The organism is Microbulbifer maximicatervae (SeqCode) (genome assembly GCF_052467305.1).
Genome location: NZ_CP174306.1, coordinates 4,631,432 through 4,862,117, shown reverse-complemented (window position 1 = coordinate 4,862,117; position 230,686 = coordinate 4,631,432). Strand labels below are relative to the sequence as shown.

General features: G+C 50.2%; 206 protein-coding genes and 1 pseudogene (1 of these 207 only partly in view). 111 read left to right on the top strand and 96 right to left on the bottom strand.

The features are described from left to right. Positions 1-503 precede the first annotated feature (503 nt). The 5 genes from ACJJI4_RS21250 to ACJJI4_RS21230 form a co-directional block, all read right to left on the bottom strand. Positions 504-1,241 (bottom strand): YopT-type cysteine protease domain-containing protein, encoded by a 738-nt coding sequence (locus ACJJI4_RS21250; protein WP_444926380.1) that lies wholly within the window; start codon positions 1,239-1,241, stop codon positions 504-506. Positions 1,242-1,883: 642 nt separating this feature from the next. Continuing rightward, a complete protein-coding gene (locus ACJJI4_RS21245; protein WP_444895534.1) occupies positions 1,884-2,891 on the bottom strand; it encodes a fumarylacetoacetate hydrolase family protein in 1,008 nt (335 codons plus the stop codon). Next, positions 2,888-3,448, bottom strand: coding sequence for a VOC family protein (locus tag ACJJI4_RS21240; RefSeq protein WP_252084079.1), 561 nt, complete (start codon positions 3,446-3,448; stop codon positions 2,888-2,890). Before ACJJI4_RS21240 ends, ACJJI4_RS21245 begins: the two co-directional genes overlap by 4 nt. Before the next feature lie 14 nt (positions 3,449-3,462). Then, the gene (hppD, locus tag ACJJI4_RS21235) at positions 3,463-4,542 is read right to left on the bottom strand and encodes a 4-hydroxyphenylpyruvate dioxygenase (protein WP_413663972.1); all 1,080 of its coding nucleotides are present in this window, start codon (positions 4,540-4,542) and stop codon (positions 3,463-3,465) included. 274 nt (positions 4,543-4,816) lie between these two features. Further along, positions 4,817-5,068: a hypothetical protein gene (locus ACJJI4_RS21230; protein WP_413663971.1), complete on the bottom strand. Its 252-nt coding sequence runs from the start codon at positions 5,066-5,068 to the stop codon at positions 4,817-4,819. A gap of 348 nt (positions 5,069-5,416) precedes the next feature. On the opposite strand from ACJJI4_RS21230, the gene ACJJI4_RS21225 reads away from it, so the two are divergent. Together ACJJI4_RS21225 and ACJJI4_RS21220 are read left to right on the top strand one after the other, a co-directional pair. Next, the gene (locus ACJJI4_RS21225) at positions 5,417-6,397 is read left to right on the top strand and encodes a calcium/sodium antiporter (protein WP_444926379.1); all 981 of its coding nucleotides are present in this window, start codon (positions 5,417-5,419) and stop codon (positions 6,395-6,397) included. Positions 6,398-6,535: 138 nt separating this feature from the next. After that, on the top strand, positions 6,536-7,522 hold the full coding sequence (locus tag ACJJI4_RS21220; protein WP_444926378.1) for a glycerophosphodiester phosphodiesterase family protein: 987 nt from the start codon (positions 6,536-6,538) through the stop codon (positions 7,520-7,522). A gap of 6 nt (positions 7,523-7,528) precedes the next feature. On the opposite strand, the gene ACJJI4_RS21215 is transcribed toward ACJJI4_RS21220, so the two are convergent. The 7 genes from ACJJI4_RS21215 to ACJJI4_RS21185 all read right to left on the bottom strand — a co-directional run bounded on the left by ACJJI4_RS21215 (position 7,529) and on the right by ACJJI4_RS21185 (position 13,440). Next, positions 7,529-7,849, bottom strand: coding sequence for a chaperone modulator CbpM (locus tag ACJJI4_RS21215; protein WP_413665909.1), 321 nt, complete (start codon positions 7,847-7,849; stop codon positions 7,529-7,531). A gap of 5 nt (positions 7,850-7,854) precedes the next feature. After that, positions 7,855-8,808, bottom strand: coding sequence for a DnaJ C-terminal domain-containing protein (locus ACJJI4_RS21210; RefSeq protein WP_444926377.1), 954 nt, complete (start codon positions 8,806-8,808; stop codon positions 7,855-7,857). 142 nt (positions 8,809-8,950) lie between these two features. Next, the gene (locus ACJJI4_RS21205) at positions 8,951-9,319 is read right to left on the bottom strand and encodes a hypothetical protein (RefSeq protein ID WP_444895538.1); all 369 of its coding nucleotides are present in this window, start codon (positions 9,317-9,319) and stop codon (positions 8,951-8,953) included. Between the two features lie 411 nt (positions 9,320-9,730). Continuing rightward, entirely contained in the window at positions 9,731-10,294 is a 564-nt protein-coding gene (locus ACJJI4_RS21200; RefSeq protein WP_444926376.1) for a TFIIB-type zinc ribbon-containing protein, read from the bottom strand. Positions 10,295-10,414: 120 nt separating this feature from the next. Continuing rightward, positions 10,415-12,124, bottom strand: a complete 1,710-nt coding sequence (locus tag ACJJI4_RS21195) for a flotillin family protein (protein ID WP_444926375.1) — start codon at positions 12,122-12,124, stop codon at positions 10,415-10,417. Beyond that, a complete protein-coding gene (locus tag ACJJI4_RS21190) occupies positions 12,125-12,778 on the bottom strand; it encodes a YqiJ family protein (protein WP_444926374.1) in 654 nt (217 codons plus the stop codon). Continuing rightward, positions 12,778-13,440, bottom strand: a complete 663-nt coding sequence (locus ACJJI4_RS21185; protein ID WP_444926373.1) for a PspA/IM30 family protein — start codon at positions 13,438-13,440, stop codon at positions 12,778-12,780. Before ACJJI4_RS21185 ends, ACJJI4_RS21190 begins: the two co-directional genes overlap by 1 nt. A gap of 559 nt (positions 13,441-13,999) precedes the next feature. Here ACJJI4_RS21185 and ACJJI4_RS21180 point away from each other — a divergent pair. The 11 genes from ACJJI4_RS21180 to ACJJI4_RS21130 all read left to right on the top strand — a co-directional run bounded on the left by ACJJI4_RS21180 (position 14,000) and on the right by ACJJI4_RS21130 (position 28,408). After that, positions 14,000-14,137, top strand: a complete 138-nt coding sequence (locus ACJJI4_RS21180; protein WP_282930454.1) for a hypothetical protein — start codon at positions 14,000-14,002, stop codon at positions 14,135-14,137. A 37-nt stretch (positions 14,138-14,174) separates the two neighbouring features. Next, entirely contained in the window at positions 14,175-15,587 is a 1,413-nt protein-coding gene (locus ACJJI4_RS21175; RefSeq protein ID WP_444926372.1) for a nicotinate phosphoribosyltransferase, read from the top strand. A 198-nt stretch (positions 15,588-15,785) separates the two neighbouring features. Continuing rightward, positions 15,786-17,417, top strand: a complete 1,632-nt coding sequence (locus ACJJI4_RS21170; protein ID WP_444926371.1) for a TldD/PmbA family protein — start codon at positions 15,786-15,788, stop codon at positions 17,415-17,417. 35 nt (positions 17,418-17,452) lie between these two features. After that, complete coding sequence (locus tag ACJJI4_RS21165; RefSeq protein ID WP_444926370.1) at positions 17,453-18,784, top strand: TldD/PmbA family protein; 1,332 nt, start codon at positions 17,453-17,455, stop codon at positions 18,782-18,784. A gap of 27 nt (positions 18,785-18,811) precedes the next feature. After that, positions 18,812-20,443: a TldD/PmbA family protein gene (locus ACJJI4_RS21160; RefSeq protein WP_444891653.1), complete on the top strand. Its 1,632-nt coding sequence runs from the start codon at positions 18,812-18,814 to the stop codon at positions 20,441-20,443. Positions 20,444-20,657: 214 nt separating this feature from the next. After that, entirely contained in the window at positions 20,658-21,383 is a 726-nt protein-coding gene (locus tag ACJJI4_RS21155) for a DUF4159 domain-containing protein (protein WP_444915070.1), read from the top strand. 2 nt (positions 21,384-21,385) lie between these two features. Then, complete coding sequence (locus ACJJI4_RS21150; RefSeq protein ID WP_444891654.1) at positions 21,386-22,384, top strand: AAA family ATPase; 999 nt, start codon at positions 21,386-21,388, stop codon at positions 22,382-22,384. A gap of 5 nt (positions 22,385-22,389) precedes the next feature. After that, a complete protein-coding gene (locus ACJJI4_RS21145; protein WP_444926369.1) occupies positions 22,390-23,292 on the top strand; it encodes a DUF58 domain-containing protein in 903 nt (300 codons plus the stop codon). Position 23,293: 1 nt separating this feature from the next. Further along, positions 23,294-24,499, top strand: coding sequence for a BatA domain-containing protein (locus ACJJI4_RS21140; protein WP_444926368.1), 1,206 nt, complete (start codon positions 23,294-23,296; stop codon positions 24,497-24,499). Further along, positions 24,492-26,720 (top strand): hypothetical protein, encoded by a 2,229-nt coding sequence (locus tag ACJJI4_RS21135; protein WP_444926367.1) that lies wholly within the window; start codon positions 24,492-24,494, stop codon positions 26,718-26,720. The genes ACJJI4_RS21140 and ACJJI4_RS21135 overlap by 8 nt, the downstream gene beginning before the upstream one ends. After that, positions 26,717-28,408: a hypothetical protein gene (locus tag ACJJI4_RS21130; protein ID WP_444926366.1), complete on the top strand. Its 1,692-nt coding sequence runs from the start codon at positions 26,717-26,719 to the stop codon at positions 28,406-28,408. The genes ACJJI4_RS21135 and ACJJI4_RS21130 overlap by 4 nt, the downstream gene beginning before the upstream one ends. Here ACJJI4_RS21130 and ACJJI4_RS21125 read toward each other — a convergent pair. Together ACJJI4_RS21125 and ACJJI4_RS21120 are read right to left on the bottom strand one after the other, a co-directional pair. Continuing rightward, on the bottom strand, positions 28,397-28,960 hold the full coding sequence (locus tag ACJJI4_RS21125; RefSeq protein WP_444926365.1) for a lipocalin family protein: 564 nt from the start codon (positions 28,958-28,960) through the stop codon (positions 28,397-28,399). The genes ACJJI4_RS21130 and ACJJI4_RS21125 overlap by 12 nt on opposite strands. Positions 28,961-29,100: 140 nt before the next feature. Next, positions 29,101-29,877, bottom strand: a complete 777-nt coding sequence (locus ACJJI4_RS21120; RefSeq protein ID WP_282930466.1) for a ferredoxin--NADP reductase — start codon at positions 29,875-29,877, stop codon at positions 29,101-29,103. A gap of 124 nt (positions 29,878-30,001) precedes the next feature. On the opposite strand from ACJJI4_RS21120, the gene ACJJI4_RS21115 reads away from it, so the two are divergent. Beyond that, positions 30,002-30,880 carry a LysR family transcriptional regulator gene (locus ACJJI4_RS21115; RefSeq protein WP_444926364.1) on the top strand — a complete coding sequence of 293 codons (879 nt, stop codon included), beginning with the start codon at positions 30,002-30,004 and terminating at the stop codon, positions 30,878-30,880. 54 nt (positions 30,881-30,934) lie between these two features. On the opposite strand, the gene ACJJI4_RS21110 is transcribed toward ACJJI4_RS21115, so the two are convergent. The 9 genes from ACJJI4_RS21110 to ACJJI4_RS21070 form a co-directional block, all read right to left on the bottom strand. Continuing rightward, on the bottom strand, positions 30,935-32,560 hold the full coding sequence (locus ACJJI4_RS21110; RefSeq protein WP_444926363.1) for a M28 family metallopeptidase: 1,626 nt from the start codon (positions 32,558-32,560) through the stop codon (positions 30,935-30,937). Between the two features lie 176 nt (positions 32,561-32,736). Continuing rightward, positions 32,737-33,480 carry a hypothetical protein gene (locus ACJJI4_RS21105; protein WP_444906748.1) on the bottom strand — a complete coding sequence of 248 codons (744 nt, stop codon included), beginning with the start codon at positions 33,478-33,480 and terminating at the stop codon, positions 32,737-32,739. Between the two features lie 14 nt (positions 33,481-33,494). Then, positions 33,495-33,905 carry an ACT domain-containing protein gene (locus ACJJI4_RS21100; protein ID WP_444911866.1) on the bottom strand — a complete coding sequence of 137 codons (411 nt, stop codon included), beginning with the start codon at positions 33,903-33,905 and terminating at the stop codon, positions 33,495-33,497. Positions 33,906-34,264: 359 nt separating this feature from the next. Further along, entirely contained in the window at positions 34,265-34,939 is a 675-nt protein-coding gene (locus ACJJI4_RS21095) for a hypothetical protein (protein WP_282930497.1), read from the bottom strand. A gap of 45 nt (positions 34,940-34,984) precedes the next feature. Continuing rightward, a complete protein-coding gene (locus ACJJI4_RS21090; protein ID WP_282930498.1) occupies positions 34,985-35,464 on the bottom strand; it encodes a hypothetical protein in 480 nt (159 codons plus the stop codon). Positions 35,465-35,729: 265 nt separating this feature from the next. After that, positions 35,730-36,194, bottom strand: a complete 465-nt coding sequence (locus ACJJI4_RS21085) for an ecotin family protein (protein ID WP_444926362.1) — start codon at positions 36,192-36,194, stop codon at positions 35,730-35,732. Positions 36,195-36,238: 44 nt separating this feature from the next. Further along, entirely contained in the window at positions 36,239-37,435 is a 1,197-nt protein-coding gene (locus ACJJI4_RS21080) for a biotin/lipoyl attachment domain-containing protein (RefSeq protein WP_444926361.1), read from the bottom strand. 123 nt (positions 37,436-37,558) lie between these two features. After that, positions 37,559-38,245: a thiol:disulfide interchange protein DsbA/DsbL gene (locus ACJJI4_RS21075; RefSeq protein ID WP_413663932.1), complete on the bottom strand. Its 687-nt coding sequence runs from the start codon at positions 38,243-38,245 to the stop codon at positions 37,559-37,561. A gap of 229 nt (positions 38,246-38,474) precedes the next feature. After that, entirely contained in the window at positions 38,475-39,149 is a 675-nt protein-coding gene (locus tag ACJJI4_RS21070) for a c-type cytochrome (protein ID WP_444926360.1), read from the bottom strand. Between the two features lie 124 nt (positions 39,150-39,273). Here ACJJI4_RS21070 and yihA point away from each other — a divergent pair, with 124 nt between their 5' ends. Then, positions 39,274-39,933 (top strand): ribosome biogenesis GTP-binding protein YihA/YsxC, encoded by a 660-nt coding sequence (yihA, locus tag ACJJI4_RS21065; RefSeq protein WP_444926359.1) that lies wholly within the window; start codon positions 39,274-39,276, stop codon positions 39,931-39,933. Positions 39,934-40,008: 75 nt separating this feature from the next. On the opposite strand, the gene ACJJI4_RS21060 is transcribed toward yihA, so the two are convergent. The 4 genes from ACJJI4_RS21060 to polA form a co-directional block, all read right to left on the bottom strand. Next, positions 40,009-40,221, bottom strand: a complete 213-nt coding sequence (locus ACJJI4_RS21060) for a hypothetical protein (protein WP_444895557.1) — start codon at positions 40,219-40,221, stop codon at positions 40,009-40,011. Between the two features lie 13 nt (positions 40,222-40,234). Continuing rightward, entirely contained in the window at positions 40,235-40,693 is a 459-nt protein-coding gene (locus tag ACJJI4_RS21055; RefSeq protein WP_413663928.1) for a hypothetical protein, read from the bottom strand. Positions 40,694-41,427: 734 nt separating this feature from the next. Beyond that, a complete protein-coding gene (locus tag ACJJI4_RS21050; RefSeq protein WP_413663927.1) occupies positions 41,428-42,396 on the bottom strand; it encodes a ribose-phosphate diphosphokinase in 969 nt (322 codons plus the stop codon). A gap of 410 nt (positions 42,397-42,806) precedes the next feature. Beyond that, positions 42,807-45,545, bottom strand: a complete 2,739-nt coding sequence (polA, locus tag ACJJI4_RS21045) for a DNA polymerase I (protein WP_444926358.1) — start codon at positions 45,543-45,545, stop codon at positions 42,807-42,809. 334 nt (positions 45,546-45,879) lie between these two features. On the opposite strand from polA, the gene ACJJI4_RS21040 reads away from it, so the two are divergent. Further along, the gene (locus ACJJI4_RS21040) at positions 45,880-46,173 is read left to right on the top strand and encodes a hypothetical protein (protein WP_444918683.1); all 294 of its coding nucleotides are present in this window, start codon (positions 45,880-45,882) and stop codon (positions 46,171-46,173) included. A gap of 55 nt (positions 46,174-46,228) precedes the next feature. Here ACJJI4_RS21040 and ACJJI4_RS21035 read toward each other — a convergent pair whose 3' ends face one another. Next, positions 46,229-47,131: a metal ABC transporter substrate-binding protein gene (locus tag ACJJI4_RS21035; RefSeq protein ID WP_444926357.1), complete on the bottom strand. Its 903-nt coding sequence runs from the start codon at positions 47,129-47,131 to the stop codon at positions 46,229-46,231. Between the two features lie 121 nt (positions 47,132-47,252). On the opposite strand from ACJJI4_RS21035, the gene znuC reads away from it, so the two are divergent. From znuC to ACJJI4_RS21020, 3 genes are all read left to right on the top strand, one after another. After that, complete coding sequence (gene znuC / locus ACJJI4_RS21030) at positions 47,253-48,044, top strand: zinc ABC transporter ATP-binding protein ZnuC (protein ID WP_444928255.1); 792 nt, start codon at positions 47,253-47,255, stop codon at positions 48,042-48,044. Continuing rightward, positions 48,045-48,845 (top strand): iron chelate uptake ABC transporter family permease subunit, encoded by an 801-nt coding sequence (locus ACJJI4_RS21025; protein WP_413663923.1) that lies wholly within the window; start codon positions 48,045-48,047, stop codon positions 48,843-48,845. Positions 48,846-49,075: 230 nt separating this feature from the next. Beyond that, the gene (locus tag ACJJI4_RS21020; protein WP_444926356.1) at positions 49,076-51,715 is read left to right on the top strand and encodes a TonB-dependent receptor; all 2,640 of its coding nucleotides are present in this window, start codon (positions 49,076-49,078) and stop codon (positions 51,713-51,715) included. 86 nt (positions 51,716-51,801) lie between these two features. Here ACJJI4_RS21020 and ACJJI4_RS21015 read toward each other — a convergent pair whose 3' ends face one another. From ACJJI4_RS21015 to ACJJI4_RS20975, 9 genes are all read right to left on the bottom strand, one after another. Further along, a complete protein-coding gene (locus tag ACJJI4_RS21015; RefSeq protein ID WP_444926355.1) occupies positions 51,802-51,972 on the bottom strand; it encodes a hypothetical protein in 171 nt (56 codons plus the stop codon). Positions 51,973-52,166: 194 nt separating this feature from the next. Then, complete coding sequence (locus tag ACJJI4_RS21010) at positions 52,167-52,403, bottom strand: hypothetical protein (protein WP_444926354.1); 237 nt, start codon at positions 52,401-52,403, stop codon at positions 52,167-52,169. Positions 52,404-52,488: 85 nt separating this feature from the next. Further along, positions 52,489-53,685, bottom strand: coding sequence for a dipeptidase (locus ACJJI4_RS21005; RefSeq protein ID WP_444926353.1), 1,197 nt, complete (start codon positions 53,683-53,685; stop codon positions 52,489-52,491). Between the two features lie 197 nt (positions 53,686-53,882). Next, positions 53,883-54,674 carry a CPBP family intramembrane glutamic endopeptidase gene (locus tag ACJJI4_RS21000; protein WP_444926352.1) on the bottom strand — a complete coding sequence of 264 codons (792 nt, stop codon included), beginning with the start codon at positions 54,672-54,674 and terminating at the stop codon, positions 53,883-53,885. A 56-nt stretch (positions 54,675-54,730) separates the two neighbouring features. Continuing rightward, complete coding sequence (locus ACJJI4_RS20995; protein WP_413663917.1) at positions 54,731-55,399, bottom strand: SCO family protein; 669 nt, start codon at positions 55,397-55,399, stop codon at positions 54,731-54,733. Positions 55,400-55,406: 7 nt separating this feature from the next. Then, positions 55,407-56,300, bottom strand: coding sequence for a heme o synthase (gene cyoE, locus ACJJI4_RS20990; protein WP_444926351.1), 894 nt, complete (start codon positions 56,298-56,300; stop codon positions 55,407-55,409). A 37-nt stretch (positions 56,301-56,337) separates the two neighbouring features. Beyond that, on the bottom strand, positions 56,338-57,429 hold the full coding sequence (locus ACJJI4_RS20985; RefSeq protein WP_444926350.1) for a COX15/CtaA family protein: 1,092 nt from the start codon (positions 57,427-57,429) through the stop codon (positions 56,338-56,340). Positions 57,430-57,454: 25 nt separating this feature from the next. After that, entirely contained in the window at positions 57,455-58,093 is a 639-nt protein-coding gene (locus tag ACJJI4_RS20980; protein ID WP_444926349.1) for a redox-active disulfide-containing membrane protein, read from the bottom strand. 1 nt (position 58,094) lies between these two features. Next, a complete protein-coding gene (locus tag ACJJI4_RS20975; RefSeq protein WP_444926348.1) occupies positions 58,095-58,856 on the bottom strand; it encodes an SURF1 family protein in 762 nt (253 codons plus the stop codon). A 32-nt stretch (positions 58,857-58,888) separates the two neighbouring features. On the opposite strand from ACJJI4_RS20975, the gene ACJJI4_RS20970 reads away from it, so the two are divergent. Continuing rightward, a complete protein-coding gene (locus ACJJI4_RS20970) occupies positions 58,889-59,113 on the top strand; it encodes a DUF2909 domain-containing protein (RefSeq protein ID WP_413663912.1) in 225 nt (74 codons plus the stop codon). Positions 59,114-59,158: 45 nt separating this feature from the next. Here ACJJI4_RS20970 and ACJJI4_RS20965 read toward each other — a convergent pair whose 3' ends face one another. The 4 genes from ACJJI4_RS20965 to coxB are packed head-to-tail and all read right to left on the bottom strand — an operon-like array spanning position 59,159 to position 63,347. Next, on the bottom strand, positions 59,159-60,049 hold the full coding sequence (locus ACJJI4_RS20965; protein ID WP_282930522.1) for a cytochrome c oxidase subunit 3: 891 nt from the start codon (positions 60,047-60,049) through the stop codon (positions 59,159-59,161). A 5-nt stretch (positions 60,050-60,054) separates the two neighbouring features. After that, a complete protein-coding gene (locus ACJJI4_RS20960) occupies positions 60,055-60,627 on the bottom strand; it encodes a cytochrome c oxidase assembly protein (RefSeq protein ID WP_282930523.1) in 573 nt (190 codons plus the stop codon). Between the two features lie 3 nt (positions 60,628-60,630). Then, on the bottom strand, positions 60,631-62,181 hold the full coding sequence (gene ctaD / locus ACJJI4_RS20955; RefSeq protein ID WP_282930524.1) for a cytochrome c oxidase subunit I: 1,551 nt from the start codon (positions 62,179-62,181) through the stop codon (positions 60,631-60,633). 20 nt (positions 62,182-62,201) lie between these two features. Further along, a complete protein-coding gene (gene coxB, locus ACJJI4_RS20950; RefSeq protein WP_282930525.1) occupies positions 62,202-63,347 on the bottom strand; it encodes a cytochrome c oxidase subunit II in 1,146 nt (381 codons plus the stop codon). 953 nt (positions 63,348-64,300) lie between these two features. Between coxB and ACJJI4_RS20945 the strand changes: the two genes are divergently transcribed. Continuing rightward, on the top strand, positions 64,301-65,587 hold the full coding sequence (locus tag ACJJI4_RS20945; protein ID WP_444926347.1) for an MATE family efflux transporter: 1,287 nt from the start codon (positions 64,301-64,303) through the stop codon (positions 65,585-65,587). A 204-nt stretch (positions 65,588-65,791) separates the two neighbouring features. Here ACJJI4_RS20945 and ACJJI4_RS20940 read toward each other — a convergent pair whose 3' ends face one another. From ACJJI4_RS20940 to ACJJI4_RS20930, 3 genes are read right to left on the bottom strand one after another with little or no spacing between them, the layout of a single operon-like run. Beyond that, positions 65,792-66,622: a hypothetical protein gene (locus ACJJI4_RS20940; RefSeq protein ID WP_444926346.1), complete on the bottom strand. Its 831-nt coding sequence runs from the start codon at positions 66,620-66,622 to the stop codon at positions 65,792-65,794. Further along, entirely contained in the window at positions 66,619-66,897 is a 279-nt protein-coding gene (locus tag ACJJI4_RS20935; RefSeq protein WP_444926345.1) for a YheV family putative zinc ribbon protein, read from the bottom strand. Before ACJJI4_RS20935 ends, ACJJI4_RS20940 begins: the two co-directional genes overlap by 4 nt. A gap of 35 nt (positions 66,898-66,932) precedes the next feature. Next, a complete protein-coding gene (locus ACJJI4_RS20930; RefSeq protein WP_444926344.1) occupies positions 66,933-68,981 on the bottom strand; it encodes a M3 family metallopeptidase in 2,049 nt (682 codons plus the stop codon). Positions 68,982-69,046: 65 nt separating this feature from the next. Here ACJJI4_RS20930 and ACJJI4_RS20925 point away from each other — a divergent pair, with 65 nt between their 5' ends. The 3 genes from ACJJI4_RS20925 to ACJJI4_RS20915 all read left to right on the top strand — a co-directional run bounded on the left by ACJJI4_RS20925 (position 69,047) and on the right by ACJJI4_RS20915 (position 71,139). Then, entirely contained in the window at positions 69,047-69,601 is a 555-nt protein-coding gene (locus tag ACJJI4_RS20925; protein ID WP_444892455.1) for a gamma carbonic anhydrase family protein, read from the top strand. A gap of 19 nt (positions 69,602-69,620) precedes the next feature. Beyond that, positions 69,621-70,535 (top strand): LysR family transcriptional regulator, encoded by a 915-nt coding sequence (locus ACJJI4_RS20920; protein WP_444926343.1) that lies wholly within the window; start codon positions 69,621-69,623, stop codon positions 70,533-70,535. Positions 70,536-70,620: 85 nt separating this feature from the next. Further along, the gene (locus tag ACJJI4_RS20915) at positions 70,621-71,139 is read left to right on the top strand and encodes a carboxymuconolactone decarboxylase family protein (RefSeq protein WP_413663903.1); all 519 of its coding nucleotides are present in this window, start codon (positions 70,621-70,623) and stop codon (positions 71,137-71,139) included. A 32-nt stretch (positions 71,140-71,171) separates the two neighbouring features. On the opposite strand, the gene ACJJI4_RS20910 is transcribed toward ACJJI4_RS20915, so the two are convergent. The 10 genes from ACJJI4_RS20910 to ACJJI4_RS20865 all read right to left on the bottom strand — a co-directional run bounded on the left by ACJJI4_RS20910 (position 71,172) and on the right by ACJJI4_RS20865 (position 79,907). Next, the gene (locus tag ACJJI4_RS20910) at positions 71,172-71,573 is read right to left on the bottom strand and encodes a hypothetical protein (RefSeq protein WP_282930533.1); all 402 of its coding nucleotides are present in this window, start codon (positions 71,571-71,573) and stop codon (positions 71,172-71,174) included. Between the two features lie 15 nt (positions 71,574-71,588). Then, positions 71,589-72,422: a shikimate dehydrogenase gene (gene aroE / locus ACJJI4_RS20905; RefSeq protein WP_444926342.1), complete on the bottom strand. Its 834-nt coding sequence runs from the start codon at positions 72,420-72,422 to the stop codon at positions 71,589-71,591. Next, positions 72,419-72,868 carry a DUF6841 family protein gene (locus ACJJI4_RS20900; protein ID WP_413663901.1) on the bottom strand — a complete coding sequence of 150 codons (450 nt, stop codon included), beginning with the start codon at positions 72,866-72,868 and terminating at the stop codon, positions 72,419-72,421. The genes aroE and ACJJI4_RS20900 overlap by 4 nt, the downstream gene beginning before the upstream one ends. 30 nt (positions 72,869-72,898) lie before the next feature. Further along, positions 72,899-73,804 carry an oxygen-dependent coproporphyrinogen oxidase gene (gene hemF / locus ACJJI4_RS20895; RefSeq protein ID WP_444926341.1) on the bottom strand — a complete coding sequence of 302 codons (906 nt, stop codon included), beginning with the start codon at positions 73,802-73,804 and terminating at the stop codon, positions 72,899-72,901. 27 nt (positions 73,805-73,831) lie between these two features. Beyond that, entirely contained in the window at positions 73,832-74,398 is a 567-nt protein-coding gene (tsaC, locus tag ACJJI4_RS20890; RefSeq protein ID WP_444926340.1) for an L-threonylcarbamoyladenylate synthase type 1 TsaC, read from the bottom strand. Positions 74,399-74,411: 13 nt separating this feature from the next. Next, positions 74,412-74,534 carry a hypothetical protein gene (locus ACJJI4_RS20885; protein ID WP_444895577.1) on the bottom strand — a complete coding sequence of 41 codons (123 nt, stop codon included), beginning with the start codon at positions 74,532-74,534 and terminating at the stop codon, positions 74,412-74,414. A 170-nt stretch (positions 74,535-74,704) separates the two neighbouring features. Continuing rightward, positions 74,705-75,913, bottom strand: coding sequence for a hypothetical protein (locus ACJJI4_RS20880; protein ID WP_444926339.1), 1,209 nt, complete (start codon positions 75,911-75,913; stop codon positions 74,705-74,707). A gap of 95 nt (positions 75,914-76,008) precedes the next feature. Beyond that, positions 76,009-77,451: a catalase gene (locus ACJJI4_RS20875; RefSeq protein ID WP_444926338.1), complete on the bottom strand. Its 1,443-nt coding sequence runs from the start codon at positions 77,449-77,451 to the stop codon at positions 76,009-76,011. A gap of 128 nt (positions 77,452-77,579) precedes the next feature. Next, complete coding sequence (dprA, locus tag ACJJI4_RS20870) at positions 77,580-78,746, bottom strand: DNA-processing protein DprA (protein ID WP_444926337.1); 1,167 nt, start codon at positions 78,744-78,746, stop codon at positions 77,580-77,582. A gap of 78 nt (positions 78,747-78,824) precedes the next feature. Beyond that, on the bottom strand, positions 78,825-79,907 hold the full coding sequence (locus ACJJI4_RS20865; RefSeq protein WP_444926336.1) for a LysM peptidoglycan-binding domain-containing protein: 1,083 nt from the start codon (positions 79,905-79,907) through the stop codon (positions 78,825-78,827). A gap of 183 nt (positions 79,908-80,090) precedes the next feature. On the opposite strand from ACJJI4_RS20865, the gene def reads away from it, so the two are divergent. The 11 genes from def to ACJJI4_RS20810 all read left to right on the top strand — a co-directional run bounded on the left by def (position 80,091) and on the right by ACJJI4_RS20810 (position 92,473). Further along, on the top strand, positions 80,091-80,597 hold the full coding sequence (def, locus tag ACJJI4_RS20860) for a peptide deformylase (protein WP_444895582.1): 507 nt from the start codon (positions 80,091-80,093) through the stop codon (positions 80,595-80,597). A 75-nt stretch (positions 80,598-80,672) separates the two neighbouring features. Further along, positions 80,673-81,620, top strand: coding sequence for a methionyl-tRNA formyltransferase (gene fmt, locus ACJJI4_RS20855; RefSeq protein WP_444926335.1), 948 nt, complete (start codon positions 80,673-80,675; stop codon positions 81,618-81,620). 2 nt (positions 81,621-81,622) lie between these two features. Continuing rightward, the gene (rsmB, locus tag ACJJI4_RS20850; RefSeq protein ID WP_444915103.1) at positions 81,623-82,930 is read left to right on the top strand and encodes a 16S rRNA (cytosine(967)-C(5))-methyltransferase RsmB; all 1,308 of its coding nucleotides are present in this window, start codon (positions 81,623-81,625) and stop codon (positions 82,928-82,930) included. A 30-nt stretch (positions 82,931-82,960) separates the two neighbouring features. Further along, a complete protein-coding gene (gene trkA / locus ACJJI4_RS20845; RefSeq protein WP_282930545.1) occupies positions 82,961-84,346 on the top strand; it encodes a Trk system potassium transporter TrkA in 1,386 nt (461 codons plus the stop codon). An 86-nt stretch (positions 84,347-84,432) separates the two neighbouring features. Beyond that, the gene (locus ACJJI4_RS20840) at positions 84,433-85,884 is read left to right on the top strand and encodes a TrkH family potassium uptake protein (protein ID WP_282930546.1); all 1,452 of its coding nucleotides are present in this window, start codon (positions 84,433-84,435) and stop codon (positions 85,882-85,884) included. A 123-nt stretch (positions 85,885-86,007) separates the two neighbouring features. After that, complete coding sequence (locus ACJJI4_RS20835; RefSeq protein ID WP_444926334.1) at positions 86,008-86,160, top strand: hypothetical protein; 153 nt, start codon at positions 86,008-86,010, stop codon at positions 86,158-86,160. A 1,490-nt stretch (positions 86,161-87,650) separates the two neighbouring features. After that, a complete protein-coding gene (locus tag ACJJI4_RS20830) occupies positions 87,651-87,899 on the top strand; it encodes a transposase (protein ID WP_444928254.1) in 249 nt (82 codons plus the stop codon). Between the two features lie 392 nt (positions 87,900-88,291). Next, the gene (locus ACJJI4_RS20825) at positions 88,292-89,323 is read left to right on the top strand and encodes an efflux RND transporter periplasmic adaptor subunit (RefSeq protein ID WP_108731210.1); all 1,032 of its coding nucleotides are present in this window, start codon (positions 88,292-88,294) and stop codon (positions 89,321-89,323) included. A gap of 46 nt (positions 89,324-89,369) precedes the next feature. After that, positions 89,370-90,065: an ABC transporter ATP-binding protein gene (locus ACJJI4_RS20820; protein WP_444926333.1), complete on the top strand. Its 696-nt coding sequence runs from the start codon at positions 89,370-89,372 to the stop codon at positions 90,063-90,065. Beyond that, the gene (locus tag ACJJI4_RS20815; protein WP_444926332.1) at positions 90,062-91,222 is read left to right on the top strand and encodes an ABC transporter permease; all 1,161 of its coding nucleotides are present in this window, start codon (positions 90,062-90,064) and stop codon (positions 91,220-91,222) included. Before ACJJI4_RS20820 ends, ACJJI4_RS20815 begins: the two co-directional genes overlap by 4 nt. A 63-nt stretch (positions 91,223-91,285) precedes the next feature. Beyond that, positions 91,286-92,473 carry an ABC transporter permease gene (locus ACJJI4_RS20810; protein WP_444926331.1) on the top strand — a complete coding sequence of 396 codons (1,188 nt, stop codon included), beginning with the start codon at positions 91,286-91,288 and terminating at the stop codon, positions 92,471-92,473. A gap of 33 nt (positions 92,474-92,506) precedes the next feature. Here ACJJI4_RS20810 and ACJJI4_RS20805 read toward each other — a convergent pair whose 3' ends face one another. Continuing rightward, entirely contained in the window at positions 92,507-93,388 is an 882-nt protein-coding gene (locus ACJJI4_RS20805; RefSeq protein WP_444926330.1) for a lysophospholipid acyltransferase family protein, read from the bottom strand. Between the two features lie 164 nt (positions 93,389-93,552). On the opposite strand from ACJJI4_RS20805, the gene glyQ reads away from it, so the two are divergent. The 4 genes from glyQ (at position 93,553) to ACJJI4_RS20785 (ending at position 100,483) form a co-directional block, all read left to right on the top strand. Next, positions 93,553-94,509 (top strand): glycine--tRNA ligase subunit alpha, encoded by a 957-nt coding sequence (glyQ, locus tag ACJJI4_RS20800; protein ID WP_282930551.1) that lies wholly within the window; start codon positions 93,553-93,555, stop codon positions 94,507-94,509. Beyond that, positions 94,509-96,590 (top strand): glycine--tRNA ligase subunit beta, encoded by a 2,082-nt coding sequence (gene glyS, locus ACJJI4_RS20795; RefSeq protein WP_444926329.1) that lies wholly within the window; start codon positions 94,509-94,511, stop codon positions 96,588-96,590. Before glyQ ends, glyS begins: the two co-directional genes overlap by 1 nt. 56 nt (positions 96,591-96,646) lie before the next feature. Continuing rightward, positions 96,647-97,198, top strand: coding sequence for a D-glycero-beta-D-manno-heptose 1,7-bisphosphate 7-phosphatase (gmhB, locus tag ACJJI4_RS20790; protein WP_444926328.1), 552 nt, complete (start codon positions 96,647-96,649; stop codon positions 97,196-97,198). A 303-nt stretch (positions 97,199-97,501) separates the two neighbouring features. Then, a complete protein-coding gene (locus tag ACJJI4_RS20785; protein ID WP_444926327.1) occupies positions 97,502-100,483 on the top strand; it encodes a S8 family serine peptidase in 2,982 nt (993 codons plus the stop codon). 144 nt (positions 100,484-100,627) lie between these two features. Here ACJJI4_RS20785 and ACJJI4_RS20780 read toward each other — a convergent pair whose 3' ends face one another. From ACJJI4_RS20780 to ACJJI4_RS20770, 3 genes and pseudogenes are all read right to left on the bottom strand, one after another. Beyond that, positions 100,628-101,824: a serine hydrolase domain-containing protein gene (locus ACJJI4_RS20780; RefSeq protein ID WP_444926326.1), complete on the bottom strand. Its 1,197-nt coding sequence runs from the start codon at positions 101,822-101,824 to the stop codon at positions 100,628-100,630. Positions 101,825-101,962: 138 nt separating this feature from the next. Beyond that, positions 101,963-103,138, bottom strand: a pseudogene (locus ACJJI4_RS20775) (serine hydrolase domain-containing protein). A 483-nt stretch (positions 103,139-103,621) separates the two neighbouring features. Next, the gene (locus ACJJI4_RS20770; protein ID WP_444926325.1) at positions 103,622-104,617 is read right to left on the bottom strand and encodes a GlxA family transcriptional regulator; all 996 of its coding nucleotides are present in this window, start codon (positions 104,615-104,617) and stop codon (positions 103,622-103,624) included. Between the two features lie 272 nt (positions 104,618-104,889). Between ACJJI4_RS20770 and ACJJI4_RS20765 the strand changes: the two genes are divergently transcribed. Next, positions 104,890-106,077 carry a class I SAM-dependent rRNA methyltransferase gene (locus ACJJI4_RS20765; RefSeq protein WP_444895595.1) on the top strand — a complete coding sequence of 396 codons (1,188 nt, stop codon included), beginning with the start codon at positions 104,890-104,892 and terminating at the stop codon, positions 106,075-106,077. 71 nt (positions 106,078-106,148) lie between these two features. Here ACJJI4_RS20765 and ACJJI4_RS20760 read toward each other — a convergent pair whose 3' ends face one another. Then, on the bottom strand, positions 106,149-108,329 hold the full coding sequence (locus ACJJI4_RS20760; RefSeq protein WP_444926324.1) for a TonB-dependent receptor family protein: 2,181 nt from the start codon (positions 108,327-108,329) through the stop codon (positions 106,149-106,151). Positions 108,330-108,560: 231 nt separating this feature from the next. Between ACJJI4_RS20760 and ACJJI4_RS20755 the strand changes: the two genes are divergently transcribed. Together ACJJI4_RS20755 and ACJJI4_RS20750 are read left to right on the top strand one after the other, a co-directional pair. Then, positions 108,561-109,007: a GNAT family N-acetyltransferase gene (locus ACJJI4_RS20755; RefSeq protein WP_444926323.1), complete on the top strand. Its 447-nt coding sequence runs from the start codon at positions 108,561-108,563 to the stop codon at positions 109,005-109,007. Between the two features lie 139 nt (positions 109,008-109,146). Further along, positions 109,147-109,827, top strand: a complete 681-nt coding sequence (locus tag ACJJI4_RS20750; protein ID WP_444911839.1) for a phosphoadenosine phosphosulfate reductase domain-containing protein — start codon at positions 109,147-109,149, stop codon at positions 109,825-109,827. Positions 109,828-110,049: 222 nt separating this feature from the next. Here the strand turns inward: ACJJI4_RS20750 and ACJJI4_RS20745 are convergent, their stop codons facing one another. Then, positions 110,050-110,556 (bottom strand): SRPBCC family protein, encoded by a 507-nt coding sequence (locus tag ACJJI4_RS20745; RefSeq protein ID WP_282930559.1) that lies wholly within the window; start codon positions 110,554-110,556, stop codon positions 110,050-110,052. A gap of 96 nt (positions 110,557-110,652) precedes the next feature. On the opposite strand from ACJJI4_RS20745, the gene ACJJI4_RS20740 reads away from it, so the two are divergent. Then, the gene (locus tag ACJJI4_RS20740; protein ID WP_444926322.1) at positions 110,653-111,546 is read left to right on the top strand and encodes a LysR family transcriptional regulator; all 894 of its coding nucleotides are present in this window, start codon (positions 110,653-110,655) and stop codon (positions 111,544-111,546) included. 251 nt (positions 111,547-111,797) lie between these two features. Here ACJJI4_RS20740 and ACJJI4_RS20735 read toward each other — a convergent pair whose 3' ends face one another. From ACJJI4_RS20735 to dnaA, 5 genes are all read right to left on the bottom strand, one after another. Then, positions 111,798-113,579, bottom strand: a complete 1,782-nt coding sequence (locus ACJJI4_RS20735) for a hypothetical protein (RefSeq protein ID WP_444926321.1) — start codon at positions 113,577-113,579, stop codon at positions 111,798-111,800. A 316-nt stretch (positions 113,580-113,895) separates the two neighbouring features. Then, entirely contained in the window at positions 113,896-116,316 is a 2,421-nt protein-coding gene (gene gyrB / locus ACJJI4_RS20730; RefSeq protein ID WP_444926320.1) for a DNA topoisomerase (ATP-hydrolyzing) subunit B, read from the bottom strand. 18 nt (positions 116,317-116,334) lie between these two features. Continuing rightward, complete coding sequence (gene recF, locus ACJJI4_RS20725) at positions 116,335-117,441, bottom strand: DNA replication/repair protein RecF (RefSeq protein WP_444926319.1); 1,107 nt, start codon at positions 117,439-117,441, stop codon at positions 116,335-116,337. A 117-nt stretch (positions 117,442-117,558) separates the two neighbouring features. Further along, positions 117,559-118,665, bottom strand: coding sequence for a DNA polymerase III subunit beta (gene dnaN, locus ACJJI4_RS20720; protein WP_108731194.1), 1,107 nt, complete (start codon positions 118,663-118,665; stop codon positions 117,559-117,561). A 33-nt stretch (positions 118,666-118,698) separates the two neighbouring features. Further along, a complete protein-coding gene (gene dnaA / locus ACJJI4_RS20715; RefSeq protein ID WP_444895605.1) occupies positions 118,699-120,330 on the bottom strand; it encodes a chromosomal replication initiator protein DnaA in 1,632 nt (543 codons plus the stop codon). A gap of 511 nt (positions 120,331-120,841) precedes the next feature. Between dnaA and rpmH the strand changes: the two genes are divergently transcribed. The 20 genes from rpmH (at position 120,842) to ACJJI4_RS20615 (ending at position 140,828) form a co-directional block, all read left to right on the top strand. Further along, positions 120,842-120,976, top strand: a complete 135-nt coding sequence (rpmH, locus tag ACJJI4_RS20710; protein WP_020413885.1) for a 50S ribosomal protein L34 — start codon at positions 120,842-120,844, stop codon at positions 120,974-120,976. 29 nt (positions 120,977-121,005) lie between these two features. Further along, the gene (gene rnpA / locus ACJJI4_RS20705) at positions 121,006-121,392 is read left to right on the top strand and encodes a ribonuclease P protein component (RefSeq protein WP_413663877.1); all 387 of its coding nucleotides are present in this window, start codon (positions 121,006-121,008) and stop codon (positions 121,390-121,392) included. After that, complete coding sequence (gene yidD, locus ACJJI4_RS20700) at positions 121,389-121,622, top strand: membrane protein insertion efficiency factor YidD (RefSeq protein ID WP_108735100.1); 234 nt, start codon at positions 121,389-121,391, stop codon at positions 121,620-121,622. Before rnpA ends, yidD begins: the two co-directional genes overlap by 4 nt. Before the next feature lie 8 nt (positions 121,623-121,630). Further along, positions 121,631-123,301 carry a membrane protein insertase YidC gene (gene yidC / locus ACJJI4_RS20695; RefSeq protein ID WP_444895606.1) on the top strand — a complete coding sequence of 557 codons (1,671 nt, stop codon included), beginning with the start codon at positions 121,631-121,633 and terminating at the stop codon, positions 123,299-123,301. A gap of 79 nt (positions 123,302-123,380) precedes the next feature. Continuing rightward, positions 123,381-124,757, top strand: coding sequence for a tRNA uridine-5-carboxymethylaminomethyl(34) synthesis GTPase MnmE (mnmE, locus tag ACJJI4_RS20690; protein WP_444895607.1), 1,377 nt, complete (start codon positions 123,381-123,383; stop codon positions 124,755-124,757). 866 nt (positions 124,758-125,623) lie between these two features. Beyond that, positions 125,624-127,513 carry a tRNA uridine-5-carboxymethylaminomethyl(34) synthesis enzyme MnmG gene (gene mnmG, locus ACJJI4_RS20685; RefSeq protein ID WP_444926318.1) on the top strand — a complete coding sequence of 630 codons (1,890 nt, stop codon included), beginning with the start codon at positions 125,624-125,626 and terminating at the stop codon, positions 127,511-127,513. An 85-nt stretch (positions 127,514-127,598) separates the two neighbouring features. Then, a complete protein-coding gene (gene rsmG, locus ACJJI4_RS20680; protein ID WP_252083956.1) occupies positions 127,599-128,228 on the top strand; it encodes a 16S rRNA (guanine(527)-N(7))-methyltransferase RsmG in 630 nt (209 codons plus the stop codon). A 126-nt stretch (positions 128,229-128,354) separates the two neighbouring features. After that, the gene (locus ACJJI4_RS20675) at positions 128,355-129,164 is read left to right on the top strand and encodes a ParA family protein (RefSeq protein WP_444926317.1); all 810 of its coding nucleotides are present in this window, start codon (positions 128,355-128,357) and stop codon (positions 129,162-129,164) included. Between the two features lie 12 nt (positions 129,165-129,176). After that, entirely contained in the window at positions 129,177-130,079 is a 903-nt protein-coding gene (locus tag ACJJI4_RS20670; protein WP_282930568.1) for a ParB/RepB/Spo0J family partition protein, read from the top strand. 202 nt (positions 130,080-130,281) lie between these two features. Continuing rightward, a complete protein-coding gene (locus ACJJI4_RS20665; protein ID WP_282930569.1) occupies positions 130,282-130,644 on the top strand; it encodes an ATP synthase subunit I in 363 nt (120 codons plus the stop codon). A 49-nt stretch (positions 130,645-130,693) separates the two neighbouring features. Further along, positions 130,694-131,620 carry a F0F1 ATP synthase subunit A gene (gene atpB, locus ACJJI4_RS20660; RefSeq protein ID WP_444892422.1) on the top strand — a complete coding sequence of 309 codons (927 nt, stop codon included), beginning with the start codon at positions 130,694-130,696 and terminating at the stop codon, positions 131,618-131,620. Between the two features lie 59 nt (positions 131,621-131,679). Next, the gene (gene atpE / locus ACJJI4_RS20655; protein WP_020413895.1) at positions 131,680-131,925 is read left to right on the top strand and encodes a F0F1 ATP synthase subunit C; all 246 of its coding nucleotides are present in this window, start codon (positions 131,680-131,682) and stop codon (positions 131,923-131,925) included. 52 nt (positions 131,926-131,977) lie between these two features. Continuing rightward, positions 131,978-132,448 carry a F0F1 ATP synthase subunit B gene (locus tag ACJJI4_RS20650; protein WP_282930571.1) on the top strand — a complete coding sequence of 157 codons (471 nt, stop codon included), beginning with the start codon at positions 131,978-131,980 and terminating at the stop codon, positions 132,446-132,448. Between the two features lie 12 nt (positions 132,449-132,460). Next, positions 132,461-132,997 carry a F0F1 ATP synthase subunit delta gene (locus tag ACJJI4_RS20645; RefSeq protein WP_108735091.1) on the top strand — a complete coding sequence of 179 codons (537 nt, stop codon included), beginning with the start codon at positions 132,461-132,463 and terminating at the stop codon, positions 132,995-132,997. 48 nt (positions 132,998-133,045) lie between these two features. After that, positions 133,046-134,590: a F0F1 ATP synthase subunit alpha gene (atpA, locus tag ACJJI4_RS20640; protein WP_108735090.1), complete on the top strand. Its 1,545-nt coding sequence runs from the start codon at positions 133,046-133,048 to the stop codon at positions 134,588-134,590. Between the two features lie 77 nt (positions 134,591-134,667). Continuing rightward, on the top strand, positions 134,668-135,528 hold the full coding sequence (gene atpG / locus ACJJI4_RS20635) for a F0F1 ATP synthase subunit gamma (RefSeq protein WP_444895613.1): 861 nt from the start codon (positions 134,668-134,670) through the stop codon (positions 135,526-135,528). 53 nt (positions 135,529-135,581) lie between these two features. Beyond that, positions 135,582-136,985, top strand: coding sequence for a F0F1 ATP synthase subunit beta (gene atpD / locus ACJJI4_RS20630; RefSeq protein ID WP_282930574.1), 1,404 nt, complete (start codon positions 135,582-135,584; stop codon positions 136,983-136,985). Between the two features lie 18 nt (positions 136,986-137,003). Next, entirely contained in the window at positions 137,004-137,423 is a 420-nt protein-coding gene (locus ACJJI4_RS20625; RefSeq protein WP_108735087.1) for a F0F1 ATP synthase subunit epsilon, read from the top strand. Positions 137,424-137,531: 108 nt separating this feature from the next. Beyond that, a complete protein-coding gene (locus tag ACJJI4_RS20620; protein ID WP_444926316.1) occupies positions 137,532-139,673 on the top strand; it encodes a hypothetical protein in 2,142 nt (713 codons plus the stop codon). 168 nt (positions 139,674-139,841) lie between these two features. Next, positions 139,842-140,828, top strand: coding sequence for a hypothetical protein (locus tag ACJJI4_RS20615; RefSeq protein WP_444926315.1), 987 nt, complete (start codon positions 139,842-139,844; stop codon positions 140,826-140,828). A gap of 1 nt (position 140,829) precedes the next feature. Here the strand turns inward: ACJJI4_RS20615 and guaD are convergent, their stop codons facing one another. Beyond that, positions 140,830-142,227, bottom strand: coding sequence for a guanine deaminase (gene guaD / locus ACJJI4_RS20610; RefSeq protein ID WP_444926314.1), 1,398 nt, complete (start codon positions 142,225-142,227; stop codon positions 140,830-140,832). Between the two features lie 236 nt (positions 142,228-142,463). Between guaD and ACJJI4_RS20605 the strand changes: the two genes are divergently transcribed. Next, complete coding sequence (locus ACJJI4_RS20605) at positions 142,464-142,892, top strand: VOC family protein (RefSeq protein WP_444926313.1); 429 nt, start codon at positions 142,464-142,466, stop codon at positions 142,890-142,892. Positions 142,893-143,007: 115 nt separating this feature from the next. Continuing rightward, positions 143,008-143,646: a glutathione S-transferase family protein gene (locus ACJJI4_RS20600; RefSeq protein ID WP_444926312.1), complete on the top strand. Its 639-nt coding sequence runs from the start codon at positions 143,008-143,010 to the stop codon at positions 143,644-143,646. A 78-nt stretch (positions 143,647-143,724) separates the two neighbouring features. Here ACJJI4_RS20600 and ACJJI4_RS20595 read toward each other — a convergent pair whose 3' ends face one another. Then, positions 143,725-144,723 carry a hypothetical protein gene (locus ACJJI4_RS20595; RefSeq protein WP_444926311.1) on the bottom strand — a complete coding sequence of 333 codons (999 nt, stop codon included), beginning with the start codon at positions 144,721-144,723 and terminating at the stop codon, positions 143,725-143,727. Positions 144,724-144,747: 24 nt separating this feature from the next. Then, a complete protein-coding gene (locus ACJJI4_RS20590) occupies positions 144,748-146,094 on the bottom strand; it encodes a methyltransferase (RefSeq protein ID WP_413663866.1) in 1,347 nt (448 codons plus the stop codon). 409 nt (positions 146,095-146,503) lie between these two features. On the opposite strand from ACJJI4_RS20590, the gene ACJJI4_RS20585 reads away from it, so the two are divergent. Genes ACJJI4_RS20585 through ACJJI4_RS20565 form a run of 5 tightly spaced genes read left to right on the top strand, consistent with a single transcriptional unit; the run spans position 146,504 to position 155,198 of the window. After that, positions 146,504-147,733, top strand: a complete 1,230-nt coding sequence (locus ACJJI4_RS20585; protein ID WP_444926310.1) for an NAD-dependent epimerase/dehydratase family protein — start codon at positions 146,504-146,506, stop codon at positions 147,731-147,733. A 15-nt stretch (positions 147,734-147,748) separates the two neighbouring features. Then, positions 147,749-148,726 (top strand): NAD-dependent epimerase/dehydratase family protein, encoded by a 978-nt coding sequence (locus tag ACJJI4_RS20580; protein ID WP_444926309.1) that lies wholly within the window; start codon positions 147,749-147,751, stop codon positions 148,724-148,726. Then, entirely contained in the window at positions 148,716-151,847 is a 3,132-nt protein-coding gene (locus ACJJI4_RS20575) for a glycosyltransferase family 4 protein (RefSeq protein WP_444926308.1), read from the top strand. Before ACJJI4_RS20580 ends, ACJJI4_RS20575 begins: the two co-directional genes overlap by 11 nt. A gap of 13 nt (positions 151,848-151,860) precedes the next feature. Continuing rightward, the gene (locus tag ACJJI4_RS20570; RefSeq protein WP_444926307.1) at positions 151,861-153,963 is read left to right on the top strand and encodes a glycosyltransferase; all 2,103 of its coding nucleotides are present in this window, start codon (positions 151,861-151,863) and stop codon (positions 153,961-153,963) included. Beyond that, positions 153,960-155,198 carry a glycosyltransferase family 2 protein gene (locus ACJJI4_RS20565; RefSeq protein WP_444926306.1) on the top strand — a complete coding sequence of 413 codons (1,239 nt, stop codon included), beginning with the start codon at positions 153,960-153,962 and terminating at the stop codon, positions 155,196-155,198. The genes ACJJI4_RS20570 and ACJJI4_RS20565 overlap by 4 nt, the downstream gene beginning before the upstream one ends. A 70-nt stretch (positions 155,199-155,268) precedes the next feature. Here ACJJI4_RS20565 and ACJJI4_RS20560 read toward each other — a convergent pair whose 3' ends face one another. Next, positions 155,269-158,622 carry an amidohydrolase family protein gene (locus ACJJI4_RS20560; RefSeq protein WP_444926305.1) on the bottom strand — a complete coding sequence of 1,118 codons (3,354 nt, stop codon included), beginning with the start codon at positions 158,620-158,622 and terminating at the stop codon, positions 155,269-155,271. A gap of 226 nt (positions 158,623-158,848) precedes the next feature. On the opposite strand from ACJJI4_RS20560, the gene glmU reads away from it, so the two are divergent. The 11 genes from glmU (at position 158,849) to ACJJI4_RS20505 (ending at position 172,085) form a co-directional block, all read left to right on the top strand. Then, a complete protein-coding gene (gene glmU, locus ACJJI4_RS20555; RefSeq protein WP_444926304.1) occupies positions 158,849-160,210 on the top strand; it encodes a bifunctional UDP-N-acetylglucosamine diphosphorylase/glucosamine-1-phosphate N-acetyltransferase GlmU in 1,362 nt (453 codons plus the stop codon). Between the two features lie 125 nt (positions 160,211-160,335). Further along, positions 160,336-161,427, top strand: coding sequence for a pyruvate dehydrogenase (acetyl-transferring) E1 component subunit alpha (gene pdhA / locus ACJJI4_RS20550; protein WP_444926303.1), 1,092 nt, complete (start codon positions 160,336-160,338; stop codon positions 161,425-161,427). After that, entirely contained in the window at positions 161,427-162,422 is a 996-nt protein-coding gene (locus ACJJI4_RS20545) for an alpha-ketoacid dehydrogenase subunit beta (protein WP_444926302.1), read from the top strand. Before pdhA ends, ACJJI4_RS20545 begins: the two co-directional genes overlap by 1 nt. Then, positions 162,419-163,636, top strand: a complete 1,218-nt coding sequence (locus ACJJI4_RS20540) for a dihydrolipoamide acetyltransferase family protein (protein WP_444926301.1) — start codon at positions 162,419-162,421, stop codon at positions 163,634-163,636. The genes ACJJI4_RS20545 and ACJJI4_RS20540 overlap by 4 nt, the downstream gene beginning before the upstream one ends. Positions 163,637-163,756: 120 nt before the next feature. After that, entirely contained in the window at positions 163,757-164,581 is an 825-nt protein-coding gene (locus ACJJI4_RS20535; protein WP_444928253.1) for a DeoR/GlpR family DNA-binding transcription regulator, read from the top strand. Positions 164,582-164,583: 2 nt separating this feature from the next. Further along, a complete protein-coding gene (glmS, locus tag ACJJI4_RS20530) occupies positions 164,584-166,413 on the top strand; it encodes a glutamine--fructose-6-phosphate transaminase (isomerizing) (protein ID WP_444926300.1) in 1,830 nt (609 codons plus the stop codon). A gap of 24 nt (positions 166,414-166,437) precedes the next feature. Beyond that, positions 166,438-167,316 carry an alpha/beta fold hydrolase gene (locus tag ACJJI4_RS20525; protein WP_444926299.1) on the top strand — a complete coding sequence of 293 codons (879 nt, stop codon included), beginning with the start codon at positions 166,438-166,440 and terminating at the stop codon, positions 167,314-167,316. Between the two features lie 156 nt (positions 167,317-167,472). Beyond that, positions 167,473-168,489 (top strand): zinc-binding alcohol dehydrogenase family protein, encoded by a 1,017-nt coding sequence (locus ACJJI4_RS20520; protein ID WP_444926298.1) that lies wholly within the window; start codon positions 167,473-167,475, stop codon positions 168,487-168,489. A 361-nt stretch (positions 168,490-168,850) separates the two neighbouring features. Then, positions 168,851-169,615 carry a class II aldolase/adducin family protein gene (locus ACJJI4_RS20515; RefSeq protein WP_444928252.1) on the top strand — a complete coding sequence of 255 codons (765 nt, stop codon included), beginning with the start codon at positions 168,851-168,853 and terminating at the stop codon, positions 169,613-169,615. A gap of 455 nt (positions 169,616-170,070) precedes the next feature. Then, positions 170,071-171,690: a Na+/H+ antiporter gene (locus ACJJI4_RS20510; RefSeq protein WP_282930595.1), complete on the top strand. Its 1,620-nt coding sequence runs from the start codon at positions 170,071-170,073 to the stop codon at positions 171,688-171,690. 44 nt (positions 171,691-171,734) lie between these two features. After that, on the top strand, positions 171,735-172,085 hold the full coding sequence (locus ACJJI4_RS20505; RefSeq protein WP_444895636.1) for an AraC family ligand binding domain-containing protein: 351 nt from the start codon (positions 171,735-171,737) through the stop codon (positions 172,083-172,085). A gap of 14 nt (positions 172,086-172,099) precedes the next feature. On the opposite strand, the gene ACJJI4_RS20500 is transcribed toward ACJJI4_RS20505, so the two are convergent. Together ACJJI4_RS20500 and ACJJI4_RS20495 are read right to left on the bottom strand one after the other, a co-directional pair. Beyond that, on the bottom strand, positions 172,100-173,956 hold the full coding sequence (locus ACJJI4_RS20500) for a monovalent cation:proton antiporter-2 (CPA2) family protein (protein ID WP_444926297.1): 1,857 nt from the start codon (positions 173,954-173,956) through the stop codon (positions 172,100-172,102). Positions 173,957-173,969: 13 nt separating this feature from the next. Next, positions 173,970-175,271 (bottom strand): cation:proton antiporter, encoded by a 1,302-nt coding sequence (locus ACJJI4_RS20495; protein WP_282930598.1) that lies wholly within the window; start codon positions 175,269-175,271, stop codon positions 173,970-173,972. Between the two features lie 519 nt (positions 175,272-175,790). Here ACJJI4_RS20495 and ACJJI4_RS20490 point away from each other — a divergent pair. Together ACJJI4_RS20490 and gstA are read left to right on the top strand one after the other, a co-directional pair. Further along, a complete protein-coding gene (locus tag ACJJI4_RS20490; RefSeq protein WP_444926296.1) occupies positions 175,791-176,186 on the top strand; it encodes a DoxX family protein in 396 nt (131 codons plus the stop codon). A gap of 114 nt (positions 176,187-176,300) precedes the next feature. Continuing rightward, positions 176,301-176,906: a glutathione transferase GstA gene (gstA, locus tag ACJJI4_RS20485; RefSeq protein ID WP_444926295.1), complete on the top strand. Its 606-nt coding sequence runs from the start codon at positions 176,301-176,303 to the stop codon at positions 176,904-176,906. A 10-nt stretch (positions 176,907-176,916) separates the two neighbouring features. Here gstA and ACJJI4_RS20480 read toward each other — a convergent pair whose 3' ends face one another. Further along, positions 176,917-178,176: a multidrug effflux MFS transporter gene (locus tag ACJJI4_RS20480; RefSeq protein ID WP_282930601.1), complete on the bottom strand. Its 1,260-nt coding sequence runs from the start codon at positions 178,174-178,176 to the stop codon at positions 176,917-176,919. Between the two features lie 117 nt (positions 178,177-178,293). Continuing rightward, the gene (gene hexR, locus ACJJI4_RS20475) at positions 178,294-179,148 is read right to left on the bottom strand and encodes a transcriptional regulator HexR (RefSeq protein ID WP_282930602.1); all 855 of its coding nucleotides are present in this window, start codon (positions 179,146-179,148) and stop codon (positions 178,294-178,296) included. Positions 179,149-179,292: 144 nt separating this feature from the next. On the opposite strand from hexR, the gene uvrD reads away from it, so the two are divergent. The 4 genes from uvrD (at position 179,293) to ACJJI4_RS20455 (ending at position 184,714) form a co-directional block, all read left to right on the top strand. Then, positions 179,293-181,497: a DNA helicase II gene (gene uvrD / locus ACJJI4_RS20470; protein ID WP_444926294.1), complete on the top strand. Its 2,205-nt coding sequence runs from the start codon at positions 179,293-179,295 to the stop codon at positions 181,495-181,497. Between the two features lie 232 nt (positions 181,498-181,729). Beyond that, positions 181,730-182,869, top strand: coding sequence for a TRAP transporter substrate-binding protein (locus ACJJI4_RS20465; protein WP_444926293.1), 1,140 nt, complete (start codon positions 181,730-181,732; stop codon positions 182,867-182,869). A gap of 118 nt (positions 182,870-182,987) precedes the next feature. Beyond that, a complete protein-coding gene (locus ACJJI4_RS20460; RefSeq protein ID WP_444926292.1) occupies positions 182,988-183,749 on the top strand; it encodes a hypothetical protein in 762 nt (253 codons plus the stop codon). A 50-nt stretch (positions 183,750-183,799) separates the two neighbouring features. Continuing rightward, a complete protein-coding gene (locus tag ACJJI4_RS20455; RefSeq protein WP_444926291.1) occupies positions 183,800-184,714 on the top strand; it encodes a hypothetical protein in 915 nt (304 codons plus the stop codon). A gap of 103 nt (positions 184,715-184,817) precedes the next feature. Here the strand turns inward: ACJJI4_RS20455 and ACJJI4_RS20450 are convergent, their stop codons facing one another. The 3 genes from ACJJI4_RS20450 to ACJJI4_RS20440 all read right to left on the bottom strand — a co-directional run bounded on the left by ACJJI4_RS20450 (position 184,818) and on the right by ACJJI4_RS20440 (position 187,325). Then, entirely contained in the window at positions 184,818-185,207 is a 390-nt protein-coding gene (locus ACJJI4_RS20450; RefSeq protein ID WP_444928251.1) for an acyl-CoA thioesterase, read from the bottom strand. A gap of 187 nt (positions 185,208-185,394) precedes the next feature. Further along, a complete protein-coding gene (locus tag ACJJI4_RS20445; protein ID WP_444926290.1) occupies positions 185,395-186,756 on the bottom strand; it encodes a TRAP transporter large permease in 1,362 nt (453 codons plus the stop codon). Next, positions 186,753-187,325: a TRAP transporter small permease subunit gene (locus tag ACJJI4_RS20440; protein WP_444926289.1), complete on the bottom strand. Its 573-nt coding sequence runs from the start codon at positions 187,323-187,325 to the stop codon at positions 186,753-186,755. Before ACJJI4_RS20440 ends, ACJJI4_RS20445 begins: the two co-directional genes overlap by 4 nt. 183 nt (positions 187,326-187,508) lie before the next feature. On the opposite strand from ACJJI4_RS20440, the gene ACJJI4_RS20435 reads away from it, so the two are divergent. The 7 genes from ACJJI4_RS20435 to ACJJI4_RS20405 all read left to right on the top strand — a co-directional run bounded on the left by ACJJI4_RS20435 (position 187,509) and on the right by ACJJI4_RS20405 (position 194,547). After that, complete coding sequence (locus ACJJI4_RS20435) at positions 187,509-188,561, top strand: PstS family phosphate ABC transporter substrate-binding protein (RefSeq protein ID WP_282930607.1); 1,053 nt, start codon at positions 187,509-187,511, stop codon at positions 188,559-188,561. 161 nt (positions 188,562-188,722) lie between these two features. Beyond that, positions 188,723-190,102, top strand: coding sequence for a phosphate ABC transporter permease subunit PstC (gene pstC / locus ACJJI4_RS20430; protein ID WP_444926288.1), 1,380 nt, complete (start codon positions 188,723-188,725; stop codon positions 190,100-190,102). Then, positions 190,095-191,381 carry a phosphate ABC transporter permease PstA gene (pstA, locus tag ACJJI4_RS20425; RefSeq protein WP_282930609.1) on the top strand — a complete coding sequence of 429 codons (1,287 nt, stop codon included), beginning with the start codon at positions 190,095-190,097 and terminating at the stop codon, positions 191,379-191,381. The genes pstC and pstA overlap by 8 nt, the downstream gene beginning before the upstream one ends. A gap of 102 nt (positions 191,382-191,483) precedes the next feature. Then, a complete protein-coding gene (gene pstB, locus ACJJI4_RS20420; protein WP_282934617.1) occupies positions 191,484-192,293 on the top strand; it encodes a phosphate ABC transporter ATP-binding protein PstB in 810 nt (269 codons plus the stop codon). Between the two features lie 23 nt (positions 192,294-192,316). After that, entirely contained in the window at positions 192,317-193,018 is a 702-nt protein-coding gene (phoU, locus tag ACJJI4_RS20415) for a phosphate signaling complex protein PhoU (RefSeq protein WP_282930610.1), read from the top strand. Positions 193,019-193,102: 84 nt separating this feature from the next. After that, positions 193,103-193,417, top strand: a complete 315-nt coding sequence (locus tag ACJJI4_RS20410; RefSeq protein WP_444895645.1) for an antibiotic biosynthesis monooxygenase family protein — start codon at positions 193,103-193,105, stop codon at positions 193,415-193,417. Between the two features lie 278 nt (positions 193,418-193,695). Next, positions 193,696-194,547 carry a putative porin gene (locus ACJJI4_RS20405; RefSeq protein ID WP_444926287.1) on the top strand — a complete coding sequence of 284 codons (852 nt, stop codon included), beginning with the start codon at positions 193,696-193,698 and terminating at the stop codon, positions 194,545-194,547. A gap of 92 nt (positions 194,548-194,639) precedes the next feature. On the opposite strand, the gene ACJJI4_RS20400 is transcribed toward ACJJI4_RS20405, so the two are convergent. Continuing rightward, positions 194,640-195,926 (bottom strand): M48 family metalloprotease, encoded by a 1,287-nt coding sequence (locus ACJJI4_RS20400; protein ID WP_444926286.1) that lies wholly within the window; start codon positions 195,924-195,926, stop codon positions 194,640-194,642. 72 nt (positions 195,927-195,998) lie between these two features. Between ACJJI4_RS20400 and ACJJI4_RS20395 the strand changes: the two genes are divergently transcribed. The 4 genes from ACJJI4_RS20395 (at position 195,999) to ACJJI4_RS20380 (ending at position 198,304) form a co-directional block, all read left to right on the top strand. Further along, positions 195,999-196,478: a DUF4265 domain-containing protein gene (locus tag ACJJI4_RS20395; protein WP_282930616.1), complete on the top strand. Its 480-nt coding sequence runs from the start codon at positions 195,999-196,001 to the stop codon at positions 196,476-196,478. 79 nt (positions 196,479-196,557) lie between these two features. After that, on the top strand, positions 196,558-197,334 hold the full coding sequence (gene yaaA, locus ACJJI4_RS20390) for a peroxide stress protein YaaA (protein WP_444926285.1): 777 nt from the start codon (positions 196,558-196,560) through the stop codon (positions 197,332-197,334). Next, positions 197,331-197,942 carry a DUF938 domain-containing protein gene (locus ACJJI4_RS20385; protein ID WP_444926284.1) on the top strand — a complete coding sequence of 204 codons (612 nt, stop codon included), beginning with the start codon at positions 197,331-197,333 and terminating at the stop codon, positions 197,940-197,942. Before yaaA ends, ACJJI4_RS20385 begins: the two co-directional genes overlap by 4 nt. Before the next feature lie 2 nt (positions 197,943-197,944). Then, positions 197,945-198,304 (top strand): hypothetical protein, encoded by a 360-nt coding sequence (locus ACJJI4_RS20380; RefSeq protein ID WP_282930619.1) that lies wholly within the window; start codon positions 197,945-197,947, stop codon positions 198,302-198,304. A 12-nt stretch (positions 198,305-198,316) separates the two neighbouring features. Here the strand turns inward: ACJJI4_RS20380 and phoR are convergent, their stop codons facing one another. From phoR to ACJJI4_RS20360, 4 genes are all read right to left on the bottom strand, one after another. Further along, positions 198,317-199,696 (bottom strand): phosphate regulon sensor histidine kinase PhoR, encoded by a 1,380-nt coding sequence (phoR, locus tag ACJJI4_RS20375; RefSeq protein WP_444926283.1) that lies wholly within the window; start codon positions 199,694-199,696, stop codon positions 198,317-198,319. An 84-nt stretch (positions 199,697-199,780) separates the two neighbouring features. Then, the gene (gene phoB, locus ACJJI4_RS20370; RefSeq protein ID WP_108735044.1) at positions 199,781-200,485 is read right to left on the bottom strand and encodes a phosphate regulon transcriptional regulator PhoB; all 705 of its coding nucleotides are present in this window, start codon (positions 200,483-200,485) and stop codon (positions 199,781-199,783) included. Positions 200,486-200,595: 110 nt separating this feature from the next. Next, a complete protein-coding gene (ubiA, locus tag ACJJI4_RS20365) occupies positions 200,596-201,477 on the bottom strand; it encodes a 4-hydroxybenzoate octaprenyltransferase (RefSeq protein ID WP_444911815.1) in 882 nt (293 codons plus the stop codon). Then, positions 201,474-202,151 (bottom strand): chorismate--pyruvate lyase family protein, encoded by a 678-nt coding sequence (locus tag ACJJI4_RS20360; protein WP_444926282.1) that lies wholly within the window; start codon positions 202,149-202,151, stop codon positions 201,474-201,476. The genes ubiA and ACJJI4_RS20360 overlap by 4 nt, the downstream gene beginning before the upstream one ends. Positions 202,152-202,225: 74 nt before the next feature. On the opposite strand from ACJJI4_RS20360, the gene ACJJI4_RS20355 reads away from it, so the two are divergent. Beyond that, on the top strand, positions 202,226-203,542 hold the full coding sequence (locus ACJJI4_RS20355) for a dicarboxylate/amino acid:cation symporter (protein WP_444928250.1): 1,317 nt from the start codon (positions 202,226-202,228) through the stop codon (positions 203,540-203,542). A gap of 10 nt (positions 203,543-203,552) precedes the next feature. Here the strand turns inward: ACJJI4_RS20355 and recG are convergent, their stop codons facing one another. Together recG and ACJJI4_RS20345 are read right to left on the bottom strand one after the other, a co-directional pair. Then, a complete protein-coding gene (recG, locus tag ACJJI4_RS20350; RefSeq protein WP_444926281.1) occupies positions 203,553-205,658 on the bottom strand; it encodes an ATP-dependent DNA helicase RecG in 2,106 nt (701 codons plus the stop codon). Next, positions 205,637-206,560 (bottom strand): hydrogen peroxide-inducible genes activator, encoded by a 924-nt coding sequence (locus ACJJI4_RS20345; protein WP_282930624.1) that lies wholly within the window; start codon positions 206,558-206,560, stop codon positions 205,637-205,639. Before ACJJI4_RS20345 ends, recG begins: the two co-directional genes overlap by 22 nt. Before the next feature lie 189 nt (positions 206,561-206,749). Here ACJJI4_RS20345 and ACJJI4_RS20340 point away from each other — a divergent pair, with 189 nt between their 5' ends. Both ACJJI4_RS20340 and ACJJI4_RS20335 read left to right on the top strand, forming a co-directional pair. Then, the gene (locus ACJJI4_RS20340; protein WP_108735039.1) at positions 206,750-207,010 is read left to right on the top strand and encodes a GlsB/YeaQ/YmgE family stress response membrane protein; all 261 of its coding nucleotides are present in this window, start codon (positions 206,750-206,752) and stop codon (positions 207,008-207,010) included. A 141-nt stretch (positions 207,011-207,151) separates the two neighbouring features. Beyond that, positions 207,152-208,036: a sugar nucleotide-binding protein gene (locus ACJJI4_RS20335; protein WP_444926280.1), complete on the top strand. Its 885-nt coding sequence runs from the start codon at positions 207,152-207,154 to the stop codon at positions 208,034-208,036. Between the two features lie 47 nt (positions 208,037-208,083). Here ACJJI4_RS20335 and ACJJI4_RS20330 read toward each other — a convergent pair whose 3' ends face one another. From ACJJI4_RS20330 to ACJJI4_RS20295, 8 genes are all read right to left on the bottom strand, one after another. Next, a complete protein-coding gene (locus tag ACJJI4_RS20330; RefSeq protein WP_413663831.1) occupies positions 208,084-208,467 on the bottom strand; it encodes a Rid family detoxifying hydrolase in 384 nt (127 codons plus the stop codon). Between the two features lie 155 nt (positions 208,468-208,622). After that, on the bottom strand, positions 208,623-210,740 hold the full coding sequence (gene spoT / locus ACJJI4_RS20325; RefSeq protein ID WP_282930627.1) for a bifunctional GTP diphosphokinase/guanosine-3',5'-bis pyrophosphate 3'-pyrophosphohydrolase: 2,118 nt from the start codon (positions 210,738-210,740) through the stop codon (positions 208,623-208,625). Positions 210,741-210,791: 51 nt separating this feature from the next. Further along, the gene (rpoZ, locus tag ACJJI4_RS20320; RefSeq protein WP_413663830.1) at positions 210,792-211,055 is read right to left on the bottom strand and encodes a DNA-directed RNA polymerase subunit omega; all 264 of its coding nucleotides are present in this window, start codon (positions 211,053-211,055) and stop codon (positions 210,792-210,794) included. 98 nt (positions 211,056-211,153) lie between these two features. Next, positions 211,154-211,774, bottom strand: a complete 621-nt coding sequence (gene gmk, locus ACJJI4_RS20315; protein ID WP_413663829.1) for a guanylate kinase — start codon at positions 211,772-211,774, stop codon at positions 211,154-211,156. Positions 211,775-211,997: 223 nt separating this feature from the next. Then, the gene (locus ACJJI4_RS20310; protein ID WP_444918600.1) at positions 211,998-213,242 is read right to left on the bottom strand and encodes a sterol desaturase family protein; all 1,245 of its coding nucleotides are present in this window, start codon (positions 213,240-213,242) and stop codon (positions 211,998-212,000) included. 334 nt (positions 213,243-213,576) lie between these two features. Continuing rightward, on the bottom strand, positions 213,577-215,325 hold the full coding sequence (locus ACJJI4_RS20305; protein WP_444926279.1) for a S8 family peptidase: 1,749 nt from the start codon (positions 215,323-215,325) through the stop codon (positions 213,577-213,579). A gap of 529 nt (positions 215,326-215,854) precedes the next feature. Continuing rightward, positions 215,855-216,409: a rhomboid family intramembrane serine protease gene (locus ACJJI4_RS20300; RefSeq protein WP_444926278.1), complete on the bottom strand. Its 555-nt coding sequence runs from the start codon at positions 216,407-216,409 to the stop codon at positions 215,855-215,857. Between the two features lie 88 nt (positions 216,410-216,497). After that, positions 216,498-217,385 carry a YicC/YloC family endoribonuclease gene (locus ACJJI4_RS20295; protein WP_444926277.1) on the bottom strand — a complete coding sequence of 296 codons (888 nt, stop codon included), beginning with the start codon at positions 217,383-217,385 and terminating at the stop codon, positions 216,498-216,500. 109 nt (positions 217,386-217,494) lie between these two features. Between ACJJI4_RS20295 and rph the strand changes: the two genes are divergently transcribed. Beyond that, positions 217,495-218,214, top strand: a complete 720-nt coding sequence (gene rph, locus ACJJI4_RS20290; protein WP_444926276.1) for a ribonuclease PH — start codon at positions 217,495-217,497, stop codon at positions 218,212-218,214. Between the two features lie 66 nt (positions 218,215-218,280). On the opposite strand, the gene ACJJI4_RS20285 is transcribed toward rph, so the two are convergent. Beyond that, positions 218,281-219,048, bottom strand: coding sequence for an exodeoxyribonuclease III (locus ACJJI4_RS20285; RefSeq protein WP_413663823.1), 768 nt, complete (start codon positions 219,046-219,048; stop codon positions 218,281-218,283). A gap of 114 nt (positions 219,049-219,162) precedes the next feature. Between ACJJI4_RS20285 and pyrE the strand changes: the two genes are divergently transcribed. After that, on the top strand, positions 219,163-219,816 hold the full coding sequence (gene pyrE, locus ACJJI4_RS20280; protein WP_444895660.1) for an orotate phosphoribosyltransferase: 654 nt from the start codon (positions 219,163-219,165) through the stop codon (positions 219,814-219,816). A gap of 47 nt (positions 219,817-219,863) precedes the next feature. Next, positions 219,864-220,460, top strand: a complete 597-nt coding sequence (locus ACJJI4_RS20275; RefSeq protein WP_444895661.1) for a hypothetical protein — start codon at positions 219,864-219,866, stop codon at positions 220,458-220,460. Between the two features lie 64 nt (positions 220,461-220,524). Here ACJJI4_RS20275 and slmA read toward each other — a convergent pair whose 3' ends face one another. From slmA to coaBC, 4 genes are all read right to left on the bottom strand, one after another. Next, a complete protein-coding gene (slmA, locus tag ACJJI4_RS20270; RefSeq protein ID WP_108735025.1) occupies positions 220,525-221,133 on the bottom strand; it encodes a nucleoid occlusion factor SlmA in 609 nt (202 codons plus the stop codon). Positions 221,134-221,244: 111 nt separating this feature from the next. After that, a complete protein-coding gene (gene argB / locus ACJJI4_RS20265) occupies positions 221,245-222,162 on the bottom strand; it encodes an acetylglutamate kinase (protein ID WP_413663820.1) in 918 nt (305 codons plus the stop codon). 146 nt (positions 222,163-222,308) lie between these two features. Next, on the bottom strand, positions 222,309-224,684 hold the full coding sequence (locus tag ACJJI4_RS20260) for a phosphomannomutase/phosphoglucomutase (protein ID WP_444926275.1): 2,376 nt from the start codon (positions 224,682-224,684) through the stop codon (positions 222,309-222,311). A gap of 65 nt (positions 224,685-224,749) precedes the next feature. Then, positions 224,750-225,955, bottom strand: a complete 1,206-nt coding sequence (gene coaBC, locus ACJJI4_RS20255; RefSeq protein WP_413665903.1) for a bifunctional phosphopantothenoylcysteine decarboxylase/phosphopantothenate--cysteine ligase CoaBC — start codon at positions 225,953-225,955, stop codon at positions 224,750-224,752. A gap of 148 nt (positions 225,956-226,103) precedes the next feature. Between coaBC and radC the strand changes: the two genes are divergently transcribed. The 7 genes from radC to ACJJI4_RS20220 form a co-directional block, all read left to right on the top strand. Continuing rightward, complete coding sequence (gene radC / locus ACJJI4_RS20250; protein WP_413663818.1) at positions 226,104-226,778, top strand: RadC family protein; 675 nt, start codon at positions 226,104-226,106, stop codon at positions 226,776-226,778. A gap of 215 nt (positions 226,779-226,993) precedes the next feature. Continuing rightward, entirely contained in the window at positions 226,994-227,230 is a 237-nt protein-coding gene (gene rpmB, locus ACJJI4_RS20245; protein ID WP_020413982.1) for a 50S ribosomal protein L28, read from the top strand. 36 nt (positions 227,231-227,266) lie between these two features. Beyond that, positions 227,267-227,422 (top strand): 50S ribosomal protein L33, encoded by a 156-nt coding sequence (gene rpmG / locus ACJJI4_RS20240; RefSeq protein ID WP_020413983.1) that lies wholly within the window; start codon positions 227,267-227,269, stop codon positions 227,420-227,422. Positions 227,423-227,519: 97 nt separating this feature from the next. After that, complete coding sequence (gene mutM, locus ACJJI4_RS20235; protein ID WP_444911810.1) at positions 227,520-228,335, top strand: bifunctional DNA-formamidopyrimidine glycosylase/DNA-(apurinic or apyrimidinic site) lyase; 816 nt, start codon at positions 227,520-227,522, stop codon at positions 228,333-228,335. A 71-nt stretch (positions 228,336-228,406) separates the two neighbouring features. Then, positions 228,407-228,559: a DUF5993 family protein gene (locus tag ACJJI4_RS20230; protein ID WP_282934619.1), complete on the top strand. Its 153-nt coding sequence runs from the start codon at positions 228,407-228,409 to the stop codon at positions 228,557-228,559. 11 nt (positions 228,560-228,570) lie between these two features. After that, a complete protein-coding gene (locus tag ACJJI4_RS20225; protein ID WP_444926274.1) occupies positions 228,571-229,128 on the top strand; it encodes a disulfide bond formation protein B in 558 nt (185 codons plus the stop codon). Positions 229,129-229,212: 84 nt separating this feature from the next. After that, positions 229,213-230,686 carry the 5' portion of an amidohydrolase gene (locus tag ACJJI4_RS20220; RefSeq protein WP_444926273.1) on the top strand. The gene runs 119 nt beyond the window's last position, so only the first 1,474 of its 1,593 coding nucleotides appear in the window; the start codon lies at positions 229,213-229,215; the stop codon falls past the right edge of the window.

Below are 230,686 nucleotides of genomic sequence, written 5' to 3'. Positions count from 1 at the left end.
GATAGGTGTCCATTTTTTTTTAAAATCGACTCTGGCACTCTTTTCTCAGGCCAAAGATAGCAGTTCGAAATAGATTGAGGCGCAAGTATTTATTTGACTCTGGCACTATTTTTTATGGGTAAGAATATCACAGCTATTTACGATTAATTTCATGTTAGAACAGACCCAACTACGCTTGCCAGTCAGATTACACGGGTCCTTTAATTCGACTCTGGTACTATTTTTGGTGCAAAAAAATTGACCTATGACATGGAAACTATCTAAATGGAAATATTTTTTTGCAGTTGGCGACAATTGGTTTTATCTTTCCAGAGATAGAGCTTATTACCTCCAGATAATTACGACTTGAAAATGAGTCAATGATAAGAAGTGAAATAGGTAGAAGTAGTGACAACTAAAAAAGGCAGCCGGGTGAACCCGGCTGCCGAGCGCCCATGGGGGAAGGGCTAAGAGGAAAAAATTGGTAGTGGATTGCTAACCCCTATAAAACAGCTACTGCCAATTTATGTGCGGCGAGCGTAAGAGCGAACTTCATAGCCACCGCTTAGCCCTACTGAATACATAGAGTTATGCCAAAATGATTGGGTAAACCAATTAAAGAATGAATTTCTGGATTCGAACCAGAATTCACCAAAGTTGGGGTCAAAAAAAGTAATGTCCTGCGCAACCCAGGCAGCCATTGCATGACCTGCAAAAGTGCCATCAAGGCCTATCTTCTTATAGCATCCAGCACCACCCGTCTGATCTAAAATAATCTCCCTTGCCAAAGCATTGGGAGAGAAAACGCCACTCTGGCCTTGCGCTCTACGGGAATGATGAATACCCCGAACAGTATTTCCTCCCCGGCCATTAGGGAAAGCACCACCAAATACATTTTGACTGGTGGGGAAAATATTCTGTGTGCTGAGCCAGGCTTCTGTAGTTGCGTCTTGGTTATTCTGTGTGCCCGCCTGTTGCAGGGTCATTACGTGAAATAAGTGCTGTTCATCCAGTGCACCCGCCGGCATTAACCAATCCCACAAGCTCCCTCCATCAGAGTGATACTTGATCCAAAAAGCGGAAAGCGCTTCACAAACACCACCGGAAGTATCTTCGTGAATAGTGATTTGTGCTTTTACCGGATCCTTACACTGGCTGAAGTTGTATGTCAGTTGACCCCGATGATTGGCTACAGATTGTTGTACGGGGTTTACGCGTGTTCCAGTTACAGCGAGAACGGTTTTATCGACCCAAATAGGCATATTCGATCCCTCATTTTATGAGATAAAAACGCTGCACAAATCCTTTTTTAAAAACTGAAAATTTGTAGCGCCTGTGAATTGGGCGGGCATTGAACCAGAAAAGTTCCAGGGCCAACAGAGTATAAAAGCGCTTTTTAAATCGACTCTGGCACTATTTTTTTATCTAGCGTTAATCTTGCCTGAATCCTACTTTGTTGAAATCTATTAGCCGAAAATAATCTGACAACAAACAATATTTAGCCGTTTCCAACTGCGAAGACAAAATAGAGATAAGAAGATATTTTTACTTATAAATATTTATCATTCTTAATCTCAAATAGGACACATAGCAATTTATAGAAAGTACACTTTTACAAAACTCATCAGTTTAAAAAAGTGGCTTGTAACAACAAACTGCTAAAGTAGGTGTGCAAGTAAAAAGCTATGCAATAAATTGCACAAAAAACTAAGTAACAACGCCTGTGCCGGTCTCTTTGCCAGCACACTTTTAGCCACTCAATACAGCACTACTAAGTTGGTTGTAAAAAATTTAGGCAGGAATGATTCAACAGCAAAGTGGTAGGTAGGATGCCTCGACCAAATTCTGTCCCTAGGTCGTTAACTCCAGGGGATAAAATCCGGTCGAGGTTTGGCTAAGCGGTGTTAAACCTGCTCTACAGTCTGCTCAATACGTCCAAAGATAGATTGCCCTTGATCATCGAGCATTTCGATGGAAATGGTATTTCCAAAGTCCATAAATGGCGTGCTTGCAGAGCCATTCTGGATGGTCTCAATCATGCGAATCTCAGCAATACAGCTGTAACCAACACCGCCTTCTGCTACAGGCTTACCGGGGCCGCCATCCAACTTATTGGACACCGTTCCAGAGCCAATAATGGTGCCTGCGCAAAGTGGACGAGTTCTGGCCGCGTGGGCGACCAGTTGCCCGAAGTGGAAGGTCATATCCACACCGGCATTGGGCTCGCCAAACTTCTCACCATTCAGATGGGAAACCAGTGGCAGATGCAATTTACCCTCGCTCCAGTTTTCACCCAGCTGTTCAGGGGTTACGCAAACAGGGGAGAAAGCACTAGAGGGTTTGGACTGGTAAAAACCAAATCCTTTGGCCAGTTCCGCAGGTATCAATCCGCGCAGGGATACATCATTGACCAACATGACCAACTTGATATGGGACAGTGCATCCTCAGCGGACACCCCCATAGGAACATCGTCGGTGATCACGGCAATTTCTGCCTCGAAGTCGATGCCAAAGCCATTGCTTTGCGGCATCTTTACCGGCTCGCGTGGATCCAGGAAGGTATCGGAACCACCTTGATACATGAGCGGATCGCTGTAGAAGCTCTCCGGCACCTCGGCACCGCGGGCTTTGCGCACCAGCTCAACATGATTCACGTAAGCACTACCGTCGGCCCAGTGATATGCGCGCGGTAAAGGCGAAGCACACAGAGTTTGGTCAAAGGCTTCCCCTTGAATCTCGCCATTTTGCAGGCGTTCGTGTAGCTTCTCCAACTCGCTGCTGACTGATGCCCAATTGTCCAACGCACTCTGCATGGTGGGGGCAATATCGCCAGCTGGCACCATACGGGTAAGATCGTCGCTAACAACAACCAATTGGCCATCGCGGCCGGATTTAAGGCTGGCTAACTTCACTGTGCCTCCCCTTCAGTTTTTTCCACAAATTCTTCTTCCCCATGCATCCAGGCGGCGTGCCTTGGGGCTTTTTTAGTACGTGACCACTCTTCCAACATATCCTCAGCAACCCGCTTCAGCTCTTTGTGCATACCGGGCTTGGCGGTATTGGCGGCCAGCTCGATACGATGGCCGTTGGGGTCGAAGAAGTAGATCGACTGGAAGATAGTGTGATTGGTAGGGCCGAGTACGTCGACCCCGGCCGCTTCCAGTCGCGCTTTGGTCTCAAGCATTTCTTCCATGGACTCCACTTCGAAAGCGATATGCTGTACCCATTTGGGTGTGTTCTCATCGCGCCCCATCTCCGGGGAGTTGGGGATTTCGAAGAAGGCAAGCACATTCCCCATACCCGCATCCATAAAGACGTGCATGTAAGGGTCCGGCTCACCGGTTGAGGGTACCTCGTTTTCGGCAATGGCCAGCTGGAAGTCCATGCCGAGAAGATCGCGGTAGAATTCCACTGTCTCCTTGGCGTCCCTACAGCGATACGCCACGTGGTGAATGCGCTTAATGCCCATTGAAGCCTCCGCTATTATTCCTTTTCTTTAATGACGCCACGCTTGAGCTGGTCGCGCTCAATGGATTCGAACAGGGCCTTAAAGTTACCCTCACCAAACCCTTCATCTTCCTTGCGCTGGATAAACTCAAAGAATACCGGGCCGAGCATATTAGCGGAGAAAATCTGTAGCAGCAGGCGTGGTTGGCCGCCCTCAGTGGTGCCATCCAGCAGGATGCCACGGCTCTGGAATTCTTCAGTAGGTTCACCGTGCCCAGGCAGGCGCTCTTCCAGCATTTCGTAGTAGGTGTCCGGCGGCGGGGTCATAAACTCCATGCCGCGCTCTTTCAAGCGATCCCAACAGGCAATTAAGTCATCACAAGCAAAGGCGATATGCTGGATACCTTCGCCGTTGTACTTCATCAGGAACTCTTCGATCTGGCCGCCGCCACCAGCTGCTTCTTCGTTCAGCGGAATACGGATCTTGCCATCCGGTGCAGTCATCGCCTTGGACAGCAGGCCGGTGTATTCGCCTTTGATATCGAAGTAACGAATCTCGCGGAAGTTGAACAGGTCTTCGTAATACTTGGCCCAGTAATCCATACGGCCGCGATACACGTTGTGGGTAAGGTGATCCAGAGTGTGGAAACCACAACCTTCAGGGCGACGCTCTACGCCTTCTTCCCAGATAAAGTCGATATCGTAGATGGACTCACCATCTTCGTAGCGATCAATCATGTATAGGGTCGCACCGCCAATACCTTTGATTGCCGGCAGGTGCAGTTCCATCGGGCCGGTATTCACATGAACAGGCTGTGCACCTTTACGCAGGGCCTCTTCGTAGGCGAACTTGGCATCTTTTACGCGGAAGGCAAGGCCACAAGCGGAGGGACCGTGCTCCTGGGCGTAGTAATAAGCGTGGCTGTCGGGCTCGTAGTTAGTGATGAAGTTGATATCACCCTGGCGCCACAACTCCACTGCTTTGGAGCGGTGACGGGCGATTTTCTCAAAGCCCATGGCGGTAAAAACGGTTTCAAGGATGCCTTTTTCCGGCGCTGTAAACTCTACGAATTCGAAGCCGTTAAGTCCCATCGGGTTTTCAAATAAGTCGGCCATGCGGTCCTCCATTTCTTATCATCGCAGCACTTCAAAGCGGGGCTGCGGATTGTGGATTTAAAGCGCAAATGAAGTTAGTTGCAGATGTAACTAATGTCAAGAAACTCTGGATCAGCTAACAAATGAGTACTAGAAGAGTATTTTTAGTCACCAGCCTCCAAAGCTAGCGCCTGGGAGAATAACCAGCTGGCAACGGGTCCTTGGACAGGATCGGGAGAGTAATCGGGAGCCGGGTGCGACACAGTGGCTGCGTCACACCCGTGCACAGCCGACTTTATTTACGCGTGCATTTTCCGGTATCGGTACGACACATATGATCCTTGTGAAACTTGCCGGTCATCTGGTCGCACTGGGATTTGCTCACATCTCCGGCACAGGCATTTTCGGCATGCTGGCAGCAACCGGTTTCAGCGGTGCCCATTCCTTTATTGCCGTCCATCCCTTCATCTTTCTTGCGCTGTTCGCAGGCAGACAGGGTCAAAACCATCGCCGCGGCCAGTATCCCAATTGAAGCTTTGAGTCTCATAAAGGCCTCCTAAATACCCGGCTTAGCGGCCGGTGACATGGATATCGCGGAATCTGCCGCGCATTGCTTTGTGCGACCCGCGTAGATTTACCCGACATCTCCACCAGCTCAGGGATTGTGCGATTAGGCGCGCCATCCCATTATCACCCTGCAGATTTACCGGGCCATGCATTGACTGTAGCCCACACTGGCAGCGAAACCATCTGACTGACGGGACATTTACGTTAATTTGCCCCTGACAGCCCATCCAAATAACTGAATACCTTTTTGTATTTGCCAGAGCCGGTACAATCGGCCCCCGTTTGTCGGGTAAAAACCCCGCCTGAATGTATTTATTGAGGACCCCCTATGCTTCTCGCCGCTGCTGCCATCATTGCTGGCTTTATTGTGCTGGTCTGGAGTGCCGATCGTTTTGTGGATGGAGCTGCCGCCACTGCTAAACATTGCGGCATGCCCACACTGTTAATAGGCATGGTGATTGTCGGCTTCGGTACTTCCGCTCCGGAGATGGTGGTCTCAGCCATTGCCGCCTTGAATGGCAACCCCGGCCTCGCCCTGGGTAATGCCTACGGTTCCAATATTGCCAATACCGGTTTGATTCTCGGTTTCAGTGCCCTGCTGATCCCACTATCGGTACACTCAAAGATTGTGCGTAAAGAACTGCCACTGCTGCTGGCAATCACCCTTCTCAGTGGTGCCTTCCTGTGGAATGACCGCTTGGAGCGCTGGGAGGGTATTGTTCTGTTATTCGGTTTCTTCGCCCTGATCGGCTGGAGTATCTTTTCTGCCATGCGCAATAAAGGTGACCAGCTTGAGGGAGAAGTAGAAACTGAGCTGGAAGACAACCCTATGCCACTCGGAACTGCCATATTTTGGTTGGTAGCAGGACTGGTGCTATTGATTGTCAGTTCCCGAATTCTCGTATGGGGAGCAGTAACCATTGCCGAATCTTTGGGGGTCAGTGACCTGGTGATAGGCCTGACTATTGTTGCCCTGGGAACCTCACTGCCGGAACTGGCCGCAACTTTAGTGGCCGCACGAAAAGGTGAGCACGATATCGCCATCGGTAACGTTGTCGGCTCCAATATGTTCAATCTACTGGCGGTGGTTGGCATTGCCGGCACCATTGCTCCCATGAACAACGTACCCCACGAGGTGCTGTCCCGGGACTGGCCGATGGTTCTGGGCCTCACAATTGCCCTGTTTATTTTTGCCTACGGCTTCAAAGGCCAGGGCCGAATCAATCGCTGGGAAGGCTCCGCGCTGCTAATGGCTTACCTCATATATACCGGCTACCTGGTAGGAACCATTACCAAAGCTGCACTCTGATAATATTCGGGGTGGTGCCGCACCACCCCATAGTTACTGCCTGAATTCACCATAATTCGCCACCTCTGCGCCCATTTCTCTTCCCAAAAACTGACTAATATCTGCAACACCTACCAAGGAAAAGTGCAGAGCAGCTTGATGAAGAGAAGCACCATTGGCAAAACCGTAGCGCTAACAGCCCTATTTGGACTCGGTGCAATTTACCTACTCAATGCCTCTTGGCTGGCGACAGCCCAGCAAGGGGAACCGATCCTGATTGCCCATCGCGGCGTCTACCAAACTTACAACCGGGATAATTTGACCCGTGACGAATGCACTGCAGTCCGTATCTATACCCCGGAACACCGCTATCTGGAAAACACTATTCCCTCTATGGAAGCTGCCTTTTCTCATGGCGCGGACATTGTCGAAATCGATATCCATCCCACCACTGATGGCGACTTCGCGGTATTTCACGACTGGACCATAGACTACCGCACGGATGGAACAGGTGTCACCCGGGAACAGTCCATAAAGGACTTAAAGAAGCTGGATATTGGTTACGGCTATACCTTTGATGGCGGCAAGACATTTCCCTTTCGTGGCCAGGGGGTGGGTTTACTTCCCACTTTAAAAGAGGTCTTGCTGCACTTTCCCGGCAAGCAGTTTCTGATCAATATTAAGAGTAATGATCCAACAGAAGCAGAACGATTGGATAACTATCTTCGGCAACACCAATTGCCTATTAATTCCCGGCTCATGGTCTACGGTGGCGATCGCCCAATTAAAAGGATACGGCAGTTGCGGCCAAATGCATTGGCCTTCAGCAAGACAAGCGCCAAACACTGTGCTTTGCAATATGCACTGTTCGGTTGGAGTGGCTACTTTCCCGAGTCTTGCCGGAACAGTATTGTTGTTGCACCCAATACCTGGCGATGGGCTTTGTGGGGTTGGCCCAATCGCTACTCTGAACGAGTGGCCAAAGCCAATAGCTTGGTGATGGCAGTGGACCATAAAAATGGCAAGCGGGGCTTGCCCGGTATTTACACACCGGAAGAGCTCAGTTTTCTACCCGAAGGATATAGCGGAGCTATTTGGATTGAGAAGATCGAGCTGATTGGTCCATATCTACAAGCAAGACAATAGATAACCTTAGCGTTTTCGACCTTTCTCCAGCCGTGCCAGATGCGCCTGAAGACGCTCTATTTCTTCCAGCAGCTCTATCGCTAATGCAGCGCCGGCAAGATTTACCCCCAGATCTCGCTCCAGGCTGTAAACCCGGCGCACCCGGCGCACACAAATTCCGCTAAAGCGCCACTGCACTTCCCTGCTACGCGGCTCAATAATTCCCTCCTCAACCAAGGCAATAATGCGCTCCGCCGGCACACCACAAGCCCGACACAGTTCACTCAAAGTTAACTCACTCTCTTCATCCAGGAGAACACCGCTAAGCTGCTCAACCTTTTTAGGCATCACAATTATCCTCCCATGGACTGACGCGGATTGAAGTTGAATGCGCCGCCAAACTGACGGTATGCCTCGCGTTCAATATCAGTAGTGGCTGGCGGCGTAACAGTTTGCATCACTATATACATATCCCCCGGCTGCTTTGCCGGGATACCGCGGCCCTTGAGGCGCAGTTTTTTACCATTGGTGCTGTTTGCTGGAATGGTCACTTTAATGGGACCATCGGGAGTGGGTACCTGAACTTTGGCTCCAAGCGTTATCTCCCAGGGAGCCAAAGGCAAATCCAGGTAAACCGTTTTACCTTCTGTATGGAAAAGGGGATGGGGGTTGAAAGCAATTTCCAGGTAGAGATCACCAGGCTTACCTTCTCCAATGCCAGGCTCACCCTGTCCAGCTAAGCGAATCTGTTGCCCTTCAGTGATCCCCTTGGGAATTTTTATATTAAGAGTGCGCTCACGCAGTTGCGGTCGCCCATCTGCACCCAATACCGAGTGCTTTAAGGTTACTTGGCGTGTACCGCCACGATAACTATCTTCGAGGTCTACTGTGATGCGGGCATAGGTATTTTCACCCTGGGCACTATAAGAGCGGCGCTGCCCCCGCCCATAAGCCTGACGAAACCCGCCGCGGCCAAACAAGCTTTCAAAGAAGTCACTAAAAGCTTCAGGATCAGCTTCGGTATATCCACCACCGTGAAACTCAAAACCCTGGTCCCAATTGGGGGGCGGTCGGAAATCCTGGCCAGACTGAAAACCACTGCCGAGCTGATCGTAAGCAGCTCGCTTCTCTGGATCCTTCAATACTTCATAGGCCTCATTTACTTCCTTAAAGTGTTCTTCGGCGCCCTCCTCTTTACTGACATCCGGATGATATTTACGTGCTAATTTCCGATAGGCACGCTTAATCTGTGCCTGATCCGCACTCCGATCCAGGCCGAGTATTTTGTAATAGTCCTTGTATTCCATGGCTTTAATAAAAGCCGATGGTGACGGGATTCGCCATATATTTATGATATAAAATCGGCAAGAAGGTTAGTTGAGATCCTCCCCCTTCAACTAAGATTTAATAATACGGCGCCGATTAGATAAACGACGCCAAGTTACAGTATTAATAACCGGTCTCGTAAAACATTGATCCATCTAGATACTCGATAGACCCATCGGTATAGTGAATATAGACCTCGGCAGGATTTGAGGCGTAAGCTCGCACTGTCACAGAACAGTACAAACCAGAGCTACAACCTTTAATCCAATTCACATAATCTATAGATTTTGTAATATTTACTATTTCCCAGCTTCCTGAAGTTGAGGTTCCAAAACTAAAATCCAAACCACCACAACGATTTGTTCCGTTGCCAATTACTTGCCCCCCTGCTTTGACGTTAAGGTTGCATTTAAGATCAGCAGAAAATGCAGGCAATGCAATGGCGGAGCCAACCAGCAAAGACAGTACTATTAATATTTTTTTGACATTCATTTGTAGAACCTTAAGATTATTTATTATTAATTGACAAACCAAAAACAACAAACCTCGTTAATGATGCTATCACCGCCAATAAACACTTCCCATAACAACAAAAATACAAATTAGATAAATAATATGAACTGGCTATCAATATAATTAAACTAATATCCAATAGCATGAAATTTCAAAGGAGACACTTGTTCCGGATACTTGAAATCAATGAACAGCCAAAAAAAATGAGATCCAAAGCCACTTTATAACTAACATTATTCGAATAATGCAAGAATGAAGAGGATAGATATATAGATAAGTTAAAGGGATTTAACTACAACTACTCAACTTCTACTTATAAAAAATATATTAATGTATTTAACAGAGAACCAAATTTTCTTTGGTTCCCCAAAAAACAACCTCTATCGGAGACTATCGTTCAGCCGAATAAGGATCTTCCGCATTTAAATAGGCCAAAACATCTGCTTTCTGTTCGGTTGAATTCAGCCACTTGCGAACTTCTTTAGCTTTATCATATAAGTCATCGCCAAATTTACTCCGATACATTTCAGAAAAAGTATCTTGGGCCTTGTTCTCCCTGATCTTTTTCTGCCATTCATGAGTAACTAAAAAGTTAAGTGAGCCAGCAAGCCCTTCAGCTTTTAGTAAATCCCATTCGCCTTTATCTAACCAGACTCCACCGACAACAGTACTGTAATCAATACGATGTTCACTACTAGCTATAATTTTTATCTTTTGCATTATGGAGCCAGACACCGGGCACAAGATAGCTCGCTTAGTATCTTCGGAAACTACATCATTCAGATTACTAATATCTTCTGAAAATTTGTATTCAGGATTTTGTCTTTTCCAGCTTAAGTAATCTTCAATGAGAATCCAGTTACCCTCACAGGAAGAACAAGTATATCCACGAAATAACTCTTCGATAAATCCTGGTTTAAGAACGCCATCTTTACAGCTGGTACAGCGCTTCATATTTTGCACCTTAATAAAAAATAACCCGGATCTACCTATTTAGATCCGGGCTATAAGAATCATTTATTTCCAAAATAATAGTGAGTTTTGTACTATATAATTTAAAAAATGTACGTTGCTCTAACTATCAATCTCAGTGGTCTTATTCAGGTCACCAACTCCAGCTTCTTTTAAGAGTGAGTCTACCAGTGGAGCCATAGCCCGATGTTTTAGAGCACTACCAACCAGAGCTTCAGGCAAGCTTTGTCCTTTGGATTCAGCATCACCATCTAAAATTCCGCTGCTTACTCTACCATCAATACCATTTAAGCCCTCAACAGAGATAATTTTCATTCCCTCAATACTTTCCATCGGCTTAACGCTTTCACGGATAATATTGGGCAGATTTTCGTGCAGACTGAGGACCTTCTTAAGTGCAATCTGGGCCTCATTAAGGCTATTAAAAGCCTCATTCATTAGGCGCTGCCCCTCAGCGTCCACCGCATATTTTTCACGATCAGCTTCAACTTTAATACGAATAGCCTCAGCTTCAGCAGCAGCCTGTAAGCGCAATGCTTCGGCCTTATCCTCTGCAGCTGCTTTTTCCGCATCGGCCATTACTTTAATACCCGTGGCCTGACGTTCCGCTACTTTTTGAGCTTCAATAATTTCAATGCGCTTATCACGCTCGGCAACTTCAACATCCTGAGCTGTGCGAACTTGCTCTTCGGCTTTTACTGCTTCAGCTCGAGCTACGTTAGCCTGTTGGTCCGCAAGAGATTGCTCTTTAGACTTTTCTGCAACAGCAATTGCACGTTCCTGCTTGGCAATTTCCACTGATTTCTCTTTGGAAATACGCTGCTCATCGAGAATACGCTCACCTTCAATCTCTTGCTCTTTCAAGCGACGCTCTTTCTCGATTTCCAGTAACTTAGTTGCCTGTTCCGCAGCAATTTGAGATTGGCTCACTTCGCGCTGGGCTTCAATTTCAGCCTTGCGTGCTGCGCGCTCCTGCTCAGCTAGTTCACGGGCAATATCCGCCTTCTGGGCAGCTTCGCGATTTTCCAGCTCGCGCTGTTGCTCCAGACGTGCGTAACGTTTTTCTTTTTCAATTTCTAATTTCTGGCGTTCAGCTTCGAGGTTTTTCTTCTCGATCTGCACCATGGTTTCCTGTTCTACATCATTGACCTCTTTACGGCGCACCTCAATAGAGCGGGTCATGCTGGCGAGGCCCTCGGCATCAAACACATTATCCTGATTGAAGAATTCTTTATGGGTTTGATCCAAACCGGTCAAAGATACAGCCTCGAGTTCCAATCCATTTTTTAATAGATCTTCGGAAACTACCTGCTGAACTTTTTGTACAAACTGGCTGCGCTGCTCATGTAGCTCCGCCATTTCCATTTCTGCAGCTACCGAGCGCAATGCATCAACAAATTTACCCTCGATCATTTCCTTTAACGCTTCGGGGTCTAAAGTACGCAGCCCCAAAGTCTGTGCAGCATTAGCTATCGCATCTACATCCGGCTTTACTCGCAGATAAAATTCAGCAAGTACATCAACACGCATGCGGTCCTTGGTAATCAGCGCTTGATGCTCTTTACGGGAAACCGCCAGACGCAAAGTGTTCATGTTTACCGGAATGATTTCATGCAAAACCGGAAATACAGGTGCGCCACCATTCATAATAACCTTTTGCCCGCCCATACCGGTCCGTACAAATGAGCGCTCTTTCGAGGCTCTGGTATACAGGCGTGCAAATATAGCCCCGCTAACAATCAAGGCCACTAATATGGTACCGCCAATAAATAATAAAAACGAAAAATTTCCTATCACTGCTAGTATCTCCATTTAGTTATTCTCTATAAGATGTATGCTGCTGGGGCGTGTTACTCGAAAATGTGCTCCCAGCTCTTCAACCAGTAACACCTTCTCCCCCTGATTAAATGTTTCACTTTCATCCGGTTCCACCATCACATAATGTGTAGTTCCGTATTCATCACTAAAACGTGCTTCTGCTGGTGAACCGATTTCTGCTTTACCGATCGTAATAATCGCTACGCGGCCAATAAAGGAATTTCTCTTAACTGCCTCGGATTCATCACCCACAGCAAAGCGCCGCATAATGTTGCCAACAAAACGTACTTGAGGTAAGGCAAGAAAAAAGACTGCCACAGCAAGTAAACCACCCGGCAATAAATATCCAACAAGAGACTCTATGAGCATTTGGGCTACTAGGCCGGTCACTCCAAAGCTAACCAGAAAAGTTACTAACAGTATAAGTGCAGGAACTTCACCGAAACGCAACCACCCAAGCAGCTTAGTCATCCCCCCAGACAACCCTGTATCTGGCACGTCAACATCAAAATCTGGTAATAAATTATCCAGTAAATCTGAAATACCAACACCAATCATTGTCATGACGCCTTCAAGAAGCGCTATCATAAACATTAAAATCAGCGCACCGGTAAAGATCAGGTTTTGGTCTTGCAATAAAAATATCATCAGCCCCCCGATTTAATCTTGGCTAAACGTTCTTTCACACGATTATTTCGCGCGAACTCCTCAAGCTCTGCTAATTTGCTGGTATCTATCCCAGAGTCAAATGTCGATATAGCTGTATTACCTACTGCTCGATTAAATGCATCGGTAGCTTGTTCTACCTGGGCTTTTGGCTTTCTATCCCTGCTATATTCATCGGCAGTAACTCTATTGCTTACCTTTTTATTGGCTGCAATAAATTCTTGTAATTGCTCACGCATTTCACGTTTCTTACCTTGCAGGGCAAGAATATAGGAACCTAGTTCCTTTATTTCTATCTCATTTTCATTGATCGCTTTTTCTAAAATTGGAAGTTGCGCCTCAATATCCATTTGTTTGGCAATGGCGACTTCAGCCAAATCATCACGACCTTCATTTATAGCAATATCAATTTGTTCAGCTAAACGCTTATGACGAGCATTTTCATCGCTTAACGCTCTACTGTTTAGATACTTGGATGCCTCAGCTTTCCCTAACTGATCTCGCACATCTGCAATTGCATCATCCACCTCCCGAATTGCCTGCTCCATCACTGACTCTGGTGCAGTGGCTTCAACCGAGTCCACGACAGCATTGGCGGACACAGAGATTAAACGTGATATGCGCTTTATAAACCCTTCACTCATAACTTATCTCCCGCTCCCAAATAGAAGAATCCACCTTATTAGTAGCTACAAATTTCAAGTGATGTCGAAACAGCATCCAATCTCTCACCATGAATACTGTTTATGCTTTCCTGCTGTGACGGTAAGACAATTTTTCCGCAAAGTATTAGGAGTCTGCAGCAGAGTTTTTATAAGTAGCTCAATAGGATTGGAATCAATACTAAATTATATCAATGCCGTACTCTCTACGAGCAATTCCAATATCATTCAAATTAGTAAACTGCGATGACTTTTCCCAAACAACAAGTCATTAATGGAAGGAACGCTTCTACACAGGAAAGTTATGACCGGGCAGATTTTTTTGCTCTGCCGAACCTCTCTCTACAGCAACCAATTTGCGCATTTTTTACTTTGTGTGACAGCGCTACTGTGATCGATCGACACCATGGTAGGCATAGTCATCCGCCGGTAAACACGCCGAAATTTACTGGAGTCCATTGAGCATGACGTTCCTTTGCCTCACATGCATATAAATGTACACATACCAATAGAGTAGGTCAATCAATAGGAGATAAAATGAGTGGATGACAAGTTTTTAAACGTGGGTCGCTTGCTTTTATGCTTTGCTAAAGTAGCAGCTATTAGCGCTGTAAAACTGAACATTGTGGTTGGCATACAATTCAAAAATCAATTACACGCTATAACAGCAGGCAAATAGTGACATAAAATCAACGCCAACTTATGGTTTTGAAAATATGAACGCTCCCAGTTCTAATTCATCCTTTCAGTGCTTGGAAAATCCTATTCTCAATGTCGATAGCTATAAAACTAGTCATTATCTGCAGTACCCCCCAGGAACATCACATATTAGTAGTTATGTAGAGTGTCGTGGTGGAGAATTTACGTCGACGGTATTCTTTGGCTTGCAGGCGTTTATCAAGCGGTACCTGTGTACCCCCATCAGTTCTCATCACATTGATGAAGCTGAAAATATTTTACCCCCCCATGGACTACCATTTAACAGTGATGGATGGAATCATATTTTAAATGACCATAATGGTTTAATGCCTCTTGAAATTACAGCGATTGAAGAAGGACAAGTAATTCCAGTAACCAATGTTTTAGCTCAGATTATCAATACCTGCCCTTCATGCTTTTGGCTCACCACTTATATTGAAACTGCACTTTTACGGAGCATCTGGTATCCATCAACCGTAGCTACCCAGAGCCGAGAAATAAAGAAAATTATCTCACAGTATTTATTTGAAACAGCGGAAAATCTGGATACGCTGGAATTTCGTTTACATGATTTCGGGGCTCGGGGAGCCAGCAGCCTCGAAACAGCGATGCTGGGAGGTATGGCTCACTTAGTTAATTTTAAGGGGACTGATACGATATCTGGAATATTAGCCGCAAAAAGATTTTACAACGCCGCTGTACCTGGAGCTTCCATTCCCGCCGCTGAACACAGCACAATTATCGCTTGGGGACAACAGCATGAGGAAGATGCTTACCGTAATATACTTGAGCAATTTTCTGGGGAAGGAAAAACTGTGGCTGTTGTCAGCGATAGCTACGATTTATGGAATGCTATAGAGAATATCTGGGGAAAAAAATTAAAGGATAGAGTTACTCATAGTGGCGGCACATTAGTAATAAGGCCTGACTCCGGCAACCCAGAAGAAGTCGTGATAGAAGCAATAGAAAGGTTGATGCGGATATTTGGCTCGCAGAAGAATAAAAAAGGGTATCGATTACTCCCCCCCTTTATTCGCGTTATACAAGGAGACGGTATCACTCGCTTTGTAATCCCGAAAATTCTCCAAGCAATGAAAGAAAACAATCAAAGCACTGAAAATCTGACCTTTGGTATGGGCGGAGGATTACTACAAAAAGTTGACCGCGATATGATGGGATTTGCAATGAAAGCCAGCGCTATCTGTATCAATGGCAGTTGGTACGATATTTTTAAGAATCCGAGAACCGGACCCGAGAAAAGGTCCAAGGGTGGCCGCCTTGCCTTGATTCGCGGCGATGATGGTGCACTTCGAACTATTGCGCAGAGCGACCTAAAATCGGAGGCTAACCTGCTGAGGCCCGTTTACCGCAACGGTATCCTGCTTAAGGATATTACTTTCGACAAAGTTCGAAGAAATGCTGCCCTTTGAATCCCTTTCCACTCTCACAACGTCTTACCCCTACGAAACTTCACTTTACCGATCGAGTACTTTACAACTTTAGGTTGGTCCTGTTAGTTGTGCGTATCCAAAGTCTGACCTCCGTGCACACAAGGCCTCCAGCGTCAGTCGTAATAACAATAAGTACCCGCAGAGAGTGCTCGCGCTCTCGTGGGGTAAAGGTAGCCAATGGAAAGAAGAAAATTCCTCAAGATCGCCGGCGTCGGCTCCAGTGGTATTTTGTTGCCTCTACAGGGCATTCAGGTCAGCGCCGAGCAGCTGCTCAATGAGGGCATGCACAGCTCCCATAAAAGACACCTGGCGGATGTAGTCCTGAATACAGCGCGCAAGGCCGGGGCCAGTTATACCGATGTACGTATCGGCCGCTATCTAAACCAGTATGTTATGACCCGCGAAACCAACGTGGAGAATATCGTCAACACAGAATCCCTTGGCGCTGGTATTCGTGTGATCGCCAATGGTACCTGGGGCTTCGCCGCCACCAACGACCTTACAGCGGATGGCGTCGCCCTTGCCACACGCCAAGCAGTTGCTGTAGCTAAGGCCAATGCGAAATACCAGACCGAACCCGTACTCCTGGCACCAGTAAAAGGCGTGGGGGAGGTCTCCTGGCAGACACCGATCAAACAGAATGCCCTGCAGGTTCCCATTAGTGAAAAAGTCGATTTCCTAATGGATGTTAATAACGCTGCACTCAAGGCTGGGGCCAGCTATATCCGATCTTCCCTGTATTTGGTCAATGAACAAAAGTACTTTGCCTCCAGTGATGGCTCTTATATCGATCAGGATGTCCACCGTTTATGGGCGCCCATGCAGGTGACCGCAGTCGATAAGAAAAGCGGTGCTTTTAAGACTCGCAATGGCCTCGGTGCTCCCGTGGGTAGAGGTTATGAATATCTGGCTGGCCACGAAAAAGATAAAATTCACGGTCAAACCACGCTCTACAAAGCCACTTACGATATGGCCGAGGATGCGGAACTTGCCGCAGAGCAGGCCCGGGCAAAACTAACTGTAAAATCTATCGACCCCGGTAAGTATGACCTGATACTCGAACCCTCGCATCTGAGCCTCACTATTCATGAATCCGTTGGCCACCCGTTGGAGTTGGATCGTGTGCTCGGCTATGAGGCTAACTTGGCAGGTACATCCTTCGCCACCTTAGATAAATGGCGCAGTGGCAACTTCCAGTACGGCAGTGACAAGGTCACCCTGTTCGCCGACAAGGTACAATCGGGTTCCCTCGGTGCCGTGGCCTATGACGACGAAGGGGTAAAATCCAAGCGTTGGGATCTGGTAAAAGATGGCATCCTGGTGAACTACCAGGCTACCCGCGATCAGGTGCATATGATCGACCAAAAGGAATCTCACGGTTGCAGCTATAGCGATAGCTGGTCCAGTGTGCAATTCCAGCGGATGCCCAATGTCTCCCTGGCAGCGGGTGAAGAAAAGTACTCAGCCAAAGACATGATCCGCGATGTGGAAAAAGGCATTTACATTGTCGGACGCGGCTCTTACTCCATCGACCAGCAGCGCTACAACTTCCAGTTCGGCGGGCAGCTATTCTATGAGATCAAAAACGGCGAGATCATCGGCCAGGTAGAGGACGTTGCCTACCAGTCCAACACCCAGGAGTTCTGGAATTCCTGCTCGGCGATTTGCGACAGCAGCGATTACCGCTTGGGCGGCACCTTCTTCGATGGCAAAGGCCAACCTATGCAGCTCAACGCGGTATCCCACGGCTGTTCCACTACCCGTTTTGACCAAATTAATGTAATCAATACCAAGCGCAAGATTTCCTGAGCGGCGCACAAGAATAAGTAATTGGAGAAAAGGCAATGGCCATTCTGAGTAGAAGTGAAGCGAAGCGTATTCTCGAAAAGGTTTTAAAATACAGCCGCGCCGATGAAGCCAGTGCGCAGCTGGCCGGCAGCGAAACCGGCAATATTCGCTACGCGCGCAACAGCGTTTCCACCAGTGGTATCGTCAACGATATCGAACTGGCCGTAGAGGCCCGTTTCGGCAAGAAATCCGGTGTGGCCACTATCAATGAATTCAGCGATGCCTCCCTGGAAAAAGTGATGCGTCGCGCCGAAGAGTTGGCCAAGCTATCTCCGGAAAACCCGGAAGCCATGCCGATGCTGGGACCGCAGAAATATGTCAGCGTAGACGGCTTCGCCAAGTCCACTGCAGATATCACTCCAGACCAGCGCGCCAAGGCTGCGGCAGATTCCATTATTGCAGCCAAGGAAAAGAAAGTGGTTGCCGCAGGTTACCTGGAAGACCAGCGCTCTTTTGCGGCAGTCGCCACCAGTAAAGGCTTGCTCGGCTACCACGCTTCTACCTCTGCCAATTTCACTGTAACTATGCGCACCGAGAATGGCCTGGGTTCTGGTTGGGCCGAAAGTGACGTTACCGATTTCGGTGCAATGAATACCGGCAGCACCTCCTCTGTAGCCATCGACAAAGCGGTCCTGTCCCAGGAAGCCCGTGCCGTGGAACCGGGCAAGTACACCGTGATCCTGGAGCCCAATGCGGTGTCCGGCCTGGTGGGTTACATGATGAGCGGCTTCGATGCGCGCAGTGCCGACGAAGGTCGCAGCTTTATGAGCAAAAAGGGCGGCGGCAACCGTACCGGCGAGAAGATGTTCGACAAGCGCGTAAATTTCTACTCCGACCCCACCAGTCTCGATGTGCCGGCTCAACCCTGGACCGACGGTGATTTTATGCAGCTGGGGCGCACCGAATGGGTGAAAGACGGGGTAGTGAAAAACCTGGCGCGCAGCCGCTACTGGGCGGAGCAAAGCAAAGGCGAAGTGGTCCCTGAGCCCAACAACCTGATAATGATCGGCGGCGATAAATCCACCGAAGAACTGATCAAAAATACCCGTCGAGGTATTTTAGTAAGTCGCACCTGGTATATCCGTTTGGTCGATCCACAGTCCATGCTCCTAACCGGCCTCACACGCGACGGCACCTTCTATATCGAAAACGGCAAGATCAAATACCCGGTGAAGAACTTCCGCTTCAACGAGAGTCCGGTAATCATGCTCAACAATATCGAAGATATGGGCGTACCCCAGCGAGTGAGTATGTGGGGCATGTCCGCCATGATTCCCGCGTTGAAAGTGCGCGACTTCACCTTCAGCAGCCTTTCCGACGCCGTATAACAGCCAGCACCCATCGAGGATAACGAAATGGAAAGAAGAAAATTTCTCCAGCTCAGCGGTGCCGGCCTGGGTGTTTCCATGTTGCCGCTGTCCGGCAATCTGGTCGCCGAGAGCAAACTGACGCAAAGCGGTATTGATCTCTCTGTAAAAAAAGAATTTGCCGATGTCGCCCTGAATACCGCCACTAAACTCGGCGCCACTTATGCCGATGTGCGTATTGGTCGCTACCTGAACCAATACGTGATCACCCGCGAGATGAAAGTGCAGGACGTGGTGAACACCGAATCTATCGGCATGGGGATTCGGGTTATTGCCAACGGCACCTGGGGCTTTGCTGCCACCAATGACCTGACAGCCGATGGCGTTGCTCGCGCCACCCGCCAGGCAGTAGCTACCGCCAAGGCCAACTCCAAGTACCAGCAGGAGCCCGTACAGTTGGCTCCGGTAAAAGGCCACGGCGAGGTGAGCTGGCAGACACCCATCCAGAAAAACGCTATGCAGATCCCCCTGGCCGACAAGGTGGACCTGTTAATGGACGTGAACAAGTCCGCTATGGATGCCGGCGCCAGCTATATCAACTCCATGTTGTACCTGGTGAATGAACAAAAGTATTTTGCCTCTACCGACGGCTCCTATATCGACCAGGACGTTCACCGTTTGTGGGCGCCCTTCTCGGTCACCGCAGTGGACAAGAAAACTGGCGGTTTCCGTACCCGCCAGGGCCTCAGCCAGCCGGTAGGACGCGGCTTTGAATACCTGGATGGCCGCGCCGAAGACAAGATCCAAGCACAGACAGTGCTCTACCGCGACTCCTACGATATGGCCGAAGACGCACGCCTGGCGGCGCAACAAGCCAAGGAAAAGCTTACGGCTAAATCGGTCAAACCGGGCAAGTACGACCTGGTGCTGGACCCAAGCCACCTCTGGCTCACCATCCACGAATCCGTCGGCCACCCACTGGAGCTGGACCGCGTGCTCGGCTACGAGGCCAATTTTGCCGGTACCTCTTTCGCCACTATCGATAAATGGCGCAGCGGCAAATTCCAATACGGCAGCGACAAGGTCAACCTGTTTGCCGATAAGGTACAGCCCGGCTCTCTCGGCGCCGTCGGCTACGACGATGAAGGCGTGAAGACCCGCAACTGGGATCTGGTAAAAGACGGTGTGCTGGTGAACTATCAGGCCACCCGCGACCAGGTACATATGCTGGGGCAAAAGGAATCCCACGGCTGCTGCTACGCCGACAGCTGGTCCAGCGTGCAATTCCAGCGCATGTCCAACGTTTCGCTGTTGCCTGGCAAGGAGGAGCTGAGCGTCGACGATATGATCAAGGATGTGGAGAAAGGCATTTATATTGTGGGTGCCGGTTCCTTCTCCATCGATCAGCAGCGCTACAACTTCCAGTTTGGTGGACAACTGTTCTACGAGATTGAAGACGGCAAGATTACCGGCATGGTGGAGGATGTCGCCTACCAGTCCAACACCCAGGAATTCTGGAATGCCTGTTCGCAGGTCTGCGGCAAAGATGATTATCGTCTGGGTGGTTCCTTCTTTGACGGTAAGGGACAGCCGATGCAAACCAGTGCCGTGTCCCACGGTAGTTCCACAGCACGCTTCGACGGTATCAATGTGATCAATACCAAGCGCAAGCTGGGCTAACCACTGATCCACACGGGAGCTGGCCAGCAAACCAGTCAGCTCCCAGTATTGAAAATAAATGGGTAGAAGGAAAGAAGGTGCTCCGTTCGAGACCGTATGAGGCATGGATGCCGATTACGAGCGTACAGGGATGTATTTACAGCGTGTCTCGAACGGAGCACTTTCTTTCCTTTGCTCTCAACAATAAAAACCAACGCAGTAACAGAGTTATCCCGTGTCCCTCACCCGCAAGGCTTTTCTTCAGCGCCTGATCCTGGGTAGCTGCGCCGCAGCGCTGCCTCTGGGCACACGCGCACAAAATACAGCACCGGGTAGTGCACAGGAGCACTACGATTTTTATTTCACCCGCTTGATGTACGAATCCGGTGACTGGGATGTGGATCAGCGCATGCCCTCCAACCTGCTCAATTCACTGGTGGAATACACCAATCTCAGGGTTGATCCCAAAGAGCACATAGTGCCGCTGGCCGATAAGAAAATGCTGCTGGCGCCTTTCTGCTACCTGGCCGGACACAAGCTGGTGCAGTTCACCACGGAAGAGGCAAAGAATTTTCGCGATTACGTCAATCGCGGTGGCTTTGTATTTGTCGACGACTGCAACCACGATATCGACGGTCTCTTTGCCAAATCCTTCGAAGCACAAATGGCCGAGCTGTTTGGCGAAGACTGCCTGCAAAAGCTCCCAGACGATCACGACCTCTACCGCTGTTTCTTTCAATTCGATGAACTGCCGGTAACCAGCTTTGAATTAAATGGCTGGGGTGATGATCTGGTACATGACTACCTGAAAGCCATTATTGTTAACGGCCGTATCGCCGTGCTCTACAGCAACAAAGATTTCGGCTGCGAATGGGACTACGACTACCGCAACAAACGCTGGCTCGCCATCGATAACACAAAATTTGCGGTGAACATTGTTATTTACGCACTGACGAGCTGATTATGCTGACCACCCTGGAAAATAGTATCGAAGAACAACTGCACAGCCTCGACAATCTTCAACAGGAAATTGCGCGGGTGATTGTCGGCCAAAAACCCGTAGTGGAACAGATGCTGATCTGTCTGTTGGCCGGCGGCCACGCCCTACTCGAAGGGGTGCCGGGGCTGGGTAAAACCCTGCTGGTAAAAACCCTCGCCGATGCCAGTGCGCTGGATTTTAAGCGGGTACAGTTCACCCCGGATTTAATGCCCGGAGATATTCTCGGCAGTGAGATTCTCGAAGAGGATCACAGCACAGGCAAGCGCTTTTTTAAATTCCAGCAGGGCCCGGTTTTCACCAATATCCTGCTCGCCGATGAAATTAACCGCACACCGCCGAAAACCCAGGCAGCCCTATTGGAGTCCATGCAGGAAGGCTCAGTAACCGTGGGCGGTAAAACACTGAAATTGCCCGATCCCTATTTCGTACTGGCCACACAAAATCCCATCGAACAGGCTGGCACCTATCCCCTGCCAGAAGCTCAACTGGACCGCTTCCTGTTAAATATTCATATCGACTATCCCGATGAGCGGGATGAAGTTGAAATCCTGCGCTCCACCACCGGTGCCAGCAGGGTCAAACCCAGCCCCAGCCTGGATGCGGAGCAATTGCGCGAAATGCAGAAACTGGTGCGGGAAATTCATGTAAGCGACGATTTGTACCGCTACGTGGCGGCACTAGTGCGCGCTACCCGTATGGAAACCAGCGGCAGCGATACCCTGCAACAGTGGATCAAGTGGGGCGCCGGCCCTCGCGCGGGGCAGGCTCTGATTCTCGCCGCCAAGGCACGGGCCCTTTTGCAACGACGCCTCGCCGTCACCCGCGAGGATATCCGCAGCTTGTTACTGCCAGTGCTGCGCCACCGGGTGTTGCTCAGCTTCCAGGCCCAGGCCGATGGCGTGCAGATGCCACAACTGATTGATGAATTACTGACGGCGGTGCCGGAACCGGGCCGGGACTGATCAGCGTGGAATACCTGTCCCCCAAAACCCTGGCCAGTTGTCGCGATCTGGTGTGGCTGTCGCGGCATGTCGCCGAGGGCGTAATGCTCGGTGTGCAACACAGCCAGCGCCGTGGAACCGGCCTGGAATTTCATCAATACCGAGGCTATCAAGCGGGTGATTCCATCCGCCATATCGACTGGAAACTGTTTGCCCGCAGTGATCGCTACTATGTGCGCGAGACCGAGCAGGAGAGCCGTATGCACGTGTGCTTTGTGCTCGATAGCAGCGCCTCCCTGAGCCAGGCAAGCTTTGTCGAGCCCAGCCTGAATAAACTGCATTACGCCAAGTGCTGGATTGCCAGCCTATGCTGGCTGCTCAACGCCCAGGGAGACAGCTATTCCCTATTGGCGTTTAACAGCCGTCGGACGGTTTATGTGCCCGAAGGCCAGGGCGAGAGCCACCAGCGTCAAATCGCTCTTCAGCTACAACAACTCGACGCCAGCGACCACTGGCCAGATCACACTCAACTGGCGCCACTGTGGCAATACTTTGAGCGGCCCTGTCAGGTAGTGTTACTGAGTGATTTTTTTGAACAGGGTAATGAGATCGGCGATTTTGCCGCACGCCTGCATGCCGCCGGCCGCCCCTGCCTGCCACTGCAATTGTTAATTGAGGCAGAACAGACTTTTCCTTTTGGCGGAGAGCTAAAGCTGCTCAATCCAGAAGTAAGCGCCAGTACTCCCGCTACTTTAGAAGTGGATGCCGAGCGGCAACGCCAGTCTTACCTGGATGCTTTTGCTCAAGCGCAGAGCGAGTTAAAAGCACGCTTTGCCACACAGGAGTGTTCACTGCAGACCGACCTTATCGAGCAGCCTGTGGAAAAGTCACTGCGGCAATTTATTCAACTGCACGGCAGGTTGTGCTGAGATGTTGTGGATAAATAACTTATTTCAATCCCCACAGTGGCTATGGCTATTCACAGCCCTGATTATTCCTATCGCCATTCATTTGCTGCGCCGAAGTAATCCACAGCAGATCTCCTTTGCTGCGCTGCAATGGGTACAAAGATATTCACAGAGTCGCGCGCGCCGCCCTATTGTGGATAACAAGTGGTTGCTGCTATTGCGCCTGCTAATCGTCGTACTGCTGGCAGGTTTATTGGCACAGCCGCTGATTAAACGGGAAATTTATCCCCAAGAGGGCGTGATACTGGTAGACCCCAGAATTGGGGCGGGCGAAGCGAATACATTTATCCACAATTCACTGCCACAGCTTGTCGGGGAAGGTTATAAAGTACTGTGGTTATCCCCAGAAACACCTTCCGTAACCTCACCCCCACCACAAAATGTGGACCTGTGGAAAACTCTATCAGTACTATCACGCCGGGCGGATTTGCGCAGGGCTCATATCCTGTTGATAAACAACGGGGTTCCAGCATCCCACCAGGCACTAAGAGTCAGTCCCCATTGGCAGTGGCACGGCCTCGACAAAACATCCATAGCTCCGAGCCCGGTATTACCGAGTATCGCTTTAATGGGCAAACCACCCAGCTGGTGGGCGCCAGTGCTGGAAGACTGGCAAAGCAATATGCCGGGACTATCGGTGCATATTCAGGAACAAGAAGAGACACCCAATGCCGAGCAGGCAGATTGGTTGATCTACACGGGCCCCGCTCCCCTGCCACAAGCCGTGCTGGAATTTGTTTCAGATGGCAGCCTGTTAATCACCGACAACAGCATCCCCCCTGCCGATAATCTCAACTTCGTTGCTGTGGATAACAGCCAGTCAGCTCAGGCGGCCTCAGTGGGACGGGGAAGTTGGCTGCGCTACGAAAGTGACTGGTATAGCGAGGCCTTTTATCGCCGCTCGGATTTACCTGAACGCTTATGGCAGCAGTGGTCTGGGCAAGACTGGGCTCTGCAACACCAAAATCGTGGCCACTGGTCTGCCAATAAAGCAGTGGCAGGCCTTCCTGTAGAAGACAGCGAGGTGGAAAACCGTCGTACTGAACAACTGCAACCCTGGTTAATTATCGCCCTACTGTTACTTCTGGCCTTTGAACGCCTAATTGCCCTATCTCGCCCCCCAGCCATCATGGCAACCGATAGTAACGGGGAGGCCGACCATGCATAAGCACCAGTCCACCCTTAACGCTGTGCGCAGGCGCTGGCAACTGACAGCCCTGCGGCCCTATCTCTGGCTTGCCACTGGCCTCAGCCTTCTGGCTAGCTTGGGCATTTTTGTATTCGGCTGGCCACAGTGGCTATTGCTCGCCTGGCTCGGAATTATTGTTGTAGCAATTCTATTGGATCGCAGCTGGCGCCCAAGCCCTGAAAACCTATGTCGACAGTTGGATGGACAATATCCACAGCTGCAAGACAGCAGCCAGTTGCTTAGCCAACAGAAAACCAACCTAAGTCCATTGCAGCAATTACAGCGCACGCGTATCGAAACAGCGCTGCAACAACTGCTGGAAAGTGGCGACCGGTCGTCTTTCGGTCCAAAAAAACTCCGCAGTACCCTGACAAATGCATTCGGTGCCTGCCTGGGACTATTGTTATTTGTACTGGGCGATTCTCACTTCACCGTGGATAAAACTGAGACCACGCAACAAAATACAGCTATTCCCGTTGCCGATAAGCTCGCCATAACACGCGCGGCAACCCATATTCAGCCGCCCGCCTACACTGGGCTCACAGCCAACAACCAATCCCTACAAATCGATGTGCCGGAACAGTCTGCGGTCCAGTGGCAACTCGAATTAAATCAGCCGGTGCAAGGGCTGGAAATGTTGGCCGAAACTGAGCGCTTCGCCTTTTCTCCGCTAGGTAATCTACCCAGTAAAAAATGGCAATTACAACGCACTATCGCTAAGGCAGACTTTTACCAGCTTTCAGTGCAATTCGCGGAGAGCCAAATACTTTTGTCGGAAATCCATAATATTCGGGTGCATAAAGACAGTGCCCCGGAGTTTACCTTTGAGGCACCCAGCCTGCGCGTCGATACCATTCAAGGGAGCATCCAAGGTATTCCCGTGAAAGTAATAATTAGTGATGATTACCAGGTGAGTTCTGCAGATTTATTGGTCACCCTCGCCAGCGGCACCGGGGAAAATTTACGCTTTCGCGAAGAGCGTATTCCACTCACCAGTTTGCAATCCACTGCTTTATCAACAAGCCCCTCGGAAGATAAGAAAGCAGCTCGCTACGATTTCATCCTGCCCATCCACCAGTTTTCCATGGAAGCGGGAGATGAACTCTACTGGTATCTGGAAGCCAGGGATAACCGCGAGCCCAGCGCCAACGTTGCCAAGAGCCAACACTTTATCTTGCGCTGGCCGCAAGAAGAGATTTTCGGGCTGAGCGACAGCGAGGGTATGGCGATTAAAATATTGCCGGAGTACTTCCGCAGCCAACGCCAGCTGATTATTGATACCGAGGCCCTGCTATCCGAGCGAGAACAGCTGCATCCGGAGGCATTTCGCAAACGCTCCGAGGGTTTAGCCTATGAACAGAATTTGCTGCGCATGCGCTACGGCCGCTTTCTCGGCGAAGAGGATTCGGAAGCGGAGCATTCTGGCGCAGAGACCGAGGAGCACGATGATGAAGAGGAGTCCGAACACGGCCATAGCCACGATCATACAGAACAAGGTGAGCACCAGGCACATGGCGAAGAAAATGCGACTCCCTTCGTACAGCGGGATTCCCACTTCCAACAGGCAGCACGCATAGTCGCTTCCGCCGGGCATCAGCATGACAGCTCTGAACATGCCACCCTGTTCGACCCCCAGACCAAGGAGCTACTGCGCAACGCGCTGAATGCCATGTGGAGTTCCTGGCGCGACCTGTCGGTTATAGAGCCCCAGGCCTCCCTGCCCCATCAGCACCGGGCTCTGCGCTTTATCAAGGAAGTACAGCAGGCTTCGCGTATTTACTTACAGAGAATCGGGTTCGAGGCGCCCCCCATAGACGAAAGCCGCCGGCTTAGCGGTGAACGGGAAGACGTAGCGCCAGAAACTGTCGACAGTGCATTTGAACAAAAACAAAGAGCACAGGTACTCGCCCTAATGGCCCAGGTAGATGCTGGCGCCGAACTCGATACCGATCTGCTGGTGCAGATAAATGAGCTAGCCACAGAGCAATCACTGGATCTCGGCCTGGAGCTATCCAAACAGCTGCGTTTATACCAGCAGCGCCACCAGCAACCGAATTACATTGATTGCACAAACTCCCTGAATCAGCTGCTCTATCAGCTACTGCCAGCACCGGAATCTGCGCCCTCACTGCCTTTGCAAACTGAGGCCGACGGCCATTTCAGCCGTTGGCTACATCAGCAAGGGGAGAAGTCATTGTGATTGATTTCTTGATACCCGGCCTGTGCCTGTTGGCCTGCTTAGCATCACTCGTACTATTGCACCGCCGAGGTGCCAAGCCGTTCGACTATGGCCTGCAACTGGCGATTTGGTTGAGTGCCTGGATGCTCTGGCAGCCGCCGGCAATCATTCCCACCGAGCGCAATATCTCTATCGACAGCAAACAGCTGGCGAGCTCACATCCAATAAATCTCAATGGTGTGGAATATATCTCTCTCAATGGGGAGCCACTCGGCCGCGACAAACTTCGGGACCTGGCACCAGTGCGCCTGGAGCTATCGAATATCCAGGAATCTGATAGCGGCTGGGAATTCGACTGGCAGCGGCGAATTACCTTGGGTGATTCTTTAAAATTAAAGGTTCACAACAACCAGCCACTGACTGAAAACCTACAAATTAGTCTGCTCAATCCCTACGGCCATATTGAAGACAGTCTTGAGCTGAAAGTGGGAGAAGCAATTCAGGCACGACTCACTGCTACTCCAAAACTCGCGGGCCCCCAGCTATACCGGGTACGGACGGAAAGCGAAGCCGGCGAAACCCATACAGATCCTTTGCCCATCCTGGTGCGAGAACCGCTCCAACCCAAATTATTACTGTGGCTGGCACGTCCCTCTTTTGAGACGGCAGCCCTCTCTCGCTGGCTGCGCCAATCCGGTGTAACAGCACAAGTGATGACCCAGTTGGCACCTGAAATCATAAGAAAAGAAACTCTCAACGGCCTTCCACTTACCGGGTCTGCAGATTTATTCACGAATGAAAGTCCCTTCGATTTAGTGATACTCGACAGCAGTTTGTGGCCACAATTTTCTGCTCTGCAAAAGCGTCAGCTCAACGAGCTGGCCACTACAAAGTCACTGTTGTGGTTAGTCACTAGCGATAACTCTGAAGAGTTTCTCCAGTACGCTGCTGCCCAATCCATGCCTCTACAAAAGGAAGAAGCCACCCACTTACATTCCGGCTTTGGCTACCAAAAAGCGGACAATCCAGAGATTCCCCCACTGCGTAATCTTGGCTTCAAAGTCACACAGCCCGGCTCCTACGACTTTTTACTGGGCAATGGAGAGTCCCCACATTTCTGGGGGCGTTCGACTGAGACACAACACCTGGGGTTTATCCTATTTAGTGACAGCCATCGCTGGCTAACCAGTGGCTTTACTACTGAATTCGCCAGCCTGTGGAAGTCCATTATTGATTACCAACTCAAGCATTTGGGTAGTCAGCAGCCAGTAATCCTCTCCAATGAGTTACCGCGTACACAAGAACGCATCACCCTATGCAGCCCACTTTTTTCTGATCAGAGTCCATTCTTATCAGAGTTTCAAGATAGCTCCCGCTCTACCAGAGGAATCGCCGCAAGCAGAAGTTCCCAGGGTCAGTGCTACAGCTTCTGGCCCCAAAATTCAGGTTGGCACCAGCTTTGGACTGAATTGGAAGGGGAGTCGGTACTAGACTTCTATATCTTTGCCAAAGAGGACTGGCCTCTATGGCAGCAGTCCCTGAATGCCAGGGAAACCCAACTAATGGCTGCCGCACGTTTGGGGCCAGAAGCAAATAATCAGGCAAACAGGGTTTTGTTGGGGCGCCAATGGCCGGCCCTTATATTGCTGTTACTAGTGTGTATAAGCTGGTGGCGGGAACGCAGGCTTTTGAACAGATCACGACCCTGAGGGCTGCACCGAGGGCTTATTTCCGGGCTTAGCCTCTTGCTTGGGAAATATCATCTGGTCGACGGGATACCCCAAAGCTTTGGCCTTCTGCAAAAACTGCTCTAATACATCCTTGGGCATGGTTGGGGTGCGGGACAATATCCACAGATAGGATTTATCGTAGCCGGATACCATCGCATATTGGTAGTCATCCGATAAAGCAATCACGATATAGGATGAGTAGAAGGGGCCAAGAAAAGAGACTTTCAAATGGCCCACATTTTTCGGGCCGACAAACTCGGCCCTCCCCTCCGCCATTTGCCAGGCATCACGCGCTTTTGAATAGCCGGTATTGATCACCGCGACAGAACCATCATGGTTGAGACTGTAGTCGGCGGTTACCTGGGTCAGGCCGCGCTCGAATGAGTGATCCAATCGAGCAATCTCATACCAGTGACCTAAATATCGCTGTAGCTGGAAGTTTTGGACAGGCTCAACCCCCTCCGGCACCCGTGTACAGGCACCCAGCCAGAAAAAGGAAAGCAGTAATACACCCAGTGAAAACAGCTTCATCTAGCCACTCCCAGCAAGCTCCCCCTCAAGTCAGAATAGAAGGCAGGGGTTTCACAAGATCAGGATAGTTTCGGGAATCTGTATTTCACCCATAAAAAAACCACCGCGAGGGTGGTTTTTTTATCGCTGGACTGACCAACTTATTTTTCAACGAAAGCGCGCTCAATCACATACTCGTGAGGTACACCTGCGCGGGTCTCCTTGAATCCCCAGTCATCGAGGATATTGGTGAGATCCTTCAGCATTGCCGGGCTGCCGCACAGCATAAAGCGATCTTCCTCAACACTCGGCTTGGGCACACCCAGATCGGTGAAAAGCTTTCCGGACAGCATGAGATCAGTCAGGCGGCCAGTATTCCGATAGGGCTCACGGGTCACGGTTGGGTAGTAAAGCAGTTGCTCGCGTACCATCTCGCCAAAGTACTCGTGTTCCGGCAATTCGTTCTCGATCTGCTCCTGGTAAGCCAGCTCAGAAACATAGCGAACACCGTGAGTAAGGATTACCTGGTCAAAACGCTCGTAGACCGTGGGATCTTTGATGATGCTCATGAAAGGTGCCAAGCCAGTACCCGTGGACAGCAACCACAGGCGTTTGCCCGGCAGCAGGTGGTCCGCCACCAGAGTACCGGTGGGTTTTTGGCTCACGTAGATCTCATCGCCCGGCACAATCTTCTGCAGGCGGGAGGTCAGGGGGCCGTCGGGAACCTTGATACTGAAGAATTCCAACTCGTCTTCGTAGTTGGCACTGGCAATAGAGTAGGCGCGCAGCAGCGGACGGCCATTGTCCTGCTGCAAACCGATCATCGTGAAATGTCCGTTCTCAAAGCGAAAACCCGAATCCCGGGTGGTCTTGAAGCTAAACAGTGTGTCGTTCCAGTGATGGACTTCCAACACCTTCTCTATATTCAATTTGGACATAAACTTAAAACCGGTTATTCCACGAGTCTCTTGATAGTTGAATTTTAGCCCTAGAAGATCTATTGGCAAAGTGGGATATTTCGATATTCCTTATCTATTTTAACGATCAACTGGAGATATCCCCTTGCGCTACACGCTCCGCCAGTTAGAGGTGTTCCTTGCCTGTGCCCATCACGAGAATGTCAGTCGTGCTGCGGAGAGCCTGAGTATGTCCCAGTCCGCAGCCTCCACAGCGCTGAAAGAGTTTGAACAGCAGTTTGAGTTGCGCCTGTTCGAGCGCACCGGTAAGCGATTGCGTCTCAATGAACTGGGACGGCAATTGTGGCCAAGGGCGGAAGAACTCCTGGAGCGAGCCCAGGAACTTGAGCAGACACTGGCCACTCACCGGGAACTGGGAAGCCTGAAGATCGGCGCCACCCTAACTATTGGCAACTACCTCGCAGCCAGTGTGATGGCTCGTTATATGGAAGAGCAACCCGGCACTCAGGTACAACTTGAAGTTGCCAATACCGCAGCGATTGCCGAGAGGGTACTCAATTTTGAATTGGATCTGGGATTAATCGAGGGAGAGATCAACCACCCGGATCTGGAAATCATCCCCTGGCGCCATGATGAGCTGGTTGTTTTCTGTGCGCCAAATCATCCTTTAGCGAAGCGCAAACGACTGACAGACAAGGATCTTCTCCGAGCGACCTGGCTCACTCGTGAGTCCGGCTCTGGCACCCGACAAACGTTCGAAAGAGCCATGGCAGGGCTATTGCCACAACTACATATCCTATTGGAATTGCAGCATACAGAAGCGATCAAGCGAGCCGTGGAAGCGGGGCTGGGAATCAGCTGTCTTTCCCGGGTTTCATTGGCTGATGCGTTAAAGAGAGCCTCACTAGTGGAGCTGTCTGTACCCCACCGTGACTTACATAGAGAGTTTTACTTTGTGTTACACCGGCAAAAATACCGTAGTGCGGGCATTAAGCGTTGGCTAGAACTTTGCCAACAAATATAAAAAGCCATCTCGGAGACGGCTTTTCCAGCAATAGAGCTACCTCGCGGTCTTCAACTATTTCCTTGAAAATAGACTTCCAAAGAAATCACCGTCGTACCAATATGGTTGACTGTCGGCATCGGCAACTTGCCGGGCAATCAGGTAATTTACCTTGGTAAATTGCTCAGCCGCCTCATAATTAATCTGCTCGTCCGCAGCATCCCCTGGCTTGTGGTAGCGCTCGCGGAAGAAAGCCATCTGTGCAGCAGTACCATCCACACTGGGGTCTTTTGCCTCCCTTCCGGTAATCAAGTAGATTGAGGGCACTCCGCGACGGACAAAATTGTAGTGGTCACTGCGCACGAAGATAACTTCCTCCGGCATAGGATCGGGACTGAGTTTAAGCCCGGAACGGTTTGCAGCCTCCTCCGCAACTCGCCCCAAAGATGAATGTTCAGCACCGAAAGCAATAATATCGCGGAATGGATAGAGCAGCATGGGCATATCAAGGTTGATATTGGCTACGATCGATTCCAGTGGCACCGTGGGGTACTCGGCAAAATAATCCGATCCCAGCAAACCTTTTTCCTCTGCGGTAACAGCAACGAACAGCAGTGATCTTCGAGGATTTTGCCCAGATTCAACAAAAAGACGTGCGGTTTCCAACATCACCGCGATACCGGCAGCGTTATCCTGGGCTCCGTAGTAAATCTCGCCGTCCTCTTTCTTTCCAACATGATCCAGGTGTGCGGAAAAAACAACATATTCATCTTTCAGGAGTGGATCACTTCCCGGTAAAACGGCCACTACATTCGGGCTGGTTACGCGCTTGTGGTTAGAGCTGCTGCTCATTTTTGCACGGTAACTAAGGGGGAAGCCTTCTGGAGTTTTTCCTTGCTCGATATCGGCAAAAATACTTTCAAGACTGCGCTCAGCGCCATCAAACAGCTTGCCGCCTGCAGTGATGCTCAACATAACTCCCGGGTGCATCCCCGGGATTGCACTACCGGGCATACCAGTCTTTTTCACCCAGTCAAAAGTGTCGTCAAAACGGTGCTTCGCATAGTAGTCAAATGGGCGGCGTTTCTCCCGCTCAGGCGTATACAGGCGAACAAAACCCACAGCGCCATGTATTGCGGCAACCTGGCGTTTGGTGCGAGGAGAGGAGTGGTGAGCCCCCACTTCACTGGGCAAGCTCTGCGGCCGGCCTGCTAACACAACGACAATCTTTCCCTGTACATCCAGGCCGTGATAGTCATTAATGCCAAAATCCGGAGCCTCAATACCGTAACCGACAAATACCAACTCGGCATTGATCTGCGAGCGCTCACTCAGTGCGGAGGGCGATGCTAGAAAGTCCTCGCCAAATTGCATGGCGATTTCATCGTTCTGGCCCTCTAAGACAAATTCAGGATCACTCCCATCCCAACTGGCACTGCGAAAAGGCACTTCCTGGAAGTAACCTTGCTCCCCTGCTGGAATCAGCCCCATCTTTTTAAATTGGCCAGCCACATACTGTGCCGCTTGGCGATAACCCTCGCTACCGGTATCGCGACCCTCTAGTTCCGCTGATGCGAGGAAATTGATATCTCTACGGATGTAATCACTATCTGCAATGGGGCCAGTGCTGTTAATGCTGGAGGTGGTACAAGCCACCAATAGTGCCATAGCCAGGGCACCCAATAGACTTTTAACTCTCATGGGGAGTGCTACTTCTCAGGAATACAAAGCGTGATTGTTGATACGGACAGGTCATTTGAAATCGCACCACTACAGGTGCTTGTGGACCGTCGAGCAATTGCCCATCTTACCACGATTTAGGGCAATCTAAGCTGAGGCCCAGTGAGCTGCGCCCTGACTGTACTCGCTAAACTCATCTATGCAGCCTTCCCCAAACCGGGGAACGCTTGTCCAACCGCATAAGCTACTTTCTCGTAGGCATTATCCGCACAAAAATCTCCATGAGCCGCAAGAAAGTGCAAAAATGGCTGCCTTAGGATTTGTTCGAAGTCGTACTTCAACCACAGCCTGGGATTTTTATCACTTGGTGTCACCCTTGCTCTCCAGGAGGGAGCAATCTGCATACCTCGGCGGATACCAGAAAACCTCAGCAGGTTTTTACCAAACCAGGTACATCCATTCCATGACTGCCAGTACTGCAGGGCATCACAACTGACCAGTAGTCCGCCACTAAACGGGAGCCACAATACGGCTTCTGGAAACTGACTTTGGGAAAAGACAATAAAGCGCCCCCCCGGTATTGGACAAACATCCTCCTGTCGCAACACCTTATCTGCTTTTGGCGGATAAAAATCTGAGCCGCGCTGTGTCCAAAAGGTAAGATCAAAGTGGTCTCTGTAGTAGAGATCATCACGTCCATGGTGATAGCCGAGCCGTATCGCGTGACTCACACGCCCAAGATCTTTTAACTTTTCCTCCTGCTGTGGACGCAATCTGATGGGATTAATCAAGGTAAGGTGATCCTGCCAGCGAGCGATTCCCATATTGCGATTGATAGTGACCCCCGGCGCTAGTTTGATAGTTCCGGGAACATAAAAAAAATTAGGCAACAGTTGGCGAATCTCGCCGTGGGGCTCTGTGGGGGGATAGTTGATACGCACTGGCAGGCTACATATCAGCTATATTGAACTCGATTTCGAATACCGCGCAGAATTTTTACTGCAAATTCCGCGCGCTCATCAGGGACAAAAATGTGGTCACGGTGTAGTGTGGATACCACGCTGGTATCTATTCCAGCCTCCATTAATTCCTGGGCGACCACAGGAATAACCCGCACCGCATCAAGACCAGCCAGGATCTGCAAAGTGATTTGGCGAAAGGGGGCGCTTGCGGCAATATCTAATTGCCGAGCCGAACGTTGAGGCAGTATCACACTCATTCCCTCACCTTCTCGGAAGAAACACAAACTCTCTGACAAAATATCTGTAAACCGACTATCTGAAACCTGACAAAACACATAGATTTCATCGTGCAGCTTGGGATACAAAGTTCTCAATGCTCTCACTACGGATAGATCAGCTTTCATGCTTTCTTTGCCGTCTGGAAGTTTTCTCCAACCTGATTAATACGACCGGTTTCTACACGGTCGCACTGCTTTTGGATCAATCTTTCTGATTAATACCTGTTTTCAGGTGAAAATAGTCCAACTCTAAAACTACTTTTTGTGGGCTCTCTATTACCCGGCAGAGTATTTTAATTTGGAAAAAATAAGATCACGCATTTTTTTAGAATTATTTTCCTAACAGAGCTGGCAGTTTAATAACTAAATCTTTTTATGAGTTTTCCTGAAGCTTAGAAAAGTCGGATTTTAGCTGGTGGAAAGTTAAAAATATATTAATGGGATTACTTCTTATTGAGAGAAGTTGACCCAATGACTGTGAGAAGTTACGGATTTCTCAGCTCTTCACCATCAAATTCCGGTTCATTGGGTGCCGGAGTTGTATCCACTTCCGACGAATCCTGTTCAACCTCCCAGCTCTTCAGCACCGCATCAATATCCTTTTCCAGTCGCACACGGGGAAATTTGGGGCAGGGTGAATCTCTATCTGGATCATGCCATGCGGATAGGGGGGCTACAAAAACTACGTAGGATTTATGCAGGCGATTTCGCCCAATACTCACTTCTGTCCATGTTGTTTGCCAGGCAAACTTTCCCCTTACCGCATAGTCGCTTTCGTAGGATTTTAAAGTGAGAAAATAGGGGTAAATCTTCCCTCGCTTGCAAATAATTCTGCGTCCGGTCTTTATATTGGCCATTTGAGTAAATGGATCAAAATACCAATTAATATCGTATCCAAATACGAATTGCATCTCTCCATTTTGCCTTAAAAAAGCGTAGGATCTCCCAGTGCCATCGGGCTTGAGACTCCAGACATGCCGCGCTTCACCATCGCGGGAAATCAGCCAGGCCCCAACCCATTGACTGGCATCGTAGCGTGATTTTGCATGCCAGCCTTCATTGAGTGTTTTTCGTTTCTCTTCACTGGCATTTGCACTTACGACAAAAATTAGCAGTGGCAGGAAGAGATAGAATTTTATCCATTCCCACCCACTACTCATCTTTTCCACGCACGGATTAAATAGCGTTCGCACGGAATTAAGCTGCTAGCGACTGACAATATCCGGGCAACTTGCACCGGCCTTGGGGGTTCGCCAATCAGCCAACCGACGCTGAAAGCTCAGAAGTCCACCGCCCGCCTGCAGCCAATGACGGCCATCAATCACTGCAAATAGGAGGGTGGCACGGCTCCAATCTCGAAATGCGACAGATACAACCCCGCCCTTACAGCGCACCGAGGTTCCCGTTTTAACTCGCACCCGGTCACCATCCAATTGCCAGTTAATGGCAAAACCATGGGTCAATAGGCCTTTGGCATTAAATCCATAGGCATATCCGGAGCCATCGGCATGCAGTTGCCACACTAATTGATCATCGCCTTCACTCACAACCAGCCAATTTCCCGCCCACTTTTGCTGGGCGGACTCCGCCGAGGCCCACATTGGTATCGCTAGGAAAATTGCTGTGACAAATGGAACAACCGGCTTGATAAAATGCCGCTTTGGTAAAAGACGCAAAAACTTCATGCGCTGCCCTACGGTATCGGCCCCAGTGCATTACAGGGGGCGGGTTATTCAAAAGACGACTGGGGAAGTCGCCAATTTTCCTTTCCGATTACGGGGCTAAAGCCTCACTTATCGGCGTGAAAAAACGCTCAGGCGCTATTTTTCACATCCCTCGAAAAGTAAGGCTAGACGCAATTTACAACGGTGGCAGGTTAAACGTTAAAAATATTCAAATTTACGACAAATTCACAAAAAGAATGGCAAGTCATTTTTACCGGTAGTCCAACTATCTGGATTTTGCTTCGGAAAAATTCTTGTCTGCTCTCCACACCCGATACTTTAACTGCACGCCCTGTGGCAGATATATAACCATTGGCAACTTACTACTATAAGGCAGCATCAAGCCATCACCGCGCACGGTGATAAATCGCCGGGATTCACTGCCTTGGGCACAGACCTTTTGCGTATCTGTGGTCGGGGTCAGGTCGGACAGGACATAGAAGGGGTAACCCCAGCCAGGGAGTATGTCCTTGCGCAATGGGGCGCTAAAGCTTTGCAAGTTGCATTCCGCGACTTGGCTTTTTCCCGGTATCAACTCAACCCTAAAGCGACTTTCATCGACAACCTTGGGCAGCTTGATAACGTGACGTAACTTGCCATCAACCTCCTCTGGAAATGCATCCAGAGGCTCAGAACTGTGGCAATCCAGGGCCAGTAACATCATGAAGGCAGTGGCAACTAATTTTGACATGGTATGGCCTCACTACTGCGCCGGGAAATGGCGGACAAAACTTTTTAAAGTCTAGTTCGCTTTTGTCTTCGCAGTCCCCACCAGAGCAGCGCCCCCAAACCGATTGCCAAAGCAAACAGAGCGGCAGTCCATAGGTATCGCCCCTCCCCCATCGCTGGTGGCTCCAACTTGGAGTGGGCCAGATTGAGATCCGCCCGCAGATTTTGAAACGCGGCAATAACTTCTGTGGAACTGGCACCACCAATCAAGTCATCCCGCAATTGCTGCCATTGGACCTGAAGCTGCTCCACCAGTACCTTGTCACGAATCAGCAGCTCCTGTCGTAACGGCCTATACCCATCACGATAAGCCAGCATTAACTTACCGTATGCCGCTGTTATATCTCCTCCTCGATAGTCCGTCTCCGCCAGCTGCAGCAAGCCAATTGCGCTGATAAGAGGGGGGATCAGAGTGCGTACAAGGTGGGGGGTTCCGCGCCACCACATCAATGCTTGTTGCAGAGTTGGCTCAAGTTCCGCCGGTTTAGTGGTCGCCATTCCCGGCAGTCCCAGTAAGCCGGGGTAACGGGTCGCCAAGTCGGAAGAGGGTGGCAACTGATTTGCCACTGGAAAAGCAGCGACAGTCACCGCTAATGCCCAGCGCTGTAGGCCGGTCAAGTCTCCATCAATGTCGACTGTGTGAATAGAGTCAGTTTCTGGGTCCAGAGTGTTATAAAGATCATAGAGACTGAACCCCGCCATTCTCTCGAGATCATTGAGGGCTGGGCCTTCATTACTACCCTCACCGTCGACACCGTGGCAGATGGCACACCGCTGCTGATAAACAGGCATCATAAAACCCGGCGAGGGCAAAGAGTAACTGGGTGACCGCTGCAGCTGATACAAAGCAGCAAGGCGGTCGGCGATTGCATTGGCTCGACGGCGCACCTCTGCGCCGGAATCCTTATTCTCAATCGCCTTACGCAAGTCCGAGAGGCTTTTCTGCAAACCCTGCCGACCAGGCCGATCGGGGAGTTGAGTGACCAGACGCAGTACTTCTTCTACCTGTTGCTTCTGTAGTTCATACAGAGGAGTGTCCAATCGCTGCCCGTTCTCTACGGCGTCGCCGTAGTCTACCGCTATATAGGAGAGAAGATTGCTAGCCTGAGCGGCCACAGTATTGCTGCTTGAAGTGTCCTGGGCTGAAACAGGTGCGATTAAGCCAGCTAGGAGGGTAAACAGTAAAATCCATTTGAATCCCATTAGTGGCTTCCGGATCGGGCAAGTTTGATCGATGTTAGGAGCCTCTCGACAGATTGCGGGGCACCTTTCTTAGGGTAGAAATAAAAAACCCCGCTCGAGGCGGGGTTTCTCCAATCGGAAAGCTTAGCCGCGATCCGCTCGCTCTTTGGCAATTAGGTAATCCGCCACTTGCAGCATCAGCTCCTGGCCATTGCTCTTACCTTTATATCCGGGGAAAGAGGAACTGATGCGGTATTTACCCGCAACAACAACTTCCGGGGTACCAGTCATTTTGTAAGCGCGCTGATTGGCCATTCCTTGCTTAACTTTGCTATTGATAGCGAAGGAATTCATCAGCTTCGCAGCTTTGGCACCATCTTCACCATGCTTGTTAAACAGAGCCTCGATAGCCTTTAAGTCAGGCACCCAGTTGCGACCTTCGCGGACAGCCAGCATCTGGCGCTGAGTGTAGATGGTGTTAAAGATAGGCGTGTGCATCTTTTCCAGAACACCCATGGAATCTGCTACGTAGTAAAGACGAGCGTGTACATCCATAACCGGCTGCCAAATTGCTGGCAATTTCAGCAGCGCAACATCGCTGGGCATCTTTTCTTTCCAGCGCTCCAGAGTTGGCTCAAAAGTGAAGCAGTGGGCACAGCCGTACCAGAACATCTCAGTCACTTCGATCTTGTCGTTGCTCTTTTGTGGTACAGCCTGCGGCAATACTTCATAGTGCTGGCCCGCTTTGAACTCGCCACTTTCCTGGGCGCAGGCAACGAGGCTGAACATTACAGCAAAAACCATCGTGATCGGGGCGAGAAATGCTCTCATAAGTCTTCTCCAACTTTTATTTAGTGGTGCGAACGCCATCTAGCGGCGGGCTGTCGAGCCACTGAGGACACAATAGACAACGCAGATTATTTAAGTTCCCGGACCCTCGTGCAAGGAAACACTGCAAAAACTGCCTAGTACGTCTATGGAAAGCGGCTTTATGCTCAGGCGACAGGCACAAAAAAGGCCGGTTGCAGACCGGCCTCAGTGTACTCAAATCCTGTGACTATTAGTCAGTCAGGCCTGCGATATAGTTGGCCAGCGCCTTGATCTCTGCATCGGAGAGTTGCTTGGCCACGGTGCGCATAGTGCGAACTTCACCGTCATTGTTGCGGGTACCCGCACGGAATGCTTTCAGCTGGGCTTCGATGTACTCTGGATACTGACCGCCCAGACGAGGGTAACCGGCCGGTGCATTGCCCAGTCCAGCAGGTGAGTGGCATCCCATACATGCGGGAACACCAGTCTCCATATTGCCACCACGGTAGATTTTACGTCCAAGAATCAGGCCGTCGACGTTCTCACCGTTGTTTAGCATCACGGAAATAGCCTCAGATCCGGTCAGCTGCATTGGCTGCGAGGCAAAGTAAGCGGCGATATCCTGCAGGTCCTGATCGTTGAAGTTGTCCAACTGACCGATCATTTGCGGCACATCGCGGGCCTTTTTACCGTCAGGTGTACCTTTAATATCTTTAAGCTGCTTATACAGATATTTTTCGCCGAGTCCGGCAATCTTTGGAAAAGCTGGAGCAATACTGTTACCGTCTGCACCGTGGCAGGCTGCACATTGAGCGGCTTTTGCCTTGCCCGCAGCAGCGTCGCCCGCAGCCAGCGCCAAGGGCACGGCGCCCAAGCCGAAAACTAAACCGAGTGCCAGAGCAGTGTTCTTGATAATGCTGTTCATACGTCGTCCCGTTGCGCGCTGAGAGATGGCGTTTCGCACCGCCCCCGATAGTCCTGCGACGCGAAAACGGCGGCATTATATACTTGCGCGCCAAGCGAGTGTACCGAATAAACAGACTTATACGATGTCAAATTCAGAATTTAAAGCCCAACCACCAAAACTGAACTACCGTTCCATACAATTTCTCACCAGTGCCCCCACCCTGACTGAGTGTCCGGAGGACTTTGGTGCCGAGGTGGCCTTTGCCGGTCGCTCCAATGCGGGGAAGTCCAGTGCCATCAATGCGCTCACGGAAAACAACAAGTTGGCGCGTACCTCTAAAACACCGGGACGCACCCAGTTGATCAACTTCTTTCGCCTCTCCGACCAGCAGCGCCTGGTGGATCTGCCTGGCTATGGCTTTGCCAAGGTCGCCCGCAGTATGAAAGATGAGTGGCAGCGCCATCTGGCCACCTACCTTGAGAAGCGAGAGTGCCTGCGTGGACTCGTGTTACTAATGGACATTCGCCAACCCCTCAAGGAATTCGATCTACATATGCTCACCTGGGCAGTAGAGGCCGAGCTCCCAGTGCACATCCTGCTAACCAAGGCCGACAAGTTGAAGAACGGTCCAGCCAACAACACTCGCTTTGCAGTGGAGAAGACCCTCAAGGAGCAGGGACTCAATCACGGGGTCACTCTGCAGATCTTCTCATCGACCAAAAAAACAGGCCTGGACAAACTCGAGCGCAAGCTCAATGAGTGGCTGGAAATCCCAGAGGAAGCCGCACCCTCCGACGATTGAACGAGCTGGGAGCCCGGGGGCAGCGCCCCCCGAGCAACACAAGCACTTCAATTTTTCTCACACCGGAGAAAATTCCTAAAAGTGAACTCCGGGCACACCAGTTGCCGCTGCTTTGCGCTTCTGTTCGGGGATCAGGGAGCGAAGCAGTACCCGGTGCAGCCGTCGGCGTGCCCCCGGAGTTAAACAATGCAATTCCTCTGCATGTAAGTACCTCTGCGCGAGAAGAGCGGCAAGGGTTTCTTCGTGTATGGCAATCGTCAACAGACGGGAATTGCCATCGGCATTCATCGTTTCATTCCCCTCAGTGCACTCTGTTTCCGCCATTGATACAGGCGGATATTCTGGCTGTGGAGAACTCGCGTACCTGCTGCTGTGTCTCTCCGGGGTAGAGTGAGCTGATGCAATCCGCCGCAACCCTTTGCTTATGGCTATCGCCCAACTCGCGGGCGAGTACTGAGCTGGCGCCGGCAAGTATGTAGTTTCGAAGTTTTTCATCACCCAGCTCCCGGTAGGCAGCCATTAACCAGATAGCGCTTTCACTAAAACGCGTTGCCGAAATGGCATAAGTTGGCCACTGCTTTTCCAGAAGAAAGCTGGCCAGATCGAAGGCGCATCCCAAATAAGGTATTGCTTCGGCGTAATTGCACTCTTCAAGCAAAAGCTTGCCGCGCTCAATCCAATCGAGCCATGCCTTTTCTGCACGATCCGTGTCAGCGGTCAACCATTGGCGATGGTTGGCACACAAGTAACGTAAATTCACCGATAACCCCCCATATTTGATTTAACTTAAAGATAATGCGAACCATTATCATTTGCAAGCGCATTCACAAGCAACTTTTCTTTTCTTCTGTGATGGAGTCATTTAATGAAATAAAAAAAGCCGGCAGATGGGGGCTGCCGGCTAGGGGACAGTGCCCTTGGGGTGGGGCACTTGTCAGACGCACCCAGGGGGACGGGTACGCCTGAGGGTTCTTTTCATCCCAAAATTTCTTTTCATGCTTTGATGGTAGGCTGAACTTTCATGCTTCCCAAGCGCATGTTTGAGCCTTTGGGTTAGACCTATGCCATGCCCCAAAATCGATTATGCCGGAAGTGGATAACAGGCAATGTAGTCGTGGGACCCAGGGGTAACTGTGAAAAACCTCTGCGGGAGTTTTGGGGAGAGCCAATCTAAGGGCCTGCTCGCCGCATACGAAAACTTAAAGTAGCTGAGCGGCTCACAAAACGATTTAAGCGCTTAATTCAAAAAGGAAAGGACAGATACCCCGATGAATGAAATTACAGAAATTCACGAAAGACATAAAAAAACCCCGGAGTTGGGGACCATCCGGGGTAGAAAAAGCTAAACGCTTTGGGGTTAGGGAGCAACAATGAACTGATTACTTGGATAGGCTCTTAAGCCCGATGGTTCCCGCTCCTTTGGTAAATAAGTGTAAACAAAATACGTGTTTTGGCGCCTCATACGTTCTTCTAAGTAAAAGCAGTCGATTTTTATCAAATTGTTAACTCAGCCACAGGCCCATTGCTGTGCAGGCGGCGAATACAATCTGCAATCAACGGCGCACAATCTATCCACTCACAGTTTCCTCGCAGCTGCGACTGAGGAAGAGAATTAGTCACCACAATTGATTCCACCGGCAAGCGCGCCATTGCTGTATGGGCATCGCGACTAAATTGTCCGTGGACACAAAACACCAAAATCCGCCTCGCTCCCGCTTTTATCACCGCGTCCACTGCCCGTGTAACTGTGTGGCCAGTAGCAAGTAAGTCATCGACGATAATGACCGTGGCATCCTTAACTTCCCCGATCAAAGTTCCCCCACTCAGCAGAGCACCGCTGCGATACTTCTCCACAAATGCGCTAGCCACCGGCACCCCCAACTGATCCCCAAGGGCCAAACGGAATTTTTCTGCACGCTTTATCCCTCCTTCATCTGGAGACAAAACAACCAGGGGACCCGGGTCTCCGGACAGACGCATTCGCGCCACTTCAATCAACAGGGGGTTGGAAACCAGGTGAACGGTGCGGCAGCGGAATGCGTTCTCAAAGGCCGCCAGGGAGTGAACATCCATAGTCACGACTACATCCACTCCGGCGGCTTCCAGAAAACTGGCCAGATAGCGACTCGGCAGGGGGTCGCGCAACTTGGTTCGCCGCTCTTTTCGTGCATAGCAAAGGTAGGGGATGACCGCAGTCACTCTCGCGGCACCGGCATCGCGAAGCGCCCCAATGAAAAACAGGCAGCGCATAAGTTTCTGGTCAACACAGCTGCTGGTATCGGTGTAAAGGGATTGGACCAGAAAAACATCCGCCCCTTCCACATCATCCAGTGGCCGAACTTTGTGTTCGCCATCATCGAATTGACGCTCTTCATGGCGAGATACCGGTTCACCGAGACTCGCGGCGACACGTCCTGCGAAGTCTGCTCCCACATCGAGACTGAATAACTTAATGCGGCTCATAAGCTCAGTACCCTGCCTGGCGCCTCACACTCGCTAAGCGCCTTGCCCACGTTTTAATAGAAGTATGGACAGTGGAATTTAGGATCTGGAGTACTGCGGGTGTTGCAGTTGTTGCGGCTTGCGTAGATAGGGAGGATCAGAGCTGAAAGACAGGCAAAAAAATGCCCCGGACTTGGGGGAGTACCGGGGCAAACATCTGACTTCCTTGGGGGATGATGACGCATTCCAACGATCTTGCCTTTTTAGAGGGGCTGTCGCCGGAACAGTTCCACGGAATTTCAAAAAGATTGTAAAAACGCCTAACAAAACACAAAAATTGGCATTTTATTCATCCGTACCAACAAGAGCGCGCCAAATCATTCCGAGCAGCGCGCCCTACCCTCAATTCTTAGATGGTTTCTTCAGTCAAATTAGTGCGCCTGATCCCAATCTCGGCCCTGCCCCAGATCCACAATCAGGGGAACGTGCAGTTCTGCCGCGCCTTGCATCAATTCAACAATGCCATCGGCCACAATTTCGACCTCACCCTTGGGTACTTCAAGAACCAATTCATCGTGTACTTGCATAATCATCCGGGTCGCCAGCTTCTTCTCCCTGAGCCAGTTATCCACAGCGATCATGGCCCGCTTGATAATATCGGCGGCAGTGCCCTGCATTGGCGCATTAATTGCGGTCCGCTCTGCTGCTTGGCGCTGCATACCATTGCGTGAGTTAATTTCCGGCAGATAGAGACGGCGTCCAAACAGGGTTTCCACATAGCCCTTTTCTGCGGCCTGTGCACGGGTATCCTCCATATAGCGCAATACACCCGGGTAGCGCTCAAAGTAACGGTCGATATAAGTTTGGGCGTCAGCCCGGGGGATATCCAACTGCTTGGCCAGGCCAAAAGCCGACATGCCGTAAATCAAACCAAAGTTGATCGCTTTGGCCCGCCGGCGCTGCTCATCAGTCACCTCATCCTGAGCTACTTCAAAGACTTCTGCCGCCGTCGCGCGGTGAATATCTGCGCCTTGAGCAAATGCATCCACCAACCCTTTGTCCCCAGACAGGTGAGCCATAATACGCAGCTCAATTTGGGAGTAGTCCGCAGCGATGATCTCACTGCCACCATTGATTCTTGGGTCAACGGTGAAGGCCCGACGAATACGGCGCCCCTCCTCTGTACGAATAGGAATATTCTGCAAGTTAGGGTCACTGGAGGACAGGCGCCCGGTAGCCGCTACTGCCTGGTGATAAGAGGTATGTACACGACCGCTACCCGGGTCGATCATCTTTGGCAGTTTATCGGTGTAGGTATTCTTCAGTTTGGCCAGGCCGCGATACTGCATTATCAGTGCGGGCAGCTCGTGGTTGTGGGCCAATTCCTGCAATACAGCCTCAGCGGTAGAGGGCGCACCTTTGGGGGTCTTCTTGATCACTGGAATCTGCAGCTTTTCAAACAGGATCGCCCCCAGCTGCTTGGTGGAGCCCAGATTGAACTCTTCGCCGGCTACTTCGTAAGCCTGCTGTTCCAGCTCTCGCATTCGCTGCTCAAGTTCAGCGCCCTGCTCCGCCAACATCTTGGCATCGATATAAGCACCGTTACGCTCCATACGGGCCAGAACTGGTAGCAGTGGCATTTCAATCTCATCAAGTACCTTTACCAGAGTTGGCTCTCGCTCCAGACGCGCACTCAACTCATTGTGGAGACGCAGGGTGATATCTGCATCTTCAGCCGCATAGGGGCCCGCTTTGTCCAGCTCGATCTGGTTAAACGTCAACTGTTTGACGCCTTTACCGGCAATATCCTCGAAGTGAACCGTATTCTCCCCCAGATACTTGAGTGCGAGACTGTCCATATCGTGGCGACTGCCAGTGCTGTCCAGAACATAGGACTCCAACATGGTATCCCGTGCAATGCCGCGCAATTCAATATCGTAGTTGGCCAGGATATGACTGTCGTACTTCAGGTTCTGTCCCACCTTCTTGTGCTGTGGATCTTCCAGCAGGGGTTTGAGTTTGGCCAGTACTTCGTCAAACGGCAGTTGCTCTGGTGCACCCATATAGTCGTGGGCCAGGGGAACATAGGCTGCACGATAGGGCTCCACCGCGAAGGACACCCCCACTAATTTTGCCTGCATATAATTGAGGCTGGTGGTTTCCGTGTCGAAGGCAAAGATGTCTGAACTCTTCAATTGTTCCAGCCAAGCATCGAACTCCGCAATTTCTGTGACGATGACGTAATCGCGCTCAACGGCTTCCGCCATGGCTTCTTCAGCCTCTTCACTGGTTAGCTCTTCTAACCAGCCGCGAAATTCATTCTGCGTGAATAGCTCAACCAGTGCCTCTGTATTGGGCTCTGAATTGTGCAGTTCCTGGGGGTGATAAGGCATCTCCACGTCGGTTTTGATAGTGGCGAGCTTATAGGAGAGTTCTGCCGCCTCGCGGTGCTCAGCCATCTTTTTGCCGAGGGTTTTTGAGCCACGGAATCCCAGTGGTGCAATGGAATCCAGGTCGGAGTAAATGGTCTCCAAGCCTCCCAGATTCTGTAACAGTGCCAGAGCGGTTTTCTCGCCCACGCCAGGAACTCCGGGGATATTGTCGGATTTATCTCCCATCAGGGCGAGAAAATCGATAATCAGTTCTGGACCTACGCCAAATTTCTTAGTCACGCCCTCACTGTCCATTTCGGTATTGGACATGGTGTTAACCAAGGTAACGCCCGGACGCACCAGCTGTGCCATGTCTTTGTCGCCGGTGGAGATTATGACTTGCTGCCCCTGGCTCTGGGCCTCCAGCGCCAGGGTGCCGATCACATCATCAGCTTCAACACCGTCGACCACCAAGCGCGGCAATCCCATAGCGTCGATGATGTCGTGAATGGGCTGAATCTGCTCACGCAAGTCATCTGGCATAGGAGGGCGGTGGGATTTGTATTCGGCAAACATCTCATCGCGAAAAGTCTTGCCCTTGGCATCAAAAACAACCACTACAGGACTGCCTGGATGCTCCTTGAGGTGGCGGCGCAGCATACTAATCACACCGCGCACCGCACCAGTAGGCTTACCCTGGCTGGTGGTCAATGGCGGCAGCGCATGAAAAGCGCGATAAAGGTAGGAGGAACCATCCACCAAAATCAACGGGGCGGCTGAGGTGTTTTGTTTACTCATAGACGATGAATTCTTGCTTGCTTAGTTTGGCGTTCAGGACGCGCGGCAGGCCGATAGGATAACGCCCTTCGCTCTGTTTTTCCGCTTACTGATTCTTTCCCGCCAGACACCGTAGGCAACCTCTGCACAAAAGCCCACTCGACTTACCCCGCCGATTAAAACTATCGGCGCATCGATCTCACCAAATCCCCAGGCTTGGCTAGTCTTGCCGGTAGCGACCTTATGCGTTCGCTACTCCCCGGAAATCAAATTGTCGCAGGCTGCCCCCAGGCAGTCAGGGATCTTTTATTTCCAAAAAACTGTGCCACCCGATGTTGAAGGAAGGATTCGAAAGATGAGAGGAGTGATGCGTGCCACCCTGTTGTTTGCCGCAAGTATCTTTGCCATTTCGGCAAGTGCCGGCTCGGATTGCAGTGGAGAGCATACCGCTGAAGCCGAGGCGACTGATGAAACACACTCACAGCAGTCTGAGGTAGAAGGCCATGAATTAATACTCAGGCAAGCTATCCGTGAAAGAGAGAATGATTTGCTGGAGAGACAAAAACAGCAGCTGGAGAAACTGCAAAAACAAGCGGAAAGAGATGCTGCCCGGGTAGAGAAACTACAGCAAATAACCAATCGTTCCTAGAAGCCACCCTACCAGATCCCGCCCCCTCCCTGGGTAGGCGGGATACTTGGTGCCCTCAAGGAGCCTCTGATTTATCCTTGTTGCGGTCGGGAACCTGACTCAAGCAAGTGCGGGCTTGAGACAAGAGGGACTCTATCAATTCCCTATAATCAGCATTTTCACTCAACTGATCTCCCAGCAGATCCAAAGCGGCGTAACGCAGCCCCAAGTTTTCTGCCAACTGTTGATCTCGTTCATTAGCCGGCATGTCTCCAAATAGACAGCCGTCACCAATCTGTGACAAATCCAGCATTGCCTTGGCACCATAGCCCCCGCCACTGCCATCGCCCAGAGCGTGGGTTTTCACTCCTGCGGAACCAAAAAAGTGACCATAGGCATCGTGCGTAACAACGATGGGAACTTCGCGATATCCGTACAAGGCCCGATCGAGTACTTTCTGCAAGTTGGCCATCGAACTGGAAAACTGCCGTGCACGCCCTATAAACAGCTCCGCCTGCTGCGGCTGTAATTGCGCCAGGCGTTCTGCGATCTGCGCCGCCACTATTGCCGCATTGCGGGGACGCAACCAGAGGTGGGGGTCGGTAGCACTGGCTCCCTCATATTCAAGGGTCTCTATATCCAGCAGCTGCATTTGCCGGCCCGCTGGTAACAGCGCTGCCTGTTTTGCCAATACCCCCTCCATTTGCGGCCCCAGCCACACCAATAGTAGGGCGCGCTCAAGTGCAGCCCGGTCGGAAACCGAAGGGGCATAATGGTGAGGATCTGCTCCCTCAACCAGCACCCGAACAGGAATATCCTCACCGGTTATTTCCCGGGCGATCAGGGCTAAAGGGCGCACGCTGACAACCAGCTCTCCACCACTGTCGGATTCCGGTTTGCTACAAGCCGGGAGAAAGAGCCCGAATAGAAGCACCGTGGAGATTGTAAAAAGACGTTTGAAGGGATACATCAGAGACATTAGGCGGCGAAAAATTGCGATATAATCACAACCAGCGCCAAGCTGCCAGCCTGGTTGTCCATATCCGGTAAAGAAGGTATGGAAGCAAACATCTTAAAGACTTCCCTGCGGAGATTGAATTCTGAATCCACCCCAGCCGCTTATCACAGCTGACAATATCGCCCTTCAGGTGGGCGGCAGGCAGTTACTTAAAGATATTACAGTCGAATTGTCCCAGGGGGAGATTGTCACCTTAATTGGCCCAAATGGAGCCGGTAAAACCACTCTCCTTCGCCTTCTGCTTGGGCTCAGCCAGCCGAGCCAGGGCCGCGTGTGGCGACAAACTGGGTTGCGTATTGGCTATATGCCCCAGCGGCTTCATATCGATAGCTCAATGCCCATGTCAGTTGAACGCTTCTTGCAACTTGGCCATCCGGCCATGAAGCCCGAGCAAGCGCAGTCGGCATTGGACAGGGTGGGCGCAGGGCAGCTTAGGGGCGCCTCTCTGGCAAATCTATCCGGTGGAGAAATGCAGCGGGTCTTACTCGCTCGTGCCGCATCGCGTAAACCTCAGCTGCTTGTCCTTGATGAACCCACGCAGGGAGTCGATATCGGTGGTCAAAGTGAGTTGTACCAGTTAATTGCCACTCTGCGCGACGAGCTCGGCTGCGGTGTGTTACTGGTTTCCCACGACCTTCATTTAGTTATGGCTGCAACCGACCGGGTCCTTTGTTTGAACCAGCATATCTGCTGTCACGGACACCCGGAGCAAGTAAGCCGCCACCCTGCCTATCTGGAATTATTTGGGGACAAGGTCGCCCCCTATACCCACCAACATAACCACCAACATAAATTAAGTGGAGATATTGCGCCCGCAAGCAGCTGCAATCATCAACACTCTCATACAAATACAAAAAACAAAGAGCAAAAATAAGTGGTCGATTTCGGCGAATTACTGCACAGCCAATTTCTCTGGTACGCCCTCGCCGCCGGCCTTATGGTCGCTGTTGTCAGCGGCCCTTTGGGCTGCTTCGCCGTGTGGCGACGCATGGCCTATTTCGGCGACACCCTGGCTCACTCAGCCCTTCTTGGAGTGACGCTGGGTTTTGTACTTCAAATTATGCCAACGGTGGCTGTCGGTATTACTTGCTGTGTACTGGCACTGCTGCTGATGTATTTACAGCAGCGCCAAAAGCTCGCTGTAGATACCCTGCTGGGCATATTGTCCCACTCCATGCTGGCACTGGGTATTGTCACCGTCAGTTTCTTTAAGATTAAGGTGGATCTATTATCTCTGTTGCTGGGAGATTTACTCGCGGTCAGTGGCCAGGATCTGGTACTAATGGCCATTGCCGCCGCCACGATCCTGGGACTGCTTTATTTCCTGTGGGAACAGTTACTGGCTTTCACCCTGCACGAGGAATTGGCTTCAGTGGAAGGTGTCCCTATCGAGCGATTGCGGATCGCTCTGATGTTGATGCTGGCAATACTGATTGCGATCGCAATGAAAGTTGTCGGGGTTCTGTTAATTACCGCCCTGCTGATTATTCCCGCAGCTACCGCGCGAAAACTGTCGCACACTCCGGAGCGTATGGCGGTGCTGGCCTCATTGCTGGGATGCTTAGCGGTAGTACTCGGTCTTCTTGCCTCTATCCTGTGGAATACACCGGCGGGCCCCTCCATTGTTCTGGCCGCAGCACTGTTCTTTCTCACTTCACAACTGCGAGCCAGCTAAAAGTGGACCGCAGGTTAATTTCATCCTAATTTATTGTTCGATACCTACATTTGTCGCAAAATGTCGCTTAAATACACCTATTAATGGGATTTCTGTCACCGTTTATCGCAATAAGCTGATGGTTAGCCTCTAGCCAATTGTGTCAGTTTTCTGTCGTTGCTAGTGTTGCCCGACGACCAGCCGTATTAGGCCAGTCACGGATAATGACAAGAAAATGGATGCACAACGATATGGAAAAATTCACTCTCCGTCGCAAGGTATTAACTACAGCCATAGTGACCGCAATCGCAGCCACTAGCCCACAAACACTCTTCGCCGCCGAGGATCAGGCGATGGAAGAAGTAGCTGTTGTCGGCTCTCGTATTAGTCGCAACGCTGAATTTGAAACAGCAACCCCGATCCAAGTAATGGATCGCGATGCTATCGAGAAGTCTGGCTACACCAACTTGCAGCAGCTTTTTGAGAAAAACCCCGCCGCTGGCAACGGCACCTTCTCAACCCGAGGTAACAACCAGGACTCTACCGCTAATGGGGCTGCCGCTGTCAGCCTGCGCGGTATGGGTGCCGATGCCACCTTAGTACTGGTGAATGGTCGTCGTGTTGCAATTAGTGCTTTTGCCGAAGGCATAACCACTAACTTCGTCGATATTAATAGTGTTCCGCTAGCCGCGATTGAGCGGGTAGAAGTCCTGAAGGACGGAGCCTCCGCAATTTACGGTTCCGATGCCGTTGCCGGTGTAGTCAATTTGGTGTTACGTAAAAACTTTGAAGGTGCTGAGGTATCCGTAGATTACGGTGGTGCCGACGGTTATGATGAGCAATCCGTTTCTGCGGTCTGGGGTATCAATGGGGATGACTCAAATTTAACGGTTATCTTTGACCACCACAAGAATAGCCGCCTATCCAGCACCGAGCGCAGTGGTTTGGATACCGCTAATCAATCCAGTCGTGGGGGTATGAATTTTCGTTCAGCTCGCGGTTTTCCCGGAAGTTTCATCCTGCCAACGGCTACAGAGACAGTAGAGGACCCCAGTTGTCCAGAAGATCGTATAGCCTCCAATCCTGATGGCCGTGTGTGTGTGTATGATTACGGCCCCTGGACTTTGATTACCCCGGAGGCTGAGCGCACAGGACTAATAGTGCTCGGTCATAAACAACTAAGCGACAACATAGAGTTTTTTAGCGAAATCGCCGTTCAGCACAATACATCTGTAGCACAGGGCGCACCGACGCCTCTAGATGGCGCCGCTGGACTCTATGTTTTGGCAGACCACCCCAACAACCCTTTTGGCGAAGATGTTGATATCGCCTACTATCGCACGGTAGACGCGGGAGCCCGTCAATGGGATATTGAAACCGATAACCTTCGCGGTGTATTCGGATTACGCGGCTCTATTGCCGAGTGGGATTGGGAAGCATCGGTACAGCGCTCACGCAGTGAATCCGAACAAACTGGGAGCAAATCTCAGGGATGGGTACGAGCCGACCTACTACAAGAACAAATTAACGCTGGCAACTACAATCCCTTTGGTGGGGTTCAAAACCCTGACTCGGTGATTGATGCGATTACCACCAGCCTAGTTCGAAAAGGTAAATCAGAATTTACCGGCTACGACTTTTCCATTAATGGCGATTTATTTGCAACCAGCAATGGTGCCGTTGCTATGGCTGCTGGACTCGAATACCGCGAAGAAAAAGTTTCAGATATACCCGATGATCAATTCCAACGCGGACTGATTTTTGGCACCGAATCTGTCTATGCCAAAGCTAGCCGAGACATCTCCTCGGCTTATGTCGAAGTTGCAATTCCTCTGCCCGCTAGGTTCGACCTGGCTTTGGCTGCTCGTTATGACGATTATAGCGATTTTGGTAGTACCACTAATCCAATGGCAAGTTTGCTTTGGACTGCCACCGACCAATTATCGCTGCGTGCCTCTTGGGGCACCGGTTTTCGTGCGCCATCTCTTGCTCAGATAGGTCTTGGTGACTCGCAAGAATCAGTATTCTTTGCTGATACCTATGGCTGTGAAGCCAATGGAATAAATATCGAAGATTGCGGCGAACTTGATTACACAATTATCTACTCGGCGAACCCAGACTTAGAAGCAGAAGAGTCTGAATCCTTTAATATCGGTGCCGTTTACGAACCAATTGAGAACCTCAGTATTTCCCTCGACTACTGGAATATTACTCAGGAAGGAAAGATTGACGAAGTTCCATTTGGTTATGTCTATAACCTTCACTGTAATGATCAAGACAGCACGATCTGTGTTCGCGATACACCACTTGAAGGCCAAGCTTTAGGCTCATTACAATCCCTTCGTAACGGTTATACCAATATAGGCGAACAAGATGTCTCCGGTGTAGACCTAACTATTGTTTACACCGGATTCGAGCTGGCAGGTGGCGAGATTGGCTTGCGTTTGGATTATTCCTACCTAGCAGAGTTTGAGCGTGTTGAACTGGACACAACCGGCGAAGCATTCATAACCCGTGACCAGGCTGGCGAGTACGAGTATCCGCAACATCGCTGGAACGCCACTGCTGATTGGACCTTTGATAACTTTGGGTTCAGCGCCGGACTCAGCTATATTGGTGAATTTGAGGATACCCCGGACATCGATTTCAACGGTACTCTCGACTATGAAAGCCATAGCACTCGTACTGTCGACTCCTTCCTGACCATGAATATGCAGGCCCGTTATACCGGCTTCGAGAATATGGTGTTGAGCCTCGGAGCGGATAATGTCTTCGATGAGGAGCCACCCTTCGCTATTGGTGATGGTAATACTGATCTTTATGGATATGTGGAATCACAACACGATCCCCGTGGTCGCTTTATCTACGGCAAGATGACTTATAGCTTCTAAGTTTTTTGTAAACCATAAAAATTACAAAGGGGAAGTATCAGGCTTCCCCTTTGTATTTCCTAACTAAGAGTAGTTAAGGACGACAATCATTTTTCTACGCCATTCTTCCGCACTCTTATTGCTGCCGACTCCAGAGAAATACGCTGTTTAGTCAATTCTTTTCCTGCTTTTCGAAACTCACGAATGCCCAGTAGAATTCCTATTAACTCAAAAAGCGAGACTGCCACCCCAATGAATAAAAGATAAATTTCTGGCACAACTATCTCCTGCGAGCTAGCAAAGCCGTCACTTTGAAATAGATACCCAGTGTCAGAATAGAGGGAACCCAAAGTGCGGTAAAAATGCCTTGCTCCTTATAACCGCTAAACCACAAACTTGCAGATAATATCAAAGAGATTAATACTGCCAGTAAGATAAAGAAATCTGATACTTTGAGCACACACCATATCCTCTAATCTTCATCAAATTCCCAGAATCCAATTGCCGCCATCAGCAAACCAAAAACTGTAATACCAGCTGGAATCCGCATCCACAATACGCCAAAAATATCTAACATTGAGGGAATAAATGAAAGAAAGCCTAAAATTCCCCACAGAAAGAATACACCGGCAATCGACAATCCAGTCCAACCCACTATCAATCGTACTTTCTTAGATCGAAAATAACCGGCCAAAAGTATTTTCTGCATTAATAATACAAAACAAACGGGCTTTGCCCGTTTGAACATTATTGACAGAATAGTGCAGCCTCAGCTGGTTAGAGGAGTGTGAGTCTCATCCTTTATTGCGCTTGGCGTAATCTTCATTAGCTTGCCAAACTCTAACTAAATTTCCGCCTAGAATTTTTTTAATATCCTGCTTGCTATACCCACGCTTTAGCAGGCCTTCAACCAAATTAGGATATTGAGAGACGTCTTTTAAGCCGACGGGCAAGCTATCTCCGACACCGTCAAAATCCGATCCAATGCCTATATGATCCACTCCCACTAAATCACGAATATGGTCGAAATGATCAAGAACATCTTCCAAATCTGCAAAAATGAACTTCTCAGTTGAAAGCTTATCGGAGTACTCCTCAACTTCCTTACTATCTTTGGGTAAACCCTTTTCTTTAGCAAATTTCTCAACCTGATCAGTTATTTCACGATATGAATTCAGTGATTCACCACTAATAAAAGTAGAGCCAAAATTCACCATGATAATGCCGCCATTGTGAGCCAACGCCTTTATCATTTCATCATTCATATTTCGTTCAAATCCCGGCGTAAAATGCCTTGCCGAAGAGTGTGAAGCGATAACAGGAACAGCGGATAAATCAACAACTTGCCAAAAAGCTGCATCTGATACGTGGGAAATATCGATCATTACTCCCGTCCGATTCATCTCTCGTACCAAGCGCTTTCCGAATGCACTCAAGCCTTCCCAGGGCCTGTTTTTATCATACGAGGAATCAGAGATATGATTGCTCTTTGAGTGGGCTAAGGTAATGTACCTCACCCCTCTATCAGAGAAATACTTTAAATTGGCAAGATCTCCCTCAATAGGAGCTCCGTTCTCTATACCCAAAGGTAAGGAAATTAAGCCGGCATCGACTTGCTTTTGTAGATCATTTATTGACTTAGGTATTGCAAACTTATCCGGGTGCTGTTTGACCATTGCCTCAACTTTATCAATCAAAGTATCTGCATACGATTTGGCAATACCCTCGTCCTCCTTTTCTGCAGGGACATAAATAGACATAAAGGGGGCATTTAGTCCACCTGCTTTAGCTCGAGGGTAATCAAAGTCTCCCTTATCCGTGCTAAGTCCAACATCTTCTTCAGCTTGTTCGAGACGATAGGGAACATCTACATGTCCATCAACAATCAAATACTCTTGAACCAGCTCTTGAGCTAGATCTTTACCTTCACCTGCAAATACAGGGTTGCAAGTTAGTGCACATAATGTCCCAACTAAAAAATAATTTTTCAAATGACAATCTCCCTATTTGTATGAATATATCTAGAAAATTTACCGTAGATGGTGCTCATCTAGAATCACATTTCTTAAATACATTAGTTTGATTTATTAATCTACAAAGATTAAATCGTTGTCTTTATTATAACTGCAGATTGGCTGAATCTTAGGGATAACAATAAAACAATGATCCAAAGCAGATGATATATGGCCTAGCCGGGTAACGGGTAAGGCAACAAGAGCATATGCAAAAGATTTACCCCCCAATGCGTCATTACGCATATCCAAAAATTCTGCCGCAATGTCCAAATCAATGCATAACAGATTGAGGCGACTATCAATAATAGAACTGCGGAGATATCTGTTGACCACCCTCCATGTAGAAGCACAAACACCGTAGCTACAACTGGTACGGATAACCAGCGCCAGCGTCCTAATAGTTCTTCGGTACCCCGCTGTAATATCCACCGGAAGAACCCCTCTTCAGAAATGCAAACAATTACTAAGTTTATCATTACCGCAACGGCGATAGTGCCAGTAAATTTTATCGAAGGCGTATATAGGAGTAGACCCAATGCAACAGGAGTAAATATAGCCAATAAAAGATAGGGTAAGTCCGTAAAACGGAAGGTCTGCTTCATGCGCAACATAAAAGCCAATAAGGCAATAGCAATAACTGCTTTACCGCTGTTTATGCTGGCATAGATAAGATTACCACTTGCATCTGTATAGGGTGGCAATACCTGGATATGTTCACTACCGGGAAGCAAATTTAACCCCGATACCAGCATTAGAACTGCTACAGAAAGAAAAGACAACGCTCTCGGCCAACTGCTAGTAGACTCTATTGTTCGCAGGAAAATCCAGATTAAAGGGGCTATAAGCCCACTCCAGCCAAAAGGAATTATACAAAGTGATAGCAAGATAGGTGCAGCCCAAGGACTCAGCATACCAGATGGTGTCTGATCTCCTCTTCTCCTTAAAGCAGCAACTTCATTTTGCATCGATTGGCCCAGAATTAATATCTAATTTGATAACAATAGCTCATGCGATTCCTTCACTATCCATTAAAGGTCGCTCGTATTGAACGATAGGTCAACTTCATTTTCGCAGGATCTAGAGGTGCCTTAAAAAAGGCGTGATAATGTCCTCTAGGATTAATTAATACAACTTGAGATCCATGATCGATAGTATAACCGCCCTCAGCAAGAGAAACTTTATTAAAAGGTACATTTAGCTGAGTGGCAAATTTCTTCAGCTTAAAAAAATCACCGGTAATACCACGAAATTCAGAATTAAAATAACGGACATATTGGCCCAACTGTTCCGGCTTGTCCCTACTTGGGTCAACCGAGACGAGTACTACGTCTGTAGATGCTCTGGTACTTTCGTCTAAAGTTTTATAAAAATTATTAAGTGTAGATAGAGTTGTTGGACAGATATCTGGACAGTGGGTAAACCCAAAAAATACCAGAGTCCACTTACCTTGAAAGTCTTTAGTATAGAAATCTCTACTGTCATCAGACAATAATTGTATATCTTCTATGATTCTTGGTCTCTGCAGTTTTACAGTGCCATTAATTCTAAGTTCCTCATCAGTAATAATACGAGGCTGTCCGAGCTTATGTATGAATCCTGCAAGCACAGCAAGAATCAATACTAAAAGAACAATAACGGTAATTCTAATTCCACGTTTCTGTTTATCGATGGCAGAATATTGATTTTCCACTTTTCCCTCACACTTCAATTAAATAATGATCTAATAGCATGATAAAAAATAGTGCCATTAAATAAATTATCGAATATTTGAAAGTCTCCATACCAGCATTGGGGTTTTTTCCAATGAGCATTACAAAGCTCCAATAAACAAAACCAAACCCAAGTACGACAGCACCCAGTAAATATAACCACCCAAACATCGCGGTAGCAAAGGGCAATAGGCTAACGGCCAGTAAAATAAAGGTATACAAAACTATATTTAGGTTTGTATAGGGTATTCCATGCGTAACCGGCAACATAGGAATATCAGCTTTTGCATACTCTTCTTTTCTATGTACGGCAAGGGCCCAAAAATGTGGAGGAGTCCAAGCAAAAATAATCAATACTAACAACAATGCATGCCCATGCACTTCCCCAGTAACCGCAGTCCATCCCAGTAAGGGCGGAGCGGCTCCTGCAAGCCCACCTATAACAATGTTTTGTGGTGTGGCGCGTTTCAGAAACATGGTGTAAATCACCGCATATCCGAGAAGAGATATTAAGGTTAGCCAAGCGGTAAGGGCATTTACAAAAACCAATAGGATAAACATTCCTGTCACGCCCAAGCTAAGAGCAAAAGCAATAGCTTTAGTTGGCTCAACCCGTCCTTTCGCAATCGGGCGATTGCTAGTACGAGTCATTTTTGTATCAATATGACGATCAACTAAATGATTTACTGCCGCAGCACTACCCGCACAAAATGCAATTCCCAAATTACCAAATACTAAAATATCTAGCGGCACCATTCCTGGAACAGCTAAAAACATTCCAATAACAGAAGTTAACAGCATAAGCATAACTACTCGAGGCTTAGTAAGCTCATAGTAGTCCCGCCATTGAATTTGATGTATTCTCGTGGAATTTATGGCCATATTCGCACCTATTTTTATATTTATATACGCTTAGTATCTAATTAAGATTGGACACGGTAGTTAAACCTTCTCCCCGCTCTATTACTTCCACATCGACTACCTCTTGTTTATTTATAATGACGGCATTCATTGTGTATATTCGGTAACAAAAAGTTAGCAAACTAAGAAGTAGAAGAGCTGCACCAGCATTGTGTGCCACAGCAATCCCTAATGGTAGAGACATAACAACATTTGCTATTCCCAAGCTGACTTGAAGAAGTAGTACCCCGGTAAGCCATAATGACCAACCTCTCAATCCATATCTCCAAGCTAAAACTGAAAGAATAAGTACAATTGCTGTTGTAATCAGTGCTCCAATACGATGGGCAAGATGTATGGCCGTACGTGCATCATTCTCTAATGCACCACCTAAATAATTTGGGCCAATTTGTTGAAAAATATTAAAGCCTTCTACAAAGTTTGCCTGTGGCCACCATTGGTTATGACAAGTTGGAAAATCTGGACAGGCTAAAGCTGCGTAATTAGAGCTGGTCCAACCGCCGAGTCCAATCTGTAGAATTACTATTGCAACTGCAGTCAGAGCAAGTAGCCGTAATCGCCTTATTCCCGGTAAATACCTCCCATGTAATTGTCTATGTTTATCAGCCAACCTTTCACAGAGAATCCACAACATAGATAATATTGCCATTCCACCTAATAGATGAGCAGTAACTACCTGCGGCCAAAGCTTCAAGGTTACCGTCCACATCCCAAAAGCAGCTTGCAGTATAATAATAATTAAAAGAATATGTGTTTGCTTAAAGGTTGGAGCTTGCCGATCTCTCCAAGCAAGATAAGTGAGCAATCCAACGAATAAAAGTAAAGTTCCCGCAAAGTATCGATGGACCATTTCCGGCCAAGTTTTACTGACATCTACCGGAGAGTCCGGAAAAATCATATTGGCCGTTTTAATTTCTTTTATATCGTTCGGCCAGGTGAGATGACCATAACAACCGGGCCAGTCTGGACATCCCAAACCAGCATCCACCAGTCTAGTAAATGCACCTAGAACAACAACTACGACAGCGAGAATACAGGCCGCCCAGGTAATGATATGTCGCCAATTCTTAGGGGTTTCTTGTTTAGACACTACTGAAAATCTCCGAATACTAATCTTATTGCTCGTAGGAGTACTTCAATAATCTTTTTATATCTTTAAGTAATTGGTTTCCGCTATGCTGCCGATCATAGGCCATCATTGCATAACCCTCCTGATCAACCAGCAACGCCTTGGTTGAAGTCACACCGTCATGATCAGTTTTCTGTACCAACTGCTTAAAGTTTTCATCATCCAAATTCACTATTTTTAGTTTCGGATGCTCAATTTGTATTTGTTCTTGTCGTTTTTCATCCAAACTATCACCAACCACCAGTAGCCTCTCAACCCTATGAGCTTTTTCCCCCAGCCGAATATGAACCTGCCTACTTATATACAAGAGATCTTCACAATCTTTACCACAATCACTGTCACTTAATATTAGATAGCGCCATTTTGATTCTCCCTCTTGTGCCAGGGATTGCTGTTGTCCTTGAAAGGTGATTTTTATTTCAGTGATATCAAATGGGGGCTGCAATAATTCACCTTGATTAATCGTCTCTTTAGGCATGCCTAAGCCCGTATAGTAAACGACATAGGCAGCTGTAATTGGGAGTACGACGGATGCTAGCACTGAGAGTCCTTGAATGATTTTATTTGCTGGCTTCCTTTTGCTCAGATTTCTTTCAGGTGAAACTGGCTGACTATTTGGTTTCATTTTAAAACTCCTTTTTCAAACTTCTACTCAATCTACGACGTAATCTAAAAATAATATTTGTGGCTGAATAAGCCCATAAAAGCCAGACAGCTATTGCCATCGTGAACCACTGGAAAGCATACGCTTGATGTTTTTCAGGGCCACTATTGAAAAAATTCCAATCAGTAATTAAAGCTGCACCTGAATCCGCAAACAAACGGATCGACCATCTATTGTTAACTAAGCCTATAGTCTCAATGAAATTTGAATTTATTTGTTGAATTCTATTATTAAAAACCGGGTCTAGACTAACACTCGAGGAGGATTCAGTATCGATGGGGTATAAGTAGCCCTGAAGTGATTTCACATCAAGTGAAGCTGTTATTTCAGGTAAGCTATCTCGGTCGCCAGTAGAGGGAATCCAACCTCTATTGACAAGCCAATCAGTACTTTCTGTTGAAAATACTTGTAGTACTTCATAGCCAACACGACCGTTTCTTGTTCTGTTATCCAGAAAATATATTTCCTTCTGAAAAACTCCCGCTAAAGTTACAGACGCATACTCTTGATAAGAACTTAGATTTGAGATTTCCTGCGGTTGCAGAGAGAGCCTACTCTCCACCTTTTGCATAAGTTCGACTTTCTGCTTTGCTCTATCAAGCTGCCACAATCCTAAAAAGATAAAAAGGATGAATGCACCCAGAGAAAATATCGTGATGGGCCAATTGCGAATCAGTGGTAAACTGATATCTTTCGCAGAAGCTGATGGAATATCTACTATCATGCGCAACTACATAAATAATGGAAAATAATAAAATGTGGCTAAAGATTGTTATTGTTGTCCTATTCCTTTCCGTACTTGCCAGTCTTTCAAGTGCACTTTTTTTTCTACTTAGAGATATGGGAACACCTCAATCCAAGCGCACACTCTACGCATTAGGTATTAGAATACTCCTAGCGTCACTCTTACTTCTTGCCATTTGGTACGGCTTTGAAAGTGGCATTTTGGCAAAAACGGCACCTTGGGCTGATAAATATTAAGAAAACAAAGGCTTTCTATTAATACGATAGAAAGCCTTGCCCACATTAAGCACCTAGAACATATACAAATATAAACAGCCCGACCCAAACTACATCGACAAAATGCCAATACCAACTTGCTGCTTCAAAGCCAAAGTGATCATCAGGTCTAAAATGATTGGCTATCACAGACCTTAACAACATGATCAACAACATAATTGTACCGAGTGTGACATGGGCACCATGAAATCCGGTCAGCATAAAGAATGTTGTACCATAGATTCCTGACTCAAGTGTTAACCCCAAGTGTTGATAGGCTTCGTAGTATTCTTTACCTTGTAGGAAAATAAACGCCCCACCCAATGCCACAGTGATTGCCAGTAATATATTGAAATTTTTCCTTTGATTCTTTTTCAGGAAAACATGTGCGAAGTGTACAGTTACACTGGAGGTGAGAAGTATGATGGTGTTCCATAGTGGCAAGTGCCATGGGTCTATCACATCTTTAGGCCCCATAAATTTTGCCGTTTCTCCGTTTGCTGCGGCGTCAGGAGTCACATATAGGGGCCAGCTACTTTCGAATCCCTCCCAAAGCATATTGGAAATTCCACGATCACCTTCACCACCTAACCAGGGAACTGTAAAATTGCGTATGTAATAAAGTGCTCCAAAGAATGCAGCAAAAAACATCACCTCAGAAAATATAAACCAGCCCATCCCCCAAACATATGATCTCTTTAACTGTTCACTGTTGAGCCCTGCCATATTCTCCTTGATTACGGCAGCAAACCAAAACCACAAAACTGCGGCCATCGCTAACGCACCGGTGAAGAAAATATAAGAGCTTCCTCCATTAATCCAATTTGCTGCGCCGAACGCTATTAGGAATAGACCTATCGTCGCAAAAATTGGCAGCCTGGATTGTTCGGGCACGTAATAACTGCTTTCACTAGCCATAATTTTTATCCCTCTCGCTCGGGGTCGATATCATTCTTATCGGTTTTATTGGCAAACCTTTCCGTTACATCAAACAACGTATAGGAAAGCGTTACAGTATTAACACTTGCGGGAAGATCTGGATCCACAATAAAACGTAGTGGTAATTCTGCAGTCTCTCCCGCTTTTAATTCTTGCTGGTTGAAGCAAAAACACTCTGTTTTATGAAAGTACTCAGCAGCTTTGAAAGGAACCATACTGGGAATTGCCTGACCAACCATATCCCTAGATGTCTTATTTTCTGCAATAAAAACAGTATCTTTAATTTCTCCAGGGTGTACTTTCAAAGACATCACACTCGGGCGAAATTCCCATGGCATATTTTCATTATTGTTTGCCACAAATTGCACTGTGACCAGCCTATTTTTATCAACCGCAGCTGGCACAGCTTCATAACGACCACCGGTTTTACCATTGAGTCCTGTGATTTCACAGAAGACATCGTAAATAGGCGGCATAATGAAAATTGCAAATACCAGCATGCTGGTCGCCACGGCCAGCAGCTTGATAGTTACCTTTGCATTTGCTCCAACTTTCATAGGTTAGCGTACAACCGGTGGCGTACTAAACGTGTGATATGGGGCCGGGGAAGCAACCGTCCATTCCAGTCCCTCAGGATCATCCCAAACCTGATCGGATGCTTTTTTCCCGCCCATTACAGTTCGTACCACATTAAACAAAAATACTATTTGTGCAGCGCCAAACAGGAAGGCACCGATACTGGATATTTGATTGAAATCTGCAAATTGCAGTGCGTAATCAGGTATCCGACGTGGCATGCCGGCCAGGCCAACAAAGTGCATTGGGAAGAAAGTTACATTGAGACCAATAAATGCCAGCCAGAAATGTACCTTGCCCATAACTTCGCTATACATATGGCCAGTCCATTTGGGCAACCAATAGTAAACACCAGCAGTAATTGAGAAGATTGCTCCAGGAACCAGTACATAGTGGAAATGGGCAACCACAAAGTACGTATCGTGATATTGGAAGTCTGCAGGTGCAATCGCTAGCATCAGGCCGGAGAATCCACCGATCGCGAAAAGAATGATGAATGCTATTGCAAAAAGCATCGGGGTTTCAAACGTCATGGATCCCCGGAACATGGTAGAAACCCAGTTAAAGATTTTCACTCCTGTAGGTACAGCGATCAACATTGTGGCGTACATAAAGAACAGCTCACCAGCAATCGGCATTCCCACAGTAAACATATGGTGCGCCCATACGATAAAGCTCAGGAATGCAATTGCTGCGGTGGCATATACCATGGAGCTGTATCCAAAAAGAGGCTTACGAGCGAAGGTGGGGATAATTGCAGAGATAATGCCAAAGGCCGGCAAAATCATGATGTAAACTTCCGGGTGTCCGAAGAACCAGAACACATGCTGGAATAAAACCGGATCACCGCCACCGGCTGCACTGAAGAAACTTGTGCCAAAATGAATGTCCATCAACATCATGGTCACTACTCCGGCTAACACTGGCATTACAGCAATCAAAAGGTAAGCAGTGATCAGCCAGGTCCATACAAACAACGGCATTTTCATCAAGGTCATACCAGGAGCACGCATATTCAAAATGGTAGCGATAATGTTGATCGCACCCATGATGGACGAGGCACCCATAATATGAATTGCAAAAATGAAGAAGGTTACGCTGGGTGGCGCATATTCCGTTGAAAGTGGCGCATAAAATGTCCAACCGAAATTAGGCGCTCCCCCTTCCATAAATAAGGTCGATGCCAACATTGCGAAAGCAAAGGGCAAAATCCAAAAACTCCAGTTATTCATTCTTGGCAGTGCCATATCTGGCGCACCAATCATCATTGGTATCATCCAGTTAGCCAAGCCCACAAAAGCCGGCATAACTGCACCAAATACCATGATCAGACCATGCATAGTGGTCATTTGATTGAAAAATTCCGGCTGTACAATTTGCAAACCGGGCTCGAATAATTCAGCGCGTATAACCAATGCCATACATCCGCCGAGTAGGAACATCGCAAAACTAAACCACAAATACATAGAGCCTATATCTTTGTGGTTGGTCGTATAGAGCCAACGCTTTATACCGGGCTGAGGACCATGTGCCATTCTTAAATTCCTCCGGGCGCTTACTGCTTATTCTTAAAGTTGAGGATATCTACGGGTTGGACGGTATCACCCATCTCATTGCCGAAAGCGTTTCGCTGGTAAGTAATTACCGCAGCCAGATCCACTTCTGATAGCTGCTCACCAAAAGCCTGCATTGCGGGGTTTACCGTAGAACCATCAATAACGATATCTAAGTGGCCATTGAGGGGACCGGTAGCAATTTTTGATCCAGCAATTGCCGGGAATACTCCGGGTACTCCCTGCCCGTTCGGCTGGTGGCAGGCGGCACATGTGCGTGTATAGACTTTTTCACCCTGAGCAAAAAGCTCTTCGAAGGTAAATGTCTTCGCTGTAAGTTCACGCATTTTCATGGCTTCTGCTGCACGAGAACTCAACCAGGCATCGTATTCCGCCTGTGGCACAGCTTTCACAACAATAGGCATAAATCCATGGTCTTTTCCGCACAATTCAGCACACTGTCCGCGATATATTCCCGGCTCCTCAATACGCGTCCAGGCATCATTGATAAAACCGGGGATAGCATCTTTTTTAACGGCTAGATCTGGGACCCACCACGCATGTATCACATCATTGGCAGTAATCAGGAAGCGGATTTTTTTCTTGATAGGAACAACCAGGGGCTCATCGACTTCTAGGAGGTAGTTAGCACCCTTAGGCTGGAGGTTATCAATTTGAGCTTTGGGAGTGGACAAGCTGGAAAAGAATGAAACATCAGTGCCCCGATATTCATATTTCCACTTCCATTGATAACCGGTGATTACGATATTGAGATCTTCTTCCTCAGTATCGTAAATATCATAGAGCGTTTTGGTGGCCGGAATCGCCATCAGAATCAGGATGACGGTGGGAATAATAGTCCACACCAACTCCACAACCGTGCTCTCATGAAATTGGGCCGCTTGGTATCCCTTACTTTTGCGGTGCCGCCACATGCTGTAGAACATGATGCTGAACACCAATGCCCCTATAGCCACACAAATCCAAAAGATCAGCATGTGTAGCTCGTAGGTGGTCTGGGCGACTTCTGTCACCCCCTGGGGCATATTAACCCCCCAGCGCTCAACGTCCTGCTCATTCGCTAACACCGCTTGTGCAGACAGCGAAGTAGCCAGCAAGGCGAACAGCCGATCAAAGCCTTTCAACATCGCCTACAGATCTCCGTGGTTGCGGGTCTCCCAGGGAAACCCGTAATTTTTATTTTGGCCACTGGCCTTCACGGATAAGCGAATTTTACCTGTATCAACTGCCTAACAGGATTAATTCCACACAAAATTTGTGGACATACTGTAGTAACACAAGACTACATACACTGGGCGAGGAGACCACCTCGCGTTACTGCCGTCAGTGCAACTTGTTATTCTTAGTAAAAGATTTTTTACTCCAGATGCCGTCGTCCGGAAAGGTACAACCAACAACCAGTTTCTTTATTTGTCGCAACTACTGCAGGTACAAAAGGAACACATCGACACGAAAAAGTCAATCGGGATCATTTTTGAATAACATTGCTGCTTTATGAAAAAATTCGGTGATTAACAAATAAATTTAACCTCTTTGATAGGATACTTTTCCACAAGTAGAAAAAATATCGCTCCAAATAGAGACATGGCAATTTATTTGGTGAAAGATGACAACTAATCAAGCATTAATAATACTGCCAAGAGAAGTATAAACCCTCTGGTTCAAGTGTCCCTGATTGCTTTTACACAGATTGACAACGATTTTTAATCCCTAATACTAAATTCTGACTGCTTCACACAACCAAGGCAGATTAGTTTCAATAAGCTTGAGGATTATCAGGCAGATCAATACAGAATCCTGTACTATCTACACTCAATCGAAATGATTTTTCCGCCAAACATTTCGTTTCGATTTTGTAAGCGTTACGAAATGAATTGCAAATAGCAGTATTGGGAGTCCGATTTAGGAAAAGGGTCTTATCAGCTCTGTACTGTTACCATTGGTAGAATCCGCCTGCACAGCTTTTCTTTTTCCGATTTCGGCTAGAAACCAATCTATCCGTTAGTTGTTATGACTTATGCCTTCTTCTACAAAACTTGAATCCCAACCCATGTCTCGCGTCTGGAATCTGGCTTGGCCAATGATACTGAGTAATATTTCAGTGCCCTTACTCGGGATAGTAGATACCGCAATTCTTGGTCACCTCCCATCTGCAGAGTACCTATCCGGTGTAGCTATCGGGGCTAGCGTAATGTCGATGCTTTTATGGGCATTTGGGTTTCTGCGCATGGGTACTACCGGACTGGTGGCTCGGAGTACAGATCTTGGGATTCAATGGTTAGTACGTGCACTAGTATTAGCCATGGGGCTGGGAATCACTCTGTTTATTGTTGCCTCTCCTTTAATCTACTATATCGTTGAGTGGATGAATGCCAGTCAGGAAGCACAACCCCACGCACTGGCCTACCTACAAATACGTCTGTTATCTGCCCCCCTGGCTCTGGCAAACTTTGCCATTCTGGGTTTTTTTATTGGTCGACAAGATAGCCGTGCGCCTCTATATATACTTTTCGCTGCCAATCTACTGAACATAGCCCTCGATTTCCTATTTATTCTTGGCCTGGGCCTAGGGGCAAAAGGTGCAGCAGCGGCAACGGTACTCGCTGATATTTTTGCATTTCTACTGGGTCTATATCTTCTTACCAGGGTTCATGTTGATATCTGGGCCTATATACGCAAAGAAATTGGGCAGAAGAAACTTCTCCCCTGGATCGATTCATCCCCATGGATTAATCTTTTAAAGATAAATACAGACTTATTTATAAGAACCTGTTTGCTCTTGCTAACACTCACTTTTTTTACTGCACAAGGGGCAGCCCAAGGTGATAATGTACTTGCTGCAAATGCTATTCTTATGCAGTTATTAATGATGACTTCCTATGCCCTGGATGGTTTTGCTCATGCTACCGAGGCCTTGGTTGGGGAATCCATGGCAAAGAGATCAACGGCTCTATTCAGAAATACCGTTCGCAGTGCAGGTTTATGGGCCCTGGGAAGCGCTGTCCTGATTACGCTGGTACTAGTTTCAGGGAAACCCTTGATTCTATCCTTATTTACAGATATCAAACCAGTAATCCACCAAGCAGAACAGGTATATTGGTGGCTCTGTGCACTACCTTTATTAGCGGTTTGGAGCTATCAGCTCGATGGTGTTTTTATCGGTGCTGGGAAAAGTCGCGATATGCGTAATACTATGTTTATTGCCTCAGTACTGGTTTTCTTTCCCGCCTGGTGGTTTACAAGGGATTGGGGGAATACGGGCATATGGTTCAGCTTGTTTTTATGGATTGGAGCACGATCTTTAGGGCTCATAGTATATTTTCAATACTACACTGCAACCAACTCCTGGCTACGTAAATTACAGTAAAGCGCAGCAGGGTATTTAGAGTTATTTTTTAATGTAAAAAAATATGACATATTTTGCGATTGGGAAATTAACTACCTAAGTCAAGGCTACTGCCTATAAAAATAGTAAATCTCTTACGATGCTATAAACACATTTAAAAATATAATCTCAGGATGGTAAATACTGAGCGGGCTCAGCAACAAATAATAAAGCCCGCTCACATTTTTAATAGCTTGAAGACTGCACCTGTTTTTGCACTAGAATTTGCTTAAAATTTCCATAAAACGCTCGCTCTCCCTGGATGACAGCGTTATATAAGTCTTCAACCTTCTGCTTTAATTCTTGGCTATAAAAATATAGGCTGCCGTTTCGGACACTATAGGACTTTGGATTCTCGGCCATAGTTCTATAAAAAAGGGACACTCTTTCCAGATAGGTATCTGCCTGCTTTTTGGAAAAGTTACCTTGTTGGTAATTATCTAAAACCTGAGAACTGATTCTTTGAAGAGTTAATTCGCGCTCTTCATCTGAAAAACGAAAGGCTTTTAATTGCGTGTTGATATCACGCTTTAGGTCTTTCATATAGCGAGCAGCAGCTTCTGCTGATTCATACAGTGCGTGAATGGTCTTTTCCCGCTTCCGCAGAGCACCGCGATCTTTCAAAGTATATATATTGGAGATCTCCTTTTCGGAGAAATCGCCCAGAGGGCGAAAAATAGTGACATGTTGCAAATTACTATTCCTTGTGAGCTTGTCACAAATCTTTATTGCATGTCTCCACTTTTCAAAAGACTCCCCTTTAAGGATTTGACCGGGTAGGGCTTTTACCGCAGCTCCCAGTCTATTTTCCTCTTCAATGTAATAATCTGGATGGGTCTTCCAGTCATTAGCTTGTAAACGGAATAACGTAAGTATCCCCTGATTCACACAGCTCGTTAGTAAATAGGCAACTTGCTCTCTCTGCTGCTCTGTATTTTTTCGATGGCGATCAAGACCATAGAGACCTATGATCGCAACCGCAATAAAAACCACCAGTATAAAAAATATTTTTTTCACTTTTTACGGCTACTTGTGGGTTGGATAAGCTTCACCGGTTCCTCGTGAATATCTTTCTCTGCATCTTGGTTAACACGAGTAGACAGTTCTGTTGGCGCTGACTGCAATCGAATTTCATCCTTAAACCCACAGGCAACACATTCCCTATAATTTTTCCCATCCTTGTGATAGTTAATAATTTTATCCATTTCGCTACAGCGGGGGCACACAGCCCCTGCAATAAAGCGTTTTTTAACGATCTTACCAGACTCAGCCGAATCTTCTTTCTTCATCATGACTACTACTCAATATTTCATGACTGACTTATCCGTTACACAGGACTGACATTCAGCTCTTGCTGCTCGATACCAGAGTGACGCAATAGGGCATCAATTTGCGGCTCTCGTCCACGGAATTGAACAAACAGCTCCAACGCATCACGGCTACCACCCTGTTCCAAAATACTGTGCAGAAATTTATTTCCCGTCTCTCTATTAAAGATACCATCTTCCTCAAATAGAGAAAAAGCATCTGCCGAAAGCACTTCTGCCCATTTATAGCTGTAATATCCTGCGGCATAACCACCAGCAAAAATATGGCTAAAAGCATTTTGGAAGCGGTTTTCTGCGGCGATAGGCACAACAGCAACCTCTGCTCGTACCTGATCCAGTAAAACCTGAACTTTATCGGCGGTCAATGCCTCTTCGCTGGCATGGAGGCGAAAATCAAAAAGTGCAAACTCCAACTGGCGTACTGTAAACATGGCAGACTGGAAATTTTTCGCTGCCAGCATTTTATTCAGTAAAGCTTCGGGAAGAGCCTCTCCAGTTTCGAAGTGTGCAGAAATTATGGAAATAGCCTGGGGTTGCCAACACCAATTTTCCAGAAATTGGCTGGGCATTTCCACCGCATCCCAAGCAACACCATTAATACCAGAAACTGCTGCCACATCAATCTGTGTCAGCATATGGTGGAGGCCATGGCCGAATTCATGGAATAAAGTGGTTACTTCCGTGTGGGTTAAAAGTGAGGGGATATCACCTGCAGCCGGACTGAAATTACATACTAGATAAGCTATAGGCAACTGGAGTCCGTTGAGCGTGTGGCGACGACTACTTACTGTATCCATCCAGGCCCCGCCACGTTTTTTCTCACGCGCGAACGCATCCAAATAGAAACCAGCTATCTTTTCGCCATCTCTCAGCAGCCAAAAGAACTGCACGTCGGCATGCCAAGTAGCAACGCTGGTATCTTCTTCAACTGTGATTCCGAATAATTTGTCCACCACAGTAAAGAGGCCGTCAACGACTTTGGCGTAAGGGAAATAGGGCCTCAATTCCTCTTGGCTGATGGCGTATCGCTGCTGTTTGAGCTTTTCTGCGGCCCAGGCCACATCCCATGGTTGCAACTCTTCAATACTGAGTTGGTCTGCAGCAAACGCTTTCAGCTCAGCCATTTCTCGTTGGGCAGCTGGCCTGGCTCGTTCTGCCAGATCCTGTAGAAATTCCAAAACCCGCTCTGTATTTGGAGCCATTTTGCTGGCCAATGACAACTCCGCATAGCTGTTCATTCCCAGTAAACTGGCCTGTTCAGCGCGCAATGCGAGAATTGCCTCCATCACTTCGGAGTTATCGTATTCACCTGCCTGGGGACCAACTTCGGATGCTCGACAAACAAAAGCCAAATGGACATCCCGACGCAGAGATCTATTTTCAGCGTGGGTCATAACAGCGAGAAAGCTGGGCCCCTCTAAGGTAATCAACCACCCATCGAGGCCTTTTGCCTCAGCTGCATTCCGTGCAGCGGCAAGAGCAGTTTGAGGAAGCCCCTGAAGCTGAGCTTCATCATTCGTATGCCAGGTCCAGGCATTAGTTGCATCGAGGACATTGTTGGCAAATTGGCTGGATAACTCCGCCAAACGCTGACTGTTAGCGGCAAACTTTTCACGGGCCTCTCCTTCAAGGCCTACACCACCAAGTTCAAAGTCTCTGACTCCCAGCTCCAAAGACTTCTTGCGTGCCTGTGGCCAGTTTGCAAATTCGGGCGACTGCATTAATTGGAGGTACAGGTCGTAAAGTTCGCGATTTTGCCCCTGCTTTGTCCAGTAAGCCGTCACTTTGGCTAAAGCGGCCTCATAGGGCGCCCGCCAGGGGCCACTTAGAACGCTATTCAGGTGACTGACTGGGGAGAAGGCTCGATTTAGCTGGTCTTCCGCCTGTTCCAGAGGCACCAGCGTATTATCCCAGCTGGGGGTCTCCAATCCCTGTTGAAGGGTTTGCTCACACGTTTTAATCAGTTCGGCGATGGCGGGTTCCACCTGCTCGGGCTCGAGATTATCAAAAGGCGGCAGCAGCGGGATATTCAACAGTGGATTGGACATATAAGACTCTGTGCTCGAATTAGGATAAAGCTATGATAGAGGATTCATTGTACAGGAGCTTATTTATGTCCCCACTGCGCAGCCACGATGATTCCCACGGCGAGAAGTTTCCAGAACTTGGCGACAGCGTATATATCGATCCGCAATCCGCAGTCATTGGTGACGTTACCTTGGGGGATGATTGCTCCGTATGGCCCATGGCCGTTGTGCGCGGTGATATGCATAAGATCCGCATCGGCGCGCGAACCAGTGTACAGGATGGGGCTGTTCTCCATATCACCCATGCGGGACCATTCAACGCCGACGGTTGGCCGCTGACTATTGGCGAAGATGTCACTATCGGTCATAAAGCCTGCCTGCACGGTTGTACCATCGGCAACCGGATCTTAATTGGTATCGGATCTATTGTTCTCGACGGAGCCATTATTGAGGACGATGTCGTACTGGCAGCCGGAGCACTGGTTCCGCCCGGTAAAACCCTGGAGAGTGGTTATCTCTACGTAGGCGCCCCCTGCAAAAAGGCGCGCCCCCTGTCTGACAAGGAAAAGGCTTTCTTTAAGTATTCCGCTGAAAACTACGTGAAACTGAAAGATCAGTATCTCCTTAAGCAGCAACCATAGTGACAGCCGGCTCCCCGCTATGCTTAACCTAAATATGGACCAGCTGCATATTTTTGTGCGCTCCTGTGAAGTCGGATCTTTTTCGGCGGTTGCTCGCGAAGTGGGCCGGGCTCAGTCTTCTGTAAGCAGCTTGATTCAAAATCTTGAGCTCGACCTGGGGCTGATTCTATTTAACCGCGAAGGGAAATATCCACAACCCACCGCCGCCGCTTTGGCATTACTGCCATTAGCACGTCAATCGTTGGGGCAGTTGCAGCGCTTCCAACAGGCGGCAAATTCCTTCCAGCGGGGAGAAGAGCCCCAGCTCAATATATTATTTGAAGAGCTGGTAATGCCGGATCGACTCAACGATATGCTGGTAACTTTCAGCGAGCGCTTCCCGCATACTGAGCTTCAGCTCGGCAGTGTTACTGGGGAGGAAGCGGTCCAGCAGGTGACACAGGGTGAAGCCGATTTTGCCTTTGTCACCTCAAGGGATTCCTATCCCAGCTCGCTGGATACCAGTAACCTGGGACAACAGCGGGTACTTAGCCTGGCCTGTCCGGAACATCCCCTGGCCCAGAAAAAACAATCCTCATTGAATGAAGCGGCCCAGCACCGACAGATCACCACAGCACCAGAATCCCAAAGGTACCGTTGGCAGCTCTCTGCACAGACCTGGCGAAGTGATTCTCTGCTACAGGCCCTAGATCTGGCATGTAAGGGGGTTGGGTGGGTCAATGCGCCCTACGAACTGGCCCGCCCCTTTTTAAAAAGCGGCAGGTTGGTTGAGCTCAACTTAACCGGTTCTCTCAATACCTGGAGCCTCGGTGTGGATCTGCTCTGGTCCAAGCAGACGCCACAAGGCTTAGCTGCGCAATGGTTTGCCCGAGAGGCCCGGCGACTCTACGGTAACTTTTACAGCCCACCTATCGAAATATCCGATAGAAACTAATTTTTACCTATCAGGTTTTTACATAAGACTTGGCGTTGTAGGCCGATGGTCTGTGACTCAATCCGACTTGATTAGGAGCCAAACTATGTCCAAACAGCAATATCTCCAGGAAATGGAGGCCTTCTCCCAAAAATACCGCTATGACATGGACTACTTGCGCGAGTTTCTTCAGGGCTCTCCTGAAGGCTTTGAAAAATTTAGAAATTTTCAGCCCCTATCCATGCACAGGGAGTTTTTACCTATTGATGTTTTTTGGGTGAGTAAGATAGCGGCAATGCAAGTAGCTGATTGCGGCATGTGCCTGCAACTGAATGTGCGTATGGCCTTAGAGGCTGGTGTTGAACCCCACTTGGTGAAAGCTTGTATCCAAGGCGGCAGCGGCCTGCCTGAGAACTTGCAGGACATTTTTGATTTTGCAACAGCCGTGGCCAGCTACAAAACGATCGATCCTGTTCTCAATGAACGGATAGGTGCACAACTGGATAACCGACAGAGAATCGAGCTGGGGGTCAGCGTCGCTACCGCGTCAGTCTTCCCCACAATCAAGCGGGCTATGGGATATACCCAAAGCTGCAGCCTGGTTGAGATCGAATTTAAACAGTGATGTGGTAGGCCTTGGCAACCAAGGCCTCCTCACTATTTACCCTGTAGCCGCAGCAGTGCCGATGCACCTATGCCGCCAATGGCACAAGCTAGAACTATAACCAGGGGCGTCATTTGTCCCAGTACCAGAGCACCGTAGTCATAACCTCTCTGCGGCAGAAGATACAACAGCATCAACCCTGCCGGCACCAGGGATAAGAGGAAGCCCCGTATTAACCAGGCGTTGCGCAAAGGCAACAAAAACAGCAACCCGAAAACTCCACCCCAAACTACGCGCTGGTACAGGTAGGCATTGCTCAGGGATGGCGCCAAATCTACCCCTAGAAACTGGGTGAAACCATACCGCCCCATCGCCCATAGCCCCACGGCATAGCAAAGCCCACCGAAACACCCCACAGCAAAACAAATCGACAGGTTTCGCACAATATCACGCACAACGCTTTCTCTCTTTTAATTATCGGTTGTCTGGTTGAGGTCCCGGCGCAGCTTAGCCATGACTGGCGCTGTTTCTGGACGAATATTCCGCCACAGCAAAAATGATTCAGCGGCCTGCTCTACCAACATCCCAAGGCCATCAGCACTCTCTGCGCCCTGTCCACGCGCCCATTGTAAAAAAGGCGTTGGCTCGGCGGCGTACATCATGTCGTAAGCTTTACCATGACTGGCGACACAGCCTTCAGGAAGCGGCGGCAGCACACCGCCAAGGCTTGCGGAACTCGCATTGATAATCAGGTCGTAGCAGCCTCTCAATTCCTCCAGGCCGCCACCACTTAATTCGCCCAACTGGGAAAATTCTGCCGCAAGCTGTACCGCTTTTTCTGCGGTGCGGTTGGCAATATGTAAATGTGCAGGTTTTTCCGCAAGGATTGGCAGCAATGCTCCCCGGGCGGCTCCGCCGGATCCCAGCAAGAGAACTTTCCGATCCTTGATTTTCCAGCCCAAGTTGGTACAAATATCAAATACCAGGCCGGTCCCGTCGGTGTTGTCGCCGAGAATCTTTCCACCTTCGGCCAGTGCCAAGGTATTCACCGCTCCCACTGACGCAGCCCGCTCGGTCAAGTTATCCGCCATCTCAAATGCTTGCAGCTTGAAGGGCACCGTTACATTGAGGCCACAACCACCCTCAGCAAAAAAAGTTCGCGCGTAATCAACAAAGCCATCCAGAGGGGCAAGCAGTTTCCTGTAATCGATATCCTCGCCTGTTTGCGCGACAAAGGCTCGGTGTATTTCCGGTGAGAGGGAGTGCTCTATAGGGTTACCCACCACCGCATAGCGGTCACTCATGATTCCGCCCTTTTGCGCTCTCTCGCTGCCTCACGAATCTTGGCACTTTCATCGACAATTATTAAACCGTCAATTTTGAGGCCGTCGGCAGCTTCGGTGACTAAATAGCGGGTTTGTGAGCTGTACAGCTCTACCGCCTTTTCTTCCCCCTGTGGGTGTAACAAAGTCCAGCGCAAGCTCGCAAGGGTGCTGTAATTATTCAGCTCTATCACCTCGGTAACAGTGCCGAGAATCTGACAGACACCAAGGCGTCGATAAGCATTGAGGAGCTTAACCACCTGCTGGATAAACTCATCCCGTTCTACAGTTAGCTTTACGCCATCTTCCCGGTAGTAGTGCAGTGGGAAACGATAAAAGTCAGCAATCTGCTCAACATCTCCCGTTTCAAAATGCCGCCTGTAATCGAGAAACAGGGAGTTGATTCCTTCCAATCGCGATGGGTGCACAACAAACCTCCATTGTGACAAATTGCTTGGCTATACCCAGTCTCTGTGTGGCAGAAAATCAGTGTATAGCTTCTCTTCCTCAGATCCCGGCTCTGGTTGCCAGTCATACTTCCAGCTCACCAGTGACGGCAAGGACATCAGAATGGATTCTGTACGCCCACCACTTTGCAATCCGAACAGAGTGCCACGATCAAAGACCAGGTTGAATTCCACATAGCGCCCACGGCGGTAGAGTTGGAATTCACGCTCGCGCTCACCGTAAGCAGCCTCTTTGCGCTTCTGCACAATGGGTAGATAAGCCTCCAAATAACTATCGCCAACTGCGCGCATAAGCGCAAAAGCATTGTCGTAGCCACCTTCGTTAAAATCATCGAAAAAGAGTCCGCCGACTCCCCGAGCTTCATCCCGATGCTTCAAGTAGAAATATTTGTCACACCACTGCTTAAAGCGAGGGTATACCTCGCTGCCAAAAGGCTCACAGGCCTGCTTGGCCGTTTGGTGCCAATGTACGACATCCTCGTGATAGCCGTAATACGGGGTCAAATCATAGCCGCCACCAAACCACCAGATGGGCTCAGCTCCTGGCTTTTTCGCCACAAATAGACGCACGTTTGCATGGCTAGTGGGCACGTAGGGGTTGCGCGGGTGAATGACCAGGGAGACGCCCATTGCTTCAAAAGAACAACCGGCCAGTTCGGGGCGATTAGCTGTGGCCGAAGGCGGGAGTCCATCCCCATAAACATGGGAAAAGTTCACTCCACCTTTTTCGATCAGATTCCCTTCTTCCAGCACTCGAGTTCGACCACCGCCACCACCGGGCCTGTCCCAGTTGTCCTCGCGAAATGACTGACCGTCTTCTTCGCTCAGGGCATTGCAAATACGGTCTTGTAGGCCGAGTAGATAGGCCTTTACTTCCTTGGTATCGATATCACTCATAGGCGAAAACTACGTCTCTGTTTGAGGTTAGGCACCCGCCCTCAGCACACGGCCGCTTTGCAGGTCGCGAATTTCACTGGGGGCGCTGCGGCCGCCGGTCGAGCCGCCGCCGACAAAGTCGAGGTCGCGGCCGAAATAGCGCAGTACCTGGTACTTATTACGGGCGGGCTGAGACCCGGCCGGGTTTGCTGAAGTGGATACGATAGCACCGCCAAAGGCGCGTGTTAACGCAGCAGTAAACGGGTGATCGGTGCAGCGCAGGGCCACAGATTTATGTACTCCACAGACCCAGGCAGGAATTAAGCCCCGATGGGGTACGAGCCATGTCACCGGTCCCGGCCAGCTGCAATCCAGCTGCTCCTGTTGTTGATCACTAAGGTTTCTAAGGAGCGGATCAAAATGTCTTCTATCACCGGAGACCAGGATCAAACCCTTTTCAAGCGGACGATGCTTGAGTTGTAGCAGGCGCCTGACAGCCTGCAGGTTATTGGGGTCGCAAGCCAGGCCCCATACAGATTCAGTGGGATGGGCAATAACACCACCCGCTGCCAGGGCGCGGGCAGCCTGTTTTACGGAAAGCGGTGAGTACTTCATTTTAACGCTAGTCTTACTTCCCTTTACGCAGTTGCAAATCTTGTTGATAGGGAATGTCGAATGTCTCCAGGACAACTTCCACTACAGGCAGATGAGAGTCCGAATCCATTGAAGTCGCAACACAAGGCTCACTCAATTCAACTCTCTTTACTATCGAAGTGGAAGGACGCTGGCAATCTAGCGGATTGCATTGTTTGACACAAGATATTGCTTTATGCTCTAGCCAAGTTGCTCAAAAAACATCCAGCCGCTTTTTTCCAAGCTTAAGTACTTCATGGTTCTGGCTGGCATATTGGCGCTTAACCTTCAATTCAGCCACCACCAGCTTCCCAGCACTATCAGTCGCCGACGCTCCCAAAATCTAGTCCTCCCCAGCTCGGGGATACCTAACGATTTTAGCTTCCTCCTATACTGGTCTTGATCTCGACTATTCTCAGATAGCGCCAAAGCCTTCTTAAAACTACGCTGATAACCCTTAGCTCCGGACTTTAGACGCGCCATTCCCAGTAGAAAATGAAAACGATGATCTTCCTTCTTTATCGAAATTGCATCTTCAGCCTTATTGGCCGCCAATTCATACAGCTCATCTTCGTAAGCTGTAAGTGCTTGACCGTACCAATAGTAGGGGTCCTCCTGTCTATAATCATGTAGTTTTGCTGACAGAACATTTGCCATTTGAAGGTCACCCTGAGCCCGGAGAACTTTCTCCAGATTGCTCAACGAAACCAAGTTTGCTCCATCAAGCTTCAACGCTATAGCGTAAGAACTAATTGCTTGTTTGACCAAACTCGCTGAACGATATATGGCCCCCAAATTATTCCAAAGATCTGCTTCCTCTGGCGCCAGTAAAATTGACTTTCGAATATATAGAAAGGCGTTTTCAAAATCTCGATCTACAAGAAACTCCATAGCCAGGTTACTATAGAACTTTGCAAAAGCTTCCTTATCTTTCAACTCTTTTTGATGATATTCTGGATTGTAATCCGTAAAGTTAAAATCCAATATGCGTTGTCTACTACCAGTATCAGCTACAACATTAATGTGCTGGTAAATAAAGGTCTGTTGGCCCTCCAAATATCTCACTTCTGGAACAAAAACCTCATTGAATTTAGCATCCACTCCAAGTCCACGAATCATTGCAACTAAAAAGGCACTAAAGGCCATGCAATTTCCTCTCTGCTGATCAAAAACTTGTGCAGCATTGAGCGTGGCATCTGCATCGTAGAGAATTGAAAAATATTGGCTCTGCAATTTATTTATCAGAGCATCCAACCTATCACTTTTTTTTCTGGTACTTATCGATTTTAAAAACAACCTCATATCATTATTCAATGCCAGGATGTCAATATCAGGCAAATCAGAGTTACTTATAGGGGAATTCCAAAAATATGTACCACTAAGCAACTGTTCTTCTGAAAATTCTTGAGAAATAGATATATCTGTTTTTTTTATTTGTGTAGAGCAGCCTCCCAAAACTAGAAAAATAAGGGATAAAGCTACTATGGTCTTTTTCATAAGCATGCCTTTAATACAGTATTAAATACAAATCCAGCAGGATATATTTTTAACATAAAAGGCAAGCAAATGAATTACGTATAAAAACACCAGATTCAGTTGCTGACCATCGCTAACTTGACGCCCGCGGCATAGTCCGGATGCACCTTGGAAAAGTGTGCCAATTGTCGCTGAATTATTTCATCCGGTACACCCGCCATCGCTTCTGCAATATTGTTATATAAGCGCTGTTTTTGTTCATCATCGAACAAATCAAAGAGCGCTCGAACCTGACTGTAATCGTCATTGTCTTTGCGGTGGTCATATCTATCTGCCGCACCGGATATTGGTAACGGGGGCTCTTTCGCTTTTGGGTCCTCCTCTGGCCCAGAAAAACTATTCGGTTCATAAAAAGCATCCGGATTACCACTGCGGATACCCGTGGTATTCATTTCACCATCCCGATAGTAATTATGGACCGGACAACGCGGGGCATTCACTGGGAGACTCTCATAGTGAGTTCCCAAGCGGTGACGGTGTGCATCGGCATAGGAGAAAATACGCGCCTGCAGCATCTTATCTGGTGAGAAACTGATACCCGGTACGATATTGGATGGAGAGAAAGCTGCCTGCTCGATTTCTGCAAAATAGTCTTGCGGGTTGCGATTCAACTCCATGGTTCCCACCTCGATAGGAGGGTAATCACCGTGGGGCCAAACCTTGGTGAGGTCAAAGGGGTTGTAGCTTGTTTTGCCAAGGTCTGCCTCGGGCATGACCTGAATTTGGAATGTCCACTTCGGACATTCCCCATTTTCTATCGCGCTGTACATCGCCTCCTGGTAACTCTCCCGGGAGCGTCCAATCACAGCTTCAGCTTCCGTATTGGTGAAATACCTATGTCCCTGTTGAGTCTTAAAATGAAATTTGACCCAGAAGCGCTCCCCATTGTGATTCCACAGGGAGAAGGTATGGGAGCCATAACCATTCATATGCAACGGAGATATGGGCAAACCGCGATCGGAGAACAGTATGGTCACCTGGTGGAGGCTTTCAGGGCTCAACGACCAGAAATCCCACATGGCTGTGGGGGAGCGCAAGTGAGTTCGTGGATGCCGTTTTTGTGTGTGGATAAAGTCTGGAAATTTGTAGGGGTCTCGTACAAAAAAGACTGGCGTATTGTTGCCGACCAAATCCCAATTGCCCTCCTCCGTATAAAACTTCAGTGCAAAACCACGCACATCCCGCTCCGCATCAGCTGCACCCAACTCACCGGCCACAGTTGAAAAACGGGCCAACAGTGAGGTCTCTGCCCCCGGCTGCAAAACCCGGGCACAGGTGTAGTTAGAAATATCATCGGTTACCCTCAAAACCCCATAGGCGCCCCAACCTTTGGCATGTACCGCCCGCTCGGGTATGCGCTCACGATTTTGATGCGCCAGTTTTTCGATAAGTTGATAATCTTGAATCAAAAGGGGGCCATCTGGCCCCGCTGAAAGGCTATTTTGATTATCGGGAACCGGAGCGCCGGCATCAGTGGTGAGTTTGGGTTTATCCGCCATAATTAGACTCCACTCTTGGAATCCACTGAGTATTAGCGCTGTCCCAGAACTGCGCGAATTGATCGGCGGCTACACCATCAAACAAGGGGACTCTTACTAATTCTTTCCGTAATTTCCGAGCAAGACCTTTAGAGACTCACTGGCTCCGCAGGGGTTTTAGCCAGTTTTTTCCCTTCCGTATAACGGCTGCGCTTCATTGTTAGCTGGTAAGACCCTGTGAGTTGCTCCACCAAGCCCTCTAACTCCAACTCCATCAATGCAGCCATCAATTCACCCGCCTCAACCCCGGTATCACGAGACAATAGCTCGATACTCCGAGGCCCTCCGACAAGCGCTCTGATGATATGTTGCTGAAGCTCGGGCAGTGGTTTAGCAGGGGGGAGATCACTGGATGTGGGCTCTGCAAGTAAACCGCCCAGCTGGCGAGCCACATCTGCGCTGGTTTCAACCAGTGTCGCACCTTCTTTAATCAGGTGGTGGCAACCCCTGGCCATTGGGTTGTGAATGGAACCTGGAATCGCAAAAACCTCACGATTCTGCTCCAGCGCCAAACGCGCCGTAATCAGAGACCCTGAGCGCATCGCTGCCTCTACCAGTAACACCCCCATTGAAAGGCCACTGATAATCCGGTTCCGCCGAGGGAAGTTCTTTGCCTCAGCACTGCTGCCTATAGGCAATTCGCTGACCAGAGCACCGCCTGCAGCGAGAATGTCCTCCGCCAGGGGGCGATTGTGTTTTGGATAAATGCGGTCAACGCCACTACCCAAAACAGCGATGGTAGTGCCCGCAACCTGTAGCGCCCCCCGATGAGCGGCGGCATCCACGCCCAGAGCCAGCCCTGAAGTGATAGCAAATCCGGAACCTGCCAATTCCGCGGCGAAGGCCCGGGCATTATCCAGACCCGCCACTGTGGCCCGACGGGCACCCACCATCGCTACCTGCGGTAGATTCAAAGCGCTTTTTTCACCACGAATATAGAGCACAGGCGGGGGGCGTGAAGCCTCCGATAACAGGGCGGGATAATCGGGATCGCTGTGACAAATCAGCTGCACGCCCAGGTCTGCACAGCGGGCCCGCTCGCGCTTAACCCAATCGACGAGTTCACTGGCGGCAGATCGACTGGAAAACCCCCGCCACTGGGTTTGGGCCCGCGGTGATAATTTTTGCAGAAGAGGTTGAGGAAACTGGTGGAGAGCCTCTTCGGCAGTGGCAAAGTGCTCCAGTAATTGCCAGTAGCGAGCCGGGCCAATTCCCTCGAGACGCAGCAACGCCATAGTAGCGGTCAATGCATCCATGCGACTTACCATTTTCTGTTTTGAAAGTTGTGCGGCAGGGCAAACAGCAACACCTGCCGCGAGATTTTCTGGGATCGCTTAGGGGTTGCGCACCATATCCATCACTGCCAGCGGGCGACGGGCATCCAACACCAGAGCGAGACTCATTTTTTCAAAGGTGCGGAATACCATCAACTCACCGGCACGGGTATCGGGAAGCTTCACCACGTCGCCCGCAATACGGTCGCGCACTGTTGAACCCGCTTTGTATATCGCCAGGACGTTGCCGGCTTGCAAGCCATCCCGATTACCAGAATTAAGTATAACAACATCAAACTTGGCAATCTGGCTCACCCCTTCATCGACCCCTACAATCAAGCCATCAACAGTGGCCGTCGGTGCACTTGGGTGGAACAGCGCATCAATTGAGCGCTCTTCTACAGGCATCAACCGGTCTTCAAGGCGAATTTCACGGGAAGTGTTACGCACACCCATTGTCGCTATAGAAAAATTCGAGCTGTTATCCGGATCGCTATCTGGGTCCAGCTGTAATAAATCTAGAGTGCCTATGCCAAGTGCTTGGCGTCCAAGGACTTCACCAGATACAGGGTCAGAATAAATAGGACCAGGGCGATAAAGCCCATACGAAGGTAGTGGCGCAGCAAAATCACCGCGAGCGTAGAGAATATCTCCGGCCCCCATCAATATATGATTTTCTGACCCAGAAACCACATAGGGAGTCCCTTCAAAAGCGCCTGGCTCCACAATACGGGTACGGGACAAGAAAGCATTGATCGCATCCAGCGGAATAGCCGGAATTGCATCCTTAACTGCCTGGCGGCGGATCGAGGGCGATAGGCGGTTGCCATCAACCCCTGGCGACAGTTGATACGCCCGGGGTCCGCGCTGCAGTTGTAATTGTGGCTGGCCATCGATGTAAACAAGGCGCAGGCTATCTCCTGGATAAATCAGGTGGGGGTTTTCCACCTGTGGGTTCACTTGCCAAATCTCCGGCCAGTACCAGGGTTGCACCAGAAACTGACTGGAAATATCCCAGAGCGTATCGCCCTTTTGCACCACATAAGCGTCGGGGTGACTGGGGTTCAGGCGAACCTGATCCTGTGCTTCGACACCAAGGGCAACCGCTAACAACGAGATCGCGGCCAGGATAATTTTTTTCATGGAAGCATTCCTATGCTCTTTATCGCTATAATTCTCAGCGCCGGGCCACTCCCGTGAAGGGAGCGAGACCGGACCCGGGCGCATAGCGCCAGCAAAAACAGGGGTCCACTCGGTAAATTTTGAGCGCGATCATAATGTTATCAGCGCACGTTCAACGAATACTAGAAGTTTGTCACAGGTGTTATGGCTAAACTCGAGATACTGGAATTTCCCGATCCGCGCCTGCGTGAGATCGCTAAACCCGTCGCTGAAGTGACCGACGCCCACCGCCAATTGCTCGACGACATGTTTGAAACCATGTACGCCGCGCCCGGTATCGGCCTCGCCGCTATCCAAGTCAATGCGCAGGAGCGCATTGTGGTAGTGGATATATCCGAAGACGGCAATGAACCTTACGGGTTTATCAATCCCGAAATCGAAGTGCTGGACCCGGAGATCCATCAGTACGACGAGGGCTGCTTGTCAGTGCCCGGTTTCTACGAAACGGTGGAGCGCCCGCGCAAAGTGCGTGTAAAGGCCCTGGACCGCAATGGCGAACCTTTTGCCCTGGAGGCCGAGGGATTGCTGGCGGTCTGTATCCAACATGAAGTCGATCATTTGGATGGTAAGCTCTTCGTGGATTATATCTCCCCGCTGAAGCGCAACCGCATCCGCTCTAAGCTGGAAAAGTCCCAGCGCCGCCGCGCCTGATCTGCGCCAGCCGCAGGAGCCTGGAGCTGCCGCCTTACGGCAGCTCTCCCACCCCCATTACCTGAGAGCAAGTCAGTGAATATTATTTTTGCCGGCACACCGGACTTTGCCGCCGTGCACCTGCAAGCGCTGCTCGACAGCGAGCACAATGTCATTGCCGTTTACACCCAACCGGACAGGCCGGCTGGGCGCGGTAAGAAATTGCTCGCCAGCCCGGTGAAACAGCTGGCACTCTCCCACAATATCCCGGTGTACCAACCCCTGAGCCTGCGCGACGAGACGGCCCAGGCGGAGCTCACTGCCCTTGGAGCGGATATTATGGTGGTGGTGGCCTACGGCCTGATACTGCCGCAGGTGGTGCTGGATACCCCGCGTCTGGGCTGTATCAATGTGCACGCCTCTTTGTTGCCGCGCTGGCGCGGTGCCGCACCGATCCAACGCGCGGTGGAAGCGGGTGACAATGAAAGTGGTGTCGCCATTATGCAAATGGAGGCGGGCCTGGATACCGGCCCAGTTTTGGTGGAAAGCCGCTGCGCGATTACTGAGTCCGATACCGGTGGCAGTTTGCACGACAAGCTGGCGGAACTCGGCGGCCCATCCCTCCTCCAGGCCTTGGCTCTACTGGAAAGTGGCAGTGCCAAACCTCAGGTACAAGACGATACCCAGGCTAACTACGCCAACAAAATTACCAAGGAAGAGGCGCAGATCGACTGGCAGCGCCCCGCTGCTGAACTACATCGATTGATACGCGCTTTTAACCCCTTCCCGGTGTGCTGGAGCACTTATCGGGACAAGAAAGGCGAGCAGCGCCTGCGTATCTATAGCGCCGCCATCGAACAGGGCTGTCACAGTGATCAGCCCGGTACCATTCTCTCCAGTGACGACGAAGGTATTTTAGTGGCCTGCGGCCGCGAGGCCCTGCGCCTCCAATTAATACAGCTACCGGGTAAAAAAGCGCTTCCCGCAGCAGAAATTTTGAAAGGCTACCGGGAGCAGTTCGCCCCGGGTACCAAACTGGGATAATTATGAGCAGAGATGTACGCGCCGAGGCCGCCCGAGTTATCGCCTCACTGCTGGAAGAACGTGGCTCGTTGGCAAGACTTCTGCCTGCCGCCGAGGACAAAGTCGAGGAGCGCGATCGCCCCCTGTTGCGGGAGCTCTGTTACGGCAGTGCCCGCACGGCACCGCGCCTGCAATTGATCGCCGCCAAGTTACTGCGTAAAAAAGTCTCGGATATTGAGGTCAATGCACTGATCCTGCTGGGCATCTACCAGCTCGAGTACACTCGCATCCCCGATCACGCCGCCATATCTGCAACCGTCAATGCCGCGCGCAGCCTCGGTCTGGACAGAGCGACCGGGCTGATCAACGGGGTGCTGCGCAACGCCCTGCGCAACAGTGAGCAGCTTCAGCGCAAGCTGTCCGGCAATCCACAGTTCAGCTCTATGCACCCGGCCTGGTTACAGCAGCAGATTAAAGCCGCCTGGCCTGAGAAGGCGTCAGACATCTTCCGCGCCAACAATGCCAACCCACCCATGACCTTGCGGGTAAATACTGCCAAGATCTCGCGCGAGGACTATTTACAACAGCTCGATGAAACCGGCCTCTCCGCCGAGCCCTGTACTATTTCCCCGGTCGGTATCACCCTGGTTGAGCCGGTTTCAGTCACAGTGCTACCGGGCTTTGCCGAGGGCTTGGTCAGTGTTCAGGATGAGTCCGCACAATTAGCGGCGCTGCTGTTACAGCCGCAGGAAAATGCCCGGGTGTTGGACGCGTGTGCGGCACCTGGAGGCAAGAGTTGCCACTTATTGGAGCAGGAATCCAGCATTCAGTTGAGCGCGTTGGATATTGAGGAGGACCGCCTGGTGCGGGTCGAGGAAAACCTCGAGCGCAACGGGCAGAGTGCCGAGCTTATCTGTGCCGATGCCACGTCTCCGAATGAGTGGTGGGACGGGCAGCAATACGACCAGATACTACTGGACGCACCCTGTTCGGCAACCGGGGTAATTCGCCGTAACCCGGATATCAAACTATTGCGCCGGGAAGCAGACATTGCCGAGTTAGTGGCTTTGCAGGGCAAGATCCTGCGCGCTCTGTGGCCCCTGGTTAAACCGGGTGGGCAGTTGCTTTACGCCACCTGTTCCAGCCTACCGACGGAAAACAGCGAAGTCGTCGCAGCGTTCATTGCGGAGACAGAGGATGCGAGCGACAATACCCCTGAACTGCTAAACGATAAGCCCTGGGGCGAGAAACAAGTTGCCGGTATGCAGCTTCTACCCCAAACCGGCGGCGGTGACGGTTTCTACTACGCTCTGCTGAGCAAAGCTGAATAACGACGTCGCTAGTCGCGAGTCTCATCCGATATGAAAATTGTCATTCTCGGCGCCGGCCAGGTGGGCGGCTCTCTTGCGGAGGCCCTGGCCTCCGAGCGCAATGATATTGTCCTGGTGGACAGCGACGAGAAAACCCTGCGCGAACTGCGCGACCGCATCGATATCGGCGTGGTACTGGGCCACGCCTCTCACCCGGATATTCTGATGGAAGCCGGGATTGAAGATGCGGATATCCTGGTTGCAGTCACCAATAACGATGAGACCAATATGGCGGCCTGCCAGATTGCGCACTCTCTGTTTCGCGTACCCACCAAAATCGCCCGGGTACGAGCCTCCTCCTATCTGCAATACCCGGAATTATTCGATACCCAGGCCATCCCTATCGATGTACTGATCAGCCCGGAGCAACTGGTTTCAGAGTATATCTCCCGCCTGATGGAACATCCCGGTGCCTTGCAGGTGTTGGATTTTGCCGGCGGTCGCGTACAGCTGGTAACGGTTTTAGCCGTTCAGGGCGGGCCTCTTGTTGGGCACCAACTGCGCTATTTGCGCGAGCATATGCCCAAGGTAGATACCCGGGTTGCAGCGATTTATCGCCGCAACCGGCCAATTATTCCCCAGGGTGATACGGTGATTGAAGCCGGCGATGAAGTGTTCTTTATTGCCGCGCGAGCAGATATTCGCGCGGTAATGAGCGAACTGCGTCGATTGGAACACGGTTATAAACGAGTGGTGATCGCCGGCGGCGGCAATATTGGTTTGCGCTTGGCCACCCGGCTGGAGAATCGCTATTCGGTAAAAATTATTGAGCAGAGCCACGAGCGCTGTGTATTTTTATCCGAGGAACTGTCTCACACCATTATCCTGCACGGGAGCGCCTCCGATCAGGAGTTGCTGCTGGAAGAGAGCATCGAAGATACCGATGTTTTTCTTGCCCTGACCAATGACGACGAGGCTAATATCATGTCGTCACTATTGGCCAAGCGTCTGGGCGCACGCAAAGTGATGACGCTGATCAATAACCGCGCTTATGTGGACCTGGTACAGGGCGGTGAAATCGATATTGCCATCTCACCGCAGCAAAATACGATCGGCAGCCTGCTCACCCATGTGCGCCGAGGAGATATGGTCAACGTCCACTCCCTGCGTCGAGGTGCAGCTGAAGCCATTGAGGTTATCGCCCACGGTGACGAGCGCACATCCAAGGTGGTGGGGCGCAAGATCGAAGATATCGACTTACCCGAGGGCGCCTCGATTGGCGCCATAGTACGGGAAACGGAAAATGGCAGCGAAGTTTTGATGGCACACGATGATGTCATTGTGCAAAGCGATGACCACGTGATTGTCTTCCTTATCGACCGCCGCCAGACCCGCCATGTAGAACAGCTGTTCCAAGTTGGTTTTGGCTTTTTCTGAGCAAATAATATTTTCGTTTTCCGGCGATAACGGTCTCCGCCGTCCAGATAACATTGCAACAAATAACGATAGGCTGATAGGCGCCAATGCGAATTGCGGTAATTGCGCGAGTTTTTGGAATTCTCTTGACGGTGTTCAGCCTGACTCTGCTGCCGCCGATTGGCGTATCCCTGTGGTATGAAGATGGTACTCACAGCGCATTTGTCGCAGCCTTTGTCATCACTCTGATCACCGGCCTGTTTATGTGGCTGCCAGTGCACGATTTGCGCGAAGACCTGCGCACCCGGGACGGATTCGTGGTGACATCTTTGTTCTGGCTGGTACTGGGCAGCTTCGGTGCCCTGCCCTTTATTATCAGCCCTCAGCCCGACTTGAGTATCACCGACTCTATTTTTGAATCCATCTCAGGGCTAACAACCACCGGCGCCACGGTGATTACCGGGTTGGACTCACTGCCTCCGGCCATTCTCTACTACCGCCAGCAGTTGCAGTGGTTTGGCGGTATCGGTGTAATTGTTATCGCCCTGGCCATCCTGCCGATGCTGGGTATCGGTGGTATGCAGCTGTATAAGGCAGAAATTCCCGGCCCGGTAAAAGATACCAAATTGACTCCGCGTATTGCCGAGACAGCACGGGCACTAATTGTTATTTATGTGATTCTTACAATCCTCTGCGGCATCGGCTACTGGTGGGCCGGCATGACGGTATTCGACGCCGTTGGCCATGCGTTTTCCACCGTGGCCAATGGAGGCTTCTCCACCCACGATGCCAGTATGGGTTTCTACGCCCACAACCGCGCGATCATGATTATTTGTATCGTGTTTATGTTTACTGCTGCCATTAACTTCGGTCTGCATTTCTTCGCATTTCGCAACAGGACCCTCAGCCACTATTGGCGCGACTCAGAATTCCGCTTCTACGTTATGTTGATTCTCGGTGCCGGCCTGTTGATCAGCTGTTACCTGTGGATATTGAATATCTTCTCCCCCGGCAACAGCCTGCTACACGGTTTCTTCCAGGTGGTCTCGATCAGCACCACTGCCGGCTTCGCCTCGGAAAATTTCTCAGCCTGGCCAGTATTCTTACCCTACGTTCTCTTGCTGTTGGGTATTCTCGGTGCCTGCGCCGGCTCCACCTCGGGGGGCATTAAGGCAGTGCGCGGTATGCTGATTATGAAGTCCGGTATGCGCGAGCTGAATCGCTTGGTACATCCCAATGCGGTTATCCCTATCAAGATCAACCGCAAAATTGTCCCCGATCGAGTTACCGACGCTGTGTGGGGCTTCTTTGCGGTCTATGTTTCATCCTTTTTTATCCTCGCCATTATCGTCATCGCCACCGGTGAGGACTTTGTCACCTCCGTTACTACAGTAGCCTCCTGTCTGAGTAATATCGGACCCGCCCTCGGCGAAGCCGCTGCCCACTATGGTGCGGTTAACGAAGTCGCCAAATGGTTTCTTATCCTGGCGATGCTGATGGGACGCCTGGAAATATTTACCCTGCTAGTACTACTTACCCCGGCTTTTTGGCGTCATTAATAACACCAGCACTTTCAAGAGCTACTTTTTTAAAGTGGATCGAAAGACTTCAGGAAGAAGTGGAGAACTTAGGGAGCCTCTGAATAGCGCCGTGATACCTCTGCATGCCCCGAGGGGCGGGCCTTGAAGGCCACAGCTGCTGCGTTGCAGCTCTTGCAAAGGGCTACGGCCATTCGCGGCGAGCTGCGCCTAACATCTGCAGCCTTCAAGACCCGCAGAGGCATTACGGAGTTATCCAGAGGCTCCTTAACTATGTTGGTCACCTTTACCGTATAGAGCGAAAACCTGAGGACTACATCACAGATGAATGCTATCAACTTCGACAGGCAGATAGATTAGAAATTTAAAAATTTTTGTGCAGTTGTCGCCATGAAGCTCTGCCGAACAGCAGCCTTAGCACTGTATTGTCCTATCTTTATAAGAACAAGTAGAAACTGTACATCTATATCGAAGATGATCGCTATCGATCTAAAAACTTGCAGCCAAAAATTCCATATGCCCATTTATGCTCGGCAGAAAACTAACTCATTGATCCAATTCCAAAAGGCGCCTCGACCAAGGCCACCCTAAACAGGCTCAGCGGAATAATGAAAGCCTTACAACTACTACCACCGTAAATTATTTAGTGATCTCGCAAAGGTCAAGCCTCTCAAAGAGAGCGAGGCACCACTCCCTTGGAACATAGCGCTCGAAAACTAAAAGGGGCTATTACAAGCTCCTTGAAACGGCTAGGCCAGTTTTATTAATCACTTAGTCATCGTCATCCTCTGGAGGGAGACCCACTCCGGGTGGATCACACAGTACGTCACTATCATTAATAATAATATCGATCGCACAGTCGCCCCATCCTGCGGATGCAGAACTGGAAAATATTGACAGAAGGAAAACAGCAACGCTTATTTTTAATAAATTCATACTTAAACCCTTTTACTTTATTTCAATTAATTTGACTTTATGCTTAAATATTATCCTACAACTACTTAAGAATAATTATATATAAATAAAATTGTTGCCCTCCATAGATTTATTATTAGTACCAAAGTGCATCAACACTTTGGATAATTTTGGCCCCTGCAGCTTACAACTCCATAAGTCGAGCATTGGCAACTCTGGGGAGACTTAGCCCTAAGAGCTCAAAGTTTTTGAGTTTTAAAACCGTCCGAAATATTGACCTTTAGGAGGCCTCTGGAGATCTATAGGCCTCAGACCTCACACCTTGGCTCGACAGTATGAGCAGGATCATACAAGTAGGGGCAAAAAAGCCCTGTCTCCGGGTCAAATATAGTTCCTAAAGAGAATGGTTCCAACACAGTTGCGTATGCAGAACTAGCGAAGATTGGCACTATAAAAATGGTAGCGGTTATTTTGATCAGGTTCATATTTATAATTATTTTAATTTTTAATTCTTTTGATAAGTTAATGTTATGCTCTTCTGAAAATAAATTTATGTCAACAGAAAATATCTTTTTATTAAAATAATTACAGGTACCAAAGTACATAATCACTACAAAGAATATAGCCATATTTGTAAAACAAAGACCCACTTTCTTTCCATAAATTTATTTCTCATAGTACTCAATCACCCCAGCCTGCACTTCCCCAAACCGCTTTATGCTTATATAAATCAAAAATTTTTATTTAACTGTTTACATATGATCGGCGGCTATATTTTCTGCTATGTAACCTAGTCGATATAAACTTCCACCAACTCGTAATAAGCCCCTAAAGAACTATGTAGATTATTTCATACATTCCAGTGACGAAAACTGCTGGATAACCGTAAGCGCCCCCTGTGGCAGAATAGATGTCGGGATTGGCGTCCCAACCAGTTCCGGATACTGATTTCAGGATTGGCCTATACGCTTCTGGACTATGTACGGCGCTGTGGGCTCAAGGGTACAGATGCTGCGCATTGGCAGGTACGGAGGTTACGGGAGAAGTTATTGAAAATAGCCTCTGTTGTTACCCGCAACACACGCCGAATTAAATTGCTTGCCAGCAGTACTACACCCTAGGCGACACAGGAATTATTTTAGTTGGCGTCCCGTCGTTTGTACCTAGCTTTGAAATAAGTGAGGTGGCGCTGTCCTCGGCACAGGCAAAGTATGGAGGTAAGGGGAGTTGTATCTGCCGTTTAGGTTAATGAGCTAAAACAGGCTCAATCCAGCCAATTTAATGCGCTCAATTGGATGGACAGGATTTTTCGTATAACCATGATGCTTCGTGAGAAATACAGGCTAGGTGGGGCTTGTTGAACGCTTACGGATAACCTTAGTATTAAACTCACAGAAAACATAGTACTTTAGTGTTATTTTGAGTGCCGACTTCCCTTTTTAATGCGTGGCAATATTTTTTAATTTCTGCCACAGTTGCTGTTTACAGGAAGTAACTAATAAAAACAGGCTGTATGAGCAGAGATACTAGTGCGCTGCTCGGTCAACTCAAAATTGATCGGGAAACAGCGCCCGAACCCAGTTCCCCATCGCGCAAAGTTATATTGGCGGCATCTGTCGGCCTAGTTACTGGCATAGTTATAGGCCTTGCCGGCGCTTCTCTATTTGCAGAAGACAGTACACCAGTGCTCCCCCAAAGTAGCGAACCTCAAGCCAAGACTCTCAGCTTGATTCCCAGGGAGGAAAAATTTCACGAGACCATTCTCAATGCTTCCGGCTATATCACACCGAGGCGCATGGCTACGGTCTCTGCTGAAGTAATGGGCCTGATCAGTAGTGTGGACGTCGAAGAGGGAATGCAGGTCGAGGAGGGGCAGGTTCTGGCCCGCTTGGATGATGCCAAAGCGCGGGTCGCGCTGGATTTTGCCCAGGCACAAATTCAAGTGCTTCAAGCCAAGGAAGCGAGTATTCACGCGAAGTTAAAAGAGGCTGAGCGCCAATATCGGCGTTTTGCCGGACTTCGAGACAAAAATTATTCCAGCAAAGCGCAGCTCACCCAAAGTGAATCCTCGGTAGAGGGGTTACGGGCAGACTTAAAAAGTGCCCGTGCCAATATTCAAGTCGCCATTCTTGAAGCTGAGAGGCAGCGAGAACGCCTGGCAGATCATATTATCCGCGCGCCTTTTGCCGGCGTAGTCACGACAAAAAATGCACAACCTGGCGAGATAGTTGCCCCCAGCTCTGCCGGCGGAGGTTTTACCCGCACTGGAATCTGTACCATCGTGGATATGAATTCACTCGAAATCGAAGTGGATGTGAACGAGGCCTTTATCGGCCGAGTCGCCAAGGGACAGAAAGTTAACGCCAACCTGGATGCCTACCCGAACTGGGACATTCCAGCTACCGTTATCGCCATCATTCCAACGGCCGATCGAGCCAAGGCGACTGTTCGAGTGCGAATCGCTATCGACGACAAAGATGCCCGAATCCTGCCGGATATGGGCGTTAAGGTGGGCTTCCTCGCAGGCGAGGCCGCAGCTCCCTAGCAAACACCAATAAAAACACAACAGTATTTATAAGAGGGAATTTGAGATGTCAGAGGAAGTGTTGTTTCAGCTGAAGGATGTCAGCAAAAGTTTTACCAAGGGCAATGAGACCATTTCCATTTTTGAATCCCTGAACATGGAAATTGATCGCGGTGATTTCGTTGCCATTATGGGGCCTTCGGGCTCCGGTAAAACAACGCTGTTAAATATGTTGGGCGGCGTCGATCAACCCAGCGGTGGAGAGATATGGTTTGACAGCGAGCGCATTGACTCCCTCAATGAAGGCGCCCTAACCCGCTGGCGAGCGAGAAATATTGGTTTCATTTTCCAATTTTACAATTTAATGCCGATGCTCAATGCCCAGCGCAATGTAGAGCTGCCGCTACTGCTGACAAATCTCTCCAAATCACAACGCCGCCACAATGTGGAAACCGCACTGGCCCTGGTGGGATTAAGTGATCGGGCAAAACATATGCCCAGTGAAATGTCCGGCGGGCAACAACAGCGTGTTGCCATCGCTCGCGCGATCGTTTCCGATCCAAAACTGATTCTGTGTGATGAGCCCACTGGTGACCTGGATCGGGCCACAGCAGATGAAATACTGGAAATGCTGCAATTGTTAAACCGCGATCACGGCAAAACCATCGTGATGGTTACCCATGATCCCGCGGCTGCAAGATACGCCAAGCGCACCCTGCATCTGGATAAAGGACAATTTGTGCAGAGGGAAATAGTGGCATGAGTGATTTTTATTTGGTTTTTAAAAATATGACAAGGAAGCCCTTGCGGCTATTCCTTACTTGCTTTGCTATTTTTATCGCCTTCTTGATTTTCGGTGCGGTTACCAGCCTCAAGTCCGCATTAAATTCCAGCGTGGAATTATCCGCCGATAATCGTCTGGTGGTATTCAATAGAATTAACTTTACCCAGTCACTACCCATTGCCTATGTGCAAAAGGTTGCAGCCGTCGAGGGAGTGAAACATGTAACTCATCTCAACTGGTTTGGCGGTTATTTTCAGGAACCCAGCCGGCAGGTCGTTTCAATGGCTGTAGATCCAGAATCCTATTTAAAAGTCTATGAAGAAATTGTTATTCCCGAGGAACAAAAGCAGGCTTGGTTTAACAATCGGCAAGGGGCCTTGATTGGGGAAAAACTCGCGCAGATTTACGGCTGGAAAGTGGGCGATAGGATTCCTTTATCCTCCAATATTTTTTCACACAAAAATGGTGGCTACACCTGGGAATTTGTGGTTTCCGGGATTTTTAAAGGGGATACGGAACAGTACGATACACGCCAATTATTGTTTCATTATAAATATTTTATGGAGACACAGACTTTCGGTGGCGACTGGATTGGCTGGATGGCACTAACAACCGATGATCCCGCTATCAATGAAAGCGTCGCAAAAACTATCGATGACAATTTTGCCAACTCGCAGAATGAAACCGATACCAGTACCGAGAAAGCCTTTAATAAAGCCTTTATTGAACAAATCGGAAATATTGGCTTAATTATTTTTTCTGTGGTGTTTACTGCCTTTTTCACCATATTGGTAGTGGTTGGCAACACTATGGCACTGGCTATTCGCGAGCGCACCGGGGAGATCGCCGTATTAAAAACCTTGGGTTTTTCCAGCACTCGTATTTTCCGAATGGTGCTGTCGGAGTCCCTGTTAATTGCCTTTGTCGGCGGCCTTTCCGGCCTGGCCGCAGCCTGGCTGCTGGTCGAAGGGGTAAAAACCTTCCTTGCCCGCTTTCTGCCCAACTTGATTTTGGATGGGGATATCGCCCTACAAGCCATTCTATTTATGTTGCTGTTGGGTCTGATTACCGGGCTGATGCCAGCCTTTCAGGCTCTGCGACTTAACATAGTAACTGCATTTAACCGACAACAATAAATTGGTGCCCCACTGAAACCACGCAATGGTTTTCACTGGGGAAGCCTTAAAGGAGAAGAAATTATGGGTTCTCTTATTGCACAAATTGTTTCGGTAACCCTGATGAATCTGGGCAGCCTGCGTCGGCGCCTGTGGATGTCACTGGCCATGGTATTTGCCTCGGCAGTTGTCGTCGCAATCCTGCTGGCGTTTCTCGCTATGGCCAAGGGATTTGAGGCAACCATGAGTGGGGCCGGCTCCAGCCAGATCGCTATCCTGATGCGAGAGGGGTCTGCCAGTGAAATCAACTCTGTAATCCTGCAGGACCAGGTCAACCTGATTGCGGAATCGGCCGGTGTTGCCAGGGATACGAACGGCCCGCTGGTATCACCGGAGCTCTACGTTATTGTCGATGGCCTGAAGAAATCCACCGGCACCGAAGCCAATATCCCCTTGCGCGGTCTCAATGAAACCGGCATGGCCATGCGCAATAACATGCGTATGGTGGAGGGGCGTATGTTTGCTCCCGGCACTAACGAAATGATTGTTGGTGAAGGGGTATTGCGTGAATTTAATAGTTTCGAAATCGGTAAAGAAGTGCGCTTTGGCAAAAACCTGTGGACAGTTGTTGGGGTCTTTTCCACAGGGGGTAATATATTTGAGAGCGAGCTGTGGGCAGATATCAAAATTATCCAAAGTCACTACAACCGGGGTAACAGCTACCAGTCAATCCGTTTGCAATTGGAGAATAACGGCGATCTCAAGCCCATTCAGGAAACCATCAAACGCGAGCCCCGCCTGAACCTGGAAGCGCAAACCGAACAGGAGTACTTCGCCAGCCAGGGTAAACAACTGCAATATATCGCTACTTTTGGCTGGATTATCAGCTCTGTGATGGCGCTAGGCGCACTGGCCGGGGCGCTCAACACCATGTATACCTCGGTAGCGGACCGGGCTCGTGAAATCGCTACTTTGCGCGCGTTGGGATTCAGTAACTTCTCCGCATTCTGCGGCACTATTGCTGAGGCTATGGTTTTAGCCGTTGCCGGTGGGCTTTTGGGTTCCCTGGCTGCTTACCTGTTCTTCGACGGTCTCAACACCTCAACTCTGGGAGGCAGTTTTACCCAGGTGGTGTTTAGTTTTGAGATGTCCCCAGACCTGTTTGTGCAGGGCGCCGTATTGGCGCTGGTGATCGGTTTTATCAGCGGCTTCTTCCCAGCCTGGCGCGCGGCACGCATGCCGGTTGTGGTCGCTTTCCGGCACGCGACTTAAATAATTTTATGTGGGGGCTTCTATGAAGAGCCCCTACTTTTTCTTGCGGTAAATTTTACTCTTGCCTTCCGGCTGTTTCCTGAAGCGCTTGTATTCCCACTGATACTGCTCTGGTGCCTGGGCAATACAGGCCTCCACTCCCCGATTCATCGCCGCCAGGGAAACTTTCTGCTCATCGCTATAAATGGCCTTTTCCGCAGGAACAAATACCAGCTCAAAACCACCTTCAACGCGCTTGCCGAAACCAAACACCACATGGCAGTTGGTGCGCTGAATCAAGTTGTGGGCGAGGGTCATCGTCAACGCGGGACGGCCAAAGAAAGGGGCAAAATCCCCCCCCATATCCGGCTCCTGGTCCGGTAACACCATGGTCACATGGCCCGCTTTCAGATATTTGAGCAGGGAGCGAACACCGTGAATATTGGTCGGTACCATGGTCGCATTGGTTTTCTCCCGGCCACCTCGAATCACAGGATCCAAAGCCTCAATTTTGGGAGGCTGGTACAACGCCATAGACGGCCCCATAGCAGCCAGGTACATGCCAAAAATTTCCCAGTTGCCCGTATGCGGCATCAATACCAAGGTACCGCGACCATCTTCTTTTCCTTGAAACAACAACTTCTCGTTGCGGACGTTCACAATAGTCTTCTTGTTCGTGTCCCAGGAGTGATGCCAAATATTGGCCATCTCAAAACCGTTGATTGCAGTATTCACCACACTTGCACGCGCAAGCTTCTCACGCTGTCTCGGATCCATGGCTGGGTAGCACTGAGCCAGGTTAATCCTGCTCAGGCGTAGCCCTTCCGACCGGGTCCACACGGCAACCCTGCCAACGAATCGCCCCAAACGCCGCGACCAAGATAGTGGGAGTTTACCGATTAATTGCAGTGCCCCGACAGCAAGGCGCCCTTTCATATCCACTAAGTTACTTCCTATACAAAGAGCCGCATCTTAACGGCAATATTGCCAAAGTATGGCCAATGAGCTTTTTCATGCGGCTATAGCGCTTTAAGCACAGCAGCCGCTGCCGCTATAATTGCGTCCCTTTGCCCACAGCAGATACTGATCCGGAGATAGCGGTGTCCAAGCAATACGATCTCAGTACCTTTCAGGGACTCATTTTTGCCCTGCAGGATTATTGGGCGCGCCAAGGGTGCGTCATTCTACAGCCTCTGGATATGGAAGTGGGCGCCGGCACCTTTCATCCAGCGACCTTCCTCCGTGCCATAGGCCCGGAAAACTGGAATGCGGCCTATGTACAGCCCTGCCGCCGCCCTACCGATGGCCGCTACGGCGAGAACCCCAACCGCCTTCAGCACTACTACCAATACCAGGTAGTAATGAAACCATCCCCGGACAATATCCAGGAATTGTACCTCGATAGCCTTCGCGCCATGGGCGTAGATCCCGCTGTCCACGATATTCGCTTTGTTGAGGACAACTGGGAATCCCCAACCCTGGGCGCCTGGGGCCTCGGCTGGGAAGTTTGGCTGAATGGTATGGAAGTTACCCAGTTCACCTACTTCCAGCAGGTTGGCGGCCTCGAGTGCTACCCAGTTACCGGCGAGATCACCTACGGTCTTGAACGTATCGCCATGTATCTGCAAGGTGTCGAGTCTATCTACGATTTAGTGTGGACCCGCAACCCGGATGGCAGCCCCGTCACCTACGGCGACGTTTTCCATCAGAACGAAGTGGAAATGTCCCACTACAACTTTGAACACGCCGATGTGGAGTTCCTGTTCGCGACCTTCGATCACTGCGAGCGCGAGAGCACACGCCTGATTGAGCTGGGCCTGCCGCTCCCCGCTTACGAGCAAGTTATGAAGGCCTCCCACGCCTTCAACCTTCTGGATGCGCGCCACGCCATCTCAGTGACTGAGCGCCAGCGCTATATCCTGCGCGTACGAACCCTGGCCCGCGCCGTGGCACAGGCTTACTACGATGCGCGCCGCGCCTTAGGCTTCCCCATGGCAGATGAAGCACTGCGGGCAGATATTTTGGCGGAAGACATCGAGCAAGAGGAGAAGCAGTAATGGCTCAGGATTTTCTGGTAGAGCTGGGCACCGAAGAGCTGCCGCCCAAGGCGTTACACAAATTAATGAGCGCTTTCGCCGATGGTATTACCCAGGGCCTCAAAGGCGCCGAGTTGTCTTTTGGCGAAGTTAAAGCCTACGCAGCCCCCCGTCGCCTGGCGGTAGCGGTATTCGGTTTGGCAGATAAGCAGCAAGACAAACAAATTGAAAAGCTGGGCCCGGCTGTCAAAGCCGCTTTCGATAATGAGGGTAAGCCCAGTAAAGCCGCTGAGGGGTTCGCCCGCAGCAACGGCGTAACTGTTGAAGAGCTGGGACGCAAAGAGACCGACAAAGGCGAGCGCTTGGCCTTTATCAACGAGCAAAAAGGCGCTGAAACCGAATCCCTGTTAGCGGGCATTGTCGAGAAGGCATTGGCGCAACTTCCAATTCCCAAGCGTATGCGCTGGGGTGCGCGCCGCGAGGAGTTCGTGCGCCCGGTGCACTGGCTCGTCATGCTGTTTGGCAACAAGGTAGTCAACGGTGAAGTACTCGGCTTAAAAGCCGGTAACACCAGCCGTGGTCATCGCTTCCACTGCAATCGCGAGCTGGAGATCCACTCCGCCCACGACTATGCACAGGTTTTGCGCGAACCCGGCTACGTAATGGCTGACTTTGCCGAGCGCCGCGAAGCCATTCGCGCCCAGGTGATTGCCGAAGCCAACAACGTCAATGGTGAAGCGGTCATCGATGATGATCTGCTCGACGAAGTGACTGCATTGGTGGAGTGGCCTGTTGCCCTCACCGGCCGCTTCGAAGAGCGCTTCCTGGAAGTACCCGCTGAAGCCCTGATCTCCTCCATGAAGGAGCACCAGAAATATTTCCATGTAGTAGATGAAGATGGCCAGTTGCTGCCTTTCTTTATCACCGTGTCCAATATCGAGAGCCAGGATGCCGCCCAGGTTATCCACGGCAATGAGCGCGTAATCCGTCCGCGCCTGGCGGATGCCGCCTTCTTCTTTGAGACAGACAAGAAGACCAGCCTGGAATCACGACGCGAGAAACTGCGCCAAATCGTATTCCAGCAGCACCTGGGTAGCGTCTACGACAAGACTGAACGGGTAGCTGCCTTGGCCCGCACCATCGCTGAGAAAACCGGAAGCAACGGCGACTGGGCCGAGCGCGCCGGCCGCCTGTGCAAGTCAGACCTGGTTACCGAGATGGTGTTCGAGTTTGCCGATATGCAGGGCATCGCCGGCTACTACTACGCCGAAAATGACGGCGAGCCGTTGGATGTGGCCAAGGCCATGTACGAGCAGTATATGCCCAAGTTTGCCGGTGACGAGCTGCCCGCCAGCGACACCGGCACTGTAATTGCCCTGGCAGATCGCCTGGATACTTTGGTAGGCATCTTCGGCATAGGCCAACCCCCCAGCGGCTCTCGCGACCCCTTCGCCCTGCGCCGCGCCAGTCTGGGTATCATCCGCATCCTCGTAGAAAAGCGTCTCGACCTGGACCTGCGCGAGTTGCTGGAATTGGCCCGCGACAACTACCCGCGCACCGCCCTGGGTGAATATGACAAGGTGGTGGAACAGACTCTGCAATATGTACTGGAGCGCTTCCGCGCCCGCTACGAAGACCAGGGTATCGCCACCGAAGTATTTATGTCCGTTGCCGCACGCAAACTGTCCCGCCCGCTGGATATCGACAACCGCGTGCACGCGGTCAACGCGTTTAGCCAGCTACCGGAGTCCGGTGCTTTGGCCGCCGCCAACAAACGCGTTTCCAATATCCTCGCGAAGTTAGACAGTGCTGTACCCAGCAGTGTCGATGAGGCTTTGTTGCAGGAGGAGGCGGAAAAGGCTCTGTTCGCCGCAGTACAGGTTGCCCGCACAGAAGTCGAGCCTCTGTATAGCGATGCGCTCTTCGCCGAGGGTCTCGCAGGCCTTGCAGGCCTGCGTGAAACCGTAGACAGCTTCTTCGACCACGTGATGGTAATGAGTGACGACGAGCAACTGCGCAACAACCGCCTGGCCCTATTGGCCCAGCTGCGCGCACTGTTCCTCGAAGTTGCCGATATTTCCCTGCTGGTTCCTGCCAAGTAATGACTTGCAGAGGCGGGGCATTAAGCCCCCGCCTCGCAAATCAGGGAGATACGAATATGGCAATTATCATTCTCGGCCGCGACGGGGTGATCAACGAAAACCCCGATAAATTCGTCAAATCCGCCGACGAATGGCAGCCCCTGCCCGGCAGTATTGAAGCGCTGGCAGCGCTCAGTCAGGCTGGCCATCAACTAGTGATAGCCACCAATCAGAGCGGCCTGGCGCTGGGCCAATTTGACCTGGATGACCTGGAAGAAATGCACGCTAAAATGCGTGCTCAGGTGGAAGATGCCGGTGGCGAAATCGCCGCTATTTTCTACTGTCCCCACGGCCCTGAAGATAATTGCCGCTGCCGCAAACCCCTGGCGGGTCTGCTGGATGCCATCGAGGCTGAATTTGATACCAGCCTGCACGACTGTTATTTGGTCGGAGACAAGCTGGCAGATCTTTATCTGGCGTTGGAGAAGGGGTGTAAACCCGTTCTGGTAAAAACCGGTGCAGGTGATCAGACGTTACAGCACCTAATCGAGCAGCCCGACCCCCGCCTGGCTAATACTTCAGTATTTGTTGATCTTTCACATTTTTCTCAGTTTTTAATATCCCCCTAAACCGCTCCCTCTCTCTTTTCGCTAGATGATTCGAGCGTCCAATATCTAACCTGGCGCACTATTTTTGCGATCAGTTGTTCACCCAGGCGCCAACTTATTGAGCTGTATGGCGCATTCCTTTAAAAGCAACTAGCGGGAGGGCGAGCCCATTGTTGTACCAGCGATTCGTGCCAAGCCAGGGATGGGTGTGGCTTGAATGACGCTCTGAACATTCCTGTCGGGGAAAAGGAGTAATGCCCCCAGCGACGAGCTCTTTTAAGCCTTTTGTTGCCGCCTGCACAAAACAATAAAAGGGATACTCCAATGAAAAGACAATTTCTTACTGCCCTGACAGCCGGTATGTTGTTATCCAACAGCCTATTTGCTGAGTTAGCCACAAGTAAGTTTGCCCCCAGCCAGGAAAAACCAAAAAAAGTTTATATTGTTCAATTAGACAGTGAGCCTCTGTCTTCCTACAGCGGTACCATCCCCGGTTTGTCGGCCACCAAGCCATCCAACCGTGGCAAACTCGATCCCCAAAGCAGCAGCTACCGACACTATTCCAATTTCCTTCGGTCGCGGCGGGAACAAGTTCTATCCACCGTTCCCAGCGCACGCACTGTTCATGAATACGACACCGCTTTTAATGGCTTCGCGGCGGTAATGAGCGAAAAAGAAGCGGCTGCTCTGCGCGGTCGCGCCGACGTTAAAGGTGTTTGGGAGGATGAATTACTAAAGCCCCATACCGACTCCACCGCGGATTTCCTCGGCATCACAGATATGCCCAGCCCATGGCTCTGGGGGATTACTGGTGAGGATATAGTGGTGGGCATTATCGACTCGGGAATCCATCCAGAGCACCAGAGTGTCGCCGATATCGCCACCCCGTTACAGGGCAACCTGGGACCCAATGTCCCCTACGGCTCTATTCCCAATTCCTTTACAGGCAACGGCTGTGAATTCGGCAACAGCGACCACAACCCCGGCGACGCCGCATTTACCTGTAATAACAAGCTGATTAAAGCCAAGTCTTTTTCCGATGCCTTCCTGACCAACAACGAATTGGCAGATTACGAATTCCTGTCAGCCAGGGATGCAGACGGGCACGGTACCCACACCGCGACCACTGCCGCCGGTAACTATGGCGTTATTACCTCGGATGGAAAAACCCTTACCGGAATGGCGCCACGAGCCCGCATCGCGGTATATAAAGTCTGCTGGGATGCTCCAGATCCCGACGATAGTGGTTGCTCGTCCGCCGACTCCATGGCGGCCATTGATGAAGCCGTGGCCGATGGTGTGGATGTTATTAATTTCTCGATAGGTGGCGCCAGCACCACCTTTAGTGGTGCCGATGACCTCGCATTTTTATTTGCCGCCGATGCCGGCGTTTTTGTCTCCACATCTGCCGGTAACAACGGACCCGGACCCGAGACCACGGGCACTCCTTCGGGAGTACCTTGGATAACCGCAGTCGGCGCCTCAGAGGATGACCAGAGTTTCGGTTTAGCCCTACAAGTATCCTCACCAGTGTCGGTTTCCGGCACTTACGAAGGACGTGAGGGTAACGGCACAGTAAGTCTGGAAGAGGTTGGAGCAGTCTCTGCTGAGGTTGTTCTCAGCGAGCCGTTAGAAGCTTGTAGCGAAGTCACTAACAGCGAGTCTTTGGAAGGCAGTATTGCTCTGGTAAGACGTGGGGGTTGCTCCTTTACCGATAAATATAATAATGCTGCCGATGCCGGAGCCTTGGCTATCGTTGTTTACAACGATGGTACTGCAGACGATCGCATTAACCCGATTACCATGACAGCCCCTGATACCCGCATCCCCGGAATGATGATCTCGTACTACGAGGGCGAAACTCTCGCAGCCAGCAGCGAAGTTTCTGGAGTTATAGATCCGTCTCAATTAATCCCCAGGGAAGACCGCGTCGCAAACTTTTCATCTCGCGGTGAGAATGGTGGAGCTCCGGATATTATCAAGCCGGATATCAGTGCCCCGGGGGTTGGTATTATCGCGGGAATTTCTCCGGTTTTAAGCGGGGGAGAACTGTTTGGGGGCCGGAGTGGCACTTCTATGGCGAGCCCGCATGTGGCCGGTGTGATGGCCCTGTTAAAGCAGGCCAATCCGCACTGGAGCCCGGCAATGGCGAAGTCCGCACTAATGACGACTGCGCGCAACGACCTGCGCAAGTCCTACGGACTAGCGGATGCGACACCATTTGATATGGGCGCCGGTGCCATAGTGCCCCATGACGCTTTTAAACCGGGACTGGTTTACGATGCGGACTTCAACGATTACCTCGCCTTTCTTTGCGGCGCTGAGTTCCAGCCCGAGATGGTCGATAGCACAACCTGTAATGCGTTGACGTCCCTGGGTTATTCCATCGACTCCAGTGACCTGAACCTCGCTTCTATGGGGGTCGCTGACTTAATCGGCAGCCAGACCATTAAGCGCCGAGTCACCAGTGTCGCCCCCGGCCAGCGTTGGTATTGGGCATCCATCAACGCGCCACTCGGTATCGATGTAGATATCAACCCGAAAGTGCTACGCCTCAGGGAGGGAGAGAGTGCTGAGTTTGAGGTGACCTTCACCGCCACAGAGTCCGCCGAAATGAATACTTGGGTCTTTGGTGACCTCACTTGGCAATCCGTAGGCTCCCAGATCAGTGTGCGCAGTCCAATTGCTATTCGACCCGTTCCTCTAGCTGCACCACAGCAATTAACTGGCAGCGGCACCGATGGCAACCTCGATCTCAATGTGGGGTTCGGCTACAACGGTGATTTCCGGGTGAATGTCACTGGCCTGGCGGAGGGTGAGGCCACTACAACCACTGTCGAAGATGGCGATGTTCAAGTAATTTTCTTTGATATCCCTGAGGGAACGGAGCTTGCGCATATCGCTATGTATGATGCTGATGTGGGCGACGGTAGCGGAAGTGACGACCTGGACCTGGAAGTTTATGGCCCAGCGCCAAACTATCCCGAAGTCGGTACCAGCGGCAGCGCCACTTCCGCAGAGTCAGTTTCCCTGGCTAACCCCTCTCCCGGCCAATATGCAGCCGTTGTTGTCGATTATGCGACATCCGCCGGCCCGACCAATTTCAGCTTATTCAACTTTAATCTGAACGGGGACAATGGAAATACCGTAGTGGATGCGCCGGCTCAAGCACAGATTGGCAGAACCGGGGTAGTTTCGTTGGAATGGATGAATATTACTCCCAACACCCGCCATCTTGGTATTTTGACTCATGGTGACGGAGAAAAAGATTTTTCCGAAACCCAGGTCATGATTAATACTCAATAGGTTACATACTCATTCATTGAGTTAGCGGACCTACCTTTTTGCACCCCGGCCAAATTGGCAAATTTGGCCGGGTTCAGTTTTATCTCATAAACCTCTATTTACATTCCCCAAAATCTGACTTTGCTGCTCTAAAATTAAAAGTGCCTAGCTATTTTCATTATTGAGAGTTTTATACCCTTCCCATTGAAATGGAACATTGTATTCCGCAATTGTCAGAGCAATCAGTTGTGCAAATATATTTTCAGCATTATCACTATTACTGATTAGTAACAGTCCCATTCCCGTATCAGGGTAAATAATTGAATAATGCTGAAATCCATCACCATGGCCCTCTTTAAATGCGGCCCAACCATATTCAGTATTAAATAGCCCCCATCCCAATCCGTAGCTCAACTGAATAGAATCATAAGCACTTGTAATTTCTCTGGCTCCGGGACCAAATTGTGTTTTGGTTCGAATTCGAATCTGTGGAGAGAACATCTCCGTCAAAGATTGATCACTTAGACCTTGTCTTGATAAAACATGCTTCAGAAAATTAGTATAATCCCTTGTAGAAGTCTCCAATGTACTAGGTGCTCTTGGCATATTATCTTTATCTCTGGGGTAGGCACTGCCGTCACTGCGATGCCCTAGTGCGTAATTGCTCTCAAAACTCGTCTGCCATTGATAACTTGAATCTTTCATTCCATAGGGATTGAATACATATTTTTTGGCTAACACTTCCAGAGTTTGCCCGGTAATTTTTTCTATTACAGCTTGAAGCAGTACCATGCCCTCACCAGAGTAACTGTAGTTTTTACCAGGTTCAGAATGCAATCTTAACTTATCATTCACTTCTAACCATCGCCAGTTCGGTAGACCAGTAGTGTGCGAAAGGCTCATACGAGCAGTTATATCCCTATAGCGAGGATCATAACGGAGATCACTAAAATCTTGGTGCCAATATTTCCCAGGGCTTCTCCATAAGGGTTCGTCAAGATAGCTTTGTAAAGTTTTATCTAGATCTAAAATATTTTCATCTACTAGTTTCATTACTAATACAGAAAATACAGCTTTACTCAGGGAGGCACCATAAACTTCTGTATCTATGCCAAGGGGTATCTTTCTTTTTAAATCAGAGTAACCAAAAGCCTTTGAGAATACAGGTTTTTCCTTGTTAAAAATGGTTATGGTCAAACCAGAAACATTATATTTATTAATGAGATAAGAAACTTCATTACATAAGTCTTTACCGGTAAGAGTTGTCCCATCCACTCTATAGATCTGATTATTTCTACATTCATCTTGGGCTACAGCAGGAAAGGCAAGAAAAACAACCATGAAAATAATCCAGTTTTTCATATTTTTCCAAAAATGTTATTTTAACTTAGTGAATCAGAGCTATGACGAACTGAGATACACTAATGGATGCAAAACTATTATTTTCCTGTTGGAATTTTTTACCATCTAACCAAAGTCAACCGAAATTTATTCGATTATTTATATGCAATTGAGTTTATTCTGCTGATGAATAAAAGCGCGCGCTATGTCTATGGATACTCGACCAAAGTCCCAAAAAGTTTTTGTCTTCCGATTGATATTCACAGCAACAGAAAGCTGATACTCCGGTAATATCATTAACCAACTCTGACTGCCACGACTCACTCCGCCGTGATTGGCCACTCTCGCCAATCCTACCTCAGGGATTTCTACTTGAGTCACTCGCCAACCCAAAGCATAGTTTTGTTCATTCACTTCACCGCTGACCACTTTTTGTGGCGTCCAAAAAATCTCACGGACTTCAGGGGATAAATATTCAGCTTTCAGGAACTGAGCACCCAGTCTCACCAAGTCACTGGGTGTGGAAATAAAGCCTCCCCCCGGCAGGCGATGGCTTAAATCCACTGGACGCCATTCCCGCAGGCGAAGGGCACTGCCAGACAAGCCATTACTTTTGTAGAAGCGAGCAATATTACGTTCTATATCACCATTCAGTGGCGATACTTCTGTGCTGTTCATTCCGCTAAGCGTAAATACCTCATCATGCATCACTTCCAGATAAGGTTTGTCCTCAGCACCAGCCAAAACGGTACCCGGTTCGAAAAGTAATTCACTAGCATCAAAAATTCTCAGAGCCCGATACATATCCTCTTAGTGAATATCCAGTGCCAGAGTTTGATACAAACCAAGCCAATCAGAGTTCTCTTTATAATGTGGCAAGCCAGACATATGGGAAGCCAATTGGCGCGGGGTCATTGATGCCCATTCGGGGTTTGGTAAGGGTTCCAGATAATTTGAGATAGGTTTATCCAGATCAATAGCCCCCCTCTGTACCAAACGCGCCAATGCAGTTCCTGTTAAAGCCTTAGAGGTGCTACCAATACGAAAGCGTGTCTCTGTAGAAACAGGTACTTGCTCCTCTAAATCAGCCCAGCCGGCAGCCCCAGCCCAAACTACTGCACCACAAGCAGATACTGCCGCAGAAATTGCCGGAGCACCGATTTTCTCACGATGATTTTCAATTGCTTTAAGCGATTGCCCTGCGGCAAGCTGCAATCCAATATCGGAAAGTTCTTGCGTGGACGGCGCTTTTGTAGGTAGAGCCTGCCACCCCAATGGACTTAACGGCACTGCATTTAGTGACCAGGCATAGAATTGATAAACTGGCCACAACATATAAGTAAAACCACACAGAAGTGTGGCCACGCTCATCAATATGAGCTTACGTCTCATACCCCCTCCGAATTAAGCTTTAGGTCTGTTGCCCGATTTAGAAGCAAGCTTGACACAATTAAAAGTGTCGCAGGGGACACATTTACGACCAATTCCGACACGATTTTAGGTCGGCCCTAGGTCTCAAATTTTATTCTATTCCCATGTTTCCTAAGCGGTGAACAATATCGAAATTTATTTTTAGATTTTTCCATAAAGAAGTATTTCATTGGCAAACTAATAAACTCTAGCGCCATTAGGGTATTCATAGGTTTACCTCCAACTCAGTAAATTTTCTCTAAAGTTGAAAACTGACCTTCAATAAACAATTATTAAAAATTCCGTTTGGGAGAGATTTAAAGAATCATTTACTTTTTAACTAGGCTAAATATAAATCTCCCAAATTAAATATTTACAATTGTCTGCAAGTAATTAATAACTATATTTTTAGTGAAAACGCTTTCGATATTCACTCGGCAAAATACCCTTGTGCTTTTTAAAGGCTCTTCTCAATTGCTCTTGGGATTGAAACCCACAGAGTTTTGCCACTTTATCCTGTGACTGATTTTGTTCGGAAAATAATTGGCAAGCTCGTTCCACTCTTATTTGCTCTAGAAAACGAGCAGGCGTTACACCAAGCTCTCGCACAAAGCTTCGGGCAAAATTCCGTGGGCTCATAGCCGCTTCCTGAGCCAGCCTCTCCACTGTTATAGGTTTCTTAATATTCTGGTACATCCATTCAATCAAAGTTGCAAAACGATCGCTGTTTATCTGATTTTCCAGTCGCACACTAAATTGCTGCTGTCCCCCATCTCTCTTTAAGTAGAGAACAAGAATTCGAGCCAGGTTGAGTGCCAAGCCCCTCCCATGGTCCTCCTCAATCATCGATAGAGCCAAATCAATTCCAGCAGTAATTCCGGCCGACGTATAAACATTACCGTCGCGGACAAAGATGGCATCCGGATCCACTTCTACCTGGGAGAATCCCTGCAACTCAGGAACATCCGCCCAATGCGTCGTAGCACGCCGCCCATTGAGAATGCCTGCGTTGGCGAGCATCAAGGCCCCACTACAGATTGAACCAATACGAGCAACCTTTTTCTGCTGCTCAGCCAGCCACTCCAGAACAGAACTATTGGCACAAGCTCGCTGACAGGAGTCCGGTGGCATGCCGCTCACTAACAGGGTATGAATCCCCTCAGCTTCATGAAACGGGAGGTCTATAAAAACCTTAACCCCTGTCGAAGTCGTAACCGGACCAGACTCAAGTCCCACCAACTGAATATCATAGAAATCCTGGTTGGAACGCCCTTGTTTGCGCAACTGATCATTTGCCAAGGCAAAAACCTCTAGGGGACCTGTGATATCCAGGCTAGTTGCACCCGGGCAGACCACCATGGCGACTTTCCTAGCTCCATTTTGTGTTTGTTGGTGCTTATTCATCTCGGCAGTTTTCCACAACGGCTGGGGATAAGAATGATTTACAGGCGCCAGATTCTGCCAGTTATAACCAGCTTAGACACCCTGTTACCCCAAATTGATAGTCATTTTCTCCGGTACTGACGTATAAACTTTGACGGATATGAGTAACCCTCGGGTGACTATTGGTTCTTAAAGCTCCGAACGAGCCATACATCAGCTTGAGGCTTGACCTTCACTTAGCTGTCCGCACAATTGGCCCCTAATTTGTACACATCAACGGAGATCCCCTTTTGGTGGAGTTAATACTGAATCGAGGCGCAGAGCGCCGACTCAAGCGTGGCCACCTATGGATTTACAGCAATGAGGTGGACACTAAGCGCTCTCCATTAAAGGGAATTGATGCGGGTAGTCAGTGCCAAGTTCACGATAGCCAGGGCAAGCTGCTCGGCACAGCCTTTGTAAATCCGAGCCAACTTATTTGTGGACGAATAGTCAGCCGTAATTCTGACTTTTCCACAGATACTGTTTGTGAGCGCATACAAACTGCATTTGAACAGCGCCAACGGTACTTTTCCCACCCCAGCTACCGGATGGTATACGGGGACTCTGACTGGCTTCCGGGCTTGGTAGTGGATAGGTTTGGGGATTATTTAGTAGTCCAGGTCAGCAATTGGGGAATGGAGCGCTACCAACAAACGATTGTGGATAAGTTGGTGGAGATGGTTAACCCCAAAGGCATCCTGCTGCGCAATGATCATCAGGGTCGCGCAGTTGAAGATATGCCGCTGGTACACACCGTAGCCTTTGGAGATGTACCCGAGATGGTCCCGTTCGAGGAGAACGGCGTTCCACTTCTGGCCCCGGTACACCAGGGGCAGAAAACCGGTTGGTTTTACGATCACCGGGAAAACCGCAGGCTGTTGAATCGCTGGGTCAACGGCAAAAAAGTATTAGATCTGTTTTCCTACGCGGGCGGTTGGGGTATTCAGGCACTGGCCAATGGTGCGGCAGAGGTAGTGTGCGTAGACGCCTCTCAGCAGGCCTTGGACTGGTGTTTGCTCAATGCGGATCACAATGGATTCGCCGACAAGCTCAAAACCATCCAGGGTAAAGCACTGGATGTCCTCAAAGGGTTGGTCGCAGAGGGGGAGAGGTTTGATGCGATTGTGCTCGACCCACCCGCTTTTATTAAGCGGAGGAAAGATCATAAAGCCGGCTTGGCGGCCTATCGCCATATCAATGAACTCGCAATGCGTTTGTTGGCGAAGGATGGGCTGTTAGTAAGCGCTTCCTGCTCTATGCATCTGCAATCTGATGAGCTTCTCGACTGTATCCGTGGCGCCGCTCACCGCTTGGGGCGCCCAGCCTCAATTCTGGCCAGTGGTGGTCAAGGGGCTGATCACCCTGTGCATCCAGCAATTCCGGAAACCAACTACCTAAAAGCTCATTTTGTACATCTCGGGGGAAACACCAATAAGTAGGTGCTCATGAACCCCACAAGGCCCCGGTAATGACCAGGGCCTTGTTCTCAGATCGATGAGCCTACTTCAGGTCAAAAGACATACTTCATGCCTAAAGTGGCAGTGCGGGGTCTGTTTGCACGGGCGCCATCTGGACTGCGACTAATAATAACCTGCTCATCCAACAGATTATCCACTTTCAGGTAACCGGTCAGGTCAGCCATGAAATCATAATGCGCAGCAGCATCTACAACCCAAAGTGACTCGGTATAATCAAATTGGTCGGTATCTCCCCGGTTGCATTGGGTATTAACACACATCTCGTCCTGATAGGCTGCAGTCAGGTTCAAACGCCAAGCAGCGCCGCTATCCAGACCCGCAGATATCGCAAAGACATTTTCTGGGAGGTATTCGAGGTTGTCGCCGGCAAGCAGGTCATTACCATCACTATCTTCACTGATTTCTGCATCAGTAAAGGTATAGGTTGCCCGCACCGGTAGTATCCAACCGTTTGTGAGCACCCACTCACTTCCAAACGTAGCTTCCAGCCCTTTGATTTCTGCTTCACCCAACTGGTAGGTACCACTCTCGGCACCATTGGGACATTTCACCGCCACCGAGCAGTTTTGCACAGCATTTTCATAGTCACTGTAGAAGGCGATCAATTCAGCATTCAGGCTTCCGTTATCGAAGCGAGCACCCCATTCATAGTTTGTGGATAACTCCGGCCCCTGGCCATCGGCTGCACCTGCGCCGGGAGGGGCGAAGCCACGGTGCACACCTGCCAGCAGGCTCCACTGTTCGCTTGCCTGGTAAACAAGTCCCAAGCCTGGCAGCCATTCATCCACCTGATTGGAGCGATAGCTGCCCTTCTCTGTACGCTCAGCGTCGTTATAACGCTGCTGCTCGGTCTCTATATCCTCGTAGCGAAGAACAGCAGTGAGAGTCAGCTTATCGTTCAGCTGGATATCGTCGTAGATAAAGAACGAAGTTGCATCCGCGTCTTCAACACGGTTATTGCTGCTTTCTTCAGCGGTATCGGGAATATCTGTGCTCAGATACACCAATTTGCCATCAACCTGCTCATAGTTTTCCACAGGCTGGAATCTATCCACTTCGTCTTGATGCTGGCGCACTCCAAAGGACAGCTCATGACTAACAGAAGCAGTATTAAAGCGCCAATCGGCACTTATCTGCAGGCCCTTAGCCTCGTACTCACGATTGTTATGCTTAACACCGAAGGTGTAATCTTCAGTGCCATCCAAAACCGCTTGAGGGTCTAAAACTCCATCAACACTGCCGCCGGTATTAACAGCATCTATCAAGTCACCCTCGCTGACCTTAAACCAGTCGCGTTTAAACTTGTTGTAGTAAGCCTGGGTATGCAGGGTAAAACTGTCACTCAGTTCGATACTGTGGTTCAGCTGGATAGTGCTGTGGCGATTCTGCATTTCATCCAGGGCGCTGATACCGTATCGACGGTTCGGATCTTTCTTAAAGTCGGCATCCGTTAGGCCCAGATAACTCATGCCAGACTCCTCTTCGGAGTACTGAAGCTTGATATCCAACTGCTGGCGATAAGTTGCGTCTCTATCAGAACTGATACGACCCTTTAGTAGATAGTCTTCTTTAGCAGTATCTGCGCTGCCGGCACTATCGATTTCTCTGAATCCATCTGCATACTGCTGCTGTGTTTCCAACAACCAGCCAGTATTTTCTGTACTGGCGCCATAATGAGCATGCAAACGGGTCTCACCGAACTCTCCGGCCTCTAGTTGCACCATACCTTCACTGGCAGTGGGAATAGGTGTGCTCAACATATTGACTGCACCACCCACGGTGAATGGGCCATATTGCAGAGATCCGGGGCCTTTCAACACCTCAATTGCATTCATGCGGCCCGCACTGGGGAAATAATAAGCTTCTGGTGCAGAGTAAGGAGCCGGAGCCACTAACACTCCATCTTCCATCAAGGAAATTTTGGCGGAGCGTCCCCCTTGGGCACCGCGAATCCCGATATTCGGACGCAATCCGTAGCCATCTTCTTCAAGAATGTAGACCCCAGGAACTGAGCGCATCATGCGATTGATATCTACAAACTCGAACTCGGCTAACTCATCAGCATCAACCAAGTGTGCAGAGCCAGGCAACTTGGAAATAGATGAGGAGTCGCCGATTACTGTTACGCTCTCCAGCTGTTGTTCGGCTAAGGTCGGCGCAGTAATAAGAGTGGCTATCGTAAAGGCCAGGGGTGTAAATGGAATGTGCTTCATGAACCCTCCAAGGATTATTAGTAACCTTGAGTCATTGTTTTTATAAATACGAATGATTGTATTTTAACATTCCCATTACACTTTATTTACACTCTTCTTTTTGCTGTTTAGCGTCACGAACTTCGCTGGTGTGCCTGCAACTTTAAGGTTTTGCTTATAAGCAGATGTTTTCTAGGATCTACTCTTCGATCTGACTAGCATTGGGCTCACGTATCCGCTTCGGGTGTGCCCATGATTAGAAAGGCAAAACTCAAAGAGCTGGACAGGCTGGAGCAACTTTGGCTACATGCATCAGCGAACTCCCACCCCTCCATACCCCGCCAGTTTTGGGTGGACCGTATAGCTCAATTTCGTAGAGACTGCCGTAATGCCACTCAATGCCTGGTTTATACCGATCGCAACAATGCTGTCGCGGAAGCCTTTATCACGCTGCTTGGTGACGGTACCGTCACCCACCTCTGTGTCAGTCCTTTATTTAGCGGTTGTGGAATCGGCACTAACCTCATTTCTTCAATTCGTGACCGGCGTTACCCACTAAGAGCTGAAGTACTTCGTGAGAATCTTCGCACTCGATACTTTCTACAAAAGCATGGTTTTGTGGAGGTGGAGCGCAGCTATAACGTGGAGTATGGCCAGCATTCAATCTCCATGCAGTGCCCCAGGGCATCTGCAAGATAAAATTTGCCGCACTATGCCCATTGAATAGTCTTTCCCTTATAACTGAAGCTTATTGAATCACTTCTTTTTATTGTTTCTACGCGACTCTTGAACCGGGTAGCATGCCTCCCATCATAATTTTCCTGAGCGCTGAATTTTTATGGGACGCAACGCTTCCAGCCAAACTTTACAGCCTATTCCAGAACGCACCTTTCATCACGATGCGGACCTGGAGTCCATGAACCTGCGTTTCGCTGGCGCCAAGCCAAGCGAAATTATGCAGTTCACAATGGAACACGCTCAGAACCCGGTGGTTTTTACTAATTTCCGCCCATTGGCGATAGCTTTTCTCCACTTGGTTACCCGCGCCAAACCGGATATCCCGGTAATTTGGGTGGATCATGGATATAACACCCCGGAAACCTATCGCCATATCGAAAACGTGGTCAAATCTCTCGATTTGAACCTGCGCACCTATTCACCGAAGATGTCCGCGGCCCACTACAACGCTGTGTACGGGGGAATCCCGCAACTGGATACCCCTGAGCATGACTTCTTCTCCAGGACCGTTAAATTGGAGCCGTTTAACCGCGCTATGCAGGAATTGCAGCCGGATGTATGGCTAAACGGTATCCGCCACGACCAGAACTCGCACCGCAAAAACCTGGATATTTTCACCCAGGGCAACCACGGAACTATTCGGGTGGCACCGATGTTCCACCTGAAGGAAATCGATGTGGAAGAGTATGTTTACGAGAATGATCTTCCCGATAACGATATTTATTTTGATCCAACTAAAGGTGAGGAGCACCGGGAGTGCGGATTGCTGTTGGAAAAATAGAATGGACTACTCGGCGAGGACTAGCGTACTTCGCCTATCTCTTTAACAAGGCCTTCTATCCCAGCCGTTTATAAAGTAAATACTTTTTGCGTATTTACCGAATAAAAAAATCTATTACAAAAGGCGAGCCTCGACTCGCTGTATTTTTTTCAAAAAGGAAACTCTTCTATTTACTTCCGCGTAAATCCAGAAGAGTCCTTAAATTACTTATCATGCGATAGGCTAGGCAACTGCCCCTTTTGCAAGATGACCTCCTTTTTCCATATAAATTTTCAGGTCCTTCAGCATTTGCTCAAATTGAGAGCCGGTCATCTTCTTCACCACAGGACTCAACACGCCTCCTAGAGCATTTAACTCCATATTTGCAGTGAAATTCACTGTTGTGCCTCCACCAACAGAGGGGCTTAATTTAAATTGAGATAAACTCTTTTTAACGGGGAATCCCGGTGGCGTATTTTTGGTTTCAACCGAGACATCCAGTTCATAGTTTTTCTCATCAAACCTTGTAATAGTTTCATCTGCGACAAGACCCGACGGTCCCTTATTTGTCAGGACACAAACCCGGCCTTCTACACTCGCATTTTCAACAGGTTTTCCCTCCTTAGCGAAGGAGTGAGGGATTAACGTCATCCACTCGTAAGCTGTATCAAAATCAACGGCGAGGACTTTCCAGACCTCATCAATTGGGCGGTTAATTGCGATTTCTCGGTTTACTTGGGCTTCTTTCATCTCTGATCTCCTGGGTTTCTCTACGGAGTGCTATTGACGGGAGACAGATTAACTGGACACTATATGCAACGGAATACAGCAAAATAGGACAGTGTGTTGCATAAAGAGTCCATCGATTGGGGAGATATCCAGTTCTTTATCGCGGTAGCCAGGAGTAAGAGCGCTCGCAGCGTTGCTGACGACTTTAAAGTCAGCCATTCCACAGTTTCTCGCCGTATTGATGCCCTGGAGGAAAAACTCCAGGCCAAGCTGTTTTATCGCAGCTCCAAAGGCTATCAGCTGACGGAGGATGGCAAGGCGATGCTCGACTACGCCCAATCGGCAGAGCAGTATCTAAATGCCGCGCAGAAGCATTTACAGGGGGGGAGTAACCAGCTGTCCGGGGAAGTTCGCATCACTATGCCGGATGTAGTCGCATCGCACTTAATTATCCCCTACCTAAATGACTTCTCACGTACGTATCCAGAGATCAACGTACAGCTACTGGTTACTAGCCACGTTCTCAATTTGGAAAGTCACCAAGCCGACATAGCACTTCGTATTCTCCCCAAAGGCGACGTCGATGTTTCGGATCGACTTGTTGCTCGCAAGCTCGCCGACCTACCCAGTTGCTGTTACGGTTCTCCGAGGTATATCGAGAAATCTGTACCTGACGATGGCCACTGGCTCGGCTGGAGTGGCGATGACGCCACATTGAATTGGGCCAAAGACACGCCCTATCCACAGATGCCTTATCAGCACCAGATTAATCACGGTTTGATACAGCTAGAGGCAGTTAAGAGTGGACTGGGGCTGGCCAGGCTGCCCTGCTTTCTTGCAGATGGTGCTGAAGGAGTCGTTCGGGTCCCTGGGGCAGCTCCATCCAGCCTGCATGAACTGTGGCTAGTCTCCAACCCAGAGCACCGCAATGTTATGCGTTTTAAGGTTTTTAGGGAGTTTATCGTGAAGTTGTTTAGCCGCCTGAATGATAAGTTAATAGGCAAGGCTTAACTGCATCGACTGATATTTTTCTAAAAGTGATGGGATGTATTGTGGCTTTAGTGATAACTCAATACTGATTTACACGCTTTTTGGCCATAATTTTTGCCGACCAATACCCAATTTTCTGGGAGCTGATTGTCAGAGTGGATACTTGGTAATGGGGTAATCGGCTCATCCACTCTCATCACCAAGCTTAATATTGTCGCAAAGCAAGCTCTATTACAGCCTACTTTGCGCCTTACCTAACGCCCACTGGATAATTACATCCTCGTAGTTGAATTCACCAATACTTCACCTTCCGCGTAGAGTTCACAGCGATCCCTTATCTGGTACTGCTTTCGCTGTTCCTCACAAGCCTGAAGAGCGCTTTGACTCGCCTCAGCTTGGGTGCTTCCACCATCTTCGTTAAAACCGGCCACAAATGCGCCACGATAGTCCACAGCCATTGCCAGGGCCTTGTTTCCTGAGTACTTCCTGTAAGTTGACATTAGTTGGCCCAAACCACTGATCTCAGGCTCGAACTCCAATCCCTCTTCCTCCTCCAACTCATCCAGCATCGACTGCAACTGCGCTCGCGAGTCTTCTTCTGCAATTTGCATAAATAGCGGTTGGGAGACTTTTGTGAAGAAACCTCTATCTCGATCTAGGTATAGCTCCAGCGCATACCACCAAGCAATTCCTGTTTCTCTCGGTGCGCGTAGATACGCCTGCTCCAACATTTCCGTATACTTCTGGCGGGGATACCCCAAAACTTGCATTGTGATCGCCAGTTCATGCCAGTACGCAGGTACTTGCCCATTGGCATTAATTAATTGAATATATTTATCCCGAATACGTTTCATCTTTCTAGGTTCGGGGAACCCCACCTCCGCCAAGGCTGCCGATAAATCATTTTTTGCCCGGGCTTCAAGATACCAAATTTCTCCGTGGTACTTCGCCGGAATAGAGTTCAATATTTCCTCAGCGCGGGAATAATTGCCTTCACCGGTCAGAGCAATGGCCAGTGCTGAATTTAGCAATGAGCTAGAGGCCTGTTTTTTATTTGCATAGGCAATGTAGTTCTCTAGTGCTTCGGAGCCCTGCTCTGAAATTGCCATAAAGTGGGCCAGTTCTGCAACTGCGGTACGACGGTCCATCAACTTAACGGAGGGGGACTTAGTTACACCATTATCAGAAAAATTTTCCTCGTAAAAACCGAAGTTACTTTTCGGCAGATTAATATACTGCTCATTGAGCTCTTCAAAGGTCATCCCCAGGGCTTCAGGTAGGCTCGTAATTGGGTCACTACCAGCATTGTAAGCCTCTAAATACTCATCTAAGGCTTTCTTTCTCTCCGTATCGAAAATCATCCAGTGAGCTAACATCCAACCATTAGCGTAAAGTGCCCTAGTATCTCTCATGGTCAGTGAGCCAGGAGCAGCCGAAAGAAGCTTATCTAGTGGCAACTCTCTCTCTCGATTCAGACTGATCGCTCGATCAAATGGCATTTTTCCAAAACTGTGCACTTTATTTTCATCAAAATCTACAGTGGAAAATACCTCGGCAATACCTTCACTATACCAGTAGGGGTAGAGGTGCTGGCTTCCGCTGTAGGTTAAAAAATGCGTATATTCATGAAACAATGTCTGGCGGGCCGGATTGTCAGGAAGGGCTCGATTTCCGCTTAGATTTATTAATGCAAAACTCCCATAAGCAGTATTATGGAATTGTCCAATGACTGTTCTCGACGACTCACTACCGCTGACTCCTTTAAAGCTGAGCCGATCATCCAGGGCATATATGGTCAACTTCTGTTGATCCGCTGAATACTTGATATATCGTTTTGCGAAAATCCGAAATTTTTCTAGGTCTATTGCCAGCTTTACAACTTGCTTGGGGTTGTCATTGGTAACGATTCGAAAATGCTCGGTTTCGATTTCATACCATTCGGAATTCACTAATTTCTGTGTGCTTGTGCAACCGTATAAAGCTAGAGCAATCAAACCACTAGTAACTATAAAACGACAAGCATCGCCGAGAATAGAGGTGATGAGGTTCCCCATAAGTCTTATGGTCCATTTAATTTTATTTGTTCGTAGAAATAAATAAGTAGGAAGGATACCTATAATTTTCACTTTTTAAAAATGCAGAAAAAATATTGCTTGGCCAGAATTTACTAAAAGTTAAATTGTTTACTTTAAACGTTTGTCAGTAATTTCAGGCTTTAATGGAAGGGAATGTACCTGATCGGCGTGACGCTTTTGATAAGAGGAGAAAAAAAGAATCGAATTTATCGCAAGTTATTTTTAAGCGAAAAAATAATATCCACAGTAATTCTCCTTTTGGGGAATTACTGTGGGATTTTCGGAAAAATGGCAATTAGACGTCGAGGTTTTCTACTGCCAAGGCGTTGGTCTCGATAAAGTCACGGCGTGGCTCTACCTGATCGCCCATCAGAGTTGTAAAGATTTGGTCCGCGGCAATGGCATCTTCAACGGTTACCTGCAGCATACGGCGGCTCTCTGGGTCCATGGTGGTTTCCCAAAGCTGCTCCGGGTTCATTTCTCCCAGTCCTTTATAGCGCTGGATACCGTAGCCTCTGCGGCTCTCACCCATCAGCCAATCCATCACTTCAGGGAAGCTGCCAACAGGGTGCTGCTTCTCGCCGCGCTGGATAAAGGCACCCTCTTCCAATAGCCCCACCATCTTCTCACCCAGAGAGCAGATAGACGCATACTCAGCGGAATCGAAGAACTCGTGGTTAATCAAGTAGTCACTGCCTACACCGTGGGCCACGATATGGATATGGGGCAGGAATAGGCCGCGCTCGGTATTCTCCTGAACCGTCACTTCGTGACGACGGGTTCCGCCACTCTCTTCGTCACCAAGTTTCTCCTGGAGCTTCTCACTCCAAGCAGCAACTTTGTCTTGAGACTGCAGGTCTTCCTGAGACAAGCTGGGCAGGTAGATCATGCTGCGCAGCACTTCCTCAGGGTACAGACGCGACAGGCGGTCGATAGTCGCCAGTACGCTGCGGTACTCGCCTACCAGGCTCTCCAGGGAGGCGCCAGAAAGCCCAGGGGCATCCGGGTTCACAAACAGCGTGGCGCCTTCCAGGGCTGCGTTGGTGAGGAACTGGGTCAGTGCGCCCTCATCCTTCAGGTACTGTTCCTGCTTGCCCTTGGAGATCTTATACAGCGGCGGCTGAGCGATGTAGATGTGGCCCCGCTCGATCAGCTCCGGCATCTGGCGGAAGAAGAAGGTGAGCAGCAGAGTGCGGATATGGGCTCCATCCACGTCAGCATCGGTCATGATGATAATGCTGTGGTAACGCAGCTTATCCGGGTTGAACTCGCTCTTGCCGATGCCACAGCCCAGTGCGGTAATCAGGGTACCCACTTCGGCACTGGAGAGCATCTTATCGAAGCGCGCTTTTTCCACATTGAGGATCTTACCCTTCAGCGGTAGGATCGCCTGGGTGCGGCGATCGCGGCCCTGCTTGGCTGAACCACCGGCGGAGTCACCCTCCACCAGGTAAATTTCAGATAGTGCCGGGTCTTTTTGCTGGCAGTCCGCCAGTTTCCCGGGCAGGCCGGCAATATCCAACGCTCCCTTGCGGCGAGTCATTTCGCGGGCCTTGCGGGCCGCCTCACGGGCTTTGGCCGCGTCGATCATCTTGGTGACGACAGATTTGGCTTCCTGTGGGTTCTCCATCAGGTAGTCTGTGAAGTGGTGGCCCATCTCCTGCTCTACAGCGGGTTTCACTTCGGATGAAACCAGCTTGTCCTTGGTCTGGGAGGAGAATTTCGGGTCCGGAACCTTCACAGAGATAATCGCGGTGAGACCTTCCCTGGCATCATCGCCAGTGGTGTTCACCTTGTCTTTCTTGCCCAGGCCTTCCCGCTCGATATAGCTGTTCAGGCCACGGGTCAGGGCTGCACGAAAGCCCGCCAGGTGGGTACCGCCGTCGCGCTGGGGAATATTGTTGGTGTAGCAGAAGATGCTTTCCTGGAAGCTATCGTTCCACTGTAATGCCACCTCTACTGCAATGCCGTCTTCGCGCTGGCTCTGGAAGTGTAGAACCTTGTTAATCGGGGTTTTGTTCTGGTTGAGGAATTCCACAAAGGCACTCAAACCACCTTCGTATTCATAGACCTCTTCCTTACCACTGCGCTCGTCCTTCAGGACGATACGCACACCGGAGTTCAGGAAGGACAGCTCGCGCAGGCGCTTGGCCAGCACATCGAAATGGAATTCGATATTGCTGAAGGTGTCCTCTGAGGGTTTGAAGTGCACCGTGGTGCCGGTGGTATCGCTGTCACCCACAACTTCCAGGGGTGCCTGGGGCACACCGTGGTGGTAGGTCTGCTCGTGGATCTTGCCACCGCGACGGATAGTCAGCTTCAGCTCCTTGGACAGAGCGTTTACCACCGATACCCCTACCCCGTGCAGACCGCCGGAGACCTTGTAGGTGTTGTCATCAAATTTACCGCCCGCGTGAAGGACGGTCATAATCACTTCTGCTGCAGAAACCCCCTCTTCCGGGTGAATCTCTGTCGGGATACCACGGCCATTGTCCGATACGGAAATGGACTCATCCGGGTGGATGGTTACACGGATCTCATCACAGTGGCCGGCCAGCGCTTCATCGATGGAGTTGTCGACCACCTCAAATACCATGTGGTGCAGACCGGTGCCATCGTCGGTATCACCAATATACATTCCGGGGCGCTTGCGCACCGCATCCAGGCCTTTTAATACCTTGATACTGCTTGAGTCATAGCTTTGCTGCTCTGACATTTATTCGCTCCATTAAACTTATTGTGCGGCCGAAGCTTCGGCACTGATCTTCCCATGTTCCACGTGGAACACTTTCGGGCAATTCCAAGGGGCATCTAGTTGCCGCCAGGGGCGGCTTGTAGTGCCCTCCTCAATTCCGGTTACAAGCACCTGGCTGGCACAACGCCCAACCCAATGCGCAAAAATCTGTTGGTTACTGTCATCCAGCTCCGCCGGCAGGTCATCTACCAGGAATACTGGCATATCTCCCTGCCTACAGACTACCTCCGCCATTGCCGTGCGCATTGCACACACCAACATCTTCTGTTGGCCGCGAGATAGAATATTGTGGGCCGACTCACCGGCTACGCTAAAACGAATATCCGCCCTATGGGGACCAATACGCGTATGCCCTTGTGAAACATCTGATTCCCGTGATTCAGATAGAGCGCTACGCAGGTCAACTTCTTTACGCCAACCGCGACGGTAACTCATATCGACACGGCTCAATAGGCTCTGTGGTAACTCACCAAGCAGTTGTGAAACGGCAGACTGCAATTGAGAAAACTGAGCTAATCGCAGATCGTTTACACGCTCGCCACTAATGGCCAACTGCTCTTCCCATACGCCGATGCTGGTCTCATCGATTTTACCACGACGCAGGAGAGCATTTCGCTGCCGCAGTGCGATTTGATAATTTTTCCACTCCTGGGCAAATAAATGTTCCACGTGGAACACTGTCCAATCCAGCAACCGACGCCGAACGCCGGGGCCACCATCAAGTGCGGAAAAACTTTCACTGTTTATCAATTGAAGTGGCAGGCAACTAGCAAGCTGTGAGCTGGACTCCGCTGGAGCCTGGTTAACCCTGATTCGGCCGGAGCCATCTGCAAGGCGCTCTACCCCCAAGTTAAAACCTGTATCAAGCTGGGCAAAAACCGTAAGCCCATCAGTATCATGCTGAATAACCGACTTATGCTGGCGAGAGCGAAAGGAGCGCCCGGTTGCCAGCATATGTACCGCCTCTAGCAGTGAAGTCTTGCCACTGCCATTCGCACCACAAAACACGTTAACGCCAGGACCCAGCTTGAGATCGGCAGAGCAGATATTGCGAAAATTAGATAAGAGAAGACGGGTCAGCGCCACAGACACCTCCCCCAGAGTGAAGAGCGCGATGCACAGGCATCGCTTTGTTTATCGGCTACCCCACCGAGCGGGGAGGTAGCCTCAATCCATTCAGAAAAGAGCAATGGGTGGGCTGCCTTACAGGCGCATAGGCATAATCACGTACAGTGCATCACCTTCTTCAGGTTGCTGCAGCAGTGCGCTGCTATTGGCGTCAGCCAAACTGATACGGATCTGGTCACTGTGAATAGCACCAGTGACGTCCAGCAGATAGGAAACGTTAAAGCCAATCTCCATTGGCTCACCTACGTAATCCACCATCATCTGCTCTTCCGCCTCTTCCTGCTCCGGGTTGTTGGCAACAATTTGCAGCAGCCCCTCAGAAACCTGAAGGCGCACCCCACGGTATTTCTCGTTGGAGAGAATCGCCGCTCGGGAGAAGGCCTGGCGCAACCCCTGGCGATCCGCATAGACCACATTGCCCGCGCCTCGCGGCAACACGCGCTCGTAGTCAGGGAATTTGCCGTCTACCAATTTAGAAGTGAAAGTAAACTGACCACTAACCACACGAATATGGTTGTTACCCAGCACTACCTGTGCCTGTGCATCGCTGTCTTCAAGCAAACGACCCAGCTCAAGTACGCCTTTGCGCGGCACAATAGCCTGGATAGGCGTGGCGACATCCAGGCCGGGGGCATCGCGATCGCAAAGCGCCAAGCGGTGGCCATCAGTAGCAACCGCGCGCAGCTGCTGCGGGCGACACTCTAGCAGTAAACCATTCAGGTAATAGCGCACATCCTGCTGAGCCATAGCAAAACTGGTGGCTTCTATCAGGCGGCGGATCTCGCGCTGGGAGATATCGAAACGGGTCTGTGCACTGGCCTCTTCCTGGTTCGGGAAGTCCGCTGCGGGCAGAGTCGACAGCTGAAAACGGCTGCGGCCACTGCGCAGTATCAGGCGCTCGCCATCGCGCTCAAACTTTAGTTCAGCACCATCGGGCAGAGAGCGACAGATATCCAGCAGCTTGCGTGCGGGAACAGTCACCTCGCCCTCCATTTCTACACCGTCTACACCGAGACGGCCGACAATTTCCACTTCCAGGTCAGTACCGGTCAGGGAGAGTTCCTGGCCCTGTAACTGCATCAACACATTGGCCAGGACTGGCAGTGTTTGGCGTTTCTCAACAACACCGGCCACCAGTTGTAACGGCTTCAGAAGGGCGTCCCGGCTCACATTGAATTTCATCGGTAGTTTCGCCTTGTTTTGTCAGTTATTCGATTAAGTGGTCAGCGACCGTGTCAGCAATTTAACGTCCTCGCGAATATCCGCGTCGGACTCCTGCAGCTCACGTATTTTGCGGCAGGCATGCAGTACTGTTGTGTGGTCGCGACCACCGAAGGCATCGCCGATCTCCGGCAAGCTGTGATTGGTCAGCTCCTTGGCCAGGGACATAGCGACTTGGCGGGGGCGGGCCACCGAGCGACTGCGCCGCTTGGAGAGCAAATCCGCCACCTTAATTTTGTAGTATTCAGCGACAACCCGCTGGATATTATCCACACTGACCAGTCGATCCTGTAGGGCCAACAGGTCTTTTAGTGCTTCGCGCACAAGGACATCGTCAATAGCGCGACCGGTAAACTGCGAATTGGCAATTACGCGGCGCAGTGCACCCTCGAGCTCCCGCACATTGGAGCGAATACGCTGCGCAATAAAGAAAGCGGAGTCGTGAGGTAAATCCACACCCACCTGCTCGGCCTTCTTCATCAAAATAGCGACTCGAGTCTCGAGCTCTGGAGGCTCTACAGCCACCGTTAATCCCCAGCCAAAGCGGGATTTCAAGCGCTCTTCCAAGCCGTCGATCTCTTTCGGATAGCGGTCACAGGTTAGGATAATCTGTTGACCACCTTCCAGCAGGGCATTAAAGGTATGGAAAAACTCCTCCTGAGAGCGCTCCTTACCGGCAAAGAACTGGATATCATCAATCAGAAGAGCGTCAACAGACCGGTAGTAGCGCTTAAAGTCGCTGATTGCATTCAGCTGTAGCGCTTTCACCATATCTGCAACAAAGCGCTCGGAGTGCAAATACACTACCTTAGCATTGGGGTTGCGCTCCAACAGCGCGTTGCCAACCGCGTGCATCAAGTGAGTTTTCCCCAGACCCACGCCCCCATATATAAAGAGGGGATTGTAGGCGCCGCCAGGATTGTCAGAAATCTGTTGTGCCGCAGCGAGGCCCAGCTGGTTGGACTTACCTTCAACAAAGGATTTGAAAGTAAAGTTGCGATTGAGTGAGCTGCCGTGCTTGATAGCCCCCTCCACCTCGACCTGCCTGGCCGGCTGCTCCGGTATGGAGCGAGCCATACCATTCATAGCCGGTGGTCGCAGATCTGTCAGGGCCAGTTCGCCTGTCGTCATCTGTTCGGCAGTCACCTCCTCAGCCATAGCGGGATGAGGCACCGGCCTGCTGGCACCAAACCCAGATCCCAGCGGTGAAGTCACCGGAGGTGGCGCAGTGGCAACAGGCGGCACAGATACCGGTGGCGGTGCCACTGCCGGCTGCACCGGAGGTGGTGGCGGAGCTGGTGCCGATGGCACGGGTGTCGGTACCGGTGTCGGAGGGGCATTATTTGTTACATGGCCGCGCTGGAAGCGAGCCGGCCGGCGAGCGGTAATCTCGAGCGCCACTTGCAGAGGGCGTCCTGGTGCAAACTGTTGCACCAACTCGCGAATGCGGTTCAGGAATTTATTGCCAACCCAGTCCAGCACAAAGCGGTTCGGTGCGATCAGGCGCAACTCGCCCTCCGCACTAACGGGATTGACGCGCAACGGTCTGATCCAGGTATTGAACTGCTGAGACGGCAGCTCGTCCTGTAAACAGCTCGCGCACTGCTTCCATACGGATTCAGTCAAGAAACCCCCCAAAAAACCCCAAAATGGTAAGACCAAGGAGAGACGGCAAGGCCGGATTAGGAATCACCCGGGGCCATCAAATAAGATCGGCGCAGTATACCTTTCCACCTTTAGGTTATCCACAAGAAAGACTGCATCTGTTGAAAAAACTGCGCAAAAAGATCCACACAATCAAGGATTTGCACAACAATTAGACAATTGAGGTGGGAACCCTCTGAAAGTTATCCACAGTAAGCTGTGGGTATCTTGGGGTCAATCAGTGGGCATTCAGAGATACCCCTGATGACTCAACGACTTGTTTAGTTGGCGTAAAAAATTACAGTGAACTCGCACACCAACAAAAAGAATTTCCCTGATTAGCGCGTTGCTTTCACTGCTGGGTTTCTATACAATCCGCGGCCTTCGCAGCGCGTAGCTCCGTCTGCACCGGCTTTGTGCCGGACCGGAGTCCAGGCCGCGGCCGGGAAAGGTCCCGAGAAATTTTGAACACAAAGTCTCAGGTAGCAAGACTATGAAACGCACATTTCAACCAAGCAACTTGAAGCGCAAGCGCACTCACGGTTTCCGCGCTCGCATGGCAACCAAAAACGGCCGTAAGATTCTGGCCCGCCGTCGCGCTAAAGGCCGCAAAGTACTGTCTGCATAAGATCTCTTCCCTTTTAGAGATATCTCTTTATGCAGCAGGTGCGCAGCAGCTTCGGATTTGCCAAGACGCTGCGCCTGCTCAATGCGGCGCAGTATCGCTTGGTATTCAATGAAAACCAGGTGCGCGCCGCACACCCTCATCTGTTGATCCTCGCCCGTCCCAACTCCTTGGAACACCCGCGTCTCGGCCTCGTTATTGCTAAAAAGCATGTACGCAACGCCTCCGACCGCAATCAAATCAAGCGTATAACCCGGGAAACCTTCCGCCTGCAGCAATATGATTTGCCGCCGCTGGATGCCGTGGTGCTCGCGCGCCCTGGGGTCGCAGATCTGGATAAGGCCGAGTTGGCGAAACTACTGAATAAACTCTGGCGTAAACTGGCCAAGCGGGCTCGACAGCCGCAACCCCGACCATGAAGTGGATACTGATCAAGCTGATTCATGTATACCGCTACCTGGCCAGCCCCTGGGTAGGCAACCAATGTCGCTTCTACCCCACCTGCTCCCGGTACTCTGAAGAGGCCATTGAAACTCATGGAGCGATAAAAGGGGGTTATTTAACTCTGCGCCGCCTTATAAAATGCCACCCCTGGCACCCTGGTGGATTGGACCCGGTTCCCCCTACCAGACACAAGAACACGCTCTAGGTAATAAGATGGATTGGCAACGCTATACGCTGCTCGGCGGAATTCTCGCGGTTCTCCTGGCACTTATCTTCCAGTGGAACGCATTTCAAGAGCAACACACTCCTGAACTCGACCGCGAAACTGTCGTGCAAACAGGCGGCGACACTGTAAGCCAAATACCCGCCGAAACACCCCCGAGCACCGGCGACAGTGATGTTCCCCAACTTCGCTCCCAGGTGCCCGCATCCGATGAAGGCAGCAGTATCGAGAGCAAGCTGATCAGTGTCACCACCGACGTTTTTGATCTGCTCATCAATCCTCGTGGCGGCGATATTGTCAAAGTGGCGCTGCGCAAACAACAAGAGAAGTTGGATACCCCGGACCAACCCTTGATCCTGTTAAACCAGACCCGCAACCATACCTATATTGCCCAAAGTGGCCTTATCGGTAAAAACGGGACCGACAGCGCCGCTGGCCGCCCGGTTTTCAAGGTGGCAAAAACCGAATATGCGATGGTTGAGGGCGACGATACCCTGATAGTAGACCTGACTCTGCAACAGGAAGGCGCTAATATCACCAAGCGCTTCACCTTCAAGCGTGGAGACTACCTGATCCAAGTGGCCTACCTGGTGGATAACACCAGTGACAAGCCCTGGTCCGCGGCCATGTTTGGTCAGATTAAGCGCGATGCCAGTGAACCCGCAACCGACACCGGTTTCGGCATGTCGCCTTTCCTCGGCGCCGCCATCCGCACCAACGAAAAGAACTACTTCAAGCAGGACTTCGAGGAGATTGCTGAAAGCCCCACCCGCGAAACCATCGAAGGTGGTTGGGTAGCTATGGTTCAGCACTACTTTATCAGTGCCTGGATTCCCCCCCAGGACGAGCGCAATACCTTTGAATTGAAGGAGCTATCCAACGGCCTCTTCCGCATGGGCTTTACCGCACCTCAAGTGCAAATCCCCGCTGCCACCCAAGGCGAGCTGAGCGCTTCTTTCTACGCTGGCCCGAAAGATGTTTACCGTTTGGAAGAAATCTCCCCCGGCCTCGACCTGACCGTCGACTACGGCTGGCTCTGGTGGATCGCAAAACCGCTGTTCGGTGTCCTGCACTTTATCCAGGAGCATATTGTCAGCAACTGGGGCTGGGCGATCATCCTGCTCACCGTATTTATCAAGACGCTGCTTCTGCCTCTGTCCGCCGCTGGCACCAAGTCCATGGCGCGTATGCGCAAGTTTGCGCCGCAGATGAAAAAGCTGCAGGAACAGTACAAGGATAACCGGCAAAAGCTGGCGGAAGAGACCATGAAGCTCTACCGCCGCGAGAAGATCAATCCGATGGGTGGCTGCCTGCCGATCCTGTTGCAGATGCCGGTATTTATCGCGCTCTACTGGATGCTCACCGAAACCGTTGAGCTGCGCCACGCGCCCTGGATTTTCTGGATTCACGATCTGTCGGCGAAGGACCCCTACTTTATCCTGCCGGTATTGATGGGCCTGTCAATGTGGTTTATGCAAAAGCTGAACCCGGCGCCGACTGATCCAACCCAAGCCCGCATCATGCAGCTGATGCCGGTAATGATGACTGTATTCTTCCTGTGGTTCCCAGCGGGTCTGGTTCTGTACTGGATCGCCAACAACCTGATTACCATTGCGCAAACCTGGTATATCAATAAACAGGTGGATGCCGGTAAGTACTAACCAGTACCGATCTGCAGCAACACAATAAACAAGGGCCGCTAATGCGGCCCTTTTCCGTTCTGTCGAGTAAACTCAGCCGATGACACAAGAAAGCCTCAATCGCGACACTATTGCCGCTGTTGCCACCGCGCCCGGGCGCGGCGGCATCGGCGTTATCCGACTGTCGGGCGCAAGAGCCCTGCAAATTGCCCAACAAATCTGCGGGGAAAAATCCCTCCAGCCCCGCTCTGCCCACTACCGGAACTTTACCCACAAAGAGCAGTTAATCGATCAGGGATTGGCACTCTTTTTCCCCGGTCCCAACTCCTTTACCGGGGAGGATGTGGTGGAACTCCAGGGACACGGCGGCCCAGTGATTCTCGATCAGTTACTTCAAGCAACTATCGAGTTGGGCGCTCGACAAGCCCGACCCGGAGAATTTTCCGAGAGGGCTTTCCTCAACGACAAAATGGATTTAACTCAGGCCGAAGCGATCGCCGATTTAATCGACGCCGGCAGTGCCCAGGCAGCGCGTAATGCCATGCGTTCACTGCAGGGCGCGTTTTCCGAGAAAATCGAAGACCTAGTGGAAAACCTTACCCACTTGCGTATCTACGTGGAGGCCGCCATTGATTTCCCCGAAGAGGAAATCGACTTCCTCGCCGATGGCAAAGTGGCAGCTGATATAGAAACCCTACTGGCACAAATGGTGGGTGTGGAAACCCAGGCGCGTCAGGGCGCGATAATGCGCGAGGGAATGCGAGTTGCTATCGCAGGACGCCCCAATGCAGGGAAATCCAGCCTGCTCAACACACTGGCCGGACACGACGCCGCTATTGTCACCGATATCGCCGGTACCACTCGGGATATCCTGCGCGAACATATTCATATCGACGGTATGCCCCTCCAGTTTGCCGATACTGCGGGATTAAGGGATGCCCCGGATAGAGTCGAGCAAATTGGTATCGAACGCGCCTGGGAGGAAATCCACGGCGCAGATAGGGTACTTCTAGTCATGGATGCAGAGCAGCTCCACTCCCTGGATCCCACACAAGTTTGGCCAGAATTTACCAGTCAGCTGAGAGATCTCGATAAACTAACATTAGTACTGAATAAGATTGACCTCACCGACTACAGCGCTGGACTTCAGGCACATACTGAAGGCGTGCCAGTGATTGCCATCAGTGCAAAAACAGGTGCCGGGCTCGATGCGTTAAAAGAGCATTTAAAACAGAGTATTGGTTTCAGCGGCGCTGGAGAGGGAACATTCAGTGCCAGGCGCCGACACCTGGACGCACTGGGCCGGGCACAAGCTTTTATACATCAGGGCCAGCGGCAACTTCACACTAGCGGTGCAGGCGAACTGCTCGCCGAAGACTTACGCCAAGCCCAGCAGGCTCTGGGAGAAATTACAGGCACCGTCAGTGCCGATGAATTACTCGGCAAGATCTTCGGCAGTTTTTGTATCGGTAAGTAAACGCTCCATCCCAACTTCCAAGTTATCCCAAGGGGGAGGCTACTTTATCCTCCCTCGCTTCTCTCCTTCCAGCTTCCCAACATATTTCTCACTTCTTTTACACAGGCTTAACCCCGACTTTCAGGGCGGGTAAATTAAATCCCCAATTTTTCCCGATCTTATTAAATAGATTCGCGAAAAAATCTGGCAAAAAACTCTGCAAAATAAGATATGGCGCTGATCGAGTTATACATGTCCACGGGGATTTCCCGTGGATATCTTTTCACTTGCTTCAATCACCTATAAATCACATAGATACAGCAACAAAACTCACAGACTTATACAATATTCACTCTTACGCACAATTAACCCCCAAGTCTTATCACCCTCTACGCACAAGCTAAAACCTGAAATTGCCAGGTGTGAGTAAAAAAGGGGATAAACACCTGCGTAAGCAACGAATGCTATGATGATAACTTTCCCGCCAGCACGAGGCGCGCAAAGTTGTCCCGGCTTTCCACAATCATCTACCGGGGTTGCCCCCCCTTCAGCCAAGGGGTTATTGCCCATGTTTTCATTAATGTATCCTATTGATTTATAAGGTTTTTTTTTGCTTATACATGATTTGCCGGGCACTAATAAAAACAACTAAATCAAAAACCTCTCTCTAAGAAATACATTTATTCATTTATATAAACTTAAGAGAGTCCAAAAAAATGATTTCCTTAGAGAAAGAGCTCGATATGCAGGGAACTGGATAGTCTCCGTTTTTACAGCTTTACAAGGGTCTACCAACTAGAGTGCAGGAATATGCTTGTAGCCAATTGCTGACTCATACCTACTGCCTATAAAATGTGCGCCCCCAGTTGTAACCAGTAGCAGCCACTATGGAATTCCCTAAGACCTATGATGTGATCGTGATCGGCGGAGGCCACGCAGGTACCGAAGCCTCACTGGCAGCGGCACGTATGGGAGCTTCCACTCTGCTGCTGACCCACAATATCGAGACCCTTGGACAAATGTCCTGCAACCCGGCGATCGGCGGTATCGGCAAGAGTCATCTCGTGAAGGAAGTCGATGCCCTCGGTGGCGCTATGGCAACGGCAACAGACCTGGGCGGAATTCAGTTCCGGGTCCTCAATGCCCGCAAAGGCCCCGCAGTAAGGGCAACTCGTGCCCAGGCCGATAGAGCCCTGTATCGCGCCGCTATCCGTTCAATCCTGGAAGCACAGGAAAACCTGGAGATCTTCCAACAAGCGGCGGATGACCTGATTGTCGAAGGTGAACGGGTTGTGGGCGTTGTCACCAATGCGGGGGTGCGCTTTCGCGCCAAGACAGTGGTACTGACCGCAGGGACTTTCCTCGGTGGGCGTATACATATCGGCTTGGATAACCACGCCGGCGGCCGCGCTGGAGACCCGCCCTCGATTGCCCTTGCAGATCGTCTGCGCGAACTGCCTTTCCGCGTCGATCGCCTCAAAACTGGCACCCCTCCCCGTATTGATGCCCGCTCGGTAGATTTCAGCGAGCTGGAGGAACAGTGGGGAGATAGCCCCACACCGGTGATGTCCTATTTGGGCAGCCGCGATCAGCACCCGCGCCAAGTCTGCTGCTGGATTACCCACACCAATGCCCGCACCCATGAAATTATCCAGGGGGGGCTCGATCGCTCGCCCATGTATTCCGGCGTGATTGAAGGGATTGGCCCGCGCTACTGTCCCTCCATCGAAGACAAGGTGCACCGCTTTGCGGACAAAGATAGCCACCAGGTGTTTATCGAGCCTGAAGGGTTGACCACCAACGAGCTGTACCCCAATGGTATTTCCACCAGCCTGCCCTTCGATGTACAGATTGAGCTGGTGCACTCCATCAAAGGCTTTGAAAAGGCGCATATCACCCGCCCTGGCTATGCAATTGAGTACGATTTCTTCGACCCGCGCGACCTTTTGCCGTCCCTGCAAACCAAATTTATCCAGGGGCTCTACTTTGCCGGCCAGATCAATGGCACCACCGGCTACGAGGAAGCGGCTGCCCAGGGACTCCTGGCTGGCGCCAATGCCGCCCTACAGGCCCAGGAGCGCGAAGCCTGGGCCCCGCGTCGGGATGAAGCCTACCTGGGCGTGCTTGTGGATGATTTGATCACCAGCGGCACTAAAGAGCCCTACCGCATGTTTACCAGCCGCGCGGAATATCGCTTGCTGCTCCGTGAGGACAATGCTGACCTGCGCCTGACCGAAAAAGGTCGCGAATTGGGCCTGGTCGACGATACCCGCTGGGCAGCGTTCAGTGAAAAGCGCGAGGCGATCGCCCGGGAGACCCAGCGACTACAAGATACCTGGGTGCACCCAAAGACGCCCCAGGCCGCCTCTGTAGAAACCAAACTGCCGCAGCCATTGGCGCGGGAATACAGCCTGATGGACCTGCTGCGCCGTCCGGAACTGGGCTATCAGGATGTGGCAGGCCTCAAAGGGGAAGCGGTAACCGACGAGCAGGTTGCCGAACAGGTGGAAATTTCGGCCAAGTACGCCGGTTATATCGATCGCCAGCGCGAGGAAATTGAGCGTTTGCAGGCCTACGAAGATACCCCGATCCCGGCGGACTTCGACTACAGCGATATTTCTGGTCTGTCCAATGAGGTTAAGCAAAAGCTGGGAGAGACCCGCCCAGATACCCTGGCGCGGGCCTCGCGAATACCGGGCGTGACGCCCGCATCCATATCCCTGCTGTTGATCCAGTTGAAAAAGCGCGGGCTGCTAAAGCGCAAAAAAGCGGTATAAATCGGTTTTCCACAGGGTATCCCGCGAGGCCCTGCGGGGTTTGAATTTCGCGGGACTACTGGGGGATAGACCCATTTCTCACTCAATGGAACAGTTTCGTCCGCGCCTGTTAGAGGCGGCGGCACAGATGTCGGTGGTACTCAGTGACCGGCAGCAGGATCAGCTACTGGAATACCTGGCGCTTTTTGCCCGCTGGAACAGTGCCTACAACCTGTCCGCCATACGCGACCCGGAGCAGATGCTGGAGCGCCATATTATCGACAGCCTCAGTGTGGTAAATCTCTGTGGCGAAGGCTCTTTGATCGATGTGGGTAGCGGTGGCGGCCTGCCAGGGATTCCTCTGGCAATTGTGCATCCGGAGCGCGCCATTACCCTGCTCGACAGCAACGGCAAGAAGACCCGCTTCCTGTTCCAAGTCGCCAGCACCCTGCCCCTGCCCAATATCACGGTAGTCAATGAGCGGGTAGAAGCCTTTGTGCCAGAACAGCCTTTTGCCGGTGTGGTGTCCCGCGCCTTTGCCTCCATCGAAGATATGGTCAATGGCAGTGAGCACATGTTGGCACCTAGGGGTCGTTTTTATGCCATGAAGGGCAAGCTGCCTGAGGATGAGTTGAGCGCTCTGCCAAAAGGCATTAAGGTCGAGCAGGTGCACCGGTTGTCGGTGCCCGGCTGCGACGGTGAGCGACATATGATTCAGCTCTGTCGCACAGAATAAGATGATAGTTTGGCGGGTTTGTCGCCCGCCCAATCCTGCTCCCCTATCGTGGGGCACAACAGCCGCCGCCCGAAGCCGAGCCGGCGTCGGGGCAAACGCACCCGGAAACAACAAAGGACAAGAATCTTGAGCAAGATATTTGCTGTGGCCAACCAGAAAGGCGGGGTTGGCAAGACCACTACCTGCGTCAACCTGGCCGCATCTTTGGTTGCCAACAAGCGGCGCGTATTGCTGATCGACCTGGACCCCCAGGGTAATGCCACCATGGGCAGTGGTGTGGATAAAAGTGACCTGGAAGTTTCCGGTTACGATGTGCTGGCCGCTGAATTACCCGTTGAGCAGGCCATTGTATCCACAGAGAGCGGTTTTGATTTGATCCCGGGCAACGGTGACCTGTCTGCGGCAGAGGTGGAGTTGCTGAATCTGGAGGGGCGCGAATCCCGCCTGTGCCGCGCCCTGGCTGCGGTGAGTAATCGTTACGACTACGTGATTATCGACTGTCCGCCATCGTTGAATATGCTGACGGTAAACGCCCTCTGTGCAGCTCACGGCGTATTGATTCCCATGCAGTGTGAATACTATGCCCTGGAGGGGTTGTCAGCACTGGTGGACACCATCACCCAGATCCAGCAGGCCGCCAATCCGGACCTGAAAATCGAGGGTATCTTGCGCACCATGTACGATCCGCGCAACAGCCTCACCAGCGAAGTGTCGGCGCAGTTGCAGGAGTTTTTCGGCGATCGTCTGTATCGAACCTGTATTCCGCGCAATGTCCGTTTGGCAGAGGCTCCCAGCTTCGGCAAGCCGGCGCTGGATTACGACCGCCATTCGAAAGGGGCTATTGCCTACTTGGCACTGGCTTGCGAAATCAATCGCCGCCATCCCGCCAATCAATCTTCCAATAAGAAAAGCCGCCCTGTGGCGGAAGCCGTATAAGGGGTAATTACTATGGCCGCCAAACGCAAAGGACTGGGCCGGGGTTTATCCCACCTGATCAGCAATAAAAACAGCACCGCGATCGCCGAGGCTACCGGTGAAGCTGAAACCGAAACCGCCGTGGTCGACGGTGAGCTGAAGGAGTTGCCGATAGAGTTTTTGCAGCGCGGCCGCTACCAGCCACGCCGGGATTTTCCACAGGAATCCTTGCAGGAGCTGGCGGACTCGATACGCGCCCAGGGCATTATGCAGCCGATCGTCGTGCGCGGTATCGGTGAGCAGAGCTATGAAATCATCGCTGGTGAACGGCGCTGGCGCGCGGCCCAATTGGCGGGACTGGAGAAAGTGCCGGCACTGGTGCGCAGCGTTTCCGATGAAGCTGCCATCGCTATGGCGCTGATTGAAAATATCCAGCGTGAAGACCTGAATCCGGTAGAGGAAGCTGTAGCCCTCAAGCGTTTACAGGATGAGTTCAAGCTGACCCAGCAGGAAGTGGCCGATGCGGTGGGCAAATCCCGTACCGCAGTAACCAACCTTTTGCGACTGTTGAGTCTCAGTGAAGAGGTACGGACTTTCCTGGAGCGTGGCGATCTGGAGTTGGGGCACGCCAAAGCCCTGCTGGGTCTATCCGGTGCCACCCAGCGCTCTGCTGCGCGCCAAGTGGTCGAGCGCAGCCTTACCGTGCGCCAGACAGAGGCGCTGGTGCGCCGTTTACAACAGCCGGCTGCCCCCGCACCGGAAAAACCGAAGCCCGACCCCAATATCCGTCGCCTAACTGAGCGCCTGGCAGAAAAAGTCGGAGTGCCCGTATCTATCGATCACAACGATAAAGGCAATGGCCGCCTGGTACTCAAATACACCACTCTGGAAGAGCTGGATGGAATCCTGGCCCACCTGGGTTACGCCGAGGACTGAGGCCACAGGGAAATGCGCGTCCTAGTGGCGCGCGCAATAACTGTTGGCAAATACTCACTGCGGCGAGTAATTCCGTGCAAAACCTCCTGAAAATCAAATAAGTTGACGACATTTGCCGGTTGAATCGGCGATGCTGTTGCCGCATAATTCGCACGCCCAAATTTTGGGCGGACAGCGCAAAAAAAGTCGGCTTATCCCGTCTATGACAAAACCCCCGGTATTACGAATAGCCGCGGTACAGCTTCTGCTGATATCGGTGGCCAGTGCGGCACTGCACTTGAGCGGTAAACCGGTGACTGCGCTTTCCGTATTTATCGGCGGTGCCCTGTGTGCACTGCCCGGAGCATATTTTGGCAGGCGCGCCTTTCGCGATAGCGGTGCGCGCGCGGCCCATCGCGTGGTAGGCAATTTCTACCGCGCGGAAACCGGCAAATTTATATTGACCATGGCAGGTTTTGCAGCGGTGTTTGCCACCGTCAAACCACTGAATGCCGCGGCGCTTTTTATCAGCTACGTCCTCTGTGTAATCGTGCAGTGGATTTTGGTAGCGCGCATGGTCCGCTAGCCGGTGGATAAGAAAAAAGAATTCTTACTTTTACGATTGTTGAGGAACTATGGCAGGCGAAGCTCAAACCGCGACGGGGTATATCCAACACCACCTGCAAAACATGACTTACGGCAAGCTGCCGGCCGGGTATACCCGCGCCGATGGCTCTGTGCTGAATGAGTCTACTTGGACTATGGCGCATTCCTCCCAGGAAGCTGCGGATATGGGCTTTTGGGCCCTGCACGTAGATACCCTGGGCTGGTCTATCGGCCTCGGTCTGATTTTTTGCTTCCTGTTTGCCCGCGCAGCCAAGAAGGCTAGTGTGGACAAGCCCACAGGCTTCCAGAGCTTTGTGGAGCTGGTTACCGACTTTATCGACAAGCTGGTTAAGGAAACCTTCCCCCACCGCAACACTATGGTTGCCCCGATGGCTCTGACCATCTTTGTGTGGGTGTTCCTGATGAACCTGATGGACCTGGTACCGGTAGACTGGCTGCCGATGGCTGCCGCCAAGATCTCCGGCAACGATCACCTCTTCTTTAAAGTGGTCCCGACTACCGACCCGAACGCCACCCTGGGTATGGCCCTGGCGGTGTTTGCGCTGATGATTTTCTTCAGTATTCGCGAAAAAGGTGCCATCGGCTTCCTTAAAGAGCTGACTCTGCACCCTTTCCATACCGGCAAGTTGTTCTTTGACATCCTGCTGATCCCGGTGAACTTCCTGCTGGAAGCAGTATCCCTGATCGCCAAACCGATCTCCCTGGGCCTGCGTCTGTTCGGAAACCTCTACGCCGGTGAAATGATCTTTATCCTGATCGCGATTGTGTTTGGCGTTGGTGTTCTCGGCTTTATTGGTGCGGGCCTCCTGCACATGGGCTGGGCGATTTTCCACGTACTGGTAATCGTGCTGCAGGCGTTCGTATTTATGGTATTGAGCACCGTGTACATGGCGATGGCACACCATCGCGACGATGAGCACGAGCACGATCAATAAGTTTTTAACCCTTTTTTCGACCTTTACAACAACTCTTTAACTTTGATTTGGAGAACACAATGGAAGCATTAGGTCTGGTTTACATCGCAAGTGCACTGCTGATCGGTCTGGGCGCCCTGGGCACCGCAATCGGTTTCGGTACTCTGGGTGGCAAGCTGCTGGAAGGTTCCGCTCGTCAGCCTGAACAGGCTCCGGCTCTGCAGGGCAAGATGTTCCTGATGGCTGGTCTGCTTGACGCGGTTCCGATGATCGGTGTTGGTATCGCTATGTACCTGATCTTCGCCGTAGCTCCTGGTCTGGTTTAATTACGCCGTTCCAATTGCCCTTAACCCTATTTAAAGAGCAAGAGGTGTCGGAGTGAATATCAACCTGACTCTAATCGGCCAGTCGATTACTTTCCTGTTTTTCGTCTGGTTTTGCTGGAAGTTTGTTTGGCCGCCGCTTTTGGGCGTGATGAAAGAGCGTGAGCAGAAGATCGCAGATGGTCTCGCTGACGCCGAACACGCACAGAAAGATTTGGAACTGGCCAAGCGCAAAGCTGCCGAGCAGTTGAAGGAAGCCAAAGATCAGGCTAACGAGATCATTGATGGTGCCAACAAGCGCGCCAACCAGATTCTCGATGAAGCCAAGCAAGCGGCTCAGTCTGAAGGCGATCGCCTGAAAACTGCGGCCAAAGCTGAGATCGACCAGGAAGTGAATCGCGCTAAAGAGCAACTGCGCAGCCGTGTGGCAGACCTGTCTGTCCTGGGTGCGGAGAAGATTCTCGCGGTCAATATCGACGCTAAGGCGCACGACGACCTGATCGATAAACTGGCAGCCGAGCTGTAAGCGAGGAACCCAATGGCGGAACTCAGCACACTGGCCCGGCCCTACGCTAAAGCTGCATTCTCTTATGCGCAGGAAGCCTCCCACTTAGGTGGTTGGAGCACTGCGCTGAGCACTGCGGCAGCGGTCAGCCAGAACGAAAAAGTGCGTGAGCTGCTGGATAATCCCCAGCTCACCAGTGAAGAGCGCGCAGATAAATTCCTGTCGATCTGTTCAGACGAACTCGGCGAGCACGGAAGGAACTTCATCCGGTTGCTGGCGGAAAACAACCGCCTGCAGCTGCTGCCGGAAATTTCCGAACTGTTCGAAGAGCTGAAAGCGCAAGCGGAAGCCACCCTCGAGGTGGAAGTTGTTTCCGCGCACGCCTTGAGCGATGCACAGGCGCAAGCACTGGGCCAAAAGCTCAGCGCGAAGTTTGAACGCGAAATACATCTGCACAGCTCGGTGGACGAGAGCCTGCTGGGCGGCGCGATCATCCGCGCCGGTGATACAGTCATCGACGGTACCGTACGCGGCCGTCTGGCCAAGCTCGCCGAGGCGATGAACTCCTAAATTACTCTCCCCGTTGGTGTTAGCCGGCGGGGACTTGAGGAACAGAGCATGCAGCAACTGAATCCCTCTGAGATCAGTGAAATCATCAAGAGCCGCATCGAAAATCTCGATGTGAGCACTGAAGCCCAAAATGAGGGCACCATTGTTTCCGTATCCGACGGCATCATCCGCATCCACGGCCTGGCCGATGTGATGTACGGTGAGATGATCGAGTTCGAAGGCGGCGTTTACGGTATGGCGCTGAACCTGGAGCGCGACTCCGTTGGTGCTGTAATCCTGGGCGACTACAAGGCGCTGGCTGAAGGCCAGAAGTGCCGTTGTACCGGCCGTATCCTGGAAACCCCCGTTGGCCCGGAACTGCTTGGACGCGTTGTAGACGCGTTGGGTAACCCGATCGACGGCAAAGGCCCGCTGAACAACAAGCTGACCGACGCGGTAGAAAAAGTAGCGCCTGGCGTTATTGCCCGTCAGTCCGTTGACCAGCCTGTACAAACCGGTTTGAAAGCGGTTGATACCATGATCCCGATTGGCCGTGGCCAGCGTGAGCTGATCATCGGTGACCGTCAGATCGGTAAGACTGCTGTGGCGATCGACGCCATCATCAACCAGAAAGGCACCGGCGTTAAGTGTGTCTACGTTGCCGTGGGCCAGAAGCAGTCCTCTATTGCCAACGTAGTGCGCAAGCTCGAAGAGCACGGCGCTATGGATCACACCATCGTAGTAGCCGCTGGCGCCGCCGATCCGGCAGCGATGCAGTTCCTGGCTCCCTACGTCGGCTGTACCATGGGTGAGTACTTCCGCGACCGCGGTGAAGACGCCCTGATCGTATACGATGACCTGACCAAGCAGGCTTGGGCCTACCGTCAGATCTCCCTGTTGCTGAAGCGTCCGCCTGGACGTGAAGCCTACCCCGGTGACGTTTTCTACTTGCACTCCCGTCTGCTGGAGCGTGCCGCGCGTGTAAACGCCGACTACGTAGAGAAGTTCACCAACGGTGAAGTGAAAGGCAAGACCGGCTCTCTGACCGCCCTGCCGATCATCGAAACCCAGGCCGGTGACGTATCTGCGTTCGTACCGACCAACGTGATTTCCATTACCGACGGCCAGATCTTCCTCGAGACCGATCTGTTCAACTCCGGTATCCGCCCAGCGATCAACCCGGGTATCTCTGTATCCCGTGTAGGTGGTGCAGCGCAGACCAAGGTGATCAAGAAGCTGTCCGGTGGTATCCGTACCGCTCTGGCTCAGTACCGCGAACTGGCGGCATTCTCCCAGTTTGCCTCTGACCTGGACGAAGCTACCAAAGCCCAGCTGGATCACGGTGAGCGCGTAACCGAGCTGATGAAGCAGAAACAGTACTCTCCGCTGTCTATCGCGGACATGGCTGTTTCCGTTTACGCGGCCGACAAGGGTTACCTGAAAGAAGTAGAAGTTGCCAAGGTTCTCGATTTCGAAGCCGCCCTGCTCGCTTACATGAACAGCGAACACGCAGAGCTGATGGAGAAAGTGAACAGCACTGGTAACTACAACGACGAAATCGACGCAGCTTTCAAAGCCGCTATCGAGAAGTTCGTCGCTACTAGCAGCTGGTAAGAACTCCCTGGAGAGCGCGAGAGAGCGGCGTGTCCGCTCTTTCGGAATCTAACTTCCAGCGAACAAGGTAAATCACTATGGCAGGCGGAAAAGAAGTACGCACAAAAATTGCCAGCATCAAGAGTACGCAGAAAATTACTGCCGCAATGGAAATGGTTGCAGCCAGTAAGATGCGCAGGGCTCAGGATCGCATGGCACTGGGGCGTCCCTACGCCCAGCGCATACGCGCAGTGATCGGCCACGTCGCCAACGCTTCGGCCGAGTACCAGCATATTTACCTGCAAGAGCGCGAGGCCAAGCGGGTCGGTTTTATCCTGGTATCCACTGACCGCGGACTCTGTGGTGGCTTGAACGTCAATATGTTCAAAGCCGCTATTCGCGAGATGCAGGCGTGGTCCGAGCAGGGTGTCGACGTCGAAGTCTGCGCGGTAGGTAACAAGGCGGCCAGTTTCTTTAATGCCATCGGCAGCAAGGTTGTCGCAGCGGTACGCGATCTGGGCGATGCGCCCCAGGCCAACCAGCTGATTGGCTCAGTTAAGGTAATGCTGGACCGTTACGCAGAAGGCGATATCGATCGCCTGTTCCTGGTATCCAATGAGTTTATCAACACCATGTCCCAGAAGCCGCAGGTTGAGCAATTGCTGCCGCTGCCGAAGGACGAAGATGAAAAACTCATGCACGAGTGGGACTACCTCTACGAGCCGGATCCGGTTGAATTGCTGGATGGATTGCTGGCTCGCTACATCGAGTCCCAGGTATACCAGGCAGTAGTTGAAAACAAAGCCTGTGAACAGGCAGCGCGTATGATCGCGATGAAGAGCGCCACCGATAACGCCGGTGAGCTGATCGATCAGTTGCAGCTTGTCTACAACAAGGCGCGCCAGGCGGCCATTACCCAGGAACTGTCCGAAATTGTCGGCGGTGCGGCGGCGGTTTAATCCGCTGCCAGTAATGGTCAGCCTAGAAAGAATTTAAAGCTGAGGATCCGGAAATGAGTAACGGGCAAATTGTGCAAGTGATCGGAGCGGTCATCGACGTGGAATTCCCACGCGATTCTGTTCCGAATGTATACGACGCACTGGTGGTTGAGGACAAGAACCTCACCATGGAAGTGCAGCAGCAGTTGGGTGACGGCGTGGTACGCGCTATTGCCATGGGTTCATCCGAAGGTGTCAGCCGCGGTCTGTCCGTGCGCAATACCGGCGCTCCGGTTTCTGTACCGGTTGGCCTGGAAACCCTCGGTCGCATCATGGACGTGCTGGGCAACCCGATTGACGAGTGTGGCCCTATCGGTGAGAAAGAGCGCTCCTCTATCCACCGCGCTGCACCGACCTACGAAGAGCAGTCCAGCTCTACCGAACTGCTGGAAACCGGCATCAAGGTAATCGACCTGGTTTGCCCGTTCGCCAAGGGTGGTAAGGTTGGTCTGTTCGGTGGTGCCGGTGTAGGTAAAACCGTAAACATGATGGAACTGATCAACAACATCGCTACCGAGCACTCCGGTCTGTCCGTGTTCGCAGGTGTTGGTGAGCGTACCCGTGAAGGTAACGACTTCTACTACGAGATGGCTGAATCCGGCGTTGTTGACCTGGAAAACAAAGCCAACTCCAAAGTGGCGATGGTTTACGGCCAGATGAATGAGCCGCCCGGCAACCGTCTGCGCGTAGCCCTGACCGGCCTGACCATGGCGGAGAAATTCCGTGATGAAGGCAAAGACGTACTGTTGTTCGTCGACAACATCTACCGCTACACCCTGGCCGGTACCGAAGTATCCGCACTGCTAGGCCGTATGCCTTCTGCGGTAGGTTACCAGCCGACCCTGGCGGAAGAGATGGGCGTTCTGCAGGAGCGTATTACCTCCACCAAGACTGGCTCTATCACCTCTATCCAGGCGGTATACGTACCGGCAGATGACTTGACTGACCCATCTCCGGCGACCACCTTCGCGCACTTGGACTCCACCGTAGTACTGAGCCGTGATATCGCCGCTAAAGGTATCTACCCGGCTGTTGACCCGCTGGACTCCACCTCTCGTCAGCTGGACCCACAGGTAATCGGTCAGGAGCACTACGAAGTGGCTCGCGGCGTACAGTCTGTACTGCAGCGCTACAAAGAGCTGAAGGACATCATCGCGATCCTGGGTATGGACGAGCTGTCTGAAGAAGACAAGCAGACCGTAGCCCGCGCGCGTAAGATCGAACGCTTCCTGTCCCAGCCGTTCCACGTTGCGGAAATCTTCACCGGTGCACCAGGTAAATACGTTTCCCTGAAAGAAACCATCCGTGGCTTCCAGGGCATCCTGAACGGTGAATATGACCACATGCCGGAACAGGCCTTCTACATGGTGGGAACCATCGACGAAGCTGTGGAAAAAGCCAACAAAGCCAAGGGCTAATCGAGAGAGGCATATACTATGGCCATGACAGTACATTGTGACATTGTCAGCGCCGAGCAGTCTCTCTTCTCCGGGCTGGTAGAGATGGTGATTGTGAGTGGTATCGAAGGTGAGCTGGGTCTCTCCTACGGTCACGCTCAGTTGCTCACCGCTCTGAAAGCCGGTCCGGTGCGCATCATCAAGCCCGGTGGTGAAGAGGAAGTACTGTTCGTCAGCGGTGGCTACGCCGAGGTACAACCTAATATGGTGACTATCCTCGCCGATGTAGCCGAACGTGAGATCGATGAAGACGCCGCGCAGAAGGCCCGTGAAGAAGCGGAACACGCCCTGCACAAGGCGCCGTCCGAAGTCGACTACGCGCGCATCTCAGCCCAGCTGGCCGAAGCCGAAGCGCGTCTGCGTACCCTGCAGGCAATCCGCAAGGCGGCCGGTAAGTAAACAGTTCTTACCTTCTCGTAAGGCCTGTTTCCAGGCGACAAAAAGCAGCTTCGGCTGCTTTTTTTTTATCTATTTTTTCGAGTGACTCCTCTACGATAAAGAGCATTTATGTTGAAAACCTCTATTAGAAACTACTTATTAATAACCTTCCTGATGTACTTAATGGTTGGATGCGGAGGGGGTTCTTCTTCAGGCGGCAATGACTCTTCGATACCGAAAGAGGAAACCGATAGTGAATACCCAAGCGCAAGTATTATCTTTCCCGCTAGCGACGGGCTATGGAGTGATAAAGAGCAGCTGGTTGTGCGTGGTAGCGCAAATGATAATGTTGGTGTTGCCAGGGTATCTGTAAATGGAATTGACGCAACATCGGATGATGATTTTGCAACCTGGCAGGCAGAAATAACGCTTGAGGAAGGCACTACGACTAGCATTAACATTGAGGTAACAGATATTAATGGGAATACCTCCCCAGATGCTGCCTCAGTGAGTGTTAATAGCTATGACGGATTTAATAGCTACAGATTTTGCGGTCCGTTGGCATTTGATAGCGATAGAAATCTAGCGTACGCCTTTAACCCTACTAGGGTATTAAATCTGGAAAGCATGCAGGAAGATTATATTTCCTCAGAGTTCTCCGATGTGGTCGGAGCCGAATTTGACCACACTACGGGTAATTTCTTAATAATCCAAAATGACCAGCTAATTTCTATCGATCGTGAATTTAATAGCTTAAATATCATTTCCGAGTCAGGGGATGATTCACTGTCATTTGGGAGAAGACCACAAATTTCTATTGATATCAGTTCTGGTGATATCTATGTGCAAAATTATTTTCCGAGCTATTTAATAAAAGTAGACCCTATCACCGGGGACCGTGAAAAAATATCCTCATTTAATTATGAAGACGGAAATTCAGTAGGCTATTTCAATCAAGGTTTCGAAATTGTCGACGGACGATTTTTTGTTGTAAGTGAGGATGGATTACTAGAGTTAAATCCTGCTACTTGGCAGGCAACCGAATTATCAGGAGTGAGTGTAGGCTCGGGAGAGTCTCTACAAAACTTGACTGGCTTAACGATTGATTTGGAAGTCAACTTAGCCTATGCCACTGATACCCACAGCAGATTGATTGAGATCGACCTAATTAGTGGTGATCGAAAGCTAGTGTCGTCAGAATTAGACATCGGCGATGAGAACCTCAATTTTGATGAAGCGAAAAATAGTATCATTGATAAGGGTGATTCAATTCTAATTAGCGCATGCTCAACAGGGCATATTCTATTGGTAAATAAGGAAAATGGAAGCCGAACACTAGTATCAAAAAGAATAAGAGGAAAAGGTCCCCTACTCTCGACAAATTCTGACCTAACATATGATGAGTACAATCAAAGACTTATTCTACTCAATCATAACTATGCAGAATCCCGGTACTCTAAATATGAATATGATGATATTCACCAAGTAATAGCGATAGATCCACAAACCGGTGATCGGGAGACTATATCTGGTCCAAATAATGGAGAAGGGCTAGCCGAGGGTCACTTTCAAGATTTGGCAGTAGATAGTAGAAACGGAAATATCTACGTACAAGAAATAAATTCTCAAAGTATAATTAAAGTAGATCCAGAAACAGGGGAAAGATTGGTTATATCTGGTCCTGGTGTCGGTATTGGAGAGAATTTTAACGGCCTTACAGGACTATCTATAGATACTACTCGAGATAGAATACTTGCTATTTCTAGTAGCTCACTGATATCGATAGACTTACAGTCTGGAGATCGAACTGAAATCAATTCTTTCCCCGATATGGAGTTCTGGTATCCAAACCATATCTCAATAAATGCAGAATCCACAGAAATATACATTTCAGATATTCATGGGAAAGTTGTCGAGTTTAATCTGGAAAGTGAAATAACAAAAATCATATCAAGTAATGAAATTGGTGCTGGAGAAAGTGTCCATGAATTAGGGGATTTGGCGTATAGCAGTGAAGGTAATCTAGTATATGTAGAAGATTACAATCACACAGACAGCGATGATGAACCAGTTAACATGGAACTTTTGGCTATAGATAGGGAAACTGGAAATAGAATCCTGCTTTTAAGTGCCATACAACAAGAGTGGGAGGATATGCTGCTTACTCCAGCAGTAGATCAAGCTAAAAATGTTCTATATATCTCTATGCCAAATCGAGGCGTTGCTGTTTTTGATGTTGAATCAAAACAGTATTTGATTGTATCACAGTAATATCTCAATTAGGTATCGGCTGTAAAAACCGATACCTAATTGTATGAATTAGAAAACTCACTACCATTCATCTAATTCAAACTGTTGAATAAATCAATAATTGATAATACCGATTGCTACTATAATAAATAGAGATTACTTAATTCTTTATTTAAGATGTTTTTTACGATGAAATATTTAGTGGTTGGCGTATTTATCTTATTTTTTGTTACTATAATTTTCTTGCCAGAAAATTCTAACGCCATTGGCGTTAGAAAATCCAGTAATGAAGCCACTTCAGCTAACGATTTAAAACATCCGAAATATCTTTTCTTACATGGAAATATTGTAACTCCCTCATTAATAAATAATGACATTAGCGTCCCAGAACATTTAACAGAATTTGGCTTCTATCACTCTGGTTGGACTATAGATGAAATTCCTGAGGTGGCACAATTCGCCACATTTGTTGACGTCTATTACAACGAAACAGATATTATGAAAGCTGCAAGGGGGCATGGATTAAAGGTATGGGTACAATTAGCTCCGATTTTTTTTGATGGCTACCCAACCTACAGGAAGCGAGCGGACTATTTGGTGCGATGGGAAATAGCGAAGAAAAGGCTGGAGCCATTTAGTGACATTATTATGGCCTTCGATCCATTGGATGAACCTTTCCATCGTTCAAAATTAAGTAATCAAACACTTAAGTTATATCTTGAAGAAATTGCTCAACTGATTAAAGAGAGCTTTCCAAAAGCAAAAAGAGCGATTACCTTTATGAATAAAACTGTTCGAGAATCGAGCTTTAAAAAAATAATTCCTAAAAAATATAATCTATTTGCTGTAAATTATTATGTAGGAAATAATTTCCAAAGCCAACTGGTGGAAAAACTAATGATAAAAACATCACATTTAGATGTTAACTATTATCTAATACCTAGGGCATTTAAAACCTCGAATAGAGGTTTCGGCAGTATTTCCGAAGCACAATTAATAAATCAAGCAAAACAAGCTTATGATTTTGCGATAGCAAACCCCAAGGTTATTGCCATTTATCCCTTTGTTTGGGAGAGTATTTTTGGCAAAGACGACTACTACCTTGGGGTTGACAATCTAGAGCGAGTACAAGAAGAGTATCGAAAAATAGGTCACGCGATATCAAATACCAGATAAACTATTTTTTATCACCCATTATATATGTGCTGTATATAGCTCTATCATCACCAAGAACCTGCAGGGCAAATAGTTTTTCTTCAAGTGTCTTTACAGACTTCATTCTAAACTTCATTAAATCAGTTGATTCTAAATCAATGACAATAAAATCTGCCTCCTTTCCTTTTTCAAAGTTCCCAACTTTGTCATCGATATCCAGTGCTTGTGCTGATCCTAAGGTTGCAAGGTAGAAAGCTTTAAGTGGAGAGAGTGTCGTTATACCATTGTTATTTCCAATCGACTTCTGTAGCTGAACTACCTTATAGGCCTCATCCATAGTCTCTAACATCGAGAAACTGGTGCCGGCTCCCACATCAGTTCCCAGGCCGACGCTAACATTGATTTCTTCAGCTCTATTAAGCGGGAATAATCCGCTCCCCAGAAAAAGATTAGACGTTGGGCAAAAAGCAATAGCGCTGCCGACTGAAGCCATACTTTCCATCTCTTGGTCATCCAGGTAAATACCATGAGCAAACACTGAGTGGTCGCGATTTAATCCATATATGTTATAAACATCAAGATAACTATTTGCTTCTGGAAACAATGATTTTACCCAATTAATTTCATCCTTATTTTCGGAAACATGGGTATGCATATACACATCGGGATATTCATCTAGTAACTTAGCTGCCTGCTTAAGCTGTTCTGGAGTACTTGTCGGGGCAAATCTTGGAGTAATGGCATAGCTCAATCGATCCTTATTATGCCAACGTTCGATCAGCTTCTTGCTATCGGAATAGGCAATTTTGGGCGTATCTTGCAGGTATTCTGGCGCATTGCGATCCATCAGCACCTTACCTGCAATTAGTCGCATGTTCTCCCGTTGAGCAACTTCAAAGAGAGCATCTACAGACTCTGGATGAACGGTACCAAAGACAAGTGCTGATGTTGTGCCATTCTTTAGTAACTGACTAATAAAGAACTCTGCAACTTCCTTCGCGTGTTCTTTGTCGGAAAATTTACTTTCAGTTGGAAAGGTGTATTCTTTAAGCCACTCTAATAATTGCTCGCCATGAGCCGCAATCATCCCCGTCTGTGGATAGTGAATATGAGAATCAATAAAACCGGGAAGTATTAACTTGCCGCGATAATCTACAATCTCTGCTTCTTTTTGTTTTTCCGAAATTTGTTGTTCAGAAATTATCCCTGCAATTATTCCATCTTTGACAATTAATCCGCCATCCTCAATATATTCATAAGCTTTATTGGTCTTCGCCGGGTCGGCTGTAAAATGAAGTATGTCACCTTGAAATATAGTTGTCTCTGCATAAACAAAGTTGCTAGAAGCTGAGAGTAATAAAAATAATTTAACTATGTTGGACTTTATACTGCTGCTTAGGGATAAAGTTTCGACCACCATTTCACTCCGTTAAAACAATAAGCAAACCTATATATTTAGCATTTGAAAGATAATGTGACAAATTTATTTCGGTACTCTCTAGAAGAACTGGAATACAAAACAACAAATTAACTTATATATTGAGTAATAACCTGCTTGAAAATACAAAAATTTGATTTGTATATTTTGTATTTGGAAAAAACTTAAGTAATTACATCTAAACTTGTACTTAAATCCAGATTGAAGGCTCTCAATCCATGTTTAAACACCCAGATCACGTAACAATAGTTGTTACGAAATTAGAGGAAAGTGTCAGTTTTTTTGAATTGCTGGGCTTTGAGCTTCTACTCAAAAATTTTCTAACTGGCGAGAAAGCGTCACGGTATCTCCAGGTGGATAATGTAGAAGCAGATCACTTTACGATGGTACTAAAGCAGTCATCTCCGAAATTTGAGATACAGCTACTTCACTACCGAAATCCAGTGGTTAAAACTAATCCATCACTAATTGACTTGGCAAGGCCCGGTTATAACCATCTGTGTTTAAAGGTAGATAATTTGAATGAAGCTTTAGAGTATTTATCGAAGCAAGGAATTAGTACAAGAAGCGGAATATTGGAGTATCAAGATAAAAAATTAGCTTTTCTCTTGGGGCCAGAGAATATAACTGTTGAATTAGCCGAGTGAATTATCCAAGTAAATAGATAGTACTTTTACTTAATAACTTGACATGTAAATCTCTCGAAGAAATGATACTTGCCTAGCTAAAATTTATGTCTCCACATAATTTCGAGATATTGACATGGCAAATGAAATCATCTTTTATACGAATCCTCAGTCGAGAGGCTGTATTGTTCGATGGATGTTAGAGGAGATATCAGTACCCTATCAAACCAAAGTACTTGAATATGGCGAAGACATGAAATCGCAAGAGTATCTTGCTTTGAATCCCATGGGGAAAGTTCCAACACTAGTGCACGACAACAAAATAATAACTGAAGCAGCAGCAATATGTGTCTACTTGGCAGATGTATTTTCCGATTCAGGTTTGTCTCCGATAAATAACGAAGAGCGTGCCAATTATTACCGATGGATGTTTTACTCAGCTGGACCATTGGAGTCCGCCATCGTGAATAAATATATCTTTGATGAAGATGTGGCTAAAGATAAACAACAAATGTTGGGTTACGGTAATTATAAACTTGCACTAGATACGCTATCTAGTGCTATAAAATCAAACCCGTATATTGTTGGAGAACGTTTTACAGCAGCAGATGTATATATTGGTGCACAGCTGGGGTGGGGGTTACAGTTTGGAACTATAGATAGACGTGAAGAGTATCAAGAGTATGTAAATCGTTTATCTCAACGTAAAGCATTTCAACGAGCTCAAGAACTTGATGCAGCTTTGGAAAAAGACATGAATATAAGTCCAGCTTAAATATAAATACATTTTGTTTGAAATAAAAGGTCAGAAACTATATTTCTGACCTTTTTGGTTTATCCCAAATACTAGTTTTTAACAAAAAATTCCGCTTTTTATTTGTCGGACAGCTCTGTTGAATCGAAAACGATCATTTCTGTCTATAGAAGTATTTTCATCCATCATATGCTCATAATCACTTTCAACTACTTTGAGATAATCTAGTGCTTCATCTTTATCCCCCTTCATTGCAATAAGATATGAGCGAGACAAGCACATTCTTAATTTGTGAGCATCTGTTAGATGTTCTTTAGGATGATTATCGTGGAGCTTCAAGCATTCCTCTAGGCTAGCTTCGGTGAATGGGTCGTATTCAGCTACTTCCTTAGGAATTGGTTTTTTACACTTATAGATTGAACTTGAGAATACTTGCCCATACCAGTCGAAATAATCTTCAAGATATCCCATGGTTACTTTAATCCATGGTAAACGATCAAAGAAAAAATCTTGATTAATGAAAAATGATTCGCCCTCAATAAGCTTTGGCATAAACTCTGCTGAAACATGTCTATTTAGGTCCTGAGTTTTACATACATCAATAAAACAAATTTCAATTGGATTATCAGACCAGGAAAACTCATTAAAATCACCGATATTTAGTTCAATCAATGATTGAAATGGAGAAATACTATTTTCTAGTATTGGAACAAAAGATTCACCAAACTTATAGGTTAGTGAGTCACACTCCCAAACACGATCCGAACCATTTGCAGGTTTAGGTAGAAAACCCAATTCATAACTACTAATAGGTTTACTATCCAATATATTTGAGTTTCTGTTGTTTGAAAAATCTGAGTTACTCATCAACCCATGTGCGAGAGAAACCACAGATGCTCCCATAAAGCTTCCGGCATCAACAATATACCCTTTTTGCTGGAAGTTTTTTGACGCCAATGAATAGAGTAATTTACGTTCCGCAATCGAAACCATCCCTGGTGTCTCAAATACGCTCTGGGGGACTTCAGTTTTAGAGAATGAAATTTCTGGGTGTACATAACAACCCCTTGCAATTTCCGCATCATCAATTTCGTACATTATTTTGCTCCGGAAAAAAATTGATTACTTAGCGTAAGCTACACAAAAAACAACATTTGTCTTCATTTCATCCAGTGTAATATCAGGAATTTCTTCTCTTACCCTGGTCTCTATTTCCGGAGTTAAACGCTCTAAAACATTACTATGTGAAGGCTGTAGTTCCCAGGTTTCGATATTAAAATACTTACGTGTTAATGCGCGTAATTCATCGATTCGAATGCGATTTAGATGTGTGTGTAAATAGTGGTCATGTGGCAAATGGCGAACAATATTAATATGGTTCCAATCACAAAACTTAAGATGATCTGGATTCCCTTCATCCAAAACTGATGGATTATGAGGAGGCATATGGTGCCCACTCCAGCCATAAAAGTTGTGATGCAGAAATATAATTTTTCCTCCTTTGGTTAACAACCCCGCAATATCCTCGAATACACCCTCAATTTCCAATAGGTGCTCAGTGACATTGTGTAGGCAAACCGTATCAAAGGTCTTTATACCGACGAGATCGCGGGTAGAGCACTGGCGTAGATCAATATCCGGGATCAAATCCATGATGTCCTGGCCGGACATTGGAGCGTTAACCCACTTTCTTATCCTTTTATTGCGAACCCTCCTGGAGTCTAAAGACATTGCTGGGTCTACACCGGTATAACTGTTTGCTCCAGCACAGAGGTAGCCCATGGCATAGCCACCAAAACCACAACCGACATCTAAAACATTGCACCCTTGTACATATTTATGTAATTTTCTTGGCCATGAGCAGTAGCCGAGTTCAACGGCACTAGTGATGAGATCCGAATCAAAATTCTTCAGTGCGTGGCGTATATTAGTGCAGTTGTGGAAAAATGCGATTTTAGCCTGCAATTCATGATTGTCCCAATCTTCTAAAGGTTCTATTTTCTTCAGTTGTTTTGCTGCCTTTGAGCGGGAAAGTTTTGAAAATGCAGGGTGAGAACGGGAAGTGTCTAAAATTTCAATCGCTTCCCTGGCGTTATTTTCGATACGTATCAATTTGACTTGGTCAAAAACTTTCAGCGCTCGTTTATGTTCTGGGTTGCACTTGATTGCTATTTTTATATCTTTTTCAGCTTGATCTATGTCTCCTTTAGCTATATTTAGCATAGCGGAGATTATTCTCATGCCTACATGGTGTGGATGTCTTGAAATGAAGGTCAGCGCATACTTATCACAATTTAGAATCGAACCATTTTTTGATTCGGCATAACACAGAAAATAAGTAGCCGGATGAAAAGGGTTGAGATCGGCAATTGGACGCAATAACTCTCTCGCCAGGTCTATTTCTCCAGCTAATGCAGCTTGCTTCCCTTGTTCAAAGTTATCCAGCTGATTGATTTCTAAAGTAGACATTTAATTTTCCAAGTAATGGTAACCAGGTTTTTTGGCGTGGATATTGACTTGCATGCTGCAAATAGGTGCAGTTGCGCTCGATTTAAATCAAATATAATAAGATTGCTTATTATTGAGTACATGCTCGCAGCTAGCACTGATTTTCTTAAGCTATGAAAATATTCATAAATGTGAAAGTTGGAGCTGTCAAATAATAAATTTATTTTCTCTGAGAAAACTATTCAAGGTGCAATCTATAAAAGTTGGCGCGGATGCTAACTCGTATAATCGGTAAAGCCGGAAAGCCTGTGTTATAAATTGGATTTTGTAAGATTCACGTTATCCAATTAAGCAGCAGACGATAACATCTCAATCCTGAATAAATTGATCTGCCAACGGCCTGGTTGGCAAAACTTGTGGAGGTGGCTCTTTGAAACTGATAATAGTCGGTGGCGATGGCTTTTGTGGATGGCCAACCTCATTACATCTGAGTAATTTAGGTCATGAGGTTATTATTATTGACAATTTTTCTAGAAGAAAAATTGATAGTGAGCTCAATGTAGAATCATTAACACCGATTCGAGAACTGAAAGAGCGTATTGATACCTGGTTTGAATTAACGGGAAAGGTTATTCGCTTTGTCGAGTTGGATGTTTCCCAGAAATTTAACGATCTTGTAAATCTCCTAGAGGAGGAAAAGCCAGATAGTATAGTTCATTTTGGTGAGCAGCGCGCTGCGCCCTATTCGATGAAAAGCAGTGCTACTAAAAATTATACGATCGCTAATAATATTTGTGGTACTCATAATATTCTCAATGCGATTGTAGAGACGCAGCTTGATATTCACTTGGTTCACCTCGGTACAATGGGAGTGTATGGTTACGGCCATGAGGAGCCCATACCAATACCTGAAGGTTACTTGGATGTAAAAATAGAGACAGTTGATAATCGTCAAATTTCAGACTCTATCGTTTATCCGCCTAATCCCGGCTCCATTTACCATATGACTAAGACGATGGATTCGCAGATGTTTCAGTATTATGCGAAAAATGACAGGCTTCGTATTACTGACCTTCACCAGGGGATTGTTTGGGGAACGCAGACTGAACTCTCTAGTTTGGATGAGCGTCTGATAAATCGTTTTGATTATGACGGGGACTACGGCACAGTCCTAAATAGATTTCTAATGCAAGCGACTGTCGGTTTCCCACTGACTGTTCATGGCACAGGTGGTCAAACTCGCGCATTTATCCATATCTCTGATACTTGCAAATGTATTGAGCAGGCACTTTTACATCCACCGGAGCTCGGTGAACGACCACTGATTCTCAATCAGATGGCGGAAACGCAAACACTTTCCGATCTTGCACAATTAGTTCAATCACTGACAGACTGTGAAATAAGTTATCTGCCAAACCCGAGGAAGGAGGCAGAGAGAAATGATCTCAATGTAAAAAATGATTTACTTCGTTCATTTGGATGGCAGCCGATTCTTATTAAAGATAGTCTTCTGCAAGAAATTACAGATATAACAATGCAATATCAAGATCGGGCTGATCATACAAAAATACCTTGCGTTTCTTATTGGACAAAAGGTAATAAACTTGCCGATATTTCCTATCGGGAAAAAACTAGTGAAGTTACTGAAACCATTTCCTAGTGGGTAGCTTTAGCTATGTCTACGCGAATCCTTATTACTGGTGGATGTGGATTTATAGGTTCAAATTTAGTCAAATATCTCAGTACTTTGAGTTTATATGACGAAATTTTAGTTTTAGATAATGAGGTCACTGGCACTACCGCAGCATTAGCCGGAATACCTCACCAATTTATTAGAGGAGATGTTAGAAACCAACGGGATGTAGATGAAGCTGTAAAGCATGCTGATGCTGTTATACACTTAGCTGCAGATACACGTGTTATTAATTCAATAAATAATCCAGTCTATAACTTTGAAGTAAATGTACAAGGGACAGTCAATCTTCTGGAAGCAATGCGAAGGTATGAGGTTAAACATCTCATTAATGCTTCTACAGGTGGGGCGATCATTGGAGAAGCTGATCCACCAGTACACGAATTAATGCCAGTGAATCCCGCATCGGCTTATGGTGCGTCTAAGGCTGCAGCAGAGGCCTACTGTTCTGCATATTCTCAAAGTTATGGATTATCAATAACTTCTTTACGATTCTCTAATGTTTATGGTCCGCTTTCCTTTCACAAAGGAAGTGTGATAACAGCCTTTATTAAAAATATTCTGAAAGGACAGGTCTGTGATGTCTACGGAGATGGCTATCAGACTAGAGACTTTATTTTTGTAGGCGATCTCTGCCAGGGAATAATTAGGGCTCTGGAAAAGAGAGAAAATGGGGTATTTCAGCTGGGTAGCGGCCAGCCGACGTCAATTAACGAAGTAATTAGTTTACTAAGGGATGTCTCGGGCTGCCATGAAGATCTTGAAATAGCTAACCACCCTTTCAGGGCAGGTGAAGTGCGCCATAACTATACGGATATTACTAAAGCAAAACAGTACTTGGGCTTTAGGCCGGAGGTATCATTAAGGGACGGTATTCAAATTACATGGGATTACTTTGTCAATAAGGAGGATGTTCTGAAGCCTAGCCTCTCGCAGAGGGCCCTACAGAATGCAGATTGACAAATTTTCAGTAGAATCATTCCCTGATTTAAATGCTTATGCAGGTTTTGAGTCGGACCAGAAGCTCAGAGTTTGTATAGCCACAGAAGAAATCCTAGGTCCGGTGAGAAATGGAGGGATTGCTTCAACCTACTATCACCTAGCGAAAGGACTGGCAGCACATGGGCATGAAGTACATGTGCTCTACTTAAAAGGTGAAACAGTTGAGAATGAAACACCTGAGTATTGGGTTGAGGAATATTCCAATTTTGGTGTTTCACTGCACTATTTGGTGCACACGGATGAAACAATAATTGGCCCCTCACAGAGTTGGCAGCGACGATATAGTGCGGCATACCGCTGGTTAATTGAACAGAGACGTTTTGATGTTATCCACACTTCCGAATGGCGAGGTGGATTAATTTATGCGTTGATGGTTAAGAAGTTGGGTTTGGCGTTTAAAGATACATTATTTATTGTAAAGACATCGTCCCCGCACCTCTGGAATCGTCATTATCAAATGCAGCCATTGGTAAAAAGGGAGCTGTTACCAGCGAGTTTTGCTGAGCAGAAATGTGTTGAATTTGCCGATATGGTAATTGGTGGTAGCGCACACCTACTTTGCTTTATGCGCTATGTTGGCTATAAGCTGCCAACATCAACTTATGTTCAGCCAAATATTCTCGATTTTTCCGAAGTTCCCGTTGATGATAAACGCATTAATCGACAGCCTGGTGATGTAGTTCGCACTAACGAATTGACCTTCTTTGGTCGTTTGGAAATGCGGAAGGGATTGGAGCTCTTTTGTACCGCTCTGGATTTACTTGAGCGGGCGGGGAATTGTCCTACCAGAGTTAATTTCCTAGGTAAATATGGTGAAGCCTTACCTAATCAAAACAATGAGAAGGTTGCGGACTATATTGAGCGAAAAGCGTCTACCTGGAGTTTTGAAGTCAATTGCATCACAGATTATAACCAGCCGGAAGCTCTCTCGTTTTTATGTTCCAGGGATATGATAGCGGTAATGCCCTCCCTGATTGAAAACTCCACCATGGCAGTATATGAAACACTAGAGAATAATATTCCTTTTATTGCAACGCGAGTAGGGGGAACTCCAGAGCTTATCGCAAAAGAAGACCATGAAAGTTGTCTCATCGCACCCTACGCTTTTGAGCTTGCGAAAAGGCTAGAAGAGGTACTGAAGAATGGGCATAGGATTGCGCATTCCAGTTTTGATAACAATTATAACCTTCAAGTTTGGTATGGTTTTCATGCCTACTTAGCAGATCTTTTTAAGCAGTATAGTGGCGCTGAAGCGATCACCAAGATTACAGGCTCTCCCACCTTAACAGCTTCTAATGAGATGGAGCTACCGACCCTAGAAGTGGTTGTTCTATTGCGGGATACTGAGAGTGTTATGGAGTTTTCTGAGGCACTTTTAGTTGATAGACCCGACTCCATCAAATTTTTATTAATTGATCCCTATCTTGAAAATATTGCTGAGAGAGCTTCTAACTTTCTATTGGAAGCCGGTCTCAATTGTAGTTTGGTGGATTTCATTGGATTTCCAGCAGGGATTGCACTGGCAAAAAGTCTTTCTGAAAGTACTCTAGATGCTTGTATTCTATGTGATGGTACATCCTCTCGGTTAGGTGGAAAATTTTGTGGTGAGTTACGCAAAACTCTTCAAATAAATCATGAATTCATAATCACTAGCTTTTTATCTCTACCTGAAAACAAGGTGGTAATGCCGATAGGTGTAGATATCGTGTCTGAGATCAGCTTTGGAAATGCTATAGGCACAAATATTATTTGTATTCCAAAACTGGTATCAAGCAAGGTGGGGTCAATACTCCCTTATGATATTCGCTACGGTTTGGTACAAGAATATATTTTAAGGGCGAACAAAGAATTTGGGTTTGAATTGATGGTTATTCCTGAGTGCCATCTTCGGAGCGATTACTATTTAGAAGAACTGGAAGAATCTCGAAATAACGCTAACTCAGTCTATCTTCGCTCAATGTCGTTGATTGAAAATGATAATATTGCCTATCGTAAACTAGCCCTTCTTCCTTCAGCTCAGCCTATTGGAGCTAAATTAAGACCAGCACTTTATCGGGATAAGAATCGTTTGGATGAGGAACCTGTGTGGCTTTTACATGCCGACCGGCCTCGTAAAATGAAAAACCGTAATCCGAGGGTGGTTGTAGGTTTGGACGAGAGAAATTCCCATTTACTCTGTGTAGCCAAAGGTCCGGGAAATAGGCAATTAATCGTTAATGGCGAGCCCCAGTCAATTTCTTTGGAGCTACAAGATAATGAACTTACTTTACATAGATTCCCAATTCCAGATAAATGGGAAGAAGGTGAAAAATTTAATATTAAGTTTCTGTTAGAAGATCAAGAAATGACTTATACCCGTTTTATAAGGGTTATAAAACTTTCTAAAAATGTATTTGCAGCTATCTCTGGGAGTCCAATACTTAATGAGGTAGCTGTTGAGGAGATATTTAACCAAAAATATACCTGGAGTTTCTTCTCTAAACCGGAAAATAACACACCTGAAAACATTCAAGGGATAGATACTGAAGATACCACTTTATATGGGCAAGATCACGCAGAGGTAGGAGAGTTTGTAGACAAGGATTATACAGTAGAAGGTAAGGATGAGCCTGAACATGATATTGCAAAAATTATCCATGAGCAGGGAAAAATCAATGAAACTGAATTTAAACCCAAGTTTAGTTTTCAGGCTGTGATTCAAAAATCAGGTACTACCTTGCAACGTATATTTAAGGGATATACTGGCTCACCTATTAAGGGGTCAATTCCACCACGAGAGCTTTTTGCACTCGATCCACGGGTTCTTGAGGGGTGGGCATGGGATAGAAGCAATATAGCTAAAAATTTAGTGATTGTCTTAGAGGTGAACGGAAACATTGTAGCTGAAGCCACTGCGAATCGTTATGTGGAACGTTTCGGTACTCGAAACCCGAAACTAGCTTGGTATGGATTCCGGTTCTCATTAACCCCTGAAATAAAGCAGGAAAACTCAGAGATTACCGTACGTGTTAAGGAAAATGGACTAGTCTTGCGAAATGGCCGATTGCGTTATCTTAAACAAATGTTAGTCGCGATCTAAGGTGGCTTGAATAATGAAAGAGCTTCACGAGGATATACGCCTTGAAGCTGTTCAGAAATCTAAACGTATTTGCATCCTAACGGCGGATATATTTGGTCCAATAAAAAATGGTGGTATTGGAACGGCTTACTTTCATTTGGCTGTTTTTCTGCAGAGATCTGGTCACAAAGTCACCATCTGTTTCGTTAATGGTTTAGCAAAAAATCCTGTGAAAATGAAAATTACAAAGAATTTTTTTGCAAAACTCAATGTTGAATTTCATGGTGTTGCACCGCAGGCACTAGCTAAAACGACAATGGCTCGCACTATGGCAATGCCCTATGCAGCCTATGAGTGGCTCAAGAGAAATGATCGCTTTGATATTGTCCATGTTTCAGAATGGCGTGGAATGGGTTATATAGCATTACTTGCCAAGAGTCTTGGTATTGCATTCCAAGATATACATTTTGCTGTTAAAGGTTCTTCCCCAACACTCTGGTCTGCCGAAGGTAATCAACAATTCCTTAAAGAGGAGCGGCAATTGGGGTGGGTATTTATGGAGCGAAGAAGTGCTGAGATGGCAGATACTCTGATCTGTGGGAGTCAGCATTTAGTCTGCTGGATGAAAAATAATAAATACCGCCTGCCTGAGCGCAGTTACTATTGGCCAAATGTATTTTTGGACGATCTATTACCTGATAATGAAGCCATAAAAAATAGTAACTTAGAGACAAAAGAATGGGTGTTTTTCGGGCGTCTTGAGCCTCGTAAGGGAATTATTCTTTTTGTGAATGCATTAAACACTCTTGCTAAAAGAGGAGTTAGATTACCATCGATTACTTTTTTGGGAGGGTACTCTTATCGATTTGATGCTCGAAAATTCATAGAGGAAAACCAGAAGCATTGGAGTACAGATGTCTCCTTTATAAGTGATTGTAATGCTATACAGGCTGTAGAGTATTTGAGTGGAGAAGGACGTTTGGCTGTGATCCCAGCTTTGTTAGAGAATTCTCCGATTTCTGTCTACGAATGCCTTGCAACTAAAGTACCATTTATTGCTGCTGATACTGGTGGTACTCGAGAGTTACTTGATGACGAAAATGGGAAAAAAATCCTCTTCAAGCCAAATCATATTGCTTTAGCGAGAAAGTTAGAATTACATGCAAAGAAACTGCCTGCGCCGGGTATAAAACACCAGAGGCTTAAGAAGTCGTTAGATGTATGGAATAAATGGCATGGCCAAGAGCATTCAATTATTAAAAACGCCCGATCTTCCAATAGACATGATCCCTTGGTTTCTATATGCGTAACTCATTTTGAGCGTCCAGACTTTCTCTATCAAGCGTTAAAAAGCATTGAAGATCAGACTTATAAGAGCATAGAAGTTATTGTGGTTGATGATGGTAGCCATTCACAAGAAGCGCTACACGCGCTGGAAATTTTAGAAAGTCACTATCAGAAGAATGGCTGGCAGTTTGTATACCAGGAAAACCGATATGTAGGGGCTGCTAGAAATACTGCAGCACAAAATGCAAGCGGAGATTATCTACTTTTTTTTGACGATGACAATGTCATGATGCCGGAAATGGTAGATAAGTTGGTTAGCGCGGCAACTTTTGCAGATATTGATTGCCTGACTTGTAGCTCTATCCGATTCAGCGGCAGGGGCGCACCTAATACTCCAGAAGGTAAGCTCGGAACTCAAATTCGTTTTATGGGGCCAGCTAGAGCTTGGGCAACGAAAGTAAATATAGTCGGTGATGCGACGTGTCTGATAAAAGCTACTAAGTTTAGAGATCACGGAGGTTATACAGAGAGATATAGAACAGGTAAGGATGATATTGAATTCTATAGCAAGCTAATTTTAGCAAAGGAAAATGTATCCTATTATCCTGATCCTTTATATTACTATCGCACCGGTGACAACTCTATGAAATCCAGAAATCACCTTCAAGAAGAAGGAGATTTCAGGCAAATAAGTCCTTACCTTGAAGGGCTCGACTCGGAAGAGAAAAGCCTCCTACTACTAAGAAAACAGCAAAAAGAAGCCAAAAAAAATAAAGGGGGAAAATATAAGCCAGGGTTTTTAAAGCGAACGATTCGAAGGCTGCGTAAATTCGCTAGGGTGAAAGTTTGAAAGTAGTTAAGTACATTGAAAGTGCTAGTGAAACACGCTTCCCTCTTATTTGTATCTTCCGAGATGAATTGGATATTCTCCCAGCTTTTCTTGACCATTACCGGTCTTTAGGTGTGACATGTTTCCATTTGGTGGATACGGGAAGTAGCGATAACTCGGTAAGCTATCTACTGAAGCAGAATGATGTCCAGCTATACGAAGTTGATTGTGGCTACCCCCAGGCAAACGCAGGCGTAGATTGGGTTAACCGAATTGCCCGGAATTATTGCCAGGGAAAATGGACTCTTGTGGTTGATGCTGATGAGTTTCTCTGGTTACCTGAAATTTCAGGTAAAACTTCCCTGAAAGTTATGACTCAGCTTATGCAGGGTGAATTAGCTTTTGCTCTATATACTCCACTAATAGATTTCTTTAGCGACAACCTTCAAGGGAATACATATGATATAAGAAATCTTTCCGAGTTAATGGAATCAACGCCTAACTATGTATCTTATAAAAGCTTTAAGAAAAAAAGCATACTAGCTTTTCCTTTTTTTGAAATTCGCTCCAAAGCCAGAGCGCAAATATCTGGTATTTCTGATTACTTTGTTAAATCCTATAAAATTCCGCTGGTTTATTGGCGGACGGGTTTTCAATATTTACGTTCAACCCACTCATGTACGCCGGTTCCTCTCAGTAAAAATTGCGCTCATCTTCTCCATTTCAAATTTCGGTCAGGCTTTCAGCAAAGGCTTAGTCGGGAATTGCAGAACCCTGACCGGATGAATGCTGATGTATATCGCATTTCCAAGGCCATCATTAAAAATCAGATAACTATCCCTCAATACACATCGGATCTGCGCAAGATAGATGGATTCGGGGAAAGCGATTGGCTAACAAAGATCGATTTTGATACTGATTGGCAGAATGAAAATAAGTCTAAAAGCCACTATTTCGAACTGCTCACACAGCAAAAGATAGCCTCGGAGAGCTTTCTCGCCGATAACTTAAACCGTATAACCAAGTCTTTTAGTTGGCGACTGAGCCGGCCTTTACGCAGATTTCTGTTTCATCGGGGCATATTGCGACACGATCACTATCCAGAAAGGCTCGACCAGGATCATCCATTAGTGGATCAGACGATTGCCATCTATGAGTCATTTTGGTGGCTGGTTACGGGAATCTTTAGACTGCCTGTCGCAATCTATCGCGCCATTCTCTGGCATAAACTGGGAGGACGTCGCCGGACCAGGTAGGGCTTTATACAAAAAAGGCCGGGGAGGTTTGTCCCCGGCCTTTTGTTTGCATCTCAGTTTGTGCCTGAGGTTAGTGTACCCAGTGGTGGCGTTCCATCTTCTCCTGTACCGCTTCTGCCGTAGGAGCGGGCATAGCACTGATAGGCAGGCGTTCGTGGAAGAATGCCAAGCGTTCGCCAGCCCCTACTTCGTTCATGGTTTCCGCCTCAAACACACGGCCATTAATTACCGTGTAGGTAATGTTCTCTGATAGGCGCAGGTTATCCAAGGGGTTGCCGTCAACCACGATCAGGTCAGCCAGCTTACCAGCTTCAATGCTGCCGATATCACCGTCCATACCCAGGTAGCGGGCACCATCGATAGTACCGGCACGGAAGGCTTCCCAAGGAGTAAAACCGCCCTGCTCCATCATCCACATCTCCCAGTGGGCTCCAAGCCCTTCGCGTTGGCCGTGGGCGCCGATATGTACGGTGACACCTTCGTCGCGCAGCTGCTTGGCCTGACGGGCCACATTAAAGTGGTTGTAGTGGGCATCCGGCGCAGTGGGGCGACGGATAGAGCGGGGGTTAACGATAAAATCGGGGGTAAAGCGGGTCAGGCGCTCGTTCTTCCATACCTCCGTGCGGTCATACCAGTACTCCTCACCCCAGAGACCGCCGTAGGCCACGACGAAGGTCGGTGTATAACCCACTTGGGTTTGGCTCCACAGCTGCTCCACATCGCCGTAGACATTGGCGATCGGTAGTGAGTGCTCGATACCGGTGTGCCCGTCCACAATCATGTTCATATTGTGCTGGTACTTACCGCCGCCCTCGGGCACTACCATAATGCCGGCTTCGCGGGCTGCCTGCAGCACTTGCTGGCGCTGGTCGCGGCGGGGTTGGTTGTAGCTCTTCACCGAGATGGCGCCCATTTCCTTGAGGCGGTTCACGTGGAACTGAGCGTCCTCCAGGGAGTTGATCTTGGCTTTGTAGCCTGGACCTTTGGCGCCATAGAGGATGGTGCCGGTGGAGAAAATACGCGGCCCAGTAATCAGGCCGGCCTTTTGCATTTCAGCGGCAGAGAAGATCTCGCTGCTGTCATTGGAGGGGTCGTGAATAGTAGTCACTCCAAATGCCAGGCTGGAGAACAGGTTCCAGTTCTGCTGCGGGATAATTTCTTCGCGACCCTGAGCACCGTGGGCATGAGCGTCAATAAGCCCCGGTAAAACGGTTTTGCCGGTGATATCGATACGCTTCGCTTCGGTGGGAATCTCCACTTCCGCTGCGGGTCCCACGGCGACAATGCGGTTGCCCCGGAACAGAACCACACCATTGTCGATAATTTCACGGGTGTTTTCCGCATCACGCATAGTGACAACCTTGCCGCCGGTGAGGGCAACGAGGCCTGCGCGATTGTCGAAGGACTGTTCAAAGCTCAGGTCGATGCCTTCAGAAACTGGCTCTGGCAGTTCCTCCGGAGCGCCGGCGATAAATTCGAAGGCGTCCTTCAGTTCACGCTCGAACAGTTTGGGGCCGTGTGCCCAGCCCAAAGTGTCGCTATCGGCAGACCAATGCAGGTTTTCACCGGCTCGCTTGGATACCTGGGTGACTTTGACTGCTTTGCTATCGGGGCCGATAACCTCGGATTTGCCAGTATGCATAAAGGGCGCGACAAAGGCTTTGAAGTCCTGGGTGAAGGCAACCCACTTGCCGTCTGGAGACAGGCGGAAGGAAGTAATCTCAGCGCCGTGCAGGTGCTCGCGCTCATCCTTGCCTTCCAGGTTGGTGCTCTTCAGCACGCGCTTGCCGCCGTCAGCGTTTTGGTACTCGGAGAAGTAGATACGATCTTCGCTGGCGCCGAAATGAGGCTCATAGCCAGACTTCACGACCCGGCGCTGCCAGTCGCCGTCGGCGTCTGCCAGGTAAATGCCCGGTTCCAGGGAGTACTCGGGGCTGAGCAGATAGCCGCCGGTAAAGCGACGGTAGGCCACTGCGTCACCACTTGGAGAAAAGCTTGGTTCAACGTACAGGCCCGGCTGCTTGGTGATGTTTTTACCGCGACCGTTGCGAGCGGAAACTACCCTCACATGGCCCAGGTTTTGGTCGTCCCAAGAGACATAGGTGATCTCGCGACCATCGCGGGACCAGCTGGGATAGAACTCAAAGTGGTCGTCCTGGCGGGTCAGACGACGACGCTCACCACTGGCGACATCCTGAATATAAATCTTGCCCAATGCCTGGAAAGCGACCTGCTTGCCGTTGGGGGATTTCTGCGCCCAGCGAATCATCTTCACATCGAAGGTTTCCGGCGCTACGTCTACCGGGAAGCGCACCGCATCCGCTACCTGTTTCTCAACTTTCACATGGGCCGCAATCGGTGCGACGCTGTCGCCGTTGATGGAGATGCGCAGGAATTTACCGCCAGTCCAAACGACCAATGATTCACCATCGGGCATCCAGTCGTATTGAACGTAGTTGCCATGGGGGCCAAAGATTTCCTGCAGGTCGCGTTCGAGGCCGGAGTAAACCGGTGTTTCCAGTCCTGTATCCAAATCTTTCAGGAACAGGGAGGTCTGGTTGTCCTGGCGGCGAATGAAGGCCAGTTTACTGCCATCCGGGGATGGTACAGGTGCCACTGCGCCACCGGGACCGGAGACAAAGGTCTCCTCTTCACCATCCTGGAGGTCATAGCGGTTGATGGCAAAAATTTCCTGGGTGGAGTTTTTGTTGTACTTCCACACGGTGCCGGGGGTGGTATCGATGGAGTAATAGACATAGCGTCCATCTGGAGAGAAAGCTGGATCGGCAATATTTTTCTGGGCGATATCGCCACCGATGCGCTCTTTCAGTTGGCGACCTTCACCCCCACCGTAGTGGTACATCCAGATTTCACCGGCGGGGATACTGCGGCCAGACATAAAGCCTTTACGCGCTACCAGGTACTGGCCATCGGGGCTCCAGTTGGGCGAGTGCAGCAAGTTTTCCTTTTCTGTCGTGAGCTGGCGAAGGTTGTCGCCATTGCGATCCATCAACCAGATGTTGTCGGCGCCGTCACGGTCGCTGATAAACACGATGGTCTTGCCATCCGGGCTGAAGCGCGGCTGCATATTCCAGGCGATTTCATTGGTCAGGGCTACCGCCTCGCCGCCTGCTACCGGCACTGTGTAGATATCGCCGAGCATATCGAACAGGATGGTTTTGCCATCTGGGCTGATATCCAGGTTGCTCCAGGTGGTCTCGCGGGTGTCTAACTGGATCGGTTTGAATTCGTAGGGTGGCTTGTTGATATCCCAGGATTGGGCTTCCGCCTTTTCTACTTCCTTTTCTTTGGTAGCTTCGAGAGCGCTTTCGGCTTCTGCCACAGCACCCATCGGCAGGGTCAGTGCCAGGACAGCCAGAGCCAACAAATGGTGGCGCGGCTTGTTCTGCTTGGTGGTGTTCATTGAAATATCCCTCCGCCCGATTCTGTGTTTGGCGGCTATATTTGTTTTGTTGGGTTGAGTAACCGGTTGATTTCACAGGGGGTAAATTACCGGGATCAAAGCGGCGCAGCAATCTTAATGCGTTGAATACCAGGGCCCCGGGGCGAACTGTTGTTCGCTTGAGTAAACCGGGTCTAGTGGCCACAATGCACTCAAATTTTGTAGACGATTGGAATATCGACCCGTTATGACTATCGATGTTGTGATTTTGGCCGCCGGAAAAGGCACCCGCATGCACTCTGACCTGCCTAAAGTGCTGCATCCTATTGGCGGTATTCCCATGCTTGAGCGGGTAATTGATACCGCCATGTTGTTGGGAGAGGTGCAGATTACCGTGGTAATCGGGCATGGCGCAGACCTGATACGTGACCGCTTTGCTGATCGCGGTGTCAGGTTTGTGGAGCAGGAACAGCAATTGGGTACCGGGCATGCCGTGGCCCAGGCGGTGCCCCATTTCCGCGAGGGAGCTACCGTTTTGGTGCTCTATGGCGATGTGCCTCTGGTCAGGGCCGGCAGTTTGCAATCACTGCTATCGGCAGCGGATCACGGACCTGCCCTGCTGTCAGTTGAAATGGCAAATCCCGCCGGCTACGGGCGCATCGTGAGGGATAACAGCGGCTGTGTGCAGTCGATCGTTGAGGAAAAGGATGCCGATGCGGATACCCTGGCTATCCGTGAGGTTAATACCGGTATTTTGGCGACTCCTGGAGCACTGTTGGCTCGCTGGTTGCCGGAGTTGTCCTGTGACAATGCTCAAGGTGAGTACTACCTGACCGATATTATCGGTCGTTCGGTCAGTGAGGGTATTCCTGTAACGGGCGTAATTGCCAGTGATCCACTGGAAGTGGCGGGAGTAAATAGCCGTGCGCAGCAGGCACAGATGGAGCGCGCTTTGCAGCATAACCATACGACCAGTCTTATGAATGCGGGGGTGACTTTATTGGACCCCATGCGTATAGATGTTCGCGGCAGCCTGGAGTGCGATACCGATGTCTCTATTGATATCAATTGCATTTTCGAAGGGACAGTTTCACTGGGTAAGGGGGTACAAATTGGACCTAATTGCCTGCTAAAAAACTGTCGTCTGGCAGATGGCACCAAGGTAGAGGCCAATTCCATTATCGAAGGCGCTGAGATTGGTGAGGCTTGCACTATTGGTCCCTTTGCACGTTTGCGTCCGGGCACAGAGCTGGCCACTGGTGCCAAGGTGGGTAACTTTGTCGAAACCAAAAAAGCCAAAATTGGTGAGGGCAGTAAGGTTAATCATCTCTCTTATGTCGGTGATGCCCTGGTGGGCGAAGCGGTCAATATCGGTGCTGGCACCATTACCTGTAATTACGACGGTGTGAACAAGTCCCTGACCGAGATCGGCGATAAAGCTTTCATTGGCTCTAACACGGCTCTGGTAGCCCCAGTAACTGTGGGCGCCGGAGCCACAGTGGGTGCTGGCTCCACCATTACCCAGGCTGTGGGGAGCGAAGAGTTGGCGGTAGCGCGCAGCAAGCAGCGCAATATTACCGGCTGGCAGCGTCCGACCAAGAAAAGCTAAATAACCCTTACCGTAATTGGGTTGCCCCTCGGAAACTATAATTCCGGCGGGCCTTCCCTCCCCACGCCTGTTGATAGCCACCCTATCCATTAAACTTGCGCTTCGGGAACAAAAGGAATGGCCCGATGCACAAGCCGAGATTACAGCTGCTTGCCAGTTTTGATATTGCTTCGCTGCAATATTTGGATGAACAGGGACAGACGACCCAAGCCCTACCGGAATTTGCCACCCCGGATACCCTGATTGCTTACTACCGCCAGATGACGTTGGCTCGTATGGTGGATGATCGCGCGGTAAAAATGCAGCGTACCGGTCAACTTGGTACCTATCCCTCCAGCCTCGGCCAGGAAGCTATTGGTGTTGGTCTCGCAGCCGCCATGGCCAAAGAGGATATCTATTGCCCCAATTACCGGGAGACAGGCGCTCTTTTGGAGCGGGGCGTCACTATCGAGGAGATCTATGCAATCTGGGGGGGCGATGAGCGGGGGCAGAACTTTCGCCATAGCCGCGAAGATTTGCCCTTGAGTGTGCCTATAGCCACCCAGATGTTGCACGGTGCCGGTGTAGCCTTTGCCCTGAAATATAAACATGAGCATTTCGGTGAACCCATGCGCGTCGCTGTTTCGACCGGCGGCGATGGATCTACTTCGCGGGGAGACTTTTACGAGGCGATAAACCTGGCTGGGGATTGGCACCTGCCTTTGGTGATCGTTATCAACAACAATCAATGGGCTATTTCCCTACCGCGAGATGAGCAAACTGCCTGTAAGACCTTGGCACAGAAGGCTATTGCCGCCGGAATACCCGGCTTGCAGGTAGACGGCAACGATGTGATTGCCGTTCGTGAGGCGGTGGGTGATGCCGTGGAGCGGGCGCGCAGTGGCGCTGGCCCAGCTCTGATCGAAGCGATCAGCTATCGCCTGTGTGACCATACCACTGCCGATGATGCCAGTCGCTACCAACCCAAAAAAGATGTCAGTGAAGCCTGGTCCCGGGAGCCTTTGCGGCGCCTGCGATCCTACCTGGAGAGCTGCGGTGCCTGGGATGATGCGCAGGAAGAAGAGATGCAACGGGAGCTGACACAGAAGCTGGAGAGAGCGGTCCATATCTACCGGGAAACCCCCAGAGATGTCGCCACAGCAATATTCGACCACCTCTATGCAAAGTTGCCGGAGCCTTTTCTGGAGCAGTATCAACAGTTGCAGGGAGATAGCTAATGGCTGAGATAACTTTGGTCGAGGCTGTCACCCAGGCTCTGGCTTACGAGATGCAAGCAGACCCGATGGTGGTTCTATTTGGTGAAGATGTTGGTCTGAACGGTGGCGTATTTCGCTCTACCGAGGGGTTGCAGGCCAGGTTTGGCCGGGACCGGGTGATGGATACCCCCTTAGCCGAGACCATGATTGCCGGAATGGCTGTCGGTATGGCGGTGCAGGGCCTGCGACCGGTGGCTGAATTCCAGTTTATGGGTTTTATCTATCCCGGTCTCGATCAGATCCTCAGCCACGCCTCGCGCTATCGCAATCGCACTCGCGGCCGTCTCTCCTGTCCGATTGTCTACCGGGCCCCCTATGGAGGTGGAATCCATGCACCGGAGCATCACTCCGAGAGCACCGAGGCCCTGTTCGCCCATATTCCAGGTCTGCGCCTTGTGGTGCCCTCCTCTCCTGCACGGGCTTACGGTTTACTATTGGCGGCAATTAGAGACCCGGACCCGGTAATTTTCCTGGAACCCAAACGTATTTACCGAGCCGTTCGCCAGGAAGTGCCCGACACTGGCGAGGCTCTGCCACTGGATCGCGCCTTTGTGTTGCGGGAAGGCCGCGATATTACGCTTATCGCCTGGGGCGCTTCCCTCAAAGAGACCCTGCAAGCCGCAGAGCAGCTCGCAGAGGAAGGGGTAGAGGCTGAGGTTATCGACCCAGCCACCCTAAAACCCCTGGATATTCACACGGTAATAGACTCCCTGGAGAAAACCGGACGCTGTGTCGTTGTGCACGAGGCGGCCAGGTTTTGTGGCCTGGGTGCCGAGGTGATCGCACAGATAAATGAGTATGCCTTCGATCTTTTAAAGGCACCGGTACAGAGGGTGACCGGTTTCGATACGGTGATGCCCTACTATCAACTGGAGGATGAGTATCTACCCGGAGTGCCGCGTATTTTGTCGGCCGTACAGGAAGTGCTGGACTACGTCAACGGAGGGCCACAATGAAGACTTTTACCCTTCCGGATCTCGGTGAAGGTCTGCCCGATGCGGTAGTGCGGGAGTGGCATGTCAAAGAGGGAGATACCATAGCCGCCCATGAAACTCTGGTGACAGTGGAAACCGCTAAGGCCTTGGTGGAAGTGCCGGCTCCTTGGGGCGGCACTATTGAGAAGCTATTTGCGGCAGTGGATGAGACTGTGAATGTTGGCGATCCCCTGGTGGGATTTATGGCCGAGGGAGAAGTCGCAGATGAAAGCCCACCCACTAAAGCTGAAGAATCGGAACAAGAGACTAGCCCTCGGGCCGACAGCGGCACGGTGGTGGGAAAAATAGAGCAAGGGCAAGCTGTGTTGGGGGCTGAGCGTGGGCCGGAGGTGGGCTTGAAGCGACTGGCCACCCCGAGAGTACGGGCCCTGGCCAGGCGTTTGGGGGTAGATTTACAGTCAATATCACCAACGGGTGCACTGGTAACGGAAGCTCAGGTGCTTACTGAGGCGGGGCCGGGAACAAAGGCCAAAACTGTGGCGAAGGGACAGCATCCATCACCTGCCCGCGCTTCTGACGTACAAACTACAGCCGTTGCACTCCAATTCGATTCTGAGTCCGAAGTCATGACGCCTGCACGTCGCGCAATGGGTTTGTCCATGAGCCGAGCGCGGGATGAGGTAAAGCAGATAACGCTGTGTGACGATGCGGATATTTCCAACTGGTGGGGTAGTGCTCCGGCGCTGCTGAGATTGATTCGTGCAGTACAGGAAGCTTGTGAGGCGGAACCTACCCTCAATGCCCTGTATCAGGATGAGAAGCTGGCACCGCAGGGCAGTATCAATATTGGCTTGGCAGTGGATTCTCCACGAGGGCTCTATGTGCCGGTACTCAGGGATGTCGCCCAGCGTACCGATGAAGATCTGCTCCAGCAGGTGGCGGACTTTAAACACCAGGCCCGCGAGACCGGGATCGCCCAGCGAGACCTTCAGGGGGCAAGCATTCTTCTCTCCAACTTCGGCTCCATAGCCGGTCGTTATGCCAGTCCAGTAGTCATGCCGCCCACTGTTGCCATTGTCGGCGCTGGGCGGGTGTGCCAGGGAGTTGTGGTGGTAAACCGCTGGCCGGCACTTCGCCCCCTACTCCCTCTCTCTATCAGTGCCGATCACCGGGCCGTTACCGGTGGAGAGTTAGCACGCTTTCTTAAGGCAATGTTAGAAACCCTGTCTCTATAGCAATTCTGGGTGACTCCTATTCTGGTATCTAACCTGTTGAATAAAGGTTCTTGATAAAAGTTGTGGAAACTTTAGTTTCGTTTCGCTATCTTTAAGTTTCGAAACGAAACTTATATGCCTATGTCCAAACGCAACACCCAGCAGCGCCGCCACGGCATTCTCCACTTGCTAAATGAAGTAGGAGAGACCAGTGTCGAGCAATTGGCGCGGCAGTTCGGAACTTCGGAAGTTACGATTCGAAAGGATCTGACAGCAATGGAAAATCACGGCTTGTTGCTGCGCCGTCACGGTGGTGCTATCCCAGTGCCGAGGGAGTTGGTCAATGAAGAAGGACCCTCTGAGAGCAAGCGGGCTATTGGCCGAGCTGCTGCTGAGCTGATACCGGATCACCACCGGATTGTGATTGATTATGGTCGCACCACGGCGGCAATGATTTCAGAGCTTGAAAGCAAGCGCGGCCTGGTGGTGATGACCAACTCGCTGCATGTGGCTAATGCGCTGCGCGAGCTTGAAAACGAACCGACACTGTTGATGACCGGAGGCACCTGGGACCCACACTTTGAGGCCTTTCAGGGGCAGGTTGCAGAACAGGTGCTGAGAGGATACGACTTCGATCGCGCTTTTATTGGTGCCGATGGAATCGATTTACAGCGCGGTACCTGTACTTTTAATGAACAAATTGGCCTCTCCCGCGTAATGGCTGAAGTTGCGCGGGAAGTGGTTGTACTGGCGGAGTCCAGTAAAGTGGGGAAGCGGATTCCCAATCTGGAATTGTCCTGGGAGCAGGTCGATACCCTGGTAACTGATGATGGTCTGGATGATGCTGCGGGGCAAAGATTGGAGCAGCTGGGTATCCAGCTCATTTGTGCCGCTGAAGATAGGAGCAGAGGCGCTCAGCCTGAAATTTTAATGGGCGGCGAGACTCCCGGGTTAATGAGGAAATAATTATGTGCGGGATCGTAGGTGCGCTGGCTCAGCGCAATGTGACGGAAATTCTCCTAGAGGGACTGCGCCGTTTGGAGTATCGCGGTTATGACTCAGCCGGAGTTTGCTTAGGCGATGGCAATGGCCAGCTTCAATTGCGTAAAAGTCTGGGTAAGGTCGCAGACTTGGAAGCCAAATTAAGCGAGGAAAGCGCCGAGGGTCATATTGGTATTGCCCACACCCGTTGGGCGACTCATGGGGCTCCCTCCGATGAAAATGCACATCCGCATTTGTCCGGCCATATAGCACTGGTTCACAACGGCATCATCGAAAATCATCAGGAATTACGCTCAGAGCTTCAAGATAAGGGCTATGAGTTTGAGTCCGAAACTGATACTGAAGTTGTGGTGCATCTTATTCACTCTTTAAGTTCCGAAGGCCGCAGCCTGGTCGACTCTGTGACTGAGGCCACGCATATATTGGAAGGTGCTTACGCTCTGGCAGTTGTTAGTCATGAAGAGCCCGACGTATTGGCTTGTGCCCGCTCTGGTAGTCCCCTGGTCCTGGGGGTGGGCATTGAAGAGAACTTTATTGCTTCTGACCCTATGGCCCTGCGGCAGGTGACCGATCGTTTTATTTTCCTCGAAGAGGGAGATGTGGCGGAAGTGCGCCGCAGTGGCATTGCAGTGCGGGATAAGTTGGGAGAGGAAGTCAGCCGTGCGGTACATAAACTGACAGGGGGCCACGAAGCCACTGATAAAGGGCGCTATCGCCACTATATGCAAAAAGAAATATTCGAGCAGCCTAAAGTTGTCGCGGCCACTTTGGCGGGCCGTATCGGTGAGCGCTCGGTATTGGCCCAGGCCCTCGGTGCCCGCGCCCAAGAGATTTTGCCAAATGTAGAGCAGGTACAGATAGTGGCCTGTGGTACCAGTTACCATGCGGGCATGGTAGCCCGCTATTGGCTCGAGGACTGGGCCGGTATTCCCTGTTCGGTGGAGGTGGCCAGTGAACTGCGCTACCGCAAGAAAGTTGTGCGCCCGGGAACCCTGTTTGTGAGTATTTCCCAATCCGGGGAAACGGCCGATACCCTCGCCGCCCTGCGTCAGGGCAAGGACCTGGGCTACCTGGCCTCTATGACCATCTGCAATGTGCCCAATAGCTCATTAGTGCGAGAGTCTGAGCTATCGCTAATGACCGAGGCGGGCCCTGAGATTGGTGTGGCCTCGACCAAAGCCTTTACGACCCAATTGGTAGCATTACAACTGTTCTGTATCGCCCTCGCCAAGGTTAATGGCCTATCGGCAGAGCGTGAAGCTGAACTGGTCAGCGCCCTGCACCAGTTACCTGAGCTGATGGAGAGTTTTACTGGTCTGGATAAGGTGGTTAAAAATACCAGTGAGGCCTTTGCAGAGAAGCATCACGCGCTTTTCTTGGGGCGCGGTGTCGAATTCCCCATTGCCCTTGAAGGCGCTCTAAAGCTGAAGGAAATTTCCTATATCCACGCGGAGGCCTATCCCGCCGGCGAATTGAAACACGGTCCCCTGGCACTGGTGGACGGCGATATGCCCGTGGTTGTTGTTGCCCCCAATGATGAGCTGCTGGAAAAACTCAAATCCAATTTGCAGGAAGTGCGTGCGCGGGGTGGGCAACTGTTTGTTTTCGCCAGCCCCAAGGCCGGATTTACCAGTGAAGAAGGTGTTACCGTGGTGGAAGTTCCAGATTCCCCAGAGAGTCTGGCGCCGATTCTCTACACCGTGCCGCTGCAGCTATTGAGTTACCATGTGGCGCTGCTGAAAGGTACTGATGTGGACCAACCCAGAAACCTAGCTAAATCAGTCACGGTTGAATAACCGTTTACCTGCCGCAAAAGGTTTATGCACAAGCGAGTAAAGCTGTGTGAATTTACTACCTCTGATAGCGTCACCCTGCGCTATCTGGAGGCCGGCAACGGCCCCATATTATTGATGCTACACGGCTGGTCCCAGGGGGCGGTGTTGTATAAACATCAGCTCGCTGGGCTCAGCGATCAGTTTCGTGTGATCGCGCTGGATATGCGTGGTCATGGTCAGTCTGACAAGCCCAATCATGGATATCGAATTTCCCGCCTCGCCAAGGATTTGCAAGAGCTGATCTCAAGTCTGCAACAGAAACCCCTTCATTTACTCGGCCACTCCGCCGGCTGCTCGGTGATATGGAGCTACCTGGAAATGTTTGGTGGGGATAGGGTCAGTTCACTAGTGCTAATCGATGAACCCCCCTGTCTACTGGCTGATCCCGCCTGGAGTGAAGCGGAGCGATTGGCCGCTGGAGGCATACTGACCCCGGAGAGCCTCTTCCAGTTTGTGGATAACTTGGTTGGAAAAAAAGGTGTTGAGGCCACCCGCCAAATTCTTATGTCTATGGTCACGCCTTTAATGGGGAAAACCCAACGGGATGAGCTGGTTGCGGTTAATCTGCAGTGTCCCCGTCGCTGGGCTGCAAAGCTTTTTGTGGATAACGTAACAAAGGACTGGCGGGATTTTATCCCCAGGATTGATAAGCCGACGCTAGTGGCTTTCGGTCGTGCCAGTCCACACCCAATAGAGTGCCAGCAGTGGATTCACCAGCAAGTTGAGGGTTCCAGGCTTGAGATCTTTGATGTGGCGGAAGGAGGAAGCCATTTCCTATTTCTGGAAGCAGCGCAAAGATTTAATGCCTTGGTGAGTAAATTTCTTCTCAAGTTTTCCACAGATAGTCATTTCCCCGTGCCCTAGTTCAGCTTTGTGGATAACTGTGGGTAGAGTTATCCATAGTTACTGGAATTTAAAAAAATAATTGAAACAACTTCTGCGAGAAGGCAGTTTTTCCTGTGTATATTCCTTTTTAAGATACCTTCACACCCGTTACCCCATTGGAAAAGGATAAAACTGATGATGAAGGCCGTCGGTTATCAACAGTCTCTGCCAAGCAGTGATAAAGAAGCGCTACAGGATATAACCCTCCCCATACCGCAAGTCTCCGGCCGGGATCTGCTGGTAGAAGTACAGGCCGTTTCAGTTAACCCGGTAGATACTAAAGTGAGGCAGCGGGCCAGCCCGGATACCGGTCAGTGGAAGGTACTTGGCTGGGATGCTGTGGGCATAGTGAAAGCGGTAGGCCCGGAAGCGGGACTCTTTAAGGTTGGCGATCGGGTTTGGCATGCGGGCGATATCTCCCGTTCCGGCAGCAATGCCCAGTACCAGCTGGTGGATGAGAGAATCGTTGGTACTGCCCCCAAGACGGTTGGCTGTGCCGAGGCGGCGGCGCTGCCTCTCACTGCGATTACCGCTTGGGAAATGCTTTTCGACCGCCTGCAAGTTGCGGTGGGTAAAGGGGCAAACAACAAGACACTGCTGATCATTGGTGCCGCTGGTGGCGTGGGTTCGATTATGGTCCAGTTGGCCCGTCGTCTGACCAATTTGACTGTGATAGGTACTGCCTCCCGCCCCGAAACCAAAAGCTGGCTTGAGGAGCTTGGAAGCCACCATGTGATCAATCATCGTCAGTCTCTTAGCGAACAGTTGAGCGGCGAAGGCATCGATGGCGTCGACTATGTCGTTAGCCTCACTAATACCGAAGAGCACTTGGCGGAAATTATCAAAAGTATCAGACCTCAAGGGAAGTTTGGTTTGATTGACGAGCCCGCCTCCTTGGATGTTATGGCACTGAAGCAGAAGAGTGTGTCTCTTCACTGGGAGTTTATGTTTACTCGCGCGCTGTTTTCTACCGAGGATATGGTTGCCCAGCATGTTTTGTTGAATGAACTTGCGGAATTAATTGACCAGGGATTAATTAAAACCACTATGGGGCAGAATTTTGGGAAAATAAATGCAAATAATCTTTTAAAAGCGCATCAGCTTATCGAATCCCAGGCTGCAAAAGGAAAGATAGTCCTGGAAGGTTTTTGATAGAGTAAACTCTCTCCTACTCAGAGTCATATCTATGACATCTGGGTGGGAATTTACTTTGAGTAAGCAGTCCTAATTATTCGATAAAAGAAACTAAGTGCAAGATACTTATTTTTCATTATTTGGCAGTAAATTTTTGCTTATATTTCTACCGGGCGAAAATAAACTGATATAAAAGACATCAAAGTCACTTTTATATTTTTCCGCATTAAGCAGTCACCATTTTATTAAGTTATTAATCCTCGCATAGAAAATAAAAGTCATGCTATAACCATGCCTCGGCATTTTCCAAAGATGAGAGGGCCGCTAGGTGGCTACGACAGAAAAAAATAAAACAAAAACCGGTATTGATGCTGCTGTTATGAATGGCGACATCAATATATTGCTTGGCGAGCCAACCCAGCCGCCAGAACAAGTTCGTGAAGAGCGTAAGAGGAAGCTGACGGCGGCTTTTCGCCTGTTTGGAAAATTTGGTTTTGATGAAGGCGTAGCCGGTCATATCACTGTCCGTGACCCGGAATATGACGATCATTTTTGGGTCAACCCCATGGGGGTTTCCTTTAAACAGATGACGATGTCACAACTATTGCTGGTCAATCATCAAGGAGAGGTGGTTGAGGGGGATGGTTACCTTAATGGCGCAGCCTTTACTATTCATTCTCACATCCATAAAACCCGCCCAGATGTGGTAGCCGCAGCGCACGCTCATTCCCTTTATGGGAAAAGTTGGTCTACTCTCGGGCGCCTTCTGGATCCCATTACCCAGGATGCTTGTGCCTTTTATCGGGATCACGGTTTGCTGGATACTTTTTCCGGCGTGGTATTGGAAATGGGAGAAGGCGCAGCCCTTGCTAAAGCCTTGGGTAACCACAAAGCACTGATATTGCAGAATCACGGCTTGCTGACGGTGGGTAAATCCGTCGATGAAGCTGCCTGGTGGTATATCACTATGGAAAAAAGCTGCCAGGCTCAGTTACTGGCGGAAGCAGCTGGGCAGCCTATTTTGATCGATCCAGAGGTGGCAATACGAACCAGGGCGGTTGTGGGAACTGAACTGGCGGGATTATTTAGCTTTCAGCCTCTCTACAATGTAATTGCAAAAGAACAGCCGGACATGTTTGAGTAAAGAAACCCCAAAAACGCTGCCAAATTTGCAGAGTAATTTTTTGGAGCGCCGCAAAGCGCCGGCACTTTTTCTCAGAATTTATTCCCTGTTTTCTATTCTCGCATAAACTTCCTGGTATTGAGTGAACAGCACTAGGGAGCCTCTGAATAACTCCATGATACCTCTGGCATGCAGAGCGGTTCACAATCAAGGCGCGGCTTCGCAGGAATGTCTAGACCTTTCAAGAAGTCGCAACGCGGAGTGTGAATCGCTCTGCAAGCCCCGAAGGGCGGGCCTTGAAGGCCACATCTGCTGCGTTGCAGCTCTTGCAAAGGGCTACGGCCATTCGCGGCGAGCTGCGCCTAACATCTGCAGCCTTCAAGACCCGCAGAGGCATTACGGAGTTATTCAGAGGCTCCCTAGTTACTCGATAGAGATCTATTTCAATAAGGCGTCACAGGGAACTGTAGCGAGTAATGCACTATCTGGTTATTGCGCTGGTGCTGTTGTTAGTTGTGGCCATTACCCTGGTTATTGCGCGCCTGTTGCCTTTACCTATTCCACTGCCTCTATTGCAAATTGCTGCGGGAGCAATACTGGGTAGCTTTTTGGGAATAGAAATACCCCTCGAGCCAGAAATTTTTTTCCTGCTGTTTGTTCCGCCCTTATTGTTTATTGCCGGTTGGCGAATTCCGAAAGGCGCCCTGTTTCGTGATATCGGTGCCATTGTTACCTTGGCTATTGGATTGGTGCTTTTTACCGTTGTGGGTATGGGATATTTTATTTCCTGGCTGGTGCCGGTCATGCCAATGGCGGTGGCTTTTGCAGTAGCGGCAATTTTGGCACCGACCGATCCCGTGGCGGTATCGGTGGTACACGGTGGAACTTCTATGCCACCACGGCTGGAGCATATCCTCGCCGGAGAGTCCCTGTTTAATGATGCCTCGGGATTGGATATTTTCCGTTTTGCAGTGATTGCTGCCCTCACCGGGACCTTTTCATTTCCCCACGCACTGGCTGGTTTTTTCTGGGTCGCTATCGGCGGTGTGGTTATTGGTGCTGGAGCGGCATTTGCCTGTGGATATATTTTGCGTCTGCTGGTCAGAATTGGCGGTGAGGACACTACTGTACAAGTTCTAGTGAGCTTATTAGTGCCCTTTGCGGCATATATCGCTGCCCATACTTTACAGGTATCGGGTATTTTGGCAGCTGCCAGTGCTGGAATTGCGACTCACTATACCACCTTACACGGCGCGGAAATGTCGACTACACGGATGGACCGCCGTGCAGTATGGAAAACAGTACAAGCCGTTCTTGACGGTATTATTTTTGTTTTGTTGGGAGAGCAATTGGTTCGAATTACCGGAGCGGATTTCTCCGGCGCGCGCCACACTGGTGACTTAACAATTATTTTTTATGTCCTGGCAATATTTGTTGTACTACTTCTCCTGAGATTTGTGTGGGTATGGGTCTCCCTATATCTCTCACGTTTTGGGCAGAAAGTAGAATCTTTTGGTACCCATTTTTTATTGGTTAGCGTGTTGACCATCGCCGGGGTAAGAGGGGCGATTACATTGGCGGGAGCCTTTTCCCTTCCCCTCGCTATGACAGATGGAAAGCCGTTGCCCGGCCGTGATTTAGCCCTGATTATTGCAATGGGCGTTATCTTGCTTTCCTTATTGCTGGCAAGTTTTTTATTGCCTGTTCTACTGCGCCGTTTACCCGAAGCCCCCAATTTTGCCGCTATCGGTGATGAAAAAGGTGCGCGAATATCTGCTGCCACAGCGGCAGTGAATCAGCTAATGAATATGCGTCATGATATTGATCGAGGCGAAAAAGATCGCGATCTTGCTTTTGAGGCGGTGGATCACCTTTTGGCTATTTATCGGCGGCGCATAACCCTAGGAGAAGATGAAAGCGAGGATATTATCTGGATGCGTTCCAGGGTTGAGCGTCATTACCACCTTGCCGCACTTTCTGCTGAGCGCGAACAGCTGTTGGAATTGCGTGTCTCCAGGAAGATTGATGATGAACTCCACCGAAAATTGGTTTTGGAGGTCGATCTGGTAGAGGCGAGCTTAATTAACAAAGAATAAATTTTCTTTTGTAATAGACACGCTTAAATTGGTGAAAACTTGATATGGAGTTTGTAGAGCTGTGTTCAGTTAATGGGGTTTCCCTTTTTCAGAAAAGAAAAATAGACAGTCCCCAGCGCGAGCCCCTGGGTAATTACTCAATCCCCTATCCCGCCAAGCAGGTGCAGTTCCGGGAGTTTAGCGAGGGGCAGCGTTTTGATTGGCACTGTGCCCCGCAGGCGCAGTTTATTCTTTATCTTGAAGGCAGAGTGAAGCTCACGACCAGCTCCGGTGAACAATATATCTTTGCTCCCGGAGATATCTTATTAGCCAATGATTTACACGGAAAGGGGCATATCAGCGAGAGTCTGAGTCCTGGCAGGGCTGCCATTGTCGTGCTTAATGACAACCCCTAGGGCCAATAAGCGGCTTACTGTTTTTCCATCTCGGGCCTGGCTTCTTCCCAGTAGTGATCCAGATGCAGGTCCTTGTCGCGGCGGTCTTGTTGTAACGCCTGCAAAAGCTGCTCGCGATAGATTCGGCTTTGTGCAATATGCTGGGACTCATCGCGCCAGTAGGGGAAAAGTGCCTCCAGCATACGCTGGTCGTGCTGCTTGAACTTCAAGGCGGCGCGGCGCGCCTGTATGGGACTGAGCCCCAATAGTTCCAGCGCCTTTTCGCCGATGGTCAGGGCCGAGTCCACGGTCTCGCGGAAGATATAGCGGACCCCGGCTTCCATCAAAGCATATTGGTGCATACGGTTGCGGGCCCGGGCGAGGATGGTCACATTGGGGAAGTGTTTTTGCAGCTGGGCCACAATTTCCAAACAGGCGGCCTGGTCGCTCAAGGTCAGGATAACCAGCTTTGCATTTTGGGCTCCGGCGGCGCGCAGTAGATCCTCTCGCGAGGCATCTCCGTAGTAAGCCTTGATACCATAGCGGCGCACCAGGTCCAGTTGTTCTGCATTGCGTTCGAGTAAAGTGGTATTGAAACCGCAGGCATTTAGAAGTCGCCCGGCGATCTGCCCGAAGCGCCCGTAACCAATAATGATTACCGGTGAGCCGGAATCCACAGGCGGTGATGTATCTATGTTGGCGGGAACCTCTGGGCCGGTGACAAACCGCGGCTGGATAAACTGTTCGTAGATCAGCAGCAGCACTGGTGTCAGGGCCATGGTCAGAGCAATTTGAGCTACTAACAGGTTGCCGATGTCCGCACTCAGGACCTGAAGCTGGGTAGAGAACGCTACCAATACAAAACCGAATTCACCGGCTTGCGCCAATGACAGAGCGAACAACCAATCCTCGCCCTTTGACATTCGCAAGGTGCGCGCCAGGACAAACAGCACGGTAAATTTAACCAGCACCAACGCCAATGCTAATCCGATAAGCACCAGCGGGTTGTCCGCGATCAGGGAGAAATTCAGGCTGGCACCCACGGCGATAAAGAAGAGACCCAACAGCAGGCCCTTAAAAGGCTGTATATCCGCTTCCAGCTCATGGCGGAACTCACTCTCGGCCAGCAGTACCCCGGCGAGGAAAGTACCCAGTGCCGGCGATAGGTCCAGCCAGGTCATTACCGCAGCTGCGGCAAATACGATAAGTAGCGCGCTCACGGTAAACAGTTCGCGCACTTGGCTGCCTGCCATTAGACGCAGTAAGGGACCGAGGAGGTAACGTCCGGCGAAAATAAAAGCCAGCATGGTGCCGATAACTGCCGATGCGTAATACCAACCACTCAAGCCACTTTCATGGGGGCTGGCAGCGGTACCTGCCAGCAGTGGCAATAGCGCGAGGATGGGAATAACAGCGATATCCTGGAACAAAAGTACCGCAAATGCAGCGCGCCCGCCCTGGCTTTTCAGCAGGCCCTTTTCACTGAGGGATTGCAATACAATCGCAGTTGAGGATAGTGCCAGGATCAGCCCAATAGCTACCGATGAGCGCCAATCCATCTCAGAAAAGGCGAGAACCAATCCAGCGATGGCCGCAGCGGAAAACAGTAGTTGGGCACTGCCGGTGCCGAGGATAGCACCGCGCATTTTCCACAATTTCTTCGGCTGCAGCTCCAGGCCGATCAGGAACAGCATGAGTGCAACACCAAACTCGGCAACGTGCATTTCATCGCTGGCATCGCCGACCAGGCCTAGGGCACTTGGGCCAATGGCCACACCGGCGAGTAAGTAACCGAGGACTGAGCCCAGGCCCAGGCGTGTGGCAATGGGTACCGCAATCACTGCGGCAGCCATGAAAATTACTGCCTCAATAAGGAAGCCGGAGTGTTCCATTTAATCGTTATCGCTATTTGGCTGTCGGTTGCTGGGGCTCGTCGCGTTCGGGCTCAGAAAACTCCCGGCTGCGACGAATCAATGGCGCTATGGTAGAGCCCTGTACGACGATAGAAAAGAGCACCACGCCATAGGTCATGACCACCCACAGGTAGCGAAGGTCCTGTCCCTGGACGAAGGCACTGCCGGCGGGAATAGACATCGCCAGCGCCAATGCCAGACCACCTTTCAGCCCTCCCCAGATCAAAATCCGGTTGGTATAGGGGTGGTACTTGCGGCGACTTTTTAAATACAGGAAGGGTATGCCGACAGCGAAAACCCGGGCGGTAAGAACAATGACAATGCCCACTGCCATCAGCAGGTAGTCGGAAGGGCGCAGGTCGATTGTAATCAGGAACAGGCCCACCAGCAGGAAGAGCAAACCGTTGAGGAAGTCCTCGGTGATGCTCCAGAAATTATCCAGCTCGTGTTGGCTCACCCGGGAAAAGCCGCGCTCTCGGGTAAAGTTGCCAATAATAATGCCACTCACCACCATTGCCAGGGCGCCGGAGACCCCGAGTACATTGGCCAGGGAAAAACCGGCAGTGGGAATAACCATGGTCAGCATCAATTCCAGGCTGTGATCATTGGTACAACAAATAGCCCAGTGGAAAACGCCACCAATGATCAGTCCCAGCAATATGCCCCCCAGTGCCTCGATGGCGAATAGCTCAGCCACTGCCGGTACCGTAGGTTGGCCGCCTTCGAAAGCGAGTGCGTAAATCACCGCGAAGATCACGATACCGAAGCCATCGTTGAACAGGGACTCACCTTCCACCTGAATGGAAACCTGCTCCGGGGCTTTCAGGTTTTTCATTATTGCCAGTACGGCGATAGGGTCGGTGGGAGAGATCAATGCACCAAATAACAGGCAGTAAACAAAAGCCACCGGCATATTGATCAGCATCAGGAACCAGTAAAGAAGGGCCCCGACCACAAAGGTGGAAATGAGGGTACCGACAATGGCGAGAAGACCGATCTCCAGTTTCTGGTTGCGCAGCTCCAACAGATCGATATGCAAACTGCCGGCAAAAAGCAGAAACCCGAGCATTCCCTTGAGCAGAATATCCTCAAGGTTGAGCAGCGGCAGAAGCTGATCTGCCCAGGTGCGCAACTCTACCACCCCCAACTTGCCGAGGGCGGTGACCAATAGTGATAGGGCCAGGGCACCGGCGGTAATAGCGATCGTGGTTTGGGCGCGCAATACGTATTGGTTCAAGAAGCCCAGAAAAACTGATACGGCGGCAAGAAAACAAAAGGTGTAATAAACTTCCATGCCGTGTGTGGACTCCAGCGCTGAAATATTCTCGGATGGTTTAATGCCATTTTGGGGAGCGCCCCGGCGGCAATTTATATGATGGTGAGTGTGCCGTTATTGTAGTCGTGCAGAGGCTGCTCGATTTCCCTTGGAGTGGATCTAGGGCAACAGGATTACACCGGGGCGGGCCGCGCGGGCACAAGCGGCCAACTCCCTTTTATATGGGCGCGCAATTGTAGCGGCTCTAGGGCGCCAGACAACTGCATTTTTCAGTTTTGCGCTCAAACGGATCGACTTCCCCTACCCACTAAAATTCATTAATGCCTTAGCTTTTTAAACATTACTTCATTACTTTCTAACTGCCAATTAGTAGATTCCTACCGACTATTGAAAATAAAAAGGATGATTGTCACGCCAATCTAGTGGTTTTTATCCCTCCTGAGTAAAGGCAGCTACCGACTATCTCATGAATTTTCACGACAGTGTCTACACTGGTTGATAGTCCATACCCATAAATGCGCAATTGAGGAAGTAGTAGTGAAGCATTCGATGTTGTGCGACACCTCAAAGCTGATCGGTCGGGTACTGATGTCGCTGATCTTTATATTTGCCGGCTGGAATAAAATTGGCGGCTACGAAATGACAGAGGCCTTTATGGTTTCCATGGGGATCCCCGGCTTTATCTTGCCCCTGGTAATCGTTATAGAGTTGCTGGGAGGACTTGCGGTGTTACTGGGGATATTCACCCGGATTTCCGCTTTTGTCCTTTTCCTGTTCTGTCTCGCCTCTGCCTTCCTGGTACACCTGTCCCCTGGTGATGCAACAGAAATGACCAGCTTTATGAAAAATATCACGATTGCCGGTGGTTTCCTGATTCTGACCTGTGCCGGTGCCGGTCGCTTTAGCCTGGACCATTGGATACGCGGTAAGTAGATTTCAGCAACAGTTGTAGAGAGGAATTGAAGCCAGTTTCAGTCGAGCTTCAGTGGGGAGAAATTAACCGGGCCTATACTGCCTGGATATAGGTAATGACTCTACAGGATTACCATGAAGCTTTTTTATGCACCGGGTGTTTGCTCTCTATCGCCTCATATTGTCGCTTGTGAAGCAGGGATCAATCTGGGCCTGCAAAAGGTCAATCTAAAAACCCACGAGCTGGAAAACGGCGACGACTTTACAAGGATTAGTACTAAAGGGTACGTGCCGGCACTGCAACTGGAAGGCGGAGAAGTACTGACAGAAGGTCCGGCAATCGTCCAGTTTTTGGCGGAGCAAAAGCCCGACGCGCAACTGGCGCCACCAGTGGGCACCCTGGCCCATTACCGGCTTCTCGAATGGCTCAACTTCCTCAGTGCTGAAGTCCACAAGCTATTCAAACCACTGTTTTGGCATGGTACAGAAGAAGAACAGGAGGATTCCCGGGTTAGGCTTATCCGCTGGTTTGACTATATCGAAGGACAGCTTGATAAAGACTACTTAATGGGAGACGGTTTCACGGTTGCCGATGCCTACCTGTATGTTCTCTCTCGCTGGCTGAAACATCAGCAGTTTGATATGCCCCGGTGGCCCCGGCTTCAAGCATTCCAAAAGAGAATGGAAGAAAGGCCCGCAGTGCAGCGGGCGCTTCAGGAGGAAAGTTTAGAGCCGGTGTAAAGAGCTACCATTAACGCGGGGTAAAGCGCCGGGTAGCGGGGATATCGGATTCGATCGGTTGGCGAACCTTCGCGACAAATAGTGCAGAGAGTAGTGCCACAAAAGCACAGCCCGCCATAGATCCTGCAATAGGTGTCAGGGTTCCGGTGTGCAAGCTGCTCGCCAGCCCACCCAGTATCCCTCCGGTAATAAACAGAGCGGCGCCGTATAGCGCGTTGGCACTGCCGCTGATTTTGGGGAAGAACTCCAAATAACAGGCGGCGGCATTGGGACCGGTAATACCGATACAACTCATCACCAGCACCAGAGGAATCATCCACAGGGTCAGTTCTTTGACACCTGTCATAGTTCCCAGCAGCAGCAGGCCGCAGCCCAACAGTTGCAACACAATACCCGCCAGCAGGATATTGCGCGGCTCAAAAAAGTTCAGCAGGCGGATATTCACCTGAACCATGCAAATTAGCCCGAGCACGCAGATACCGAAAAACAGTGGAAATTGATTTGCACTAACACCGAAGTAATCCATAAACACAAAGGGCGCGGTGGTGATGTAGATAAACATCGAACCGCTGACACAGGCCTGTGCAATCAGGAACCCAATAGCGCGGGGATTGCGCAAAACCTGACCGTAGCTGCCCACGAGAGACTTCAGCGGCATCATCTGGCGGCGTGCGCGGGTAAAGCGGGAGACGGTCTCCGGTAGCAGCAACTGTACTAGTACGAGCATTGCCAGAGCGTACAGTAACAAAAAGACGAAAATACTTTGCCAGCCGCCAACGGCTAGTAGTGCAGAGCCGATCACCGGGGCGATTAGCGGTGCAATCAGCATGATGGTGCTAATCAGGGAAATAATTTTTGCCGCCTCACGGCCACTGTGTAAGTCGCGCACAATTGCAGCACATATTACTGTGGCAAAGCCGCCGCCAACTGCCTGGCAGAAGCGCAGGATAATCAGTTGGTCTACATGGTCGGTAAACAGGACCAACAGGGAGCTGGCTATATAGATACTGAGGCCGATGGTTCCTACAAGGCGCCGTCCCCAGCGATCTGATAATGGTCCGCCAAATAGTTGTCCGAGGGCAAAGCCCAGCAGAAAACTGGACACTGAGTACTGCATCCGCTCGACTTCTGTATCCAGGGCCGCCGCCATCGCCGGAATGGCCGGCAGGTAGCTGTCGATGGAAAAAGGTGTCAGGGAAACGAGTGCGGCCAGCCACACCACTAGCCAGCGCGGGGCTTTCTCGTCCGGGTTAGAAGCGATGGATGTCATTATGTTGCTCAGGTACAGCCTGGAAGGATCTTCCCGGCAAAGCCCAATTGGCGGGAAATGGCTTTGGTAGAAACGGGCGGGCACATTGTCCCTTGCCCGCTTTGGATATCAGGGAGTTTAGTGCTTGTCTTCCCGCAATGTGTACAGTCCCTGTTTCAGTTTCAACAGGTGCTCCTGTAGCTGAGGACCTTTGCGCTGGGCTACGCCGATAGCGAGGACATCGATTACCACCAGGTGGGCGATGCGCGAGGACAGCGGCGTATAGATCTCAATATCCTCTTCCACATCCACTTCCAGCGGGATGCTGGCTTGTTGTGCTACCGGGGAGCCGCTGGGTGCCAAACCAACCACCAGAGCGCCCTGCTCTTTTGCCATGCTCATGGAGCGAAGTAACGCCTTGGTGCGACCGCTCTGGGAGATAGCTACTACTACATCCCCCGCTTGCATGGACATGGCCGACATATTCTGGATGTGGTGGTCTGAGTGAGCAGCGGTGGCCAACTGTAGGCGGAAGAACTTGTGCTGGGCATCGGCGGCGACGGCACCGGAGGCGCCAAAACCGAAGAATTCCACCCGCTTGGAAGCGGCCATCGCAGTGACAGCGGCCTCGAGGGCACGGTCGTCAATTCTATCGCGGACTTTCAGCAGGGTATCCACCGTGGAGTCGAAAACCTTGCGCTTGTACTCGGCAATGGTATCCGTTTCCGTAACCGCAATCTGGCCGAAGCTGGGGCTGGATGCCAGCTGCTGCGCCAGGTTCAGCTTGAACTCCTGGAATCCGGAGCAGCCCACGGCGCGGCAAAAGCGCACCACGGTCGGTTCACTAACCTGGGCTTCAGTGGCCAGGTCGACGATGCGCATATGAATGATTTCATCGGGGTTGGCGAGAATATACTCCGCCACCTTGCGCTCTGATTTGCGCATGGATGACAGTTGTTCACTGATTCGTTGCGTTACTTCCGCCGGTTTCACAGGACTTCCTTCTCTATGCCAGATGGCGCAGTTTAGCCGCTGTGCCCTCCGCTGGCGAGCGACATCACATTACATTGTCAGGCGGGACAAAATCCTGTTTATTTACACAGGTCTTGTGCATCAGCTCTGGTACAATCTTCGCCCATGGACGTATCTCAGATTTTAGACCCCCTCAACGAGGCCCAGCGCGAAGCAGTAGCTGCCGCGCCCGGCAATCAATTGGTTCTGGCCGGTGCCGGCTCGGGCAAGACCCGGGTGCTGGTACACCGCATCGCCTGGCTGATGCAGGTGGAGGGCGCCTCGCCCTACTCCATTATGGCGGTAACCTTTACCAACAAGGCGGCCCGCGAGATGCGCGCCCGTATCGAAGAGCTGCTGGGGGTGAACACTTTTGGCATGTGGGTGGGCACCTTCCACGGCCTGGCTCACCGCCTGCTCAAGGCTCACTGGCAAGAAGCCAAGTTGCCGCAGAACTTCCAGATTCTGGATTCCGATGACCAGCTTCGCCTGATCAAGCGGGTACAGGCAGATCTGGGGCTGGATGATAAAAAGTGGTCACCGCGTGAAACCCAGTGGTGGATTGGCGCGCAGAAAGATGAAGGCCTGCGCCCGCAATATATCAATGCCGGCGCCGATCCCTGGTTGCAGACCATGGTGCGAATCTACTTCGCCTATGAAGAGGCCTGTCAGCGCGGTGGATTGGTGGATTTCGGCGAGCTGCTGCTGCGCGCCCACGAGCTCTGGCTCAATAACGACGCTATTCTGGCCCACTACCGCCGGCGCTTCCCCCATATCCTGGTGGATGAGTTCCAGGATACCAACACGATTCAATATGCCTGGCTGCGCCTACTTGCCGGTGAGCAGTGCCATATCACCGCCGTGGGTGACGATGACCAGTCTATCTACGGTTGGCGCGGTGCCAAGATCGAGAATATCCAGCACTTTTCCACAGATTTACGAGAAGTGCAGACGGTGCGACTGGAGCAGAACTACAGATCCACCTCCACCATTCTGAACGCGGCTAATGCGGTGATCGCTAATAACAGCGGTCGCTTGGGCAAAGAGTTGTGGACCAAGGGTGAAGAGGGTGAGCCCATCGCAGTCTACGCGGCCTACAACGAACAGGATGAGTCGCGCTTTATTGTCGAGCGCATCAATGACTGGGTGCGCGATGGCAATCGCCGCGACAGCATCGCCATCCTCTACCGCTCAAACGCCCAATCCCGGGTACTTGAAGAGGGGCTTTTGCGCGAGCAGGTTCCCTACCGTATCTATGGCGGCCAGCGCTTCTACGAGCGCCTGGAAATCAAGAATGCCCTGTCTTATTTACGCCTGATTACCAACCGCGATGATGACACTGCGTTTGAACGAGTGGTGAATACACCCACCCGTGGCATCGGTGCGCGCACTGTGGAGATGGTGCGCTCTTATGCCCGGGAGCAGGGCTGCTCCCTGTGGCAGGCGGCCAAGCTGATGTTGCAGCAACGGGTATTGGCTGCTCGCGCCGGCAATGCCCTGCAGAGTTTCCTGGACCTGATTAACCAGCTGGCAGCAAATGCAGAAGATAAAGAGTTGGATGCTATTGCTGAGGATGTGATCGAAAACAGCGGTTTGTTGGAGTTTCACGGCAAAGAGAAAGGCGAGAAAGGCCAAACACGGGTGGAGAACTTGCAGGAACTGGTCACTGCCTGTCGCGGCTTTACCGGTGCAGGCCTGCCCGAGGGAGAGGAAGATGAGGAGGAAATCCCGCTTCTTAACCAGTTCCTCGACAGCGCTGCCCTCGATGCCGGTGAAGGCCAGGCGGATGAGTTTGAGGATGCCGTCCAGCTGATGACCCTGCACTCCGCCAAAGGCTTGGAGTTTCCCCTGGTATTTATGGCGGGTGTGGAGGAAAACCTGTTCCCCCACAAGATGTCGGCGCAGGAGCCCGGCCGCATGGAGGAGGAGAGACGCCTCTGCTACGTGGGTATCACCCGCGCCATGCGCAAGCTATACATTACCTACGCGGAAAACCGGCGTCTGTTTGGCAGCGAAACCTATAACAGCCCTTCCCGCTTTATCGGCGAAATTCCACCTAATTTGGTGCAAGAAGTGCGCCTGAAGACCGAAATTTCCCGTCCTCTCTATCAGGCGGACTACGGTAAGGTAGGCCAGTTTTCCGACCCGGCGCCAGACTTCGATGATTTGCCCCCGCTGGTCCTGGGCGGGCGAGTGGACCATGCCAAGTTTGGTGAAGGAACTGTCATTGAGTTTGAGGGAACGGGTCCTCGAATGCGGGTGCTGGTTAATTTTGACGATGTTGGCGACAAGAGGCTGATACTTTCAATGGCCAAGTTGCAGCCGCTTTAAGTGATGGCTTGAGCTGGGACTAAGCATTAAATACTGAGTGCCGGAGCATATCGGTACTGCGAGGCATGCAGAATTGAAAGTTAGATAGTGGTGAATGGATTCCAGCGATAGCGGGAATCCATCCAAAATACCAGGGGCAGATCACAGAGGACTTCCCCTGAAGACCTAAGTTGGCGACCAAAGCGTCTGCCGATAATTTGTACAATACAAAAATAACGATAAATTAGTAGCAATGAAAAAACTCAATTGGTACCCGGCCATCATTCTCGGGCTCTTAGCCCTGCTCGCCATTACCTTCGCCGCCCTGGTAGCTTCCCGTGCAGCAATGGGCCCTGCCCAACACTTTTCCACAGAGGGCAATAAAGAGCTGTTCGAGTGGAAATTAGTTACTACCTGGCCCAAGAATTTCCCTGGCCTCGGCAGTGCGCCGGAGCGTTTTGCCAAGAAAGTCGAGGCGATGTCAGCCGGGCGTCTCAGGATCAAAGTGTACGGTGCCGGTGAGTTGGTACCTGCCCTGGGCGTATTTGGTGCTGTATCGGAAGGCGCCGCGCAGATGGGACACGGTGCTGCCTATTACTGGAAAGGCAAGGTGCCCGCTGCCCAGTTTTTTACTGCGGTGCCTTTTGGCTTGAATGCCCAGGAGATGAATGGTTGGTTGCACCACGGCGGTGGTCTCGAACTCTGGGAGGAGATCTATGAGCCCTTTAACCTGATCCCACTTGCGGGGGGCTCAACCGGTGTACAGATGGCGGGCTGGTTTAACAAACCGATTGAGTCAGTGAAGGATTTAAAGGGCCTAAAGATGCGTATTCCCGGCCTGGGTGGTGAGGTTTTAAACCGCGCAGGCGGCACTGCGGTGACCATTCCCGGTGGAGAGCTCTACACCGCCCTCCAGACTGGAGTGATCGATGCTACCGAATGGGTGGGACCCTACAACGATCTTGCTTTTGGTTTCCACCAGGTCGCTGAGTATTACTACTACCCCGGGTGGCATGAGCCGGGCTCTATCCTGGAATTTATCGTTAATAAAAAGGCGTTCGAAAAACTGCCTGCTGATTTGCAGGAAATAGTGCGAGTTGCCGCCCGTGAAGCCAACCAGGATATGCTGGACGAATACACGGCACGCAATAACCGGGCCCTCAAGGAGCTGGTAGAAGAGCACGGGGTAAAAGTGGAGCGCTTGCCGGAGGATGTTCTGTCTCACCTGAAGAAGATCAACAACGAAATTATGCAGGAGACGGCGCAGCAGGACCCGGAGTTTGCCCGTGTTTACAAAGCCTTTAAGGAATTTGAACGGGATGTGAAGCCCTACCACGAGATCAGTGAAGAGGCTTACTACCAAACGAGAGATACGGCTGAAGAGACTAGATAGACATTTCAGTTAAGGTGAAAAATTACCTTTTTACCCCAAATGATTAAAATAACTTTAAATTTTTCGGTTAATGAGAATAATAGCGCCGGCATTTACAGGCTATTTTTTTGGGGAAGAAATGAAGTCATCATTGCAAGTAGCATTTGTTTCGCTACTTATACTATTAACCGGTTGTGTCTCTCAGCAAGTTCCTGTTCCATTAGAACAGTCTTTTTATAGCTCTGAAAAGAAAGCAGTTGGCTTGGTACTTGAAGTGCCAGCGGTCCCTTCTCTTTCTTTTGAAGGTAATATAGGTTTGCTGGATTACGCAATTATCTCAGCAGCGACTGCTCCAATTTCAAAGCACTTGGAAACACTGGATACTAAAGAGTTTGTTGCAATTTCTGGGGACTTGAGCCAGAGCTTGGCAGAGGAAGGTTTTAGTTTAATCCAACTGGATACACTTGATAAAGACTTAAAGCTGGCGAAATTTAAGGATCCTGATACCAAGGATACCGTGTATTTTGCAAGAAGTGACTACCGCAGCTTTACTGAAGAGCATAAAGTTGATTACCTTTTGAAACTTTCAGCCAGACGAGTAGGTTTGGCACGACCATATTATGGCTTTATTCCGACAGATGCCCCGAGAGTTGTTTTCGAAATTACAGGTGAAATGATCGATTTATCGTCGAATCAGTTACTTTGGTATTCCGATGTTGTCCAGACAGCTTATGCTGCAGGCGAGTGGGATGAAGGGCCTACCTATCCTGGATTAACTAATACTTACTATAATGTTATGAATAATGCTAAGCAGGAGATTATGACTGCATTAGCTAAGCATGAAGCTGAAAGTAACACCCCTCTCTCGAGTGAAGATACAGTTCCTTCTGTATCTGAGTAAAATTAAGTAATAAATAATCTATTGACGGCACGTGAGTGCCGTCATTTTCTATGAAAAATATAATAGTTTTATTAGTTTTTGCTCTGTTTAGTTCAGGGTGTACGAAAACGGCAACTTATCATATAGCCACTATTGACGCCGACAAGGTTAATCAGCTTAAAAGTATCTCTTTAAAAGTTGACTCACTAGAGAATGGCCCACTAACTGTAGATATACATCCAGAGCCATGGCGCTATACCTCGATATCATCGAATATGGCAGCAGCGCAATATTCAGCTCCGCCTCCCCCCCCTGGGACCAGTCCTAGGCAAGCTGCGGCAGCTGGTGTCGCTGGCTCCTTAATAGGAACTCTTGTTGCTAGTGAAATGGCCAAAAACCGAGCTCAGAAAGAGGCGCAATTACCAGCTCAATCACTATTAGATGAGCTATCAGCCCTGAATGTTGAAGGATTGAGTCAGGATAGGATCTATAACCGTTTTTTATTATCGGATTTTTCACAGGGTAGAAGCGTTGTTACAGGGGGAGGGCAAAATAAAAAAGATATTCGCCTGATGATATCCCCCTCTATTAAGTTAACCAACTCTTTGGATGTTCTAAAATTTAATCTGAATGCTGAATTGAAAGATAAGAATAATAAATTGATTTATAAGAATTCAATTGAGTATTGGTCAGAAGGAACTACAAGTATCTCAAAGTCTGAGACTTTAGATTACTGGCAAAGAGAGGGGTTGGAAGCTTTTTTAAATGAGCTTGATATTGCGATCGATTTTACGGTTGAGTATTTAACTAACTCTCTAAATAACTCTTTGCCTATCCAGGAAGAACAACAGAAAACTCACAAAGTTACAAGTGGCAATAGCTGGGTATTGCTACGTGGTAATCTCTTGGATGGTAGCGATCGTGGCTGTGTAGTAATTAAAGACTTGCGTGGGAATATTAAAATTATCCGCGGAACATTGATGTGATGGCTGTTTGTTAGTCAGTCTTTGAACATTAAAAAATGCACTAGATGGTTCGATCAAAATGCCACTGATCGAACTATCTAGAAGCCACACTATTAACGAAGGACTATGGCAACGGCCTAGTACGGCCGACGTCGTCGATAGCGACAAATACAAACTCACCTTCAGTGACCTTGACCTGCTCACCGGAATCCACCCGCGTCAGCCAAACCTCAACCATGGTACGAATCGAGGAGCGCCCTTCTTCAATGGCTTCTGCATAGCAGCTGACTGTTGAGCCAACCGGAACCGGGCGCAGGAAAACCATGCTGCCCACCGCAACAGTTGTGACACGGCCGCGTGCCATGGTTTGCGCGAGAATGGCGCCAGCGAGGTCCATCTGCGACATCAGCCAACCGGCAAAAACATCCCCCTGCGGATTGGTATCGCGGGGCATAGCCAGGGTTTGCAGGGTTAGCGTGCCTGTGGGTTGCGGATCTTCATCGAGAGCTGACAGTGCGGACATCGGGTACTCACAGATTGTTAGAGTTATTGGTTTCCACTACTGGAATGGTGGCGCATTCTAGCACAATTTGGCCAGTAATTGACCAGAATAAATTTCGGCCTTTAGTCGACCGTAGATGCGTTTTTGGCCGTTGGTGCTGCCTCTCAGCCCTGGACGGCTCTCTACATGTCGCAGATCACTATTGCTGAACCACCCCCGGCAACCAAGTGGCTAGGGCCGGCCATATCGCCAGCAGGCAGAGCAGTAAAAGTTGAATGGCAATAAAAGGTGCTACCCCGCGATAGATGGCCGATGTGGCCACAGAACTGGGGGCCACCCCGCGCAGGTAAAAGAGGGCAAACCCAAAAGGAGGCGTTAGGAAAGAGGTTTGCAAATTGATGGCAATCATAATGCCGAGCCACACCGGATCGACGCCCATTGCCAGCAGTACCGGGCCCACAATTGGTACCACTACAAAGGTGATCTCGATAAAGTCGAGGATAAAGCCCAGCAGGAAGATTACCAGCATCACCAACAGGGTCGCGCCGATTACCCCTCCGGGCAGGCTGTGGAAAAATCCTGTCACTAGTTCTTCGCCGTTGTAACCGCGAAATACCAGAGAAAATAATGAAGCGCCAATCAATATGGCGAAAACCATTGCCGAGACCTGAAGTGTACTGCGGCCGATTTCCCCTGCGCGTTTGAAGTTGAGTGCTCCGCGACTGGACGCCAGTAACGCCGCCCCCAGTGCGCCGACGGCGGCCGCTTCTGTGGGGGTGGCAGCGCCAACGATGATTGATCCGAGCACAATCAGCATTAAGGCAATCGGGGGCAAAAGACTGCGAAGCAGTTGGGCCTTATCCACTTCTGGAGGCTCGCTGCTCCCTGTGGGTTTGGGGCGACGGGCAATAAATAATAGATAAATGATATAGGCGGCCACCAGCAGTAAGCCGGGAATAATTGCCCCTACAAACAGATCCCCTACGCTGACTGGCTTGGGATTGAAAATGCCTGCAGACAGTTGTGCCTGTTGATAGGCATTGGAGAGGGTATCCCCCAGTAGAACCAGGGCAATAGAGGGTGGAATGATTTGCCCGAGAGTACCAGTGGCGCAGATAGTGCCGGTGGCCAGTTTGGGGGAGTAGCCATTTTTTAACATGGTGGGCAGTGACATCAGCCCCATGGTGACTACAGTTGCACCGACGATGCCAGTACTGGCGGCGAGCAGCGCGCCCACTACCACTACGGAAATGGCGAGTCCCGAGGGAGCCCCCATAAAGGCTTTGCTCAGATTAACCAACAAATCCTCGGCAATCTTGGCTCGCTCCAGTATTACCCCCATCAGCACAAATAGCGGAACGGCAACCAGGGTGCCGTTTTGCATAATGCCGTAGAGGCGATCGGGGAAGGCGCGCAGCAACTCAGCATCAAATACGCCATACACAATACCCAGGCCCGCTGATAGCAGGGCGGTACCCGCGAGGGTAAAAGCTACTGGGTAGCCGAACATAAGCAGAGCGCAGACGGCTGCAAACATCAGAAAGGGGATTAGCTCAATCACACTTCGGCCCCTTCTACCTGCTTCAGTACAGCTTTTGACGACGACATTGGAGTGGACTGTTGTTGGGGCAGCATCAATTGCACCAGGGCGCGAATAAACTGGGCCAGCCCCGCCAGAGCCAAGGTGACTGCAGACAGAGGAATCAGGCTCTTCAGTAAAAATACCCCCGGCAGGCCGCCGGCGTTCGCACTGTCTTCAAAAACTGACCAGCTATTCAGTACAAAGTGCCAGCTGCTTATAAATAGAAAGACGCAAAGCGGTAAGAGAAATATCAGATAGCCAATTGCATTGACCCAGGCTTTGGCCCTGGCGCTCATCCTGCGGTAGAAGACATCCACCCGCACATGGGCATCGGTCTGCAACGCATAGGCCAGCCCCAGCATAAAGGCGGCACCGTGCAGGTAAATCACAGATTCCTGTAGGGCGATAGAACCGGTATTGAAGCCGTGGCGCATCACCACAACACAGCTTTGTAACAGGACCATGGCCCATGTGAACCAGGACAGCAGTTGCCCGGTATGACTGGTCAGGCGCTCGAGTGCCTGCGCGCTGCACAGCAGAAAACGCATGGGGGCTTCTCTCTTTACATCTTATTGTTATTTATGTTGCTCGAAGGTTAACCCTTTGCCCGCTCTCATGCCAGCAGGGTAAAAATACAGCTGTAACCTTTTTGTAATCTTTTGTTCATAGAATCGTCACCCGTTGTTCCTAGCATCGCCGCGTGAAATAAAAACACTCATCGGAGTTACACAATGAACAAGCAAATTCTGGCGACTTCTCTGGCAGCCCTGACCCTGGCAACTTCACAGGTTGCTATGGCAGCGCGCGATTACATTAGTGTTGTAGGTTCCTCTACTGTTTACCCGTTTACTACGACTGTGGCGGAGCGTTTTAGCCGAGCAACCCAGTTTAAAACTCCAGTCGTTGAGTCCACTGGTACTGGTGGTGGCATGAAGTTGTTCTGCCAGGGTGTTGGAGAAAGCACTGCGGATATCACCGGTGCCTCCCGTCGCATTAAGCAATCCGAATTGGAAATGTGTAACAGCAACGGTGTTGATGTTGTTGAAGTACAGATCGGTTACGACGGCATCGTTCTTGCGAATGCTAAGAAAGCAGCTCCCTTTAAGCTGACCCGCAAGGACATCTTCCTGGCCCTGGCTAAGGAAGTACCTAACCCAGATGGTTCTGAAACTCTGGTAGCCAACCCCTACAAGACCTGGAAGGACGTAAATCCAGCCCTGCCCAACACCAAAATCGAAGTTTTGGGCCCGCCCCCCACTTCCGGTACCCGCGATGCTTTCGCCGAGCTGGCAATGGAAGGTGGCTGTAAGAAGTTTGGCTGGATCAAAGCCATGAAGAAAACAGACAAGAGCGCTTACAAAGCGATCTGTCACAACGTTCGCGAAGACGGCGCTTATGTTGAGGCCGGTGAGAACGACAACCTGATCGTGAACAAGCTGGTTGCCAACCCGAACGCTCTGGGTATCTTCGGCTTTAGTTTCCTCGACCAGAATGCTGACAAGGTACAGGGCTCTCTAATCGAAGATCAGGCTCCTACTTTCGACTCCATCGCTGACCAGAGCTACCCGGTTTCCCGTCCGCTGTTTATCTACGTCAAGAAGCAGCACGCTGACGTGGTTCCCGGTGTTAAGCAGTTCCTGGCTGAATTCACCAATGAGCGTGCTTGGGGTGAAGATGGCTACCTGGCTGACAAAGGTATGATTCCTCTGCCCACCGAGAAGCGTCAAAAGATTGCTACTGATGTGCGCAAGCTGAACGCACTGAGTAATCTCGCAGCCAAGTAAAAAAATTCTGGAGTTGTACTGTCAAAGGGAATTGACGGCCAAGCTCGAAAGGGCTTGGCCGTTCTTTATAAGAAGACTCACAAATTGTCGCCCCCCTGTGATGGAACGCGGGGATAAAGTCTGGATAATGCCAGCGACGATATTTTTAGTACGGTAATTCAATGCAAACCCCCACACTGTTCGCACTTTTGCTGCTCCTGATATTAGTGGCCTACGGCACTGGCTTTCGCCGTGCAGTGAACGCTGCTCGCAGTCTTGGCGGCGTTCGCAATCTGGCCGCCCTGCCCAGTTACTACGGATTACTCACCGCCCTTTGGTGTGGTTTACCAGCACTGATATTACTCTGTGGCTGGTTGGTGTTTGACGATTCGATCATCCGTGCGATGGTCATGAATAGTATTGCCGATAAGCCGGAGAGTATCTCCGGGCAGAACCTTCTCTACGCGCAGATCCAGAATCTCGCGGCGGGCCACCTGATAGGTGAAAAGTCCCCACAATTGCAGAGTGCTGCGGACTACCTCAATCAATTGCGTTCCAGCTCCAATAATTTACAGGCCTTCCTGAGTTTGGTGTTGGCCAGCGGCCTTGCCGCTTTTGCACTGCTGCGCTTTTCTCCGAAGCTGCGCGCTCGCGAAAAAGTTGAAAAAGTGCTGCGCACGGTGCTGATTGCCTGTGCCAGCGCCGCGATTCTAACCACTGTCGGTATTTTGTTATCGGTATTGTTTGAATCCCTGCGTTTCTTCCAGTCCGTGCCGGTGAGTGAATTCCTGTTTGGATTGCACTGGAGCCCACAGATGGCCCTGCGCGCAGACCAGGTGGGATCGAGCGGTGCTTTTGGTGCTGTCCCGCTGTTTACCGGAACCCTGATGGTGTCCGCGATCGCCATGTTTGTGGCGGTACCTGTGGGATTGATGGCGGCTATTTATCTGGCCGAGTACGCCAGTAAGCGCGTGCGTTCCCTGGCCAAGCCGGTACTCGAAATTCTCGCCGGTGTACCCACCGTGGTATACGGATTTTTTGCTGCCTTAACCGTTGCTCCATTTATTCGCGAGTTGGCCACCTCTATGGGCCTACAGGCCTCCAGTGAAAGCGCACTGGCTGCTGGCCTGGTGATGGGAATCATGATCATTCCCTTTGTTTCCTCTCTGTCCGATGACGTGATCAATGCGGTGCCCCAGTCTCTGCGCGATGGTGCCCTGGGCTTGGGGTCCACCCAGTCTGAGACGGTGCGCAAAGTTGTGATTCCTGCGGCACTACCCGGCATCGTCGGCGGTGTATTGTTGGCGGTTTCCCGCGCAATTGGTGAAACCATGATTGTGGTGATGGCCGCCGGACTCGCGGCGAACCTCACCGCAAACCCGCTCGAATCGGTCACGACTGTGACGGTGCAGATTGTGACTCTGTTGGTTGGCGACCAGGAATTTGACAGTCCCAAGACCCTTGCCGCTTTTGCTTTGGGCCTGATGTTGTTTATCTCCACTTTGGTGCTGAACTTTATTGCCTTGCACGTAGTGAAAAAATACCGGGAGCAGTATGACTGATCTTACTCAGGCGCAGGTTCGCGAGCGCATAGAAAAAAGCCTCGCCAGCCGTCACCGCAAAGAAAAGCTGTTTCGTGGGTTGGGTATCGGCAGTATTGCCTTTGGTGTACTCGCTGTACTGATTTTGTTCACTGACATTATCAGCAAAGGCAGTGGTGCCTTTGTGCAGACAGCTATCCAACTGGAGGTGCACTACGACGAACAGGTTCTGGGCATCGATAAGGTCGATGATGAAAGTCTGACCTGGGCAAACTTCACCGGTGTTATTCGTCAGTCCCTGCGCGAACGCTTTCCCACTGTGACTGGCCGCAGTGACAAGCGCGAGCTCTACAGCCTGGTTTCCTCTGGAGCACCTTTTACCCTGCGTGATCGTTTGGCGGCGAACCCGGAACTGTTGGGTAAATCCGAGAAAGTCTGGCTGTCAGTCGATGACGATGTGGATACTTTCGTCAAAAGCCTGAAGGATTCCAAAGAGGGTTTCCGTGGTCGTACCTCGGACCAGAAGGCCGGTTGGATTGAGCAGCTGTTGGACAGCGGTGAACTGAAGAAGCGGTTCAATACCATCTTCTTTACCAATGGCGACTCCCGTGAACCAGAGCAGGCGGGCATCCGCGCAGCCTTGATGGGCTCCCTGTTTACCCTGTTGGTAACTCTCGCACTGTCATTCCCTATCGGTGTGGCGGCGGCGATTTACTTGGAAGAGTATGCGCCCAAAAACCGTTGGACCGATTTGATTGAGGTGAATATCAATAACCTCGCGGCAGTGCCTTCTATTGTTTTCGGTCTTCTGGGCCTGGCGATATTTATTAATTTCTTTGAGTTGCCGCGTTCGGCACCTCTGGTAGGGGGCTTGGTACTGACACTGATGACCTTGCCCACGATTATTATTTCCAGCCGCGCGGCTTTGAAGGCGGTGCCACCCTCAATTCGCGAGGCGGCAATGGGTATGGGGGCTTCGCGTATGCAGGTGGTTTTCCACCATGTGCTGCCCCTGGCCATGCCGGGAATGTTGACTGGCGCGATTATCGGTATGGCCCAGGCCCTCGGTGAGACGGCGCCCCTATTGATGATTGGTATGGTCGCTTTTATTGTCGACGTACCTGCTGGGGTAACCGACCCGGCCACCGTGCTGCCTGTGCAGATTTTCCTGTGGGCAGACAGCCCGGAGCGCGCCTTTGTCGAGCGCACCTCCGCAGCCATTATGGTGTTGCTGAGTGTGCTGATTGTGATGAATACCAGCGCGGTATTGCTGCGCAAGAAACTTGAGCGCCGCTGGTAACAGAGCGCGGATTATCAGAAAGCGGGATATTATATGAGTACCATGACCCTGGATGCCGCCAGCCAAACTGATGCGGCGCAATCCGATGTTGCGGGTAGGCAAATGATGAATGATCGGGCTGATGTTAGAGAAACAGTTGGCCAACCCTTCTGTGACACCGCCAAGTTGCGTATGCGCAATGTGAATGTTTTCTATGGTGAAACCCAGGCGATCCACTCGGTCGGTCTCGATATCGGAAAAAATGAAGTGGTTGCCATGATCGGTCCCTCCGGCTGTGGTAAGTCGACGTTTTTGCGTTGCCTCAACCGCATGAATGACACTATTGAAGGTTGTCGCGTCGAGGGCGAGTTAAGTCTGGATGGTGACCCCATCTACGGCCCCAAAGTGGACGTGGTACCCCTGCGCGCCCGCGTCGGTATGGTATTCCAGAAACCAAACCCTTTTCCCAAGTCCATTTACGAGAATGTGGCCTACGGCCCAAAAATCCACGGCATTGCCAGCCGCCGTGCCGATCTGGATGAGATCGTAGAAAACAGCCTGCGCCGCGCCGGTCTGTGGAATGAGGTTAAAGATCGTTTGGATAAGCCGGGTACGGGTCTGTCCGGTGGTCAGCAGCAGCGCCTGTGTATCGCCCGCGCTATTGCGGTGAGCCCGGAAGTAATCCTAATGGATGAGCCCTGCTCTGCCCTGGACCCGATTGCAACGGCGCGAATCGAAGAGCTGATCGATGAGCTGCGCCAGAACTACACTATCGCAATCGTTACTCACTCGATGCAGCAGGCTGCGCGGGTGAGTCAGCGTACGGCTTACTTCCATTTGGGGCATTTGGTGGAAGTTAATGATACTGAAACGGTGTTCACCAACCCCGAGCACGAACTCACTGAAGCCTATATCACCGGCCGCTTCGGCTAAGGTTCCTGCTCGGAGGGAAAACTATGGAAATGCATTTCGATCAACATATCTCACGCCAATTTAATGAAGACCTGGAAAGCTTAAAGACAGAGATGCTGGAAATGGGCGGTATGGTCGCCCGCCAGGTTGCCGATGCGGTTGATGCCCTGGCCAATGCGGACAGTGAGCTGGCCGAGGAAGTGCTGCGTATTGAAGAAGTCATCGATAAAAGTGAGATGGCCCTGGATGAGCACGCCACGCTAATTATTGCCAAGCGCCAACCGGCCGCATCCGACCTCCGCATGGTGCTATCTGTCATTCGAATTGCCCGAGACCTGGAGCGCATTGGGGATGAGGCGAGCAAGATTGCCAAGATGGCCATAGCACTGACGGATGAAGGTACGTCGCCGCGCGGGTATACCGAAATCCGTCATATTGCCAATGCCGTGCGGAAAATGCTCAATGACGCCCTGGATGCCTATACTCGTTTCGATGTGCAGTCGGCTCTGCAAACTCTTGCTGAGGACCAGCAGGTTGATATGGACTACCGTACGGCCGTACGTGAGCTGGTGACTTACATGATGGAAGACCCGCGTAGTATTTCCCGGGTCATTAATGTGTTGTGGACCCTGCGCTCACTGGAGCGGATCGGTGACCATGCGAAGAATATTTGTGAGCAGGTTGTTTACTTGGTGGAAGGTGCTGATATCCGGCATGGGCACCAGGAAAATCTGCGCAAGTCCTAAAGGGCTTTGCTAATTTAAAAAGGTCGCCTAGCGCGGCCTTTTTTTTGTTGGAATCTAATTCTTAGTCGTCAGGTAGTACAGGGAATGAAATTTATCTTCGAAGTTCATCTACAAGATGGGTTTAAAGCTGAGGATTATGCCGATGCCTGGGTGCGTGCTTCCGAGATCATACAGCGCTCCCCGGGAGCGATGGGCACAGAACTTCATCGAAAAATTGATGACCCCAATGTGTTGATAGCCATTGCTAGCTGGCGATGTAAAAAAGATCGGGATGCTATGCAAACTGAACACAGTAAAAAAATTGATGAAATCATTGCCAGCGTGGCCCCTTTTGTAAAAATTAATCTAGTAGGGGAATTTTATGACCCGCAATGGGTCGTAAAAAATATAGAGGATTGATGTTAATCAGTTGAACCTGAATGAAGCCTGAATGAGCTTGTTTATTTAAAAATAAAACTTTTCATTTTAATGTTTTTAATAGGCGTATTTTCGTTTTATGTATTACAAGTGATTACAGTTATTTTTTCAAAAAGTTATTCGTCGAAAAATAATATTCACTTTGCCGCAAATTTGGCCTTAATTGCTAACCGTGTAATTTGCTGTTGTTGCGAACTTAAAAACTTTTGTTACAATCCGCAGCCCAATTTGGATCGCTACGTTAACGAAGGATTTATTCAATGAGATTCAAGCTCGCAGCTCTTCCCTTAATGCTTCTTGCCGCAACCGCTGGTGCCGAGGAGTATAATTCCATTACTACTTTGGATTATTCAAACTTGGATTTCGATGGAACTGATGGCAATCAGTTTTCTGCTGAAACTACCTATTACTTCTCCGGTAAAGAAGCTCTGGGTCCTCTAAAAGAGTTTGAATATATCAATAAGGCTAGCAATATATCTGCTGCTTACACCCACTACGATGTATCTAGCGAAGATTTAGATAACGTTGCTATCGCAGGTGAATACTTCACTAGCTTTGGTTTGGTTTTGGGTGCGAGCTTAACTGAAGTTAATGATGAAGGTGTTAATACAGCTTCTATCGGGTACCTGTTTACTCCAAACTTCTTGGTAGAGCTGTCCCACACAGATTTTGATGGCACTGACGAGACTTTTGTTGAGCTTCGCTACAACCACCAGCTGAGTGGTTCTGATTACATCGGTTTTGATTTTATCGCTGGCGATGATGCCGGTGTTTTTTCAACCAAGTACTTTGCTAACTTGGGTGGCGATCAATATGTGACCGCAGAATTTGCTTATGCGGATTATGACGGTGGTGATGACTATTGGCAGCTGGGTGCAGACTACTTCTTCTCCCAGAATACTTCTTTTGGTGCGAAGATTGATGAGAATGAAGATGTAAAGGTTGGGTTCTCCCACTTCTTTAGCCGCAATGTTGCTGTTGAAGCTGCTTACAGCACTATGTTTGCTGATGGCCTGAATATCCGTAGCTTTGGTTTAAATACCTACGGTGTAGGCGGTAGTGCAGATATTGATGTAGACAAGTTTGAGCTGGGTTTGACTGTTCAGCTGTAACTTGACATAGAAAAAGGGCTATCGCTGATAGCCCTTTTTTATTTCCAAAGGATTTTTGAAAAAACAGGCGATTATAATTTATTATTTAAGGCTTAACTTTTACCGGTTATTGCCTTAATTCTATTTTGTGCCATGGTGCCAATTTCCCCTCCAGCCCCGGCAGCTTCCTTATAGTGCTTGTAAGCACTTTGCTTATTTCCCTGTCTCTCATAGGTCTGGCCAAGGTAGTAGTGAGCGAAAGCTGTATCTAGATAGCGTAGTGATCTGGTTAGGTCGCCCTCTGCAGAGCTATAATTTTTTAATTGGATATTAGTGATTCCCCGCTTTAGCCAATACGAAAATAGCGCCGGATTTTTTTGAATGGCACTATCGTATGCCTTTTGGGCATTTTTATATTGTTTCTTTTGACTGAGTAAATCGCCTTCTAGCGCAAAAAAGGCAGCTTCTTTGGGTTGCTGTTTTTGAGCTTTTCTCACTAGCTTTAGTGCAGAGTCAAACTTTTTACTATTAGTTGCGGCAACCGCATCGTCGTAATTCTTGTAAGCATCGGCATCGCGCTTTAATTGCGCTATGGCTTTTTGGTACGTGGCCCGGTTGGTGATTCCCCCTTTGGGTAGAGATTGACTGTGCTTGATATTAGCGCTGACACGAGACTGGGAAGGGGGATGGCTGGCAAAGAGCGCTTCCAGCCCACCAGTTTGCCGCCCCTCCGACAGTTCAACAAATTTTCTTTGCAGGCGTACGGCCCCCTGGGGATCATATCCTGCAGCGGCCATATATTTCATACCGTATTGATCTGACTCTAACTCATTGCCGCGACTGTAGCGGGCAATATAGGCGGAGCCCCCCAGTTGAGTCCCGGTGGCGATCAAGTCAGAGTACTCAGAGTCCTGGGTGGCAGCTCCCACGATTGCCAGGCCTGCGCCCAATAATTGTTGTTGGGACATCGCAGTTGCGGAGTGGCGCGCAGCGGCGTGAACTATCTCATGGCTCAGTACGGCGGCGAGCTCAGCTTCGTCATCGAGTAGTACCAGCAGGCCTCGATTGATGGCAATTTTGCCGCCGGGCAGGGCCCAGGCGTTGGGAACCGAATTGTTCAGAACCACAAACTCGTAAGGTAGCTGGGGGCGGTCTGAGGCCCGCGCCAGCTTTTGGCCAACCTGATTGATGTAGTTTTGCAGGGCCGGATCAATGGTGTATTGGCCGCCCTGTTGCTGTTGGTTGGTAGCATAGTGCTGTTGTCCCAGTTGAACCTCCTGCTGCGGAGATATCAGCGAAACCTGTTTCTCACCGGTGACTGGATTGACAACGCATCCTCCGAGAATCGTGGTTGTCCAAAACGCGACACATGCCGTAAGCGCTTGGGTACGCGAGATCATTGCCTCCCTCCCTGTATAATGTTGAGTCATTAGAATGGTTACTCATTGTACACAGTACGGGAACTGAGGTTTATGACGGCACTTCAAGTCATTGAGTTATTTGCGGGCAACAACCCCGAAGGTGAGCCCGTGGTGGAACGGCTACAGGTTCGTGTGAGCGAGGATGATAGCTGCCAATTGGTGCGATCCCCTGTCTTTATTAAGGGAATCGCCAGTGGGGATTACATTAAGGTCGATAAAGACACCCAGCAATTTGAGTTGGTAAAGCGCTCGGGGAATTTGGCGGTGCGTATTTTTTGTCGCGGCGATAGCACGGAACTGTCTGATAAGTTGACCCCACAGCTGGAGAAGCTCGGGGGCGATTTGGACCTGGAGGCTCCGCGCGTATTGGTCTACAGCATTCATGTCAGTTGTGGATTCGATAAGATTGAGGAGATCCTCAACAGTGCCTGCGATGGGGCTAACAGCGTTTGGTATTACGGCAATGTTTATGACCCTAAAGACGGGCAGACTCCACTCAATTGGTGGCAGGACGTCCTAAAGCCGGAGTAAACATCCGCGATATATTTGGGTCAGCCACAATAGCTTGGTAGTGTGTGGTTGAGGCGATAGCGAAGCGAGAAGGCACCCGATGTTAATAGTTATTTCACCGGCGAAAACCCTGGACTATGAAAGTGATATTCCCTCACTGAAAACCACCCAGCCGGACTTTTTGAAAGAATCAGCAGCCCTGATCAAAGAGCTGCGCGAACTGAGCCCGCAGCAGGTTTCCAGCTTGATGAAAATTTCAGATAAGTTGGGAGTCTTAAATTACGATCGCTTCCATACTTGGAAGCGTCCGTTTACCGATAACAACGCCCGCCCCGCCCTGCTAGCCTTTAAAGGTGATGTTTATACCGGACTGGAGGCGGAGACTATGGGTAAGCGGGACTTTGCCTATGCGCAAAAGCACTTGCGTATGCTCTCTGGCCTTTATGGTTTGCTGCGCCCATTGGACTTGATCCAGCCCTATCGCCTCGAGATGGGTACTAAATTTGAAAATGCCAAGGGTAAGAATCTCTATGAATTTTGGGGAGATAAGATTACCGAAGCATTGAATGCGCAGTTGCAGGGCGTGAAGAGTCGCGAGTTGATAAACCTCGCATCCAATGAATATTTCAAATCAGTCAAAGCCAAGCAGCTTGATGCTCAGGTGATCACCCCGCATTTTAAGGACCTGAAAAATGGTCAGTATAAGATGATTAGCTTCTTCGCTAAAAAAGCCAGAGGCATGATGAGTCGCTGGGCCATTGACCAGAGGGTAAAGAAGGCTGAAGAGCTGAAAGGGTTTGATGTGGCCGGTTATGTCTATAACCCGAATATGTCCACTGAGTGGGATTGGGTATTTACCCGGGATGAACCGCAGTGAGTAGTACTGAATTGCCGAATGCGCCCTCCTGCGGGCGCAATCGCGAGCCGATTCTCCAACAACTGACTCGCCTGTTGGCTTTAAGTCACAAAGTGCTTGAGGTTGGCAGTGGTACCGGTCAGCACGCAGTATATTTTGCTCCGCATTTACCGCATCTTGAATGGCAAACTTCAGAGCGATCGCAACAGTTGGAGGTAGTAAAGTCCTGGCTGGCGGAGGTCCCCAATAGCAACCTGCCACAGCCGCTAGTGCTCGATGTTGGCGAATTTTGGCCCGAGATTTCGGCTGATGCTATTTTCACTGCAAACACCTTACATATTATGTCGGCTGAACTGGTACAAAAGTTCTTTCTGCACAGTGCCGATGTTCTGGAGCCGGAAGGTTTGTTGATCGTTTACGGTCCAGTGAAAATTGCAGGAGAGTTTATTGGCCCTACTAATGCGGATTTTGATATCGAGTTGAAGGAGCATGATCCCGAGCGGGGGATTCGCGATCTCGAATGGCTCGATCAGCTGGCAGAGAGTGCGGGGTTCAGTCGCACAGAACTAAATTTCTTGCCGGCCAATAATCAATTAATTGTTTGGCGCAAAAATGATAATAAGGAGTAACTATGCCTGAGTGGTTTGAAATAGCGGTGATCGTAGCTTTTGCCATCGGAGCCGTATTCTTTTTTGCCAAGTACCGTGAGACAGCGGCGGCACTGCATGAGAGTGAGCGCATGAAAGCCCGTTTGTCGAATGACTTGAATCGCTATCGCGATGTGCCCAAGCTGCGCGCTCTGCGAGATGCCCTCATTGGTGCTAAGGCCCTGCCTACCGATGATGAGGGCAATGAGCACCTACTGCTGCGCGATGGGGATTTGCAGTTGCACCATTTGGTTTTGCGCCGGGAAGCAAACGCTCTGGGTAAAGAGGGCACGGCCAGCTATGTCAAAGACGGTAAAGAAGTAGAACTGCAGGAACTGGAGTAATCGAAAGCCGCTTTAATTAGCGGCTTCAGAACTCAACCTGGATGCTGGCTTTTGAGCCAGCTTTGCTGGCGGAAAGTGAAGCGTGAAGAGACTGCCCTGCCCGGGCGTGCTTTCTACACTCATTTCTCCATTGTGTCGCAGCAACACATGCTTAACGATCGCCAACCCGAGACCTGTGCCGCCACTGTCCCGTGAGCGGCCTGGATCAACTCGATAGAAGCGCTCAGTCAGACGGGGAATATGGATCGAATCGATACCGATACCGTTGTCCTCTACGGAAAAGTGCCCGCCTTTGTCATCCTGCCACCAGCGCAATTGAATCTCGCCCTCTTCGGGAGTGTATTTCACTGCATTTAAAACTAAGTTGGCAAAAGCACTGTGTAATTCGCCGGGGTCTCCATTGAGGTAGCAATCCTCTTCGCAATCAACTTCGATATGATGATGCCGATCGCCACTGAAGCTGCGCGCTTCCTGGGCCACCCTCTCAATCAGTTCTGGTACGGCTACAGCCATATCCCCGCTTTTGCGTTCTGAGGTCTCCAAGCGAGCCAATAGCAGCAGGTCATTGACCAGCGTACTCATGCGGCCAGTCTGCTCCTCCATTTGAGCCAGGGGTTTCCTCCAGGGAGGCGGTGCCATATCACTGCTTTGCAGTGTTTCCAGGTAGCCGGCAATTACCGTGAGGGGGGTGCGCAGCTCATGGGAAACATTGGCGACAAAATCTCGGCGCATCTGCTCGAGATTATGTAAACGGGTGATGTCGCGAACAATGACCAAAGCCTCATCTTTACCGTAGCGGGTGACTTCCAGCTGTAACATACGGGCTTCATTGCCAGGTGCGGGCAGAGTGAGGGGTTCTCCGCTGTTATCACCATGCATATAGCTGACAAAGCCAGGGTCGCGGACAAAGTTGACTAATGACTGGCCGGAATCACTGGCCTGCAACCCAAGGAGTTCACCCGCTGCAGGGTTCCACCAAGCCAGGTTATCGCCGTCTTCCAGGGCTACAATGCCTTCGCGCAGGGCGCTGGTACTGTCTTGTACCCGGCGCAACATCACGTGCAGTTTCTGCTTCTCGCGGCGGTGGCGCCGCTGCATACGGTAAAAGTCGTCGTAGATTTCGCCCCAAATACCAAAGGCGGTTGGGGCTGGGCCGCGTCTGCCGTTTGCCAGCCAGCGGTTGAAACGTTGCTGTTGCCACAGCACTGAGATCAGGTAGCTGGCCAATCCCGCAATCAGGGCGAGAGACCAGCTGCCGGAGGTGACACCGAGAATGGTGCACCCCAGGGCGATAATTACGAAACGCGAGAACTCGCCAATACTGCGATCCAACATAGAGTTGCCGTGTTGCCTGATAGATGGCGGCAGTGGCACAGCCTCTTCCGCCCGCATTCAATACCTCATGGAACCAGGCCCGCACCCGTTAAGCGCGGAGGTTTGATTCTGCAGGGATCGGTACCGATCCAGAGAGGATTGTCACACTTTTTCTGCGGTTTGCACAGAAAACCGATACCCGGTGCCGCGAACTGTCTGGATATAGCGGTCGTGGCCATCAATGGCCAGGGCTTTGCGCAGACGGCGGATATGGACATCCACGGTGCGCTCCTCTACATAGACATTCCCACCCCATACATGATCGAGGAGTTGGGTGCGTGTATAGGCGCGCTCCTGGTGGGAGAGGAAGAAGGTGAGAAGGCGAAATTCTGTTGGCCCCATATCCACCGGCTGCCCTTTGATAGTGACCCGGTGACTCAGTGGGTCCAATATCAGTGCGCCGGCACTGAGCGGTTCTTCCGGGGTTGCCGGACCCGCGCGGCGCAGTACGGCCTTTAAGCGTGCAACCAGCTCCCGGGGGGAGAAAGGCTTGGTGATGTAATCGTCGGCCCCGGTCTCTAACCCTTTGATTTTATTGTCTTCTTCACCTTTTGCCGTGAGCATGATGATCGGCAATGAGGTGGTGAGTTCATCGCGCTTGAGGCGCCTTGCCAGCTCTACCCCGGAAACATCCGGCAGCATCCAGTCGAGCAGCACTAAGTCTGGCTTCTCGTCGATAATCAGGGCGTGAGCTTCCTGGGCGTTTTCCGCCTCAAGGCAGCGGTAATCCGCCATTTCCAGTGCGACCCGCAGCATATCGCGCACTGCGGATTCGTCATCGACAATCAGGATCGTTTTACTGTGCATTTGCCTGCCATACCCGCTCTGTTGTCAGGGTTTCCCCAGTTATGGCCGAGGATTAAACGGGATTTATATGACAAATATATGACGCTCCACTTCTAGGGCCCACTCATCTTTCAATTCAGCAGAAAATGCAGCGATATGCCGGCGAAAATGGCAAACCCTACCCAATTATTGTTGATAAAAGCCTGAAAACAGCCCTCTCGCTCTCGGTCCCGAATCAGCCACTGCTGATAAACGAATAAGCTGCAAACCGGCAATAGCGCCAAGTAGTAAAAAATACCGAGTGAGAACCTTGATCCAATAAGCAGTAGGGCAATTAGAACTAAAAGTTGTAAGGTTCCGGTGATCACCTTGTCCATTTCCCCAAACAAAATGGCGGTGGATTTAACGCCGATCTGAAGATCGTCATCGCGGTCCACCATCGCATAGAAAGTGTCATAGCACAGGGTCCAAACCAGGTTGGCGGTATAGAGCAACCAGGCCTCTGCTGGTACTTCTCCTGTAACTGCTGCGAAAGACATGGGGATTCCCATACTAAAGGCGGCGCCCAGGACCATCTGGGGTAGGTGTGTGTGGCGCTTCGCAAAGGGATAGCCGAATGCCAGAGCCAGAGCTAAAAACGAGAGGAGAATCGTGAGTGTGTTGGTGGTGAGTACCAGTAGGAAGGCGGCAGCGCTGAGCCCGGCGAAAAGCGCCAATGCAGACTTTGGAGTCAGTGCGCCGGTGGCCAGGGGACGCTCTGCGGTGCGTTTTACATGGGCGTCAATTTTGCGATCGGCGAAGTCATTGACTGCGCAGCCAGCCGCTCGCATCAGGATCACACCGAGTGTAAATACGATAAACAAGTGGAAGCCCGGCCATCCCTCAGCGGCTAGCCATAGTGCGCACCAAGTGGGCCAGAGTAACAGCAGTGAACCTATGGGTTTGTCCATCCTCGCTAATTGCCAGTAGGGCAGCGCGGTGGGCCAGCGTTGTGCGATCTGTTGGCTGATCACAGTGAATCCTCAGTTGCGATAGTTTTGGCTGCTTCTTGCGCTATAGGGTCACCTGTCGGTGTGAAGTTGGGAAGAAAAGCCTCCGATACCAGTAAAGGCTTGTCCCGCAGCCAGAATACCGAGCGGCGACCCCAGACTTCAGAATCCTTTTCCCCAAGTTCATGATCGGCGCAGCCAGGGGATTTCTGCAGCAAATTTAGGGCGATCTCCCCCCTGCGAATGCCCGGCTCACTAAACAGCAACTCCCCCAGCGGGCGAGTATCCAGGCTGCGCAGATTGCGAGATTTTCCTTGCAGGCTGCGCTCGGGTAAAACGCTGCGGGCATACACCCAGGGCTGTCCGCAACCGTAGAGCAAAACTTCCCGAATCAGGGCCCGGTTACTATTGTGCAATCCCAGTACAAGGCATTCTTCAGGGCGAGGTGTCTGCCAACCCTGATACAGCACGCGAACATAAAAGTCCCCGTCACTTTGCTGCTTGAGAGCGGCGGTGAGTGATCCGGAATAGGTCAGCCAGGGCACCAGATTTTTGGGTGGTTGCTGCTGGGTTTCAAGAGGCAAACTCTGCCAATCGCCAGAGGGCACAAATGGTGATTGGTGCAACGATAACTCCGCAGTCTGGATAAAGGCCCCATTGTATCCCGGCCGGTGGCAACAGGTCTCTCCCTGTTGCATTTTTGCTCCCCAGCACGGCAATGGATATAGTGCTCACTGCAATGAAAACAACGATTCATAAAGAGAAGCTTGTTATGGGGCTTACTACCAAAATCTTAGTGGGAATGCTTGCGGGCATTGCCGTGGGGTGTTTATTTAATTATTTGAATATGAGCCAGCTGTTCGGTGCTGGTGTGAACAGTGCTATTAATCTCTATCTGACTGAAGGCCTGTTCGATGTTATCGGCCGTATCTTTATCGCGTCGCTGAAGTTGATGGTGGTGCCTTTGGTGCTAGTTTCTCTGATCAGCGGAGCCTGTGCCCTGTCGGAAGGCAGCCGAATTGGGCCGCTGGCGGGTAAAACCGTCCTTCTCTATATGGTGACAACGGCCATCGCCATTACTCTGGCATTGTGTCTGGCATTGATCATTCAGCCCGGAGTTGGTGTTAATGAGACTGCAGCTGAAGCTGCTTCAACATTTGTGCCGAAGGAGTCCCCACCGCTTTCCGAGGTGCTGGTCAATATATTCCCGACCAATCCTGTAGCCGCTATGGCTGAGGGAAATATGCTGCAGATTATCGTATTTGCCCTGTTGATGGGCTATGCGATTTCCCGCTGTGGCGAACCGGGTCAACGTATTGCCGCTTTCTTTAATGACCTCAATACCGTTGTTTTGCGCATGGTTGGTGTATTGATGGTATTTGCCCCTTATGGCGTTTTTGCGCTGTTGGCGAAAACCTTTGCCGACCTTGGGTTTGGAGGTTTGGTACAACTCGGAAAGTATTTCCTGGTCGTGCTCTGTGCCCTGCTTCTGCATGCATTGGGGACTTACTCGGTGATTCTGAAGCTGCTGAGTGGGCTCAACCCCTTAGAGCTACTGAAGAAAATGTGGTCGACCATGGTTTTCGCCTTCAGTACCGCTTCCTCTGCTGCCACTATCCCGGTGACTTTGTCGACGGTAGAGAAGCGCCTGGGTGTGGATAATAAAATTGCTGCATTCACAGTTCCCTTAGGCGCGACTATCAATATGGATGGCACCGCGATTATGCAGGGTGTGGCTACGGTCTTTATTGCCCAATTCTTTGGTATTGAGATCGGCCTGACTGGCTTTCTGACAGTGATCCTGACTGCGACCCTGGCGTCTATCGGTACTGCTGGGGTGCCCGGCGTCGGCCTGATTATGTTGGGTATGGTATTGCAGCAGGTGGGTCTGCCGCTCGAGGGGATTGCCATTGTGATCGGCGTAGACCGCCTGCTGGATATGGTACGCACGGCGGTCAATATTACCGGTGATGCGGTAGTAAGTAGTGTGGTGGCGAAGAGTGAAGGTGCCTTGGACGAAGAGACTTACTACGATGCCAATTACAAGAGTGTCAGCATTAACGATAACAGCACAGTAGGCGCCCACTAGGGCGCTTCCCTCAAGCCTCGGCAAATCGGGGCTTATTCTGTAACCAGCGTTTAATCAACTGCTGTCGCATCCCCTCTGTCAATTGAGGGGAAATAGCAATTTTTTGCACTTGCGGCAGCAGCTCAGCATCCCTCTGCAAGTCTGCGATACGGTGCTGGATCTCCCCTGTCTGGCGGGTGCCGAGGATTTCCCCGGGACCTCGCAGACGCAGGTCTTCCTCTGCAATAGCAAAACCATCGCTGTGTTGACGCAGCGCTTGCAGGCGGGCGCGGCCATTCTGCGATAGCGGTGTGCCGTACAGCAGCACGCAGTGGCTGGCGATGGAGCCTCGACCGACTCTGCCGCGCAACTGGTGCAATTGGGCCAGGCCCAGGCGTTCGGGGTTTTCGATAATCATCAGGCTGGCATTGGGCACGTCGACGCCCACTTCAATGACTGTGGTGGCCACCAGCAAATCCACTTCCCCGGTCTTGAAGGCGCTCATCACCTGCTCTTTTTGCTCTGGCTTCAGGCGGCCGTGTACCAAGGCTACGCGAACGCCTTCGAGCATTTCGGCGAGCTCTTCGGCGGTCGATTCTGCCGCCTGGGCCTGCAGGCTTTCCGACTCCTCGATAAGGGTACAAACCCAGTAGGCCTGGCGGCCCTCGGCGATGGCGCTTTGCACCCGTTCCATAACCTGGTCGCGTCGATCATTGGCAATGGCAACGGTGTTGATGGGTTGGCGCCCCGGCGGCAGCTCATCGATGATTGAGCAGTCCAGGTCGGCGAAGGCGGACATCGCCAGGGTGCGGGGAATCGGTGTAGCGGTCATAATCAGCTGGTGGGGTTGCAGCCTGCCGGTAGCTCCACTTGCCGCCCCTTTCTCTCGCAGCTCCAGGCGCTGCTGCACACCAAAGCGGTGTTGCTCATCGATAATCACTAACACCAGGTTGTGGAAAGCCACCTCTTCCTGGAAGAGTGCGTGGGTGCCCACCACTAACTGGGCCTCGCCACTGGCTATCTTGCCCAGCTGTTTACGCCGCTCGGCAGCCTTTAAGCTGCCCGTTAGCTGAGCAACTTCAATACCCAAAGGTTCCAGCCAATTACAAAAATTGATCCGGTGCTGCTCTGCCAGGATTTCTGTCGGTGCCATGACTGCTACTTGAGCACCGGTCCCAATGCCCTTTAGGGCAGCCATAGCGGCGACCAGGGTTTTTCCCGCGCCCACATCTCCCTGCAATAGGCGCATCATCGGGGTTTGCTGAGCCAGATCCTCAGCGATTTCCTCGCAAACTCTCTGCTGTGCGCCGGTGAGGGAAAATGGCAGGCGCGATAAAAAGTCTCGCTCCAGGGATCGGTTAACGGACAGAGGTGGTGCCGCTACCCTAGCGCTATTGCGCCTCAACTCCAGCAGACTCAGATGGTGTGCCAGTAACTCTTCCAGGGCCAGACGCTGCTGGGCGGGGTGAGTACCTGATGCCAGTTGATCTAGCTGGGTGCCAGCCGGAGGGGCGTGCAAATAAAGCAAGGCGTCTCTGAGGGGGTAGCGCAGAGATTTGGGTAACAGCTCTGCCGGCAAGAACTCGGTAACAGCGCCGTTTTTCAGTAGAACCAGTGCCTGTTCCACCAATCCTCGCATGCGGGCCTGGCTCACACCTTCTGTTAGCGGGTAAACCGGCGTAAGGGTATCTGCGGTCTCCGCGTTTTCGATACCGACGATTTCCGTTTCCGGGTGGTAGAGCTCCAGGCCGTTGGCTCCGCGACGGGCCTCCCCAAAGCAGCGTATTCGGGTTCCTCGGGCAAAGCGGCTTTTCTGTGCGGCAGAAAAATGAAAAAAGCGCAGGGTTAAGGTGCCGCTGCCATCCTGTAATCTGACCACCAGGCTGCGGCGGCGGCCGAATACGACATCGGCGGCACTGACCTCTCCTTCGATTACCACATCCATACCGGCGGTGAGGCCGGCAATAGGCACCACCCGGGTGCGGTCTTGATAGCGTAGGGGCAAGTGGAAAACCAAATCCTGTAGGGAGTTGATATGGAGTTTGGCCAACACCTGGGCAAATTTATCCCCCACGCCTTTGAGGGTGGTAACGGGCAGCTCGGCCAGGTTGTTATCTATCCCACGGTCAGGTGACACTGGCTGATGGCCTCTCGCAGTATGTCGATTGCGCGGTGTCGGGGGAAGCTTGCCCGCCAGGCCAGTGCTACGGTGCGGCGTGGGCCCGGTGCGGTAAAGGGGCGGGTCTCCAGCAGGCCACTGGCGTACTGTGATGCGGTGGCGGCTGAGAGTGGCAATACGGTAATTCCAAGCCCTGAGGCCACCATATGGCGGAGTGTTTCCAGTGAGCTGCCATCTGCGGCTGTGCGTATGCTGCCGCCGCCCGCTTCTTTTTCCATGGTTAGTTGCAGGTGCGGACAAGCTTCCAGTACCTGATCACGGAAGCAGTGGCCCTCACCCAGCAGAAGCACATTGTCTTCAGTGAGTTGATCCGGGGAGATAACCTCCTGCTTTGTAAGTGGATGGCCTGCGGGCATCAATACAACAAATGGCTCGTCGTACAGGGGTTGGGTGACAACGTCGGGCTCGGTAAAGGGGAGAGCAATAATGATGGCATCCAGCTCGCCCTTGCGTAGCCTCTGTCTCAGCGTGGCGGTATATCCCTCCTCAACATAGAGTGGCATTTCTGGTGCCAAATGCTGTAGTTGGGGAATAAAGTGTGGGAACAGGTAGGGCCCAATAGTAAAGATGGCGCCAACAGACAGGGGGCTAGCCAGCTGGTCCTTGCCGGCGCTGGCGATGTCTTTGATGGCTGCTGATTGTTCCAGAACCAGCTGGGCCTGGGCGACAATTCTCTCGCCCAATGGTGTTGCCTGCACTCGAGTTTTTGAGCGCTCAAACAGGGCGACACCGAGCTCTTTCTCCAGTTTCTTTACCGCGATAGAGAGTGTCGGTTGGCTGACGTAACAGCGCTCGGCGGCACGGCCAAAATGCTGTTCCTGGGCGAGAGTTACGATATAGCGCAGTTCATTGAGAGTCATGGTCGAGGCAATTAGATGGCCATTAGTAATAGTAATTATTCATAAATAATCGCCGCTGGCCAATACCCTGTCTCAATCTGTAAGCTGAGAGCGAATATTGGGAAAATTTACTAGTTTTGGGAATTCAGGTGGGATTGAGGCGCAAAATTTTGCTATATCTGTAAGGGGCACACCGAACGGAGATACGTCATGGGAGTTCTGTCCTGGGTCATTCTCGGGTTGATTGCCGGCGCTTTGGCAAAGTGGATTATGCCCGGGAGAGATCCTGGTGGTTGGATAGTCACTATGGTCATCGGCATTGTCGGTGCCTTTATTGGAGGCTGGCTAGGTGCCCTGATTGGGTTCGGTGGCCCAGTGACTGGTTTCGGAATAGGCGACATAATAACGGCTACGATTGGTGCGATAATTTTTCTTGCGATCTATCGCATGTTCAAAAGGCGTGGCAACTAGTCCGCCTTTGGGGAGAGCCTCGGCGGCGAACTATAAGCATTCCGAATTTGATATTTGCCCAAAGACCCTAGCACCTTAGGACTGAATAGCACTGAATCAAGGGAATAAGGTGGACAGCAAAGATTGTTCACCGGGAACTATATGACACAACAAGAAAAGCTTTGGATCCTTGGGTGTGGTGACCTCGGGGCGAGACTGGCACTGCATATAGACCGAAAGCAATACGCGGTTTATGGGATGCGGCGCAATCCCTTGGTAGCTCTGGCGAGTAAGCGCAGGGCAGATGTGGTGAATTGGCGCCGGGGGGATGCCACCAAGAAAGAGGATATTGAACGCTTGTTGTCTACGGGGGCGGATATCATTCTCGCGACATTTACCCCCACTGAGCACACGCCAACCGGCTATCACCGCGCCTATGTGGAAACGGCAAAGGCAGTCGCTGAAGTTGTTCCGCACCTTCCATCCCCACCGCGCTTGGTTATTTGGGTTTCATCTACTCGTGTTTATGGCCAGAGCGGCGACGACTTTATCGATGAGCAAACTTTACCTATGCCCAGTGGTTTTCAGGGAGATAGTTTGCTGGCAGCAGAAGAGATCATTCACAACGCAATTCCCAACAGTTGCATTGTGCGCTTTGCGGGAATTTATGGGCCTGGCCGAGATCGCTTGTTGTCGCAGGTTCGCGCTGGTCGCTGTGCTCCTCCCCAGCCACCGCAATATAGCAATCGCATCCATGTCGATGATTGTATTGGTTTTTTATTGCACCTTATTGAAAGGCACAAACAGGGATGGGTCCCGGAGCCTCTTTATATAGGCGCCGATAGCCAGCCTGTGCCGATGTACGAGCTGCAACAGTGGTTGGTAAAAGCGATGGGATATACCAGTGCCCATCTGCGCGAGATTGTGCAAACGAGCGAGCGCCGCTCGAAAAAGCTCAGCAATCAGTTGATGCTGTCCAGTGGTTACAAATTGAAGTATCCAGATTACAAGGTGGGCTACAGCGCTCTGTTGGAATCGGAGGGCTGAGCTGCCCTCCTCAATTATTGCCACAGCATCGGCGAGAACTTCTTGCCTCAGGTCACCATAATTGCTTCGGCTTCAAAAAGGGCTCCCCGCGGCAACTCCTTGACGACGACGGTTGCCCTGGCGGGATAAGGCTCTTCGAAAAACTCTGCCATTATCTCATTTACAGCGGCAAAGTTGCTGCTGTCGGTAATGTAGAGATTGAGTTTCACAATATGCTGAAGCGATCCGTCAGAGGCCTCACAGACTGCGCTGAGGTTGCGAAAGACCTGGTGGACTTCATCGCTAAAACCTCCGCCAATCATCTGTTGTGTCTCTGGGTCCAGAGCGATTTGTCCCGACAGGTAAACAGTATTATCCACTTTTACTGCCTGGGAATAGGTACCAGCTGCGGCGGGTGCCCGGTCGGTTTTAATAACGGCTCGATTGGGCATGGGGTACTCCATTACTTATCAATATTGTTGAAAAGGAAGACCTATACGGAACTTCCGAATAATCCCTTACTTATTTGCGGGGCTTTCAGAAGTCGGTTAAATATATCGCGCTTTGAAGCCTAATGGCAGTTCCCAATGGGATTCCCTTGTGTTCCTCAAGGGCGGGCGATGCGTATGACAGAAGGGAGGTTGCGCAGGCGCTTCATAACCCGCGCCAAATGTACACGGCCACTGACCTCCAGGGTCAGGGAGATCACGCTGTTGTGAGCATCCTTCTCATCCACATTGATCTGCTCGATGCTGGCGCCCTCTTCCGTAATACGAGTAGCCAGTCGGGCAATAATCCCTCTCTCTGACTCGACTTCTACCCGCACATCACCAAGGAACTCCCCTGTCACATCCGGCGACCAGTTCACCAGCATGATGTTTTCCGGATGCTCGCGAAAATCACCGGTATTGCGGCAGGTGTCGCGGTGTACTACTACGCCTTTGCCCGAGCTGATATGGCCGATAATGGCATCCCCGGGAATAGGACGGCAACAGCGGGCAAAACTGATCATCATGCCCTCTTGGGCATCGATCGTTAAGGGAGAAGAGATATTGCTGGCTTCAGTCTCTTCACTGGTGACGGGCGCGAGTAATTTAGCGGCAGAGAAGGCCACTTTACTGCCCATACCTATCTCTTCCAGCAGCTTGTCCAAAGTTGCGCATTTCGCTTCTTTGAGGCCCGCTTCTAATTGCTCTGGTGATAGCGCGTCTAGGCTCGTGTCGAACTTACTGAGTGCTTTTTCCAGCAGGCGCCGTCCCAGGGTAATGGAATCGTGGTGACGCTGGTGCTTAAGGAAGTGACGGATAGCACTGCGCGCTTTGGCGGTTACTACAAAATTGAGCCAGTTAGGGTTTGGCTGTGCAGTTTTGCGCGTGAGAATCTCGACTTTTTGCCCGCTCTCCAGAGGTTGGGACAAAGGGGCCAGGCGCTGATTGATACGCACGGCAACACAGGAGTTGCCGATATCCGTGTGTACGGAATAGGCGAAGTCCACGGCAGTGGCTCCTGCGGGGAGGTCGACGATCTGCCCTTTAGGGGTAAAGACGTAAACTTCATCCGGGAACAGGTCAATTTTTACGTTTTCAATAAACTCTAACGAGTCGCCGGCGCGCTGCTGCATCTCTAGCAGTCCCTGGACCCAGCGCCGTGCGCGCACTTGGCTGGTGCCACCGGTATTGATTACCTCATCGCCGGAGGCTTTGTACAGCCAGTGGGCGGCAATGCCACTGTTGGCCATTTCATCCATTTCCTTGGTGCGGACCTGAACTTCAATGGGCACCCCGTGCATACCCAGCAGCACTGTGTGCAGTGACTGGTAGCCATTGGATTTGGGGATAGCGACGTAATCTTTAAACTCGGAGATTACCGGTTTGTACAGGCTGTGCATAACACCTAGAACCCGGTAACAGGTATCCACACTGTCCACAATGATGCGGAAAGCGTAGACATCCATTATCTCCTTGAAGGACTTCTTCTTGGCGCGCATCTTTTGGTAGATGCTAAATAGGTGCTTTTCCCGGCCAATCACCAGAGAGCTGATGCCCTCCCGCTGCAAGCGCAGTTCTATAGCATTCTGAATTTGTTCCAGCAGCTCTTTGCGATTGCCGCGGGCGGCGACCAGGGCGGCGCGCAAGCGGCTGGCACGCAGTGGGTAGATGGCAAAAAAAGCGCGATCCTCGAACTCGATACGAACGTCGTTCATACCCAGTCGGTGGGCGATGGGTGCGTAGATCTCCAGCGTCTCGCGGGCAATACGGGCACGCTTCTGCGGTTTCAGCGCGCCGAGAGTGCGCATGTTGTGCAGGCGGTCGGCCAGTTTGACCAGAATCACGCGGATATCGCGGGCCATGGCCAGGGCCATCTTCTGGAAGTTTTCCGCCTGCTTTTCTGCAGGGCTGTCGGTCTCGAACTGGGTTAGTTTGGAGACCCCATCGACCAGGTCGGCAACCTCTCCACCAAACTGCTCAGCCAGAGCTGCCTTGGGGATACCCGTATCCTCGATCACATCGTGCAACATGGCTGCCGCCAGGCTCTCGTGATCCATATGCATGCCCGCGAGAATAGTGGCAACTGCCAGCGGGTGGGTGACATAGGGCTCGCCGGAACGGCGCTGCTGACCATCGTGAGCCTGCTCCGCGTAAAAATAGGCGCGGCGGACGATTTGGATCTGGTCGGGGGGAAGGTATGAGGAGAGGCGGTGGGCCAAACTATCTATGGTGTGCAATGCCGCGCGCGCCTCTCATAAAACTCAAAAAGTACCCAGTAAGAGACCTGATCAGACTTGCTGATCTGTTAGGTAGTTGGGGGCAACGATAGGAGCAGGTGCCTCTTCGCGTTCCGGCTCGTCGAGGATGGCGGCATCCACCAGGCCCTCTTCGATTTCGCGCAGGGCAATTACCGTGGGCTTATCGTTTTCTTCGGGAACCAATGGATCCCTGCCGCCTGTAGCGATCTGACGGGCGCGTTTGCTGCCGACGATAACGAGCTCGAAGCGGTTGTCCACATGCTCAAGGCAATCTTCAACGGTAATACGTGCCATAAACTTTCGTTTCCATTTGCTGTGCCCGAAGGCAAATTCTGTACAGGGGACCGGCTATTTTACCGGACCGGGAAATGTATGCAATTCGATCAATTGGTTCAGTGGCGCAACAGTGCCTGAAGTAGATCGCCGTGGCGCAGTTGCTGCAGCTCTAAGCGCTGTCGCTGGGCAACGATAATGGCACGCAGCTCTGTTAACGCTTGGTCGAAGTTGTCGTTGATTACCAGGTAATCTGCGGCGACATAATGGGTCATTTCGTCGATGGCCTGGTCCATACGGCGATCAATGACCGCTTGATCGTCCTGACCGCGTCCGGTGAGGCGCTCGCGCAGGGCTTCCTGGGACGGAGGCAAAATAAAAATACCCACTGCATCAGGGCGCAGGCGACGAACCTGTTCGGCCCCCTGCCAATCGATTTCCAGGATTACATCGCGACCACTGGCAAGAGTCTCTTCGATCTCAGCTTTGGCGGTGCCGTAATAATTATCGCCATAAACTTGGGCGTGCTCAAAAAAAGCATCACGCTCCAACATTGCCAAAAATTCTTCTCGCTCGACAAAGTGATAGTCAACGCCGTGAGTTTCGCCTGGGCGCATGGCACGAGTGGTATGGGAAACCGATACGGTAACCTGGCTGTCGCTGTCTACCAGCGCTTTGACCAAGCTGGTTTTTCCTGCACCGGAGGGAGCGGAGACGGTGTAGAGGGTTCCTGTTTGCACAACTGATCCTGTTCGCGAGCAAAGAGCCCATTATAACCGAAGCTTGCGTCTGGAGATGAAAGAGTGTCATGAAGGGACAAGGCTAGCCCCCGACCGGAGTGGGGGTATCTGTTGGGAGATTCAGGGCGCGTTACCACCTGCGCGCCTGGGCCCGGCCGGGATAGCCTCGCGGGAGTTTCTCAATCACCGCCAACCACCTGTGATTAAGGGGATCTCCCTGTTGTTAATCGCTAACGAAAGTGACTCTATCCTCTTTGCGCCGGGTTGCCAACCACCACCATACCAAAGAGCTTGCGAGCAAGTAGGATATGAAGAGTGGTACATATGTATTGTTTAGTAGCGGAATAGCGCAGATGAGTGCTGCGAGTCTCAAAGTTTCGAGGCGCCCTGAAATAGGATGACCATCCAGTATCCTTCCATTAATTGCCAGGCAAATAATCAAGGCAATAACTGCGCCCATAAGTTGCCAGAAACTAAATACGCTGGTGAACCAGAGGAGAGATAAGGTTGTGGCGGTGTAACAGAGGTGTTGTGCGAATGCGTAGTTGCGCAAACCAGGGCTAATTTCAGGGTTGAAACGTTTAAAGTTTGTCAGATCGGTAGAGGCTACTGGCATGGATTTTTCTACATCTGTGGGCCTGTAGCCGGTGGGGCGGAACCAAAGAGTGAACTTGTCCCACCAGCTTTTCGTGTGCCAGGCATCAATTGCCATGCGCTTTAAGTGTTGTAAATTGGCTGCTACAGGATCAAAGGTATTCAGGGGCTTACGCACACCGTAAAGACAGGGCTCAGTTTCGAGTTCCTGCTGGTAGGTGCCAAATAAGCGATCCCAAAGTATTAATATTCCGCCGTAGTTTTTATCTACGTAGACAGCGTTCTGGGCGTGGTGTACCCGGTGATTCGAGGGGGTAATGACAAACCACTCCAACCAGCGGATCTTGGGTATTTTTTGTGTGTGAACCCAAAACTGGTAAATAAGATCAATTGCGCCGGCGACAATAACAATTTCTGCCGGCAAACCAATCAATAGAAGCGGTAGATAAAATATCCAATCCAGCTGTAACCCCCCCGAAGACTGGCGCAATGCTGTGCTCAGGTTGTAGTCCTCACTCTGGTGGTGCACCAGGTGTTCTGCCCAAAAGATATTTACCTCGTGACAGATACGGTGCTTCCAGTAGTAGCAGAAGTCGTATGCGAGAACTGCCAGGGCCAAGTGCCAGACATTGTCGATAGACCAGTTGAAACCAACCCATTGATAGTAGGGTTGTAGCAACGTAAACAGCGGGATATAGATAACGAGGAATAAGCTTTTATAGGTAAGCCCGATAATACGATTGAGAATCCCCGTGCTGAGATTGCCAATAGTGTCATTCAGCCTGTAGAGCCCCCAGCCTTTCCAGCGATCCAGGGCGAACTCCATAAGCATGGCGGTCAGAAAAAATGGAATGGAGAAAGTAAGCAGGTCCACAGAAACCCCATATTTTTATTATTAGATAGCGTATCTATCGAACTCTGCCACACGGCTACTGGGCCGCATATGCCAGTGAAGCATGGATTCTGAAATCAGTCAGTATTCGCTGAAGGGGTTTTGACGTAATTAACTTTCAGGTTTACAAAAGTGGTGCCTGATTGGCACTAATCAAAAGATTGGCAAGAGCATGCGATACGTCGAATTGGTACCACGGCTAGGTGCGACTTTTGATGTTTAGGCATGGTTTTCTTCGTGAAAGGATTTTCTTTGGAGTTTATAAATAGAAAGACCGGCAAATGCCGGTCTTTTTTTACTCTGAACGGGTCGCTATTTACTCGCTAGCTTCCGCTTCCAAAGTCACACCGCTGTAGGATTCATACCCATAGACACTGATGTACCAGGTGCCGGAATCCGGGTTACTAATGGTGCAGCTCTCCTCGTTACCCCAGAGGTATGGACGACAGTCATATCGACGCAGGGTAGGATAGTTACCGTGGCGCACGTAGAGATCAACTTCGCCGGAGCCACCGGACATCTCTATAGTAAGGGTGGAAGTCCCCGACTCAACATCAATGGTGAAGTCATTCCAGCTGCCCTGGCTGCCAGAAAGGTTAGTTTCTGTCCAACCTGAACCATTGCTGCCACTGTCGTCATCGTCGTCGCCATTACCACTATCGTCGCCGCTCGCCATAGCTACAGCTGCTGCCGCGTCCACAATACCGGAGCCGCAGTTGTTGCAAGAAGAGGGGAAGCTGCGAGCGGTGCTGGTGAGGATCGACTCAACTTCATCCGGAGTAACGTCGGGGTTAACCGAATAAATCAGCGCTGCTGCGCCGGCGACATGGGGGGCTGCCATACTGGTGCCCTGGCTGTAATAGTAGCTATCGCTGCCCGCATCGGTAGAGCCGTTGTTGTAGGTGGAAAGGATACCGTCGGAATCGTTTGCGAAGCTCTGTGCGCCACCGGGTGCAGCGACATCAACCACATTGCCATAGTTGGAGTAATAAGAGCGGCCGCCGGTACGGTCAGTTGCCGCAACGGTAATAACCCCATCACAGCTGGCAGGCGAGTATTGGCTTGCGTTGGCACCACTGTTACCAGCGGCGACAACCACGGTAGCGCCGAGGCTGCGCGCAGTGTCGATAGCGCTTTGCGTGGTAGTGTCACAGCTACCGCCACCGCCGAGGCTCAGGTTCAATACTTGGGCTGGGTTTTGGTTGCTTGGCAATCCGCTGACAGAACCACCGGCACCCCAGATGATGCCGTCGGCAATATCAGAGGTATAGCCACCACAGCGTCCAAGCACACGAACGGGCACTATCTTCGCATCATAGGCAACACCGGCGATACCCATGTTGTTGTTAGTAACCCCGGCAATGGTGCCGGCTACATGGGTGCCGTGCCAGCTGCTGTCGCTCTCGGAGGGGATGCTCGGGTCGTCACCGCAGGCTTTATCTGTATACCAATCCCCTGGGTCAGTGGGATCGTCATCACGTCCATCTCCATCTACGGAGACGAAAGTGTCAGAAATCATATCGTAGCCTGGCAGGATATTGTCTACCAGATCGGCGTGGGGGAGATAACCGGTATCGAGTACGGCAACCACTACGCCATCGCCCTGGGTAACGTCCCAAGCTGAGGGCAGGTTCAAGCCGCCGGTGGACTCGTAGTAATGCCACTGGCTGAGATAGCTCGGGTCATTGGGCTCGGCCATCGCTTTCATAATCAGGTCCGGCTCTGCGTATTCCACATCCGGATCCTGTTTCAGGCGATCGATGATCGCGCTTACTTCAGCTCTACTTTTACGGCCTTCCAGGCGCATTACCTGGGCGCCAGTGGCCATACGGCGGAGGTGGCGCATCTTGTGGCCGGCGCGACGGGAAGCTTTTTCGACCGTCTCTGTGGCCATGGTGGCCGCCTTCCCAACTTTAGCGCTCTCCTTGTACTTTACGATGATGCGGTCGGTTAGCAGTGTTTTTTCCGCGTCCGCTGCGTGAGTAGCGAAAGGGGTAGCACACAGTAACGAAAACGCACTCGCCAGAGTCGTCTTTTGCAAAAGACTTTTCAATGATGATTTCATTATTGTTATATCTCCGAGATATTTTAAATCCGGCTATCAGTATTCCGATAGGCCGGAGACTCCTGAAAAACTCCGCACTAACAAAATAAATTTGCTTAACGGATAGGCCTAGAAACTGTCTTTCTCACAGTCGGTAAGTCAGTTTGACCAAAATTGGTACCAAAGTTTCAAAATGGTACTTCTTTATAACGTTCGTGAAATTATTATCCTCAGCTTAAGCCTTTAAATTTGTGTGGCTTTTGGCGACAAATTTATAAGTTTTGGGAAAAAAATCTGATAGTGAGAATTTATCTACGGGAGAGATGTGGAGGGGTTCACAGGGGGGAAATTGGATAATAAACGAATATTTTCAGATAAAAGAATTATCGTGCGTAGAAAAGATGAATCGCTAAACGCTTCTTAGTGACGTGTACGTAGCATTTTCGTAGCTTGGTTTTGGGGCCTGCTTCCTGAGGGTACCCCAGTAATGAAAACCTTTGCTGGCTACTACTGGGGTTTGAGGTTGAAAGGTTGGTGTTAGGACTTGTGTTTATCTGGCCTTGCTATAACTGGGAACTTTGGCCCACAGCTTTGCAGCCAGCAACCCAAAGATAAATCCAAATAGGTGGGACTCCCAGGAGATAAAACCACCCCGTGGCAAGACACCGAAAATAAGCCCTCCATAAAGGACGGCTACCACAATAGATATTAATAAACGGCTAAATTTCTTGCTGATAAATCCCGCAAGAAGCAAAAAGCCGAAATAGCCATAGATAACTGAGCTAGCTCCCAAATGATTGCCCCTGCCAGCAAAAAGCCAAACAGCCAGTCCGGTGGTGATCACAACGAACAGGGTCACTTTCAGGTAAGTTTTTACCCCGTACTGCAGCACTAAGAAACTGAAGATGCACAGAGTGAATATATTCGAGAAGAAGTGCCAGCTATTTCCATGCAGTAATGGTGCAGAAAAGATATGCGGGAGGTGGTTGATTGAGCGGGGAACAATACCAAAGTAATTAAGCGATCGGCCGCTCAGAATATTAATAATCTCAATTGCAGCAAGCACTAAAAAAATAGCGCCGACCCACTTCAGGTTGTGTCGCATAAATATTCCTTAAAGGGTGAGCTATCACAAATCCCCCTCTCTGGTGGCAGAGGGGCATCCACAGTCTCGGTGAGAATGCCCCAGAGGGTTATTCGATGTTTTGTACTTGCTCGCGCATCTGCTCGATCAATACTTTGAGCTCTACCGCAGCCTGGGTTGTGTCGGTAACCACAGACTTTGAGGAAAGGGTGTTGGCTTCACGGTTAAATTCCTGCATCAGGAAATCCAGCCGACGGCCGATTGATCCACCGCCGGCTAAAACCCGACGTGTTTCAGAAGTGTGCGCACTGAGGCGGTCGAGCTCTTCATCCACATCTGCTTTCTGGGCCAACAGGACGATCTCCTGTTCGAGCCGGTCCTTGTCCAGCTCCACTTGCAATTCTTCCAGGCGGCTGCGCAGCTTGTCTCGCTGTGCTTCAAGAATCTGGGGAAGCAGTTCTCGAACATTGGCTACCTGCTCTTCGATTCCCTTGAGTCGGGCCTCAATAAACTTGGCTAGCTCAGCTCCTTCGCGTTCACGGTTTGCGCGCAGCTGTCCCAGTGCCTCGCGAAAAGCCTCCAATATCGTTGCCGACTGTTGATCGGTATCCGCCTCCGGTTCACTGATAACACCGGGCCACTGGAGAATTTGCATGGGATTGAGCGGTTGAATATCCTCGCCACCCGCTACCTGTTTTGCCGCTTGAATCAGCGCCTGGGCGAGGGGTTGGTTGATTTCCAGCCCAGTACCTTCGGCGCTATTGGTCTTCAGGCTCAAGGTTAATTCAACTTTGCCGCGGGACAGCGTCTTACGCAGCGTATCGCGCAGTTGTGTTTCCAGGGAGCGAGCCGCTTCGGGTAAACGGAAATGTGGTTCCAGGTAGCGATGGTTGACCGAGCGCAGTTCCCAGATAGCAGTGCCGCTTGCGTAATTGGCCTCGGCGCGTCCAAAGGCTGTCATGCTGCGCACTTTGTTCTGTTCCCGTTGACTGGCCATAGCTGATCCCCTACAGGCGTATTAATCGGCCCGGCATAATAACACAGCGTTTGGATCGCCATGCTGGGGTATATAATGCGGGGCTTTCATTCAATATTTGAGGTGGACTATGCAGCGTCCCAGTGGTCGCGCCCCTGCGCAATTGCGCCCGGTAAAAATTACCCGCAACTATACCCGTCATGCGGAGGGGTCTGTGTTGGTGGAGTTTGGTGATACCAAGGTTTTGTGTAATGCCTCTCTCTCCAGTGAAGTCCCAAGGTTTTTACGCGGCCAGGGCAGCGGTTGGATTACTGCAGAGTACGGCATGCTGCCACGCTCCACAGGCTCTCGTATGCCCAGGGAAGCGGCCAAGGGCAAGCAGAGTGGCCGCACCGTGGAAATTCAGCGCTTGATCGGGCGCTCACTGCGAGCGGCGGTAGACCTGGAGAAGCTAGGTGAGAATCAAATCACCGTCGATTGCGATGTTATCCAGGCCGATGGCGGTACCCGGACCGCAGCAATCACAGGTGCCTGTGTGGCGTTGGTTGATGCCTTACGTCATATGCAGAGAGAAAAAATCATTGCCAATGATCCGCTTAAGAATATGGTAGCGGCGGTATCAGTGGGAATTTATGAGGGGGAGCCGCTACTGGACCTGGATTACCCGGAAGACAGTTCAGCGGATACCGATATGAATTTGGTGATGGCCGAAGATGGCGGCATGATCGAGGTTCAAGGCACTGCAGAGGGTGAGCCATTTACTGAAAAGCAGTTTGCTCAGATGCTGGGGTTGGGCAAGGCGGGCATCGATGAATTGATTGCTTTGCAAAAGCGGGCGCTGGACGAGTAAAGCAGCCGCCCCTTGGTTTGTATCCGGCCCTCTCTCAATAGGGAAGGGGCCGGAACTCCGTGCGATTCAGACTTCGATTTCGTAGTCCATGATGACCGGCAAGTGGCTGGAGAATTTCACATTCTTATTGATTGCACCGTACTCAATGCGATTTTTTAGACCGTGAGAAACGATCTGCATATCAGTACGCCAGCCATCTCCTTCTCCGACAGTACCGCTGGGCCACCAGCTAAATTCGTCGGTATCTTTTACTACGCGGCGAAAAGCATCGACATAGCCAACATCATTAAACAGCTGGTCCAGCCAACGCTGCTCGTGACGCATAAAGCCAGGAGAATCCTGGTGATCCTGCCAATTCTGTACGTCTGCACGACGGTGAGCCATGCCCCAGTTACCACAGAAAATAAAGTCGCGGCGTTTGCGGCTTATTTTTAGCAAGTGCGCCTGCATGTCCTCAAAGAATTGGACTTTTTTCTCTAACGACGTCTCATCTGAGGCGACTGGCGCGAGCAGGGAGCCAACACTCAGTCGCTCGAAATCCGCCTGTAGATAGCGGCCGTACATATCCTCACCATTGGCGAAGCCCATGCCGAATATGATGGCTTTGGGCTGGCTGCGGGTGTAGATAGCCACACCATTTTCGTGGGGGGTTCCCGAGTCGAAAAAGTAACTGTAATAACCGTCGGGGTGAAATATTGGGTGGTCCAATTCTGGCTCGAGAGAGCGCAGGTCCTGAAGGCAGATAATATCTGCGTCCTGCTCCGCCAACCAATCGTAGAGACCGCGTTGGGCGGCCTGATGAACGCCGTCTACCGACAAGCTTACTATTCGCATTATTAGCCCCTTACCAGCGGACTGTGTATCATTAGAAACATTATATGCATGCCTACCCCCGGGAATGCTACGGGGAGGTCTCCCTTCACCTTAGCCAATAGTTAACAATTTTCCATGCAGCAATATCAGCGCGATTTTATCCAACTTGCCCTGGATCATCAGGTTTTGTGTTTCGGCGACTTCACATTGAAGTCGGGCCGTCAAAGCCCCTACTTTTTCAATGCCGGCCGTTTCCACACCGGTGCTGCACTGGCAGCGCTGGGGCAGGCCTATGCCGAGGCGATAATCGCTTCGGGAGTGGAGTTCGATGTCATTTTTGGACCGGCCTACAAAGGTATCCCGCTGGGTGCGGTGACTGCTGTGGCTCTAGCCCAAAAGGGGATCGATAAGCCTTTCTGTTACAACCGAAAAGAAGCCAAGGATCACGGTGAAGGCGGAACCTTAGTGGGTGCGCCGCTTAATGGCAAGGTTTTGATTATCGATGATGTTATTACTGCGGGCACAGCCGTGCGCGAAGTGATGCAAATTATCGAGTCTCATGGCGCAGAGGCGGCGGGAGTTGTGATTGGTCTCAACCGCCAGGAAAAGGCTAACGAAGATTGTGAATTCTCCGCTATCCAGCAAGTTGAGAGACAGTACAATATTCCTGTGGTCGGCATCGTGCAGTTAGACGATGTGATCAGCTTTCTCGAGCAGGAGTCGAATGACAGCGATACTCTGCAGAAAATTGTGGACTACCGGCAGCGCTACGGTGTCGCGGGTCAATAAATTTTGTCCCCCCTAGCCGTGGGCCGGTTAATTTAGAGAGAAGAGCGATGCGAGTCGCCCCTTTAGTACCTCTATTGGTCAGCACCCTTTTGATGTTGGCTGTAGAGGCTTATGGCAACAATAGCCGGGTTTTGTATCGATACACTGATCACCAGGGAGTCCTGGTGATCAACGATGTTATTCCACCGGAATTTGTTCCAAATGGTTATGAGATTCTCACTCTCACCGGTCGTGTAGTTGAAGTAGTTGCACCGCAGCTCAGTCCCGAAGAGTACCAAGCCGAACTTCAGCTAGAGGCCCAGCGGGAAGCGGATCGAAAGCTGCTAAAGCGCTATAACAGTATTGCGGATATTGAGAGTGCACGGTCGCGCAAGTTGGCTGTCGTTGAGCAGGATATGGCTATCATGCGGTCAAATATCAGCAGTCTGCGCCGGCAAATTGCCCAGGAAGAAGCCTCTGCTGCACGAACGCAGCGGGGCGGCCGTGAGGTGGCTCCCGAATTGTTGCAGAGAATTGCAGATCTACAAAAAGAAATGGAAGTGCTTGAGGAGCGCCTCAGCCGGCGTGCGGCTGAAGCAGATACCATAGGGGTTGATTTCGATAAGGCGGTAGCCCGCTACACAGAGCTTAATGTTGAGAGCTAACTGATTTTTCAATACCTGAATAATTTCGGAGGGCTACCGCTAAACAGCCCTCATGAGGAAATGGTTATCTGGCTGCAGCCACTGTCTCACGGAAGAAACCAGCCGTTAATACGGGCCACTGTTCTGCCCAGTACTCTGTAGGCTTACGCTTAAAACCGCTGCGCACGTATTGGACGATACGCCCCTCCGCGCTCGCCAAAAGCAGGTTGGCAGCACCACCGAGAGGAAGAGTTGGGCGCAGGTGTTCGCGCAACTCGGCTTCGCGCAAGATCTGTCTAATTTGGGTTTCCAGTCGATCAAATAACTGCAGGATTCGTCCATGCAGCCTTTCAGTTTCACCGGTAAGCGCGTCGCCTGTGAGCAGGCGAGTGATTCCAGGGTTTCGCTCACAGAAAGCTAGCAGGAGCTGCAGAATTTTCTGGCAGCGATTGAGAGCCGAGGGCTCCTCCTGCAGGATCATTGCGATACGGCTGAAAATGGTCTCCTCAATAAATTCGATCAGCCCTTCAAACATCTTGGATTTACTGGGGAAGTGACGATATAGCGCGGCTTCAGAGAAACCAACTTCCTTGGCCAGTGCTGCTGTTGTAATACGTGCGCCGGGACTGACTTCCAGCATATGTGCTAGAGCTTCCAGGATTTGTTGACGCCGATTGATTTTTTCGCTGCTCATTGACTGCCTTTGGTCCGCTTGGGGGGCGGAATTTAGTTTTGCTCTTGTCGTCTTATTTTGACGGCGGCGGAATCCTACCGATTCGCCGGGCTGTCTTCAATTGCCAAGGGGCTAGTGGTCCACAGTTTGCGCTTCTATGTTGGTAATCAGGGTACCCACGCCTCGATCTGTAAATATCTCGAGCAATATGGCGTGGGGCACACGGCCGTCGATGATGTGAGCGGAATTTACCCCATCCTGAACAGCGTCCAGAGCGCAGGTGATTTTTGGCAGCATGCCGCCATAGATGGTGCCATCCTGAATTAAGCTCTCTACTTCATTGGTAGTCAGTCCGGTGAGAACCTCCCCCTCCTTATCCTGCAGACCGGCGACGTTGGTGAGTAACATCAGCTTTTCTGCTTTCAATTCCTCGGCGATTTTTCCAGCGACGAGATCGGCATTAATATTGTATGAAACCCCATTGCCGTCGACTCCGATCGGCGCGATAACCGGGATAAAGTCGCTGTGAACCAGCATATTGATCACATCAATATTAACTTTCTCGACTTCCCCTACCTGGCCGATATCAATGATTTCAGAGGCATGTAGTCCCGCACTCTCATTTTTTCGGGTCAACTTTCGCGCTTTAACCAGCAATCCGTCTTTACCGGTGATACCTACCGCGCGGCCCCCATTTTTGTTAATCAAATTGACGATCTGTTTGTTGACGGTGCCCCCTAACACCATCTCTACAACATCCATGGTTTCGCTATCGGTGACTCTCATTCCGTCTACGAATCGGGACTCAATACTGAGCTTGTTTAGCAGCTGCCCGATTTGAGGTCCGCCACCGTGCACTACCACTGGGTTCATACCTACCAGCTTCATCAGGATAATGTCTCGCGCGAAACTGTTTTGTAGTTGCTCATCCACCATGGCGTTGCCACCGAACTTGACCACAATAGTTTTGCCTGTAAAGCGCTGGATATAGGGCAGTGCTTCATTGAGGACCTGGGCACTTTTCAGCGCAGAGTTTAGATCTAGGGACATGGGCAGTTCCTTACACAGGGCGAAAGGGAATCAGGTTTGGGGTCCTGAATTGAGTCGCCAACGATTTAAAGCAAATGTGGTGGATTGTTTTCTAAGCAATAGGGGCAGTGGCCCGATGGCGGCGCAGTCTATTCCGCCGTTTTATCTTAATCGAGCAGCTGCCAGTCGGGTACAGTAATTGCGGGAGCAATCTTTCTGAGCTGTCCCATCACCTCAGTACGGATGCGCTCCAGGGCCTGTTCATTTTCAGCCTCAAAGCGCAGGGTTAGTGCGCTAGTGGTATTGGAGGCACGTACAAGCCCCCAGCCATCGGGAAACTCTATGCGCAGGCCGTCGATAGTATTGATATCGGCATTGCCAAAATTCCCCTTATCGCGCAGCTGGTCTATCAGTGAAAACTTCTCAGTTTCCTCTACTGGTAGCAGGATCTCAGGGGTGCTGTGCATTTTCGGCAAGGTGTCGAGGAGTTCATCAAGACTTTGTTCGCGCAGTGCCATAATTTCTAGTACCCGCGCAGCAGCGTAGATACCATCGTCGAAACCAAACCAGCGGTCCTTAATAAAGATATGTCCGGAAAGCTCGCCGCCCAAAATGGCTTTGGTCTCCAACATCTTGGCTTTCATCGGCGAGTGTCCGGTCTTCCACATAATGGGGCGGCCCCCATACTGGCTGATTAGCTGGGATAAACTGCGACTGCTCTTAACGTCGAAGACAATATTTTCTCCCGGATTGCGCGCAAGGATATCCCTTGCCAGCAACATAACCAGTTGGTCTGCCCAAGCGATACGGCCGCTGCTTGAAATTAGGGTAACACGATCACCATCACCATCCAGGGCCACGCCCAGATCTGCTCCTGTAGCCAGAACCTTTTCTGTCAAGGCTTCGAGGTTTTCTGGCCTGGAGGGGTCCGGTGCGTGATTGGGGAAGTTGCCATCCACCTCACAATAGATCGGTGTTACTGCACAGCCGAGCTGCTCAAAGAGGCGGGGAGCCAGGTTAGAGGTGGCGCCATTGCCAGCATCGATAACCAAGTGCGGTTGCCCGGCGAGGGCGACATTATTGAAAACTTCATCGATATATTTATCGGTGATTTCTTGCTCCCGATTGGCGCCTTCCCCACTTTTGAATGGGCCTTTTTTCATCAACTGGTAGAGCCCCTGCAGTTTGTCTTCCGCCAGGGCGCGACCTTTCAGTACGATCTTAAAGCCGTTGTATTCCGCAGGGTTGTGGCTTGCGGTAACAATGACCCCGCTACTGGTATTTTTTCCTTTCGCACAAGCGTAATAGAGAAGTGGTGATGGAATCAGGCCGAGATTAATAGAGTTGCAGCCACTATCTAGAATTCCCTCAATCAGGCACTGGCTAAGTGTCTCACTGCTATTGCGTCCATCTCGGCCAACTAGTAAGAGATGTTCTCCAGCGTGCTGTGCCAGGGTGCCGAGCGCTCTACCTAGTTGATAGGCAAAAGGTTCGTTGATTTCCTGCCCGGCGATTCCACGGATATCGTAGGCGCGGAAAACATGCTGGGGATACTCAGAGGTCAGAGGCAGCTCGGGCTTGTCATCGTCACTTTCTGGCAAGTCCTTTGAACTATTTTCTTTTTCTTCGCTTTCTGAGTTCTCCGAATCAGAGTCCGAGATACTGGGTGCTGAGGCCAAGCTCTTCGGCAGAAAATCTGTATTGGAAGCCTGTAAAGTTCCTCCATCAGAGGCTTGTGGGTGCGCCTTATTAAGCTCGCTGCCACTAGCATCCTTACTTCTTTCCCATGGGGCTCTCGAATCGCGAGGTAGGAATTTCAGTAGGGCGAATAGGCTCACCAATATTCCAATACCGGCTCCGATGTAAATCCAGGATGTGGGCAGACTGTGCTGTTCGACAAAGGTTTGGGAGGGACTGAAGTGGAGGCTTAAATAGCTGTCCTCAAGTTGCTCTACAGTGTTGTAGCCTTTTCCTATGCCTGCGCGCCACAGTGTTTGTCGGTGGGCATCGGGAAACTTCTGCATTAACTGAACTTGTCCATGACTACCGCCCAGACTTTTTAAAATGTTTTCCAGCACGGAAAAGGGTTGGGTAGCCAGTAGTTGTTCATTTTCCAGGGTGATAACACTATGAAGTTGCCAGCTATTTTCCACACCTGTACGCAGTACTTCCATCGGTTGCTCAGGTGTTTCCTGACTGCGCTTTAACAGATCGACCAAGGCAAAGTTCAGGGGGGGATTTTGCCCTGAGCCCACTCGAACCTGTTCGGAAGAAAAGGCCTGGAGGGATACCTGCTCAGGTAGTTTGGTAGATTCAATCAGTGTTGCTGCAGGGAGCTTCCTTGATCCAAGGGCCTGCAGGCGCTTCGAATAGTCTGCGACGTAAGACTGCACGACTTCAGCTAGTTCGGCAGTTTTTTGCTTGGCGGCTAGCTCAATCTGCGAATGATTGTGGGGTATTACAAGATACTGGATTAACAGATAGGCACCGCCCAGCCAAGCGACAACTACTAATAATAACGGTAAAAATAACCCTTTCTGCATGGTACCGCCTGGTTTCTTTTTGTTGTTGGAGCCCACAGATATCCCTGATTTGAGCGTAAATGTTGTCACTGAGCCTTGGAGGCGATGAGTTCAATGAGCTGTCGGGCTAGGTCGGTCTTTAATGCGGGAGCCAGTCGGCTCTGACCATCCGCATCTATCACAGTGACAGCGTTGTGATCGCTGTTAAATCCCGAATCCGATTGGCTCACATCGTTGGCAATGATCATATCGAGGTTTTTCCGCTGCAGCTTGCTCTGGGCGTGGGCGAGAACCTGTTCTGTCTCTGCGGCGAACCCGATAGTGAAAGGCCGTAGCTCAGTACGCGTGGCTATGGCTGCAACAATATCGGGATTTTTGATGAGGGCAATTGCATCATCATCTTGCCCGTCTTTCTTTTTGATTTTCTGCTCAGCGACTTGGGCCGGCCGGAAATCAGCAACGGCTGCTGCACTGATAAAGATATCGCAGTGATCGGCGGCACTTTTGGCGGCCTCATACATATCCTGGGCGCTGATAACATCGATACGATTGACCTTTGGCGGCGTATCCAAATTTACGGGGCCGGCAATCAACGTCACTTCGGCACCGGCACTCTGCGCCGCCGCAGCCAGGGCGAAGCCCATTTTTCCAGAGCTGTGGTTGCTGAGGAATCTCACTGGGTCAATGGCTTCCCTGGTAGGGCCGGCAGTGATTACTACTTTGCGGCCCTGCAGTGAGTGGCTTGTGTGAAAAAGGGATTCAGTGTGTTCCGCCAGGTTTTCTGGTTCCAGCATACGGCCGGGGCCCACGTCGCCACAGGCCTGGCTACCCGCGCCTGGGCCCCAGAATATGACTCCGCGCTCCTTTAGGGTCTGAGCATTGGCTGAGGTAGCTGCGTGGCGCCACATGGCTTGGTTCATGGCTGGTGCCAGGGCCAGGGGGGCTTCGCTGGCCAAACAAAGGGTGGTTAAGAGGTCATCAGCCATACCGGCAGCCAACTTTGCCATTACCTGGGCACTGGCTGGAGCAATCAGGATAAGATCAGCCCATTTCGCCAGTTCGATATGACCCATAGCGGCTTCTGCCGAGGGATCCAACAAGTCTGTATGCACCGGGTTAGCGGATAGCGCCTGAAAGGTCAGTGGCTGTACAAACTCCTGTGCTCCGGCGCTCATTACCACTCGGACATCGGCACCGCGCTCTTTGAGCCGGCGAACCAGGTCGGCACTCTTATAGGCGGCAATTCCACCGCTGATACCTAAAAGTATGCGTTTGTCGGCCAGAGAGGACATAAATGCTGTTTCCGATTTGGTGCGAGCCGGTAAGATTAGCATTTCTGTGTCGTTTCTTATAAGACTGCAGTAGTGCTACAAAGGTGCAGCGTGGAAGAGGTGTTCAGTAGATGTGCGATAGATAAGACACTGACTAACTGGGCTACAAATGAAAATAAAGGACTGGCCGGCAGGTGAGAGGCCTCGGGAAAAGCTGTTGGAGAGAGGGGCTGAAGCCCTGTCGGATGCAGAGTTGTTGGCAATTTTTCTGCGCGTGGGGCTACCCGGCCTCTCAGCAGTGGATCTGGCCAGGAGACTTCTCAATGATTTTGGTGGCTTGCGCCCTCTATTAGAGGCCGAGCGAGATGACTTTTGCCGCGCGCGAGGGCTCGGCGACGCCAAGTTTGCACAGTTGCAAGCGGCGCTGGAAATGGCCAAGCGGCACTTGGCGGAGACGATACAGCACGGCAGCGCACTGTGCAGTCCCGGGGCGGTCAGGGATTACCTGGCAATCCAGCTCAGGCACCGGCGCAGGGAAGTGTTCTGCTGCCTCTACCTGGATAATCAACACCGGGTGATCGCTTTTGAGGAGCTGTTCGAGGGGACTCTGAATGCAGCGAATGTCTACCCGCGCGAAGTAGTACAGCAAGCGCTGTTGAAGGGAGCTGCGGCGGTTATTTTGGCGCACAACCACCCGTCTGGTGTCAGTGAGCCCAGCCAGGCAGATATCTGGATTACCGAGCGTTTGACCCAGGCACTAGAGCTGGTGGATATCAAGGTTCTGGACCATTTGATCGTCGGTGAGGGCAAGGCGCTATCCTTTGCAGAGCAGGGATTGATGTAAAGGTGTCGTTCCCGGCGTTGAAATGTTGTACAAAACTTGCTCCCTACGGGCTCTTTTGGTATAAAACGCCGCTCTTTGCGGCCGGGCCAGATTCTGCACAGGTTCCGCCGCCATCCAGGAACCGGATTAGAATCCCGATTTTTATGTTCCCGCACTACCTTTTCCTCTTCAGGATTGGCGCCATGCGGGCACAAGCGTTTTGAAGAGGCCAACAGATGTCCAAGGTATGTCAGGTAACCGGTAAGCGTCCGGTCACCGGAAACAATGTATCCCACGCTAAGAACCGCACCAAGCGTCGCTTTGTGCCGAACCTGCACAGCCACCGTTTCTGGGTTGAATCCGAGAAGCGTTTTGTGAAGCTGCGTGTTTCCGCGAAAGGCATGCGCGTTATCGATAAGAAAGGTATCGACGCTGTGCTGACTGAGCTGCGCGCCCGCGGCGAAAAAGTGTAACGGCTGTAGCCCAGCTAATAGATTGGAGATAGAGCAATGCGTGAGAAGATTCGTCTGAATTCCAGCGCCGGTACTGGCCATTTCTACACCACTACCAAAAACAAGCGCAACATGCCTGAGAAAATGGAGATCAAAAAGTACGATCCCGTTGTACGCAAGCATGTAATGTACAAGGAAGGCAAAATTAAATAATTGCCTACCGCTACTGTACAAAAAGCCCGGTTCTAACCGGGCTTTTTTGTGCGTATTGGAAATTGAGCAGCCAGTTTACACCGGGTAACTCCAGAAGATGCCAGAGCTCCCAGAAGTAGAAACCACTCTCAGAGGCCTGCAACCTCACCTGGAGGGGCATAAAATTCGCTCCGCAAAAGTGCGCCAGCACCAGTTGCGCTGGCCCGTGGAAGCAGACTTTGAGCGACGTGTCCGCAATGCCCGGATACTGAAGCTGGAGCGCCGCGCCAAGTACCTGCTGGTGCACACCGATAAAGGCTGCGCTATCTGGCACCTGGGGATGTCTGGCAGCCTGCGAATGGTCGAGGCTGCACAGGCACCGGAAAAGCATGATCATATCGACTGGCGCCTGGATAGTGGTCTCACACTGCGTTACCGCGACCCGCGCCGTTTTGGTGCCCTACTGTGGACAGTGGCGGACCCACTGGCCCACGACTTACTCAGCCATTTGGGCCCAGAGCCTCTCTCGGAAGAATTTAGTGGTGACTATCTGTTCGAGACTTCGCGCAAGCGTAAGCAGTCTGTCAAAACCTTCGTCATGGATGGCCGTATCGTTGTGGGGGTGGGTAATATTTACGCCAGTGAATCTCTTTTCCTGGCGGGCATTCGCCCAGATCGACAGGCCGGTTCTATTTCCAAAGCCCGATACCAGCGCTTGGCTGAGTCCATAAAGCAGGTTCTCAGTCAGGCAATCGCCCAAGGTGGGACTACCTTGCGGGACTTTATTGGCGGCGATGGAAAACCTGGCTATTTCGCCCAACAACTAAATGTTTATGGCCGTGCGGGTGAGTCCTGTCCCTCTTGCGGCCGAGCAGTCAAAGATATGGTTTTGGGCCAGAGAAATACCTTTTTCTGCTCTAGCTGCCAACGTTAAATCGCATCCTTCTGGCAGCTTTAGGCAATACTAATATCATCGTATTGCCGATAAGGAGCTGCTTAGTGGTCATGATATTGCCTTTTCTTACGGTCACCCTGTCGATTTGGGCCGTTTGGAATGGTCGTCGCCGCTCTGCAATGGGCTGGTGGTTGTTGACCTTGCTGATCTTCATTATGTGGTGTGGATATCATATGACGCGAGCACTGTCGCTGTCTTTCTAGGGACCGTGCCCATGATGGTGTTTATGGTCAGAAGGCTGGATAGCTTGGCGCTGTTAGCGGTAAGCATAATCCTATGGATTGCCTTGATCATGGAGTTGGTATCTCACCAACACCCCTGCCCTCTCTGTCTCTTACAACGTGTTGCCTTTGCCATGATTGGCATGGGATTGATGTTGAACCTGCGCTTTAGTATTCGTGCAGAGCATTACGGCGTTGTTATTCTTTCGTGTCTGGCCGGTCTGGCCGGTCTGGCTGCTGCTGTCAGGCAGGTATTGCTGCATATCACCCCTGGCGATCCAGGGTTTGGCAGCCCAGTATTTGGCTTACATTTATACACTTGGTCTGCGCTGATTTTCTTTGTCTTACTGATCTACTGTGGCGTTGCATTAATGTTTGGCTTTAAGCGGCGAAGTTTTGCCACGAGAGAGTTTACTTTGATTGAAAAGTGCATTGCCATCTCGTTCTTCACTGTCGTGTTGGCCAATTTAGTCGCGGTTCTCCTCGAGTGCGGTCTGGGTCCCTGCACCAGTGGGTCATTTGGGTATCACTGGTTGTGGTCTCGAGGTTAGGCACACAAATGTGTCCGAGCTTTCTACACTTTTCCTGATAAGACCCGAGTCCCGGGGAATTGCGGAAAACTGTGAGGAGTCCCTATGCGCCTGGCCTGCCTGCTCATTTCACTATTGTTAATTGCTTGTGAACGAGCTGAATCCCCCTCGCCGGCCACCAGTGTTGAAACCGCCCAGCACGTTTTAAGGAATGCGTATATCTATACCGTCGACCCGGCCCGCAGTGTTGCCTCGGCAATGGCTATCCGCGATGGGCGCATTGTTTATGTGGGTACAGATCGGGGGGCAGAAGCCCTTGTAGGAGAGGGAACAAAGGTCACTGATCTCAGTGGAAAAATGGTATTGCCCGGTTTTATTCAGCAAATACCTGATGTTGGTATCAGTGACAGTTTGGATTTATCCACATATAAAACTGTAGAGGGGTATGAGAATAGCGTTCGTAAATTTATTCAGGCCAACCCCGAGAAGCAGCTTGTCGTTGGCAGCGGCTGGCGTCATGTCATTTTTGCACCACACAGACCACATAAAGCAATATTGGATCAAATAAATGATTTGATCCCCATTATTCTTTTCTCAGAAGATGGCGCCAGTGTATGGACTAACTCTGAAGGTATTGCCGCAGCTGGGATTGATATGGAGTCTAATTTTTCTGAGGGCGGTAGAATCGAAAAAGATGAAGATGGTCTTCCCATCGGTATTTTTCATGGTCGTGAAGCGGTGGAGGTTTTTTCCCGTCTGATACCCGTAAATAATGAGGGTGAAAAACCAACTCGAAGTTTTTCAGAGATTAAGAATATTGCGGCCCAGAGAGGCGTAACTACTTTTTTTCAGGCTGTAATGCCGCTCAATGATTTAAATAAATATCTCAGCGCCTTCGATCGCCCACTATCGTCAGAGAAATTGAGTTTGCGTATCCGAGCATCCTTTGAAATAGCGATGGATGTCACTGGTAAGAAACTTAGAGAATTGCAGAAGGTTGCAGAAAAATATTCCGGTGATGATTTCAAAATCAATTCGGTCAGCTTGAAAGTTGACAAGGTAGGTTTAGGTGATCAACGTGATTCAGGCCTATCGAGTGAACTTATTTCCAAGATAATTACTCGTGCTAATTCACATAATTTCCAGTTTTACCTGGATGCTAAGAGTAATAAAGAGTTGGCAGCTCTACAAAAGCTCATACAGATATCCCTGGATGGTGGCAGGGAGTTGGGATTGCGTAACACCCTGCTTAATATCAGTTCGGATAATGCTGGGAGTGTATTGTCAGCTGATAATGAAAAACCGATTTTATTGCTGTCAGTAGCAGCGCACTCAAAAGTTTCTCCAGATGATAAAAGTTACTTAACTGAAAGTCGAAAATCTAATACAGAGCCTCGTCATATAGCTGTGGTTATGGACTCGGGATATGTTGCCGGGCGAGAGGTGTCACCAATCCAGAACATCCATGCTGGAGTCAGTAACCAGATATCATTGGAGACAATGATTGAAATGTTCACTTTTACCGGTGCTGTTACGAATCACCTGGAGCAGGATACTGGTAGTTTGGAGGTGGGAAAGT

Excerpts from the sequence above, each read along its gene's own strand:
- ACJJI4_RS21250 (WP_444926380.1), bottom strand. The coding sequence starts at position 1,241 with ATGCCTATTTGGGTCGATAAAACCGTTCTCGCTGTAACTGGAACACGC.
- ACJJI4_RS21240 (WP_252084079.1), bottom strand. The coding sequence starts at position 3,448 with ATGGGCATTAAGCGCATTCACCACGTGGCGTATCGCTGTAGGGACGCC.
- hppD (WP_413663972.1), bottom strand. The coding sequence starts at position 4,542 with ATGGCCGACTTATTTGAAAACCCGATGGGACTTAACGGCTTCGAATTC.
- ACJJI4_RS21230 (WP_413663971.1), bottom strand. The coding sequence starts at position 5,068 with ATGAGACTCAAAGCTTCAATTGGGATACTGGCCGCGGCGATGGTTTTG.
- ACJJI4_RS21225 (WP_444926379.1), top strand. The coding sequence starts at position 5,417 with ATGCTTCTCGCCGCTGCTGCCATCATTGCTGGCTTTATTGTGCTGGTC.
- ACJJI4_RS21220 (WP_444926378.1), top strand. The coding sequence starts at position 6,536 with ATGAAGAGAAGCACCATTGGCAAAACCGTAGCGCTAACAGCCCTATTT.
- ACJJI4_RS21215 (WP_413665909.1), bottom strand. The coding sequence starts at position 7,849 with ATGCCTAAAAAGGTTGAGCAGCTTAGCGGTGTTCTCCTGGATGAAGAG.
- ACJJI4_RS21210 (WP_444926377.1), bottom strand. The coding sequence starts at position 8,808 with ATGGAATACAAGGACTATTACAAAATACTCGGCCTGGATCGGAGTGCG.
- ACJJI4_RS21205 (WP_444895538.1), bottom strand. The coding sequence starts at position 9,319 with ATGAATGTCAAAAAAATATTAATAGTACTGTCTTTGCTGGTTGGCTCC.
- ACJJI4_RS21200 (WP_444926376.1), bottom strand. The coding sequence starts at position 10,294 with ATGAAGCGCTGTACCAGCTGTAAAGATGGCGTTCTTAAACCAGGATTT.
- ACJJI4_RS21195 (WP_444926375.1), bottom strand. The coding sequence starts at position 12,124 with ATGGAGATACTAGCAGTGATAGGAAATTTTTCGTTTTTATTATTTATT.
- ACJJI4_RS21190 (WP_444926374.1), bottom strand. The coding sequence starts at position 12,778 with ATGATATTTTTATTGCAAGACCAAAACCTGATCTTTACCGGTGCGCTG.
- ACJJI4_RS21185 (WP_444926373.1), bottom strand. The coding sequence starts at position 13,440 with ATGAGTGAAGGGTTTATAAAGCGCATATCACGTTTAATCTCTGTGTCC.
- ACJJI4_RS21175 (WP_444926372.1), top strand. The coding sequence starts at position 14,175 with ATGAACGCTCCCAGTTCTAATTCATCCTTTCAGTGCTTGGAAAATCCT.
- ACJJI4_RS21170 (WP_444926371.1), top strand. The coding sequence starts at position 15,786 with ATGGAAAGAAGAAAATTCCTCAAGATCGCCGGCGTCGGCTCCAGTGGT.
- ACJJI4_RS21165 (WP_444926370.1), top strand. The coding sequence starts at position 17,453 with ATGGCCATTCTGAGTAGAAGTGAAGCGAAGCGTATTCTCGAAAAGGTT.
- ACJJI4_RS21160 (WP_444891653.1), top strand. The coding sequence starts at position 18,812 with ATGGAAAGAAGAAAATTTCTCCAGCTCAGCGGTGCCGGCCTGGGTGTT.
- ACJJI4_RS21150 (WP_444891654.1), top strand. The coding sequence starts at position 21,386 with ATGCTGACCACCCTGGAAAATAGTATCGAAGAACAACTGCACAGCCTC.
- ACJJI4_RS21140 (WP_444926368.1), top strand. The coding sequence starts at position 23,294 with ATGTTGTGGATAAATAACTTATTTCAATCCCCACAGTGGCTATGGCTA.
- ACJJI4_RS21135 (WP_444926367.1), top strand. The coding sequence starts at position 24,492 with ATGCATAAGCACCAGTCCACCCTTAACGCTGTGCGCAGGCGCTGGCAA.
- ACJJI4_RS21125 (WP_444926365.1), bottom strand. The coding sequence starts at position 28,960 with ATGAAGCTGTTTTCACTGGGTGTATTACTGCTTTCCTTTTTCTGGCTG.
- ACJJI4_RS21120 (WP_282930466.1), bottom strand. The coding sequence starts at position 29,877 with ATGTCCAAATTGAATATAGAGAAGGTGTTGGAAGTCCATCACTGGAAC.
- ACJJI4_RS21110 (WP_444926363.1), bottom strand. The coding sequence starts at position 32,560 with ATGAGAGTTAAAAGTCTATTGGGTGCCCTGGCTATGGCACTATTGGTG.
- ACJJI4_RS21100 (WP_444911866.1), bottom strand. The coding sequence starts at position 33,905 with ATGAAAGCTGATCTATCCGTAGTGAGAGCATTGAGAACTTTGTATCCC.
- ACJJI4_RS21095 (WP_282930497.1), bottom strand. The coding sequence starts at position 34,939 with ATGAGTAGTGGGTGGGAATGGATAAAATTCTATCTCTTCCTGCCACTG.
- ACJJI4_RS21090 (WP_282930498.1), bottom strand. The coding sequence starts at position 35,464 with ATGAAGTTTTTGCGTCTTTTACCAAAGCGGCATTTTATCAAGCCGGTT.
- ACJJI4_RS21085 (WP_444926362.1), bottom strand. The coding sequence starts at position 36,194 with ATGTCAAAATTAGTTGCCACTGCCTTCATGATGTTACTGGCCCTGGAT.
- ACJJI4_RS21080 (WP_444926361.1), bottom strand. The coding sequence starts at position 37,435 with ATGGGATTCAAATGGATTTTACTGTTTACCCTCCTAGCTGGCTTAATC.
- ACJJI4_RS21075 (WP_413663932.1), bottom strand. The coding sequence starts at position 38,245 with ATGAGAGCATTTCTCGCCCCGATCACGATGGTTTTTGCTGTAATGTTC.
- ACJJI4_RS21070 (WP_444926360.1), bottom strand. The coding sequence starts at position 39,149 with ATGAACAGCATTATCAAGAACACTGCTCTGGCACTCGGTTTAGTTTTC.
- yihA (WP_444926359.1), top strand. The coding sequence starts at position 39,274 with ATGTCAAATTCAGAATTTAAAGCCCAACCACCAAAACTGAACTACCGT.
- ACJJI4_RS21060 (WP_444895557.1), bottom strand. The coding sequence starts at position 40,221 with ATGAATGCCGATGGCAATTCCCGTCTGTTGACGATTGCCATACACGAA.
- ACJJI4_RS21050 (WP_413663927.1), bottom strand. The coding sequence starts at position 42,396 with ATGAGCCGCATTAAGTTATTCAGTCTCGATGTGGGAGCAGACTTCGCA.
- polA (WP_444926358.1), bottom strand. The coding sequence starts at position 45,545 with ATGAGTAAACAAAACACCTCAGCCGCCCCGTTGATTTTGGTGGATGGT.
- ACJJI4_RS21040 (WP_444918683.1), top strand. The coding sequence starts at position 45,880 with ATGAGAGGAGTGATGCGTGCCACCCTGTTGTTTGCCGCAAGTATCTTT.
- ACJJI4_RS21035 (WP_444926357.1), bottom strand. The coding sequence starts at position 47,131 with ATGTCTCTGATGTATCCCTTCAAACGTCTTTTTACAATCTCCACGGTG.
- ACJJI4_RS21020 (WP_444926356.1), top strand. The coding sequence starts at position 49,076 with ATGGAAAAATTCACTCTCCGTCGCAAGGTATTAACTACAGCCATAGTG.
- ACJJI4_RS21010 (WP_444926354.1), bottom strand. The coding sequence starts at position 52,403 with ATGCAGAAAATACTTTTGGCCGGTTATTTTCGATCTAAGAAAGTACGA.
- ACJJI4_RS21000 (WP_444926352.1), bottom strand. The coding sequence starts at position 54,674 with ATGCAAAATGAAGTTGCTGCTTTAAGGAGAAGAGGAGATCAGACACCA.
- cyoE (WP_444926351.1), bottom strand. The coding sequence starts at position 56,300 with ATGGCCATAAATTCCACGAGAATACATCAAATTCAATGGCGGGACTAC.
- ACJJI4_RS20980 (WP_444926349.1), bottom strand. The coding sequence starts at position 58,093 with ATGAAACCAAATAGTCAGCCAGTTTCACCTGAAAGAAATCTGAGCAAA.
- ACJJI4_RS20975 (WP_444926348.1), bottom strand. The coding sequence starts at position 58,856 with ATGATAGTAGATATTCCATCAGCTTCTGCGAAAGATATCAGTTTACCA.
- ACJJI4_RS20970 (WP_413663912.1), top strand. The coding sequence starts at position 58,889 with ATGTGGCTAAAGATTGTTATTGTTGTCCTATTCCTTTCCGTACTTGCC.
- ACJJI4_RS20965 (WP_282930522.1), bottom strand. The coding sequence starts at position 60,049 with ATGGCTAGTGAAAGCAGTTATTACGTGCCCGAACAATCCAGGCTGCCA.
- ACJJI4_RS20960 (WP_282930523.1), bottom strand. The coding sequence starts at position 60,627 with ATGAAAGTTGGAGCAAATGCAAAGGTAACTATCAAGCTGCTGGCCGTG.
- ctaD (WP_282930524.1), bottom strand. The coding sequence starts at position 62,181 with ATGGCACATGGTCCTCAGCCCGGTATAAAGCGTTGGCTCTATACGACC.
- coxB (WP_282930525.1), bottom strand. The coding sequence starts at position 63,347 with ATGTTGAAAGGCTTTGATCGGCTGTTCGCCTTGCTGGCTACTTCGCTG.
- ACJJI4_RS20945 (WP_444926347.1), top strand. The coding sequence starts at position 64,301 with ATGATACTGAGTAATATTTCAGTGCCCTTACTCGGGATAGTAGATACC.
- ACJJI4_RS20935 (WP_444926345.1), bottom strand. The coding sequence starts at position 66,897 with ATGATGAAGAAAGAAGATTCGGCTGAGTCTGGTAAGATCGTTAAAAAA.
- ACJJI4_RS20930 (WP_444926344.1), bottom strand. The coding sequence starts at position 68,981 with ATGTCCAATCCACTGTTGAATATCCCGCTGCTGCCGCCTTTTGATAAT.
- ACJJI4_RS20925 (WP_444892455.1), top strand. The coding sequence starts at position 69,047 with ATGTCCCCACTGCGCAGCCACGATGATTCCCACGGCGAGAAGTTTCCA.
- ACJJI4_RS20920 (WP_444926343.1), top strand. The coding sequence starts at position 69,621 with ATGCTTAACCTAAATATGGACCAGCTGCATATTTTTGTGCGCTCCTGT.
- ACJJI4_RS20915 (WP_413663903.1), top strand. The coding sequence starts at position 70,621 with ATGTCCAAACAGCAATATCTCCAGGAAATGGAGGCCTTCTCCCAAAAA.
- aroE (WP_444926342.1), bottom strand. The coding sequence starts at position 72,422 with ATGAGTGACCGCTATGCGGTGGTGGGTAACCCTATAGAGCACTCCCTC.
- hemF (WP_444926341.1), bottom strand. The coding sequence starts at position 73,804 with ATGAGTGATATCGATACCAAGGAAGTAAAGGCCTATCTACTCGGCCTA.
- tsaC (WP_444926340.1), bottom strand. The coding sequence starts at position 74,398 with ATGAAGTACTCACCGCTTTCCGTAAAACAGGCTGCCCGCGCCCTGGCA.
- ACJJI4_RS20880 (WP_444926339.1), bottom strand. The coding sequence starts at position 75,913 with ATGAAAAAGACCATAGTAGCTTTATCCCTTATTTTTCTAGTTTTGGGA.
- ACJJI4_RS20875 (WP_444926338.1), bottom strand. The coding sequence starts at position 77,451 with ATGGCGGATAAACCCAAACTCACCACTGATGCCGGCGCTCCGGTTCCC.
- dprA (WP_444926337.1), bottom strand. The coding sequence starts at position 78,746 with ATGGATGCATTGACCGCTACTATGGCGTTGCTGCGTCTCGAGGGAATT.
- ACJJI4_RS20865 (WP_444926336.1), bottom strand. The coding sequence starts at position 79,907 with ATGAAAAAAATTATCCTGGCCGCGATCTCGTTGTTAGCGGTTGCCCTT.
- def (WP_444895582.1), top strand. The coding sequence starts at position 80,091 with ATGGCTAAACTCGAGATACTGGAATTTCCCGATCCGCGCCTGCGTGAG.
- rsmB (WP_444915103.1), top strand. The coding sequence starts at position 81,623 with ATGAGCAGAGATGTACGCGCCGAGGCCGCCCGAGTTATCGCCTCACTG.
- trkA (WP_282930545.1), top strand. The coding sequence starts at position 82,961 with ATGAAAATTGTCATTCTCGGCGCCGGCCAGGTGGGCGGCTCTCTTGCG.
- ACJJI4_RS20840 (WP_282930546.1), top strand. The coding sequence starts at position 84,433 with ATGCGAATTGCGGTAATTGCGCGAGTTTTTGGAATTCTCTTGACGGTG.
- ACJJI4_RS20825 (WP_108731210.1), top strand. The coding sequence starts at position 88,292 with ATGAGCAGAGATACTAGTGCGCTGCTCGGTCAACTCAAAATTGATCGG.
- ACJJI4_RS20820 (WP_444926333.1), top strand. The coding sequence starts at position 89,370 with ATGTCAGAGGAAGTGTTGTTTCAGCTGAAGGATGTCAGCAAAAGTTTT.
- ACJJI4_RS20815 (WP_444926332.1), top strand. The coding sequence starts at position 90,062 with ATGAGTGATTTTTATTTGGTTTTTAAAAATATGACAAGGAAGCCCTTG.
- ACJJI4_RS20810 (WP_444926331.1), top strand. The coding sequence starts at position 91,286 with ATGGGTTCTCTTATTGCACAAATTGTTTCGGTAACCCTGATGAATCTG.
- ACJJI4_RS20805 (WP_444926330.1), bottom strand. The coding sequence starts at position 93,388 with ATGAAAGGGCGCCTTGCTGTCGGGGCACTGCAATTAATCGGTAAACTC.
- glyS (WP_444926329.1), top strand. The coding sequence starts at position 94,509 with ATGGCTCAGGATTTTCTGGTAGAGCTGGGCACCGAAGAGCTGCCGCCC.
- gmhB (WP_444926328.1), top strand. The coding sequence starts at position 96,647 with ATGGCAATTATCATTCTCGGCCGCGACGGGGTGATCAACGAAAACCCC.
- ACJJI4_RS20785 (WP_444926327.1), top strand. The coding sequence starts at position 97,502 with ATGAAAAGACAATTTCTTACTGCCCTGACAGCCGGTATGTTGTTATCC.
- ACJJI4_RS20780 (WP_444926326.1), bottom strand. The coding sequence starts at position 101,824 with ATGAAAAACTGGATTATTTTCATGGTTGTTTTTCTTGCCTTTCCTGCT.
- ACJJI4_RS20770 (WP_444926325.1), bottom strand. The coding sequence starts at position 104,617 with ATGAATAAGCACCAACAAACACAAAATGGAGCTAGGAAAGTCGCCATG.
- ACJJI4_RS20760 (WP_444926324.1), bottom strand. The coding sequence starts at position 108,329 with ATGAAGCACATTCCATTTACACCCCTGGCCTTTACGATAGCCACTCTT.
- ACJJI4_RS20755 (WP_444926323.1), top strand. The coding sequence starts at position 108,561 with ATGATTAGAAAGGCAAAACTCAAAGAGCTGGACAGGCTGGAGCAACTT.
- ACJJI4_RS20750 (WP_444911839.1), top strand. The coding sequence starts at position 109,147 with ATGGGACGCAACGCTTCCAGCCAAACTTTACAGCCTATTCCAGAACGC.
- ACJJI4_RS20745 (WP_282930559.1), bottom strand. The coding sequence starts at position 110,556 with ATGAAAGAAGCCCAAGTAAACCGAGAAATCGCAATTAACCGCCCAATT.
- ACJJI4_RS20735 (WP_444926321.1), bottom strand. The coding sequence starts at position 113,579 with ATGGGGAACCTCATCACCTCTATTCTCGGCGATGCTTGTCGTTTTATA.
- gyrB (WP_444926320.1), bottom strand. The coding sequence starts at position 116,316 with ATGTCAGAGCAGCAAAGCTATGACTCAAGCAGTATCAAGGTATTAAAA.
- dnaN (WP_108731194.1), bottom strand. The coding sequence starts at position 118,665 with ATGAAATTCAATGTGAGCCGGGACGCCCTTCTGAAGCCGTTACAACTG.
- rpmH (WP_020413885.1), top strand. The coding sequence starts at position 120,842 with ATGAAACGCACATTTCAACCAAGCAACTTGAAGCGCAAGCGCACTCAC.
- rnpA (WP_413663877.1), top strand. The coding sequence starts at position 121,006 with ATGCAGCAGGTGCGCAGCAGCTTCGGATTTGCCAAGACGCTGCGCCTG.
- yidD (WP_108735100.1), top strand. The coding sequence starts at position 121,389 with ATGAAGTGGATACTGATCAAGCTGATTCATGTATACCGCTACCTGGCC.
- yidC (WP_444895606.1), top strand. The coding sequence starts at position 121,631 with ATGGATTGGCAACGCTATACGCTGCTCGGCGGAATTCTCGCGGTTCTC.
- mnmE (WP_444895607.1), top strand. The coding sequence starts at position 123,381 with ATGACACAAGAAAGCCTCAATCGCGACACTATTGCCGCTGTTGCCACC.
- mnmG (WP_444926318.1), top strand. The coding sequence starts at position 125,624 with ATGGAATTCCCTAAGACCTATGATGTGATCGTGATCGGCGGAGGCCAC.
- rsmG (WP_252083956.1), top strand. The coding sequence starts at position 127,599 with ATGGAACAGTTTCGTCCGCGCCTGTTAGAGGCGGCGGCACAGATGTCG.
- ACJJI4_RS20670 (WP_282930568.1), top strand. The coding sequence starts at position 129,177 with ATGGCCGCCAAACGCAAAGGACTGGGCCGGGGTTTATCCCACCTGATC.
- ACJJI4_RS20665 (WP_282930569.1), top strand. The coding sequence starts at position 130,282 with ATGACAAAACCCCCGGTATTACGAATAGCCGCGGTACAGCTTCTGCTG.
- atpB (WP_444892422.1), top strand. The coding sequence starts at position 130,694 with ATGGCAGGCGAAGCTCAAACCGCGACGGGGTATATCCAACACCACCTG.
- atpE (WP_020413895.1), top strand. The coding sequence starts at position 131,680 with ATGGAAGCATTAGGTCTGGTTTACATCGCAAGTGCACTGCTGATCGGT.
- ACJJI4_RS20645 (WP_108735091.1), top strand. The coding sequence starts at position 132,461 with ATGGCGGAACTCAGCACACTGGCCCGGCCCTACGCTAAAGCTGCATTC.
- atpA (WP_108735090.1), top strand. The coding sequence starts at position 133,046 with ATGCAGCAACTGAATCCCTCTGAGATCAGTGAAATCATCAAGAGCCGC.
- atpG (WP_444895613.1), top strand. The coding sequence starts at position 134,668 with ATGGCAGGCGGAAAAGAAGTACGCACAAAAATTGCCAGCATCAAGAGT.
- atpD (WP_282930574.1), top strand. The coding sequence starts at position 135,582 with ATGAGTAACGGGCAAATTGTGCAAGTGATCGGAGCGGTCATCGACGTG.
- ACJJI4_RS20625 (WP_108735087.1), top strand. The coding sequence starts at position 137,004 with ATGGCCATGACAGTACATTGTGACATTGTCAGCGCCGAGCAGTCTCTC.
- ACJJI4_RS20620 (WP_444926316.1), top strand. The coding sequence starts at position 137,532 with ATGTTGAAAACCTCTATTAGAAACTACTTATTAATAACCTTCCTGATG.
- ACJJI4_RS20615 (WP_444926315.1), top strand. The coding sequence starts at position 139,842 with ATGAAATATTTAGTGGTTGGCGTATTTATCTTATTTTTTGTTACTATA.
- guaD (WP_444926314.1), bottom strand. The coding sequence starts at position 142,227 with ATGGTGGTCGAAACTTTATCCCTAAGCAGCAGTATAAAGTCCAACATA.
- ACJJI4_RS20605 (WP_444926313.1), top strand. The coding sequence starts at position 142,464 with ATGTTTAAACACCCAGATCACGTAACAATAGTTGTTACGAAATTAGAG.
- ACJJI4_RS20600 (WP_444926312.1), top strand. The coding sequence starts at position 143,008 with ATGGCAAATGAAATCATCTTTTATACGAATCCTCAGTCGAGAGGCTGT.
- ACJJI4_RS20595 (WP_444926311.1), bottom strand. The coding sequence starts at position 144,723 with ATGTACGAAATTGATGATGCGGAAATTGCAAGGGGTTGTTATGTACAC.
- ACJJI4_RS20590 (WP_413663866.1), bottom strand. The coding sequence starts at position 146,094 with ATGTCTACTTTAGAAATCAATCAGCTGGATAACTTTGAACAAGGGAAG.
- ACJJI4_RS20580 (WP_444926309.1), top strand. The coding sequence starts at position 147,749 with ATGTCTACGCGAATCCTTATTACTGGTGGATGTGGATTTATAGGTTCA.
- ACJJI4_RS20575 (WP_444926308.1), top strand. The coding sequence starts at position 148,716 with ATGCAGATTGACAAATTTTCAGTAGAATCATTCCCTGATTTAAATGCT.
- ACJJI4_RS20570 (WP_444926307.1), top strand. The coding sequence starts at position 151,861 with ATGAAAGAGCTTCACGAGGATATACGCCTTGAAGCTGTTCAGAAATCT.
- ACJJI4_RS20560 (WP_444926305.1), bottom strand. The coding sequence starts at position 158,622 with ATGAACACCACCAAGCAGAACAAGCCGCGCCACCATTTGTTGGCTCTG.
- glmU (WP_444926304.1), top strand. The coding sequence starts at position 158,849 with ATGACTATCGATGTTGTGATTTTGGCCGCCGGAAAAGGCACCCGCATG.
- pdhA (WP_444926303.1), top strand. The coding sequence starts at position 160,336 with ATGCACAAGCCGAGATTACAGCTGCTTGCCAGTTTTGATATTGCTTCG.
- ACJJI4_RS20545 (WP_444926302.1), top strand. The coding sequence starts at position 161,427 with ATGGCTGAGATAACTTTGGTCGAGGCTGTCACCCAGGCTCTGGCTTAC.
- ACJJI4_RS20540 (WP_444926301.1), top strand. The coding sequence starts at position 162,419 with ATGAAGACTTTTACCCTTCCGGATCTCGGTGAAGGTCTGCCCGATGCG.
- ACJJI4_RS20535 (WP_444928253.1), top strand. The coding sequence starts at position 163,757 with ATGTCCAAACGCAACACCCAGCAGCGCCGCCACGGCATTCTCCACTTG.
- glmS (WP_444926300.1), top strand. The coding sequence starts at position 164,584 with ATGTGCGGGATCGTAGGTGCGCTGGCTCAGCGCAATGTGACGGAAATT.
- ACJJI4_RS20525 (WP_444926299.1), top strand. The coding sequence starts at position 166,438 with ATGCACAAGCGAGTAAAGCTGTGTGAATTTACTACCTCTGATAGCGTC.
- ACJJI4_RS20520 (WP_444926298.1), top strand. The coding sequence starts at position 167,473 with ATGATGAAGGCCGTCGGTTATCAACAGTCTCTGCCAAGCAGTGATAAA.
- ACJJI4_RS20515 (WP_444928252.1), top strand. The coding sequence starts at position 168,851 with ATGAATGGCGACATCAATATATTGCTTGGCGAGCCAACCCAGCCGCCA.
- ACJJI4_RS20510 (WP_282930595.1), top strand. The coding sequence starts at position 170,071 with ATGCACTATCTGGTTATTGCGCTGGTGCTGTTGTTAGTTGTGGCCATT.
- ACJJI4_RS20505 (WP_444895636.1), top strand. The coding sequence starts at position 171,735 with ATGGAGTTTGTAGAGCTGTGTTCAGTTAATGGGGTTTCCCTTTTTCAG.
- ACJJI4_RS20500 (WP_444926297.1), bottom strand. The coding sequence starts at position 173,956 with ATGGAACACTCCGGCTTCCTTATTGAGGCAGTAATTTTCATGGCTGCC.
- ACJJI4_RS20495 (WP_282930598.1), bottom strand. The coding sequence starts at position 175,271 with ATGGAAGTTTATTACACCTTTTGTTTTCTTGCCGCCGTATCAGTTTTT.
- gstA (WP_444926295.1), top strand. The coding sequence starts at position 176,301 with ATGAAGCTTTTTTATGCACCGGGTGTTTGCTCTCTATCGCCTCATATT.
- ACJJI4_RS20480 (WP_282930601.1), bottom strand. The coding sequence starts at position 178,176 with ATGACATCCATCGCTTCTAACCCGGACGAGAAAGCCCCGCGCTGGCTA.
- uvrD (WP_444926294.1), top strand. The coding sequence starts at position 179,293 with ATGGACGTATCTCAGATTTTAGACCCCCTCAACGAGGCCCAGCGCGAA.
- ACJJI4_RS20465 (WP_444926293.1), top strand. The coding sequence starts at position 181,730 with ATGAAAAAACTCAATTGGTACCCGGCCATCATTCTCGGGCTCTTAGCC.
- ACJJI4_RS20460 (WP_444926292.1), top strand. The coding sequence starts at position 182,988 with ATGAAGTCATCATTGCAAGTAGCATTTGTTTCGCTACTTATACTATTA.
- ACJJI4_RS20455 (WP_444926291.1), top strand. The coding sequence starts at position 183,800 with ATGAAAAATATAATAGTTTTATTAGTTTTTGCTCTGTTTAGTTCAGGG.
- ACJJI4_RS20440 (WP_444926289.1), bottom strand. The coding sequence starts at position 187,325 with ATGCGTTTTCTGCTGTGCAGCGCGCAGGCACTCGAGCGCCTGACCAGT.
- ACJJI4_RS20435 (WP_282930607.1), top strand. The coding sequence starts at position 187,509 with ATGAACAAGCAAATTCTGGCGACTTCTCTGGCAGCCCTGACCCTGGCA.
- pstC (WP_444926288.1), top strand. The coding sequence starts at position 188,723 with ATGCAAACCCCCACACTGTTCGCACTTTTGCTGCTCCTGATATTAGTG.
- pstA (WP_282930609.1), top strand. The coding sequence starts at position 190,095 with ATGACTGATCTTACTCAGGCGCAGGTTCGCGAGCGCATAGAAAAAAGC.
- pstB (WP_282934617.1), top strand. The coding sequence starts at position 191,484 with ATGATGAATGATCGGGCTGATGTTAGAGAAACAGTTGGCCAACCCTTC.
- phoU (WP_282930610.1), top strand. The coding sequence starts at position 192,317 with ATGGAAATGCATTTCGATCAACATATCTCACGCCAATTTAATGAAGAC.
- ACJJI4_RS20410 (WP_444895645.1), top strand. The coding sequence starts at position 193,103 with ATGAAATTTATCTTCGAAGTTCATCTACAAGATGGGTTTAAAGCTGAG.
- ACJJI4_RS20405 (WP_444926287.1), top strand. The coding sequence starts at position 193,696 with ATGAGATTCAAGCTCGCAGCTCTTCCCTTAATGCTTCTTGCCGCAACC.
- ACJJI4_RS20400 (WP_444926286.1), bottom strand. The coding sequence starts at position 195,926 with ATGATCTCGCGTACCCAAGCGCTTACGGCATGTGTCGCGTTTTGGACA.
- ACJJI4_RS20395 (WP_282930616.1), top strand. The coding sequence starts at position 195,999 with ATGACGGCACTTCAAGTCATTGAGTTATTTGCGGGCAACAACCCCGAA.
- yaaA (WP_444926285.1), top strand. The coding sequence starts at position 196,558 with ATGTTAATAGTTATTTCACCGGCGAAAACCCTGGACTATGAAAGTGAT.
- ACJJI4_RS20380 (WP_282930619.1), top strand. The coding sequence starts at position 197,945 with ATGCCTGAGTGGTTTGAAATAGCGGTGATCGTAGCTTTTGCCATCGGA.
- phoR (WP_444926283.1), bottom strand. The coding sequence starts at position 199,696 with ATGCGGGCGGAAGAGGCTGTGCCACTGCCGCCATCTATCAGGCAACAC.
- phoB (WP_108735044.1), bottom strand. The coding sequence starts at position 200,485 with ATGCACAGTAAAACGATCCTGATTGTCGATGACGAATCCGCAGTGCGC.
- ACJJI4_RS20360 (WP_444926282.1), bottom strand. The coding sequence starts at position 202,151 with ATGCAACAGGGAGAGACCTGTTGCCACCGGCCGGGATACAATGGGGCC.
- ACJJI4_RS20355 (WP_444928250.1), top strand. The coding sequence starts at position 202,226 with ATGGGGCTTACTACCAAAATCTTAGTGGGAATGCTTGCGGGCATTGCC.
- ACJJI4_RS20345 (WP_282930624.1), bottom strand. The coding sequence starts at position 206,560 with ATGACTCTCAATGAACTGCGCTATATCGTAACTCTCGCCCAGGAACAG.
- ACJJI4_RS20340 (WP_108735039.1), top strand. The coding sequence starts at position 206,750 with ATGGGAGTTCTGTCCTGGGTCATTCTCGGGTTGATTGCCGGCGCTTTG.
- ACJJI4_RS20335 (WP_444926280.1), top strand. The coding sequence starts at position 207,152 with ATGACACAACAAGAAAAGCTTTGGATCCTTGGGTGTGGTGACCTCGGG.
- ACJJI4_RS20330 (WP_413663831.1), bottom strand. The coding sequence starts at position 208,467 with ATGCCCAATCGAGCCGTTATTAAAACCGACCGGGCACCCGCCGCAGCT.
- rpoZ (WP_413663830.1), bottom strand. The coding sequence starts at position 211,055 with ATGGCACGTATTACCGTTGAAGATTGCCTTGAGCATGTGGACAACCGC.
- ACJJI4_RS20305 (WP_444926279.1), bottom strand. The coding sequence starts at position 215,325 with ATGAAATCATCATTGAAAAGTCTTTTGCAAAAGACGACTCTGGCGAGT.
- ACJJI4_RS20300 (WP_444926278.1), bottom strand. The coding sequence starts at position 216,409 with ATGCGACACAACCTGAAGTGGGTCGGCGCTATTTTTTTAGTGCTTGCT.
- ACJJI4_RS20295 (WP_444926277.1), bottom strand. The coding sequence starts at position 217,385 with ATGGCCAGTCAACGGGAACAGAACAAAGTGCGCAGCATGACAGCCTTT.
- rph (WP_444926276.1), top strand. The coding sequence starts at position 217,495 with ATGCAGCGTCCCAGTGGTCGCGCCCCTGCGCAATTGCGCCCGGTAAAA.
- ACJJI4_RS20285 (WP_413663823.1), bottom strand. The coding sequence starts at position 219,048 with ATGCGAATAGTAAGCTTGTCGGTAGACGGCGTTCATCAGGCCGCCCAA.
- pyrE (WP_444895660.1), top strand. The coding sequence starts at position 219,163 with ATGCAGCAATATCAGCGCGATTTTATCCAACTTGCCCTGGATCATCAG.
- ACJJI4_RS20275 (WP_444895661.1), top strand. The coding sequence starts at position 219,864 with ATGCGAGTCGCCCCTTTAGTACCTCTATTGGTCAGCACCCTTTTGATG.
- slmA (WP_108735025.1), bottom strand. The coding sequence starts at position 221,133 with ATGAGCAGCGAAAAAATCAATCGGCGTCAACAAATCCTGGAAGCTCTA.
- argB (WP_413663820.1), bottom strand. The coding sequence starts at position 222,162 with ATGTCCCTAGATCTAAACTCTGCGCTGAAAAGTGCCCAGGTCCTCAAT.
- ACJJI4_RS20260 (WP_444926275.1), bottom strand. The coding sequence starts at position 224,684 with ATGCAGAAAGGGTTATTTTTACCGTTATTATTAGTAGTTGTCGCTTGG.
- coaBC (WP_413665903.1), bottom strand. The coding sequence starts at position 225,955 with ATGTCCTCTCTGGCCGACAAACGCATACTTTTAGGTATCAGCGGTGGA.
- radC (WP_413663818.1), top strand. The coding sequence starts at position 226,104 with ATGAAAATAAAGGACTGGCCGGCAGGTGAGAGGCCTCGGGAAAAGCTG.
- rpmB (WP_020413982.1), top strand. The coding sequence starts at position 226,994 with ATGTCCAAGGTATGTCAGGTAACCGGTAAGCGTCCGGTCACCGGAAAC.
- rpmG (WP_020413983.1), top strand. The coding sequence starts at position 227,267 with ATGCGTGAGAAGATTCGTCTGAATTCCAGCGCCGGTACTGGCCATTTC.
- mutM (WP_444911810.1), top strand. The coding sequence starts at position 227,520 with ATGCCAGAGCTCCCAGAAGTAGAAACCACTCTCAGAGGCCTGCAACCT.
- ACJJI4_RS20230 (WP_282934619.1), top strand. The coding sequence starts at position 228,407 with ATGATATTGCCTTTTCTTACGGTCACCCTGTCGATTTGGGCCGTTTGG.
- ACJJI4_RS20225 (WP_444926274.1), top strand. The coding sequence starts at position 228,571 with ATGATGGTGTTTATGGTCAGAAGGCTGGATAGCTTGGCGCTGTTAGCG.